The organism is Paenibacillus sp. G34 (assembly GCF_056856875.1).
In genome coordinates this window covers 1,845,486-2,076,171 of sequence record NZ_CM166469.1, presented here as the reverse complement: position 1 = coordinate 2,076,171, position 230,686 = coordinate 1,845,486, and the positions used below count along the sequence as shown (strand labels likewise).

At 45.9% G+C, this 230,686-nt stretch carries 229 protein-coding genes, 2 tRNA genes, 1 pseudogene and 1 riboswitch (2 of these 233 only partly in view); of the genes and pseudogenes, 43 read left to right on the top strand and 189 right to left on the bottom strand.

Features of this window, described 5'->3' with window-relative positions; genetic code table 11:
• From AC1VYS_RS09535 to AC1VYS_RS09505, 7 genes are all read right to left on the bottom strand, one after another.
• A protein-coding gene (locus AC1VYS_RS09535; RefSeq protein WP_482914038.1) for a manganese catalase family protein crosses the window boundary here: on the bottom strand, window positions 1-503 show its 5' portion. 67 nt of this gene lie to the left of the window's left edge; the window shows 503 of its 570 coding nt (coding positions 1-503); its start codon is at window positions 501-503; the stop codon falls past the left edge of the window.
• A gap of 22 nt (window positions 504-525) precedes the next feature.
• Window positions 526-801, bottom strand: coding sequence for a spore coat protein CotJB (locus AC1VYS_RS09530; protein WP_441925670.1), 276 nt, complete (start codon window positions 799-801; stop codon window positions 526-528).
• Complete coding sequence (locus tag AC1VYS_RS09525) at window positions 782-1,030, bottom strand: spore coat associated protein CotJA (RefSeq protein ID WP_482914037.1); 249 nt, start codon at window positions 1,028-1,030, stop codon at window positions 782-784. Before AC1VYS_RS09525 ends, AC1VYS_RS09530 begins: the two co-directional genes overlap by 20 nt.
• A 291-nt stretch (window positions 1,031-1,321) precedes the next feature.
• Complete coding sequence (locus AC1VYS_RS09520) at window positions 1,322-2,668, bottom strand: hemolysin family protein (protein WP_482914036.1); 1,347 nt, start codon at window positions 2,666-2,668, stop codon at window positions 1,322-1,324.
• A 46-nt stretch (window positions 2,669-2,714) separates the two neighbouring features.
• Window positions 2,715-3,851 carry a radical SAM/CxCxxxxC motif protein YfkAB gene (gene yfkAB / locus AC1VYS_RS09515; protein WP_482914035.1) on the bottom strand — a complete coding sequence of 379 codons (1,137 nt, stop codon included), beginning with the start codon at window positions 3,849-3,851 and terminating at the stop codon, window positions 2,715-2,717.
• Between the two features lie 220 nt (window positions 3,852-4,071).
• Window positions 4,072-5,193 carry an HD-GYP domain-containing protein gene (locus AC1VYS_RS09510; RefSeq protein WP_482914034.1) on the bottom strand — a complete coding sequence of 374 codons (1,122 nt, stop codon included), beginning with the start codon at window positions 5,191-5,193 and terminating at the stop codon, window positions 4,072-4,074.
• A 76-nt stretch (window positions 5,194-5,269) separates the two neighbouring features.
• Entirely contained in the window at window positions 5,270-6,700 is a 1,431-nt protein-coding gene (locus AC1VYS_RS09505; RefSeq protein WP_482914033.1) for a bifunctional metallophosphatase/5'-nucleotidase, read from the bottom strand.
• Between the two features lie 119 nt (window positions 6,701-6,819).
• Between AC1VYS_RS09505 and AC1VYS_RS09500 the strand changes: the two genes are divergently transcribed.
• Together AC1VYS_RS09500 and AC1VYS_RS09495 are read left to right on the top strand one after the other, a co-directional pair.
• Complete coding sequence (locus AC1VYS_RS09500) at window positions 6,820-7,560, top strand: molybdenum cofactor biosynthesis protein (protein WP_482914032.1); 741 nt, start codon at window positions 6,820-6,822, stop codon at window positions 7,558-7,560.
• 125 nt (window positions 7,561-7,685) lie between these two features.
• Window positions 7,686-8,732 carry an HD-GYP domain-containing protein gene (locus AC1VYS_RS09495; protein ID WP_482914031.1) on the top strand — a complete coding sequence of 349 codons (1,047 nt, stop codon included), beginning with the start codon at window positions 7,686-7,688 and terminating at the stop codon, window positions 8,730-8,732.
• Between the two features lie 84 nt (window positions 8,733-8,816).
• Here the strand turns inward: AC1VYS_RS09495 and AC1VYS_RS09490 are convergent, their stop codons facing one another.
• From AC1VYS_RS09490 to AC1VYS_RS09450, 9 genes are all read right to left on the bottom strand, one after another.
• Complete coding sequence (locus AC1VYS_RS09490; RefSeq protein WP_167375722.1) at window positions 8,817-8,957, bottom strand: hypothetical protein; 141 nt, start codon at window positions 8,955-8,957, stop codon at window positions 8,817-8,819.
• A gap of 137 nt (window positions 8,958-9,094) precedes the next feature.
• A complete protein-coding gene (locus AC1VYS_RS09485; protein ID WP_482914030.1) occupies window positions 9,095-9,808 on the bottom strand; it encodes a M23 family metallopeptidase in 714 nt (237 codons plus the stop codon).
• A 154-nt stretch (window positions 9,809-9,962) separates the two neighbouring features.
• Window positions 9,963-11,360, bottom strand: coding sequence for a Fe-S cluster assembly protein SufB (gene sufB, locus AC1VYS_RS09480; RefSeq protein ID WP_090920114.1), 1,398 nt, complete (start codon window positions 11,358-11,360; stop codon window positions 9,963-9,965).
• A 20-nt stretch (window positions 11,361-11,380) separates the two neighbouring features.
• Window positions 11,381-11,812: a Fe-S cluster assembly sulfur transfer protein SufU gene (gene sufU / locus AC1VYS_RS09475; RefSeq protein ID WP_090920111.1), complete on the bottom strand. Its 432-nt coding sequence runs from the start codon at window positions 11,810-11,812 to the stop codon at window positions 11,381-11,383.
• The gene (locus AC1VYS_RS09470; protein ID WP_482914029.1) at window positions 11,802-13,022 is read right to left on the bottom strand and encodes a cysteine desulfurase; all 1,221 of its coding nucleotides are present in this window, start codon (window positions 13,020-13,022) and stop codon (window positions 11,802-11,804) included. Before AC1VYS_RS09470 ends, sufU begins: the two co-directional genes overlap by 11 nt.
• The gene (sufD, locus tag AC1VYS_RS09465) at window positions 13,019-14,323 is read right to left on the bottom strand and encodes a Fe-S cluster assembly protein SufD (protein WP_482914028.1); all 1,305 of its coding nucleotides are present in this window, start codon (window positions 14,321-14,323) and stop codon (window positions 13,019-13,021) included. The genes AC1VYS_RS09470 and sufD overlap by 4 nt, the downstream gene beginning before the upstream one ends.
• Before the next feature lie 24 nt (window positions 14,324-14,347).
• On the bottom strand, window positions 14,348-15,130 hold the full coding sequence (sufC, locus tag AC1VYS_RS09460; RefSeq protein WP_482914027.1) for a Fe-S cluster assembly ATPase SufC: 783 nt from the start codon (window positions 15,128-15,130) through the stop codon (window positions 14,348-14,350).
• A gap of 437 nt (window positions 15,131-15,567) precedes the next feature.
• Complete coding sequence (locus tag AC1VYS_RS09455; protein WP_482914026.1) at window positions 15,568-16,146, bottom strand: DUF1802 family protein; 579 nt, start codon at window positions 16,144-16,146, stop codon at window positions 15,568-15,570.
• 149 nt (window positions 16,147-16,295) lie between these two features.
• Window positions 16,296-16,757: a Dps family protein gene (locus tag AC1VYS_RS09450; RefSeq protein ID WP_090920097.1), complete on the bottom strand. Its 462-nt coding sequence runs from the start codon at window positions 16,755-16,757 to the stop codon at window positions 16,296-16,298.
• 297 nt (window positions 16,758-17,054) lie between these two features.
• Between AC1VYS_RS09450 and mtnK the strand changes: the two genes are divergently transcribed.
• Together mtnK and mtnA are read left to right on the top strand one after the other, a co-directional pair.
• On the top strand, window positions 17,055-18,272 hold the full coding sequence (gene mtnK, locus AC1VYS_RS09445; protein ID WP_482914025.1) for an S-methyl-5-thioribose kinase: 1,218 nt from the start codon (window positions 17,055-17,057) through the stop codon (window positions 18,270-18,272).
• A 23-nt stretch (window positions 18,273-18,295) separates the two neighbouring features.
• On the top strand, window positions 18,296-19,360 hold the full coding sequence (gene mtnA / locus AC1VYS_RS09440; protein ID WP_482914024.1) for an S-methyl-5-thioribose-1-phosphate isomerase: 1,065 nt from the start codon (window positions 18,296-18,298) through the stop codon (window positions 19,358-19,360).
• A gap of 218 nt (window positions 19,361-19,578) precedes the next feature.
• Here mtnA and AC1VYS_RS09435 read toward each other — a convergent pair whose 3' ends face one another.
• Window positions 19,579-19,881, bottom strand: a complete 303-nt coding sequence (locus AC1VYS_RS09435; RefSeq protein WP_482914023.1) for a YunC family protein — start codon at window positions 19,879-19,881, stop codon at window positions 19,579-19,581.
• A 274-nt stretch (window positions 19,882-20,155) separates the two neighbouring features.
• Here AC1VYS_RS09435 and AC1VYS_RS09430 point away from each other — a divergent pair, with 274 nt between their 5' ends.
• A complete protein-coding gene (locus AC1VYS_RS09430; RefSeq protein WP_482914022.1) occupies window positions 20,156-20,755 on the top strand; it encodes a hypothetical protein in 600 nt (199 codons plus the stop codon).
• Between the two features lie 151 nt (window positions 20,756-20,906).
• On the opposite strand, the gene AC1VYS_RS09425 is transcribed toward AC1VYS_RS09430, so the two are convergent.
• Window positions 20,907-21,293 carry a DUF423 domain-containing protein gene (locus AC1VYS_RS09425; RefSeq protein WP_482914021.1) on the bottom strand — a complete coding sequence of 129 codons (387 nt, stop codon included), beginning with the start codon at window positions 21,291-21,293 and terminating at the stop codon, window positions 20,907-20,909.
• A 181-nt stretch (window positions 21,294-21,474) separates the two neighbouring features.
• Here AC1VYS_RS09425 and AC1VYS_RS09420 point away from each other — a divergent pair, with 181 nt between their 5' ends.
• Both AC1VYS_RS09420 and AC1VYS_RS09415 read left to right on the top strand, forming a co-directional pair.
• Complete coding sequence (locus tag AC1VYS_RS09420) at window positions 21,475-21,951, top strand: hypothetical protein (RefSeq protein WP_482914020.1); 477 nt, start codon at window positions 21,475-21,477, stop codon at window positions 21,949-21,951.
• Window positions 21,952-22,062: 111 nt separating this feature from the next.
• Window positions 22,063-22,911, top strand: a complete 849-nt coding sequence (locus tag AC1VYS_RS09415; protein WP_482914019.1) for a DegV family protein — start codon at window positions 22,063-22,065, stop codon at window positions 22,909-22,911.
• 337 nt (window positions 22,912-23,248) lie between these two features.
• Here AC1VYS_RS09415 and pdaA read toward each other — a convergent pair whose 3' ends face one another.
• Window positions 23,249-24,028, bottom strand: a complete 780-nt coding sequence (gene pdaA / locus AC1VYS_RS09410; protein ID WP_482914952.1) for a delta-lactam-biosynthetic de-N-acetylase — start codon at window positions 24,026-24,028, stop codon at window positions 23,249-23,251.
• Between the two features lie 100 nt (window positions 24,029-24,128).
• Window positions 24,129-24,536, bottom strand: a complete 408-nt coding sequence (locus AC1VYS_RS09405; RefSeq protein WP_482914018.1) for a hypothetical protein — start codon at window positions 24,534-24,536, stop codon at window positions 24,129-24,131.
• A gap of 149 nt (window positions 24,537-24,685) precedes the next feature.
• Here AC1VYS_RS09405 and cysC point away from each other — a divergent pair, with 149 nt between their 5' ends.
• A complete protein-coding gene (cysC, locus tag AC1VYS_RS09400; protein ID WP_482914017.1) occupies window positions 24,686-25,312 on the top strand; it encodes an adenylyl-sulfate kinase in 627 nt (208 codons plus the stop codon).
• Between the two features lie 99 nt (window positions 25,313-25,411).
• Here the strand turns inward: cysC and AC1VYS_RS09395 are convergent, their stop codons facing one another.
• From AC1VYS_RS09395 to AC1VYS_RS09355, 9 genes are all read right to left on the bottom strand, one after another.
• On the bottom strand, window positions 25,412-27,226 hold the full coding sequence (locus AC1VYS_RS09395) for an ABC transporter ATP-binding protein (protein WP_482914016.1): 1,815 nt from the start codon (window positions 27,224-27,226) through the stop codon (window positions 25,412-25,414).
• 20 nt (window positions 27,227-27,246) lie between these two features.
• Complete coding sequence (locus AC1VYS_RS09390; protein WP_482914015.1) at window positions 27,247-28,443, bottom strand: nucleotidyltransferase domain-containing protein; 1,197 nt, start codon at window positions 28,441-28,443, stop codon at window positions 27,247-27,249.
• Window positions 28,433-28,915, bottom strand: coding sequence for a lasso peptide biosynthesis B2 protein (locus AC1VYS_RS09385; protein ID WP_482914014.1), 483 nt, complete (start codon window positions 28,913-28,915; stop codon window positions 28,433-28,435). Before AC1VYS_RS09385 ends, AC1VYS_RS09390 begins: the two co-directional genes overlap by 11 nt.
• Window positions 28,916-28,919: 4 nt before the next feature.
• Window positions 28,920-29,219, bottom strand: coding sequence for a lasso peptide biosynthesis PqqD family chaperone (locus tag AC1VYS_RS09380; protein ID WP_482914013.1), 300 nt, complete (start codon window positions 29,217-29,219; stop codon window positions 28,920-28,922).
• The gene (locus AC1VYS_RS09375; RefSeq protein ID WP_482914012.1) at window positions 29,216-30,163 is read right to left on the bottom strand and encodes an aldolase; all 948 of its coding nucleotides are present in this window, start codon (window positions 30,161-30,163) and stop codon (window positions 29,216-29,218) included. Before AC1VYS_RS09375 ends, AC1VYS_RS09380 begins: the two co-directional genes overlap by 4 nt.
• Before the next feature lie 135 nt (window positions 30,164-30,298).
• Window positions 30,299-30,436: a paeninodin family lasso peptide gene (locus tag AC1VYS_RS09370; protein ID WP_251502676.1), complete on the bottom strand. Its 138-nt coding sequence runs from the start codon at window positions 30,434-30,436 to the stop codon at window positions 30,299-30,301.
• A 36-nt stretch (window positions 30,437-30,472) separates the two neighbouring features.
• Window positions 30,473-32,404, bottom strand: a complete 1,932-nt coding sequence (locus AC1VYS_RS09365; protein WP_482914011.1) for an asparagine synthase-related protein — start codon at window positions 32,402-32,404, stop codon at window positions 30,473-30,475.
• On the bottom strand, window positions 32,401-33,669 hold the full coding sequence (locus AC1VYS_RS09360; protein ID WP_482914010.1) for a sulfotransferase family protein: 1,269 nt from the start codon (window positions 33,667-33,669) through the stop codon (window positions 32,401-32,403). The genes AC1VYS_RS09365 and AC1VYS_RS09360 overlap by 4 nt, the downstream gene beginning before the upstream one ends.
• A gap of 357 nt (window positions 33,670-34,026) precedes the next feature.
• Window positions 34,027-35,391, bottom strand: coding sequence for an MFS transporter (locus AC1VYS_RS09355; RefSeq protein ID WP_482934507.1), 1,365 nt, complete (start codon window positions 35,389-35,391; stop codon window positions 34,027-34,029).
• Window positions 35,392-35,624: 233 nt separating this feature from the next.
• On the opposite strand from AC1VYS_RS09355, the gene yhbH reads away from it, so the two are divergent.
• Entirely contained in the window at window positions 35,625-36,791 is a 1,167-nt protein-coding gene (gene yhbH / locus AC1VYS_RS09350) for a sporulation protein YhbH (RefSeq protein WP_123065012.1), read from the top strand.
• The gene (locus tag AC1VYS_RS09345; RefSeq protein ID WP_090919979.1) at window positions 36,788-38,224 is read left to right on the top strand and encodes a SpoVR family protein; all 1,437 of its coding nucleotides are present in this window, start codon (window positions 36,788-36,790) and stop codon (window positions 38,222-38,224) included. Before yhbH ends, AC1VYS_RS09345 begins: the two co-directional genes overlap by 4 nt.
• A 107-nt stretch (window positions 38,225-38,331) precedes the next feature.
• Here AC1VYS_RS09345 and AC1VYS_RS09340 read toward each other — a convergent pair whose 3' ends face one another.
• From AC1VYS_RS09340 to AC1VYS_RS09310, 7 genes are all read right to left on the bottom strand, one after another.
• The gene (locus tag AC1VYS_RS09340; RefSeq protein WP_482914008.1) at window positions 38,332-38,610 is read right to left on the bottom strand and encodes a hypothetical protein; all 279 of its coding nucleotides are present in this window, start codon (window positions 38,608-38,610) and stop codon (window positions 38,332-38,334) included.
• Between the two features lie 3 nt (window positions 38,611-38,613).
• On the bottom strand, window positions 38,614-38,847 hold the full coding sequence (locus AC1VYS_RS09335) for a hypothetical protein (RefSeq protein WP_482914007.1): 234 nt from the start codon (window positions 38,845-38,847) through the stop codon (window positions 38,614-38,616).
• Between the two features lie 189 nt (window positions 38,848-39,036).
• A complete protein-coding gene (locus AC1VYS_RS09330; RefSeq protein ID WP_482914006.1) occupies window positions 39,037-41,520 on the bottom strand; it encodes a putative bifunctional diguanylate cyclase/phosphodiesterase in 2,484 nt (827 codons plus the stop codon).
• Window positions 41,521-41,811: 291 nt separating this feature from the next.
• Window positions 41,812-45,081 carry an endo-1,4-beta-xylanase gene (locus AC1VYS_RS09325; protein ID WP_482934506.1) on the bottom strand — a complete coding sequence of 1,090 codons (3,270 nt, stop codon included), beginning with the start codon at window positions 45,079-45,081 and terminating at the stop codon, window positions 41,812-41,814.
• 370 nt (window positions 45,082-45,451) lie between these two features.
• Window positions 45,452-46,483 carry a LacI family DNA-binding transcriptional regulator gene (locus AC1VYS_RS09320; protein WP_482914004.1) on the bottom strand — a complete coding sequence of 344 codons (1,032 nt, stop codon included), beginning with the start codon at window positions 46,481-46,483 and terminating at the stop codon, window positions 45,452-45,454.
• A gap of 139 nt (window positions 46,484-46,622) precedes the next feature.
• Window positions 46,623-47,618 carry a protoglobin domain-containing protein gene (locus AC1VYS_RS09315; protein WP_482914003.1) on the bottom strand — a complete coding sequence of 332 codons (996 nt, stop codon included), beginning with the start codon at window positions 47,616-47,618 and terminating at the stop codon, window positions 46,623-46,625.
• Window positions 47,619-47,858: 240 nt separating this feature from the next.
• Window positions 47,859-49,754 carry a PrkA family serine protein kinase gene (locus tag AC1VYS_RS09310; RefSeq protein WP_482914002.1) on the bottom strand — a complete coding sequence of 632 codons (1,896 nt, stop codon included), beginning with the start codon at window positions 49,752-49,754 and terminating at the stop codon, window positions 47,859-47,861.
• A gap of 361 nt (window positions 49,755-50,115) precedes the next feature.
• On the opposite strand from AC1VYS_RS09310, the gene AC1VYS_RS09305 reads away from it, so the two are divergent.
• Window positions 50,116-50,991: a DUF2161 domain-containing phosphodiesterase gene (locus AC1VYS_RS09305; RefSeq protein WP_482914001.1), complete on the top strand. Its 876-nt coding sequence runs from the start codon at window positions 50,116-50,118 to the stop codon at window positions 50,989-50,991.
• Window positions 50,992-51,151: 160 nt separating this feature from the next.
• Here the strand turns inward: AC1VYS_RS09305 and AC1VYS_RS09300 are convergent, their stop codons facing one another.
• The 3 genes from AC1VYS_RS09300 to AC1VYS_RS09290 form a co-directional block, all read right to left on the bottom strand.
• A complete protein-coding gene (locus AC1VYS_RS09300) occupies window positions 51,152-51,778 on the bottom strand; it encodes an FMN-dependent NADH-azoreductase (RefSeq protein WP_441925757.1) in 627 nt (208 codons plus the stop codon).
• A 188-nt stretch (window positions 51,779-51,966) separates the two neighbouring features.
• Window positions 51,967-53,190, bottom strand: a complete 1,224-nt coding sequence (locus tag AC1VYS_RS09295; protein ID WP_482914000.1) for an aminotransferase-like domain-containing protein — start codon at window positions 53,188-53,190, stop codon at window positions 51,967-51,969.
• 168 nt (window positions 53,191-53,358) lie between these two features.
• Complete coding sequence (locus AC1VYS_RS09290) at window positions 53,359-54,015, bottom strand: response regulator transcription factor (RefSeq protein ID WP_482913999.1); 657 nt, start codon at window positions 54,013-54,015, stop codon at window positions 53,359-53,361.
• 441 nt (window positions 54,016-54,456) lie between these two features.
• On the opposite strand from AC1VYS_RS09290, the gene AC1VYS_RS09285 reads away from it, so the two are divergent.
• Together AC1VYS_RS09285 and AC1VYS_RS09280 are read left to right on the top strand one after the other, a co-directional pair.
• Window positions 54,457-54,867, top strand: a complete 411-nt coding sequence (locus AC1VYS_RS09285) for a hypothetical protein (protein ID WP_482913998.1) — start codon at window positions 54,457-54,459, stop codon at window positions 54,865-54,867.
• The gene (locus AC1VYS_RS09280) at window positions 54,864-55,928 is read left to right on the top strand and encodes a phosphodiester glycosidase family protein (protein ID WP_482913997.1); all 1,065 of its coding nucleotides are present in this window, start codon (window positions 54,864-54,866) and stop codon (window positions 55,926-55,928) included. Before AC1VYS_RS09285 ends, AC1VYS_RS09280 begins: the two co-directional genes overlap by 4 nt.
• A 332-nt stretch (window positions 55,929-56,260) precedes the next feature.
• Here AC1VYS_RS09280 and AC1VYS_RS09275 read toward each other — a convergent pair whose 3' ends face one another.
• The 6 genes from AC1VYS_RS09275 to AC1VYS_RS09250 form a co-directional block, all read right to left on the bottom strand.
• Window positions 56,261-57,277: a LacI family DNA-binding transcriptional regulator gene (locus tag AC1VYS_RS09275; RefSeq protein ID WP_482913996.1), complete on the bottom strand. Its 1,017-nt coding sequence runs from the start codon at window positions 57,275-57,277 to the stop codon at window positions 56,261-56,263.
• Window positions 57,278-57,374: 97 nt separating this feature from the next.
• Complete coding sequence (gene bglX / locus AC1VYS_RS09270; RefSeq protein ID WP_482914951.1) at window positions 57,375-59,504, bottom strand: beta-glucosidase BglX; 2,130 nt, start codon at window positions 59,502-59,504, stop codon at window positions 57,375-57,377.
• 170 nt (window positions 59,505-59,674) lie between these two features.
• Window positions 59,675-61,279 (bottom strand): type 2 periplasmic-binding domain-containing protein, encoded by a 1,605-nt coding sequence (locus tag AC1VYS_RS09265; RefSeq protein ID WP_482913995.1) that lies wholly within the window; start codon window positions 61,277-61,279, stop codon window positions 59,675-59,677.
• A 57-nt stretch (window positions 61,280-61,336) separates the two neighbouring features.
• Window positions 61,337-62,236, bottom strand: a complete 900-nt coding sequence (locus tag AC1VYS_RS09260; RefSeq protein WP_441925771.1) for a carbohydrate ABC transporter permease — start codon at window positions 62,234-62,236, stop codon at window positions 61,337-61,339.
• An 18-nt stretch (window positions 62,237-62,254) separates the two neighbouring features.
• A complete protein-coding gene (locus tag AC1VYS_RS09255; protein WP_251502659.1) occupies window positions 62,255-63,214 on the bottom strand; it encodes an ABC transporter permease in 960 nt (319 codons plus the stop codon).
• Window positions 63,215-63,225: 11 nt separating this feature from the next.
• Window positions 63,226-63,990 carry an alpha/beta hydrolase gene (locus AC1VYS_RS09250; protein WP_482913994.1) on the bottom strand — a complete coding sequence of 255 codons (765 nt, stop codon included), beginning with the start codon at window positions 63,988-63,990 and terminating at the stop codon, window positions 63,226-63,228.
• Window positions 63,991-64,471: 481 nt separating this feature from the next.
• Here AC1VYS_RS09250 and AC1VYS_RS09245 point away from each other — a divergent pair, with 481 nt between their 5' ends.
• Entirely contained in the window at window positions 64,472-65,383 is a 912-nt protein-coding gene (locus tag AC1VYS_RS09245; RefSeq protein WP_482913993.1) for a serine hydrolase domain-containing protein, read from the top strand.
• A gap of 67 nt (window positions 65,384-65,450) precedes the next feature.
• Here AC1VYS_RS09245 and AC1VYS_RS09240 read toward each other — a convergent pair whose 3' ends face one another.
• The 16 genes from AC1VYS_RS09240 to AC1VYS_RS09165 form a co-directional block, all read right to left on the bottom strand.
• Window positions 65,451-65,696 carry an AbrB/MazE/SpoVT family DNA-binding domain-containing protein gene (locus AC1VYS_RS09240; RefSeq protein WP_090919903.1) on the bottom strand — a complete coding sequence of 82 codons (246 nt, stop codon included), beginning with the start codon at window positions 65,694-65,696 and terminating at the stop codon, window positions 65,451-65,453.
• A gap of 170 nt (window positions 65,697-65,866) precedes the next feature.
• Entirely contained in the window at window positions 65,867-66,331 is a 465-nt protein-coding gene (gene trmL / locus AC1VYS_RS09235) for a tRNA (uridine(34)/cytosine(34)/5-carboxymethylaminomethyluridine(34)-2'-O)-methyltransferase TrmL (protein WP_482913992.1), read from the bottom strand.
• A gap of 161 nt (window positions 66,332-66,492) precedes the next feature.
• On the bottom strand, window positions 66,493-67,581 hold the full coding sequence (gene serC / locus AC1VYS_RS09230) for a 3-phosphoserine/phosphohydroxythreonine transaminase (RefSeq protein WP_482913991.1): 1,089 nt from the start codon (window positions 67,579-67,581) through the stop codon (window positions 66,493-66,495).
• Between the two features lie 397 nt (window positions 67,582-67,978).
• A complete protein-coding gene (glnA, locus tag AC1VYS_RS09225) occupies window positions 67,979-69,403 on the bottom strand; it encodes a type I glutamate--ammonia ligase (protein WP_482913990.1) in 1,425 nt (474 codons plus the stop codon).
• Between the two features lie 413 nt (window positions 69,404-69,816).
• On the bottom strand, window positions 69,817-70,881 hold the full coding sequence (aroF, locus tag AC1VYS_RS09220) for a 3-deoxy-7-phosphoheptulonate synthase (protein WP_441925785.1): 1,065 nt from the start codon (window positions 70,879-70,881) through the stop codon (window positions 69,817-69,819).
• Between the two features lie 310 nt (window positions 70,882-71,191).
• Complete coding sequence (locus AC1VYS_RS09215; RefSeq protein WP_482913989.1) at window positions 71,192-72,145, bottom strand: 4-hydroxy-3-methylbut-2-enyl diphosphate reductase; 954 nt, start codon at window positions 72,143-72,145, stop codon at window positions 71,192-71,194.
• Between the two features lie 67 nt (window positions 72,146-72,212).
• Window positions 72,213-73,673 carry a sensor histidine kinase gene (locus AC1VYS_RS09210; RefSeq protein ID WP_482913988.1) on the bottom strand — a complete coding sequence of 487 codons (1,461 nt, stop codon included), beginning with the start codon at window positions 73,671-73,673 and terminating at the stop codon, window positions 72,213-72,215.
• Between the two features lies 1 nt (window position 73,674).
• Window positions 73,675-74,364, bottom strand: a complete 690-nt coding sequence (locus tag AC1VYS_RS09205) for a response regulator transcription factor (protein WP_090919888.1) — start codon at window positions 74,362-74,364, stop codon at window positions 73,675-73,677.
• A 223-nt stretch (window positions 74,365-74,587) separates the two neighbouring features.
• Entirely contained in the window at window positions 74,588-76,228 is a 1,641-nt protein-coding gene (locus tag AC1VYS_RS09200; RefSeq protein ID WP_482913987.1) for a S1C family serine protease, read from the bottom strand.
• Between the two features lie 149 nt (window positions 76,229-76,377).
• Window positions 76,378-77,040, bottom strand: coding sequence for a response regulator (locus AC1VYS_RS09195; RefSeq protein ID WP_482913986.1), 663 nt, complete (start codon window positions 77,038-77,040; stop codon window positions 76,378-76,380).
• A complete protein-coding gene (locus AC1VYS_RS09190) occupies window positions 77,037-78,074 on the bottom strand; it encodes a HAMP domain-containing sensor histidine kinase (protein ID WP_482913985.1) in 1,038 nt (345 codons plus the stop codon). Before AC1VYS_RS09190 ends, AC1VYS_RS09195 begins: the two co-directional genes overlap by 4 nt.
• 3 nt (window positions 78,075-78,077) lie before the next feature.
• Window positions 78,078-79,127, bottom strand: coding sequence for a cell wall-active antibiotics response protein LiaF (gene liaF / locus AC1VYS_RS09185; protein ID WP_482913984.1), 1,050 nt, complete (start codon window positions 79,125-79,127; stop codon window positions 78,078-78,080).
• Window positions 79,128-79,365: 238 nt separating this feature from the next.
• The gene (locus tag AC1VYS_RS09180) at window positions 79,366-79,575 is read right to left on the bottom strand and encodes a hypothetical protein (RefSeq protein ID WP_482913983.1); all 210 of its coding nucleotides are present in this window, start codon (window positions 79,573-79,575) and stop codon (window positions 79,366-79,368) included.
• 117 nt (window positions 79,576-79,692) lie between these two features.
• Complete coding sequence (locus AC1VYS_RS09175) at window positions 79,693-80,232, bottom strand: 3D domain-containing protein (protein WP_482914950.1); 540 nt, start codon at window positions 80,230-80,232, stop codon at window positions 79,693-79,695.
• Between the two features lie 439 nt (window positions 80,233-80,671).
• Complete coding sequence (gene thrS / locus AC1VYS_RS09170; RefSeq protein ID WP_482913982.1) at window positions 80,672-82,609, bottom strand: threonine--tRNA ligase; 1,938 nt, start codon at window positions 82,607-82,609, stop codon at window positions 80,672-80,674.
• 480 nt (window positions 82,610-83,089) lie between these two features.
• Window positions 83,090-84,034, bottom strand: coding sequence for a putative sporulation protein YtxC (locus tag AC1VYS_RS09165; RefSeq protein ID WP_482913981.1), 945 nt, complete (start codon window positions 84,032-84,034; stop codon window positions 83,090-83,092).
• A 295-nt stretch (window positions 84,035-84,329) separates the two neighbouring features.
• Between AC1VYS_RS09165 and AC1VYS_RS09160 the strand changes: the two genes are divergently transcribed.
• From AC1VYS_RS09160 to AC1VYS_RS09145, 4 genes are all read left to right on the top strand, one after another.
• Complete coding sequence (locus tag AC1VYS_RS09160; protein WP_482913980.1) at window positions 84,330-84,740, top strand: hypothetical protein; 411 nt, start codon at window positions 84,330-84,332, stop codon at window positions 84,738-84,740.
• A gap of 327 nt (window positions 84,741-85,067) precedes the next feature.
• A complete protein-coding gene (locus tag AC1VYS_RS09155) occupies window positions 85,068-85,562 on the top strand; it encodes a cation:proton antiporter regulatory subunit (protein WP_434752074.1) in 495 nt (164 codons plus the stop codon).
• A gap of 4 nt (window positions 85,563-85,566) precedes the next feature.
• Entirely contained in the window at window positions 85,567-86,805 is a 1,239-nt protein-coding gene (locus tag AC1VYS_RS09150; RefSeq protein ID WP_482913979.1) for a cation:proton antiporter, read from the top strand.
• A 120-nt stretch (window positions 86,806-86,925) separates the two neighbouring features.
• Complete coding sequence (locus AC1VYS_RS09145; RefSeq protein WP_482913978.1) at window positions 86,926-87,831, top strand: YitT family protein; 906 nt, start codon at window positions 86,926-86,928, stop codon at window positions 87,829-87,831.
• Window positions 87,832-87,948: 117 nt separating this feature from the next.
• Here AC1VYS_RS09145 and AC1VYS_RS09140 read toward each other — a convergent pair whose 3' ends face one another.
• From AC1VYS_RS09140 to AC1VYS_RS09110, 7 genes are all read right to left on the bottom strand, one after another.
• Window positions 87,949-88,962 carry a zinc-binding alcohol dehydrogenase family protein gene (locus AC1VYS_RS09140; RefSeq protein ID WP_482913977.1) on the bottom strand — a complete coding sequence of 338 codons (1,014 nt, stop codon included), beginning with the start codon at window positions 88,960-88,962 and terminating at the stop codon, window positions 87,949-87,951.
• A complete protein-coding gene (locus tag AC1VYS_RS09135; RefSeq protein WP_482913976.1) occupies window positions 88,962-89,933 on the bottom strand; it encodes an aldo/keto reductase in 972 nt (323 codons plus the stop codon). The genes AC1VYS_RS09140 and AC1VYS_RS09135 overlap by 1 nt, the downstream gene beginning before the upstream one ends.
• Window positions 89,934-90,244: 311 nt before the next feature.
• Window positions 90,245-91,381 carry a cyclic dehypoxanthinyl futalosine synthase gene (mqnC, locus tag AC1VYS_RS09130; RefSeq protein WP_441925817.1) on the bottom strand — a complete coding sequence of 379 codons (1,137 nt, stop codon included), beginning with the start codon at window positions 91,379-91,381 and terminating at the stop codon, window positions 90,245-90,247.
• 211 nt (window positions 91,382-91,592) lie between these two features.
• Window positions 91,593-92,774 (bottom strand): trans-sulfuration enzyme family protein, encoded by a 1,182-nt coding sequence (locus AC1VYS_RS09125; protein ID WP_482913975.1) that lies wholly within the window; start codon window positions 92,772-92,774, stop codon window positions 91,593-91,595.
• Complete coding sequence (locus AC1VYS_RS09120) at window positions 92,771-93,955, bottom strand: PLP-dependent transferase (RefSeq protein WP_482913974.1); 1,185 nt, start codon at window positions 93,953-93,955, stop codon at window positions 92,771-92,773. The genes AC1VYS_RS09125 and AC1VYS_RS09120 overlap by 4 nt, the downstream gene beginning before the upstream one ends.
• 24 nt (window positions 93,956-93,979) lie before the next feature.
• Window positions 93,980-94,897, bottom strand: coding sequence for a homoserine O-acetyltransferase MetA (gene metA, locus AC1VYS_RS09115; protein ID WP_441925823.1), 918 nt, complete (start codon window positions 94,895-94,897; stop codon window positions 93,980-93,982).
• Between the two features lie 126 nt (window positions 94,898-95,023).
• Window positions 95,024-95,148, bottom strand: a riboswitch (SAM riboswitch).
• 332 nt (window positions 95,149-95,480) lie between these two features.
• A complete protein-coding gene (locus AC1VYS_RS09110; protein WP_482934505.1) occupies window positions 95,481-95,609 on the bottom strand; it encodes a hypothetical protein in 129 nt (42 codons plus the stop codon).
• Between AC1VYS_RS09110 and corA the strand changes: the two genes are divergently transcribed.
• A complete protein-coding gene (gene corA, locus AC1VYS_RS09105; protein WP_482914949.1) occupies window positions 95,608-96,543 on the top strand; it encodes a magnesium/cobalt transporter CorA in 936 nt (311 codons plus the stop codon). The genes AC1VYS_RS09110 and corA overlap by 2 nt on opposite strands.
• A 112-nt stretch (window positions 96,544-96,655) precedes the next feature.
• Here corA and AC1VYS_RS09100 read toward each other — a convergent pair whose 3' ends face one another.
• From AC1VYS_RS09100 to AC1VYS_RS09030, 15 genes are all read right to left on the bottom strand, one after another.
• On the bottom strand, window positions 96,656-97,657 hold the full coding sequence (locus tag AC1VYS_RS09100) for an HRDC domain-containing protein (protein ID WP_482913973.1): 1,002 nt from the start codon (window positions 97,655-97,657) through the stop codon (window positions 96,656-96,658).
• Between the two features lie 184 nt (window positions 97,658-97,841).
• Complete coding sequence (locus AC1VYS_RS09095) at window positions 97,842-98,720, bottom strand: ROK family protein (protein WP_482913972.1); 879 nt, start codon at window positions 98,718-98,720, stop codon at window positions 97,842-97,844.
• A 79-nt stretch (window positions 98,721-98,799) separates the two neighbouring features.
• Entirely contained in the window at window positions 98,800-99,486 is a 687-nt protein-coding gene (locus tag AC1VYS_RS09090; RefSeq protein WP_482913971.1) for an MOSC domain-containing protein, read from the bottom strand.
• 29 nt (window positions 99,487-99,515) lie between these two features.
• Window positions 99,516-100,622: a phosphodiester glycosidase family protein gene (locus AC1VYS_RS09085; RefSeq protein WP_482934535.1), complete on the bottom strand. Its 1,107-nt coding sequence runs from the start codon at window positions 100,620-100,622 to the stop codon at window positions 99,516-99,518.
• A gap of 5 nt (window positions 100,623-100,627) precedes the next feature.
• On the bottom strand, window positions 100,628-101,521 hold the full coding sequence (locus AC1VYS_RS09080) for a 5'-3' exonuclease (RefSeq protein WP_441925832.1): 894 nt from the start codon (window positions 101,519-101,521) through the stop codon (window positions 100,628-100,630).
• A gap of 366 nt (window positions 101,522-101,887) precedes the next feature.
• A complete protein-coding gene (locus AC1VYS_RS09075; RefSeq protein ID WP_482913969.1) occupies window positions 101,888-102,250 on the bottom strand; it encodes an arsenate reductase family protein in 363 nt (120 codons plus the stop codon).
• 958 nt (window positions 102,251-103,208) lie between these two features.
• Window positions 103,209-104,225: an RluA family pseudouridine synthase gene (locus tag AC1VYS_RS09070; protein ID WP_482913968.1), complete on the bottom strand. Its 1,017-nt coding sequence runs from the start codon at window positions 104,223-104,225 to the stop codon at window positions 103,209-103,211.
• Window positions 104,222-104,797: a cob(I)yrinic acid a,c-diamide adenosyltransferase gene (locus AC1VYS_RS09065; RefSeq protein WP_482913967.1), complete on the bottom strand. Its 576-nt coding sequence runs from the start codon at window positions 104,795-104,797 to the stop codon at window positions 104,222-104,224. The genes AC1VYS_RS09070 and AC1VYS_RS09065 overlap by 4 nt, the downstream gene beginning before the upstream one ends.
• 79 nt (window positions 104,798-104,876) lie before the next feature.
• A complete protein-coding gene (locus AC1VYS_RS09060) occupies window positions 104,877-105,413 on the bottom strand; it encodes a bifunctional adenosylcobinamide kinase/adenosylcobinamide-phosphate guanylyltransferase (RefSeq protein ID WP_482913966.1) in 537 nt (178 codons plus the stop codon).
• Between the two features lie 39 nt (window positions 105,414-105,452).
• Window positions 105,453-106,004: a hypothetical protein gene (locus tag AC1VYS_RS09055; protein WP_482913965.1), complete on the bottom strand. Its 552-nt coding sequence runs from the start codon at window positions 106,002-106,004 to the stop codon at window positions 105,453-105,455.
• A gap of 190 nt (window positions 106,005-106,194) precedes the next feature.
• On the bottom strand, window positions 106,195-106,383 hold the full coding sequence (locus tag AC1VYS_RS09050) for an aspartyl-phosphate phosphatase Spo0E family protein (RefSeq protein WP_482914948.1): 189 nt from the start codon (window positions 106,381-106,383) through the stop codon (window positions 106,195-106,197).
• A gap of 221 nt (window positions 106,384-106,604) precedes the next feature.
• Window positions 106,605-107,813, bottom strand: a complete 1,209-nt coding sequence (locus tag AC1VYS_RS09045; protein ID WP_482913964.1) for an aminotransferase class I/II-fold pyridoxal phosphate-dependent enzyme — start codon at window positions 107,811-107,813, stop codon at window positions 106,605-106,607.
• 13 nt (window positions 107,814-107,826) lie between these two features.
• Window positions 107,827-108,327 (bottom strand): Lrp/AsnC family transcriptional regulator, encoded by a 501-nt coding sequence (locus AC1VYS_RS09040; protein ID WP_482913963.1) that lies wholly within the window; start codon window positions 108,325-108,327, stop codon window positions 107,827-107,829.
• Window positions 108,328-108,485: 158 nt separating this feature from the next.
• A complete protein-coding gene (locus tag AC1VYS_RS09035) occupies window positions 108,486-108,869 on the bottom strand; it encodes a spore coat protein (RefSeq protein ID WP_482913962.1) in 384 nt (127 codons plus the stop codon).
• A 42-nt stretch (window positions 108,870-108,911) separates the two neighbouring features.
• Entirely contained in the window at window positions 108,912-109,145 is a 234-nt protein-coding gene (locus tag AC1VYS_RS09030) for a hypothetical protein (RefSeq protein WP_482913961.1), read from the bottom strand.
• 95 nt (window positions 109,146-109,240) lie between these two features.
• Between AC1VYS_RS09030 and AC1VYS_RS09025 the strand changes: the two genes are divergently transcribed.
• Window positions 109,241-110,461, top strand: coding sequence for an NAD(P)/FAD-dependent oxidoreductase (locus AC1VYS_RS09025; RefSeq protein WP_482913960.1), 1,221 nt, complete (start codon window positions 109,241-109,243; stop codon window positions 110,459-110,461).
• A gap of 128 nt (window positions 110,462-110,589) precedes the next feature.
• On the opposite strand, the gene AC1VYS_RS09020 is transcribed toward AC1VYS_RS09025, so the two are convergent.
• The 4 genes from AC1VYS_RS09020 to AC1VYS_RS09005 form a co-directional block, all read right to left on the bottom strand.
• On the bottom strand, window positions 110,590-111,798 hold the full coding sequence (locus tag AC1VYS_RS09020) for an MFS transporter (RefSeq protein ID WP_482913959.1): 1,209 nt from the start codon (window positions 111,796-111,798) through the stop codon (window positions 110,590-110,592).
• A 132-nt stretch (window positions 111,799-111,930) separates the two neighbouring features.
• Window positions 111,931-112,497: a hypothetical protein gene (locus tag AC1VYS_RS09015; protein ID WP_482913958.1), complete on the bottom strand. Its 567-nt coding sequence runs from the start codon at window positions 112,495-112,497 to the stop codon at window positions 111,931-111,933.
• Window positions 112,498-112,614: 117 nt separating this feature from the next.
• A complete protein-coding gene (locus AC1VYS_RS09010; protein WP_482913957.1) occupies window positions 112,615-113,034 on the bottom strand; it encodes a DUF350 domain-containing protein in 420 nt (139 codons plus the stop codon).
• 72 nt (window positions 113,035-113,106) lie between these two features.
• Complete coding sequence (locus tag AC1VYS_RS09005) at window positions 113,107-115,473, bottom strand: endonuclease MutS2 (RefSeq protein WP_482913956.1); 2,367 nt, start codon at window positions 115,471-115,473, stop codon at window positions 113,107-113,109.
• Window positions 115,474-115,665: 192 nt separating this feature from the next.
• Here AC1VYS_RS09005 and AC1VYS_RS09000 point away from each other — a divergent pair, with 192 nt between their 5' ends.
• The gene (locus AC1VYS_RS09000; RefSeq protein WP_090922244.1) at window positions 115,666-116,025 is read left to right on the top strand and encodes a phage holin family protein; all 360 of its coding nucleotides are present in this window, start codon (window positions 115,666-115,668) and stop codon (window positions 116,023-116,025) included.
• A gap of 236 nt (window positions 116,026-116,261) precedes the next feature.
• Window positions 116,262-116,633 (top strand): cytochrome C oxidase subunit II, encoded by a 372-nt coding sequence (locus AC1VYS_RS08995; protein WP_482913955.1) that lies wholly within the window; start codon window positions 116,262-116,264, stop codon window positions 116,631-116,633.
• Between the two features lie 106 nt (window positions 116,634-116,739).
• Here the strand turns inward: AC1VYS_RS08995 and zapA are convergent, their stop codons facing one another.
• From zapA to leuB, 15 genes are all read right to left on the bottom strand, one after another.
• Window positions 116,740-119,565, bottom strand: coding sequence for a cell division protein ZapA (zapA, locus tag AC1VYS_RS08990; RefSeq protein ID WP_482913954.1), 2,826 nt, complete (start codon window positions 119,563-119,565; stop codon window positions 116,740-116,742).
• Window positions 119,566-119,703: 138 nt separating this feature from the next.
• A complete protein-coding gene (pheT, locus tag AC1VYS_RS08985) occupies window positions 119,704-122,157 on the bottom strand; it encodes a phenylalanine--tRNA ligase subunit beta (RefSeq protein ID WP_482913953.1) in 2,454 nt (817 codons plus the stop codon).
• A 67-nt stretch (window positions 122,158-122,224) separates the two neighbouring features.
• Window positions 122,225-123,259, bottom strand: a complete 1,035-nt coding sequence (gene pheS, locus AC1VYS_RS08980; protein WP_482913952.1) for a phenylalanine--tRNA ligase subunit alpha — start codon at window positions 123,257-123,259, stop codon at window positions 122,225-122,227.
• A 418-nt stretch (window positions 123,260-123,677) separates the two neighbouring features.
• Complete coding sequence (gene abc-f, locus AC1VYS_RS08975) at window positions 123,678-125,573, bottom strand: ribosomal protection-like ABC-F family protein (RefSeq protein WP_482913951.1); 1,896 nt, start codon at window positions 125,571-125,573, stop codon at window positions 123,678-123,680.
• Between the two features lie 451 nt (window positions 125,574-126,024).
• Window positions 126,025-126,095 (bottom strand) — tRNA-Gly (locus AC1VYS_RS08970).
• 11 nt (window positions 126,096-126,106) lie between these two features.
• A tRNA-Pro gene (locus tag AC1VYS_RS08965) sits at window positions 126,107-126,180 on the bottom strand.
• A gap of 142 nt (window positions 126,181-126,322) precedes the next feature.
• Complete coding sequence (locus AC1VYS_RS08960) at window positions 126,323-128,449, bottom strand: bifunctional diguanylate cyclase/phosphodiesterase (protein WP_482913950.1); 2,127 nt, start codon at window positions 128,447-128,449, stop codon at window positions 126,323-126,325.
• Between the two features lie 307 nt (window positions 128,450-128,756).
• Window positions 128,757-129,713, bottom strand: coding sequence for an aldolase catalytic domain-containing protein (locus tag AC1VYS_RS08955; RefSeq protein ID WP_482913949.1), 957 nt, complete (start codon window positions 129,711-129,713; stop codon window positions 128,757-128,759).
• An 83-nt stretch (window positions 129,714-129,796) separates the two neighbouring features.
• Window positions 129,797-131,116: a hypothetical protein gene (locus tag AC1VYS_RS08950; protein ID WP_482913948.1), complete on the bottom strand. Its 1,320-nt coding sequence runs from the start codon at window positions 131,114-131,116 to the stop codon at window positions 129,797-129,799.
• A complete protein-coding gene (locus tag AC1VYS_RS08945) occupies window positions 131,113-132,228 on the bottom strand; it encodes a DUF58 domain-containing protein (protein WP_482913947.1) in 1,116 nt (371 codons plus the stop codon). Before AC1VYS_RS08945 ends, AC1VYS_RS08950 begins: the two co-directional genes overlap by 4 nt.
• 4 nt (window positions 132,229-132,232) lie before the next feature.
• The gene (locus tag AC1VYS_RS08940; RefSeq protein ID WP_482913946.1) at window positions 132,233-133,198 is read right to left on the bottom strand and encodes an AAA family ATPase; all 966 of its coding nucleotides are present in this window, start codon (window positions 133,196-133,198) and stop codon (window positions 132,233-132,235) included.
• 120 nt (window positions 133,199-133,318) lie between these two features.
• Window positions 133,319-134,425: an ATP-binding protein gene (locus AC1VYS_RS08935; protein WP_482913945.1), complete on the bottom strand. Its 1,107-nt coding sequence runs from the start codon at window positions 134,423-134,425 to the stop codon at window positions 133,319-133,321.
• Window positions 134,426-134,890: 465 nt separating this feature from the next.
• Complete coding sequence (locus AC1VYS_RS08930) at window positions 134,891-135,307, bottom strand: hypothetical protein (protein ID WP_090922221.1); 417 nt, start codon at window positions 135,305-135,307, stop codon at window positions 134,891-134,893.
• A 357-nt stretch (window positions 135,308-135,664) separates the two neighbouring features.
• Window positions 135,665-136,204 carry a peroxiredoxin gene (locus tag AC1VYS_RS08925; RefSeq protein ID WP_090922219.1) on the bottom strand — a complete coding sequence of 180 codons (540 nt, stop codon included), beginning with the start codon at window positions 136,202-136,204 and terminating at the stop codon, window positions 135,665-135,667.
• Window positions 136,205-136,565: 361 nt separating this feature from the next.
• Entirely contained in the window at window positions 136,566-137,651 is a 1,086-nt protein-coding gene (gene leuB, locus AC1VYS_RS08920) for a 3-isopropylmalate dehydrogenase (protein ID WP_482913944.1), read from the bottom strand.
• A 277-nt stretch (window positions 137,652-137,928) separates the two neighbouring features.
• Between leuB and AC1VYS_RS08915 the strand changes: the two genes are divergently transcribed.
• On the top strand, window positions 137,929-138,909 hold the full coding sequence (locus AC1VYS_RS08915) for an aldo/keto reductase (protein ID WP_482913943.1): 981 nt from the start codon (window positions 137,929-137,931) through the stop codon (window positions 138,907-138,909).
• Window positions 138,910-139,117: 208 nt separating this feature from the next.
• Here AC1VYS_RS08915 and AC1VYS_RS08910 read toward each other — a convergent pair whose 3' ends face one another.
• The 4 genes from AC1VYS_RS08910 to ilvB all read right to left on the bottom strand — a co-directional run bounded on the left by AC1VYS_RS08910 (window position 139,118) and on the right by ilvB (window position 144,346).
• Complete coding sequence (locus AC1VYS_RS08910; RefSeq protein ID WP_482913942.1) at window positions 139,118-140,659, bottom strand: 2-isopropylmalate synthase; 1,542 nt, start codon at window positions 140,657-140,659, stop codon at window positions 139,118-139,120.
• Window positions 140,660-140,798: 139 nt separating this feature from the next.
• Window positions 140,799-141,791, bottom strand: coding sequence for a ketol-acid reductoisomerase (ilvC, locus tag AC1VYS_RS08905; RefSeq protein ID WP_434752135.1), 993 nt, complete (start codon window positions 141,789-141,791; stop codon window positions 140,799-140,801).
• A 324-nt stretch (window positions 141,792-142,115) separates the two neighbouring features.
• Window positions 142,116-142,598 (bottom strand): acetolactate synthase small subunit, encoded by a 483-nt coding sequence (gene ilvN / locus AC1VYS_RS08900; protein WP_482913941.1) that lies wholly within the window; start codon window positions 142,596-142,598, stop codon window positions 142,116-142,118.
• Window positions 142,595-144,346 (bottom strand): biosynthetic-type acetolactate synthase large subunit, encoded by a 1,752-nt coding sequence (gene ilvB / locus AC1VYS_RS08895; protein ID WP_482913940.1) that lies wholly within the window; start codon window positions 144,344-144,346, stop codon window positions 142,595-142,597. Before ilvB ends, ilvN begins: the two co-directional genes overlap by 4 nt.
• A gap of 600 nt (window positions 144,347-144,946) precedes the next feature.
• Here ilvB and AC1VYS_RS08890 point away from each other — a divergent pair.
• Window positions 144,947-145,390: a GNAT family N-acetyltransferase gene (locus AC1VYS_RS08890; protein ID WP_482914947.1), complete on the top strand. Its 444-nt coding sequence runs from the start codon at window positions 144,947-144,949 to the stop codon at window positions 145,388-145,390.
• 6 nt (window positions 145,391-145,396) lie between these two features.
• On the opposite strand, the gene AC1VYS_RS08885 is transcribed toward AC1VYS_RS08890, so the two are convergent.
• The 9 genes from AC1VYS_RS08885 to AC1VYS_RS08845 all read right to left on the bottom strand — a co-directional run bounded on the left by AC1VYS_RS08885 (window position 145,397) and on the right by AC1VYS_RS08845 (window position 154,090).
• Window positions 145,397-145,777 carry a hypothetical protein gene (locus AC1VYS_RS08885; RefSeq protein WP_482913939.1) on the bottom strand — a complete coding sequence of 127 codons (381 nt, stop codon included), beginning with the start codon at window positions 145,775-145,777 and terminating at the stop codon, window positions 145,397-145,399.
• 182 nt (window positions 145,778-145,959) lie between these two features.
• On the bottom strand, window positions 145,960-146,922 hold the full coding sequence (locus AC1VYS_RS08880; RefSeq protein ID WP_482913938.1) for an ABC transporter permease: 963 nt from the start codon (window positions 146,920-146,922) through the stop codon (window positions 145,960-145,962).
• Window positions 146,923-148,002, bottom strand: a complete 1,080-nt coding sequence (locus AC1VYS_RS08875) for an ABC transporter permease (protein WP_482913937.1) — start codon at window positions 148,000-148,002, stop codon at window positions 146,923-146,925.
• Window positions 147,995-149,533, bottom strand: coding sequence for an ABC transporter ATP-binding protein (locus AC1VYS_RS08870; RefSeq protein WP_482913936.1), 1,539 nt, complete (start codon window positions 149,531-149,533; stop codon window positions 147,995-147,997). Before AC1VYS_RS08870 ends, AC1VYS_RS08875 begins: the two co-directional genes overlap by 8 nt.
• Before the next feature lie 193 nt (window positions 149,534-149,726).
• Window positions 149,727-150,767 (bottom strand): BMP family lipoprotein, encoded by a 1,041-nt coding sequence (locus AC1VYS_RS08865; RefSeq protein ID WP_482913935.1) that lies wholly within the window; start codon window positions 150,765-150,767, stop codon window positions 149,727-149,729.
• Between the two features lie 573 nt (window positions 150,768-151,340).
• The gene (gene rplT / locus AC1VYS_RS08860) at window positions 151,341-151,700 is read right to left on the bottom strand and encodes a 50S ribosomal protein L20 (RefSeq protein WP_017689664.1); all 360 of its coding nucleotides are present in this window, start codon (window positions 151,698-151,700) and stop codon (window positions 151,341-151,343) included.
• Window positions 151,701-151,788: 88 nt separating this feature from the next.
• Window positions 151,789-151,992 carry a 50S ribosomal protein L35 gene (rpmI, locus tag AC1VYS_RS08855; protein WP_017689665.1) on the bottom strand — a complete coding sequence of 68 codons (204 nt, stop codon included), beginning with the start codon at window positions 151,990-151,992 and terminating at the stop codon, window positions 151,789-151,791.
• Between the two features lie 24 nt (window positions 151,993-152,016).
• Window positions 152,017-152,511 carry a translation initiation factor IF-3 gene (gene infC, locus AC1VYS_RS08850; protein ID WP_139168915.1) on the bottom strand — a complete coding sequence of 165 codons (495 nt, stop codon included), beginning with the start codon at window positions 152,509-152,511 and terminating at the stop codon, window positions 152,017-152,019.
• Window positions 152,512-152,851: 340 nt separating this feature from the next.
• The gene (locus tag AC1VYS_RS08845; protein ID WP_482913934.1) at window positions 152,852-154,090 is read right to left on the bottom strand and encodes a glycosyltransferase family 2 protein; all 1,239 of its coding nucleotides are present in this window, start codon (window positions 154,088-154,090) and stop codon (window positions 152,852-152,854) included.
• A 709-nt stretch (window positions 154,091-154,799) separates the two neighbouring features.
• On the opposite strand from AC1VYS_RS08845, the gene AC1VYS_RS08840 reads away from it, so the two are divergent.
• Window positions 154,800-155,327, top strand: coding sequence for a phosphatase PAP2 family protein (locus AC1VYS_RS08840; RefSeq protein ID WP_482913933.1), 528 nt, complete (start codon window positions 154,800-154,802; stop codon window positions 155,325-155,327).
• A 50-nt stretch (window positions 155,328-155,377) separates the two neighbouring features.
• On the top strand, window positions 155,378-156,529 hold the full coding sequence (locus AC1VYS_RS08835; protein WP_482913932.1) for an MGDG synthase family glycosyltransferase: 1,152 nt from the start codon (window positions 155,378-155,380) through the stop codon (window positions 156,527-156,529).
• Window positions 156,530-156,653: 124 nt separating this feature from the next.
• On the opposite strand, the gene AC1VYS_RS08830 is transcribed toward AC1VYS_RS08835, so the two are convergent.
• From AC1VYS_RS08830 to AC1VYS_RS08820, 3 genes are all read right to left on the bottom strand, one after another.
• Window positions 156,654-158,204 carry an ABC transporter substrate-binding protein gene (locus AC1VYS_RS08830; RefSeq protein WP_482913931.1) on the bottom strand — a complete coding sequence of 517 codons (1,551 nt, stop codon included), beginning with the start codon at window positions 158,202-158,204 and terminating at the stop codon, window positions 156,654-156,656.
• Between the two features lie 103 nt (window positions 158,205-158,307).
• Complete coding sequence (locus tag AC1VYS_RS08825) at window positions 158,308-159,243, bottom strand: carbohydrate ABC transporter permease (RefSeq protein ID WP_482913930.1); 936 nt, start codon at window positions 159,241-159,243, stop codon at window positions 158,308-158,310.
• Window positions 159,244-159,279: 36 nt separating this feature from the next.
• Window positions 159,280-160,185, bottom strand: coding sequence for an ABC transporter permease (locus AC1VYS_RS08820; protein WP_090922181.1), 906 nt, complete (start codon window positions 160,183-160,185; stop codon window positions 159,280-159,282).
• A gap of 490 nt (window positions 160,186-160,675) precedes the next feature.
• Between AC1VYS_RS08820 and AC1VYS_RS08815 the strand changes: the two genes are divergently transcribed.
• On the top strand, window positions 160,676-162,934 hold the full coding sequence (locus AC1VYS_RS08815) for an AraC family transcriptional regulator (RefSeq protein ID WP_482913929.1): 2,259 nt from the start codon (window positions 160,676-160,678) through the stop codon (window positions 162,932-162,934).
• A gap of 66 nt (window positions 162,935-163,000) precedes the next feature.
• Here the strand turns inward: AC1VYS_RS08815 and trmB are convergent, their stop codons facing one another.
• Window positions 163,001-163,762, bottom strand: coding sequence for a tRNA (guanosine(46)-N7)-methyltransferase TrmB (trmB, locus tag AC1VYS_RS08810; RefSeq protein ID WP_482913928.1), 762 nt, complete (start codon window positions 163,760-163,762; stop codon window positions 163,001-163,003).
• Window positions 163,763-163,913: 151 nt separating this feature from the next.
• Window positions 163,914-164,114: a hypothetical protein gene (locus AC1VYS_RS08805; RefSeq protein ID WP_090922175.1), complete on the bottom strand. Its 201-nt coding sequence runs from the start codon at window positions 164,112-164,114 to the stop codon at window positions 163,914-163,916.
• Between the two features lie 322 nt (window positions 164,115-164,436).
• On the opposite strand from AC1VYS_RS08805, the gene mnmL reads away from it, so the two are divergent.
• The 4 genes from mnmL (at window position 164,437) to AC1VYS_RS08785 (ending at window position 168,187) form a co-directional block, all read left to right on the top strand.
• On the top strand, window positions 164,437-165,390 hold the full coding sequence (gene mnmL / locus AC1VYS_RS08800; protein WP_482913927.1) for a tRNA modification radical SAM protein MnmL/YtqA: 954 nt from the start codon (window positions 164,437-164,439) through the stop codon (window positions 165,388-165,390).
• Entirely contained in the window at window positions 165,391-165,975 is a 585-nt protein-coding gene (mnmM, locus tag AC1VYS_RS08795; RefSeq protein WP_482913926.1) for a tRNA 5-(aminomethyl)-2-thiouridylate-methyltransferase MnmM, read from the top strand.
• Between the two features lie 206 nt (window positions 165,976-166,181).
• Window positions 166,182-167,162 carry a type I phosphomannose isomerase catalytic subunit gene (locus AC1VYS_RS08790; protein WP_482913924.1) on the top strand — a complete coding sequence of 327 codons (981 nt, stop codon included), beginning with the start codon at window positions 166,182-166,184 and terminating at the stop codon, window positions 167,160-167,162.
• A 41-nt stretch (window positions 167,163-167,203) separates the two neighbouring features.
• Window positions 167,204-168,187, top strand: a complete 984-nt coding sequence (locus AC1VYS_RS08785; protein WP_482913923.1) for an alpha/beta fold hydrolase — start codon at window positions 167,204-167,206, stop codon at window positions 168,185-168,187.
• A 170-nt stretch (window positions 168,188-168,357) separates the two neighbouring features.
• Here the strand turns inward: AC1VYS_RS08785 and odhB are convergent, their stop codons facing one another.
• The 8 genes from odhB to AC1VYS_RS08745 form a co-directional block, all read right to left on the bottom strand.
• Window positions 168,358-169,632: a 2-oxoglutarate dehydrogenase complex dihydrolipoyllysine-residue succinyltransferase gene (gene odhB, locus AC1VYS_RS08780; protein ID WP_482913922.1), complete on the bottom strand. Its 1,275-nt coding sequence runs from the start codon at window positions 169,630-169,632 to the stop codon at window positions 168,358-168,360.
• Window positions 169,633-169,637: 5 nt separating this feature from the next.
• Window positions 169,638-172,511 (bottom strand): 2-oxoglutarate dehydrogenase E1 component, encoded by a 2,874-nt coding sequence (locus AC1VYS_RS08775; RefSeq protein ID WP_482913921.1) that lies wholly within the window; start codon window positions 172,509-172,511, stop codon window positions 169,638-169,640.
• Between the two features lie 700 nt (window positions 172,512-173,211).
• On the bottom strand, window positions 173,212-173,583 hold the full coding sequence (locus tag AC1VYS_RS08770; RefSeq protein WP_482934504.1) for an NUDIX domain-containing protein: 372 nt from the start codon (window positions 173,581-173,583) through the stop codon (window positions 173,212-173,214).
• Window positions 173,584-173,590: 7 nt separating this feature from the next.
• On the bottom strand, window positions 173,591-174,076 hold the full coding sequence (locus tag AC1VYS_RS08765; RefSeq protein ID WP_482913919.1) for a GNAT family N-acetyltransferase: 486 nt from the start codon (window positions 174,074-174,076) through the stop codon (window positions 173,591-173,593).
• Window positions 174,077-174,238: 162 nt separating this feature from the next.
• Window positions 174,239-174,673, bottom strand: a complete 435-nt coding sequence (locus AC1VYS_RS08760; protein WP_482913918.1) for a GNAT family N-acetyltransferase — start codon at window positions 174,671-174,673, stop codon at window positions 174,239-174,241.
• Between the two features lie 86 nt (window positions 174,674-174,759).
• Entirely contained in the window at window positions 174,760-175,128 is a 369-nt protein-coding gene (locus AC1VYS_RS08755; protein ID WP_482913917.1) for a YybH family protein, read from the bottom strand.
• 49 nt (window positions 175,129-175,177) lie between these two features.
• Window positions 175,178-175,675 carry an NUDIX domain-containing protein gene (locus AC1VYS_RS08750; protein ID WP_482913916.1) on the bottom strand — a complete coding sequence of 166 codons (498 nt, stop codon included), beginning with the start codon at window positions 175,673-175,675 and terminating at the stop codon, window positions 175,178-175,180.
• A gap of 181 nt (window positions 175,676-175,856) precedes the next feature.
• Window positions 175,857-176,645, bottom strand: coding sequence for a DUF3891 family protein (locus AC1VYS_RS08745; RefSeq protein WP_482913915.1), 789 nt, complete (start codon window positions 176,643-176,645; stop codon window positions 175,857-175,859).
• 215 nt (window positions 176,646-176,860) lie between these two features.
• Here AC1VYS_RS08745 and coaA point away from each other — a divergent pair, with 215 nt between their 5' ends.
• Entirely contained in the window at window positions 176,861-177,790 is a 930-nt protein-coding gene (gene coaA, locus AC1VYS_RS08740) for a type I pantothenate kinase (protein WP_482913914.1), read from the top strand.
• Window positions 177,791-177,887: 97 nt separating this feature from the next.
• Window positions 177,888-178,250: a DUF423 domain-containing protein gene (locus AC1VYS_RS08735; RefSeq protein WP_482913913.1), complete on the top strand. Its 363-nt coding sequence runs from the start codon at window positions 177,888-177,890 to the stop codon at window positions 178,248-178,250.
• Between the two features lie 76 nt (window positions 178,251-178,326).
• Here the strand turns inward: AC1VYS_RS08735 and AC1VYS_RS08730 are convergent, their stop codons facing one another.
• The 16 genes from AC1VYS_RS08730 to AC1VYS_RS08655 form a co-directional block, all read right to left on the bottom strand.
• Window positions 178,327-178,905 carry a histidine phosphatase family protein gene (locus AC1VYS_RS08730; RefSeq protein ID WP_482913912.1) on the bottom strand — a complete coding sequence of 193 codons (579 nt, stop codon included), beginning with the start codon at window positions 178,903-178,905 and terminating at the stop codon, window positions 178,327-178,329.
• A gap of 24 nt (window positions 178,906-178,929) precedes the next feature.
• Window positions 178,930-179,727: a glutamate racemase gene (murI, locus tag AC1VYS_RS08725; protein ID WP_482934503.1), complete on the bottom strand. Its 798-nt coding sequence runs from the start codon at window positions 179,725-179,727 to the stop codon at window positions 178,930-178,932.
• A gap of 138 nt (window positions 179,728-179,865) precedes the next feature.
• Complete coding sequence (locus AC1VYS_RS08720) at window positions 179,866-180,252, bottom strand: hypothetical protein (RefSeq protein ID WP_482913910.1); 387 nt, start codon at window positions 180,250-180,252, stop codon at window positions 179,866-179,868.
• Between the two features lie 12 nt (window positions 180,253-180,264).
• Window positions 180,265-180,717 (bottom strand): hypothetical protein, encoded by a 453-nt coding sequence (locus tag AC1VYS_RS08715; protein ID WP_482913909.1) that lies wholly within the window; start codon window positions 180,715-180,717, stop codon window positions 180,265-180,267.
• 2 nt (window positions 180,718-180,719) lie between these two features.
• Window positions 180,720-181,226: a GNAT family N-acetyltransferase gene (locus AC1VYS_RS08710; RefSeq protein WP_482913908.1), complete on the bottom strand. Its 507-nt coding sequence runs from the start codon at window positions 181,224-181,226 to the stop codon at window positions 180,720-180,722.
• Window positions 181,227-181,239: 13 nt separating this feature from the next.
• Entirely contained in the window at window positions 181,240-181,608 is a 369-nt protein-coding gene (locus tag AC1VYS_RS08705) for a hypothetical protein (protein WP_482913907.1), read from the bottom strand.
• Window positions 181,609-181,810: 202 nt separating this feature from the next.
• Window positions 181,811-182,356 carry a GNAT family N-acetyltransferase gene (locus AC1VYS_RS08700; protein ID WP_482913906.1) on the bottom strand — a complete coding sequence of 182 codons (546 nt, stop codon included), beginning with the start codon at window positions 182,354-182,356 and terminating at the stop codon, window positions 181,811-181,813.
• A gap of 22 nt (window positions 182,357-182,378) precedes the next feature.
• Window positions 182,379-182,522, bottom strand: a complete 144-nt coding sequence (locus AC1VYS_RS08695; RefSeq protein ID WP_482913905.1) for a hypothetical protein — start codon at window positions 182,520-182,522, stop codon at window positions 182,379-182,381.
• Window positions 182,523-182,592: 70 nt separating this feature from the next.
• Window positions 182,593-183,468 (bottom strand): SDR family oxidoreductase, encoded by an 876-nt coding sequence (locus tag AC1VYS_RS08690; RefSeq protein ID WP_482914946.1) that lies wholly within the window; start codon window positions 183,466-183,468, stop codon window positions 182,593-182,595.
• 164 nt (window positions 183,469-183,632) lie between these two features.
• The gene (locus tag AC1VYS_RS08685; RefSeq protein WP_482913904.1) at window positions 183,633-184,952 is read right to left on the bottom strand and encodes a F390 synthetase-related protein; all 1,320 of its coding nucleotides are present in this window, start codon (window positions 184,950-184,952) and stop codon (window positions 183,633-183,635) included.
• Entirely contained in the window at window positions 184,949-185,833 is an 885-nt protein-coding gene (locus AC1VYS_RS08680; RefSeq protein ID WP_482913903.1) for an MBL fold metallo-hydrolase, read from the bottom strand. Before AC1VYS_RS08680 ends, AC1VYS_RS08685 begins: the two co-directional genes overlap by 4 nt.
• A complete protein-coding gene (locus tag AC1VYS_RS08675; RefSeq protein WP_482913902.1) occupies window positions 185,827-186,822 on the bottom strand; it encodes an NAD-dependent epimerase/dehydratase family protein in 996 nt (331 codons plus the stop codon). The genes AC1VYS_RS08680 and AC1VYS_RS08675 overlap by 7 nt, the downstream gene beginning before the upstream one ends.
• The gene (locus tag AC1VYS_RS08670; protein ID WP_482913901.1) at window positions 186,819-188,060 is read right to left on the bottom strand and encodes an ATP-grasp domain-containing protein; all 1,242 of its coding nucleotides are present in this window, start codon (window positions 188,058-188,060) and stop codon (window positions 186,819-186,821) included. The genes AC1VYS_RS08675 and AC1VYS_RS08670 overlap by 4 nt, the downstream gene beginning before the upstream one ends.
• Window positions 188,050-189,051 carry a beta-ketoacyl-ACP synthase III gene (locus tag AC1VYS_RS08665; protein WP_482913900.1) on the bottom strand — a complete coding sequence of 334 codons (1,002 nt, stop codon included), beginning with the start codon at window positions 189,049-189,051 and terminating at the stop codon, window positions 188,050-188,052. Before AC1VYS_RS08665 ends, AC1VYS_RS08670 begins: the two co-directional genes overlap by 11 nt.
• 208 nt (window positions 189,052-189,259) lie before the next feature.
• Window positions 189,260-190,186: a TIGR01777 family oxidoreductase gene (locus tag AC1VYS_RS08660; RefSeq protein WP_482913899.1), complete on the bottom strand. Its 927-nt coding sequence runs from the start codon at window positions 190,184-190,186 to the stop codon at window positions 189,260-189,262.
• An 89-nt stretch (window positions 190,187-190,275) separates the two neighbouring features.
• Entirely contained in the window at window positions 190,276-190,806 is a 531-nt protein-coding gene (locus AC1VYS_RS08655; RefSeq protein WP_482913898.1) for a hypothetical protein, read from the bottom strand.
• Window positions 190,807-191,023: 217 nt separating this feature from the next.
• Here AC1VYS_RS08655 and AC1VYS_RS08650 point away from each other — a divergent pair, with 217 nt between their 5' ends.
• Together AC1VYS_RS08650 and AC1VYS_RS08645 are read left to right on the top strand one after the other, a co-directional pair.
• The gene (locus AC1VYS_RS08650; RefSeq protein ID WP_441928011.1) at window positions 191,024-191,398 is read left to right on the top strand and encodes a BlaI/MecI/CopY family transcriptional regulator; all 375 of its coding nucleotides are present in this window, start codon (window positions 191,024-191,026) and stop codon (window positions 191,396-191,398) included.
• Window positions 191,399-191,407: 9 nt separating this feature from the next.
• On the top strand, window positions 191,408-192,850 hold the full coding sequence (locus AC1VYS_RS08645) for a M56 family metallopeptidase (RefSeq protein ID WP_482913897.1): 1,443 nt from the start codon (window positions 191,408-191,410) through the stop codon (window positions 192,848-192,850).
• Between the two features lie 95 nt (window positions 192,851-192,945).
• Here the strand turns inward: AC1VYS_RS08645 and AC1VYS_RS08640 are convergent, their stop codons facing one another.
• From AC1VYS_RS08640 to AC1VYS_RS08620, 5 genes are all read right to left on the bottom strand, one after another.
• Window positions 192,946-193,689 carry a YdcF family protein gene (locus AC1VYS_RS08640; protein WP_482913896.1) on the bottom strand — a complete coding sequence of 248 codons (744 nt, stop codon included), beginning with the start codon at window positions 193,687-193,689 and terminating at the stop codon, window positions 192,946-192,948.
• 36 nt (window positions 193,690-193,725) lie between these two features.
• Window positions 193,726-194,277: a nucleotidyltransferase family protein gene (locus AC1VYS_RS08635; RefSeq protein ID WP_482913895.1), complete on the bottom strand. Its 552-nt coding sequence runs from the start codon at window positions 194,275-194,277 to the stop codon at window positions 193,726-193,728.
• A gap of 299 nt (window positions 194,278-194,576) precedes the next feature.
• A complete protein-coding gene (locus AC1VYS_RS08630; protein WP_482934502.1) occupies window positions 194,577-195,431 on the bottom strand; it encodes a GyrI-like domain-containing protein in 855 nt (284 codons plus the stop codon).
• Window positions 195,432-195,575: 144 nt separating this feature from the next.
• Entirely contained in the window at window positions 195,576-196,433 is an 858-nt protein-coding gene (locus tag AC1VYS_RS08625; protein ID WP_482913893.1) for a DMT family transporter, read from the bottom strand.
• 23 nt (window positions 196,434-196,456) lie between these two features.
• Window positions 196,457-197,410: a metallophosphoesterase family protein gene (locus tag AC1VYS_RS08620; RefSeq protein ID WP_482913892.1), complete on the bottom strand. Its 954-nt coding sequence runs from the start codon at window positions 197,408-197,410 to the stop codon at window positions 196,457-196,459.
• 321 nt (window positions 197,411-197,731) lie between these two features.
• Here AC1VYS_RS08620 and AC1VYS_RS08615 point away from each other — a divergent pair, with 321 nt between their 5' ends.
• From AC1VYS_RS08615 to AC1VYS_RS08605, 3 genes are all read left to right on the top strand, one after another.
• Window positions 197,732-198,502 (top strand): DeoR/GlpR family DNA-binding transcription regulator, encoded by a 771-nt coding sequence (locus tag AC1VYS_RS08615; protein ID WP_482913891.1) that lies wholly within the window; start codon window positions 197,732-197,734, stop codon window positions 198,500-198,502.
• A gap of 84 nt (window positions 198,503-198,586) precedes the next feature.
• Window positions 198,587-199,120, top strand: coding sequence for a TetR/AcrR family transcriptional regulator (locus AC1VYS_RS08610; RefSeq protein WP_482913890.1), 534 nt, complete (start codon window positions 198,587-198,589; stop codon window positions 199,118-199,120).
• A gap of 89 nt (window positions 199,121-199,209) precedes the next feature.
• Window positions 199,210-200,322, top strand: a complete 1,113-nt coding sequence (locus AC1VYS_RS08605) for an MFS transporter (protein ID WP_482913889.1) — start codon at window positions 199,210-199,212, stop codon at window positions 200,320-200,322.
• Window positions 200,323-200,356: 34 nt separating this feature from the next.
• Here the strand turns inward: AC1VYS_RS08605 and AC1VYS_RS08600 are convergent, their stop codons facing one another.
• Window positions 200,357-200,959: a DUF1349 domain-containing protein gene (locus AC1VYS_RS08600; RefSeq protein WP_482913888.1), complete on the bottom strand. Its 603-nt coding sequence runs from the start codon at window positions 200,957-200,959 to the stop codon at window positions 200,357-200,359.
• A gap of 112 nt (window positions 200,960-201,071) precedes the next feature.
• Window positions 201,072-201,554 carry a hypothetical protein gene (locus AC1VYS_RS08595; RefSeq protein WP_482913887.1) on the bottom strand — a complete coding sequence of 161 codons (483 nt, stop codon included), beginning with the start codon at window positions 201,552-201,554 and terminating at the stop codon, window positions 201,072-201,074.
• 268 nt (window positions 201,555-201,822) lie between these two features.
• On the opposite strand from AC1VYS_RS08595, the gene AC1VYS_RS08590 reads away from it, so the two are divergent.
• The 3 genes from AC1VYS_RS08590 to AC1VYS_RS08580 all read left to right on the top strand — a co-directional run bounded on the left by AC1VYS_RS08590 (window position 201,823) and on the right by AC1VYS_RS08580 (window position 204,160).
• Window positions 201,823-202,092: a SunI/YnzG family protein gene (locus tag AC1VYS_RS08590; RefSeq protein WP_482913886.1), complete on the top strand. Its 270-nt coding sequence runs from the start codon at window positions 201,823-201,825 to the stop codon at window positions 202,090-202,092.
• Between the two features lie 297 nt (window positions 202,093-202,389).
• Window positions 202,390-202,983, top strand: coding sequence for an RNA polymerase sigma factor (locus tag AC1VYS_RS08585; RefSeq protein ID WP_482913885.1), 594 nt, complete (start codon window positions 202,390-202,392; stop codon window positions 202,981-202,983).
• Window positions 202,955-204,160 carry a DUF4179 domain-containing protein gene (locus AC1VYS_RS08580; RefSeq protein ID WP_482913884.1) on the top strand — a complete coding sequence of 402 codons (1,206 nt, stop codon included), beginning with the start codon at window positions 202,955-202,957 and terminating at the stop codon, window positions 204,158-204,160. Before AC1VYS_RS08585 ends, AC1VYS_RS08580 begins: the two co-directional genes overlap by 29 nt.
• A 158-nt stretch (window positions 204,161-204,318) precedes the next feature.
• Here AC1VYS_RS08580 and AC1VYS_RS08575 read toward each other — a convergent pair whose 3' ends face one another.
• The 15 genes and pseudogenes from AC1VYS_RS08575 to AC1VYS_RS08505 form a co-directional block, all read right to left on the bottom strand.
• Window positions 204,319-205,497 (bottom strand): DUF4272 domain-containing protein, encoded by a 1,179-nt coding sequence (locus AC1VYS_RS08575; protein WP_482913883.1) that lies wholly within the window; start codon window positions 205,495-205,497, stop codon window positions 204,319-204,321.
• 72 nt (window positions 205,498-205,569) lie between these two features.
• The gene (locus AC1VYS_RS08570; RefSeq protein WP_482913882.1) at window positions 205,570-206,790 is read right to left on the bottom strand and encodes an RtcB family protein; all 1,221 of its coding nucleotides are present in this window, start codon (window positions 206,788-206,790) and stop codon (window positions 205,570-205,572) included.
• 187 nt (window positions 206,791-206,977) lie between these two features.
• Entirely contained in the window at window positions 206,978-207,400 is a 423-nt protein-coding gene (locus AC1VYS_RS08565; RefSeq protein ID WP_482913881.1) for a hypothetical protein, read from the bottom strand.
• An 89-nt stretch (window positions 207,401-207,489) separates the two neighbouring features.
• Window positions 207,490-207,939: a GNAT family N-acetyltransferase gene (locus AC1VYS_RS08560; protein WP_482913880.1), complete on the bottom strand. Its 450-nt coding sequence runs from the start codon at window positions 207,937-207,939 to the stop codon at window positions 207,490-207,492.
• Complete coding sequence (locus AC1VYS_RS08555; RefSeq protein WP_482913879.1) at window positions 207,936-208,388, bottom strand: GNAT family N-acetyltransferase; 453 nt, start codon at window positions 208,386-208,388, stop codon at window positions 207,936-207,938. Before AC1VYS_RS08555 ends, AC1VYS_RS08560 begins: the two co-directional genes overlap by 4 nt.
• A gap of 13 nt (window positions 208,389-208,401) precedes the next feature.
• A pseudogene (gene pgsA / locus AC1VYS_RS08550) lies at window positions 208,402-208,737 on the bottom strand (CDP-diacylglycerol--glycerol-3-phosphate 3-phosphatidyltransferase); the annotation flags it as partial.
• Window positions 208,734-209,447, bottom strand: coding sequence for an SDR family NAD(P)-dependent oxidoreductase (locus tag AC1VYS_RS08545; RefSeq protein WP_482913878.1), 714 nt, complete (start codon window positions 209,445-209,447; stop codon window positions 208,734-208,736). The pseudogene pgsA and the gene AC1VYS_RS08545, both read right to left, overlap by 4 nt.
• A 75-nt stretch (window positions 209,448-209,522) precedes the next feature.
• A complete protein-coding gene (locus AC1VYS_RS08540; protein ID WP_482913877.1) occupies window positions 209,523-210,248 on the bottom strand; it encodes a class I SAM-dependent methyltransferase in 726 nt (241 codons plus the stop codon).
• A 268-nt stretch (window positions 210,249-210,516) separates the two neighbouring features.
• Window positions 210,517-210,900, bottom strand: a complete 384-nt coding sequence (locus tag AC1VYS_RS08535) for a VOC family protein (RefSeq protein ID WP_482913876.1) — start codon at window positions 210,898-210,900, stop codon at window positions 210,517-210,519.
• Window positions 210,901-211,065: 165 nt separating this feature from the next.
• Window positions 211,066-211,575 carry a GNAT family N-acetyltransferase gene (locus AC1VYS_RS08530; protein ID WP_482913875.1) on the bottom strand — a complete coding sequence of 170 codons (510 nt, stop codon included), beginning with the start codon at window positions 211,573-211,575 and terminating at the stop codon, window positions 211,066-211,068.
• 75 nt (window positions 211,576-211,650) lie between these two features.
• Window positions 211,651-212,175 (bottom strand): YfiT family bacillithiol transferase, encoded by a 525-nt coding sequence (locus AC1VYS_RS08525; RefSeq protein WP_482913874.1) that lies wholly within the window; start codon window positions 212,173-212,175, stop codon window positions 211,651-211,653.
• Between the two features lie 38 nt (window positions 212,176-212,213).
• Window positions 212,214-212,774 carry a GNAT family N-acetyltransferase gene (locus AC1VYS_RS08520; protein WP_482913873.1) on the bottom strand — a complete coding sequence of 187 codons (561 nt, stop codon included), beginning with the start codon at window positions 212,772-212,774 and terminating at the stop codon, window positions 212,214-212,216.
• Window positions 212,771-213,334 carry a hypothetical protein gene (locus AC1VYS_RS08515; RefSeq protein WP_482913872.1) on the bottom strand — a complete coding sequence of 188 codons (564 nt, stop codon included), beginning with the start codon at window positions 213,332-213,334 and terminating at the stop codon, window positions 212,771-212,773. The genes AC1VYS_RS08520 and AC1VYS_RS08515 overlap by 4 nt, the downstream gene beginning before the upstream one ends.
• A gap of 93 nt (window positions 213,335-213,427) precedes the next feature.
• Window positions 213,428-213,898 carry a hypothetical protein gene (locus tag AC1VYS_RS08510; RefSeq protein WP_482913871.1) on the bottom strand — a complete coding sequence of 157 codons (471 nt, stop codon included), beginning with the start codon at window positions 213,896-213,898 and terminating at the stop codon, window positions 213,428-213,430.
• A gap of 14 nt (window positions 213,899-213,912) precedes the next feature.
• The gene (locus tag AC1VYS_RS08505) at window positions 213,913-214,590 is read right to left on the bottom strand and encodes a class I SAM-dependent methyltransferase (protein WP_482913870.1); all 678 of its coding nucleotides are present in this window, start codon (window positions 214,588-214,590) and stop codon (window positions 213,913-213,915) included.
• Between the two features lie 164 nt (window positions 214,591-214,754).
• Here AC1VYS_RS08505 and AC1VYS_RS08500 point away from each other — a divergent pair, with 164 nt between their 5' ends.
• Window positions 214,755-215,528: a sporulation protein gene (locus AC1VYS_RS08500; protein WP_482913869.1), complete on the top strand. Its 774-nt coding sequence runs from the start codon at window positions 214,755-214,757 to the stop codon at window positions 215,526-215,528.
• A 72-nt stretch (window positions 215,529-215,600) separates the two neighbouring features.
• Here AC1VYS_RS08500 and AC1VYS_RS08495 read toward each other — a convergent pair whose 3' ends face one another.
• Both AC1VYS_RS08495 and AC1VYS_RS08490 read right to left on the bottom strand, forming a co-directional pair.
• Entirely contained in the window at window positions 215,601-215,882 is a 282-nt protein-coding gene (locus tag AC1VYS_RS08495) for a hypothetical protein (protein ID WP_482913868.1), read from the bottom strand.
• Between the two features lie 19 nt (window positions 215,883-215,901).
• The gene (locus AC1VYS_RS08490; protein WP_482913867.1) at window positions 215,902-216,471 is read right to left on the bottom strand and encodes a DMP19 family protein; all 570 of its coding nucleotides are present in this window, start codon (window positions 216,469-216,471) and stop codon (window positions 215,902-215,904) included.
• A gap of 180 nt (window positions 216,472-216,651) precedes the next feature.
• Between AC1VYS_RS08490 and AC1VYS_RS08485 the strand changes: the two genes are divergently transcribed.
• Window positions 216,652-216,981 (top strand): glycosyltransferase, encoded by a 330-nt coding sequence (locus tag AC1VYS_RS08485; protein WP_482913866.1) that lies wholly within the window; start codon window positions 216,652-216,654, stop codon window positions 216,979-216,981.
• Here AC1VYS_RS08485 and AC1VYS_RS08480 read toward each other — a convergent pair.
• The 21 genes from AC1VYS_RS08480 to AC1VYS_RS08380 all read right to left on the bottom strand — a co-directional run.
• On the bottom strand, window positions 216,963-217,133 hold the full coding sequence (locus AC1VYS_RS08480; RefSeq protein WP_482913865.1) for a YHYH domain-containing protein: 171 nt from the start codon (window positions 217,131-217,133) through the stop codon (window positions 216,963-216,965). The two genes, AC1VYS_RS08485 and AC1VYS_RS08480, sit on opposite strands and share 19 nt — an antisense overlap.
• Window positions 217,134-217,248: 115 nt before the next feature.
• The gene (locus AC1VYS_RS08475) at window positions 217,249-218,025 is read right to left on the bottom strand and encodes a Cof-type HAD-IIB family hydrolase (protein ID WP_482913864.1); all 777 of its coding nucleotides are present in this window, start codon (window positions 218,023-218,025) and stop codon (window positions 217,249-217,251) included.
• 18 nt (window positions 218,026-218,043) lie between these two features.
• Window positions 218,044-218,403: a DUF3139 domain-containing protein gene (locus AC1VYS_RS08470; protein WP_482913863.1), complete on the bottom strand. Its 360-nt coding sequence runs from the start codon at window positions 218,401-218,403 to the stop codon at window positions 218,044-218,046.
• 114 nt (window positions 218,404-218,517) lie between these two features.
• Window positions 218,518-220,071 (bottom strand): PH domain-containing protein, encoded by a 1,554-nt coding sequence (locus AC1VYS_RS08465; RefSeq protein ID WP_482913862.1) that lies wholly within the window; start codon window positions 220,069-220,071, stop codon window positions 218,518-218,520.
• Window positions 220,068-220,598: a PH domain-containing protein gene (locus AC1VYS_RS08460; RefSeq protein ID WP_482913861.1), complete on the bottom strand. Its 531-nt coding sequence runs from the start codon at window positions 220,596-220,598 to the stop codon at window positions 220,068-220,070. Before AC1VYS_RS08460 ends, AC1VYS_RS08465 begins: the two co-directional genes overlap by 4 nt.
• Before the next feature lie 137 nt (window positions 220,599-220,735).
• Complete coding sequence (locus AC1VYS_RS08455; protein WP_482913860.1) at window positions 220,736-221,296, bottom strand: GNAT family N-acetyltransferase; 561 nt, start codon at window positions 221,294-221,296, stop codon at window positions 220,736-220,738.
• Between the two features lie 65 nt (window positions 221,297-221,361).
• A complete protein-coding gene (locus tag AC1VYS_RS08450) occupies window positions 221,362-222,063 on the bottom strand; it encodes a zinc dependent phospholipase C family protein (protein WP_482913859.1) in 702 nt (233 codons plus the stop codon).
• 52 nt (window positions 222,064-222,115) lie between these two features.
• Window positions 222,116-222,904 (bottom strand): hypothetical protein, encoded by a 789-nt coding sequence (locus AC1VYS_RS08445; protein WP_482913858.1) that lies wholly within the window; start codon window positions 222,902-222,904, stop codon window positions 222,116-222,118.
• Between the two features lie 128 nt (window positions 222,905-223,032).
• Window positions 223,033-223,227 (bottom strand): hypothetical protein, encoded by a 195-nt coding sequence (locus tag AC1VYS_RS08440; RefSeq protein ID WP_482913857.1) that lies wholly within the window; start codon window positions 223,225-223,227, stop codon window positions 223,033-223,035.
• A gap of 9 nt (window positions 223,228-223,236) precedes the next feature.
• On the bottom strand, window positions 223,237-223,689 hold the full coding sequence (locus AC1VYS_RS08435) for an NUDIX hydrolase (RefSeq protein WP_482913856.1): 453 nt from the start codon (window positions 223,687-223,689) through the stop codon (window positions 223,237-223,239).
• 45 nt (window positions 223,690-223,734) lie between these two features.
• Window positions 223,735-224,331, bottom strand: coding sequence for an HD domain-containing protein (locus AC1VYS_RS08430; RefSeq protein WP_482913855.1), 597 nt, complete (start codon window positions 224,329-224,331; stop codon window positions 223,735-223,737).
• 32 nt (window positions 224,332-224,363) lie between these two features.
• Window positions 224,364-225,245, bottom strand: coding sequence for a GNAT family N-acetyltransferase (locus AC1VYS_RS08425; protein ID WP_482934501.1), 882 nt, complete (start codon window positions 225,243-225,245; stop codon window positions 224,364-224,366).
• A gap of 28 nt (window positions 225,246-225,273) precedes the next feature.
• Window positions 225,274-225,546 (bottom strand): hypothetical protein, encoded by a 273-nt coding sequence (locus AC1VYS_RS08420; protein WP_482913853.1) that lies wholly within the window; start codon window positions 225,544-225,546, stop codon window positions 225,274-225,276.
• A gap of 15 nt (window positions 225,547-225,561) precedes the next feature.
• Entirely contained in the window at window positions 225,562-226,326 is a 765-nt protein-coding gene (locus tag AC1VYS_RS08415; RefSeq protein WP_482913852.1) for an aminoglycoside adenylyltransferase domain-containing protein, read from the bottom strand.
• A 26-nt stretch (window positions 226,327-226,352) separates the two neighbouring features.
• Window positions 226,353-227,246 (bottom strand): PhzF family phenazine biosynthesis isomerase, encoded by an 894-nt coding sequence (locus AC1VYS_RS08410; RefSeq protein WP_482913851.1) that lies wholly within the window; start codon window positions 227,244-227,246, stop codon window positions 226,353-226,355.
• Window positions 227,247-227,264: 18 nt separating this feature from the next.
• Window positions 227,265-227,909 carry a Type 1 glutamine amidotransferase-like domain-containing protein gene (locus AC1VYS_RS08405; protein WP_482913850.1) on the bottom strand — a complete coding sequence of 215 codons (645 nt, stop codon included), beginning with the start codon at window positions 227,907-227,909 and terminating at the stop codon, window positions 227,265-227,267.
• Window positions 227,910-227,959: 50 nt separating this feature from the next.
• Window positions 227,960-228,511, bottom strand: a complete 552-nt coding sequence (locus AC1VYS_RS08400) for a GNAT family N-acetyltransferase (protein ID WP_482913849.1) — start codon at window positions 228,509-228,511, stop codon at window positions 227,960-227,962.
• A gap of 106 nt (window positions 228,512-228,617) precedes the next feature.
• Window positions 228,618-229,010, bottom strand: coding sequence for a hypothetical protein (locus AC1VYS_RS08395; protein ID WP_482913848.1), 393 nt, complete (start codon window positions 229,008-229,010; stop codon window positions 228,618-228,620).
• Window positions 229,011-229,240: 230 nt separating this feature from the next.
• The gene (locus AC1VYS_RS08390; protein WP_482913847.1) at window positions 229,241-229,813 is read right to left on the bottom strand and encodes a histidine phosphatase family protein; all 573 of its coding nucleotides are present in this window, start codon (window positions 229,811-229,813) and stop codon (window positions 229,241-229,243) included.
• A gap of 11 nt (window positions 229,814-229,824) precedes the next feature.
• Window positions 229,825-230,283 carry an NUDIX hydrolase gene (locus AC1VYS_RS08385; RefSeq protein WP_482913846.1) on the bottom strand — a complete coding sequence of 153 codons (459 nt, stop codon included), beginning with the start codon at window positions 230,281-230,283 and terminating at the stop codon, window positions 229,825-229,827.
• A gap of 270 nt (window positions 230,284-230,553) precedes the next feature.
• Window positions 230,554-230,686, bottom strand: partial view of a DUF7660 family protein gene (locus AC1VYS_RS08380; RefSeq protein ID WP_482913845.1) — the 3' portion only. The gene runs 119 nt beyond the window's last position; only the last 133 of its 252 coding nucleotides appear in the window; its start codon lies off the right edge, out of view — the gene reads right to left on this strand; the stop codon is at window positions 230,554-230,556.

The window sequence follows — 230,686 nt, the reverse complement described above, 5'->3', positions numbered from 1 at the left end:
TGCACAATTTCGCGTTCCCGCAAAAATTTCAGACTGTCTTGCAAGTCCACGTCATCCGTTAAATCAATTAACCATTGATATGTAGCCCTGGCTTTCTCTTCGGCTGCGATATCCTCGTACAGATCGGCGATGGGATCGCCTTTTGCCTGAATATAGGAAGCCGTGAAGGGTACACCAGCAGCGTTGTTATAAAAAAGCGCCCGATCATGTCCTGCATAATGAGCATCCAAACCAGCCTGCTCCAATTGCTCAATCGTAGCATCCTTGGTGAGCTTGTAGATCATCGTTGCAATCATCTCCAAGTGAGAAAATTCTTCTGTCGCGATGTCATTCAGCAGACCAATAATTTTGTCTGGAATGGTATAACGCTGATTCAAATATCGTAAGGCTGCCGCAAGTTCTCCATCCGCACCGCCATATTGTTCCATCAACAGCTTTGCCATATGAGGATCACATTTACTCACCCGAACCGGATATTGTAATTTCTTTTCATATACCCACATGTACAGGACGCCTCCTTTGATTTTATACTTGCCAAGGCCATGGTGTCTGGGACCACTCCCACGGATACTTGGAAAAAGAATGACCAAAATTCGTCAGTGGACCATATAACTGCTGAAACTCATGTGCAACACGCATCCGTTCCTGGCTGAATTTATTGTACTGCTCGATACTTTGAAAATCCCCCGGATGTGTATCCAAATACAGATTTAACTCGACCAGAACAAAATCTAGCGCCTGCAGTTCCTCTAACAGCTCGTAATACTTGGCGTCACAGGCCTTAGGCTGTTCCTTCTCCATCACTCTCCACCGCCCTTTCCTTTGTTTTCTTCGAAGTGTACGGACTATACAGTGCTGGCCACAACGTACCTAATCTTAAGGCTTCGGCAGGACTGTACTGTGGCCACCCCATCGGCTGAAAGGGGATAAATAATTGAGGTGGAACCAGATACGTACGAATACCTAGCGGTTTGCACGGATCAAATGGACCCACAAAAGGAACATAAGCCCGAACCTGAGGATCTTTCAATCAAAACGCCTCCTTTATCATCCGATGATATGCATTCTCTCTTTCCTTCATAACATGCATTCTCTCTTCCTTTCATAACATGCAGTATATTCCCATCATTTCCTGTCCTTATAACCATATGTCGTATTGGGCAGGATAATCCCTTTTTGCAGAAACTGTGCGAAGAATTTTGCTATTTCCTAAAAAGCTTATTCTCACGGTGCAAAAAAGACCCTCGAAAGCCGCCTGAGCGTTGCTTCCAAAGGTCTTGATTGATTACTACAATTATTATCATTTTGAATCGGCAGCAGTTCACTGCTCCTCTTCCGTGCTTGTATCTTCTGCTCTCGTCTGCTTATATACTTTCACCCGATTAATTCGTAAACGTGTGGACTCTTCGACTTCAAAAACATAGCCGTTCCGTTCACGCGTTCTCCCTTTGGCCGGACTGCCCTCCAGCTCCTTGAATAACCAGCCGCCAATGGTATCTACTTCTTCGTCCTCAATAATTGCTCCCGTCCATTCATGAACTTCTTCAATCAGCGAACGTCCGTCGATCGAAAACGCATTACCGATCCGTTCCATATGTGGACGCTCATCTTCGAACTCATCATACAGATCCCCAACGATCTCTTCCAGAATCTCTTCTGCCGTGAGCAATCCTGCAGTACCCCCATATTCATCTACAACAAGGGTCATCTGAGAATGTTTTTTCTGCATTAGACGTAACACATGACTGATCTCCATCGACTCGGGTACGTTCAGAATCGGACGCACCATTGAAGCCAAATCCTGTTGTTGCTCCGGTTCCGCCAGCAGCAGGTCCGTAATATGGATAAATCCGATAATCTCGTCTTTATCCTCCACCGCTACCGGGTATCGGGAATGTTTCGTTGCATTGATGATTTTTAGATTTTCCTCCAGCGACAGATGGGTATACAAACAGTCCATATCTGTACGAGGCAGCATGACCTCCCGCGCCAGCATGTCGGAGAAATCAAAGATATTATCCATTAGTTTGATCTCGTCCTTGTCGATGACCCCGCTTTTGGCACTCTGCTTCATCAGGATGCGGAGTTCATCTTCTGAATGGGCTTCGCTTTCACTCGCCGGTTCAATACCAGCCAGACGTAATAAAGCATTCGCTGATGCGTTAAGAACCCAGATGAACGGGAAGAAAATTTTATAAAATAACAGCAACGGTGCCGATAAAAGCAGCGCTACACCATCCGTTTTTTGAATCGCCAGCGATTTAGGAGCAAGCTCACCAAGTACGATGTGCAAAAACGTGATGATACAGAATCCGATAATCACGGATACCGTTGTAATCAGGCTTGTATCGGAAACGCCTAGCTTAAACATCAGCGGTTCTACAAGTAGTTTGGAGATTGCCGGCTCCCCTAACCAGCCCAGTCCGAGAGATGTCAGTGTAATCCCGAACTGCGTTGCCGACAGATAGGCATCCAGTTTACCGTTCACCTTCAAGGCATAACCAGCTAGGCGATTTCCTTCACTCTGCAATTGTGTCAGGCGTGTCTGTCTTACTTTGACGAGAGAGAACTCTGCTGCGACAAATACACCATTCAAAAATACGAGCAAAAAGACACAGACCAGATTAAATACCAGCTGTCCAAAGTGAAATTCGGTGTGAATGCCCAAGATGTAACTCCCCTTCTCTGTCTATTTCAGGAATGCACCTGGAATATTAACGTAAAATAGCTTTTCTCGATTTGAAGTCCACGCCTTTATAGTACATATCAGCCACAAGCAAGTTGGGTCCGCAACAGGATGCAGCATCACAGTGGCAGTTTACCGTCTGATTGAGCGGATGCTCTGCAGACCATTCGTGAAATACATCATCCAGTTTACGATCATGAATATTACCGAATGCAGGGATATCAGCAAAATCAGTCACGTATACGTTACCTGTAAACATATTGACATTCACACGGTTGCGTCCATCTGGATCATTGCGAACAGTCACATTAGGTTCACTGTACAGCCGGTTAATCAGTTCCCGATCCTGCTCGGCTGCACTGCAAGCGAAGAAAGGTAACGTTCCGAAAAGCATCCACATGTCTTTATCCCGTACATCAAGCAACCGGTGAATGGCAGATCTCATGTGATCCAGCGACAATACCGGTAGAGAGGATGCGAAGTTAGAGTTATACATCGGATGTACTTCGTGCCGTACACAGCCCATTTCCCGGATCAGTTGATGAATGCCCTCCAGCTTATCGTGCGTACGATAATTAATCATCGACTCAGCAGAGATAAACATGCCGGCCTCACTCAACTTACGCGCGTTCTCAATCATCTTTTCATACATCTTCACGGCAACTTCACGTTTCACCGCTCTACCACTGTTGGCAAACCCGACCTGATGGAAATCATCCGCGTTCAAATAGTTGAAGGAAATGTGCATCACATCGAGATATGGGAGCAACTTCTCATATCGGCTGATATCCAGCGTCAGATTGGAATTGATTTGCGAGCGAACTCCGCGGTCCTTAGCATATTTAAGCAGAGGAATGATCATCTCATCCACCGTCTTTTGGCTAAAGCTGGGTTCGCCGCCCGTCAGGCTGATCGTCTGCAGATGCTCTACCTCATCCAATCGTTTCAACATGAGTGAGAGCGGAAGTGCGGGTGCCTCTTGCATCGTAAGCATATCCCCTACGGCACAGTGCTCACAGCGCATGTTGCACAGATGTGTCACTGTCATTTCTACACTGGTCAGCACATGGCGGCCATATGTACGTAGAGAGCCAATCGGATCCCACGGATCATTCGTTGGCGATAAAGGCATCGGTTGTACCGATCCTGAGTTTAGCATGGTCATAGTTCTTCACCTTATTCCTTTTATTAACCTAAAAAGTTTTATTTACATCATATCTCAGATACTCTTTTTGGGAGTTATCTTTTATCATAGCACAATTATGAATCTTCCTGCACAGCCAAACCCTGACCATTACATGACAAAAAACGCTCATGTTTCATTCGGAAATAAGCTTCACGTTCCCGATATGACCACCTGAGCGCATACTCTAAACTTGGTTTGCTCAACTATTCAACTGTTCATGCTTCAGAAGTGCAGCAGAATTCCCCACGCCCTCCACTCCTGTAATCATAACAGAAAGTTTTGTCGCAAGGTTTATTTCGTACGGTGCGCTGAGCATCTGTCCTTCAGCATCCTTGATAACACGAATTAACGGTCGCTGCGGCACCCGAGGTTGTATCGCTGCTACGACGCCAACTTCTCCAGTACTGAGGGTTACGGAAATACCTACGGGATAAATCGCGACACAGTCTCTAAACTTTTCAAGCATCCACTGCTCATAAAGGGTTCCAGAGCCTGTGTAAAGCACTTCAACGGCTTGATGTGGCAATAAGGCTTGGCGATAGACCCGGTTGGTTGTCATCGCATCATAAGAATCGGCAAGAGCAATCCACTTCGCATATTCATGGATTTCATTGCCTTTCAACCCGAGAGGATAGCCACTCCCATCAATACGTTCATGATGCTGGAGTGCACAATGTGCTGCCAGCAGAGGAATCCCGGGTTCATCCTTAAGAATACGGTGTCCGTACGTTGTATGCTGCTGAATGATTTTGTATTCCTCATCACTAAGTCGAGAAGGTTTATGTAAAATGTCGGAGGAAATCTGTGTTTTTCCAATATCATGCAACAGAGCACCAAGACCGATCTCCATAAGCTGCTGGCGCGTATAACCCGAGGCCACCCCGAGTACAAGTGTATACACACAAACATTCAGCGAGTGATTATATAGGTCAAAATCGCTGGAGTTCATGTCCATTAACATGATCATCGCTTCTTTTTGACTGCCGATATCCTCCAGAATGCTGTTCATTACACCGCTAAGCGCTTTACCAAAGTGCGTGATCCGGTTTTTACTTTTGAGGCCAGACATATGTTGAAATTGCTGTTTGATCTCCACAAGTGCCCTTCGCTTAGTTTCTTCCTGTAACATATCGGGCACGATAATGTCTTCTGTCGCAGCATCCTGAATATAGACGTATCCAATCCCAAGATCTTTCAACCGTCCGATTAATCGGCTCGTCAGTTCTACATCTTCACTGAGTAAAACCAGACCTTCTTCACTAAAAATTCGTTTCCCCAGCTTCATGCCAGGCTGCAATAAGTTTATATGTACTAAACGCACAGCCTATCCTCTCCCGCTCCGTAGATGTAATGAACACTAGCCGCCGCATCAGCAGAAGGCAGTCTTGTTCCTGCTTTTAACTTAGTAACCAGCGTTTGCGCAGGCTATCCTCCAGCGCCCCTGGTCGTTTCAATTCCTCTTCCAACAAATCCCGTATAAATTCTGGAAGATAATATTGTATGTTGCTTCCTTGAGCCAAAGAAGGATACCCCACATTAAACGTGAACATGTCAAGCGTTCCGATGACATATTCCCGCTGATCATCCATAGCTTCACCGTTCACATAAATGGATTTGATCTTATGATAGGCTGGCGCGTCGGGATCATATTGAATTTCTAATCCGTCGACACACAACGTCCCGAGAATTCGCCCTCGAAAACCAAATCCCACTATGGGTTTAGAGATGAACTCTTCCAGCAGTGACTGCTCAAGTGCTTCACGAATCTGATAACCTTTCAAGCCTATTGTACAAGCATTTATAGGAGATGGACATAGGGAATGTAACATTCCTTTGGTAATGCTTCCTTGCGGGAGATTTCCGAGCAACTGCCCTGCATTGACCAGCGATAACTCAGCTCTGGTAAAATGCCGAACGGCTTGTGCAAGTAATGTAGCGAAAGGAGATTCCATCTCGTAAAAAACGGGCAGCATCCGATCCGTGATGACAGCTGTCTGATCCAGCACTCTTTCAGCTTCCGCACGATTCGTAGCAATAGCCAAGGACACCTTTTCCTCCAGCAGGTTGCTTTGTACGGGTACACAACCACTGCTCACCAGCAGAAGAGGTTCTGATTCTCCCGCTCTTTCAAGTACGACTTTCCCAAGCCATTGCCCAAATTTCCCTGCTGCTCCCAGCACGGTCTTATCCGTTATTAAAGGCTCTTCCAATATATGATGGGTATGCCCACCTAAAATAACATCAATGCCAGCGACCTGCTCTGCCAGTCTTTTGTCCGTTGAAAGACCTAGGTGTGACAAAATTATAATCACGTCCACTTGCTCACGCAGCGTCTTGACCTGCTCTCTTAACGTTTCTACGGGATCCGTTACTTGCCAGCCAAGCAGTTCATAGAAGGTGTTAAATGGCGCGGTTGCTCCCAGCAGACCAATCCGAAAGGGTCCCTTTTCGATAATTGTCCAAGGCTTCATCCAGGCTGGCGGACGTCCTGTATCCTGTTCTAGCACATTGCCGCATACAATCGGACAGAGTAGTCCGGTGTAAGACTGGGCGAGCTGGTCTGGTGTAAAAGTTAACCCCTCATTATTTCCAATCGTAATGGCGTCATAGCCTGTCAGATTTAGCACATCTACGTTAGCCATACCTAATGTGCCTTCCGTTTCAACTGCCATTCGATCCATATGGTCGCCAATATCAAGGACAAGCAAGTGCCCACCCCGGGCACGTTCCTCATTGATCATAGCAGCGATGGCGCTCATGGAGCCAAAATGACTGTGTATGTCATTGGTATGCAGAATCGTTAATGTTTGCTTCTCGCTGCTGCGCATTACACTGCCTCCCCTGCCGTTCATTAAACGTACATTCTTCTAATGGATAAGCATAACATTTTCTACGTCGTTATGATATATTTATAGGGTTTAGAGATCAAAAAGGAGCGATTCATTCCATGAAATTGACAATTCAACTATTTGCAGGTATTGCAGAACGTTTAAATACATCCCAGTTGGAATTTGAGTATGAAGGTGATGCACCTACGGCTTCCCAACTTAAAGAACAATTGAGTCAGGCTTATCCTGAAGCCTCATCGCAGATTCGTTCCTCATTTCTGGCAGTAAATCAGAGATATGCTCCTGCCGATACATTACTTACAGCAGATGACGAATTGGCATTGATTCCTCCTGTATCCGGAGGTGACGGTACTACGAACCCGGATGAGGACCGGCCACGTACACAAGAACATCGCACAGAAGACGGTCTGTTTCTGATTACCAATGGGCCCTTGTCTGTCGAGGACACCACTAATTTGGTCATCACGGCCAATCATGGTGCTGCCTTAACTTTTGTAGGTACGACTCGCGAAATGACCGGTGAACAGCGCACGGTACATCTGGAATATGAAGCATATGTACCTATGGCTCTGTCCCAAATGGCTGCAATTGGCACAGAAATTGCAGAACGCTGGCCAGGTGTACGCAGTGCAATCAGTCATCGAATCGGCAAAGTTGACATCGCCGAGATCAGTGTCGTTATCGCGGTATCCTCGCCTCATCGCAGCGACTGTTACGATGCGAGCCGTTATGCCATTGAAAGGTTGAAGCAAACTGTGCCAATCTGGAAAAAGGAAATTTGGGAAGACGGCTCGGAGTGGAAAGGCCATCAACTAGGCCCCTGGAACCCTTTGGACTAGAAAAAATGGGTCTATCCGCTGTTTACAAAGGTATATGAACAGTAAATAAGTCGTTGTCAACCCATTTTTTTCTTGTTATTATAATGATATGTGTCGATATTAGTCGAGGAAAAGGTGGTTTATACGTGAGAGTGCATGTTACAGATCTTAAACCCGGCGACCTGCTAAAAAATGATATCTACAACACTTCAGGTCTCCACATGCTGATGAAAGGTTCCGTTCTCAGTGAAGATGATATATCTAAACTGCTGCATCATGGAATTGATTTCGCAGATGTAGAACATACATCCAACCTTCACTCTGATGAACAAAACTTGCCTTCCGATCAGACCCGTCTGTTAACCAATCTGTTTAACGACACGATCAAAGGCACAGAATCTCTGTTCCAACAAGCCATAGAAAAAGGCTTTATTGATGAGTCACAGGTTGATGAAATTTTGGGAACCTTAACGGGACAACTCGAAAAACAAAAAGACGTTGTTTCCCTGCTGCTTATGCTGGATGGAGACAGTGACTACACTTACAATCACTCCTTGCAAGTCGGTATGCTCGCTTTTTATATTGCCGGCTGGATGGGCTATAGTCCCGACGAATGTCTTACGGTAGCCAAAGCAGGGTATCTCCATGATATTGGCAAGTCCAAAATTCCTTCTGAAATCTTACATAAACCAGGTAAACTAACGACAGAAGAATTCGCAGAAATGAAAAAACATACCTTTTACGGTTACGATATTATTAAAGCTTCCACTGAGGATGAAATCATTGCTATGGTTGCCCTTCAACATCATGAACGTGAAGATGGGAGCGGTTATCCACATGGCTTGCGAGGGGATGAAATCCATCCTTATGCTCGTATAACTGCTGTGGCTGACGTATACAGTGCGATGACAACAAATCGGGTATACCAAACCAAGCAAGAGCTGATTTCTGTTTTGTGTGAATTGTACAGTCTCAGTTTTGGTCAGTTGAATGGCGAAGCAACCCAGGAACTGATCAAACATATGCTTCCGAATTTTATAGGCAAAAAAGTACTCCTCACAACAGGACAGACTGGTGTCATCGTCATGAATAATCCAGCTGACTACTTCCGCCCACTCGTTCAGACCTCTACGGCCTTTATTGATTTAGCGAAAGAAAGAGATATTGCGATCGTTGAGATTTACGTTCAATAAGTCACTATAACAGAAAAAAATAATGAAAAGGGAAGCTCAGCCGAGCTTCCCTTGATCTGTCTTACGTATATTCAGTATATTGAGTTACACACAGAATGCTTTTGTAATGATAACCAACAAGATGAACAGTACCAAGATAGCGCCAACCGACGTACATGGATTGTATCCACCTACACCGCCTACACCACCAACGTTGCCTTTACAGCCATAACCTACTTCGCTCATGTGATTGCCTCCTCTTTATCAGGTATACCCTAACATATGACGCTTCCCCGCCGGAGGAACTGGGCGAAACGGCATTCTTCGCAATTTGGTTTATAGCCCACAGGATGTGAATTATACTGTTTAAAGTGGGATGACATTCAATCCTCTTTTTGTATCTGTACTCCTCTTTCCTTCCGATACATGATCACAAGTGTTCTCCAAAAATCATAACTTCCTGTGTCATCCTGAATAAAGGGACGATAATAAGCCAGTGCTTCCTGCGCCCAATCAGGGCAGCTCATTTTGGATAATCGTTTCTGCTCTTGGATCCACTTCCCTTGAAGCTCCAGTTGCTTCTGCATCAGCACGAACAATTGCTTTTCCTCACTTGTCATTGGCGGGCCCTCCTCTTCCTGCGAGACTGTTCCATATTCTTTTAACAAATATGCTGTTGGTTCAACAACTCCATTTTCACTTGCAGTGTATCCGTATGAAGGTGAGCTTGTTTTACGAATCTCATAATGTACATGTGGACCTGTGCTCTGCCCTGTACTTCCCTGATATCCAATAAGCTGACCTCGCTTCACCTTCTGGCCTGCACGGACAGCAATACGAGAAAGATGAGCATAACAATGCAGGTGTTCACGATGATCCTCCAACGCCACGGTGAGCCCGTAACCGCCAAAGCCGGAGCCTGTGCGTCCTTCCGCTGCAAAACGTACTGTTCCTTCAAGAAAAGCGTATACAGGGCCATTCCAAGGATCGGTGACCAGGTCAACCCCTCGATGGAACGTCTGGCCTCCATGTATAGGATGAATTCGATAACCGAATGAACTAGTAATTCGATACCCTACGAAAGGGTTTGCATTCATAGCATCACATCCTTTTCTATCATTTAATGCTTAACTCTATGAATTGGCCTGTGCTCTAAGTCTTATTTTTTACAATTTTAATCAAGGATTACTCTCTTTATGGCATAAAAAAAAGACGAACCATGACGGTTCGTCTTTTCTCAGTACATTTGTCTTAACCGATGGAGCCTTCCATCTCGAACTTGATGAGACGATTCATCTCAACGGCGTACTCCATTGGCAATTCTTTTGTGAACGGCTCAATGAAGCCCATGATGATCATCTGCGTAGCTTCCGCTTCGGTCAGACCACGGCTCATCAGGTAGAAGAGTTGATCCTCAGACACTTTGGATACCGTTGCTTCATGCTCCAGCATGATGTTATCATTCATGATTTCGTTGTAAGGAATTGTATCCGATGTGGACTCATTATCGAGAATGAGAGTATCACATTTGATGTTGGATTTCGCGCCCTCAGCTTGGCGTCCAAAGGAAGCCAGACCACGGTACGTTACTTTACCGCCGTGCTTACTGATTGACTTGGATACAATCGTAGAAGTTGTATCCGGAGCGAGGTGAATCATTTTCGCGCCTGCATCCTGGTGCTGGTTTTTACCTGCAACAGCGATCGACAGAACGGAACCTTTAGCTCCACGGCCTTTCAGTACAACTGCAGGATATTTCATCGTCAGTTTGGAACCGATGTTTCCATCGACCCATTCCATCGTTGCGTTCTCTTCAGCAACCGCACGTTTGGTAACGAGGTTGTAGATGTTTGGTGCCCAGTTTTGGATCGTTGTGTAACGAACACGTGCATTTTTCTTACAGATGATCTCAACTACCGCACTGTGCAGGGAATTTGTGCTGTAAATTGGAGCAGTACAGCCCTCTACATAGTGCACGAAGCTGTCTTCGTCTGCAATAATCAATGTACGCTCGAATTGACCCATATTTTCGGAGTTGATCCGGAAGTATGCTTGCAGAGGCACTTCACATTTTACGCCTTTTGGAACGTAGATGAAGCTTCCTCCAGACCATACCGCACTGTTCAACGCAGCAAATTTGTTATCTGCTGGCGGAATAACAGTCGCAAAATATTCACGCAGGATCTCCGGGTGCTCTCTCAGAGCCGTATCCGTATCCATGAAGATTACACCTTGGTCTTCCAGTTCTTTTTGCATGTTGTGATATACAACCTCGGACTCATATTGAGCCGATACCCCTGCCAAGAACTTTTGCTCTGCTTCTGGAATACCCAGTTTATCGAATGTTTCTTTGATCTCGGAAGGAACTTCTTCCCATGTTTTCCCTTGCTTTTCCGAAGGGCGAACATAGTATTGAATATCGTTGAAATCCAGTCCATCCAGATCGCCGCCCCATTTAGGCATTGCCATTTTCTCGAACTGTTTCAAGGATTTCAAACGGAATTCCAGCATCCACTCCGGTTCATTCTTGATTTTAGAAATTTCCGTTACAACTTCTGCCGTCAGACCTTTGCCGGTTTGAAAGATGGATTTATGCTCATCGCGAAAACCATATTTATACTCTTCCATTTCTGGTGCTTTTTTAGCCATCTTGCTCGACCTCCCTATCGTTATTGTACATTGTCCTCTTCGTCAATTCCTTTGCGTAATGCATTCCAGGCCAGAGTGGCACATTTGATGCGTGCAGGGAACTTGTTTACACCGGATAGGGCTTCGAGATCTTCATAATCGTCGAAATCGACTTCTTCCCCTTGCATCAATGAGGAAAAACGGTTAGCCAGATCGAGTGCCTGTTCGATTGTCTTGCCTTTGACAGCCTCGGTCATCATCGATGCCGAAGACATGCTGATCGAACAGCCTTCTCCCGTATACTTGGCCTCCTGGACGATTCCGTCATTCAGCATCAGCTGCAGTGAAATCCGGTCGCCGCACGTTGGATTGTTTAAATTCACCGTAACGACGTCATTGTCAAACGTTCCGCGGTTCCGCGGGTTTTTGTAATGGTCCATTATAACACGTCGGTACAGATCATCAAGTTGCATCGCCAAAATACTCCTTTGTCTGGATTAAGGCGCTGACAAGCCGATCTACATCTTGCTCGTTGTTGTATAGATAAAAGCTCGCACGAGCCGTTGAGCTTACTTCAAGCCAGCGCATCAGCGGTTGGCAGCAGTGGTGTCCCGCACGAATCGCTATACCGCTCGCATCCAGTACGGTAGCGACATCATGTGGATGTACATCTCCCAGATTAAAGGTTACTACGCCAACATGACGTTTAGCTGGTCCATAGATGCTTAGTCCATCAATCTCTGATAGGCGTTCCGTTGCGTAAGCAGCCAGTACACCTTCATGATGAGCAATTTCATCCATGCCGATCTGCTCAAGGAAATCAATGGCAGCACCCAATCCTACTGCTCCCGCAATAATCGGGGTTCCGCCTTCAAATTTCCAGGGCAATTCCTTCCAGTTGGAGTCATACAGTCCCACGTCATTAATCATTTCACCGCCGAATTCAATCGGTTCCATGGACTCCAGCAGCGCCTTTTTGCCGTAGAGAGCACCGATACCGGTCGGTCCGCACATTTTGTGACCAGACAGCGCATAGAAATCACAGTCCAGATCTTGCACATCCACCTTCATATGCGGTGTGCTTTGTGCGCCATCCACAACAATAACTGCACCGTTGCGATGGGCGATTTCAGCGATCTGTTTAACGGGATGCACGATTCCCATCACATTGGATACATAAGCAATAGCGACAATTTTAGTATTGCTGGTTATCGTTTGCTCCACATCAGACAACTCAATATGACCGTCTGGCTGAAGCGGAATGTACTTCAATGTGGCACCTGTCTCCTTGGCAACTTGCTGCCAAGGAATCAGGTTACTATGATGCTCCATCTGCGTAATGACAATTTCATCGCCTTCTTTGCAGTTGGCACGGGCATATGACGAAGCCACCAGATTCAAGGCAGTCGTTGTGCCACGTGTGAAGATGATTTCCTGCGTGCGACGAGCGTTGATAAACTTGGCAACCTTCTCACGAGCACCTTCATAAGCGTCCGTTGCCCGGCTTCCAAGTGTATGCACACCGCGATGCACGTTGGAGTTCTCATATTCATAATAATGTTTAACCGCATCAATCACAGCACGAGGCTTTTGTGAAGTTGCAGCACTGTCTAGATATACGAGCGGGTGTCCATTGATTTCCTGGTGGAGGATCGGGAACTGCTCGCGAATGGATGGGTTCATTGTCCCAGCTTCTTCTCAATCAGGGACTGCAATTGGGTACGCAGTGCTTCCAAAGGAATATCCGCCACCACCGGTGCGAGGAAGCCATAAATGATCAGGCGTTCCGCATCCGTACGGTTAATCCCGCGCGACATCAAGTAATGGATCTGCTCTGCATTCACTTGACCTACAGAAGCCGCGTGACCTGCTGTTACATCATCCTCGTCAATCAGAAGAATCGGGTTGGCATCTCCGCGTGCTTTAGGGCTCAGCATCAATACTTTCTCCGTTTGCTGTCCGTCGGCTCTTGTAGCACCTTTCTCGATCTTGGTAATGCCGTTGATGATTGCCGAAGCCTCTTCACGCATAACCGCACGTGTAATCATTTGGCTTGGCGTATTTTTACCGAAGTGACGAGCTTCGGTTGTATAGTTAATCTTCTGTGAACCGGAACCAACGGCAATCACTTTGGAGTCCGAAGTGGAACCATTGCCTTTCAAGACACTCATTGTATTGCTTGCTGTATCTCCATTGTTCATCTCACCAACGATCCATTCAATGGAGCTGTCATTTTCCAGAACAGCACGGCGGAAGGATACATCCGTTACGTTAACGTTCAGTTGGTGAACCGTTGCGAAGCGTACTTTTGCACCTGGTTTAACAAACACTTCGACAACGCCATTATGGAATACCGGTGCAGAGAGCTCACCAGACACATAGTTGTCTACGTAAGTAACCGAGCTGTTTGCTTCGGCAACAACGAGTACGTGAGGTGCAAAGGTTGCAGATGCATCATCTGTAAGCATTACTGCTTGAAGTGGAACTTCAATGTTTACATTTTTCGGTACATACAGGAACACTCCGCCATTCCACAACGCTGCATGCAATGCGGCAATGGAATGTTCATCGGCTTTCACCGCTGTGTTCAGGTAAGGCTTGACCAGGTCAGCATGCTCACGAACGGCAGTAGCCAGATCGGTGAAGATAACCCCTTGTGCTGCCAGATCAGCAGACAACTTGGAATATACTGCACCAGAGTTGCGCTGGATCACCAGACTGCCTTCTGCTTGATCTTGAACCAGATCTTTGATTGATGCAGGCACTTCTTCCAGCGAAGAAATCGCTACGCCTGCTTTATATGTGCCATACTCGCTGATACTCCAGCGTTCAATTTTTTGCTTTTCCAGTTTGGGAAGCGCCAGCTCGCCCGCAAGCTTCAAAGCTTCGAGCCGCTGCTCGGTCAACCAGCCGGGTTCATTATTGCTTTCCGACAAGGCGCGAAGCGCTTCAGATTCAACCGGAAGAATTGTTTGTGTAGTCATTTATTATCCTCCTCCGCTTTGTCTTTACGCGTCTTGACCTACAGTTTCGTCTGTAATTCCCAGTTCTGCTTTTACCCAGTCATATCCTTCAGCTTCCAGGCGTTGAGCCAGTTCAGGTCCACCAGATTTCACGATGCGGCCTTGCATCATAACGTGTACATAGTCTGGAGTGATGTAGTTAAGCAAGCGTTGATAGTGCGTGATGATCAAGAAACCGCGATCTTCGCTCTTCATTGCATTAACACCGTCTGCGACAATTTTCAGAGCATCGATGTCAAGACCTGAGTCGATCTCGTCAAGTACAACAATTTTAGGATCAAGCAACATCATTTGCAAAATTTCGTTCCGTTTTTTCTCACCACCGGAGAAACCTTCGTTCAGGTAACGATGAGCAAACTCAGGGTTCATATCAAGTTCTTTCATTTTCCCTTCCATTTGACGAATGAACTTGATCAGGGAAATCTCATTACCTTCACCGCGGCGAGCGTTGATTGCACTACGCAAGAAGTCCGAGTTGGTTACACCTGCGATTTCGCTCGGGTATTGCATAGCCAGGAACAGACCCGCACGTGCGCGCTCATCTACAGCCATATCCAGTACGTCTTCACCATCGAGAGTTACTGTGCCGTCTGTTACTTCATATTTAGGGTGTCCCATCAGAGCAGAAGCCAACGTGGATTTACCTGTTCCGTTCGGTCCCATGATTGCGTGGATTTCTCCACCTTTCATTTCCAGGTTGATGCCTTTCAGGATTTCTTTACCTTCAATGGTCGCTTTCAGACCTTCAATGACGAAATTCGTAGTCATGTGTAATGTTTCCCTCCATTGATTAAATTGATGTTTGCTGTCGAAAAGAAAAAGCGCCTATTATATCTGAACAGGGCTTCCCCTGACTTTCTCTGTTTCCTCATACATCTCTAAAGCAATTTCTCCTTGCCACTCTAACGCACATTCTTCATACGCTGTAGAGCAGCAATCACTTTAGAATAATTCTAAACTGATTCTCAATGATTATCAAGTCATTTCCTATCAATTCTTATCCTTCTCAGAAAACTTCATTCTTTATGATTCTATAATAAATGACTGTTTGAATCAAATCAGAAAACTACTTTCCATATGTAAGACAGTGATATAAATCACAAAATTCACAGTTTGTTCAGCTTCCACATGGAATGAAAAAGGACTTATCCATTTCTGGACAAGTCCTTTACAATTACTTCAAATAAGCTTTCGCAAATAAGCGATTACATTCTGAGTGTCTCGTTAATCTTCCGTACCTGATCGGCAAAATCCGCAACGTCCAGCACCGGCGTCATTTCGCGCGGCACCAAACCATTCGGAATGGAAATCCATGAACGGCAGCCGTTATACTCTGGCAAAACGGGAATCTCCATCGGTTCCTGCAGACGGTACACACGGAGAATCAACACGTGGAGCGGATCTTTCTTTTTCCACTTCAAACGGGATTCAGCAAAATCCGCTGTCCACATGTGATATTCCAGAAGTCGATCCAGCATCTCCTGATCTCGAATCTCCAAATCCTGCGTTACTTCAGCATACGCTGTAATGCGGACGGTTGAAGCTTCAGGCACCCATTCGGCCAGCGACTCTTCAACATAGGATTGATCCGAGGACTTGATCAGTTCTTTACGCTGATGCTCATAAGTCGGATACAAGTAAAATGCTGGACTTTTCAACTCAAAATGTTTCGTTTCCTCCACAATCCCGCCTTTACGCATCACCATGATCTGGCGACCGTTTTCCAGCGCTTGGATGGCAGAAGCCCATTCCTTTAAAGCCGGTACCGCGCTTGTGTCAAACATCGTGTTAGCCCTCCCCTGTCACTCTTGACAGCAGTATAGACGCTAGGCACCTATCTGACAACTTTTAGCAGACGACACCGAGACTTTACGGATGAAAACATTAACCTCGAAGTGGGTTACGAACAAATCTGAGTCCGCCCTGAAACGGTTTAACCCAGGTATGCACGAAGCATCCACATATGTTTCTCCAGATCGGCTTTGAAGCCTGTGAGCATATCTGCAGTCGGCTGATCTTCAGCCGCATCGGCCAGATCAATGCCTTCTTGATATTCATTGGAAAGAGTAGCGAAGTCTTCAATCAGGTTTTGTACCATAGCGTTTGCATCCTCTTTGCCGGAAGCTTCCTGGATCGAAGCCATTTCAAGATACTCTTTCATCGTTGCTGCCGGGCTGCCTTTCAGTGTGAGCAAACGCTCAGCGATTTCATCCATTTGTACTGTAATTTCGTTATAGAACTCTTCAAATTTCACATGGAGTGTGAAAAAGTTCGGGCCTTTTACATACCAGTGATAGTTATGGATTTTGACATACAGCACGTTCAGGTTAGCCACCTGACGATTAAGTACTTGTTCAACGGATTTCGCTTGATCTGTTTTGTTTTTTGTAGCCATATTCAATCCCATCCTTTTAATTAAAATTTTAGCTGTCCAGCATCATTTCAGGTGACCCTGCATGCAAGACAGAGAGTAAATGTTAGAACCCGCTAATTTCGCGGAAGTGTTGTGCGGCGCGGTTTTATTCAACCGTCCGGCCTATTCATTTTTACCCGTGACCCCGTTCTTCGAATCACTACAACGCAAGCTTGTCTCAAAAAAAAGTTCAAAAACCACGCTTTATCCGATATACTGTCATAAACCAAGCAAAGAAGTGGGTTTTCCTGTTTCTTCATATATATGGAGGTGGCACCTTTGACTCAATATCATCCTTTAACCCCACAAGAAGCGATCGAATTAGCCAAAACTTTACCAGGTCCATTTACGGCAGATGCGAATCTGGATTGTCGTGAGATCGGTGACGGCAATCTGAATCTCGTTTTCCATATCACGGATCAGAACTCCGATAAAAGTATCATTATCAAACAGGCGCTTCCTTATGCGAAAGTCGTTGGCGAATCCTGGCCGCTTTCCCTTGTACGCGCTCGCATTGAACGTGAAATATTACAGGAGGAATATCGTCTGTGCCCAGGAATGGTGCCCGAGGTGTATCATTATGACGATGATCTTGCATTAACGGTCATGGAGGATTTAAGTGACCACGTTATTATGCGTAAAGGTCTAATCGACGGTGCCTCCTATCCTCTTTTTGCCCAGCACATTGGAGAGTTTATGGCGAGAACCCTCTTCTTCACTTCCGACCTCGGCATGAACCAACAACAGAAGAAAGAACAGCAGGGACGATTCGTCAACCCCGACCAATGTAAAATAACAGAAGACCTCATCTTTGATGAACCGTATCGCATTGCACCCAATAACAACTATGAAGCAGCGATCGAGGATGAAGCTGAAGCGCTTCGTACGGACGAAGCACTGCATTTGGAGATTGCCCTACTCAGGGAAAAATTTCTTACCCATGGGCAAGCACTTCTTCACGGCGATTTGCATACAGGCAGCATTTTTGTAACACCTGAGTCGACCAAAGTCATTGATCCTGAGTTTGCTTTCTATGGACCGATGGGTTTTGACGTAGGCGCCGTTCTGGCGAACCTGCTTCTTCATTATGTTTCGCTGTCTGGCCGTTTTCAGGATCAGTCTGCACGGAATACACGTGAAACAGAGTTACTGGACATGGTACGTGATGTCTGGACTGAATTCGATACTCGTTTCCGTGCACTGTGGACTACCGATCTCGTTGACCCAATGGCTAAAACGCCTGGTTATCAAGACCTGTATGTACAGCAGCTATTTCGAGATACGATCGGTTTTGCCGGGGCTAAAATGGTACGTCGCATCGTAGGACTTGCCCACGTCGCTGATATCGACACCATTACGGATGCTACTGAACGTGAACATTCACAGCGCAAGGCACTGGCTGTTGGTAAAGCTTTGATTAAAAACAATCGTCACGTAAATACAATTGGTGAGATTCTAGATCTCGTATCTTCTGCCCTCGCAACGGTTAAAGTCTAACATTATTGAACGGAGGAACATCCATGACAACCCCTGAACATCAGCCTCTGTCTTCGCTAAATTGGAAAAAGGACAAGCTTGAAATGCTCGATCAGCGTCTGCTGCCCGAAACGATTCTGATGCTGAAACTGTACACTCCTGAAGAAGTATGGGAGTCCATCCATTCCATGAAAGTACGCGGCGCGCCTGCCATTGGTATCGCAGCAGCCTTCGGTGTGGTTCTCGGAGCCAAAGCTTATGATGGGATCGCCATCCAAGGCTGGCTCGATCATGTCAAATCCGTTTGCGCACACTTGGCAACATCCCGTCCAACAGCGGTTAATCTATTTTGGGCCCTAGATCGCATGATGCAAAAAGCTAACCAAGTGGTAGAAGCTGGCCTGAGCCTGGATGAAAGCACAGATGCGCTTGAAGCAGAAGCTTTGTTGATTCAAAAGGAAGACGAAGAAGTGTGTCGTATGATCGGGGAGCATGCTCTGCCTCTGTTCCAGGATGGTATGGGCGTGTTGACCCACTGTAATGCGGGTGGCCTGGCTACAGCCAAATATGGTACGGCAACTGCTCCAATGTATCTTGCTCAGGAGCGCGGCATGCACCTGAAGGTATTTGCTGACGAGACACGCCCCGTTCTGCAAGGCGCCCGGCTGACAGCATTCGAGTTGCAACAAGCGGGAATTGATGTAACGTTGCTGTGTGACAACATGGCCGGCATGGTCATGTCCAAAGGGTGGGTACAGGCTGTCATCGTTGGCACAGATCGCGTAGCAGCTAATGGTGATGTTGCCAACAAAATTGGAACGTACAGCCTCGCTGTGCTCGCCAAGGCACACAATATTCCTTTTTATGTTGCGAGTCCGTTATCAACCATTGACTTGTCCACAGCGTCCGGCAATCTGATTCCAATCGAGGAGCGTGCTGCCGAGGAAGTGACCGAAGGATTCGGCAAGCGAACTGCACCACAGGGAGTGAAGGTATTTAATCCGGCTTTTGACGTAACTCCAAACGAATACGTTACTGCCATAATCACGGAAAAAGGTATTGTTCGTGCGCCTTTCCAGGAGAACCTCGCGGCTTTATTTGCAGAATAAGACAAGAGAAGCTTGAACAACTATTGAAGATAACCTTACAAAAGAGACTACCGAGAATTATCTGAATAATTTGTAAAAAACGCAAAGCGGAGATAGTTAGCATAGACCAGCAAAGTCTAATGGATCAGTATATTCAGGGAAAAGGGACAAGAAGGATTACATCCAACTTCGTCCCTTTTTTTCTGTTTCTGTCGTGTGCGATAGCTCCGGCACTTGCTTCAGATCATTTTTAACAATGCTTCTACCCCTGTCATGCCCGCAGTAATCCCCATAGCCTCTGCCTCAGTCGTCACCGATTCCATTGGTGCATGAAGCAGTTGCTCCAATGTTCGCACACCTACGGCCCGCGCTGCCACAATCTTGCGATCGCCTAGCTTCTCATTCAAAAGCCCCACATCAAGAGCGCCGCACATGATATATCCTTTGGATGTATTAATCGTTAACAGTGTCGTTTTGGGAAGTTTCACTTCGACCCCAATAAGCACATGTTCTCCCACCATAATCGGCTCCATTGTCACCATAATCTCACGATCCACCTCCTCTTCAACAGATCACGATAAGTGTATGCCTTTTGATGAATCACCGTGTGGACACCTGCCGTGAAATAAGAAAAAGTGCTGATTATGAGTTATACAATGGATCAAGCAAACATAAGAACAGAAGAGGCAAAGGGCAAGTCTATGTTTCAAAATCAGCCGATTTCTATGCCTCTAGCACTATGATTTCCATTATATTAGTGCTATAGTATATTAGAGTACATATGTGCTTACACATTATTTAACGGGGCTGGGATGAATGAAACAAACCTTATCCAATCAAGATGACGTCGGCTATTTATTTAATGTCGATATACTAATTAAGAGCCGTTCAAATGCATTGGCACTGCAGTCCCTGATCGAGTTCATAAACAAAGAAGAACAAATTGCGGACTTTCGGATTCACTCCGGAATTGAGCTTGGTCATATCATTGAAGCCATGACTCAGGCTAAGACAAATTCTCCTGACTCTAATCAAGATTTCATGGATTCACTACAACCATCTACAGAACAGTTAACCTCCAGCAAGTCAGACCAGATCATTGGTTCGGTTTCGTCCAAAACAAAAACACAAGAATCAGTTGCTAAGGAGTCCGCTCCAAAAAATGACGAGAAAAAATTGACTGCCGATACTTCCCATGTTGCTGATTCTAATTCGTTCGATGCCTGGATTGAATCCTTAATTAAAGAAAATCGTCTCACCCGAATTGTTGTAAACAACAAACACGGCAAACATCAAAGTATTCCTTGTCGTATCCTCAATTTTGACCGTGATAACAATGTGGTCAGCATTTACCATGTGGATGAAAAGCAAGTTTACACGTTCCGAACTAACGAAATTGATGAGTTCTTACTCTAAAACAACAGATGTAAACAAATACTTAAGACGAACTTCATTCAAACTAAAATTTTCACCACAACGTTCAAAAAAAAGCAACCTGATCTGGAATGCGAGAAACATTCGGATACAGGTTGCTTTTATTATATTATTGTTTTTGTAACAGAGAACATTATAAATCCTTCTTACCTCTTTGCCAGACATCCATTGCAAACAGCAGCCAGCCAGCAATAAAAGCTACGCCGCCGATCGGTGTGATCGCTCCTAAAATTTTAATACCCGATATGCTAAGTATGTACAGGCTTCCCGAAAAAATGATGATACCTGCAAACAGCAAACGCGCGGCCCATTTCAGCTTCATTGATGCACCTAGCTGCCCAGCGGTTAATCCAACAATAAGCAAAGCCAGCGCATGAATCATGTGATACTGAACGCCTGTTTCGTAAGTAGCAATTGCACTAGCACCAATTTTGTCCTTAAGCATGTGTGCACCGAAAGCACCAATCGCCACAGACAGCATGGTTAATATGGCTCCAAGCATCATCCATCTTCGTTGCATATCCATTCTCTCCCTTGATTCGTTTCAAACTCCTTGACTCCATATATTGTAGCGAATTCAAGCTGTAAAGTAAAAGAAATGCCTTATGAATATCTGTTTCGGAATCGCTGGACACTATACAGGGTAATAAACATTTAGTATCCTAATAACTTATGATATTTTTGAAGGAGGAACAGCCCTGATGGATCATCACAATTCTCAAAACTCCAATAACCATAACACATCATCACCTTCTAACAACTCGAATCCCTATCACACGGGTGACAATGACTACACATTTCCACCAGAATCAGCCGAACCATCTACAGTACAATTGAAGCATTCGGGACCGGGTATATCCAGTTTCATTGTTGGGCTTGTCGGGCTACTGGGGCATGTCGTGACATTTGTAATGCTTTCCCTCGCACTGAACAACAGTATGGAACTTCTGGGGTCATCCATCAGCCGAGAAGAACTTGCTATCCATCCGGCAGTCGTCCTGGGTTCTTTAGCTTTTCTCGTCTGTATAATTCTTAATTTAGTCGGAGCCATTCTTGGTATCATTGGATTGGTGCTCAAAAATCGCAGAAAAGTCTTTGTCATCGTTGGTACAATTCTGAACGGGATTCTTATTTTGTTGTTCGCAGTACTTATACTTGGCGGAATATACTTGACCTAATGCTTCCCATGAGAGTCACGGTTCTTTATAATTAAACTTAGGCGGTTTTTACTTTGCCCCGTTATACTTAACATATGAATGACCAATATTTGAATTCTAAAGGAGATCGACATGCCACGAATCAAAATTTTTGCGGACAGCACCAGTGATCTGGCTCCGGAGTGGATCCAGCAGTACGAAATCGGCATCATTCCTTTGTATGTGGTGTTTGGTGAAGAATCCCTGAAGGACGGAGAAGAGATCAAACCAGAGCAATTGTATGAACGTGTAAGTCGCCATGGTTCTCTGCCCAAAACAGCAGCACCTTCACCCGCTGATTTCATAACCGCATTTCAACCTTACATAGAACAAGGCGACGATATTTTTTATATCTCCTTATCTTCTGAGCTCTCTTCCACCTATCAGAACGCTCTTCTCGCCAGTTCTGAATTCCCGGAGGGACGAATTTCCGTAGTTGATTCCAAAAATCTCACAACAGGCATTGGCTTGATGGTTATGAAAGCTGTGCATGCAGCAGAACAAGGACAGACCTTGACCCAGATTACTCAGCAGATTGAAGCTATGAAACCAACGGTGCGTACAGAGTTTGTTATTGATACACTGGAATATTTATATAAAGGCGGACGCTGCTCCGGTATGCAAAATCTGATTGGCAGCCTGCTTAAAATCCGTCCCGTCATTCGCGTAACCGATGGTAAAATGTCACCTGCATACAAAGTGCGCGGTAAACGAGAAAAGGCGTTGGAACAAATGTTGCAAAATACACTCAGCAACAAAGAACAGATCGATAAGGATTTAATGGTCGTCGTTCATACCATGGCTGAGGAAGATGCGATAAACCTGAAAAAGACGCTACAGGAGCAAACCGGAGCACGCGTAGAATTAACTACGGCGGGTTGCGTCGTTTGCAGTCACTGCGGTCCCAAAACGATCGGAATCATCTATAACACCATCCACTAGGATGAATGAAAACAGCACAAAAGGGCATGCTTAGCGAAATTGCTAGGCATGCCCTTCCCTATTGCAAACGAGAGTATACCAATTAGGGCTTGTCTTGAATCCTACTGAATTGCATCTTTTCCCGCATTTTCGCCCCCCTGCTGTGTCAATCTGCCTCAACGTGCACCGGCACGCCTGCGGAAAACAACTTCTTGGCCTGGAACGGAAATTCAGCAAACTCTGCTTTCTTCAGCGTTTACAGACACACCCTAGTTTCTTCGTTACAAATTCATGTTAGTTAAATCCAACCTATCCTAAGCCAAAACGTCTAATTCTACAGCATTTGTCTGAGCTTGAATTAATATGTTTTCGTTTTTAATTCGTCCAGACTTTTGAAAACATATCCTTGCTTTCTTGCTTCATCAATGATGCCTGCAAGTGCCTCCGTATTGTCTTTGGACACGGAATGCAATAAAATTACAGCTCCAGGATGTAGCTGTTTCTGCACCTGCTGATGAGCATATTGCGCCCCGCGTTGTACATTGGTGTCCCAATCTTTATACGCTACAGACCAAAACACATTGACATATCCCTGCGCATAACTCTCGGCAAGTGTACGATTGTTGAAAATACCGCGAGGAGGACGCAAAAAGGTAGCTTGCTGCCCTGTGAGACGTTGCACCTCGGAATTCACTTTTTCCAATTCTTCTTTAATTTGAGTGTTCGAGATTCGAGTCATGTCAGGGTGACTCCACGAATGATTTCCCACAATGTGCCCTTCGGCAGCCATACGTTTGACAAGATCGGGCTGATCTTTCAAATAATGTCCTGTAACAAAGAAAGCTGCGGGCACCTTCTTCGTGCGTAGCACGTCCAGAATTGCAGGTGTGAACCCATTCTCATAGCCATTATCAAAAGTCAGATACAGTTCTTTTTGTTTGGTATCCCCCAAAAAAATGGCATGGTTGTGCTCCAAAATAGATTTAAAACCTTCCTGATCGATGGAAGGCAGTTCGCCGTTCTGACTTTTCTTAAAGCCAAAATGATATGCTCCGTTAATGGGAGATGCTTCTGCCTGTGATGTCAGCATGCTAATTGTTAACAAGCCGAGCAGCAGATATAGCACCATTCGCTTCATGTTATCCGCTCCTGTTCCTGAATATTCGGTTTGTCTCATGGTCTACAAACACCTTTAGGTAATATTCCACAGGAGCGTCTATTTTATGTAATCATTAGCGTTATATCCGTTTATTCTCGCGTGAGGACTGCGTTGGTTGATGGAAAAGCTCAAGTAAAGTCTGAGGTTTACCGCTGGTAGCCAGCCAATCTTTTACTGTCTGGATTGCACGAGTCTGACCGTCCCCTTGATCCCGCCAAGTTAGAAGCTCTATCACTTTGATGATGAGTGCTGACATGTTATGGTTGTCCTTTTCAGAGCGCTCAGCACGTAATTTATGATATAGAGCCTCCTGTTCCCAATCCAGTAAAATTTCATCTCCGATCGTCGGTTTCATGAGTGTGTAAGCCCGATTGCAGCCTTCGCAACGAACCGTATTGACTTGCTGCTGCATAAAATAGGTTTTCACTTCCTGACCGCAATCAGGGCATTTGAACCCTACTTGAATATGTTGAATGTTGTCACTCATGATATTTGTCCTCCTGCTCTCTATGTATAACATCTATACCCGATATACATAAGGTTCACGCTGCTTTTCCAGAGAATTTTCAGAAGCTATAATCTAGCAAATATGTTAAAATATTATACATACGATTAGGTAAAAAAAGGTGGGGTAATATGTCGAAGGAAGAGCGTAATATTACATGGCAAGCATCGAGTCTAAATCGGCAGGATCGGGAAAATAACAACGGACATCGCAGTCGCACAATATGGTTTACAGGTTTATCCGGGGCGGGCAAATCCTCCATTGCCTTTGCACTAGAGAGGTATTTGCATGAACAAGGTGTTCGCTGTTATGTGCTTGACGGTGATAACGTACGGCATGGATTGAATCGAGATCTTGGTTTTACTGCAGCAGACAGACAGGAGAACTTACGACGTATCGGAGAAGTGTGCAAGTTGATGGTAGATGCGGGACTGCTTGTGCTTTCGGCATTTATTTCCCCCCATGCTGAGGACCGGGAGATGGTTCGGCAACTGTTTGATCCGGAAGACTTCGTTGAAGTCTATGTCCGTTGTTCCATTGAAGAATGTGAGCGGCGTGATCCGAAGGGACTCTACAAGAAAGCTCGCAAAGGTGAAATCCTTCATTTTACTGGCATCTCTGCCCCCTATGATATTCCAACGTCCCCGTCATTTATCATAGATACGGAACAACACAGCCTTGAGGAAGCAATTCAGGAGATTGTAGAGCATCTACAGCAGATTGGTGCTTTAGTTCTTCCTTCACACCTAACAAAATGACATATGAAAGGCGTCCCTCTGCGGCACGCCTTTTTTCAACTCTACTCCTTTTTAACAACACTTCTCTATTAGTCCCCTCTATAACGCATAACTTTCAGTTTACTGTCCGGCTGCGCCAGCTTGCATATGAAGCAGCTTGCTGAATGTGCCTGCCGAGTCCATAGATAATTGCTGATAACCACCTTCTTGGATGACACGCCCTTCTTCCAGGACGATTACACGGTCTGCCGTTCGAATGGTGGATAATCGATGTGCAATGACAATAATGGTGACATGCCCTTTCAATTGTTCGAGCGCTTCATGGATATGCTGTTCATTTTCACTGTCCAGTGCACTTGTTGCTTCATCCAGTACGAGCACAGAAGGATTGCGAAGCATGGTTCGAGCCAAAACCAGACGCTGACGTTCACCACCCGACAAGCGTATCCCACGGTCACCTATAACGGTATCCAAACCTTGAGGAAGCCTGCGAACGAATGAAGCGGAGGAGGAAAATTGAAGAGCCCGCCACATCTGCTCTTCACTAGCGTCTGGATCAACCAGACGTAAGTTTTCACGAATGCTTGTATGGAACAAAAAAGGATCTTGCGACACATAACCGATCGAACTTCGCCAGTTCAATAACTGTTCCTCGTTCAAAGGTTTTCCGTCGATCAAGATACGACCGTCCTCAGGCTTCACCAAGCCCATAATAAGATCAATAAGTGTGCTTTTCCCCGCCCCGGACTTCCCTACAATAGCAGTCATGCCTTGAGCCGGAATAGACACCTGCACGTTCTTTAATGCATATGTGTCACTTCCCTCGTAACGGTAATTCACGTTTTCACAAACGATATCGCGAACCAGATCGATGGCTACCACAGGCTGAGCAGCAGCAGATGCAGAACTATTGGACAGTTGTCCCATTGAACCCTTTTCACTTATCTCACGGCTTTTTTCCGTCTGTACCTGCAGCTCTCTCACCATCCGAAATGCAGGCAGCATCGAGCTGATATACTCCATATTGGACTGAATTGCGGTAAATCTCGGCCATAATCGTGAAAAAATTAAAATAATCAAGAGTAGGCTGGCTGGAGGCACCGACATCACTTGTAGAGAAAGATAGATAAACGCCGCGATAATCAATGCCGCAGACACCCGATGTATGAGCTGTGTACCCGTGTTCAGTTGACTGAACTGCACCACATTACGCTCGATCTGCCTGCACATGCGGTCAAACCAGCGAATATGTGAATTTTCCAGCATATTACTTTTGATGTCCTTAATCCCGTTAAAGTGCTCGGTGATCCCGTAATAGTAGCTTTGCGAGAATTCCGAAGTCTGATCCCCAATCTGTTTGGCACGTTTAACGAATTTTCTTAACAGTACGAATAATAACAAACCACTGACAAGTACAAGTGCTGTCAACTTGGCGGATAACCAGAAAGCGAGGCCGATCTGAATCCCCGTAAAAATGAGAGAAGCTGCCATTTGCAACATTAGATTTGTTCCCTGACTAACACGAGCGAGCTCTGTTGTTAATATATGGTTAAAATCGGATTTTCGTTTTTGGAGGAAAAAAGACCACTGTGCTCTAAGGATCGCACTATAGGTTTCCAAGCGCAATGTTCGTACGAATTGCTGCTGAATACGGGTACTGCGGATGGTCTGCAGACGCTGCATCCATGCCTGTCCAGAGACGATAAATACAAAAGCGGACAAAACAAGTATCAATTGACCTTTTTCCGGAAAATGACGGAGTGCCTCGGTTAACCAGGGTATATGTATGCCAGATGTCCCCATCTCAAAAACACCGATTAAACTAAGCATAGGAACGAGCATATATATGCCGATCCCTTCCATTAAACCGATACAGATCATAGCCAGCAGATTCCAATATAAAATGGGTCCGGCAACCTGATGTAGTTTTCTCATAAAATATTTTAATTCAGAAATCATACTTTTCCCCTCTCTGTCATCGAGCTTCGTTTGAAACGCCGCCAGAACCAGAGAAACGGACGTAACGGAAAGTACAGAAAAAACAAAGGACGTGGAAGCGGCAGTTGATGCACGTCCCAGGTACTTGGATATAAACGTTCAATAAAGAAAAACCATTTCTGCTTGGGGCTTCGAAGGGCAAACAAATAGGATCGATAGTTGTGCAGTTCTTCCGGACTGTTCAACATATCATTCATAAACAGCGCACCTTCTCTTGCTAATCGTTTTCCCGCGCGCTCGCGCATAGCCATGATCAATGTGTATGGCTCATTCAGCGGTGTATGCAGCAGACCCGAGGCAAGATGTAATGCCTGCGAACCAATCGATAATCGGCCCTCTGCTTTCAAACGCCGCTCTACCTTTTTCATATCCATAGGCATGGTGCGAATCATCTGATCGATGTCCAGTAGCCACCGCAGTCTGAACCAGCCATGTCTTGCACCATGTGTCACCAGATAAACCCACAAATCTTCTCTTTCCAACATACGTACAGGTGTCTGGGTATATGAGCTGAACCGGCTTCGTTTCCACAACAACTCAAAATCGGTTTCTCGGCCAGAGTCAGGATTAAGCCGCCAATGGACCTCCACTTGAGTCCGCTTTTCGGGATGAATATAACAGATGTGATGTTCCCTCCACTTCCAGCTGCGAACCGTGAGTGCCCTCTCGCCCTCCTTACGCTGATAACCGAGATCCGTGAGAATGCGTTCCGCCGTCTCGACCTCTTGAACTGGAATCAGAATATCCAGATCTTTGGACGTTCGCATGGACACATCACCATAAAGATCATGTGCCAGAGCAGGTCCTTTCAAAGTAATCGTACGAATGCCCCGCTCCCGAAATGCTCCGCACACTTGCTCCATCTCAGCCGTTAAATGCAACATACGGAAGGTATTGGTTGTATACTGCTGCTTCAAACTCATCATCACTGCCTCGGGAACAAACGGAAGGTTCATTTCTTTTAATTTCACATAAATGACGGAATACAAACGATGATGAACCACAAGCTGTACAAAAAGAGACCAATTGATATCGCGCACCTGGCCCGCAATCTCCTTGGAAGTTAGAACTGTAAGATCACCTCTAAGCATACTCAAGATCAGCTTGAGTTCCCCCGGAAACCCTTTTGAATACCATTCCGTTTCATGAGTCATAGACAATCTCTCCAGATCCCTTCTCAGGACATCGATTGCCAAACACGCCGACCACCGTATATTGGTCCATCGTATCCGCTCCTGTCACGATCAGCTTCCCGCTCCGCAGCCAGGCGTGTGCCATCAGTTGTCCTTGCTTATTCCGTGCAGTGCCCATATATAACGTACTTGCGATATTACGCCGTTCCAGCATTTTCATTGCAGCTATGGCCATGACGAGGCATTGACTTTCCCATAACGTATATTTACTAGCTATCATAACGGCTTTCGATATGTTCCTTATTTCAACCACTTGATTGCGATTCAGTCCAGTAACAGGCGTCTCAACCATGGGCGTACCCAGCCCCGGAGCAATTTTGGCAAATGGTCTTGCCTTCTGGATACGTGCCCATCCCAGCAAGATATAAGACTCCCATATCAAACGCCGCATCGTACCCGAGAGTGAGAAATACGCCTTCACTTTACTAAACATTGTCCTACACTCCGCGCGAAATGTTGATTAAACCTTCACTTGAGAGGTGTTCCAAAAAAGCCACAACCTGATCACGGCATTGTTCTGCCTGAATGTCATATTCTGTAGCAAGCGTCTCAATCAATTCATTCAGCGTTCTCTTTTCTGCAATCAGTTCCCAGATTCGTCCGCCTGTACTTCCCAGATTGTAATATTTCCCGGAACTGATGCTCATCATCACCTTTTCGCCACCCATATCACTGACCAAGTTGCCATCCTTCCGGGTTACGACGTCATTTGCATCGATAGGTGTAATTGCTGTCATATTTCTATATGCACTCCTTTGCGTATATGATTAATGATCCGATCCACCATCTCAAATGCTGTAAAATTGTGCCCCGTTCTGCTCATTCTGTTAATCTCCACACTGGCTGAAAGTCTTGATGCTGTTTCAAACAACCATTGGGCGAGTCCTTGGCGTTTCACCAGTCCACTGCGAAAGGTATGAGAGCAGAGCAAGTGCAGACGTTCGAGACCCCTTACCTCCTGCAACTGCACAGAACCAGATTCCTGATCCGGCTCAGGTACAAGTTCGTAGATTCCCCCAAGTGGAACAGCCCTCTCGTAAAAGTAGTGCTGAACCGGTATGGCATATTTCGTAATTTCAGCATGCACGGTTGCATAATCCTGCTGTTTCATACCGAAACCGTCCAGACTGGGTTGCCATAATTTCTGCTGGGGATATCCAGGGGACACGATGGCCCTCCCTCCAGCATCCCAGGTTAAGGCAACTACATCATCAGTGAGAAGAGGGTACCCGCGTGATGCCAGTGCCGCTGACAACGTGGACTTTCCTGCTCCGGAATGACCGACGAACGCGTATGCCCAGCCATCAATTACAACTGCGCTACCGTGCAATGGAAGAATGCCCCGTTGCATCATAATTACGGACATGCATGTTCCGAGGATAAACAACCGGACTTTTTTTTCATCGGCTCCAGATACTGGAGAGACAACGATCCTTTGCCCGTGCTCCATTAAAAACAGACCCGTATCTTCGATTCTGAAAAAAAGACAACCGTCACGCGCCACAAAGTTGGCGCTGCCAACATCCCATTTATCCCATAACCCTGCCAGATCAAATGACTCGATCTGTACATCAGCTATATCCTGCTGTGTTTCGGCAATCATAGCTGCACGCTGCAACTCAGGCATCGGAATCTGACTCAACCAGCGTAAACCATATGCTTCATAGTACAAAGGCAACAATAAGGGCGCCTCCTTCATTTTTAGATATGAAAAAAGCCCTGATATTCACAAGCTCAATATTAGGGCGGAGGCGAAAAAGCTGGATTGGTTGCATTTCCGCCCTTTAAGTATGAACTAGCTGGGGAAACTACAAAATTAGGACGTTGGATCGTACAAGTCGGCATCGTGAACAGTGATCCAGTCAATTTGTCTGTATCCTACCCCTGCCATCGTTTCATTCACATCCAACACTTCAAGAACGGGTGCTTGCCATTCCTTTTTTTCGTTTTGCATTGTATTCACCTCCTTTCAAGAGCTGTATGCTCTAGATCAAAACTTTTGAATAAAGCGATATACAATCAAACTGTGCATCATCAAACGCAAATCGGGATGGGATGCGAGTTCGGGCTTGGGACTTGGAAAATTAGCCAGAGCTGATTTAATCCGATCCGTGTTTAATATGCCTGCTACCTGGCTGTCAGAACACAAGGTTTGCAGTTCCGAAGTAAATGCCTGCCAGTCAGGTAAAATACGATGTAGCCAATCTGCCGGCTGTACTCCCCGCACACGCTGATTGAGTCTTACCTTATCCGGCAATTCCGGTGATGTAGCTCGGCGAATGAGCGAACGATCCGTTCCCTGTCTTACATACTGCTCAATCGGCACAGAGAGACAAAATTGGATCACTCTTGGATCACTTGTAGGATCGCGTTCCCATGCCCGGTAACGAAGGGAACATTTGGTGGCGACGGCCCCATTTTTATTCGCGATCGCCAGATTGTTGAACTTGTCGGCTCGTACCTGAAGTGCATCAGCTCGTGCACCGCCCTGTAGCACAAGGATGGATTTGAGCCGATCCAGCACGCCCGTTCTCTGAGCCAACTCCGGATGAATTAATTGAGTACCTGCAGGCTGTGCTGTCCCTTTGTTTTTACCTTTAAACCAGTCAGGAAAAGCTTTACGGCCTGTGATCCGGGCAATGCGTGAGAATGCCATGCCTGTTCGTTCGCTGTACTGTTGCATCTCACGGAACCAGCGGAAATATCGGCCACTTTTCAATAAACTGGCGTAATAGTCAAGTGCAGGGCCCCAGGAGATCGTAAAATTACCACGTGCGCCTGTTAGCAAAATACCCGCATCCTGTTCACTCGCTTTTTCATAAAATCCGCGGATCCAGAAAGAATTCTCAAAGTATTTATAAGGCATCTCCATCATGTTCAGCCATGTATCCACCTCACTGAGCGGACTGCGTCCTTCGAAATCCAGATAGTTTTCCGAGATATTGCCTACGTGATTAACGGTAGAACGAATAAATGGTCGCTCGTCTGCTAGTAACGTTTTCGACGTATAATCCGTAAAATCCGGAACAGGCACGTAGCTGTACGCATGCAGCTGTTTCCCCTGGCTTCGGAGCGTTCCAGAAGCAAAACCGGCAACAGCTCCTGAATCCAATCCGCCACTTAATGCCGCTGCCACTTGCCTGTGCGTTCGTAATCGCGAGCCTACAGCTTGGCTGAACACATCACGAAAAGCTTCCACATATTCTTCATCTGACTTGAGCTGAAGCGGTTCGACATCATCCCAACGATGATATTGTCTAAGTTCAATCTTCCCGTTTCGGAACGTCAACGTGTGTGCAGAGGGCAGTTGATTCACTCCCCGATACACCGTGGAATGAATATTTGCCGAATCATGCATTTCAGGAATGGCCAGAAATTCGGATAACCAGTTTTCGTCAAGTGCCTTCTGCACCCCTCCAAGCTCAAGCAATGGCTTCATTAATGTACAGAAAGCGAACCTTGAACCGTCATGACGGTAATAAAACGACCTCATACCTGTGATATCCCTCGCAGCAAACAACATGCGCCGGCGTTCATCCCAGATCGCAAATACAAAGTCCCCAAGTAGGTGACCGGCCACACCTTCTCCCCAGCGCTGATACGCTCTTAGAATCAATTCGCTGTCCGCCAGTCCAGCCAGCTCTGCTCGTGAAATCTGCAACTGATCCGCTAGCTGTTCCCGATTATCCAGAATGGCATCTGCGGTGATGGTCAATCGGCTATCTTCATCATAAAGAGGCAATTTCTCGTTCACAGACTCCAGCGTGATCCACTGGGCATGACAACTGAGGAATGCTTCATCTCCCTTCCATACCCCTGTGGTATCCACCGGGATATGTCCAAGACTCGCATAGAGCCGCCAGCTGTCCTCCCATAGAGCTTGCTGACCTTCTGTATGTACGATTCCAGCTATGGCACTCATGACTTTCCTCCCCGAACGATCTTGCGCTGGGATGCCCATGCGCTGATTCGATGACCAAATGGTATCCATGATTTTATACGATGTAATTTGCTGTGGGCAGCATGCAGCTGTTTCTTCAATCGTTCCCGCTCCGTATACCCACGTTCCAGCCGCTGATCCGCTGCTCGAAGAGCTGCCTGCAGCTGTCTGATCGTGGCCATAGCGGCTAGTGACGGGTCAATCTTGGCGCTTTCCTTTTCCTCACTGCCGCTGTGGATCGGAGACCGATCCTTGGCTCCATTCATCGGTGCATTCATTCGGTAATTCGGCTGCCAACGGCACTCCGTAGCCACCGCGAGCTGTTGCCCAAGCCGCTCTAGTACCTCCTGATCAGGCTCCGCCTGAAAGCGGACTCCTGTCCACTGTTCTGCCGCTTGCAACTGTTCACTGTATCCCATCCTATGAAATAGATTCGCTCCGAGCACACGGCAATACAGTTCAACTTCTTGCCGTTCGAGTATATTTTTCCAGTTGTTAACAGAATCTTGATGAGCCTCCTGATGAGATGAAAGGAACGGATCCCCCACCCCCATACTGTAGAACATGTCAGCTTTCGTACTATGAACAAACTGTCCATAACGCTCCATGCCTTGTTCATAAGAGATACCTAGAAAAGCGCATAACTTCTCAAGTTCTTCCTGTGGTCTCATGGCGAGCTGCTCATACTTCAATTCGTAGGCGCATGGATGAGCCTCGGCAAAATAATCATTTAATCGAGTTAGTCCAAGCGTCAGATCTATGGCTTTCATATTGAGTTTTGAACTATTGAGACTTTGGATCAGATCAAAACTTTCGCCGGTATGGCGATTTACTTTTTTAAAGGATGCCGCTACAGAAAGGGGATTACGCTGAAGATGAATGCGTCTGGACTGCGGAAACAACCGATCCAGCCATTCAAGCATATAATAATAACGCGGAGATTTATCAACGATGAAGTCTGCTCCGCTCCCTTCCAGGAATCCATTATAAATTTCGAGAGCAAAGCTTCTGCATGCCTTTTCGAAAACATCTTCGGACACCATCGCTTGATAAAATTGACGGATGATGGAACTGCCACCGTAAGCGCGAGAGTCAGCCTTGGACAAATCGACGAGATTCATCAGAAACCACATCTCCTGCGTGGCAAATATGCGACTATGATTTTGCAACATAACGGTGGATAACGAACTGCCACTGCGGGGAACGCATAATAAAAAGATAAGTCCGTTTCCTTGCGTATCTATCAATGGCAGCCTCTCCTCTGTAAATTTATAAGAATATGCGGTGGGATCGGATCGACCGAATGATCATTGCCTCGTTAATGACAGGAAATTTCGACACTCTAGGATACAATATGTATTTATACCTTTACTCTATGATACAAAATGTATCATGTCAATCTTTTATTTTCACCTTTTCATAATTTATTCGTTTGCCCCTGATCTAAGTACGTAACAATGCAAAAAAGCCTCCAGATCCTGTTATGAGATGAACAGAATCTGCAGACCGCGATAATCAATAACCGATACGACACAATGACCATATCAATCTTATCTAAACCAAACTGACCTAAGCTAACCGAACCAAATCTAACTAAAGTGAACTTATCCGGTAAAAGTAACTCCGTTCCCTTTTCCCCTCATACCCATGCTTTGAATACGTTCCAGTTCTTCCTGGTCGGCTGACCGGGCATCCTGCATACCTTTCTGCACCTGTACCGTCAACAATACCGCAATGCCTGCTACAAAAAAGAAGATCAGCGACAGAATCCCCCAGCGGGTAGAACCTGTAATCTGTCCCACGTAACCAAATACAAATGGGCCAAAGATCGATGCGAACTTCCCTGTAATGTTAACAAATCCAAAGTACTCCCCCGTTCGTCCAGCCGGCATCAGATTGCTAAACAGGGAACGCGCCGTCGATTGACTAATGCCCTGCACAACGCCAACCAACCCTGCGAGCACATAAAAGTGAAGAGCTTGGGTCATAAAGTAGCCAAGTATAACGATACAAATATAAACACTCAAACTTACCAATAACACCTGCTTTGCTCCCCACCGCTGCGCCCAAGCACCCAGAAGCAGTGTACAAGGAAACCCGATGAATTGCGTAATTAGCAGCGCCAACATCAAATCCGATGTGCCAATGCCAATGCTTGTCCCATAGATTGTGGCCATCAGAATAATGGTATTAATCCCGTCATTGAAAAACCAGAATGCGACCAACATCCGAAGCAACTGTGGAAAACGCCGGATCTGACCAAAGGTTTGCCGTAATCTGCGTATGCCAACCTTTGCGTAACCTGTTACGGATGCAGGCAACTCAGGCGAGGCTGGTCTTCTAGGTGCATAGCGGAAGATCGGAAGGGAGAACAGTAGCCACCACAGCGAAACTGAAATGAATGCAAGCCGCGTGCCGGCAAGTGTACTGGGCATTCCGAACCAGCCCGGCTGCTGAATCATTAACAGATTGATTGCAAGAAGGAGTCCTCCGCCAATATAACCATAGGCGTAACCTTTGGAGGACACCATATCTCTTCGTTCTGCAGGAACTAAATCCGGTAGCATCGCATCATAGAACGTATTCCCGCCCGCAAATCCAATCGTGGATAAAACCAGAAGAGCAGACGCAAGCAACCAGTCTCCTTCCCCAACTGCACTGAAGCCGAGCGTCGCCACAATTCCGGTTATCGCAAATACACGCAGGAAATCTCCTTTTCGTCCCGATAGATCAGCCAGTGTTCCCAGCAGCGGGGTTAACAGCGCCACACATAACATTCCAATCGAATGTGTATAAGCAAGGTAAGAAGCCGCAGTATCTTTGTCAAGTGTCGCCGCAGCCACAGAAGCATAGAATACAGGCAGCACCGCCGCCAGTACGGTTGTTGCATAAGCCGAATTGGCCCAGTCATACATAATCCACGCTTTTACTGCACGTTTATCCACACGTAATCCTTCCTTTACATGCATCAGGGTTCGATGCTTAGAATCAGACCTTTTTCTCTATTGTAAAGGAAAGATATCACATATGATCATGGTTTTTGTAAAATTTAAACATATACCTCGCTTCAACCTATTGTAAAACGAATTCGGCGCAATTCATTCATTTTAGTTGAGATCGCATCACATATCATCCCCGCCCGTGAATATACTTAATTACCGACAGGCCAAACTGTGCCGCGTAATCAATGGGGGGTGCCTACATGTCAAATTCACACCAGCCTTACTCTTTCGTCGTATCCCGGGAAGATTGGTCGCTTCACCGCAAAGGGTACCAAGACCAGCAGCGCCATCAGCAAAAGGTGAAAGATGTCATTAAGCAAAATCTGCCCGATCTGATTACTGAAGAAAATATCATCATGTCCGATGGACAACAAATCATCAAGGTACCCATCCGTAGTCTGGATGAGTACCGTTTTGTGTATAACTATCAGAAGCAAAAACATGTCGGCCAAGGGGACGGCGATAGCCAGGTGGGTGATGTCATCGGCCGTGATCCTGCGTCCCAGAAGCCAGGCAAAGGCGAAAAAGCTGGCGATCAACCAGGTCATGACATTGTGGAAGCCGAGGTCAGCATCGAGGAATTGGAAGATATCCTTTTTGCCGAACTGGAATTGCCGGATCTGAAACAAAAGGATAAAGATTTAATCGAGACACATACCGTGGTCTTCAACGATATTCGCAAAAAAGGCATGCAGTCCAACATTGACAAGAAACGTACGATATTGGAAAATCTGCGCCGCAATGCAACAACGGGCAATCCGGGCATTCATCACATCAGTCCGGATGATCTCCGTTACAAGACGTGGGAAGACAAAATCATTCCACAGTCCAATGCGGTCATTATCGCGATGATGGATACATCCGGGTCGATGGGATCATTTGAGAAATACTGTGCCCGTAGTTTTTTCTTCTGGATGACCCGTTTTCTTCGTCGTCAGTATGAGAAAGTCGAAATTGTGTTTCTGGCTCACCATACGGAAGCCAAAGAAGTGACGGAAGAGGAATTTTTCACTCGTGGCGAAAGCGGCGGTACGATCTGTTCATCTGTATATATGAAGGCACTAGATATCATTGATAAACGTTACCCGCCTTCGAGTTATAACATCTACCCGTTCCACTTCTCAGACGGCGATAATCTGACCTCGGATAATGAGCGGTGTGTGAAGTTGATCGGCGAATTAATGAAGCGCAGCAACATGTTTGGTTATGGTGAAGTGAATCAATACAATCGAAGCAGTACACTCATGTCTGCTTACCGCCATATTAAGATGGATCAGTTTATGTATTACGTCATCAAGGAAAAAGGCGAAGTGTACAAAGCGCTCCGCAGCTTTTTTCAAAAAAGAGAAGGAGGCAGCCTGGGATGACCGATGAAATCCGCGAACTTGAATACGCGATTGCTGAAATTATGGAGATTGCCGATGGATTCGGCCTCGACTATTACCCGATGCGCTACGAGATCTGCCCGTCGGATATCATCTACACCTTTGGTGCTTACGGCATGCCAACGAGGTTCAGCCACTGGAGCTTTGGCAAAACGTTTCACAAGATGAAAATGCAATATGATTTTGGCCTGAGCAAAATTTATGAACTCGTCATCAATTCCAACCCTTGTTACGCCTTCCTGCTGGATGGCAACTCTCTGATTCAGAACAAATTAATCGTCGCCCACGTGCTCGCACACTGCGACTTTTTCAAAAACAATGCCCGCTTCTCCAAGTCCAACCGCAACATGGTCGAGAGTATGGCAGCTACGGCAGATCGGATCAGCAATTATGAGATGGAATATGGCACAGAAGCCGTTGAATCCTTCATCGATGCAGTGATCGCTATTCAGGAGCATGTGGACCCACAGCTCATCAAGCCGAGGCACCTAGACAAACAACGTTACATGGAGATGAAAATCCGCGAACAGCGTGGTGATAAAGCCCCTAAACCGGAAGGTCAATATGACGATCTGTGGTCGCTCGACAATCTGCAAACCGAGGAAAAGTCCACGGACAGTTTGCAGGTGCACCATTTTCCACCTGAACCGGAGAAAGATATTATGTGGTTTATTCAAGAGTTCTCCGAGGTGCTCACCGATTGGCAGCGGGATATTATGAGTATGATGCGTGAGGAAATGCTCTATTTCTGGCCACAGATGGAAACGAAAATCATGAACGAAGGCTGGGCTTCGTATTGGCATCAACGTATTATACGCGAACTTGATCTGAGCAGTGAGGATACCATCGAATTTGCCAAGCTGAATTCTTCTGTTGTGCAGCCGTCCAAGCAAAGTTTGAACCCTTATTACCTGGGACTGAAGATCTTTGAGGATATCGAACGCCGCTGGGATCACCCCACGCGAGAGGAACAGGAACGATGGGGGCGCCAGCCAGGCCAAGGCCGAGCCAAAATGTTCGAGGTACGCGAGTTCGATTCAGATACTTCCTTTATCCGTAACTACATGACCAAAAAGTTAACCGAAGATCTCGACCTCTATGTGTTTGAGAAAAAAGGTCCAGACTGGAAAATCACCGACAAGTCTTGGGAAAACATCCGCGACCAGCTTGTATTTTCCCGTATTAACGGCGGCTCTCCCTATCTGGTCGTACAGGACGCAGACTATCTGCGTACCGGCGAACTCGTATTGAAACATCAGTATGAGGGGATCGAGCTGGATCTGAAATACATGGAGCGCACGCTCCCGTATCTGTACCGTCTCTGGGGACGTACGGTGCATGTGGAGACCCGTGTGGAAGATAAACCGATCTGGTTCACCTATGACGGCAAAAAGCACCATCGCAAGTTTTTATAGGCGGGAGTGACGAAGTTCGGATATATCATGAAAAACAAAAAAGAGGCAAGTTCCAGATACTACTCAGGAACTTGCCTCTTGGCCGTTTATACATGATTTTCCGAAGACTAGAATCTATATTTGCGATTCATCGCACTATGCTTAAAAGACGTAATTACATAGCTTTCCCCGCTTTCCATTACTTTGTAAGATACAACGTAACGATCCACGATACAATAATATGTATTGTGGTACTCACGGGATGGCATTAATGTACCCATGGTAACCACCTTTTGTTCCACTCTACGAATCAAATTAACCTTATACTCCATCGTTTCTTGATCTGTAAAATGTTCACTCTTGATCTGACGAAGTCGATTCATCGCCGTTGCGGTCCATTGAACCATCAATTACAGCTCACCACGCTTCACCAGTTCAATCAGGTCATCTGTTGAATACAGCTTGCCTTGCTCGATGTCTTTCTCGGATGCTTCAATCATTTGTCTTATTTCCGGATCGGAATCCAAATCATCCACCGGGTTATACACTTCATATTCCAAGCCTGCAATACGAATAAATTCCTTATGATCTTTCTCATAGGATTCAATGACGGTGCCATCAGGAGCTTTCAGACTAAAGTTCATCCCTTGCAACCTCCTTTGATGAAATCACAACATCTTCTGATGAAATGTTTAATCTGATTATAGCATATAACCAAGTAAGAACTTAGTCACCCACTGTGATATTCCTGTATTTAATCATTTCTCATTTGTATCTTAGAACAGAAAAGCGGCAAGTTCCCGATACAGATCGAGAACTTGCCGCTTGGCCTGTTATACCGAATGAAACACCGTGTTACGTTCTCCCAGCAAACGCAAGGGTACAAAGAAATTGTTTTCCACTTCATTGGCTGGTAAAGGCCTGCTGAAATAGTAACCCTGGATCTCCCGACAGTCATTTTGCATCAAAATATCGAGTTGGCCTTTGGTCTCAATCCCTTCTGCAATCACTTCCATCTTGAGATTCTGAGCCATCGAGATAATTGTGGCTACGATTGCCTGATCACTGTGGCTTTCGGTGATATCCGTGACAAACGAACGGTCGATCTTGAGTTTGTGGATCGGGAAATGCTTCAGATAACTCAGTGAGCTATATCCCGTGCCGAAGTCGTCCAGACTGATCTTCACACCTAGAGCGGAGAGCTCGTTTAGAATTGCCGTGGATACCGCTGCATCCATCATCATGCTCTCTGTGATTTCCAGTTCCAGATATTTGGCTTCCAGCCCTGTCTCAGTTAAAGCATTCTGTACCTGCTCCACCAGGTTGGACTGGTGAAATTGCTGGCTGGACAAGTTCACAGACACCGGAATAAGCGGCCCGCCACTAGCGTGCCACAGCTTCATCTGTCTACAGGCTTCACGAATCGTCCAGTTACCAATATCGTAGATCATGCCGGTCTCCTCGGCCAGCGGGATAAATACATCGGGGGCAAGCAACCCTTTAAGCGGGTGTTGCCAGCGAATCAAAGCTTCTACCCCGATCATTTGGCTGTCCAGCGTACGAATCTGCGGCTGATAGTACAGCACCATCTCATTACGCTCCAGTGCTTTCCTTAGATAACCTTCGAGCTCAATCCGTTCATAAAGTTCAGAGTCGAGCTGAGCCGTATAGAACTGGTAACCATTCTTGCCATTTTTCTTCACCTCATACATGGCGGAGTCGGCATGTTTAATCAAAGCATCCGTTCCAACCCCATGTTCAGGGTACATGGAAATACCGATACTGGCTGTAACGTAAAAATCATTTTCCTTTAAACGATAAGGTTGCTTAATCGCTTCCACAATTTTTTCTGCAAGTCGAACCACTTGTTTCTCATCCGCTTGTTCTCCTGTGACTACCATGGTAAACTCATCCCCGCCCATTCTGGCTAGCGTAACATTAGAGGTTGCCTGAGGGTGAGAAGCTTCGATTACGGTTACAATCCGGTTACTCACTTCTTTCAGAAACACATCCCCGATGGAATGTCCCAGAGAGTCATTAATCATCTTAAACCGGTCAATGTCCATGACCATGACAGCAAACTTATTCTGTTTCTGTTCACAGACATGTATCGTAGAAGCCAGCACTTCATCCAGTTTGCGTCGGTTAGGCAACCCTGTAAGTGGATCATGCAGAGCCTGATGTCGAATATTTTGCTGTGCCTGGGTCTCTTCTGTAACATCTTTAATCAAGATATGGCTCCCGACATGGGTGTCATCAATGATGACCGGAATGACCGCAATACTTAGATCAAGGAGTTCATCTTGTGTATTTCTCATTTTCGCCATGTAATGCCGCTGTTGCAATTCCTGGTTGTCCCACTTGTGAACGTTATCCTTACTAGAACACTGTACACTGATCTGCTCAATAATCTGGTTAATCGGGCGGTCAATCACCCTCTTCTCAGGATATCCAGTAATTGTAGTGACTACAGCGTTAATGCCTTTAATGATCCCTTCGCGATCTACGGAAACGATGGCATCCGAATGATTATGGTACAGGGCATGATACCACTGTTCATTTTCACGAATACGTTGATCTTTCTGAATCATCCGTTGATTGATAAAATTACCGAATAACGTGAGACCAATGGCCACAATCGTTCCCGCTGTAATAAGGTACGCAATAACCTCTGACTCCAGCTGTCTGCTGAGACTTTCAGGAATGACTTGAACTTGATGAAAATGAGCTGCTGCCATTCCGGTGTAATGCATGCCTGTAATGGCCAACCCCATAATGAGTCCACTTCCTATTTTGTAGATCCAATGATGTTTAGATTCCGGACGATTGAAAAAAAACATCAACCACAGCGCTGCATAGGAAGCAAGTGCTGCGATTAGAACGGATAACGTTACAAGGGCCGGCTCGTAGGTAATCGGAATCGACATCGCTGCCATGCCCACATAATGCATAGAGGTGATACCTGCAGTCAGCAACAATCCGGCAAAAACAAGTTTACCAATTCGGTTGGACGGGCGACCTGCAAATTCCAATGCTACCCCCGACGCGATAATAGCTAACAATACGGACAAGATCACCTTATCCATGGAATAGGAGACGTGCATAGGCAGCACAAAAGCGATCATGCCAACAAAGTGCATCGACCAGATACCCAGTCCCATAGAGATTGCCCCGCAAGCAACCCATAAGTGACGCGCCCTTCCACTCGTCAAAGATACACGGCCTGCAAGATCAAGTGCTGCATAAGAGGCTAACGACGCGATGAAATAGGATAAAATAACAAGTTGTAGATTGTACGTGCCATGTATGTGCTCCACTCACTCTGTCCTTTCAGCAGGGTAATGCTCATATGTATGTTAAATGTAAAAAAGAAGCGAGTGCGCTGCCTGGATGACAGGCACTCCCTCCTTAGCATTTGACTTTGCGACTAGCGACTTAGTCATAAACCGATTGGCACACAATGAAACCCGCTAATGATGAATGTTTATAGTCTAAACGTCCTAGCTCTGAAAATCAACACTTATTTCCAGAAGCACAGCGTATTTCACCCTAGTCACTCAATAGTTTCACTTCATTAAACATCCTGATCTAAAGCGTATTCAGTAGTTCTACTTCTTCACCAATAGCAGACTACCGAATCCAGACGTATCGCGGTACGAATTGCCTGAAGGATCGCTCCACATGAAAACACTGCTACGTTTGCCATCCCCTGCACCGTCATCATTCACCTGAAGATCGAAACCAATCCATTTGCTTTGCTTGGAGCTAACATTTTCCAGTGGAATGGCTGCCTCCACCACGTATCCATCTTTCGTCAGACGTGTACTTGATTTGAACAACTCTTTACGGGCGTTGCCTCCAAACGAAGTTTCGTTATCGAAGTTAACTCGATACTGAGCATCATCGTCCTCATAACTACTCGTTTGATTTTTATTCAGATCAATGAATAACTCAATGGAGTCCTGCTCATGTGCATTCGCGCTTTTTTTGCTGAGTAAAGGATCTTTGACATCAGCGAGCACGTAGAGATATTTTTCATCCCACAGCAATTTTGCCTTTGCCTTGGCACCGGCATTTCCGGCAACCTTAACATCCGTTGTGATGGTCACTGCTTTTTTCCATACCTTATCTTCCTTACCATCTACAATAGGAGTGCCATACGTAACTTTGACTTGTTTCAATGCCGGTCCCAGCTTAAGCTTGCCCCGACTTTCCTTTTTCTGTGGTTGCTGATTATTCGTATCGTTCCAGACAATAATGGACGTTTTACCGTCAGGCTGTTTATCCGTGATACGGAAATCCAGAGATAATAGTTTGCCTTCGGCTAGATCAGCTGCGGAGAACGGTAGTGATGCATAGACAATATATCCCGATTTATTCTCCTTCACTTCGTACAGCTTCTGATCTTTGCCTTTGCCGCCATCCCGATTGAAAATGTATTGCCCATCTTTCGGTGTCGTACTTTTCTTGCTCGTTGCCAAATCTTCCGGGCTGACAAACACTTCTACCTGGTCGCCTTTCTGACGTGTGGCGTCTTTAACTTCAATACGCAGGTTCAGTTTTTTCCCATCCCATAATGTCTTCACTTGACCTGTAGTACCTGCTGCGCCTTCGATGACATGTGAAACCGGCTTAGCCTGAACAGCTCCCCAGAGAATATCCTCCTGCCCTTTACGGTCTGGCAAGGATACTTTGGATTGTGCGGCTGTCCATTCATTTCGATATACAGGCAAGGACGCCGGATCAACTAACGCCCAGTATGCCGGTTTGGCTTTCAGTTTGCGGTCAAACAGGAGTGGTGCATCCTTTCTGCCTTTGACAGGGAAATCATCCAGCCATGTACCGTCGTCTGCAAGTCCCCATAACGTCACACTGTCCATGACACCACGATCGTCAAACTCTTTGAACAGGTCAAACAACGCGCGGTATCGATAAGCCTGCTCCAGCATCATCTCATCCGTTACAGGTTTCTCCTGCTCCGAGTTCCCTGAATAGATCGACATATCCAGCTCTGTTACTTGAATGTGAACCCCCAGAGCAACCGCCCGGTTGAATGCTTCACGAATTTGTTTTATATCCGGTCCATACATGGACACATGCATTTGAAAACCGATGGCATCAATCGGTGTACCTTTAGCCAGCAGTTTCTCTACAAGTTTGACCATATCGTTCATTTTGCTGACGCTGCCTTCAATACCGTAATCATTGATTACCAGTACCGCATCAGGATCAGCCTCCCGCGCATAACGGAAAGCCAGTTCAATGTAGTCACTGTCATCTCCGTCGCCGTCTACATCGCCAATGATATCCCGCCATTTCGAATTGCTGGCCTGATCACGCAGACCGCCGCCATCCGAGATGACTTCATTGACAACATCCCAGGTATGCACTTTGCCCTTGTAACGGCTCACAATCGTTTGAATATGTGTTTTCATACGTTTCAGAAGTTGCTCACGTGTGGCTGGCTTGGATGGATCATTTGGATCGGTAAAGAACCAATCCGGCACTTGACTGTGCCAGAGCAACGTATGACCTCTGACCTCCATATTGTTCGCTGCAGCAAAGTTAACCAGCCGGTCTGCCTCAGACCAGACAAAGTTGCCTTCTGTCGGCTGCATGGCATCCATTTTCATGAAGTTGCCTGCAGTAATACTTTTAAAATGTTTCTTAAGCAGATCCGAGTGCGGATCTTGTGGATCTAGAGCCGTTTGGTCAATCGCTGCGCCAAGAGCATAAGATGTCCCCAGCGTTTTGGCCAAATCCGGGATATCCTTCTCAATTGCGATCGCTTCCGTCGCTGTAATCTGAACATCATCAATGTAGAACGGAATCGTGTCTGTCTCTGTCACTTCAGAAGACTGCTTCCACGGTGTCTCGGCATACATCCGCAATCCGCTTACACCCGTGCTCTCTGCCGGCACGATGACATCTGCTTCGATCTTCTTCCACTCGCCTTTATTCAGCGTAGTGGAAGCAAAGGTTGCATATTCCAGCTTAGTTGCGTCACCGTTAAATTCCTTCTCCAATGAGCCATTGATCACCTGTGTTGCCGGCCCTTCATCATACATCGCCCAGAAGGAGACATGAACTGTACTTCCCTTTTGTAAGTAAGGCAGTACCTCTACCAATGGTCCATGATAAGTTTCCGTTCGGGAGGAAGTTTTCAAACTATGGTTACTATTGTGTCCGATGCCGCTGACTACCTCCAGCTTTTCAGTACCACGAGGCTTCCATTTTCCGATATTCCCATCTTCAAAATTAGCGTTAAACAAAGCTTTGCCCGGTTCTCCAGGTTCTCCCGGCTCACCCGGATTCTCTGAAGCAGGTTTAACAAGACGAATCTGGAATTCGTCTAACAAATAAGCCGCTGTTGCATCCGTGCTCTCCAGATACAGTTGCAGGCCACTGCCTTGCTCATAACTATATTGCCCTTGCAGCTTCACCCATTTCTGATCGGTTACTTGCTCGGCTGCGTTAACCTGATCGTACTGCGTATCCCCGTTGCCATCGAGGCGTTCCACGGTGAATTTCAGATTAGCCGGTGCTGAACCAGCAACCAGTTTGACATAACCAGAAATTTCAACGACAGCATTCTTGTTTACCACATCAGACAATGACAGTGAAGGCCCATTCCAGGCTTCCGTACGTCCCGTTGTTTTCAGGGAATGTGTACCTTGGTATGCCTGATCCCCAGTCACCCCAACCGTCACTCCGCCCCGGGCTGTCCAGCCTTGAGTTGTTCCATCCTCAAACGAATGAGACAACAAAATGTCACCTGCATTCGCTGCACTTGCCTTCTGTTCTCCTGCTCCGATCCCTGGCAGCAAACTAAAGATTAAAACTGCTGCCAAGCATAACCTCAACCATTTTCCCCGCACGTAAACTCCTCCTTGTGAAATTCGTCATCCATCCTGTAACGCGGTCAAACATCGGGCATTTCACAAACACACTTCTGCATGCATGGATATCCTCTGCTGGTCTGTTAACTGGCAACAATTCATGTTGCACGGATGGGATCAGGAACATTCAATGCACGGTCCTTAACCTCCTCAAGTGAGCCTGATTGCGCCCAGGGGTACCTGCTTTACTTTTAAGTAAGCGGTTACATTATCAAATTTATGTCATGATACCTTTTACTGTAAATATGGAAATTTAGTGTCCACCCCCCTCTTTTTATACTTATGAGCGCTGCTTATGCCGTTCGCTCTGCAAAAGTAACGTATTATTCGGTAACAAAAAAAGCACAGCCTATGGCTGTGCAGGTAGCTCTGGATACGTTTCATTTACTGGAGCTGTCGTCTGTCGAACAATTAAATTCGATGGCTCAGTCACGACAGGAGGTGTATAGGTTGGATTTTCAATCATCGCAATCAGATATTCAATCGCTCGAATACCTATGGTGTAGATATTCTGATTCACCGTTGTTAGTCCCGGCTTAAACACCTCAGCATAATACGTATTGTCGAATCCGACCACTGAGATATCCTCTGGCACACTGAAACCATGTTTCTCAATCTCATGGATCGCGCCAAATGCAGACATATCCGAGGCACAGATGATCCCTGTAGGTTGTTCCCTAAGAGCTAGCAAACGCCGAGCTGCCTTGGCACCGCCATCAAATGAGTAGTCACAGACTTCCAGATAGATCGTTGCATAAGGAATGCCGCATAAACGAAGCCCTTCCTTGTATCCATCTAAACGAAGGTTAGCTACAGCAGGTCCAAGTGTACCTGAAATGTAGGCAATCTTGCGATGCCCAAGCTCATGCAGATGCTTCACTGCCATAGCAACACCATTTACATTGTCTGTCGTAATGTAACCTGCACGTTTGCCAAACAGATCGGTATCAATAAACATCGTTGGAATCTCTGCTGAGACTAGTTCCTGAATGCTTTTATTTTCCCGGCCTTCCCCGAAAACGACAACGCCATCCACATTTCGGCTACGGCAGTGCTTGATGAAAGAATATGTAGGGTCATCAAATCGTGTTGATAATCGAACAAGATCATAACCGCTATTTTCCAAGGCTGTTTTGATACCTTCAAGTAACTCGGACACAAACGGGTTCGTAAACGGAACCGTAAGCAATACCCCTACTGTCCATGAACGACGTTTAACCAGTCCACGAGCAACCACATTAGGTTGATATTTTAATAGTTCGATAGCTATATTCACTTTTTTGCGTGTTTTTTCACTAACATCCGGATAGTCGTTCAATACTTTGGAAACGGTTGCAACAGATACTCCCGCTTCTTTGGCTACATCATGGATAGAAGCCATCTCATCACCTCGACCTCTTTTTAAATCGCCTGTCTCCAGCTATATTTCTATAACAACAGCAGGTTTGTCTACCCATTATAGCTTATTACAGCCGGAAACGGTACGGAAGTTCAGAGCGTACTCGAGGTTATCATGAATGCTACAGTTTCCTCAAATCCGTTGCAAGCTTCTCCATCGCTGTCGCAAAAACGGCAAGCTCCGATGAACGTGATGCCTGACTTCGTGCCCCGCTCGACGTACGGTCCGACTCCTGCTGCACTCTTTTTAGGATTTCCATGATCTGATTCAGATTGGATTGAATTTTGCTTTGCGCGTCTCTGGAGCTCGCCGCCAGCTTACGTACTTCGCTTGCAACCACTTCAAATCCACGTCCGAACTCTCCCGCATGTGCCGCTTCAATTGCAGCGTTTAAGCCAACAAGGTGACTTTGATCCGAAATTTCACGAATCAGCTCACCCATTTTTTCGATCTGCTGCATTCCTCCAGTTAACTCTTCAAGGAGTACATGCGCCTGATCCTGGGAAACCACCGTTTCCTTCGCTACAGCGGAAATGGATAGTGCATTTTCATTTAACTCCGTAATCATACCGGTAAGCTCCTGTGTAATCTGTGTGATCGCTTGTAATGTACCATCCTGATCTGCAGTGAGTTGGTGAAGCTGCTCTTTTTCTTTTTTTTCATAGGCTTCCAGAACAAGCTGAGAATCCAGATTGAACATTTTGCTTAGTGCATGTATGACGTAGTGCCACGAATCCGGGATAAGCTGCTTAAATATAGTGGTAGCGATATCCAGATATGCCATGTAAGCACCAAGATAATAGTTGGTGGTCAGTCCAATGCGCGAATGTACTAATCCAATGGTGATTCGTTGTTCAATATATGCATCATCCACGATCCCGTCTGTCATGGATAACCAATACATCCGCTGTGTTTCCTTCAAGCGTTCAATATTAGAAAACCGTGCGATTAGTTCTATTAATTCAGGATACTTCCCAACATGCTTGTAGAAGTGATCCACCACTTCTTCAACAACTTTTTCGAAGACAGGTCGATGATCAGCAAGTAGTTTTAAATCCTGTGCAGTTAACCCCACATAATCCAGTTGTTTTTGCCTTTCAGCCGAAATGCTGCTCATATCCGATCGGATCAACTCCTCAATAACTTTTTCAATCAAAATTAAAACAATTTTAATTGATTATAGACTAAACTACCTAAACACACATATACCCTAAGAACTATTTAATGTGGGATTAATTATAATTAATTGTATATATATGTACATTATTAGATTATTTTAATGTAAAAAGGCCCTGAATCTGTTGTGAAGGAGCCTCACAACAAATCTTCAGGACCTAATTCGGAATGGTGCAGCAGGTTAACGGTTAAGCAAACTTCCTACGTATCTTAACAATTCATTGGCACTTGCAGCTGTATATCCGTGTTCTTCGATAAGACGTTTAATGACTTCATTCATGCGCTTCAATTGTGTGGCATCCGGTGTTTTCGTCGAGGTTGTAATCTTGACGATATCCTTGAGATCAGCGAACAGCTTTTTCTCAATGGCTTCCCGCAGACGATCATGACTGCTGTATTCAAACTTGCGCTCTTTACGGGAGTATGCCGAGATCCGAATCAGAATCTCTTCCCTGAACGCTTTCTTCGCATTTTCGGAGATCCCAATCTGCTCCTCAATGGAACGCATGAGCCGCTCATCCGGGTCCATCTCCTCATCTGTCAGCGGATCACGTATTTTGGACCAGTTGCAGAACGCTTCAATGTTATCCAGATAATTTTCGAACAACGTTTTGGCTGACTCTTCGAACGAATAAACAAAAGCTTTCTGCACTTCTTTCTTCGCAAGTTCATCATACTCTTTACGTGCCAGAGCAATAAAATTCAAATACCGCTCGCGTTCTTCCTTTGTGATCGAGGCGTGTTGATCCAATCCATCCTTGATCGCACGCAGGATATCCAGCGCGTTAATGCACTGAAGGTTTTGCTTAATCAAAGCGCTGGATATCCGGTTAATCACGTACCGTGGATCGATACCGGACATGCCCTCGTCCAAATATTCATTTTGCATTTCTCGCAGATCGGCTTCTTTATACCCTTCAACCTCTTCGCCATCGTACATCCGCATTTTTTTCACCAGATCCATGCCTTGTTTTTTCGTTTCCTTCAATCGTGTAAGTATGGAAAAGATCGCCGCTGTGCGTAGCGCATGCGGTGCAATGTGCACATGTTTCATATCACTTTGCTGAATCAGCTTGGCGTAAATTTTCTCTTCTTCCGACACCTTCAGGTTATACGGAATCGGCATGACAATCATCCGCGACTGCAAAGCCTCGTTTTTCTTGTTTGAAATGAAAGACTTATACTCCGATTCGTTCGTATGTGCCACAATCATCTCATCTGCACTGATCAGTGCGAAGCGTCCCGCCTTAAAATTGCCTTCCTGCGTCAGGGATAACAGGTTCCACAGAAACTTCTCGTCACATTTCAGCATCTCCTGGAACTCCATCAAACCCCGGTTAGCCTTATTCAGTTCCCCGTCAAAACGATACGCCCGCGGATCAGATTCTGATCCAAATTCGGTAATCGTAGAGAAGTCAATGCTACCTGTAAGATCAGCAATATCCTGGGATTTCGGATCTGACGGACTGAATGTACCAATCCCTACCCGGTTATCTTCAGAGATGATGACCCGTTCCACCGGAACCTTGCTGATATCCCCACCAAATTCGGTGCGAAGTCTCATCTGGCAGGAAGGGCAGAGATTGCCCTCAATGCGCACTCCGATCTCTTTCTCTACGTCGGGCCGCAGCTCCAGCGGAATGAGATGTAGCGGTTCCTCATGCATCGGGCATCCCTCGATGGCGTAAACAGCCCCTTTTTCCGTACGCGAAAATTGCTCCAATCCCCTTTTTAGCAGGGTCACCAACGTGGATTTCCCCCCACTGACCGGTCCCATCAGAAGCAAAATCCGTTTACGTACATCCAGACGGCGTGCAGCCGAATGAAAATACTCCTCCACCAGTTTTTCAATGGAACGGTCCAATCCGAAAATCTCCTGCTCGAAAAATTTGTAACGCTTGTGTCCTCCGGCCTCTTCTACCCCAAACGATTCAATCATCTGATACACTCGTGCGTGAGCCGTCATTGCCGGAGTCGGGTCCTCTCTCAGCAGTGCAATATAATCTTCAAATGTTCCGTTCCAAGACAAACGGTCACTCTCTGCCCGATATTCCGCAACGCGTTCAAAAATATTCATGCTTGGTACCTCCCATGGCTCCTTTAGTGTGATTGTCAACCATTCCGAATGGTATGAAGAAATCAATAGAATTGCAGCTCCTGCTTGAATACCCTTCTGCGGTCCGGCTTAGTCCCGCTTCCTTTGTTACAATGGTCTTGTATGGATGTGAAAAGTGTATTACATACCTATGCGGCAACTTGGATAAGTTGACCTCTTTTTTTCAAACCTCGCCCCTGAATTTTACGCATGTGCTGTTCTATCAGACATCTCGTGACCTCAGAAAAAAAAGCATGAATATGCTATAATGTAGGTTCTATTGAAGGAAACTGGAACAACGTAATGCAGACGGGTAGACAACTTCAGGAGAGGAGCAGAATGTATGGCTGTGCAGTATGAAACGGAACTGTATTCCCCTGTCAAAACTTTTTTTGAACAGCGCGGCTTTGATGTCAAGGCAGAGGTGAAGCATTGTGACCTGGTCGGGGTCAGAGCGAATCAGACTGAGCCACTTATTGTAGAGATGAAAAAAACGTTTAACCTGTCTTTGCTGTTGCAAGGCATGCAGCGCCTTAAACTCAGCCCGCTCGTATATCTGGCAGTAGAGCGAAACCGGAGTAAACGCGGCGCCGTTAATCAGCGCTGGGGGGAACTGACCGCACTGTGCAGTCAGCTCGGCCTGGGGTTAATGACGGTCACCTTTTACAAAACCAAAGCACCTCTGATTGAAGTATTATGTGAACCCGCTGTGGTGTCGGGTATTGGCAGATCCATCCCGGTAGCCCGGAAGAGCGGTATACGCCGCCAGCGTCTGCTTAAGGAATTTGATGAACGAAGTGGAGACTATAACATAGGCGGAAGCAGAGGCCGACAGCTGATGACAGCCTATCGGGAAAAAGCTATGCGTGTCGCAGCTGCGCTAAGATCCAGTGGTGAATCTTCACCAGCGGCTCTTGCACGGCAAACCGGTGTAGGCTCAGCGGCAGCTATTTTACAAAAAAACTATTACAACTGGTTTGAACGTGTTTCCCGCGGAAAGTATATGCTCACCATCAAAGGTATGGAGGCATTAACCGAACATGAACTTATGATTCAGGATCAAAATCTGACGGCAGGGGAAACGGACGTATGGACTAAGCATGATCAAGAGGGCACGTTCTATGTTGGCTCAGATGAATCCTTCGATTCGACGGATGAAGAACTTGCTCGGATTGCCGAGGTCACCGAACGTTATCATCTGGGCACCATCAAGAACTGAAAGATATGATGAACGATAAAGACCCTTTTGTAGTTTGAGTTACCTGCATCCCATGTGAAAGTATAGCTAGGAAGTCCACCCTCGCCAAAAAATACACAAAAATGCCCGTTATCTCCTTCCGGAGACGACGGGCATTTTCCGTAAATCATGTTGAAATGAATTAGAAGCTTGCTGCTACTTCTTTAGCCAATTTCAAACCAGCTTCCACGATCTCTTGGGAACGATCCGGAGCTGCATTATGACCTTCTACAACAACAACCTCAGGGTTTTGAATGCCCCAGAAGCCAAGTACGTTCGTTACATAACGAACGGACATTTCAGCAGATGCCATAGGCTCTGCGGAATATACGCTACCACGTGCGTTCAGCAATGCTACTTTTTTGTCGCCTACCAGACCTACTGGACCTTCAGCTGTGTATTTAAACATTTTGCCTGCTTGGCTCAGGTAAGAGATGTAGTTAACCAGTGGTGCTGGAACAGTGAAGTTCCACAGTGGGAATGCAAATACCACTTTATCAGCAGCCAGGAATTGATCCTGCAGTTGTGCAGCCAGTGCTGCTGCTTTTTGCTCTTCCGGAGTTGCTTCGATGCCGTTAGCTGCTTTGTAACCACCTGTGATTACAGTGTTGCCGTAGTATGGAAGATCCGTATTGTAGAGGTCCAACTCAGTGATCGTATCACCTGGGTGGGACTCTTTGTATGCGCTCAGGAATGCATCGTACAATTGAACACTAACTGCTTGATCCGCAGGACGGTCATTAGCTTTAATAAAAAGAACGTTAGACATATTAAAATTTCCCCCAATGATTAAAATGTATGAGTGCGTGCCCTGAACTCGCAACCGTTGTTGCCTAGTATAAGAAGTCGATCACTCATTAATTCATATTATATATAAAAATGTTAGTGGATGCAATAACGTAATCTCTTTGGTTATAAAATAAACTTGAATTACTGTGTATCCTACCTTCTGGTTGTTTAGGTACGAGCGGTAAATTCCGAGATAGCTTCGCTAATCAGATTCATGCCAAGCAGCAGCTCATCGCGACCTGGGCGGCTGAAGTTTAACCGAATGTACTGTTGATCCAGCGTACCTGTGGAGCATAACGTTCCAGGCAAAAAGGATACACCCTTCAATAAAGCTGCCTTAAGCAATGCCTCACTGTTGAGCCCTTCCGGTAACTGCACCCATAGATACATTCCACCCTGAGGGATGTTATAGCTGCATCCTTTCCAGCCTGGTCTTTTCAATAATTCAAGCATCAATTTAAGTCTTGTTTTATATTCCCTGTTCAGCATGGATAGATGATCACTCCATCGAAAAGGAGACTGTGCAAGCAACTGGTATAACAGCCGCTGGTTCATTGGGCTGGACTGTCCGTCTGCAATTCGTTTGACGGAGGTCATCGCCTGAATCAGTGCTGGATGGCCTGCTGCCCACCCTGTGCGGAGTGCTGGAGCAACCGTTTTGCTGAAAGAGCCAATATAGAGGACATGTCCACCCTGATCTGCGTTATCCAATGCAAAGAGTGAAGGATATTTGCGATAGAAGGCGGCGGGTTCCAAGCCATCAAAGTGTAACTCGCCATAGGAATCATCCTCAACAAGCAGCACACCATACCGCGAGCACAGATCAAGCACGGCTTCTCGCCGTTCCATGCTCCACAAGATTCCCGTGGGATTAGAAAAGCTGGGTGCAGCAAAAAGCAGCTTCGGTCTCACCTGCTGCATGTGCTGTTCCAATAAATCTGGCAAAATGCCATCCTGATCTCCCAAAACGGGTACAATCGTGGCCCCCTGCATTTCCAATACTTCAAGACAACCAGGCGAAGTCGGATGTTCAACAAGTACGGAGTCTCCCGGCTCCAATAATAGACGCATCACAAGATCAATAGCTTGTTGGGTGCCTGTGGTCAGCAGAATCTGATTGGAGACCGCCCGGATCCCCTTGCGCTTATTCCAATCGTTATTCAACCATTCCCTTAATGGGGCATATCCCCCGGGCTCACCATACTGCAAAGCAGAAGGGCCTGAACTGAATACGGACAGCGCCGCTTCCTCCAATAGTTTAAAAGGAAACAGTTCCTCTGCAGGCAATTCTTCAGCGAGAGAAATGAAATACTCCTTGCCAGACATCTCACGTATATCCCTCAGAGGTGAAGACAAAAGCCTGTTGGTACGGGAAGCAAAGAAATATTTCATGGATAGATCCCCCTTCATCCCTATTCCGAAACTGTTCTCGCAGCCGCCCTACAACCTATTCGGACTGGACATCAAATATAACTGAAAGGTTACCTTTCCGAACTAATCCGATATTGACCTGCCAGGACTAATCTGAATTTGACCTGCTAGCATCAATGAAGGCAATAATCAGGAAACCGTCTTGGACTGCCTTGCATGCAAGGCATAACGTTCGATGGCCTGCGCCCGGCTACTTACTTCCAGTTTCACATAGATTTTACGCAAATAATTGTCAATCGAGCGCCTGCTCACATTGATCTCACTCGCTATTTTATCATAGGTTACCCCTTGAACAATTCTTTCCATAATAAAAGTTTCTGTTTCTGTCAGTTCAATTAAACCTTCTTCTGCCTGTGAATCGGCAGGCTGTCCCCAGTCCTCACTGTTTAACCACGACATGGGAATAGAAACGTACCCTTCTCTTAGTCCAGAGATCAGATGAATCAGTTGGCTAGGCGAGGCCTGTTTGGATAACATACCGCTTGCCCCAAGGCTCATCAAATAACGAAATAACTTTACGTTGTCTTCGTCTGTCAGAATAATAATATGCGTGTCATTCGATAGCCCTTTTATTTGGGCAATGTATTGATCCGCCTGTCCTTCTGGAAGACGATAATCCATAAGAATCAGATCAGGCTTATGCATCCTCACCAATTCAAGGCCTTCTGTTCCCGTGGAAGTCATGCCTCGTACCGTCAGATCCTGCTGCTCTTCCAAGATTAATTTTGTACCCAGCATGCTGGTGGGGTGGATATCTACGATGACCACCTGCCATACTTTTTTCATTGTGGTTCCCCCTGTTATGTATTGGACAATTGACTTCTGTTTCCATCTATATCCTTTACGCAGTTTATGCGACAGTCCGAGTATAGATGAAGCAAAGGTCGGATTATGTCGAATAAAAAGGAAATACAGGACTAAAGCTCTCAAAAGCTCTGTTTTCTGACTGTATTTCACTGCTGAGCCGGCAAGACGGATCTCTTTCCATGCCTGAAATGATCAAAACCTAGTATAAATTTCCTGCATCTCTATCTAAAAAAGTCGAAAAACTCGCCCAAAGTTCCTACTTATTGCATCTATAAGAAATTGTATCCTAGGACTTCCTTCCGATGCAATCTCTTTTTCATCTATTATTTAAAGAATTTCATTTTTGCGTAATTAATTTCAGCATGGTAGAATGAGGATTGAATTTTTCAATCTATAATATATTGAACCAGGAGTGATGATATGAAACTATCGGACCCGTCTTCTGACATCCATCACACCCGGAGCGCCAAAGGCAAGATCAGATCATCGGTTAAATGGTTTCTGGTCATGTGGATCGTTCTCATTGCACTAGGAGTCACTGGAACCTACTATTATAGTAACCACCTCCAGCAACAGATGATCAACCAGCTTCAGGTCCATACTGATCATCAGATCGAGGCATTAAAAGCCGATTACGAAAAGCAGCTAACAACAATATCATCGGAAGTTGCAGCATTGCAGGGGCAAGTTCAGTCCTTCAATGAACTGCTGAATTTCACCAAGGATAATGCAAGCAACAAAACGGACAACAGTAACAAATTGTATACGCAGCTGAGCGAAGTGAAGAAACAACTGGAAGCTCTCCAGAAAAAGATGGACTTGCTCAAATGATTACACCCACGAAACAGGTTAATCGTTTTTTTATGCTTGCACTCGCTCCCTTTATAGGATTGATCATATGTTTGCTGCTGTTTCGTCCAGAGTTAGAAGTCGGAACTGTCGTTCCGTCGAACTTACCTGAGGAACGTGTAACCTCTCAGACCCAAGCAATTAGCAAAGAGCTTACGGGAGCAAAAGAGGCTGCTGTTCAAACTTCTTCTTCTATTAAAAGAACGACCCAGCTCTACAATAAAACTACTAGCACCATGTCAACTATTGTACAAAAGGCTACCGCTCAAGCCTCTCGTCCAGAAACCATCTATAACAAGCGGATTACCTCTAAACTGGGGGTTCCTTTGGATCGTGTAGACAGTGATCGGATCACCATCGAGTTGTATCGGGTTAATCCGGGTACTTACACGGGATATGCCATGAAGATTAAGCTGAAGGATCATAGTGCGATGCAGATGGCCTTAAATAGTGAACTTGGACGTTCAGAGACGACGATGCAGGCGGTCAAACGAAGCGGAGCCATTGCCGGGATTAATGCTGGCGGATTTGCCGACAGTGGCGGCAAGCGTTATCCACTCAGCACGACCGTCATGAACGGTAAGTATATTAACGGTTTTCAAGCCAGTTTCAAAGACCTCTTCTTCGTCGGACTTAACGATGCCGGCAAGCTGGTGGGAGGAAAATTTTTTGATAAAAACTCCCTGGATCGTCTACGTCCGCAATTCGGAGCGACATTTGTACCGATTCTTATGAAAAATGGACAGAAAACGATTATTCCAGATAAATGGAAGGTATCACCGAAACGGGCTCCACGAACCGTTATTGGCAACTACAAGGATGATCAATTACTCATTATGGTTGTCGATGGTTATAACGAGAACGGAAGCTCGGGAGCTACCCTAGAAGAGATGCAAGGAAGAATGCTTAAGCTGGGCGTGATGGATGCCTATAATCTGGATGGCGGCGGTTCCTCCTCACTAATTCTGAATAACCGCGTGATCAACAAACCTTCGGATGGCAATCTCAGACCTGTGCCTACTCATTTTTTATTTTACAAATGATGGGACAGGGCATTCCTTTTCTAACTAATATGGTTATAATAGAAGTAAATGAGCTTTTGCAGGAGGTGCGAAGTGTATGTCGTTTTCTCTGACATTCTGGATTATTGCAGTTGTATTAACGCTATTTATCACAGGCATTCTCACTTCATCCTACAACCAAGACAAAACAAAAGGCCTGTAAGGCCAAGCCTCTCCAAGGGAGAGGCTTTTTTTATATTTTCACATACAGCAAAAGACAAGACCTAAAAGGACGTTTATCTCCTTCCAAAGCTTGTCTCTTGCTATAAACAATTGATTTTTGACGCCAACCAACAGATGATACCAAGCCTCGTTTAGAAACTGACTGCACGTTCGTTTGGCATGGACAGCATAACATCAGCCTGATTTGGGCCTGTCACAGACTCTCCTTCTACCAAGGTGACATATATTCGTTCGTGATCGACAGGTTCACCAGCGATAATTTTTATTAATTGTTCAGCTGCAAGTGCGCCCCACTTTCGCTTGGAATAATCGATGCTTGCCAGCTTGGGCTGAACGTAGTTGCTGAGCTCAATATGATCAAAGCCAATCACATCGATCTGTCTGCCTACCTGAAGTTCACTTTCTGCAAGACGATCACATAAACCGATAGCCATCTCATCATTGAGACAAAAGACACCCGCTGGTTCGTTATACGTCTGTATAATGTAATTCGCCGCTCGCTCCCCTCCACTTCTCTCAAAATCTCCTGCGAGTTCAATCCATTTGACATCCGTCTGACGCTCTACAACTTGTCTTACGGCTTTCAATCGCTGCACGGAATCAAAAGAACCTTCCGGACCTGTAACAACGTAGATCTTTTTGTGCCCTTGTTCAATCAAATATTCCATGGCCAGTGTGGCCCCAGCCTTGTTGTCAAGCAGGACCTGATTAATATTAGGATGTTTTAACTCACGGTCAAGCACTACAATTTTATGTCCTCGATCGGCGTACAGCATAAGTTCCTCACTTGAGAACGTATGATCGAGAATAATCGCCCCGTCAATCATTCGCTCTGGTAACATCCGATGGGACTGTTTACCGCTGCATACAATAAGATCATATCCTTGGGCATTACATATCGCTTTCATCCCCGTTAACAAGTCTCCGTATACATCTCCGCTGAAGTCAGTCAGAAACACACCCAGAATCCGCGATTCTCTCTTTTTCAGTGTTCTGGCAGCCGCATTGGGAACATAGTTCAGTTCTTTAGAGATGGCCAGAATTTTAGAACGGGTCTCATCGGTCACTTTGTTGCTTCCATTCAGCGCGTATGATACGGTCGAGATGGAAACTCCCGCCTTTTTGGCGATATCCTTGATACTGACCATATTCTTCGCTCCTCTGTTATGTTGACCAGGCCTTTCATCAAGAAAGACCTGGTATTTAAAAATAGATCAACTTACGTTCGTTACAACATGAACTGGATCAGATAAGTCTGAAGGCGTGGCTCTGTGTATCCCGGCTGTTTGGTCCAACCATCACATGAAACTCTCCACGATCACTGCGATAGCTGAGATCAGCATGGTGATAACGTAATTGCTCTTCATTTAATGTAAAAGTAGCCGTGCCCGTTTCTCCCGGTGCAAGGGACAGCTTCACATAATCTTTCAACTCACGCATAGGACGAACCACCTCGCCGCTTACATCCCGAACGTACAACTGCACAGTCTCCACACCAGCATGATCCCCTGTATTGGTTACACGTACCTGAACCGTCAGAGATTCATTGGCAGTCAGCTCTTGTCCCGACACTTCAACTTCTCCATAAGCAAATGTCGTATAGGAAAGGCCATACCCAAACGGGAACAACGGTTCATTCGGACTGTCGATATATTGGGAAACATAACGATTCTCGGTATTATCCGGGTTGATTGGACGACCTGTATTGAAATGGTTGTAATATACCGGAACTTGTCCAACCGACTGCGGAAAGGACATCGTAAGTCGAGCGGACGGATTCACTGCTCCTGTGAGAATATCCGCAATCGCTGCTCCTCCTTCACTCCCTGGGAACCAAGCTTCGAGTACAGCGTCTGATTCGCTAATAATCCCATTCAGATCAAGTGGACGTCCATTAAAAATGACACTGGCGATTGGTTTGCCTGCCCCTTTGAGCGCCTGTACCAATTGTAACTGCGCTGCTGGCAAACGAATATCTGTCCGCGATCCGCCTTCTCCACTCATCTCGGAATCTTCACCCAGTGCAAGCACGATAATATCAGACTGACTTGCTGTTTCCAGCGCTGCGGCAATCTGCTCATCCGTTATAGTATGCATACCACTGCCTTGAGCCACAAGAACCTTACCTTGTGGGAGGCGCTCCTGTAACGCTGTACCCAGCTTCACCGCATCCGCTTTGACACCTTCACAAGACCACCAGCCAAGGATGTCTTCGCTTTGAGCGAAAGGTCCAATCAATGCAACTCTCGCATCCGATTGCAACGGAAGGGCTTGTCCGTCATTTTTGAGCAGCACCGCAGACTTCGCAGCAAGTTCCCGTGATACCTCACGATGTTCCTTGGAGAACACAATCTCGCGCTCACGCTCCGGATCAGCAGCTCGGAATGGATTTTCGAACAGACCAAGCTTGTCTTTGAGCTGTAAAATGCGCAAAACCGCTTCATCAACAAGGTGTTCTTCCACTTCACCCTTTTGAACCAGTTCAGGCAAATGGTTGACGTAACATGGCGTCATCATCTCCATATCCACACCCGCACGAATCGCACGATATGCCGCCTCCCGGTCATCCTCGGCCGCACCATGGGCAATCATCTCACGAATGGAAGCCCAGTCCGAGATCAGCACGCCATCAAAGCCCCATTCTTCGCGCAAGATACCACGCATTAACTTCTCATTTCCGCTGGCTGGAATACCATCAACGGTATTGAATGAAGTCATGACCATTTCTACGCCTGCATCCAGTGCCGCCTTATATGCTGGCAGATAGTATTCACGGAGCTGACGTTCTGACATATCTACCGTATTGTAATCACGCCCACCCTCCGCAGCACCATATGCGGCGAAGTGTTTTACACAGGCTGCAAGACGATCCAGCTCATCTGTCAAGTTATCCCCTTGGTAACCACGCACAAAAGCGGCAGCAAATAAACTGTTTAAATACGGATCTTCACCTGTTGTTTCCATTACGCGACCCCAGCGTGGATCACGAACCAGATCCACCATCGGGGCAAAGGTCACATGTAATCCCGATACTGCGGATTCACGTGCCGCAATCTCGGCACTTTTCTCCGCGAGCTCCAGATCCCATGAACAGCCAATGGCTAGCGGGATCGGGAAAATCGTTTTAAAGCCATGCACCACATCTGCCATGAATAACAGCGGGATGCCAAGACGGCTTTTTTTCAAATAGGCCTCTTGTACATCCATAATCGCTTGTGCACCGGATAAACCAAGGATGGAGCCGCTCGCTCTCACGGACTGTTCTGTAATACCCATCTCTTCCATCGGACCTGTAATCTGCCCCTGCGTATCTGTTCCTTCGTAGAAATTGGCAGTCAGCTGCAAAAGCTGCGCCACTTTTTCTTCCAGCGTCATCTGATTGACCAAATCTATCAACTGCTGATTATTCACGTAACCATCCTCCACTACATTTAATTGAAAGAAAGAACCCGGCTGCGTTCGGGGAGAGACCGCGCACCGGGTTCAATCGGACGGAGAGGCAGAACGCTCCTGCCATCCCCGTGTTGTTCTTCATTTCATTACGCTTACTTGAACTTTTCGTTCAATTCATCCAGATAAGGCTGAACCAGAGACATTTTGCTGTTAACCCACTCTTTCCAGTTGGCTTCCAAGTCTCCGCCTTTAAGGATCAAGTTCGCATATTCGTTTTGATAATCAAAAGATGCCTGACTTTTCGCTTTAGAATCGTACAAGTTAACATCCCAATCGTATGGTGCTAGTGATTTACTTTCAGTACCAAGCTTTGCTTTCTCTTGGAACAATTCTACTGCTCTATCACGATAATCTTTTTTGATTGCAGGGTTTACGACACTGAAGTCATCGCCAAGAAGATAAAGTCCTTCAAAACGTGCAGGGTACTTGTCTTCGAGTACCGTTCCCTCTGGCAGCAAGTTTACCAATTCTTTGTTGTCATCGTATTTCCAGTCCTTGCCTTCGAAGCCCATGTTGATCAGCAATTGTCCTTCTTTGGTTGCAGAGTAATCGATCAAGTCCATGATGCGTTCGAATTTCTCGTCACTAATGTTCGGATTGAAAATCAGAGCAGACCAGAAGTTCGCTTGCTCCATATTGCGGTATTTACCGTCATCACCAAGAACGATTGCTGTGTGAACGAGATCGTCACTGTTAACGCCGAGGTTCTTTCTCATATCAGAATCCAGACCTTGTCTATAAGAAGCGAGTCCACCAAGACTGGTTACAGCCGCAGTACCTGTTACTTTGAAGTTGTTTTGTCCTTCATTGTTTTTCCAAGTATAGAACTCTGGGTTAAGCAGCCCATCCTTGTACGCTTTTTGCATCAATTTCAAACCTGTCAGTGTTTCTGGATCTGCAGGGCCCCAATGGAACTGACCATCTTCACCTTTGTAGAAAGGAACGTCTGTCATCGCATGAACACTGTTCGGCATGATCATGTTTGTCATTGCATCGGCAGCATTGTAAGACAATGGCACCAATTTATTACCGACCTTGCCTGGGTCTTTTTCTTTCACCAATTCAGCAAATTGATTCAATTCAGACGTTGTGTACGCATCTTTCAGTTCAAAACCAACGGCTTTTGCCCAGTCTTTACGAAGAGCGATAACACCGATTTGGTTCGTCAGTGTGTCAGCGGGTTTGTTTTCAAAATAAATTGGTCTAGGAAGCACATACGTACCGCCTGTCAGTTCTTCCAATTTGTCGCCAAGTCCTGTCAGCTTGTAAGCCGCAGCAACGTTAGGCCATCTTTCTTTCCAATCATCCGGGAACTTGTAGAACAAGCCTTGATCGATGTTGTTGATGGCATCGCCGTGTACATAATTCCATACCGCTACATCCGGTAGGTCACCAGAGTTAATCCACAGACGAAGTTTCTCACCCCATGAATCCCAGTCAATATAGTTGTAATCCCACTTGATGTTGAATTTGTCTTCCCAGAACTTATGGAACTCATTGTCCATATTTCCGGTTTTCACTTCGGTCAGATTCGCTACAGAAATGGTCAGGTTATCTTTGTAATTTCCTTCCGCATCCTTTTCGTTGCCACCATCCGAGCCTTTGCTGCTGTTGGAACAAGCCGACACTACCAACATCAAGAGACAGAGTGTGATCGCAAATAACGATTTGACTGACAACTTTTTACCCGTTTTCATGCTTTTACCCCCATGTTTTTAGTCGAATTTCTTGTGCATTGAAATCCTATGTGTATATCAGGTCTTGATAGCCCCTGTTAATACCCCTTTGGCAAAGTGCTTTTGCAGCAGTGGGAAGAAACACATAATTGGTACCATCGTCACAAATACTGCAGCCATCTTCATGCCCATGGAGAAGCTGCTCAGTTTCACTGCATCCACACTAGATGCATTGGAGGCATTCGTTGTGGCAGTTACAATAATGTTCCTTAGCACGTTTTGCAGCGGTAACTGATCTGCTTTTCGCAGGAAGATCATCGCGTCATACCAACTGTTCCAGTAGGCTACCCCGTAGAAGAGTGTAATGGTTGCCATAATCGGCGTTGCCAGCGGAAGAACGACGGAGAATAAAATCCTCCACTCTCCTGCCCCATCGAGTCGTGCAGATTCCATAAGTGATTCAGGCAATGTGTAGAAGTAGTTCATCATCAGAATCATGTTAAAGGCACTGAAGCTTCCTGCCAGAATGACAGACCATAACGTGCCTGTCAGTTGTAGTGATTTCATAATCAGATATAGAGGAACGATACCTCCGTTAAAGATCATGGTGAACAATACCAGGAAAAAGATAAACTTTTTAAATGGGAAATTGCCGCGGCTCAGTCCGTAAGCCATACTTGTTGTAAGGAACAAGCTGAGCGGCAAACCAATAACTAGCAAGATCAATGTATTTTTGTAACCCGACAGGATTCTTCCGTCAGCGAACAGCGCTTTATATGAATCAAGCGTGAACTCTTTCGGGAACATCAGGAACGGATTTTCAGCATACTCTTTTTGTGTTGCAAACGAGATCATAATAACATTCCAGAACGGAATCAGAATCATCAGCGCAAGCACCAGTAAAACGGCGAATATCATGTAATCAAGAAAGGTCATTCGTTCGGTGCCAATCTTGGGCTTTCTTCCAGCTTTGCTCATCTCACTTCTCCTCCTCTCTTATCGGAATAAACCGTCTCCACCAAGCCATTTGGCAAATCTGTCGGCCAGAAGTAGCAGCACCATATTCACCAGGGAACGGAACAAGCTGACCGCTGTCGAGAATGAAAAGTCGGTTGAAGACTGGAACGTAATCCGATAGATATACACATCGAGTACTTCAGAAACATTTTTCGTTGCCGCATTCGCCAAGTTAAAGATCTGGTCGAAACCGGAGGACATCAATCCGCCTACCGACAAAATAAACATCACCGTGATCGTTGGCATAATGTTTGGCAGCGTAATGCGGAACATCTGCTGCATCCGGGATGCACCATCGATCTGTGCAGATTCATATTGATCCTGATCGATACCGGAGATCGCTGCCAGGAAGATAATTGCGCCCCAACCGCTGGATTTCCAGATGTCAGTTAGCAGCAACATAGGAACAAAGTTGGATTCCGAACCCAAGAAATTAATCGTCGGCAAACCAAGTAATCCAAGTGCACTGTTCACTAGTCCGTCATACGCAAGCACGTTGATGACTACGCCGGATACGATGATCCAGGATAGAAAGTGCGGGAATGTCAGGACAGTCTGGAACCACTTTTTCCCTCTGCGCATACGCAGTTCATTCAGCAACAGTGCCAGAATAATCGGGAACGGGAACTGAATAATCAGTTTCAGAATGTTAATGTAAAGCGTCCGCCATACGGCATCAATAAAGGTTGGATCACGGAAAACGTATTTGAAATTTTCAAATCCGCTCCACGGACTTCCCCAGATTCCAAGGTTCGCCTTGTAATCTTTGAATGCCAGTGACAAGCCGCCCATTGGCATGTAGGCAAACAGGATCAACCAGACTAGTCCCGGAACAAGCAGGGTGTACGTCATCCGATGCTTCCAGACTTCAGTCCAGAGCGACTTGCCTCTCATGTTTGCCTTCAGCTTTTTGTTAGGTCCTTCGGCTGCAGGTTTCAATTTGCATCTCCTCACTCTACTATGGTGTTGTCGTTATAAAGAAAATCAAACATCGTTTTCAGATGTTGCTCCCAAAATCTCCATTCATGTGTGCCGGGTGTCTCGACATACCGAAAATCAAATGCAGTTCCCTGCATGTACTCGGCATACTCCCGGTTCATTTCCACGAAAGGATCATGATCTCCGCAGCAACTCAGAATCTTCGGCAAGGACTTACCCTGCTCCAGAAGTCTGGCTGACAATGCGTAAATATCCTGTTCAGCCTTAACCTGTAACTGTTCCCCAAAAACCGCTTTCATTTCCTTGATCATGCCTTCTGGCATATGAGGATCACGAAGACGTGCCTGAATATTCGTTACACCGGATAAAGACACCACTTTGCTGTACTGCTCAGGATAGGTCAGCCCACATTTCAATGCTCCGTATCCGCCCATGGACAAACCGGCAACATATGTTTTGGCTGGATCGGAATTCAGCTTCAACAACCTCTCACATATTTCGGGTAATTCCTTGGTGATGTAGTGGAAGTAATTCAGGCCGTATTCCATATCGTTGTAATAACTGCGATTAGCTTCCGGCATGATGACGGTACAGCCATGCTGGGCTGCATACATCTCAATGGTGGTCAAACGTTGCCATGTACTCGCATTGTCTCCCGCCCCGTGAAGCAGATATAGTGTACCGCCTGAAGTCTCTCCGGAGTCACTGGACACCACGTGTATGCTGGTGTTCATGCATAATGTGGGCGATCCGGTTTCGATAGTAATGTGCGCCATGATCGTAACCCCTTTCATCTTTGCTGCTGTTAACTGCGGTTTGCTTTTTCTTTCTCTGTGTGCCGTTACTTATAAGCTCAACTTGCTCCCCTGAACTACCTTTTGTTATCGAAACGATTCTCTCGAATCGTTTCAAAAACACTCAACATTGATTTACTTGAAGTTTAAATATCAATGTTTTACTTGGAAGCGATTTCTTCGAATCGTTTCGAATAAATCATAAGCCCGATGAGCAAATCCTGTCAATAACCTTTTTACATTTTTCGCGTTTTTTTATCAAAAAAGTGACCCGGTTGATTCATTTTTGATTCGAAAGACACTTTTTTTGCGAGTAAAATAAGGTTTAGCTAGTCATTATTACACCTGAATTGACAATGAACTAAGAATATACTAACATGAGTTCTAATTTTGTAATCAGATCACGGAAACGTTTCACCAAACTGAATTCATTCAGAAAAAAGCCTGAAACTGGAGGGTTATCATGTCCGAACAGCTTAAAGGATTCATAGACAAAATCACAGCAGAGAAACTTCTAGTACACTCTGTACGTGTACTACAGAACGGACAACTTCTGGATGAGTGGCATCCAGACGGTGATCGCCGGCGTGTGCAACATTCTGTAAGTAAATCCTTTACTTGCATGGCGGTAGGACTGGCCGTTCAGGAAGGAATTATTCAGTTAGATGACACATTAGGCGATTACTTCCCTTATGATCAAATACAGCTTTCTCCCACACAATTCCCTTCTCCGCGAGAGCTTACACTGCGAGATCTACTTCGCATGTCATCAGGTCACGATGCCCCGCCTCTCTGGGCTGACGAACGCGCCTCTTTAGAGGAAAAGGACTGGGTAAAACACTATATGTCTCTATCACTGGATCGAAGGCCAGGAGAGCATTTCACATACAGCAGTGGGGATACGTTTATGATCTCGGCCATGCTGCAAGAGGCTATTGGTCAGACAGTAAAAGATTACCTCATTCCACGTCTTTTTGAACCACTCGGCATGCTTGATATTGAATGGGAGACTTCTCCGCTTGGCGTTACCCTGGGATGTGCAGGTTTGTGGCTGAGTAACGAGGAATTAAGCCGATTTGGTCAGTTCTTGCTTCAAGAAGGTCGCTGGGATAACCAACAGCTGGTTCCAGCTGAGTGGATCAGAGCAGCTACTCGTAAACAGATTGAGACTACCGGAGATGGGGATTGGGGACAAGGCTATGGGTATCAGTTCTGGATGTGCTCGCATGATGCTTATCGAGCTGATGGAGCTTATGGTCAATTCTGCATTGTCCTCCCTTACAAAGAGACTGTCATCAGTATCAACAGTGAAGAAGAGAATATGCAAGGTATTCTGAACGCTGTCTGGGATGAGATCTTGCCTATACTTGCTTAACGATAAATAAAGAAGCAAAAAAAACGCCAAGGAGTTTATATACTCCATGGCGTTTTTTTGTTGCTTTTTATGAAAGCTGAGTCATTTCTTCTAAGCATTGTGCGCATATGTAACGCTCTTTAAAGTCATTGACATCTTCCATTGATCCGCAGAAAATACATTTCGGGCGATATCTTTCCAAGATAATATGATCCCCTTGAACTAAAATTTCTACAGGATCTCCCTCATTCATTTGATACCTTTTGCGCAAAGATTTAGGCAATACGATCCTACCCAATTGGTCAACTTTGCGAACTACTCCAGCTGGCTTCATAGCTACGGCACACCTCTCCTATCTCACTCTGAATTTCTAGGTACATTAGTACTATATCTATAGATTCGCCAAAATTTTGTCGAATCCTGCTGGAAATAAACATTTTTTGTCCTTTTTTTTGAAAAATGTTTTTTTAGCGAATTCTAACCGTCTTTTTAAGACGCGATTCCCTAATCCAGTCCTGGAAAATTTAGCTGACGCAGTGCTTCATATACAATAATCGCTGCTGAATTGGAAAGATTTAATGAACGAACATCTCCGCTCATCGGCATTTTCATGCTAGTTTCCGGGTTGGCAGCAATCAATTCAGGTGGAAGTCCCTTTGTCTCTTTACCAAACACGAGAAAGTCTCCATCCTGAAATTCGAAATCCGAATACCGGTTTTTAGCTTTCGTTGTTGCGTAGAAGAAACGTCCGTCCGGATATTTCTCCTGAACCTCGTCAAATGAATCATGATATTCGATATGAACCGCATGCCAGTAGTCGAGTCCAGCACGCTTCAAGGTCGCATCATCTGTCCGAAATCCCAGAGGACGCACAAGATGAAGATGAGTTCCAGTCGCCGCACAAGTCCGCGAGATGTTCCCCGTGTTAGCCGGGATCTCCGGTTCAACAAGAACGATGTGTAATGCCATATGTGTTTGATCTCCTTTTTATTTCATGTACATGTATACAACAATCCTCTAATTTTAAAGAAAAGCCCTCCACACGTCAATGTGGAAGGCTTTGCCATAGCAGAAGCACAGCTCATCCAAGCCTCGCTGCTACTATATTTGATCTTCTTTTTTTGATAGAGTTATCCGTTTGTCTGCTGGAAATGGTTCATAAAGTCGGTAAGTGCCTTCACACTCTCGTATGGAGCCGCGTTATAGATCGAAGCACGAAGTCCTCCCACACTGCGATGCCCCTTCAGACCTACAAAACCTTCTTGCTCCGAAGCTTTAATGAATTTCTTCTCCAGTTCCTCAGATGCGAGCCTGAACGTCACATTCATCAACGAGCGGTCTTCTGCTGCAACACAGCCACGATAGAAATCCCCTGAGGAATCAATTGTATTGTAGAGCAGCTCCGCTTTCTTGATATTTTTTTGTTCCACACCAGCCAGACCGCCTTGTTCCTCGATCCATTTTAACACTTCGTTCACCATATATACCGAGAAGGATGGCGGTGTATTATACAGGGAATTGTTATCTACATGCGTGCTGTAACGGAACATGGTCGGAATGGTTTTCGGAGACTCGCTCACCAACTCCTCGCGCGCAATAACAACGGTAATTCCCGAAGGGCCGAGGTTTTTCTGTGCACCTGCATAAATCATACCAAACTGATTCAGATCAAACGGTTTGCAGAAAATATCACTGGACATATCAGCAATCAGCGGTACCGATCCGGTATCAGGAAAAGCCTTGAATTGCGTACCTTCAATTGTTTCATTTGAAGTTACGTGCACATAAGCCGTACGTTCAGGCAAACTCAGATTCGAAACATCCGGTAATTTCATGAATTTATCAGATTCCGAAGAAGCGGAGATATGAGTCTCACCAATTAACTTCGCTTCAGACAGAGCCTTTTTGGCCCAGCTGCCTGTCATGATGTAACTAGCTGTCTGACCTGCCCCAAGCAGGTTCATCGGTAGCATCGCAAACTGTGTGCTTGCACCGCCTTGCAAGAAAAGAACTTTATAGCCTTTTGGATTACCTAGCAGTGACAACAAGCGCTCCTGCGCTTCATTATGTACAGACTCGTACACGGCCCCACGGTGAGACATCTCCATAATCGACATGCCTGTATTACGAAAATCTACAAATTCCGCCTGAGCACGCTCCAATACTTCTAGTGGTAACGCTGCTGGTCCGGCATTAAAGTTATACGCTCTCTTTGTCACAAAATCCCCCGCCCTTTCTATCCTTAACTAGGCCGTGTCTTAAAACTCGCTGAAGTGCATCTTTTATCGTCTTTTCGCCCCCTGCTGCGTCACTTCCCCTTGACGTGCCCCGGCACGCCTGCGGAGAACTTCCTGGCTTGGAACGAAAATCCGGCAAAATCTGCTCCCTTCGGAGTTTTCAGACACGCCCTGACATATGAAGTAAATATTATCGCTATGATATCAGTATTCCCTGACCGCTTCAAGGGGAATATGCACTGAAAACTCGTTAAAAGCCATCAAATTCCTTTATCACCCTAAAAAGTTAAAGCACTGCACTGTTTGTTTCAAGGAAAAGCCTCCGAGAAAGAATCCCGGAGGCTTTAATCTGGAACCCTTCGGTTCCGACTCCAACTGATTAGCAGTCGAAGTAGAGGCTGTACTCATGCGGATGAATGCGGATCGCAACTGCTTTAGCTTCATCGCGTTTGAGGTTGATGTAGTTATCGATGAATTCTTTGGTGAACACGTCACCTTCAGTCAAGAACTCGTTATCAGCCGCAAGTGCATCCAGTGCTTCTTCGAGGGAAGCAGGTACACTGCGGATGTTTTCTTTATCTGCATCAGAAAGGTCGTAGATGTTTTTATCGAGTGGACCATATCCGAGCTCCGTTGGGTTAATTTTGCGTTTGATTCCGTCCAGACCCGCCATCAGCATTGCAGAGAATGCCAAGTATGGGTTAGCTGTGGAGTCCGGTGTACGGAACTCGATACGACAGCCTTTAGGTGTTACCGCTGCTACCGGGATACGTACAGCTGCAGAACGGTTACCTTTGGAGTATACCAAGTTAACCGGTGCTTCGTAACCAGGCACGAGACGTTTAAACGAGTTTGTGCTTGGGTTAGTCAAAGCGATCAGTGCTGGAGCGTGGTAAAGGATACCTCCGATGTAATGGAGAGCCATTTCGCTCAGGTTAGCATAGCCACCTTTGTCATAGAACAATGGGGAATCGCCATCAAAGATCGATTGGTGAACGTGCATTCCGCTACCATTGTCACCGAACAGTGGTTTTGGCATGAATGTTGCTACTTTGCCATATTGACGCGCCGTGTTGTGCACGATGTATTTGTATACAAGCAGGTTATCTGCTGTTTTCTTCAAGGTATCAAAACGGAAGTTGATTTCAGCTTGACCCGCAGTCGCTACTTCATGGTGATGACGCTCGATGGACAAACCTGCTTCTTCCAACAAACGACACATTTCGCTACGGATATCTTGTTGAGTATCCACTGGAGCTACAGGAACATATCCACCTTTCGTGCGAACTTTGAAGCCCAGGTTGCCGCCTTCTTCTTTGCGGTTTGTGTTCCATGATGCTTCTTCGGAATCAACGAAGTAAGAAGAACTGTTCGTACCGCTCTCATATCGAACATCGTCGAAGATGAAGAATTCGGACTCTGGTGCGAAGAACGCTGCAGTACCTACGCCGCTTTCTTTCAGGAAAGCTTCTGCTTTAACTGCGATGCTGCGTGGGTCACGCTCATAACGCTCGCCATCCGGTGTGAAAATGTCACACATAACATTCAATGTAGGGTGTGCAGTGAACGGATCGACATAAGTCGCTTCAGGATCTGGCATCATAACCATATCGGACTCTTCAATACCACGGAAACCTTGGATAGAAGAACCATCAAACGCTACTCCATTTACGAACGTGTCTGCATCAACAGCCGAAGCTGGCAAAGAGATATGATGCGCACGACCAGCCAAATCTACAAAACGAAAATCTACCCACTCGATGTTGTTCTCTTGAATTGATTTCAATACGTTTTCAACCGACATGTATTCGTCCTCCCAAATATTCCGAACATTAAACAACCCCACGAAGAAAATGTCTATATATTCGAATTTTTTTCTGTCGTCATTATAAATTCTGAAACATAACATCGTCAATACTTATGTAAGGTATTTTTTGTGAGCATGTTAGGTATACTTACATTTTATAATATTCGAAAATGCATATAACAACGGTTATTATTCACATTTGACTGATTTAATGCGGTGAAGCGACCTCGAAAATAACCTAAATGATGGAAAAAACGTGACATCATAAATGTTTCTTATCACCTTTGATAATAAATATGTTCATATGTTCAAAATAGACGAAAAACCGGACATCTACCCAAATTGTTCACAAAGAACAAATTTGGAGCAGAGGTCCGGTTTTGACTTTTAAATCCCACTATCTACGTAATTTATACGCCTACTCGTGCCGGGAAAAATGCAGCAGGCTGTTTAGCCGTGTTAAATGTTTTGCCCACAATCGGAGCTAATTTCTCCAGATCTTGTAGCAGGTTAGCAAACTGGTCAGGGAACAAAGACTGCACACCGTCTCCAGTCATAGAGTTGTCGGGATCTGTATGCATCTCAATGATCAGGCCGTTAGCTCCTGCGGCTACCGAAGCTTTGGTCATCGGTTCTACCAGCTCACGGCGTCCCGTGCCATGGCTCGGATCAGAGATGACTGGTAGATGGCTCAAAGACTGCAAGACAGGGATTGCCGACAGATCCAGTGTATTACGAGTGTATTGTTCAAACGTACGGATACCGCGCTCACACAGCATCACATTCGGATTACCACCAGCAAGAATGTATTCTGCTGCATTAAGCAATTCATCATATGTCGCACTGAATCCGCGTTTAAGCAATACCGGCTTACCACACTCACCCAGCTTGCGCAGCAAATCAAAGTTCTGCATGTTCCGTGTACCCACCTGCAGAATATCCGCATACTCCGCACAGATATCTACGTATTCCGGCGTCATGACTTCTGTAATCGTGAGCAGGTCATGCTTCTGACCTGCTTCTGCCATCATGATCAAGCCTTCCACTCCCGTTCCTTGGAAGCTGTAAGGACCTGTACGTGGCTTGAAGGCACCTCCACGAAGCACTTGACCCCCAGCTGCTTTTACAAGTCCAGCAATCTCATCAATCTGTGCAGCGGATTCAACGGCACAAGGCCCGCCCATAACGACAAGCTCTTTTCCGCCAATATCTACACCTTTAATGGAAATGACCGTGTCTTCCGGATGGAAGTCACGACTTGCCAGTTTGTAAGATTTCGAGATTTTCACCACGTTCTCCACGCCCTTCATTTGGCGAAGGTGCTCTTGCATCTTAGGTTCCACTTTACCGATCAATCCAATGATCGTGCGATCCTCTCCGCGGGATACATGTGCCTGCAGCCCTTCCTTTTCAATCACACTAACGATATCCTGAATTTGGTCCTCCGAGGTAGCCTTTCCTGCAATTACGATCATAAACTTTCCCATCCTTCCTTGTATAAGAGCACTCGTTTTCTTCGTGCGTCTGATGTCTGATTTCTGATTTCTGATTTCTAAAACCCAAAAAATTCTGTCGCGCTTAAACGCTTGTTCGCTTTTAAGCTTTTAATCACTAAAGTAAATATAACACAGTTTCTTCCTATCGTCAAGAAGTGATATTTATGCCGCTCTCTCCCTTTCAGGCAAAATATAGACAAAAAAACATCCCGCTACGCCATATCCAAAAAGCGGATATGCAATACAGGATGTTTCCTATTCTTCTATTCGAACTATTTATTTTTTTGAATTATGTGGTACGTGTCTTCTCTCTGACCGGAGGCAACAATTTACTCATGTTCACGGTACGTTTGATTTCCCACGTTTCCGGCTGATCATGCTCATACTGCTCCAGATATTGAATAACTTCCTTGGTAATTGGTGTTGGTGTCGAAGCGCCAGACGTTACAGCTACTTTCTGCACACCTTTCAACCATTCCTGTTGAATCTCAGATACGTCCGATATCCGGTATGCCGTCACACCCGCAATTTCCTCCGATACTTGAGCCAGACGGTTCGAGTTGTTGCTACGAGGATCACCCACAACAATGACGAGATCAGACTGTCCCGCCTGCTCTGCCACAGCCTCTTGCCGCACCTGTGTAGCGAGACAGATCTCATTATGAATCTCGGCCCCGGGGAACTTCTCCAGCAACCGGCTCATAATATGCTTGATATCCCATTGACTCATGGTGGTCTGATTGGTAATCAAAATTTTGCCTGCAGGCACGTTCAGACCTTCAATCTCTTCTTCCTTCTCAATCAGATGAACACGGTCTGGTGCAACACCAATCGCACCCTCCGGTTCCGGGTGATTTTTCTTACCGATGTAGATAATCTCATAACCTTCAGCCGTCTTCTCCCGAATCAGATCATGAGTCTTCGTTACATCCGGACAGGTTGCATCCACGGTGGTAAGTCCCTTCTCCCGAGCCAGCTTGCGCACCTCCGGTGAGACACCGTGTGCCGTGAAAATGATCGTGCCGCTCTCCACCTGATTCAGAATCTCCATCCGATTAGGACCGTCCAGTGTAATGATACCCTCATCTTCAAAGGAATCCGTCACATGTTTGTTATGCACAATCATACCTAATATATAAATAGGCCGTGGTAGATCCAGGTTGCGTGCCGCCTGACGCGCAAGCACCATGGCGTCCACAACTCCGTAACAATATCCCCGCGGTGAAATTCGCAGTACTTCCACTTGGTTGCCACCCGCTTTCTTTTCGGCTGTATAGCCGATGTAATTGCAGTCTCTTTTTATTATACCTTTATTCGATAGGCGGGGCAAAGACTACAGGCAGCCAGATAATAAAAGTGGTTCCTTCTCCGCGTCTCGTCACGACTTCAACAGAGCCATTATGCTCCTCGATGATCCATTTGGCGATGGATAATCCAAGTCCGATGCCTGGCGTTGCTCCGCGGGATTCGTCTGCCCGGTAGAATCGGTCGAAGATAAACGGTACCTCGTCCCGTTCCATGCCAATACCGGTATCGCTGATCCGCAGTCCAACCTGCCCTTTGTATAACAGAGCATCTAGCGTAACCGTGCCTTCCGGTGTGTATTTAAAAGCATTCTCGATAAAAATAAACAAGACTTGCTGCAGATAATCTTTGCTTCCGTTTACATAAATACCGTTCAGAATCGACAGATCCCCCGGAAGCCAGTCGGCCTGACGATCCAGAAATTGGGCTCTGCGTGCCACTTCCTGCACCAGAATCTGTAACGGAATAGGATTAAGTTCGATTTTCTGACCTGTATCCGCTCTCGCAAGTGATAACATATCGCTGATCAGACGACTCATACGTTTGCCCTCATCAGCCATATCCTCAATTGCTTCCAGCGACATCTGCCTGATCGTTTCCTCATCCAGATTTGGGCGATCTCCACCCTCCTGATCCCACAGTTTTTTCAGGAAATCCACATTCCCTCGAATGGTAGTCAGCGGTGTTCGCAGCTCGTGGGAAGCATCGGATACGAATCGGCGCTGTGCCGCATTGGTCTCCTCTAGGCCGCGGAAGGACAACTCGGTACGCTCCAGCATGTTATTTACCGTTTCGATCAGACGGCCAATCTCGTCCTTCGGACCCGTGTACTGGATACGCACACTAAGATCGTCTCCAGACTGTATCTGATTAGCGGCATCAATCACATTAACCAGCGGCCGCATGGACTTGCGGGCCAGAATCAAACCCGAAGTAATGGCAAGCGCCATGGCCACAAGCCATCCAAACACCAGGATATTCCTCAGCGCCTCCAGCAAACGCTCCTGTGAACTGACATTTGCCCCTACTTGTAGTAGTCCCCTGATATCATTCGTTCCCTTAAGAGACAACGCCTGCTGGTTTACGAGAAAAGGAATACCATCCACAACCATTTTACTAATTCCTATTTCTTCACGTATATTTTGGATCTTGGCAATAGGAAATGTAATTCCAGATTTACCTAAATTGTCAGAACGCTTAAATGATCCACTCTGATAATCGACCAACTGAATATAGATTTGTGCTTCTTGAAGCTGACTCTCTGCAAAAGGTTCCAGGTCAAGCGTCTGTGATAACGGATTAACGCCTATCTGCTCCGTAATCCTCAAGCTTTTTTCCCTTAACTGCTGTTCTACTTCGTTGTACGTGTTAAAATATACAAAGGCATAAATGACCACACCCCAAAAAATCAGCACGGCTGCAAGAATCCCCGAATACCATGCGGTTAGTCTTAACCGAATGGACATGTTACGAGTCACCTCTCAAAATGTAGCCGGCTCCCCGGATCGTCTGGATGAGACGTTTGCCACCATGTTCTTCTGTTTTCTGTCTAAGCATCGCGATATAAACCTCTAGCACATTGGACTCTCCGCTATAGTCATATCCCCATATTTTATCCATAATGAGGTCTCGAGAGAGCACACGTCTCGGATTTTGCATAAATAGATTAAGCAATTCAAACTCTTTTGCTGTCAACTCAAGACGTTTGCCATCTCGGAGCACTTCGCGTGAATCGTTATCCAGAATGATATCTTCATATACCAAGCGATTGTCTACCACGTTGGAGATATCTGCTTTGCGACGTAGCAAAGCACGGACACGTGCGAGCAATTCTTCCAGTGCGAACGGCTTCACCAAATAATCGTCAGCACCGGTATCCAGTCCGGTCACTCGGCTCTGAACCTCATCCTTCGCAGTAAGCATCAGCACGGGAACTTTACTCCCTGCTTCCCTCAATCTACGGCACACCTCAAAACCATCAATCTGCGGCATCATCACATCGAGCACTACAATGTCCGGCTCCTTATCCATCAGCTTGCTAAGGCCTTCTGCTCCGTTGGAAGCTGTCTGTACCTCATATCCTTCAAATGCCAGGCCTCGGCGTAGCATAGACACAATTTTCTCATCATCATCTACAATTAAAATCGTTGAGCGCATGGTCTTTCTCCTTTACCCTATCGTTGTATCCCCATTGTAACAGGCCAAGGCCTCATTCGCACCTTCTCCATAATCCATGACAGAGAGGCTGTGCAAAAACAGAACAGAAACATCGTGCAAAAAAACGGAAGGGCCTCAAACCCTTCCGTTCTTCCGTTCTTCCATTCTTACTTTCTTACTTCCTGACTTCCTTAACTTCATCTACTTCATCTCTTGGGTGCCATTATTGCTGTTGAGTTTGCGACGTATTGAAATCATTCTTGTTGCCGATTTTAACTTTCACATCCATTTTCTTACCATCACGAACTACATTGAGTGTGATTTCACTGCCAACTTTCTGGGTCTTGATAAAGTCAATCAGTTCCTGACTAGTTGCATATGGTGTGCCGTTTACACCTGTAATGATATCATACGCTCTCAAATCAGCCAGATAAGCTGGTGATTGGTAAATCGTACTCGCTACCACCGAACCTTCTTTAATATCTGTTCCCATTTGTTTAGCCACTTCAGGAGTAAGATTCATTAGAGAAGCGCCAATAAACGGTACAGGTTCTTTCGGAACATCTTTGTTCTCTTTCAAATATTTCACCGCTTCAGAGATTACACTGGACGGGATTGCAAAACCGATACCTTGCGCATCCGCACTTACGGCAACGTTCATACCGATAACTTCTCCATTTAGATTCAGCAACGGACCACCAGAGTTACCCGGGTTAATGGAAGCATCTGTTTGCAGCAAGTGGCTGTATTCACGTGTCTTACCTGTTTCTTGATCCGGAATGCTGATCGTACGTTCTTTGGCACTAAGGACACCTGCAGTTACTGTATGTTCAAAACCTTCCGGGTTACCAATCGCTACAAGCCATTCACCGACTTGTGTGCTATTTGAGTTACCTAGCGGTGCTACAGGGAAATCTTTATCTCCGCTATTTTTCTCAATTTTCAACACGGCAAGGTCAAGATCAAAACTGCTTCCCAGTAATTTAGCTTCATATGGCTTGCTATTGTTTTCAAGTGTTACCTGAATCACGTCGGCACCTTGAACAACGTGCTGATTGGTCAGAATATAACCTTCTTTGTCAAAAATAAATCCGGAGCCAATACCCATAGGTACGAGTTGATTGCTCGCTTGAGGTTGAGGCTGTTGACCTTGTTCCTGATTTCCGTTAGGTCTACCAAGTCCACCGCCAAAGAAATACTGGTACAGCGGATCACTTGTATTCGCTCCACCCTGTCCAGAACCACGTGTAGACTGTTTAGCCAGCGTTTCAATTTTCACGACGGCCGGACTGGCTTGTTTCACCACAGACGATACATCCTCTTTACCTGTTGGCAGCAGTGATGCTGTTACGTTGTTTCCGCCACCCGTATTGCTCGGAGTTCCCTGAGCAGACTCTGTTCCGTTATTCGTCAGCGCAGCTTGGGGTGTGAACATGTTCGTTCTGTCGGCTGTGTACATCAACACGGTGATCACCAACATACCGGCGATGAAGGAGAACAAAAGTGATCTTACAGAAGACCTTGGTCTACGGCTGTTGTAATTCCAGTTGCCATTGTTATTTCCATTTCCTTGACCTCCGCCTTGGCTTGAACCGCCACCACCAGAAATTCTGCCCGCTTGCCCAGAAGCGTCTTGACTATGGTAAGAAGGTACAGGTTTTACTGGATCGGGTCTTGTAATCTCCACATTTCCTTCTTGCCTTGCCCCGTTAGTACTAACTGTATCTTCCTGATTCACGGACTGGAAAGGTCCGTAAGAGTAGTAATATGAGGAGTCATCATTTCCGGCAGGATTGCGATTCTCGTTTTGGTTGATTTCCTTTTCCTCATCTTGTCGATTTGATCTATAATTACGTTCGTCCATGCCTCTCTACCTCCCGATCTCTTATTTGCAAGAGATATTCTTTAACTGTCCTTATTTTGTACTTTGAACCTTAATCGTACCTTAAAAACAATTAAAAAGGAGATAAAAGCATGCAATAATTGCTGTTTTTTCCCGGCATAACAACATTTTCAGCCTTGCTTCTTCACCCAACCTTGCCGATGGGCATAAATCGCCAGCTGTGTCCGATCATCCATTTCACATTTCATCAGCAGATTGCTCACATGTGTCTTAACGGTTTTGATACTTATATGTAATTCTTCTCCGATATCTTTATTGGTTTTCCCTTCTGCAATGAGCAAAAGCACTTCCTTCTCCCGTTCCGTGAGCCCGGATTCACTCTCTCTTGCTGTCCGCTGACGGATTCCCCGCGTCAAAGCCTGCGAAACATCTCCCGTCATCACGGGCATACCTCTGTTGGCACCTTGTAGAGCGTAGATGAGCTCTTCGGCCGATACTGTTTTGAGTACATAACTGACCGCTCCTGCCTCAATCGCTTGAACAACGAGATCATCTTCAAGGAAGCTGGTCAGCATTACAATCTTCATTTCCGGAAATTCAGACATAATAGCTTGTGTAGCCTCGGCGCCATTCATCACAGGCATCATCAGATCCATTAGAATCAGATCCGGCATATCCGACTCTTTCATCTGACGAAGCTGATCCAGCGCAAGCTGTCCATTGCCTGCTTCTGCCATCACATGAAATGTAGGCTCCAGCATCAGATATGTCTTCAATCCCATTCGTACCATATCGTGGTCATCTACAATCATTACGTTTACTTTGCCATTCATTCCATTTCCTCCTCAGACACGTTCTGAAATTTCGGGATGAGCACCCTTACTGTTGTACCCGCTCCGGGCTTGGATATGATCTGCACTTGTCCGCCAAGCTTCTCTGCACGTTCACGCATCGTAGATAACCCGTACGACCCCGGTCTTTCCGCCTGTTGCACAAAACCTTGTCCATCATCGCTGATACTCATACTGATCTGATGCTCTGATTCACGGATGGCAAGACTAACCAGTCCGGCTTCAGCATGTTTAACAACATTCGCGACAGCCTCCTGAATAATGAGAAACAGCTGGTGCTCAATGGCATCCGACACTCCGCCATCCAGTTCCAGCTCTTTCACGCCTTTTAGACCGTTTTGCCGGCAATAATCAGGAAACCAGCTGTCCAGTGCGCCAGCCAAGTCGCGTCCTTCCAATTCTACAGGTCTGAGCTGGGCGATCAGTCCACGCATTTGGCGCTGTGCAATATGAGACATCTGAATTAACTGATCCAGCACATTCCGGCCATGCTCAGGATTCATTTCCAGCAAACGTGGCAAAGAGGAAGCAGACATATGCATTGCGAATAATTGCTGACTCACCGTATCATGCAGATCCCTTGCCATCCGTTTACGTTCCTCGATAACGGCACGCTCAGAAGCCTGTTCTTTCTCGATCACTTCCTGCTCGCCAAGCCGCTGGAGCAACCTCATCTTTTTCTCGATGGATTCCATCATCACATTGAATTCCTGGTACACTCGGCCAAAGGATGCATCATCCGCTTCCGGCATTCGAACCGACAGATTGCCTTTAGACACCTTCAGCATATTGAGATCCAAGACATCAATTTTGCGCTGAAGGCGTAATGCAGCGATATATCCCGTGACAATGGTTCCTACAATAACAACTCCAATATACGTCCAAGCCCGATTTCGATTAACCCCTGTAAGCACATCCCCGTATAACAGGTAAAATCCACCGAGTGTAATCAATCCGGTCAACACGAAATACATCATCAGTTCCCATTTGTTTGCTTTGAGAATCGTTCGAATCATGTGTTAACCCACCTTGTTCACTTTGACGTCACCAATAAACACACTGACAATAATGCGCACTTTCTTGCCTGCTTCCTGATAATGTGGAGTCTCTTCTTGTGCACTGCCCATGAAACTGCTTCGTTTGTGATCCAGTAATTTCATATCACCGATAAAGGAATTCGTCGTTAATGAAATACCGAGATCCATATCCTCAGGAATAAACAACTTAACATCGCCAATAAAATGTGAAATAACAATTTTAGTCTCACCATATGGAATTTGCGCCTTGGTCAAATCAATAACGGTATCACCAATAAATGAGGAGATGTTCATCGGTTTCAGCGTAAACACTTCTTTGCCCATATGAAAGTCACCAATGAACGTTGATTTATTAAATGTTTTTCCGTAGCCTTCTTCATACCCGTACTTATAGTTGTGAGAATTAGCGTGACCAAAGCCTCCAAATTTCTGCTCATCCGAATGTGAATTGTATTTCTTATTGGACTGTCCAAACTGTTCACTGTCTTTTTTCAGATTCGGTCCCTCTTCGGAATGAAAGGATTGATGTTTATCCGAGGGTTGCTCTTGCTTTGGTTTGCCAAATGTCTTCTCGAACTCTTCATCAAATGATGAGGGCATCTCCAAATCTTGAGGGGACAACGGCTTATATGGCTGCTCAGGCGGTGGAGGCGGTGTTTTGCTTCCATTTCCATCAGGTTTCCGATCCCGATGTCCTGATCCAATAAGCACATATAACCCTCCGCCGATCAGCAGAATAGGAACTAGATAACGGATAAACTCTCCCAGTGAGTAACCAATCACACCCAAGTTACGAGCCAGGAAAAAACCACCTATAGCAAGCACAATAACAGGTCCCATCGCAGCATATCCACCGTTGCGACGAATTTCGGTTAACCCTTTAACTCCCCACCAGATCAAAAAGACCGGCCAGTATGTTCTAAATAAGTAACCTATATCAATGTCATATCCCAATTGTCTGAACAAGATCAATGCACCGATAGCGATAAGAGGTATGCCAACCCACCAACGGTCTTGCGTAGATCGTTTCATCACACATGTCTCCTTTGTCTTTATACTATATCCAGTGTACCTCAGACATGCCAACGTTAACAGCGCCGACAGGTTGAAGTTGTCTCCGTCTTGAGACCGAGACCTGAGGATAATTTTGTAAATTTTACATTTTGTATAAAAAAATATGAAAACACCCCGGAGCAGTCGCTCCAGGGTGTGTAAATCATCATTTCTTTATATTGCATGATTTGTTTTTGTTGCTTTAATTTCACCGAAACTACTTTTGGTATTTGCCTGCACGGCTGGTTTGACCTGTGTTTTCTACACCAAACTCGGCATTATATTTTTCATCAGGTGTTTGGAAATTGTCTTGTACTTTGTTTTGAGCGGATTGCTTTACTTTAGACGCGGCGCTTCCATTCTCCTGTCCAAATTCAGCATCATACTTCTCGTTCGGCGTTTGGTAACCTTGGGATTTCTTTGCCACAACGAATCACCTCTCTCTTCATATTTACACTGCTTGCTGCAGTGCGGGGTTCGTCCCCAGTCAATATTATGTGAAGAGAGCCTTTCTGTTATTCAGGCATAACATTCCATCATTTTATTAGATGGCTTTGTCTAGCCAGGAATCCGGAACCGTTTTATAAACATCAATGGCTTTGGACAACTCCGCCAGCATCTGTTCAGTACATTTTCCAGCACCCTGCTTGATCACCTGAACCTCAACATCTTTTTTGCCCCATTCTTTATAGACCTGCTTGGTTGTCGGAAAATACAAATCGATCTTGTTACCTTTGATGGCTGAACCGGTGTCAGCAACAATACCGTAACCATAACCGGGAATATATAAAATGGAACCCATCGGAAATAACTTTGGATCAGCTGCAATGGTCGAAACTGTCTCCTTATCCCGCCGAACCTTCACCCCTGAATACGTAATGCCGTATTGTGGATGTTTTGGAGTTTTGCCTGTGGACTCAATTCCAGCGGTGTACCCCGTTGCGGTCACTTTCTGTGTCTCCAGAATTTGTTCTGAACGAGGTGCCAGCACTGGCATTGCGGGATCGACAGACTCCATTCCCCGTTTCTGCGGCATTTCAGGTTTGGGTAGGACCATCGGCTGCGGGGACCACATGAAAGCCATGTATACAAGTGTAGTCAATTGAGCCTCGTCTGTGTAGGTGAGTTCAGCTGGATTCGACCTTGCTGTCGGATGTGTTCTCCCCTTACTGGTCACATCATTTTTATCCTGGCTTTTGTATTCCTGAACGTGCAGTACAGTGCTTTCTTCCTCAAATATATAGGCCTTAGCCTCATTGTAACTCATCAAAATCCCGGCAAATACGAAACAGCACACGATGATGAACTTGTTGTTTGGATTGAATTTTAAAAGATGCTTTTTCATGGTATAACCTCCCCCTCACTTGCAAAGGGTTACCAAAAAGCATTCATTCTATACCTTGTCTATGCTATAGACTTCACATAGACAAAGAGACAAACAACAAATAAACCGTCTGAAAATCATGGGCTAGCCATGATCTCAGACGGTTTCGTTCATTTATTTTACAGAGCAAGAATCAAAATTAAACTTGTCTTGAAGCAATTTCTTCTTTCAACTGAGCAACAATCTCATCAACCGGCTTCATGCCCAGATCACCCTCTCCGCGCTTACGGACGGATACGGATGCAGCATTTTTCTCGTTCTCGCCCACAACGAACATGTAAGGCATTTTTTCCAGCTGGGCTTCACGAATCTTGTATCCCAACTTCTCGTTACGCAGATCTGCTTCTGCCGAAATGCCTGCACGTTTCAGCTTTGCTTCTACTTCACGCGCATACTCATCGTAGTTTCCGGATACCGGAATAACTTTGGCTTGAACCGGAGACAACCAGAGCGGGAATGAACCTGCAAAGTTCTCCAGCAAAAATGCAGTGAAACGCTCCATTGTACTGATTACGCCACGGTGGATAACGACCGGACGGTGCTTCTGTCCATCATCACCAACATATTCAAGCTCAAAGCGCTCAGGCAACAGGAAGTCCAGTTGTACAGTGGACAGTGTTTCTTCTTTGCCCAGTGCTGTTTTGATCTGAACGTCCAGCTTCGGACCGTAGAATGCCGCTTCGCCTTCAGCTTCATAGAACGGGAGATCAAGCTCTTCCACAACTTCACGCAGCATGCGCTGGGACATTTCCCACATCTCATCGTTCTGGAAATATTTCTCAGTGTCTTGCGGATCACGATAGGACAGACGGAAACGATATTCATGGATGCCAAAGTCTTTATAGACCGTTTGAATCAGTTCGATAACACGAGCAAATTCTTCTTTGATCTGATCCGGGCGTGCAAAAATATGAGAGTCATTCAATGTCATCGCACGTACACGGTGCAGACCTGTCAAAGCGCCAGACATTTCATAGCGATGCATCATGCCTAATTCAGCGATACGGATCGGCAGATCACGGTAGCTGTGCATATTAGATTTATATACCATCATATGGTGAGGACAGTTCATCGGACGAAGAACCAGTTCTTCGTTATCCATAATCATTTTCGGGAACATGTCTTCCTGGTAGTGCTCCCAGTGACCGGAAGTTTTGTATAGCTCTACATTCCCCAATACAGGAGTGTAAACGTGCTGGTATCCCAGGCTTTCTTCCAGATCGACGATATAACGTTCCAATGTACGACGCAATTTTGCACCGTTAGGCAACCAGATCGGCAGACCTTGACCTACAAGTTGCGAGAACGTGAACATTTCCAGTTCTTTACCCAGTTTACGGTGGTCACGCTTGCGCGCTTCCTCCAGGAAGTGCAAGTGCTCGTCCAGCTGTGCTTTTTTTACAAAAGCAGTACCGTATACACGTTGCAACATTTTGTTCTTGCTATCCCCGCGCCAGTAGGCACCCGCTACGTTCATCAGTTTGAACACTTTAATCTTGCTTGTAGATGGCACGTGTGGTCCGCGGCACAAGTCGAAAAATTCGCCTTGCTCATAGATCGTAATTACGCTATCTTCGGGTAAAGCATTGATTAATTCAAGTTTGTATGGGTCGCCGACTTCATTGAAAATGTTGATCGCTTCCGCACGGCTAACTTCTTTGCGCACGATAGGCAGATTTTCATTGACGATGCGTTCCATTTCTTTCTCAATCTTTTGTAAATCTTCCGGGTTAAGCGGATGTTCCAGATCCATGTCATAGTAGAAACCATCCTCAATGACTGGCCCTACGCCCAGATGAACTTCTTTGTTACCGTACAGACGTTTTACCGCCTGAGCCAGCAAGTGAGCTGTACTGTGGCGCATTACTTCAAGACCTTCAGGGGAATCCAGCGTTACGATCTCCACCAAAGCTCCTTCATGAATCGGAGTAGAAAGATCCACCACGATGCCATCCAGTTTACCTGCTGCGGCATTTTTGCGAAGTCCGCTACTAATCGAAGCAGCTACATCCTCAATACTGCTTCCGTCTGCGTACTCACGTACGGAACCATCCGGTAGTTTAATGTTTACTGCCATTTGTCTCATTCCTCCTGTAAATTAAACATCATCCATTTTCTTTGTCTTGCAATGGACTGATCATCTATTACGTATTCCGCTCCCTTAGAGGAATAACGGAAAAAACGCAAAAAACACCCGTCCCGGTAAAGGGACGAGTGTTATACTCGTGGTTCCACCCTAATTCAGCTGGTTGTTCCTGATAAACAGGAATACAGCCCTCATTGGCATGGCGGTAACGGGCATGACCCGGCAAATCCTTACTCACAAAACCGCCAATCATTTTTTAAAATGGTGGACAGACCGGTTTTATTTTCAAAATTGCAGCTCCAAAGGGGTAAACCATACGCGATATCCGGAGGAAATTTCAGCCCAGGTTCCTCTCTCTGCACCGATCTAACGTGTGGCTCGTGTCTTTGTCAACGCTTTTTGATTCTAAGTTGTTCCTGTTAAACATTTCCGTGAACATACCATCCATTCTCATCAGCATACAATCACGGATCAACAGTTATTATAATTGCCCAGATCGCCTGCGTCAAGACTTGCCAGCAATCCAGAACGGAGCACTTCGCATTCAGGACATTGGTGGCATATCTGCACCTTATCTTCGAAAATCTGACATATGGTCGAGATGATGGGCAACTCTGGTGTACTGGTATGAAGCATTACTTTTTCAGGTGATATTGAAATGAGCGTACTCACGATCATGTCTTCAATATCCATCTCCAGTTCAAGCCCTGGCATCTCCACGACAACTTGCTCATCCTTCTGAACCGGCAACAGATTAAGTCCTTCATCAAGCACCTGAAATTCATGTTTGCCTTTGTGAATCAGATGGATCAAGGAAACCTTCGCCTCCTGAAAAAAAACAAAGTACTTCAGTAACCCCATGAACTCTTCATACTGACGATCCATCCAGAATTCATCGAGTGCATATTCCACCAGGTCCTGTAATTCCTGTTTATAAGAACGGATACGGAAATTCATAATACCTTCGAGATGAAAAAAATGAATATCCTCCAGATCCTGCCTTAAACCTTTGGCTAATGTTGCACGGCGTCGTTCACGCAGGCCGGGTTGATCCAATTCACTATTCATCAGCAGAGGCATACAGATTCGATGAACTTTTTCGACCTCGTGCTCATCCATTACCGAACATGTTTTGGCAATAATATTTTCTACCATGTTACGTTCTTGCGTCTCCATAATGAAATCGGCTATACCCAAAGAGAGCAAATCACTGATACGCGGGAGCCATTGCTGGAATTCCTCGTGATTCTCATTGCCTCTGCACATCCAGACTGCTCTCCCATCCTGATGTTTGAAGGTAAGCCGGAAGCCTCTTTTGCTTATATGTAAACCTTTGATTTTTTCCTTGATGCATTGGTGAAAATGATCTGCTTCATCCTGCCCGGACACATCGGTCCATACTGCAAACAGTTCCATAAGAATCACTCCTTTCCTTCTCTTCAAAGTATATGGCAAGGCCCAAAGGGATATACGAAGCGGTTGATGGAAAGAGTGTCATGATTTCTCAGCACTACAGAAAAGGTTTGTAGGATACCTCAATGAAAGGTTTGTAGGATACTTCAATGAGAGGTTTGTAGGATACTTCAATTAGATTCTTTTGCCAAAATTCATAATGAAGGTTTAGTGAACTCTGAATGAATGGTTTGGAGATCAAGCAAAAATGTGTTATTATTTTTATAACAGTATCTTGACGGAAGGGGGGAAGCCAACCATGAGACAACAACCTAGACTGCTCCATCACATGATTATCATCATTTTGTGTGTCTTTCAGGCGCTGTGCTTCCCGATTCCAATGCAGACAGAGTCTGCCGTTGGCGTGTCCGTCGATGCCACTTCGAATAAAGAAGGGCTCGAAGTACTGTCTCCAATACCCGAGTCTCAGCAGAAACCTGTCATTCGCAAACATCCGCAAGTCATGTCTAAGCTTGCTGCAATGAAGCAAACCAAGCCTGTATTTCTTGTCCTCGCATTGTTAATCGTGCTGCGAATTCCTACAGCAGGTCTGTCTTTTAAGCCGTGGTATTGTCTGTTCAAGCGCAGATTGTTTCTGCTGCCTATTAAGTTTACCAGTATGTATTTATCCCTCTCTCCGATGGCACCGAAATACGCCTACGCTCGATAAGAGCCTGTTTGCCGTATTCGTCAGGCTGCCTGCGCATGGAGCCGCCTCTTCAATGAAGACGGTGTTCTCATGCATAACTTACAACCCTTTATGTAAACGTTAGTTCTGAAACTTGGTATGAACCACTTTTTATTGAAATGTTCTTTGTTGTACTTTTTTTCAAATTAATTAATTTTATTTCTCATTATATATTCGGCTGTGTCAGGAATTACTGGCTCTGTTTCCCCGCACCATTTGATGTTCCGTCCTGAGCAGCAGATGAACAGATGCGGGAAGAAAAGGCCTTCCTTCTATGGCCAGCCTCAATTACAAGGAGGCATACTATCCATGGATGTACGCGAAACAGATTTGCCGGGAATCGGCAAAAAATTTCAAATTGAAACGAGCAGCGGTGATAAAATTGTCATTATTATTCACGACGATGGACGCCGTGAAATGTATCATTTTGAATATGATGATCCAGATCAAAGCATCTCCATGATTACACTTGACGATAATGAAGCCAGACAGATCGCCGCGATCGTTGGCGGATTGACTTACAAACCGAAACAGCTTGAAAATATTGAAGTTACCTTTGACGATCTGATTATTGAATGGTACAAAATCGAAGCGTCATTCGGGTGCATTGGCAAATCCATTGGTGAATTGAATGTACGTCAAAACTCTGGCGCAACGGTTATTGCCGTTGTGGAGAAAAATCATAAAAAACACATCAGCCCAGGTCCGGAGGTTGTGATTAGCTCAGAATCTACAGTAGTTGCCGTTGGCGAACGCAACCAGCAGAAGCTTTTCAAGTCCCTCCTCCTGACAGGAAGGGGGTAACTCGATGGACCATTTGATTTTTGAAGTAGGTCTGGCACTTGTGCTCATTGCAGCAGCCGGCCTTTTATCCGCAAAACTAAGATTTTCGGTTGTTCCGTTCTATATTTTGATCGGGATGGCCGTGGGACCACATGCCATGCAAATCTGGCATCTGGATTTCCGGTTTATCGAAAGTCAGCCGTTCATCAATTTCATGGGTCGGATCGGTATTCTGTTCCTGCTCTTCTACCTGGGGCTAGAGTTCTCTGTAGGTCGTTTGGTCAAATCGGGTCGCTCTATCGTTGTCGGCGGCTCGATCTATATCGGGATTAACTTTACGTTAGGCCTTGCTTTCGGATTTGCAGCCAATTTCCCGCCAGCTGAAGCACTCATCATTGCAGGGATTACGACAATCTCTTCAAGTGCCATCGTTGCCAAGGTGCTCGTAGATCTGAAACGAACAGCCAATCCGGAAACCGAAATGATTTTGGGTATTATTATGTTCGAGGATGTATTCCTCGCCGTATATATCTCCATCCTTTCTGGACTTGTACTCAGTGATTCCTCCTCCATCGGAGGCGTGATCATGTCCGCTCTGATTGCTCTTGGCTTCATGCTTGTCGTTATCATTATCGGACGCAAAGCGACACCATTACTGAATAAACTGCTCAAGATTCGTTCCAATGAATTATTCTCACTTGTTGTTTTCGGAGCACTATTCCTTGTAGCTGGTTTCTCCGAAACAATCCACGTTGCTGAAGCCATCGGCGCTTTGCTGGTTGGTCTTGTACTGGCGGAAACGGAGCATGCTAAACGTATTGAACACCTGATTCTTCCGTTCCGTGATTTCTTTGGAGCCATCTTTTTCTTCAGCTTCGGACTTTCCATCGATCCGTTGTCCCTTGGTGGTGAAGCCATATGGCTGGCGTTGATCGCTGTCGTTATCACACTGTTTGGTAACTTCCTTGCAGGTATGCTTGCTGGACGAAGTGCAGGACTTTCACCAAAAGCATCTGCGAATATCGGGTTAACCATTGTGTCTCGGGGTGAATTCTCGATTATTATGGCTAACATGGGTAAGGCCGGTGGACTGTTACCATTACTCCAACCTTTTGCCGCACTGTATGTATTGATTTTGGCTATTCTTGGGCCATTGCTCACCAAAGAGTCCAAACACGTATTCCGTATTTTGGATAAAATATTCAAGTTCAAAGATCCTCGCAAGAAAAAAGAGGAACCTAAAGTTCTGCAGAAAGAAGGATAAGTGAGATGTCTGTGCTGAGCAGACCTATGATCGTATCAAGCGACTGAGCGGCTGCACGCCGAACTTTCTGTGAAGAACCCAGGGAGAATGGCTCGAAGCCGCACTGAAGGAGGATGACCTGTGAAAACACCTCTGATATCGGCTAATCCGGTGCCACGCGCTGCTAAGAGAAGCGTATCGCCATCCCGCTCCTGGTTGAATCTGTTTCTGGTCATCATTGGCGGAATATTGGCCTCCGTGGGACTTGAATTGTTTCTACACCCCAATAAAATTATTATTGGCGGCATAACGGGAATCTCTTCCCTTTTTGCACACTGGACTGAGCTTCGAATCGGCTTATTCTTGTTCTTATTCAATGTTCCGTTTATCTTTGTATCCTACAAGATTGTGAAGAAAAAGTTTGTACTGGTTACTGTTCTGGGTTTGGTTGTCTTTTCGATCGGTGCCATCGTGCTACATCCCATGCCGCCGCTCGTCGAGCACCCTTTGGCTGCTGCCATGTTTGGCGGGTTATGCCTGGGGCTCGGGATCGGGCTAGTTGTTCGGTATGGAGGGACACTGGATACGCTGGAAATCGGTGATCCGTCCTCCCGACCACCTGAACGTGTTTTTAGCGGGAAACGGATGCTTATCGAAAAAATAATCATGCTGCTTAACTTGATCATTCTCACAGCTGCTGGTGTTGTTTTCGGCTGGGATCAGGCCATGTATTCTGTCATCGCTTATCTGATTGCCTATGAAATGGTGTACCTTGCATTCAGGGGGTTCTCCCCCAAACGCAAAATATGCATTCTGACTACACAGAGCACTCAAGTTGAAAAAGCTGTACGCAATCGCCTGCGCAGGGAACCAGGGAGGTTCGACCCTAAAATGGAGACTTCTCCAGTTGCCGGGGCGGAAGGCTGGATCGGACAGATTCCCGGAACCCTTTATTACGAAGTTCACTTCCTGGAAATGATCTGGTTAAAGTCTATTGTTCGGCATATTGACCCTCATGCAGGTATTGTATCGAATCCAGAAAAATAAAATAACTAGCTCAACAAATACAAAACGCTCTCATCCCCGATGAGCAGATGGATTGGATTCCATCTGTCCATCGCCGCGGAAGAGAGCGTTTCTTCAATTAACCCTTACATTATGAAATTATAATTCTACGATGGCTTTAACCACTTGTGATTCTGGTAACAACCATTTGTCCATTGCATTTGGCAGTTCATCAAATGGCGCTCGATGTGTGATGTAACCGTCCATACTTAATTTTTTGTCACGCAATGTCGACAACACCTGTTCAAAATCTTCACGCGTTGCATTCCGGCTGCCCAGCATACTCATCTCACGCTTGTGAAATTCCGGATCATGGAACGTAATATCCGCCTTCACCAGCCCAACAAAAATCAGCTGTCCCCCGTGCGCCACATACGGAAGAGCCCCATTCATGGAATGCACATTACCTGTCGCATCAAATACAGCCGTAGCATAATCACCACCAGTGATATCGGATACTCGCTGCAAAGCCTGTTCGTCCGCCTGCACAGTCTCATCTACCCCAGCCCACGTTTTGCTCAATTCCAGCCTGTCCAGATTGCGATCCACCGCAATGACATATGCGCCTGCTTCTTTGGCAAAAGCCATTACCCCAAGTCCTATGGGTCCGGCTCCAATAACAACGACCCGCTCCCCTGGTTGAAGTGCAGCTCTACGCACGGCATGAGCCCCAATGCTAAGCGGCTCAACCATAGCTGTCTCGTCCAGTGATAATCCCTCTGCTTTCAGCAGATGAGAGACAGGTACGGTGATCCGTTCTCTCATACCTCCGTCCACATGTACGCCCATAACCTGCATGGATGCACAGCAGTTTGTCTTACCTGAACGACAAGCTATACAGTGCCCGCAATGCAGATAAGGAATAATGCTTACCTGATCCCCTGGCTGTAAACCAGCCTCATTTGGGCCAATCTCTTCAATGATGCCTGCAAGTTCATGACCAAGTACTCGAGGATACGTAAAAAACGGCTGATTGCCTTTGTACGCGTGCAGATCCGTACCGCAAATACCAATCCGCTGAATAGCAACCAAGGCTTCACCTTCAGCTCTTTCGGGCTGTGGGAGTTCCTTAAGCACCAGGCGATCAATTTCTTCACATACGATAGCTCTCATCATTGTTCCCCCTCAGATGCATTCTTCGTAATATTGCTCTGCATGTTATATTCCGCTAGTCCGCTTGCCCATGTTTCATTGTTTAATGGAGCCAGAATACGGAGTACCTCTTCTAGAAGCTGCTCATCTATAGGCTCTTCAACCCAGGCCGCGTTGTTGACAATGTTTTGCTGGCTCGCACTACTTACGAGAGTAGTTGGAATTTGTTCATTTGCTGTGGAAAATTGAACAGCCAGCTTCGCAATATTACTGCCTTGCTCCTCACAGAAACGAGCAGCTTTCAAGCAAAGCTCCTTCACTCGGTCACCTGCTGGATGCCAGTCCGGCGTCCCGCGTGTACTTAACAGTCCCATCGAGAGCGGGGAAGCGTTTACAAGTCCAACCCCTTTTTCCTCCAGCAATGGCAAGAGCGATACCAACGACGTATCATTTAAAGCATAATGGCAGTAGGAGATAATCGCATCCGCATCCAGCTGTGGTAGTATTTTTTCAAACAAAGGCAGCGGCAATCCACAGATTCCGGCATAACGGATCACACCCTGCTCTTTCAGTTCTAACAGCGTCGGAAAAGCTTCCTCAATGATAATTTCAGGAGCCACGAACTCAATATCATGCAAAAATAAAATATCAAGATAGTCCGTATGCAGCCTAGTCATACTCTCTTGTACACTATCCAGAATACGCTTGCGTGAAAAATCAAACTCGTTTTCCCCATAACGTCCGGCTTTGGTAGATAACGTATAAGAACTGCGCGGCAAACTTCGGATCGCTTCACCCAGTACTGTTTCCGCCTTGGTTAATCCGTAATAAGGCGAAACGTCTATATAATTCATGCCTGCATCTATGGCCGCATGAACGGTGCGAATGCCTTCGTCTCGGTCAATATCACGAAACACAGATCCCAGCGAGGATGCGCCGAAACTTAAAACAGGTACGTCTATTGCTGTCTTTCCAAGTTTTCTTGTTTTCATCGATTCGTTCCTCCCAGCAGGTTTGACTACACAAACTGTCCCTTCATTGTATCAGTTAAAAATCAATATAACATATCGTTAAATGCGTAATATATACTGTTTGATGATCTCTGTTCCTTGGTAAAACCACAACAAACTACTTACTACGGTTGACACCGTAACAAGATAACGTGTACCTGTACTGTATACGCACGACAAAAAGGGACAAAACAGGTTTGACCTGCTTTATCCCTAATGCTGCGGAACGAGTTACTATTCATTTCACGTGATGGTATTCGAATACAAACTCATAATAGCTATAAATGTAAATATTAGTTCTGCATGACGAAATCTTTAGGCACAATACCTTCCTCATCAAACATACGCAAAATATCATAACGGGTATTACGCTGTGCCGGAATGTAACCGGACTCCCGAATCAGACGAAGGATAGATTCAATATTTACTTTGTACGTTGCTCCCGCAGAGGATACAACGTTCTCTTCAATCATCGTGCTACCGAAGTCATTACAACCGAATTCGAGCGATTTCTTGCCAATTTCAGGTCCCATCGTAACCCAGGAAGATTGAATGTTCTTGATGTTATCCAGAACCAGACGACTGATCGCTACCGTTTTCAGGTATTCCTCTGGTGTTTGACGCTCCAGCTTAAGGTTTGTATTGTCCGGCTGGAATGTCCAAGGAATAAAGGCAAGGAAGCCTTCAGAATCGTACTTATTCGCAATACACTCATCCTGTGCTTCACGTACACGCATGAGATGCAGCGCACGTTCTTCCATGGATTCACCTAGACCTATAACCATCGTAGCCGTTGTATTCATACCGATCCGGTGAGCGGTCTGCATTACATCCATCCAGTCGCGCCATGAGCCTTTCAGACGGCTAATTTTGCGGCGTGTACGGTCATCAAGAATCTCTGCTCCACCACCAGGCAAGGAATCCAGTCCAGCCTCATGAATGGCACGTACTACCTCTTCTAGCGTAAGACCATCGGATACTTCAACCATTTTCATAATCTCAGCTGGCGAGAAGGAGTGCATCGTAATATTCGGGAAACGCTCCTTGATCGCTTTCAACAAGTCCGTATAATAACTGAAAGGCAGATTGGGGTTCGTTCCACCCTGCATCAGAATCTCGGTTCCGTTGACATCTTCTGTTTCCTTAATTTTCTGGAAAATCACTTCATCGGGCAGCACATAGCCCTCTTCTGACCCAGGTCTGCGGTAAAAAGCACAAAAACGGCAGTATACGTCGCACACATTCGTGTAGTTGACGTTACGCCCAATGACAAATGTTCTGTATGGTTCAGGGTGCATACGTTTCATAACCACATTGGCAGCTGCCCCGATTTTGTCCACTTCATCTGATTCAAATAACTGAATCGTGTCTTCCAAGTCTAAACGTTCGCCCCGAAGGGCTTTATCTAAGATACGGTCTACCGTACTCATCGTAAAAAAGCCTCCCTCGTAAAGAGAAAATAATACGACGATCACTCCCGGCTTGTTAAAAAAGCAAGTCCTGGCTGCAACATCGCATTTCTGTACTCCACATATCGTAACACAGGTTACATGTGAAAAAAAGCACCTTATGAAAAGGTGCTTAAAAAATGAGTTAAAATTTTGACATATAAAATCATTTATAATCCATTCAAACTTCAACTTATAAAGTGGACTGAAGTGCTTGCTCCAGGTCGGCAATCAGATCATCAATGTCTTCAAGCCCAACGGAGAAACGAAGTAGACCATCGGTAATCCCGCGCTCATATCGAACCTCAGCAGGCATAGCCGCATGAGACATCATCGTAGGGTACGAAAGAATACTTTCAACTGCTCCCAAACTTACAGCAACAATCGGCAGTTTCACCTGATTCAAAACAGCTTTTGCACGATCACCTGAACCTACGTCAAACGATACGACTGCTCCGTAGCCAGTAGACTGGCGCTCATGCGCTTCACGACCCGGATGATCCGCAAGTCCAGGGTAATACACAGCCGTTATATCCTGACGCTCGTTGAGCCAAGCAGCCAGCTTGGCTGTACTCTGTTCACTGTGAGCCATACGTGCACCAAGTGTCTTCATACCGCGCATCAGAAGCCAGGATTCCTGGGCTCCCAGAACCGTTCCAAGCCCATTTTGCAGCTGTTTCAGCTGTCTACCCAGTTCATCTGTACGCGCAACAGCAAGACCAGCCAGTACATCGCTATGACCGCCGAGAAACTTCGTAGCACTATGTACAACGATATCGACGCCAAGCTCAATCGGACGCTGATAGTACGGTGTCATAAATGTGTTATCCAAAATCGTAATCAGATCATGCTGCTTGGACCAGGACGTCACAGCGGCAATATCCGTAATCTTCAAGGTCGGGTTGGAAGGTGTCTCCATATACACAGCCTTGGTGTTAGGTTTAAGTGCTGCTTTGACTTGTTCTATGTCTGTCATGTCCACAAAAGTAGTCTCAATCTGCATCCGGCTTAGTATAGTCGTCAGCAGACGATACGTCCCCCCGTAAACATCCTCCGTTACAATCACGTGATCCCCTGCGGAGAACATCATGAACACACTGGATATTGCCGACATTCCTGACGAATACGCAAATCCGCGTACCCCGCCTTCAAGAAGCGCAATGTAATCTTCAAGTGCCTGACGGGTAGGGTTACCTGAACGGCTGTAATCATGTTGCGGTGGATTGAAGATATCAAAGTGATGGAAAGTGGACGCCTGATAAATCGGCACGCTGGAAGCACCTGTTGTTTTATCAATCTCGTCCCCAAAATGAAGCAGCTTGGTATCAAACTTCAGTTCGGGTGAATTGGGCTTATTGTTGTTGGTTTCGCTCATGAAGTTACGCCCCCTTCAACTTCCTGTTGTGCTGCCAGTAGTGCATGATTCAGATCGGCGATCAAATCTTCCGCATGTTCGATGCCTACCGAGAACCGAAGCAAACGATCGTCCACTCCAACCGCGTCACGAATCTCAAGTGGAATATCCGCGTGAGTTTGCACTGCTGGATACGTCATGAGTGATTCTACCCCTCCGAGGCTTTCAGCAAATGCAATTAACTCGATATGGCGCAGCAAGGGCTCTACATATCGTGCATCCCTCACTTTGAAAGAGAAAATGCCTGTATTCCCGGAGGATTGCTTCTGCTGGATCTCATATCCAGGATGATCGGACAACCCTGGATGAAATACTTCGGCAACCGCTGGATGTTCCAACAAGAATTTTGCAATGGTGAGTGCATTATACTCATGACGTTCCATCCGTAGAGCCAGCGTTTTCATGCCTTTCATTAATTGGTATGAATCACTCGGCGATAACACGGCTCCAATGGAGTTATGCAGGAATGCCATCTCTGCGGACAATTCTTCACCTTTGGTAATAATTAATCCAGCGAGCACATCATTATGTCCACCCAAATATTTGGTCGCACTATGAATGATGATATCGGCTCCAAGTTCAATCGGACGCTGGAAGAAAGGCGTTAGAAGCGTATTATCCACAATGGTCAACAGGTTGTGCGTTTTTGCCCAGGAAGCAACGGCGCCCACATCCGTAATCATCATGAGTGGATTCGTTGGTGTCTCGATGAATACGGCTTTTGTATTCGGCTGACGGATGTTCTCGAGTGCGGCAAGATCATTTGTATCCACATAACTTGCCGTCACACCGAACCGGGACAAAATCCGTTCTAGCAGACGATAAGTACCGCCGTACAGGTCAAGAGAAACAATCAGGTGATCCCCTTGACTGAACAAAGCAAAGATCGTTTGCAATGCCGCCATACCTGAACTACAGGCAAAACCAGCATCTCCGGACTCAAGTGCCGCTGCTGCTTCTTCAAGCACTTTGCGTGTTGGATTCGTCGTACGGATGTAATCAAACCCCGTGCTTTGTCCCAGCTTCGGGTGACGAAACGCAGTGGATTGATAGATCGGAAAGTTAACAGCACCTGTTACCGGTTCATTGATGGACCCAATTTGAGCTAGACGGCTTTCCATTTTCAACTTGTTATCTTCCATTACTGCATCCTCCTGTAATCTCGATTAGATTTGCGGGCCAATATCGTAAGGTGTTTCCTGATACACATAGTAATTGAGCCAGTTAGAGAATAATAAGTTAGCGTGTGCACGCCATGTTGCCGGTGGGATACGGGATGGATCATCTTTAGGATAGTAATACTTTGGTAGCGCGATATCCAATCCCTTGGCAACATCACGATCATATTCCCACTTTAATGAAAATGGATCATACTCGGCATGTCCTGTAGCAAAAATTTGCTTTCCATCTTTGGTTGCAACCAGGAATACGCCAGCTTCTTCCGATTCAGCCAGGATCTCCAGCTTATCGTTTTTCTCAATATCCTCCCGTCTTACCTCCGTATGACGGGAGTGTGGAACGTTGAAAACTTCATCAAATCCGCGGAGCAAAGGAACATGAGGTTTGTTGATTGTATGTGGGAATACGCCAAAACACTTTTCATCCAGTGGAACTTTGGGTACATCAAAATGGTGGTATAAACCTGCCTGTGAGGCCCAACATATATGCATTGTCGAGGTTACATTGGTTTTGGTCCATTCAAAGATTTCCTGAATCTCTTCCCAATAGTTCACATCCTCAAAATCCATTTGTTCCACCGGTGCACCCGTAATGATCATGCCGTCAAAACGGCGGTGCTGGATCTCATCAAATGTTTTGTAAAACAGGTCTAAATATTCTTGTGACGTGTTCTTGGATGTGTGAGATTTGGGATGCACCAGCACAACATCAACTTGAATGGGTGTGTTACCCACCAGACGCAGCAATTGTGTTTCGGTCGTTTCCTTCGTAGGCATCAGATTGAGTATGGCTATACGAAGCGGTCGAATATCCTGCTTGTACGCAGATGATTCGTCCATAACGAAAATATTCTCCCCTTCAAGCACTTCTTTTGCTGGCAGTGTATCCGGAATTTTAATTGGCATAGTGAATCGACTCCTCCTTTTTCATAGATCGCATTGGGTGCGAAAATCATGTTCTGAGAAGCTCTGCATATGACAAAGACCTCTCTCGGATTCCGAGAAAGGTCATATGTAAACAGATATGCGCCTCTCTCATCTCTCAGTTACAACAGCACCACAGGGGTGCTTGGTCGCTGCAAGAATTAGCACCGTGCGTTATATCGCCGGTTGCCGGGTTTCATCGGGCTGGTCCCTCCACCTACTCTTGATAAGATTTCGCTGTATTCAATTATAATTCAAATATATTAACTTTTACTTTAAAACATTACCGCCCTCACGTCAAGAACCAGTTGTTTGATTTGGGTCTACACTCGGAACCGTTCATCCTCTGTTGTCATACACTGCCTCAGAGCGCGAAATAGACACATTTTTGCGCTTGAAAGCACTCTGGACCAGCGGTATACTATACAAGTGTTTATAAACCCTTATGTGAGAGGTGACATATTAAATGGATGGCGACCCGAGGCCCAACTGGCAGTCGAATTCCGAACAACTGCATAGAGAATTGACATCAGCATGTCGGCAACGGGACGTTTCTTCCGTTTGATTATAGATTGATGAACGCAGTACAGCCCTGATTACCAGGCTCCGCTGCCGACCGGCTGATCTGTTCTTTTGCGCCCATATTAATGATGAAATCCGCCAAGACGGCGGGTGCAGAAGGAGTAGATAACATGAAAATCCGGTTGGTTAACAATGGTGTATTTATCCCGGTGGATGACATCCAGCAAGCGCTGACTCCACCAGCGGAAGGATTTTACTGGATTGATGCGGACGTGGATGATCTGGCTGTACTTCAGCCGCTCTTTTCCATGCATGATCTGGCTGTGGAGGACTGCTTGAGTGATGAGGAGCAGCGTCCGAAGATTGAAATTTATGAGAACCATTATTTTATCGTGATTAATAGCATTCGTTTTGATGATGAAGAGATTTTCCTGCGAGCAGTCAATCTCTTTCTCGGCAGACATTTTATCATCACGGTTACCAAACAAAAGATCAGCGAATTGCGTACATTGAAGCCCATCCTATGGGAACAGGAAATCAGCAGTCCTGATCGACTGCTTTATCTGCTGGTAGACTTGATCGTAGACAACTACTTTACCGTTGGAGATCGAATCGAAGCGCGAATTGAGAAGCTTGAGGAAGACATTCTGATGCATACCAAAAAGTCACATCTGAATGAAATTATTGGTCTGCGAAGCGAAATTCTGTGGCTTAAAAAGGTGCTGGGTCCTCAAAAAGAGGTCATCAACACACTCAACAAAAAAGATTTGCGTCTCATTGATGATCAGTTGCAGAAATACTTCAGTGATATCTATGAGAACGCCGTAAAAATATCGGAAACGTTTGAAACATACCGCGACCTAATGGGCAACTTGCGAGAAGCCTATCAGTCCAGTATTGCAAACCGAGCCAATGAGATCATGAGGGTGTTTACCGCTATTACTACGGTGTTCATGCCGTTGACCGTAATTACCGGAATATACGGAATGAACTTTGATAACATGCCTGAATTGCACTGGAAATATAGTTATTATGCGGTTATTGGTTTGATGGTCACACTAGGTTTAACCATGTTTTTCATTTTCCGCAAAAAAGATTGGATCTGAAACGACTATTACATGCGCAATATCATACCATTACACGAATGAATAAGACGAAGCGGTCCTTCTCGGGACGACTTCGTCTTTTTGATATCCATTGTTTTTGAACGCTTTTTAACTAACCTGCATTGCGCTCCGTTTCGGCATGCCTGCGGAAACGAATGCGAATCATACGTAACCGCTCGTACACTTGCTCCAAACTTCCTCCTTCAGGACGCTCTCCTCCATAAACTTTATGTAACACAGGCTTTAGAAACATATCTCCCAACTCTTCATAGGCGTTCCACACTGCCTCTTGTTCAGTCTCAGGCATGACGGCCAGCTCTACATCCAGCAAAGAATCCGTGTCATACCCCTCCAGATCGAGTGTTTCCAGCAGTTCGATTAATTCACGCCGGGATAATCCCGACCGAGCCACAATCGTTTCCAAGGTCTGTCCTGCCTTCATTCCTTCCAGCACATGTTTACGCGTGATGAATTTATCCAGTTCCTGCTTGTATTTCTGCTCTTTCTGCTTGTATAACCAGCTTTCGTACTCTTCTTCTTTCAACACTGTATACACCCAGTCTAACGGAAAAGATCTCAATCGTTCGACCCCACTCGTCATTTCCAGCCATTCCAGCCCATATTCCGTTGCTTTGCTCTCGCCAACACCTGGCAGTTGCATTAGTTCGTCCATCGTTTGTGGAACAAAGGCACTGATTAACCGTAGTAAACGATTCGTCGCTACAAAATATGGAGCCTTCCGGTCCGAAGCCGCTTTTTGCCTGCGCCATGTGCACAGTTCCTCATACAATTGCTCATTGCCGTACAATTCGCTAAAACAATGCAGGCGCTGTCCCGCATAACTGCGCAGCTTCAGATCCTCATTTTCGTGGTACAACCCATGCAGCAATGGACGATACCCTTCGCTCATTCGCATGGCAAGCTGGTGACGATAAATGTGCAGCAGCTCTTCCCACGACGTTCCTTCGTACCAGATCGTATCTTCCCGATCACCTGCTTCATATTGGCTCCATCCCAAATGCCAGGTATACTCCTCCTCGCCAATCCATAACTGGGCAATCTCTTCATTCTGATCAGACACTCTGGATAATTTGTTCATGAAGATAACTTCCATTGCTTATTCCCTCCTTTGGATGTTACAGCTTGTCCGATTAAGGAACGCACTCTCTGTTTCCAGACAGCACAAAAAAGCACCCCTCCTGCAAAATTACTGCAAGAGAGGTGCTTCCTCATTAACCGTACTATACTGTTGCCTATATCATAACACACTGGTAAAATTCGTCAATCCCTGGAACGGTTTATTTCGCCAATGCTAATTTCGCCAGTGCCAGTGAACCACACAAACCAGCATTATCTCCCAAACCTGGTGCAACAACATACTCATCCATTCCAGTGTGAAGTGACGGATGCTGCACATAACCTGCGAGCAGTTCCTGCAGTTTGCTGCGAACCATCGGGAACAGGTGCTCCTGCTTCATTACGCCACCGCCCATTACAATCTTCTGGGGTGAAAGAATCAACACATAATTCATCAGAGCATGTGCAAGATAATGTGCTTCGATCTCCCATGCCTTGTGGTCTGCCGGCAATTCATAAGCAGGTTGTTCCCAGCGTTTGTTAATGGCTGGCCCTGCTGCAAGACCTTCCAAGCAATCCCCATGATATGGGCAAAATCCTGCGTATCCATCTTCCGGATGTCTTCGTACGATGATATGCCCCATCTCGGGATGAGACAATCCATGCACCATTTTTCCGCCAACAACGGCCCCTGCACCAATGCCTGTACCTACCGTTATATACAAACAGCTATCCAGTCCCTGCGCAGCTCCCCAAGTAGCTTCACCCAGAGCAGCTCCATTTACATCGGTATCAAACGTCATGGGTACATCAAAGTGTTCTTTGAGTTTCCCCATCATGTTGTATTGTCCCCAATGCGGCTTCGGTGTTGTTGTGATGTAACCATAGGTTGGACTTCCTTCAATAGGATCAATCGGACCGAATGATCCTACACCCAGCGCTTCAATGCCTTTGCCTTCAAAGAAAGAGATGACGTGGGCCATCGTTTCTTCCGGTGTGGTCGTAGGGAAGCTTACTCGTTCCAATACCTCTCCATTTTCTGTCCCGATACCACATACAAATTTGGTTCCTCCTGCTTCAATCGCACCTAAAACTGTCATGTTAGTCCCTCACTCCCACGTTGGTTTAAAATAAAACTCGAATGTCCCAATGAAAATGAATCAGGCTCTGTGGTAAAGCTCAGTTATGCTCAAGCTTGTTTAGCCGCTTCTGCAAAGTCTGTCTCCAGCTATCCGAAAGCACAGGAATAGCCAAGAGAGCGCGCATGCCTTCCACATCCTGCTTCCCTTGATGCATAATCCGGTTAGCTTCAAGGATCGTCATATATGCAGCATTTGTACGAACTTTTCTGAAACTTGACGCAGGACCAACTTCCCCTTCTTTCAGCACTCGAAAATAAAAGCCGGTATGTCCACTTTCCTGAAAATACACAGGCAGCTCTTTATAATCATATCGTGCACTCAGCTTGAAGCATGGCTGTCTCGGCTGGCTGACTTGTACCTGCGCATCTCCTAATTCAAATACGTCACCAATGCGCACCTCTTCTTCCGTACAGCCTGTAACGGTCAGATTCTCTCCGAAAGCTCCCCAATTCAGCTTGCGATCCATCAACTGCTCAAGCGCCGCATAACGGCTGTAATCATATACACAAACCGCTTTATCAGGACCACCATGATGCACCAGATCCGCCTGGGCATCCCCAGTCATTCCGGTGAATGACAGGAATACCGGGGAAGAGACTGGATGTTTCACAATACCACTCAACACTTCATTCTTTTGACCAGGCAATAACTTGGGCAGGCCTACATTAATTGCGAGAACTGCCGTGCTACCATCTTCAGTTATCGGATCGCTTATCGGTGTCATGCCGCATCATACCTCCCGCAATTGTTCTTTTATCGAACAGAACCGCCAAACACGAGTGTATTACTTAACAACCTGCCTGGAGAGGTCAGCATCTTGCCACCTGCATACATGCCAGAGGATGCACCACCATCCAGGTTCATTGCCTGTTTGGCTCCCAGCTTCTGCATCACAGCTGCCCACTGTTTTATTGTAGCACCAGAAACGGTAGCAATCATAATCGAACCATCTCCCATGATTGCAATTCCGCTTCTTGCTCCGGATGCATTCAGAATCTTGGGATCTTTGAACCCTTCACCCGCCGGATTAACAGCGATCTTGCCATCTTTGACCAGTCGTGGACCAGCCCCCACAGCCGTAATAACATCCTGCCAAGGAATTTCCTGACCGGCCGCGTTAGTATACCTGTAATTCATCTCTACTGTGGAACCAACCGTGAAACGGTCTGCTGTGGACTTCTCCCGACCTGTGAAGACAAGGACAGAACCGTTTTTGGGAATCGCTACATTGGTGTTAGGTACTTTTTTTGTCACTACACCCTTTTCTATAACCACTGCTGTTCCGCCCTTAAATCCAACATTGGCTCCGCGCTCAGGAGTGTACAACATCGAGATACTTGCATCTGCAGAAGGCGTTCGGTTAATAAATGTTGCATACCAGCTGCGTGATTTTCCATTTGTATCTGTGACCGTGCCTGTTAAGCTCACTTGAAGTGAATCCATCATCGCCGAGCCATCGGCCTTAAAGCCGATCGACGTGCCATATCTTCCTATATGTATTACTTTTCCATTTGCTATTAACATACCGTAAGGGTCAGGTGCTCCGTGATACGCTTCAAAAAAAGCCCCATTTATCGCTGCTTGTGCGCCGTACGCTTTCACAATAGAAGGGAGTGTCGCAGTTTGACCAACCTGTTTCTTCGCAAGTCCTACCGTTACCGGTGTACCTTTGGGAATCGAAACAGTCTGCACGCTAAAACTACGTCCTGCTGCACTCACTTTCTGTACTTTCGTGCTAATCGCTGCTTTGGCTTCCACAGTCTGCGGTGCACTTACTGCCCCGGACAGTAAAACCGGAAATGCCAGGACGAGGGCGAGCGCCCCAGTCCACCACGTTTTACTCGTTTTTCTCATCATCATCTTGCTCACCCAATTGCCACTCCCATCCAAGAACCAAGGCTCTTCATCTCAAGTTGTTCAAACTTGTCCATCACCATATCCGGGTCTAGACGCAATTCACAGCCATCCAGCGTACACGCCACCGGAACTTCGCAGTGAATCTCTGCCAGTTTGCGAGACAGATGCAGCATATCGAGATCACTCTCAATTTTTTTGCGTACCGAAGGGGTAAGTTGATCCAAATTACTTAAGATCCCTTCAATTGATCCATACTCCTGTACAAGCTTCAAAGCCGTTTTCTCACCAATTCCACGTACTCCGGGATAATTGTCGCTGGCATCACCCATCAAACCCTTCATGTCAATGACCTGACGAGGCGTCAATTGTTTCTCAGCCATCAGCGTTTCCGGATTGTAAACCATGTAGTTGCCGTGACCTTTTTTCATAATAATGATACTTGTGCGGTCATTAATCAGCTGCAGCATATCATGGTCACCCGTCAGCACCATTACATTCATATCGGTTTCTTCGGTGTAATACTTAGCTAGTGTTCCGATACAATCATCGGCTTCAAATCCCTCAGCACCTATATTCGGAATGTTGAGACTATCCATTACTTCACGAATCAGAGAAAACTGCGGAATGAGGTCATCCGGTGCTTCGGCACGATTCCCTTTATACGCTGCGTATTCCTGACCGCGAAATGTCTTGCCTCCCATATCCCAGCAGCAGATCACATGGCTTGGTCCAAACGTCTGAACCGCATCCCAAAAATAACGGATAAAACCATAGACTGCATTGGTCGGAAGCCCTGCCTTTGTACGTCTGATATATCCGCTTGCAGATGTCGCATAAAATGCCCGGAACAACACTGCCATACCGTCCACCAGTAACAAAGTAGGTTCATTACGTTGATTCACTTGAATTTTTTCTCTCCTGTCCTGATTCCATAGAAAATTGAACTAAAGAATATTTACACTTGCCACTCCGATGACAGAACAACCTTCTGATCGCTGTTATCCCCAGATTTTTTTGAATCCCTTCTTCAAAAGGGAAAATCCGGTGATAAAGGCGAACGCTCCGCTTCCTCAGGTTATTTCTGTCCTCTCCGTTCTCGTGTAAATCTTTAGCTAAGTTTCTATAGCATATAAAATATCGAACTAATTCTATCATTATAGCATAGTTCCGCCAAGGATCGAGCAACCAAAAAAGCCCTGAATTTTGAACATTCAGAGCCTTTTTCACCTTGGTTCATTTAACAATCAATAAAATTACTCATTTATAAATTAAGCGTTGTTCCATTCCTGCTCGTACGTTTCTTCTTTGAATCCTACGGTCACTTTATGACCATCCGTAACGATTGGACGCTTAATCAGGCGACCATTGGAAGCCAACAAACGGATCTGCTCTTCTGTGGATAACCCTGGCAGCTTGTCCTTCAATTGCTGCTCCTTGTATACTTCCCCACTCGTATTGAAAAACTTTTTCACTTCAAGTCCACTCTTCTGAACCAGCTCCGTTAATTCGTCTTTCGACGGCGGTGTATCAAAAATAGGGATCAGTTCTAGCTCATGGCCTTTCGCTTCAAGCCATTTCACAGCTTTGCGACACGTACCACATTTGGCATATTGATATACTTTAAGTTTCATGGATTTTGCCTCCTCGGGGGCTCGGGTTTCGACCTCTCGCTTCCCTTGGTTTGCTCCGCAAATCCAAAAGTCGCTCCATCCCGATACCCTCGCCCTGCAGCTTTTTTTGTCGAATGCGGGCATATCGCCCCTCATTACGACGTGATTTTTCAACATTCATTCCAAAATCTCCAAAGAGAAATGTTGGGAGATTCCGTACCTTAAGACCTTAGAGAATTATGGGAATCAGGATTAGATTACCTTCAACACTGAGAATCTTAAAAACTTTAAAGTTTCTCTTTAGCCTTCGGCGTGCTGTTCAGGCGCTTTGCCCGCTCAACTCTAAGGCTCAAAACCTTAAAGCTCTAAAGTCTCTTTAGCCTTTGGCGTGCTGTTCAGGCGCTTTGCTCGCTCAACTCTAAGGCTCAAAACCTTAAAGCTCTAAAGTCTCTTTAGCCTTCGGCGTGCTGTTCAGGCGCTTTGCTCGCTCAACTCTAAGGCTCAAAACCTTAAAGCTCTAAAGTCTCTTTAGCCTTTGGCGTGCTGTTCAGGCGCTTTGCTCGCTCAACTCTAAGGCTCAAAACCTTAAAGCTCTAAAGTCTCTTTAGCCTTCGGCGTGCTGTTCAGGCGCTTTGCTCGCTCAACTCTAAGGCTCAAAACCTTAAAGCTCTAAAGTCTCTTTAGCCTTTGGCGTGCTGTTCAGGCGCTTTGCTCGCTCAACTCTAAGGCTCAAAACCTTAAAGCTCTAAAGTCTCTTTAGCCTTCGGCGTGCTGTTCAGGCGCTTTGCTCGCTCAACTCTAAGGCTCAAAACCTTAAAGCTCTAAAGTCTCTTTAGCCTTTGGCGTGCTGTTCAGGCGCTTTGCTCGCTCAACTAAAGCTCTAAAACCTCTTTAGCCTTCGGCATATTGTTCAGGTGCTTCGCTCGCTGAACTGTAGACACCTTTATTTACGAACATGCAGCTGCGTCGAAAATCATGGTTACTTTTCCGCTTGGGTATGTCCATTTGCGTCCTGCAGCACTTCTCTTGGCGCCGCCTCGGCATCTAAACGTTTCTCCAGTGCGGCCATATCTGGTGGAAATGGAGCCTGAAATGTCATACGTTCCCGGAGGATCGGATGTTCGAATATCAGTTCACACGCATGCAGCGCTTGGCGTTCAATCCACGTATCCCGTTCTTCCCTTATAGCCATTGTCTGTTCATCCACATGATGAACAGGCAACGTTTTGTACATTCGATCACCAATCAGCGGGCAACCAATGGACGTCATATGTACCCGGATCTGATGTGTTCGCCCACTTTCGAGTTTCAGGCTTATAGCACTGGCACTACCATCTGACCAACGTGAGAGCGTTGAGTAAAGCGTTCTTGCGGCATAGCCGTCTGGTGTAACAATACGGCGATGTGGTTCCTCAGGATCACGGTCAATTGGGCCGTCGACTGCTCCTTGTTCTGGAGCAGGGCTGCCATGCACCAGCGCGATATATTTTTTATCCACAGTGCCGGCGATCATCTGCTCAGATACATGCTGGTGCACATACGGGTTTTTGGCGATTGCCAGCACTCCAGATGTCTCCTGATCCAGTCGGTGAATAGGCCGGAAGCGGAATTTCTCGCCTTTTTGTTGCCAATAATGCACCACACCATTAGCCAAAGTACCGGTGTAGTGTCCATGGGTTGGATGCACGATAATTCCGGCATCTTTGTTTACGATCAGCAGATGTTCGTCTTCATACAGCACGGTAAACGGAATAGGCTCCGGCAGAATATCATCTGACTCCTCCTGTTCCATTCGAACCTCCACCAGATCACCCACACTCACCTTGACACTGATGTATACCCGTTCACCATTGAGCATAACCCCTTGCTCGGTCAGCTTGATTTTGGATAAAAGCTTGCGTGAAACCTGCAGGCGCTTCTGAAGCACGGTCTTTAGCAGCCAGCCGTCCTCCACTTCGGTAACCCTGTAGGCAATCGGCGCATAATACAGGCTCATTCTTTGCGGCGGAATACTTTTTTGCTCCGCACATATTCAATATCCGCAACTTGTTGTCTTGCATTGGCTGTCCGTGCAACAACAAAGAAATAATCCGATAGACGGTTCAAATACCGGCGCACCGACGGATTAATATCCGTATGCTGTCCCAGCGTAACGGTACGGCGCTCTGCACGGCGGCATACCGTCCGGCATACATGGAGTGCAGATGAGAGTTGACTTCCGCCAGGGATAATAAACCGTTCCACTTTAGGATTTTCGGCATCGTATTGATCGATCCACTGTTCCAACCGAGTAACCATTTCGTCCCGCACTTTGTACTTTGTCTCACTTATACGCACAAAAGCCAAATCTGATCCGCAGTCGAACAGCTCCTGCTGCACTTCTAGCAGATGTTCGCGCAAATCCTCGAACTCCCCATTGGCAGCGTCAATCAAGCTAATCGCTTGACCAACGAAGCAGTTTAATTCGTCAATCGTACCATAAGCTTCTACCCGGTCATCATCCTTGATAACCCGGCCTCCGATGACGGAAGTCTGGCCTTCATCACCAGTTCGTGTGTATATACCCATCATAATCCCTCCTATTGTGCATTTAAGCTATATAACAGATGTTGAAATATTTTACCCGATCCTCTTGCGCTTGCCTATCCTAATCTTCATAACGCAATTGTTGACCTTTCAGATCAATGGCGAGGCCGGACACCAGCATGTACATCTGCTCTGCATGTGTCTGTAGAATTCGGTTAACCGAAGCCATTCTTGCAGCAAAAATACGTTCCGCTTCCGACGGATTCAAGCTACCATGCATCTCGTTTGTAATGATAAGTATTTTCCCCTGATAGGACAGTAGTGCATCAAGCAATCGTTGTGTTTCCATCCGTTGTTGATGAAAATCTTCTGCTTCTCTGAAACTCGCCGCCATCCAGGATGTCAAACTGTCCACGATCACAATGCGCTGATCCGCCAGAAACAGATTGGATTCCCGATTAATCTGAGTCAACACTTCTGCAAGTTTCGGGCCGTTTCCCACCTGAATGGCACGATAATGAGCGGATGGTAATTCGGGTATAACGGGATCATGATCACCAGTGGATAAATATACACCTTCCCGACTCAGTTGAGCCGCATATTTCAACGCAAAACGCGTTTTTCCGCTACCTAAGCCACCTGTGACCGTAATCAGCAATCCGCTCCCTCCTTCCATACCTGATCTTTACAGTAATATTTATTCTGTCAGCGCTTTAAGTACTTTTTTTGATTCTTCTTTGTTAGCCGCTGACAATGGAATAGTGGCGAACATGTTGCTTGGGGCATAGTTTACATCCTTAAACATCTGCATATCCTCAAGCGGAATACCGTAAAGATGAGTTTCCTTTTTCATATCAGAACCATCGTCGCCCTTCCCTTTTTCGACCAATACGGATCCTTCAAATACGCCACGTTTATATTTCTTGGCATCAAAAGTATCGTCCAGCGGAACATTCGAACCGTTCTGACCATACTGTTTCATATCATTTTCCGGCAGAATGAAGATGTCGTGGCTACCAGCAGCATATTCAACCAATACTTTTTGAACATCATACATCGCACTGGTAATGATTTCGACCTTTGGCTCTTCACCAAGCTTTTTCTGCAAATTCGTTTGCAGCTGTTCCGAAATACCGGATGGATTCCCTTGATTATCAATAATAAACACCGTAAAGCCATCTTTGCCGCCACACCCAGCTAATATAAAGATTAATGAAATTATAGCAGCAAGTCCCCAAAATCTTTTCATTCCAGCTCCCCCTTATAGTCTCCTAAGTCCAATATATCACAATTGTTCCACGCAAAAAAATAACCTCTCTCCTCCAAAAGCAATTCGAGGCACACAGCAAAAAAGAGACCCTTTCGGATCTCCTTCTTCCCTATGTTATCCTATATCTTTTCAAACGTATAATCGAAGTATTTGTTCGTCAAATAAATGGTTACTTCGGTTTGACCGGATTAGCCTTCATGTATTCGTTAATTTTCAAGTCCAGCAGGCTGCTGATCTCAATCACAACATCGGATGTAAATGATTTCTCTTCCAGGAAAATCTGTTCCATCTTACTCCGAAGCATACGGATCTCATCTTCCAAGGAAATGTTATGCAAGGATGCGTGATCAGGGTTCACCGACCATCGGTCGCCATGATCGCTTTCTGCCAGAACGTGTCCACGATTCGTCGGTAAATCATATTCAACACAAAACAAAGCTAACCCCTCCTCGGAAAATAATTTTCCAAATATATGAAATCGTATTTCAAATTGAAATTATATCATAATATTTTGTAAAAGAAAGTATTTTTTTGGAAAAGTTCCAAATGCCTTATTTATATTTTGTTTCTTTCGAACTATTAACCCTCTTTTTGAACTTTGTAAACAAAATTTCCGATTCGTTCCAAAGCTTCATTCAACTGGGACACTGAGGTCGCATAAGAGCAACGTAAGAACCCCTCTCCTTGTGGGCCAAACACGTTACCTGGGACAGCAGCTACCTTGTTCTCCGTTAACAATCGTTCAGCAAACAGATCGGAACTCAGGCCTGTCTTCTGAATACTCGGAAAAGCATAAAATGCCCCTTGAGGTTCATGACATTCAAGTCCGATATCCCGGAATCCCTGTACAATCAAACGTCTGCGTTGGTTATAGGATTCGACCATTCGGTCTTTCTCGCCGAGTCCATTCGTTAACGCTTCTAGAGCTGCTACCTGCCCCATTGCTGGTGCACACATCACCGTGTACTGGTGAATTTTGAGCATGGCTGCAATAAGTTCGGGATGTCCACACATATATCCGATCCGCCAGCCCGTCATCGCAAACGCCTTGGAAAAACCGCTCACCAAAATCGTGCGATCTTTCATATCAGGAATTGAAGCGAAGCTGACATGTTTTTGATTATACGTCAATTCAGCATAAATTTCGTCAGCAATAACGATCAAATCATGTTTTTTGACGACTTCCGCAATCGGTAGCCAGTCTTCGTAAGTCATGATCGCACCTGTTGGGTTGCTTGGATAACATAATATAACGACCTTTGACTTCGGTGTAATGCTAGCTTCCAGTGCTTCAGCCGTTACCTTGAACTGATCCTTTGCATACGTCTCTACACCAACAGGGATACCTCCACCGATGGATGCAATGGGTGAATAGGCTACATAGGAAGGCTCCGGAATCAGAATTTCGTCTCCAGGTACAATCAATGCACGCAAAGCAAGGTCAATCGCTTCACTTCCACCTACGGTGACAATAATCTCATCCTTTGGATCATATTTGGTATCAAACTGCGTGTCCAGATAATTACTGATCGCTTCACGCAATTTCGGCATGCCTGCATTCGATGTGTAACTGGTCATGCCTCTTTCAAGTGAGTATACGCAAGCTTCACGCATATGCCATGGTGTTACGAAATCCGGCTCACCCACACCTAATGTAATAATATCCTTATTGTCACCCACCAGATCAAAAAACTTTCGAATGCCGGATGGGGGAATTTGCTTCACCAGCGGAGCCAAATATGAGGACATCGTTTTGTTATTACCTGTTGTCTGTTCATTCACTATCATGACACATCTTCCTTTACGGCGAGATCATGAGACGGTTGTCTTCCTGATGGTCTTCAAAAATAATCCCGTCCTGCTTATATTTTTTAAGAATAAAATTCGTCTTGGTTGACAGCACTGAATCAATCGGAGACAGTTTCTCCGATACAAAGTTTGCAACTTCACGCAGATTGCCGCCCTCTACTTCAACGAGCAAATCATATGCTCCTGACATAAGGTAAACCGACTTCACTTGCGGGTAGAGATAAATACGTTCAGCAATCCCTTCAAAACCACGGCCACGTTCAGGTGTAATCTGAACTTCAATCAGGGCTGTCACTTTCTCATCATCAATTTTGCTCCAATTCACAACCGTTGCATATTTCACGATGACGTGGTCTTGTTCAAGCTGTGCTACCGCAGCTTTGATCTTATCTTCCGACTCCCCCAGCAGCGTTGACAGCAGTGCGGGAGTCCTTCTCGCGTCTTCCTTCAACAGATCCAGAACTTTGAGTTGCAGATCGTTCAAATCTTTCATCGTTTTCCCTCCAGCGTCATCCAGGTTCCTAAAATGAATTAATACTTATATTACATGAATTTAACGTTGATGCATAGACAAAAGACCGCCTGCCCTCAATTCAGGCAAGCGGTGGTATGGTCTGGTCAGAAGTATGCTTCAAAACCCTTGACCACAGGTTACATGTAATAAGGGTTGCCGTAATTCGGCTGACGTGGAGACACGTTCGTTATCTGGCTGTAAGGATTATTTTGCGTATTTTTCTCCTGCACAAATTGTTGACATTTCTGCTGTGCCTGGTGCGCAGATTGAATCTGCTTGTCCAGATCCTGACGGGGTGCTTTGGCGGAAGCCGAATACATATTGTTCTGCTGCATCAGGTTGAACAGTTCCCCTTGCAGGCGAAGTGTATCGTTCGTCAGATCATTGAACATACTGCGAACCGTTGGACAGGAAGCTTCTGTGGTTGCTGTTGTATACTCTCGTGAAGTTCGTCTTAAATCGGCAAGGATTGTTTTTAACAAATCCTGTTCTTGCATAAAATTACCAGTTTGATTGTACATGTGTTCTCCTCCTATACGCTGATATTGCTAAGGCTGTCTGTCTTATTGAGATTGGGAAGGCGCAAGAGACTGATGCTGATGCAATGTTTGGATCAGTGTATTCAGATGCTGCTCATGGGAGCGAACATATTGATTCAATGCTTGCTGAATTACCGGTTGAGTAGAAATGGAAGCTGTAGCTGCGCATTGCTTGATCAGCATCTCCTCGTTTGAGATGGAATCTGCAATGTAGTTCAATTCCTTCGGGCTCAGTGCTTGCATCTGTGAATGTTGCATGTACGTCTTACCTCCTTGATCTAAAGTTTATGCGAGCTTATTGTTACCTCGAAATGCAAAACTATACCAATGTAATGACAAAGGAGCTGTTTGAAATGGATCTCGTCTATGGCACACCATACTGGCCTTCTACTTATAAAACGCATAATGACTATCCCTCTTTAAATAACGACATCTCGTGTGACTGCCTGATTATAGGCGGCGGTATGGGAGGAGCACTTACTTCCAGATTGCTTGCACAGCACGGCTTGGATACCGTTGTAATTGATAAGCGTAAAATCGCACATGGCAGCAGTTCTGCCAATACTGGACTGCTACAATATACCAATGACAAATCATTGACTTCGTGTATTAACACATTTGGAGAAGCGAAAGGTGTACGCTTTTATCAGCTATGCCGTGATGCGATGAAGCAGCTTACTGAAATTGCCGGGAGTCTCAAAACCGATCCCTGGTATATTCCACGAACCAGCTTCTGCTTTGCCAGCTCTGAGGAAGATGTTGCAAAGCTGGAGGAAGAGTATCAAACACTGCAAAAGTATGGATTCGATGCAGAACTATGGTATGCGGATGAGATCAAACGTCATTTTCCATTTGAAAAACCGGCGGCTTTGTACACAAAAGGAGATGCGGAAGTAAATCCCTATCGCTTTGTTCAAGGCTTGTTTGAATCAGCTACCCAATATGGAGCACGAATTTACGAGCAAACCGAAATGATTCATTGTGACTATGATGATGAAGGGGTATGGTGCTACACCTCCCATGGCAAAATTCGAGCTAAACAGGTTGTATATGCGGCTGGATATGAAACTCAGGAAATCAAAAAAGACAAGGGAGCCTATTTGAAAGCAACGTATGCAATTACCACCAAACCTCTGCCAGACCTGAGCCGTTGGCATGAGCAAGCCATGATTTGGGAGACAGCCCGCCCTTATCTTTATATGCGTACTACACCAGACAATCGAATCATTGTGGGTGGGCTTGATGAGGAAATACCTGGGCAAGATCAGCGTGAGTTACGTGCAAAGAATCAAGGCGATGCGTTACTTGAAGAAGTCCGGTCCTATTTCCCGTCGGATGCGCTTGAAGTCGATTATGCCTGGGGCGCTGTGTTTGGTAATACGCATGATGGTCTTCCGCTTATCGGTACTCATCCGGATTATCCACATTCATATTTTGTTGAAGGGTACGGGGGGAACGGAACGGTATACAGTATGATTGCGGCTTCCTTGATTGCAGATGCTATCATCGGCACTCCGAATGAAGATATAAAGTTATTTGCCCTGACAAGAACCAGCAAACCATCACCCCTGTAAAAAGCAAGAAAGAATATGGCTCCTTCAAAACTTTGTCGGATTCACTTGGATTCAAATGACAAAGGGTACGGCTAAGGGAAAATGAAACTCCCCCTATGCTGTACCCTTTTTAATATGTGTAATTATATTTACGAATCGCGACGAGCCGTCTCAACCAAAAGCCTCCGCATAAACATCCAGCCAATAAGCGGAAAAGCACCCAAGATAACAATGACCCAAACTAACATTGTAGTGGATGGCGAATTCACTACGGTGATCATAAATATGGTCAACCCAAAAAGTCGACCAGTCATTAGGCACAGCTCTCTTAATACGACAAGTTCAACCCTTTTTTCTACATTTTCGCCGCTCGTGCCCATCATGTCGAAACCTGCGGAGATCATCGGCAAAATATATAGCGGCATTGCTATTGCGCTTCCGATCCCTATAAAGAGCAGCGTCCCGTAAGTTACTTTCCAGAGCAGAGGGAATAGCACCACAAGCAACAAAATAGAACCTGTCAGCATCCCTTTGGATCGATACTGCGGTTTAAACCATTTTCCTGCAGCCCAATAACTGGCTAGAGCTACCGCTGAAGTAATGAGTGAGAACTGCCCAAGTTTATACTCCTGTGTTGTCGCCAGATATACAAGTAAAGCAATTAGAAAAGCAAATACACCTTCCCGCCCGCCCTGAGCAATTAAACCCATCGCCATTGGTCGCCATGGGCTTTTTGCTACCGATAGCTGACGGATTGGCTCTGACCAGCGGTATGTACCGCTGACTTTTCGTTTCTTTAGAAAGAAACTAAAGATCACGGCAATGATATAAATGACTAGGGATACGGTAAATATCAGCCGATAGCCAGTATTATCTACCATACGAGAAATGATCAGACCTGAAAACCATGGTCCTATAATGCCTGTCATGGAGCCCAACAATCCAACCCAGCCATTAAACAAATCTCTATTTTCCCGATCCGTAATTTCAAAGTACACCACATTAAAGGCAATCCAGAACAGCCCAAGTGCACAACCTAACAGCAACCCAAGCGGCCAGATCCAATCCACAGCGCTTGCACCCGTCCATAGAACGAGCATATAGAAAATTCCGGATAACGCGATGCCCAGTCTGAGCGCACTCATTTTGTTATGCTCTTTGACCCACTTTCCAGCTAGCCAAAACGTAATACCGATCGCGAGCTGCTGACTGACGGTAAACCAGCCGAGCATGGCGTAATCCGGGCGACTCTTCCAGAGAAACACGTTCAAAAACGTACCGGACAACGCTCCGGCTAACGCAAACAATCCATTCACGCCCAACAGCAGAATGGATTGTTTTCCCAAAGTAATCTTCATCTGCCCCTCCTTGATCACCTGAAGCAATAACATGAACAGGCTTTTCTTAGGCTTAACCTACCCCAAGCAGAAGGAAAACATGATGAAATTTTAGGTTTGTATAAAATTAGATTACAGACTTTATTTGATTAATTACTGTGCACTCAAGTTCTGAATCAACCGCAGGCGGTCATCTTCAGACAAACTGTATTGAACCTGAAAACAACCGGAGCATACATAGGTCAGCACAGTAAATGGAGGTAACAATACGGAGCCTTTGCCTGAAGCTGCATTAGCCATCGGTGTAAACGTATCTTGACTAGCTGCCTGTGTCCCAGCAAGGATCATAAATTCCCGGCAATTAGGACACTCAGGCACTTCCTCTTGCTGATCCAATTGCTTCTCCACGCCTTGTTCATACTGAATCAGATCATTACCCTCGTCTGCATATTTGTTCAATGTTCTCAGTTCCGGCAATTTCAGCTCCACTTCATCTCCCCATAATGAAGTTAAATCTGACATTTGCTCTTTATCGTTTGTAATATCCTGAACAGCAAAATCTTCTTCGCTTTCCTCAATCTCTTCGTCACCGATGTTAATGTTCAGCGTACGATACCCCTTCAATTCATTGTGACAATACGGGCACTCTTCTTCTGGCCCAAGTTCCTCATCCCACACAATCTCTGTTTGGCACCAAGGACATACTGTTGTTTCCATCATGTATCAACCTTTCTCTTTCAGATAATCACGTATTCAGCACATAGATTACACCGATGGCAAAAAATACAATCGATGCCGCAAACAAAATCCGTATCAATATTTTCATCATCGATCCCCCTAGACAATGCTTGCGCCAATAACAAAGGACAGTGAGACAGAAATGATCATCGATATCAATCCGACTGCACGGTTATCCGCTTCAATCTCCCGGTCAATTGAAAACACTGGCGTCAGGAACTCGAACAGAAAGTATGCAATCAGTAGTAAAATAAACCCGACAAAGGACCATGTCATCGCTTCATATACTGAAGATTTCGCCTGAATACAGAAACGTAGCACGTTGCAAATACCGAAGATTTTTCCCCCTGTAGCCATTGCAACAGCCACATTCCCATTTTTGATTTCCGTCCAGCATTTATATTTGGTCACCAGTTCGAAGCACGCCAGAAAAACGAGCAACTCCATGATTGCAACCGAGAAGAAACCGAGGACCATCCCCAAGGGATGAGACAGTAGTCCGTCAATCGCTTCTTTCACTCCCCATTCTCCTTCCGAATCTGCTGTCCAGTTTACCTGAACAGCAGATATTTTTCATTCATTAAATCCAGGCTATTCCAGTTCTGCGACGGTTACACCATTGCCGCCTTCTCCGTAATTGCCCAGACGATAACTTTTAATATGTTTATGCTTCCGCAAGTAATCCTGAATACCCGTACGCAAAATTCCTGTACCTTTGCCATGGATGATATACACTTGACCCAAGTTGGCAAGGAATGCTTCATCGATGAAACGGTCCGCTTCCATCAACGCTTCTTCCAAGTTAGCACCCCGCAGGTCCAGCTCGCTTTTCACATGTTCATCCCGAGTACGTTTCATGCCTGTGACCGGTTTTTGTTTTGGCTGCTTCGCTGCTGGGGCCGCCTGCTGCAATTCCAAATCATCCAGCGATACCTTCATTTTCATAATACCGAGCTGCACAACAGCATCTTTACTGCCAGCCATCTCCACAACATGCCCCTTCTGATTGAGACTGTAGACAAGAACTTCATCCCCAGGGCCGATCGCGCGGGCTTTTGGTACCGCCGTTTTTTTGACGGTTTTTCTCCGTTTCTCCGGCTCTGCTTCATCCAACTGTTTGCGAGCAGCAATTAATTTATGCTCTTTAACAGATGCGCCCTCTTCCAAAGCGAGCTGGCGAAGATCAGCAATGATTTTCTCCGCTTCCGCACGAGCCTTGTCTACGATGCTACGAGCATCATCCTCTGCTTTTTCGATCCGGCGGTCACGCTGTTGTTCCAGCTTTTCAAGTTCGGCTTGATGACGGCTGCGCAACTTCTCCATATCCTGGCGAAGAGTCTCTGCCTTCTCACGCTCTTGTTCAGCTGTTAGACGGTTCTCTTCGAGCGAAGCGATCATATGTTCAATCCGCTGATCTTCTTCCTTCACTTCACCGCGAGCGTAATCCAAAATGTAACCCGGAAGTCCTAGACGCTCTGCAATCGCAAAAGCGTTACTACGTCCTGGTACACCGACTAAGAGTCGGTATGTCGGGCTCAAAGTATTGATATCAAATTCCATGCTGGCATTAATTACGCCTTTGCGCTCATAGGCGTATGCTTTCAGCTCACTGTAGTGCGTTGTCGCCACCATCCGGCAGCCTGTCCGGTGCATATGCTCCAGCATGGAGATCGCAAGTGCTGAACCTTCCGCCGGATCTGTTCCTGCTCCAAGCTCGTCCAGCAGAACAAGACTTTTCGGCGTCATATTTTTCAAAATACGAATGATATTGGTCATATGGCTAGAGAATGTACTGAGACTCTGTTCAATACTCTGCTCGTCACCAATGTCAGCATAAATGGCATCAAATACACATAGCTGACTGCCGTCCTCTGCTGGAACAAACAGCCCCGACATGGCCATCAAACTCAATAGACCAATGGTTTTCAACGTTACCGTTTTACCGCCCGTGTTTGGTCCAGTCACGATAATAGAGGTGTAATCGTTACCAAGCTCCACATCAATCGGAACAACATGTTCAATCGGAATCAGCGGATGACGTCCTTTTTTCAGCTTGAGGAAACCCCTGTCGTTCATTCGAGGTAATGTTGCTTTCAATTCACGGGCCAAGCGTGCTTTGGCAAAAATAAAATCAAGCGATGCCAGTAAATCGACATCATATAACAACCACTCACCCTGCTCGCTGACAAGTGCCGTCAATTTTTGCAAAATAATTTCAATTTCGCGCTCTTCCCGAATCCGGGTTTCACGTAATTTATTGTTCATAGCCACAATCGATTCCGGCTCGATGAATAGAGTTGCCCCTGATCCTGACTGGTCATGGACAATGCCCCCGAAATAGGAGCGGTATTCCGCTTTGACAGGAATAACAAATCGATCTCCACGGATCGTAATAAGCTGATCTTGCAGCATTTTGGATACGGTGGACGAACGAATCATTGAATCCAGCTTTTCACGAATGCGCGCTTCTCCCCCGCGTAATTCACGGCGAATCTGTGCCAGCGTTACACTCGCACTATCAGCAACTTCCGCATTATCGTCGATACAGATACGAATCGCATCTTCAAGCTCTTTCTGCTCGGACAATTGGTCACTGATATAGAAGAGCGACTCCATTGGTTCATCCTCATGAAGTGCTGCAATTTGGCGTTTCAATCGTCTGGCCGTATGTGTTGTATTGGAGATGCCCAGCAGTTCATGCGGATTAAGTGTACCTCCAATTTCAGCCCGTTTCACGGAAGCTGTAATGTCTACAATCCCGCCAAAAGACGGGGAACCTTTCAGTCGCTCAAAGGTGAAAGCTTCATCCGTTTGTTGAAGTAAACGTTTTACTTCTTCCAGATCACTACTCGGCTCAAGTTGCTCTACTTTTTTCTTGCCTAATGACGTTTGAGCGAAGCTGATCAATGTATTTAGAATTTTGCGATATTCCAATGTGTGTAATATTTTCGTGTCCAAATGTACAACTCCTTCCAAACTATACCTGTATTATAACGAAAGAAACTTTGTTGCGCTATTTAACGAATCCTTCCACACATAACTTGAGACATGACGCCACAAACTACAGGTGTCAGGATTGTGCTATTCATTTTACTCACTTAGAGTTCCCATGTTTAGGCTCAATCCAATCTGAACAAAGGAGGTATCCCCATGAATTTTCTGGGCCATGTCGTACGATTTATTATTGCAGCTATCGTCTTAATGGTTGTAAGCTGGATCGTTCCCGGTTTCGCCGTTGGCGGTTTCTGGAGCGCTCTGATGCTTGCCTTGGTCATTGCCTTGCTGGGCTGGATCGTTGAAGGCATTTTTGGCAAAAGAGTCAATCCTTTTGGCCGAGGAATCGTCGGCTTTATCGTGAGTGCACTGGTTATTTGGCTGGGTCAATATGTGGTTGATCACGTTGAGGTCAGCCTGCTGGGTGCCATTCTCGCCGCTCTGGTCATCGGGATTATCGATCTGTTTATTCCGGTATCCACACCGTTTGATGCCGGACGCAGCTCCAAAAGCTAATCAAAGTCTACTGGAACGGATACATTCTTACAAGAAATGAAAACCTCGGATGGCCTTTTGGCCTGAAGAGGTTTTTTCATATTTTACGTTTTTACGTTGATGAGAATTCAAGCTTGATTAATTTTCATGAAAACGTCAAACCCGGCATGGTCAAGCATCGTCAGATTGAGGTATGATGACTTGAGAAATCATTCAAATTTTATCCATCTCACCTCACACGTTGAAGGAGGCACTTCATGAAGAAAGGTATCACATGGCTTGCTATCTGTATGTTCATCCTAATTCTAACTGCATGCGGAAGCGCCAAAGACTCTGAAGCATCCGAGCCAGAAATTACAGCCAATGAACAACTCGTAATCAAAGCAAGCAACTACGAATTCGAGCAACCTGAATACCGACTAAAAAAAGACGTGCCTGTTAAAATTATTTATGAAAACGTCAACGGAAATCACGGTTTGCTTGTACCTGAGTTCAAACTTCGGTTGGACACCCAAAAAAATTCCAAAGTCATTATCCCGGACAAAGTCGGAGAGTTCGAAATGTCATGTGCCATCGTTTGCGGCCCCGGCCACAGCAGTATGATCTCCAAAATTATTGTGGAAGAATAATTTTTCAATACAAGAGCCCCCGCAGCGACGGGAGCTCTTTTTGTATTATAACAAATTATGCAAGAGTTCGCTTGTCAGCACATCCACGGATGAAAGAGTCTATTCACTACGTCTGATCCTGCTCAATCAATTCAATCCATTCGTTATATTCCGTCTGTAATTTCGTATATTCATCGTGCAGCTGACGATATTCCGTATTGAGCTGCTCTGCTTTTTCTTGTTCCATTTCCCGCTCAACCTGCAGTAACCGAAGCTGGTTGGCTGCCAGTTCATAACGTTCGCCTATTTCACGGAGTTCATTCTCCAAAATTTGTTTCTCTTCATCGGCATCGGCTTGCTGTTGCTCCCGCTGCGACTGTTCCTTCAACAACTGATCTCGCTCCTGTGTCAATTCCTCCAGCTTCTCGGAACTTGCTGCACTCTCTCGCTGCCACGCGGTCACTTCATCCTCCAGAGCTGTCCAGCGCTCCTGCCACGCTTGTTCTTGTGCCGCCCATTCATCCGCACGAATCTGCCAAACCTGTTCGTTTTGCTCAATCGCCCGCGTTGCCTCTTCTAATTGTGAGTGAAGTTCTTCTTCTCGTGTAGTCAATTGCTGGATGCGAGAAGACAACTCCGTGTGATTGGCCGACAGATCTTCATGTTTAATTTGCCATTCGAGCGCTTCCTCTTCGGTCTGCGCAAGCTGATTCGCCTGCTCCGTATAACGCTTGGCAAGCTGCTCAGCGGACTGTCTTGCTTCGTTTAGCGCAACCTCTAACTCTTGTTTCTCCGCTTCAAGTCCACTTATCCGGGAGCCCACATTCTCTTCCCGTTGAAGAGCATCACTATAATCGTTACGGATCTGCTTATACTGCTCTTGCAGACGAATTAATTCTTCTTGGGCACTATGCAATTCATCGCGAGTATTATTTAAGTTCTGATGATGATCCTCTAACTTCTTAAGATTATCGTTTAACTCATTACGAGTGCCATGTAATTCTTCGTTTAATGATTTGAGCTCCGCTTGCAGAGTCTCGTTTTCTTTCTCATATCGAACAGCTTCTTCATTATAGAGCTTCGCCTCTTCCTTCACGACCGTAAGTTCATCATGCAAGGACTGGACACTAGACTCCAACGATTCGTTCTGCTCCGTTGCTTCTAAAATCTGATTCTCCAGATCGCCAATATCAGCCAATCTCTGTTCGGCGAGATCTTTCCATGACTGTTCACTCTCCGTAAGTGCAGTGATTTCATTTTGCAATGTACGCACAGCTGCATGTGCCTGCTCAAGCACCTTATGCAGTCTGCGTTGTTCCTCTTCAGACTTCGCTTCTGCTTCAAGCAGATGCTGCGCATCCTGTTCAAGCTGGGCATGCTGCTCCTGAAGCTTACGCAACTGAGCTGTAAGCGCCGATTCACGATCTACCGCTTCATTATACTGCTCTTGCCATTGTTGCTGAGACTCCTGTGTCTGTTTCAACGACTGCTCCGTCTCACGAAGTTTGTTTTGGAGATCCGTGCTATGACCTTTCAGCTGCTGCAATTGCTGCTGAAGCTCTGTAATTCGACGTGTCTGAATCTCCTGCTCCTGCATGTAGATCTCATGTTCCTGACGCAGTGACTCCGTTTGCGTACGCTCAGCCTGAAGTAGTTGTTCCTGCTCGGAAACCACTTCCTGTGCATGTTGAAGCTGACTCTGCACCTCTGCCAGCTGTTCCGTTATCTCAGTTATGCGAGCCTTGGCCTGCGTACGTTCTTCCTCAAGCTGACGTCTAAGCTTCTCCTGCTCTTGTTGAAGCAGTTCCTTAGATGCAGACTCTGCTTCCGCAGCACGGGTAGCCGCCGCTTCTTGCTCTTCTTTCAATTGCTCTTCATATACTGCCTCTTTCTCCATCCATTCCAGTTCGGACTGCTCGGAAAGAGCATTGAATTCAGCCTGCAATTGCTCAATGGCAACCTGACGCTTCTGCTCGGCTTCAGCAAGCAACGCTTCACGCTCCTGTTTTGCCTGCACTTCGAACGCATCTGCCTGCTTACGTGCATTCAGCTCAGCTTGCTCCAGACGCTGCTTCATTTGATTTTCAAGCTCGCCATATTGAAGAACCGCCTCTTCCTGAACCTGCTTCAATTTCGCCTCGGCCTGCTCCAACTCGGACAAAATAGCTGACTCCGCTTCTTCCTTGGCTGCTTGCACCTGCTGCGCCGCTTGAGCCTGCACTTTCTGACGCTCTGCTAACGCACGGCTCTCCGCTTCCTTCAATTGTGCTGCAGTCCTGTCCTGCAACTCTTTGTACTGAGTTGCCGCTTTGGCCTGCACCTGCTGCAGTTCGGCTGCCGCACGGTTCTGTGCTTCTTTAAGCTGTGAAGCAGATTGTGCCTGCACTTGTTTGAGCTGATTAGCCGCTTTTTCCTCTGCTTCCTTCACACGCGAATTAGCTCTCGCCTCCGCCTCTTTGAGTTGTGCAGCGGCTTGTGCTTGTAACTTCTGAATCTGATCTTTTGTCTGACTCCGCTCTTGTTCCAGCAAAGCATTCAGCTTGGATACCTCAGCCTGCTTGTCCGCTGTCAACTTTTGCAAAGCTTGTTCAGCTTCTATCTTCTGTTGCTTCATTTCAGCAAGAGAATCGTCTCTTAGCTGCAGTTCTTTTTGATGCTCACTCTGTATGGCGTTCAACCGATTCAATTCATTTCGAAGTTCTGTTCGTTCCCCTGTGAGCATTTTGAGCTCGTTTCGGATTTCCTGCGTCTGAAGAGACTGCTCAGCCATATGTACGGCCGCAAGTACAGCAATACGCGGCGTATCCAAACGGGAATGACTTTTGGAGATAGCGCTCATACGCTCATCTACCAGATTAGCTACTTGTTTCATATAGTCGGCACTGCTGCCAACCAGTTTATAGGAAGTCCCGTAGATCTCTACGGTGACGCGTGTACGATCAGGTGTTGTCACAGTTGTGCCCTCCTTCAAGTCTGTATGTTGATTCTAAGCTGTAATGACAAAAAAGTCACATCGATCCTCTAATGCTAAGGATTCGATGTGACTTCAAGCAATTCCTGCTAATCTTTGTTCAAAAAATTGACTTCTGTCCTATTTGCGCAGTTCTGCGTTAAATTGCTCTTCCAGACGCGTTACGACACGAGCATGAACTTCGGTAACTTCTTCGTCTGTCAACGTGCGTTCATGATTTCTGTAGACCAGAGCCATGGCCACACTTTTCTTGTCTTCGCCAAGCTTGCTGCCTGTGAATACATCGAATACCTGTACCGTCTGTAACAATTCACCTGCTGATTCACGAATGGCACGCAGCATATCGCCAGCTTCAATATCCTTGCTTACGACCACCGCAATATCACGCTCTACTGCCGGGAAGCGCGGAAGCTCGCGATAACGGATATCCGCATCTGCTTCCTTATAAATTGCTTCAAGGGCGATTTCAGCAACATAAACATCATTCAGATCATATTGCTGCTGCAGCTCTGGATGCAATTGACCGAGTGTTCCGATTAATGTGCCTTCACTGCCATCTTTACCATCCAGATATACGGAAGCCGAACGTCCTGGGTGGAATCCTTCCGGACTGTTTGCCACGAGACGAATACGTTGCTCCAGTCCCATGTAAGCAAACAGGTTCTCAAGTGCACCTTTCAGGTCAAAGAAGTCCACCTTCTCCGCTCCAACATTCCATTGCTGAGCTGAACGGTTACCCGTAAGCAACATAGCCAAAACTGGAATTTCATGCGGTTGCTTAGTCAGCTTCTCTTCCTCCGTGAAGAAAACACTGCCTACTTCAAACACAGCGAGCGAATCCTGCTTCCGGTTCATGTTGTATACAGCAGCATCCAGCATCTGTGGCAAAATGCTCGTACGTAGCACACTGCGATCCTCACTCATCGGCATAGCCAGCTTAACCGCTTTGCTTCCTTGAGTCAGCGCAGGGAACAGCACTGCTTTGTCCGGATGAACAAAGGAATAACTGATCATTTCCTGCCAGCCCGTTCCAGACATTACACCACGAATCGTACGACGAATGGCTTGTGGACGAGTATATGCCCCCGGTGTGGTTGGACCTTCGATCCATGTTGTTGGAATGTTGTCATATCCGTACAGGCGGGCAACCTCTTCAAACAGATCGACATCAAGCGTGATATCTCCTCTGCGAGTAGGCACTTCCACATCGAGAACACCCTGCTCCGCATCTCCGCATGCAAAATGCAAACGGGCAAAGATTGTTTTCACCTCAAGCAGAGAAAGATCCGTTCCCAGATAACGGTTAAGTCTGTCTAGTGACATTTGAATGACCCGCTTCTCGGAAGTTTCCACTCCAGCTTGAACAATCCCCTGATGCACCACGCCTGATGCATAACGCTGAATGAGTTCAGCCGCACGATCCAGAGCTGTAATAACCGCACCCGGGTCTACTTCTTTTTCAAAACGCAAGCTTGCTTCGGAACGCAGCCCCAGTTGGCGCGACGTCTTCCGAACCGTTCCGCCGTCAAACTTGGCGGACTCCAAGAGCAGATTCACGGTGCCCTCCGATACCTCGGAGTTTTCACCGCCCATTACCCCAGCGATAGCGACAGGTTTTACGCCATCGGTAATGAGCAACATGTGCGGCTCCAGTTTGCGCTCCTGACCATCCAATGTCACAATCGTTTCGCCTTCATGTGCCATGCGAACTTCAATGCGACCGTTATCCAGCTTATCCGCATCAAACGCGTGCAGCGGCTGACCGTATTCCAGCATGACATAATTCGTAATATCTACGATATTGTTGATCGGACGAACGCCAGCCGCCATGAGACGGTTTTGCATCCAGAGCGGGGAAGCTCCCAGCTTAATGCCAGTCACATAACGAGCTGCATAGTGACTGCATTGCTCCTGTGCTTTGATCTCTACAGAAATGTGATTAGCCGCTTCATCGCCAGCTTCGACCAGCTGGTCTTTTGGATTCGGCAGTGTCACTTCACGTCCCAGAATGGCACCTACTTCATACGCTGCACCGCGCATGCTCAAAGCGTCGGAACGGTTTGGTGTCAGATCCAGCTCCAGCACATGATCGTCCAGACCGAGCACTTGGCTGATTGGCGTGCCAATCTCCGTGTTTTCCGGCAGAACCAGGATGCCTTCCTGTTGATCCTTCGGCAGCAATTTGTCGTTCATGCCAAGCTCTTTGGCAGAACAGATCATACCGAGCGATACTACGCCGCGCAGCTTCGCCTTTTTGATATCCAGCCCGCCTGGAAGCTTCGCACCCACAAGGGCTACCGCTACCTTTTGACCCGCATCCACATTTTTCGCGCCACATACGATCTGTAGCTCTTCCTCTTGGCCTGCGTCGATCACACAGACGTTCAGTTTATCCGCATCCGGGTGTTTCTCTTTGCTCTTCACGTAACCGACAACAACCTTGTTTACGCCCTGGTTACGGTTTTCCACAACATCAATCTCGATCCCTGCACGGGTGATTTTTTCTGCGAGCTCCTGTGGCGTTACACCTTCAAGGGCAATATAATCAGACAGCCAATCTGTCGATACTCTCATGCACGTTCACTTCCTTAATCTATATATTAGTTTGACGCTCATTGACGTTCTTTAACGTTCAATACCCTTACAGCCGTCCAAATTGTTTCAGGAAAGTCTGATCACTGTTATAGAAATGACGGATATCATCAATGCCGTACTTCAGCATCGCAATCCGTTCTACACCCATACCAAAGGCGAAACCACTGTATTTCTCCGGGTCATATCCGCCCATTTCAAGCACTTTCGGGTGAACCATACCGCCGCCTAGAATCTCAAGCCAGCCTGTTTGTTTGCAGACCCGACAGCCGTTACCGGCACATTGCACACAAGTTACATCCACTTCCGCACTAGGCTCGGTGAACGGGAAGAAGCTTGGACGCAGACGAATTTCCGTGTGAGCCCCGAACATTTCGCGCACAAATTGCAGCAACGTTCCTTTCAGATCACTCATACGAATGTTTTCACTGATCACAAGGCCTTCGACCTGATGGAACTGGAAGGAGTGTGTCGCATCGTCGTCATCACGGCGATATACTTTACCTGGGCAGATGACCTTCACAGGTACTTCACCTTTCATGCTTTGCATCGTACGAACCTGTACCGGAGAAGTATGCGTACGCATCAGCAGATCCTCAGTAACATAAAAGGAATCCTGCATATCACGCGCCGGGTGATTCTTAGGCAGGTTCAATGCTTCAAAGTTATAATAGTCCATCTCAACTTCAGGACCTTCAGCTACACGATATCCCATACCGATGAAAATATCTTCGATCTCCTGCACCACTTTCGTCAGTGGATGCAGTCCGCCTTGACGCCCGCGGCGTCCTGGCAAGGTCACGTCAATTTTCTCGGATTGAAGACGCTTTGCAGTTTCTTCCTTCTGGAATTGCTCCTGTTTGCTGTTGATAACCTCTTCAATCGCTCCCCGAACCTCGTTACCTACTTGCCCAATGACTGGACGCTCTTCCGCACTAAGTGAACCCATGCCGCGCAGAATCTCAGTCAGTGCCCCTTTTTTGCCCAAATACTTTACACGCAGATCAGCCAGCGTCTGCGGATCGTTTACGCCAGACAACTGCTCCAGCGCTTCGATCTTTAATGCTTCTAAACGTTCTTTCATGTGTAATTGCCTCCTTTATATGCTGTAATTGCAACAAAAAAAGGCCTTTTCTCCCCAAAAGGGACGAAAAGACCGTGGTACCACCCTTGTTAGACTCACGTTGTCACATCATATCGAGCTCTGCAACACGTTCTGCCTCACTTTGTACGGAATAACGACCGTTAACCGTTTACCCCTACTGCCGTCTCTGTGTCTGCACACATCATCAGGTTCAGGGAACCGCTCCGGAGTGAATTTCGGCAGCCTGGTTCTACAGAAACGCTCTCAATCTACGGCGCTTCCTCCCTGTCCAGAGGTACTGCTTACTTGTCTCCATCAATACGTTTGCTCAATTAAACTAACCTTTATCGATACCAATGATCGATGATCGTTCATTATTATATGCAAAATACGGTGAAATAGCAAGCTTGCCCAGTTGCTAATTTGCAGAAACACCTCGATCTCTCAGCTCTTTCAATCGCTGCTGAATGGCACGAATCTCAGCAGCCTCCGCCTCCCTCTCAGTCTCATTCTCGGTTGCCGTCAATCGCTCTGCTCCAGCAGCGCTTACCGGAGAAAGTAATTCAGACAGCCGCATCTCCAGCCGCAGACGTTCGTCGTCTGAATCACGTGTATCTAGTGCTGACTCACGTAATTGCACCGTTTGCTCCCAATCGGCCACACCGCCTTTGAAGAGCGATGCAGTTCCATCCGGCTTTAAGTCGCACAGACGGTTCGCCAAAGATCGGGTCAACATCCGGTCGTGAGATACGATAACCAGGGCGCCGGAAGCTTCTTTTAACACATTCTCCATCACTTCCTGGGTGTCGATGTCGAGATAATTCGTTGGCTCATCCAGTACAAGCAGATTGGCACCACCGAAATACAATCGCAGAAATGCGACACGGCATTTCTCTCCCATGCTTAAGTCCCCAATGCGTTTGAACACATCTTCTCGTGAAAATAAAAAACATCCCAAGATGGTTCGCGCGGCACTTTGCGTCATGGAAGGAAGAACGAGTAAGCTGTCCAGCAGTGTTGCATCCTCAGGTAATCCCTCCAGTTCTTGCGAGAAATAACCGATGCTAAGCTGAGGATGACGGCTGATCTTTCCCTGCGAAGGCTGAAGCTCTCCAATCATTAATTTCAGCAACGTGCTCTTGCCCGTTCCGTTTGCCCCACGCACGGCAAGACGATCCCCACGCTCGACCGCAATCCGCAAATCATGAAGAATTGACTGCTTTGGATCGTATGAAAAACTCACCTCTTCAAGCGCAAGAAGTTGACGTGCACCGAGTGAAGTCATCTGTAGCTCCATATTCAGTTTCGTCGCTTCCCGCGGTTTATCCACCCGCTCATTTTCGAGCCGTTCCAGCTGCTTCTGCTTGGCATGATAACGCGAGATATTTTTGTTGGCTCTGGCCTTGTAGAAGCTTTGGGTAATCTTCACTTCTTGGCCTCCTGCCGAGTTATGAGCTTTATGGAACCACTGCTGATAATTACGAATGGTCTCTTCCAGTGCTTTACGTTCCAACTGTTGCTTGCGATATATCGTCTCCTGTTCCTTCAGCTCTCGCTCTTTATGGCCTTTGTAATCGGTGTAACCGCCTTTATATTTCGTCAGTTTTTCTGTACTAAATTCAATCACACTGGTCGCTACCCGGTCAATAAATGTCCGGTCATGGGATACAAACAATACCGTTCCCTCGTAAGCGGATAGCCAGGTCTCCAGCCAGCGCATACTCTCTTCATCTAGATGGTTGGTTGGTTCATCCAGAATCAAAAAGTTGGGCTTGCTAACCAACAGTCCAGCGAGGCGTGCTTTTGTTTTCTGGCCACCGCTGAGTGAGTGATAAGGCCTGCTCCAGTGTTCTGTAGTCAAACCGAGGCGGGTCAACACCTTCTCCACCTCTGTTTCCCACATGTACCCGTTCAATTGCTCGTACTCCTCCATAGAACGGGCATATTCGTCAAGCAGGGAGGGATCTTCTGCAGCATCGGCATCACCTAATCGACGCTCCAGCTCTTCCAGCTTCCGTTTAATCTCATCGATTCGTCCACTCTCCCGCCTTACTGCATCCAATACATTTATTCCACTCGGCACCTCTGAACGCTGGCGCATGAACCCCCACTCTGACAAGGGAAGTTGACGATCAATCCGTCCACCCCCATCCTCTTCTCCGAGTATGATCCTCAAAAGTGTGGTTTTGCCGCATCCATTACGGCCCAGTATGGCAAGCCGTTCGCCTTCGTTGATTTCAAGATTTAATCCGGCAAACAATTCGTTTCCGTTCCATTCTTTTGATACTTCATGTAAGCGCACCAATGTCGTCATGAGTCCTCATCCTTCCTGAACTAAAAAATCAAAAAAACCGCTGGCATCAGCCGGCGGTTTAGCAATTTTTAATGGATTAACGCGTTTAAATACAGATATGAGGACGACCATAGCATGAACAAAGAAACCCTAATGAGGGTATACGTAAGCAGAAAAAAGCTGCTTCTTCCATACTATTTCCCTATAACTGAATCTGGACACACGAATCCCGTCATTGCTCAGCCGCTCGGCTGACTGCGTCATAAATCAATCTGCAGTTAACTGGGGTTCATTTCATGTGTCTTACTTCATGGGACGTATGGTTACCTCTCATTCATGTGTAGTATCAATACTCCGTTATTGTACCAGACCGTTGAAAAAAAGAAAAGGTCTGGATGTGGTAGGCATACTCAGAATGTAAAGCAAAAAGAAAAACCCTTGATCATCAAGGGTTTCTCGGTACTACCTGTTAAGCGGGTGATGGGAATCGAACCCACGCTATTAGCTTGGAAGGCTAAAGTTCTACCATTGAACTACACCCGCATAATAAACAATCGGGACGACACGATTTGAACATGCGACCCCCTGGTCCCAAACCAGGTGCTCTACCAAGCTGAGCTACGTCCCGTTAAATTCCGAAAGGAAGTTAACAGTAATTTTACAAAATTTAATATACCACGATCCTCACTAACGCGCAAGGTATATTCGTGTTTTTTTCCATAAATCTGGATACCAGAAACGCAGGAACGCTCTCGCGGCCCTGCTGCTCCTTACCCCGCAGGTTTGTCTACATCTCTCAGAAACCTATTCTCAAAGTCTGCCGCTTCGATCGGTTTACCGAAAAAGTAGCCTTGTGCCTCATGACAATGCTGATTACGCAGAAACAACATCTGTTCCTCGTTCTCTACCCCTTCAGCCGTAACTTTTAATTGCAAATGGTGTGCCATTGAAGTAATGGTTGATACAATAGCAGCGTTATTGCTGTCTTCCATGATCTCATTGACAAATGAGCGGTCAATTTTGAGCCGGTCAATCGGCAAATCTTTGAGATAATGTAGCGAACTATACCCCGTGCCAAAGTCATCAATACTGATATGTACACCAATCTCCTTGATTTTATGAAGCTGTTCAAAGGCCCGATCCTTGTCAAAGGTCATACTCTCCGTAATCTCCAGTTCGAGCCATGCCGGCTCAAGTCCTGTTTCTCTGAGAATACTGTTGATGCTATCGAGCAGGTGGGAATGTCTGAACTGTCTCATCGAAAGGTTAACGGACACACATAACTTGCGATAGCCTGCTTCCTGCCACAACTTATTCTGTGCACATGCCTCTCGCAGAACCCATTCTCCAAGCGGTACAATCAGTCCACTCTCCTCAGCCAGCGGAATAAACTCCGCTGGAGATACCGAACCCCGCTGCGGATGCTGCCAGCGCACAAGGGCTTCCATACCTACGATTAGTCCGCTTTGCAGGTTCACCTGAGGTTGATATACCAGATAAAACTGACCCCGAGCCAGTGCTTTGCGCAGATCATTTTCAAGCTGCAAACGTTCCTGTGCTTTCATCTGCATGGCATGTGCATAACGATTGAGTTCAATTCCCTGCTCCTTCGCACTATGTAGAGCCGTATCAGCATTTTGAATAATCTCTTGTGGAGACTCTCCATCATAAGGATAAATCGCCATACCAATGCCTAGCGTAAGGTGATACTCGCTCCCATCGACCGTGACAGGTTTCTCAAAGAGTTGCAAAATGGATCGTGTTCGGCGTAGAGCTGTATCTGTACTGTAAAAATCCGTCATCGTCAGCACAAATTCATCTCTACCCAGCCCAAACACCTCTTCTCCTGGGAGAGATGAGTGATTCAGACGCTGTCCAACCTGTCGTAGAACGCGGTTGGCTGCTTGTTGTCCAAGGGAATCATTGATGGTTTTGAACCGATTAATATTGAGTACCAACACACCGACGAGCTTTTCCTCCACAACTGCGTCATCCAGCATGAGTTGAAGCCGCTGGCTTAAGCGACGGCGATTCGGAAGACCTGTAACGTCATCATGGTGCGCAATGTAGTTCATTTTGGCCTCGGCGGCCTGTTGTTGCAGGAATGGGGTGTCAACTACAGATGCATAGAGTCCTTTCTGAATGAAAAAGTACCCTAAACAATTGCTGAGCATACCAAAAAGTAGATTAAGATCGTCCACTACACTGGCGGTGACATAATAACCCTGACCTAGCAAAAAACAGAGTATGCCACATAGGATAGGAGGCAAATCGGCATTTTTTGTCTTTTTCCACTGCATATACAGAACGATAGCCCCAGTAAAATAGAGTAGTCCTGCAACCCAATGCATACGAGTGAATACTTTGCCCAGCATAAGACCATCAAGCATCTCAGGCAGTAAACTCCACGGTTGAATAGAACATATGTACAAAATCAGAAAGGCACCTAAGGTAGCGCCGAACAGAAGAAATTTGCGCGGTAATGCAACATGCTTCTCATGTATGGTGTATATAAAAAGCAGTCCTGCAGAACAAACCAGTGAGCCCATCGTTGATATCATTAATGAGAAATCAGATTCCATCATCGCTCTACCCGGAACTTCTTCTGCAAATGAAACGATGTGCACCAGTTCAAATAGACCTATCATTAAAAAGAGTGTTGTCAGCAACACTCTGCGCAACGTCAATTTTTGGGTTTGAAATAGCCAGCTTTGATTATAAATCCCAATACAGGCGGCCGTTGCAGCGAATCCACCCAGAAGCGTTATCACCGGATAACCCGAAAAGACCAGATCAGAGCCTGAAGAAAAACGAAACCATTGACTTACGAGGAAAAACAATAAACCGCCGATGGCGACCCAACCTATTTGACTCTGACCTTGCATTTTAAACTTCATGCTATGTTCCTTCCCGGGATCACGATCCTGAAATACGTCTACAACTGAATTCTGTTTGATCTAATTCATCAAGTATATTACACATTTCGACAAAAACATATATTGACCATTGTTTAATTTATTTTTACTTATGTTCTATCTGGTACATAATAACATTTAAATCCGTATTCGTGAACTAAAAATTAGTTATAAGTAGGAATATCTATTCATAAAAATGAGTAAAAACAAGGCATAAAGAACTAAAAAAACATGGTTCTCCGGTTAGAGACCATGTTTTTCAAATTTACAACCGTATTTTAGACTATTTTTATTTATCGAAGTTCACTTCAGGTGTTGTCAACTTATCGTAGAAGTCAACGACGTTGTCTTTGTTCTCCGAGGATCGCAGCGCCATTGCTGAACGTGGATGTTCATCCAGTGCGCCTGTAATCATGTAAGGCAGGATGTAACCCCACTCTTCTTTTTCTCTAAGTGGAACCATAAGCTGTTCCAATACTTCAAGTACTGGGCGCAGATTATACTTCGTTCCTTTTAAATGAGCTACCAGTAATTCTGTCGGGCAGTTTCCTGCTGCACGTCCCATGCCATACACGGAAGCATCAAGCAATTCAACACCAAGTTCAGCGGCTACGAGCGTGTTGGAGAACGCGAGTTGCATATTGTTATGTGTGTGAACGCCAAGACGTTTGTTCGGGAGATGAGTCTTGAATTTTTCTACCAAGTATTTTACGTCGTTATGATCCAAGCTACCGTAGGAATCTACGATGTAAACGACATCAACCGAGCTTTCTTTAATCAACTCAAAAGCTTCCAGCAGTTCATTCTCCATAACATTGGAAAGTGCCATAATGTTCAATGTCGTTTCGTACCCGCGATCATGGAACGTTTGCACCAGCGCAAGCGCCTTGTCCACATCTTTACTGTAGCAAGCAACACGAATCAGATCCAGCATGCTCTCGCTGCGCGGCAGAATATCGTTCTCATCCACACGTCCTACATCAACAAGTGCAGACAATTTGGTGTTACCTTTTTGCGGAATCACTTTGCGAAGAAAATCATCGTTCAGGAAGCGCCAAGGTCCGGCATCTTCGGAGCCTTTAAGCAGCTTCGGCGAGTTTTTGTAGCCAATTTCCATATAATCAACGCCAGCTTCGTTCAGTCCTGCATACAGCTTTTGAACAAAGTCTACGCTAAAATCCCAATTATTTACCAATCCACCATCACGGATGGTACAATCTACAATTTTGCAATGATTTGTCTTCATTAATGTCTGCTCCTTTTCTGACCAACTTGTGTATTCCTCTCATGATACTTGAACGTGACAAGAAAAGTAAAGGGATTCCGTGCTTATTTACTGTAAGATTTCCAGATTCGGTCCATCTCAACCATATCAGGGTTATGTTCAGCTTTCTCCCCGTAGCGCACAGCATTGTACATCCCGGGAAGCTTACGTGCCATCTCTTCCTCCGTACCCTCTTTATGCTTCAAATGACTCTTCTTAATGCTTTCTGCTGCCTCAAGCGGCGTATGAGACTTTTCCACTTGGGCTCCACGCTCCATTGCATTGCCCACCCAAGTTCGATAGTAATATCGGATACGGTCTACAGCGTGAACTGGAACAGGTTCCTTTTTACGGAACCATCGCTTACGGACTTTAGTGGGAACTTCCAGCGTCTCACTTATATCGACATACTCTGTTTTCGGTTCTTGCCTTTTCTGCACAGGTTGTAACATTCCATTGAAACGCTCCGCCAGTTTATCCATAAGCTTTCTGCCCAGCTTGACTAGGAGCCAAAGGATTACAGCCGCTGCTATTCCAAAAACAATCCAGCCAAGTATTTCCCAGATTACAGAAGGTTCCGAAGGCGGGTCTCTCAATTCATCCGGCAGACTCATCGGCTCATTCGGCATCTCAGGTGTGAGCGGCGGTTCCTGTGAAGGAGAAGATCCCAATAAACCTCTGATCCATGCAAGCAAGCGATCCTTTAACGGTCCAAGCCATGCAGCAAGACTGGGAAAAGCACCGATACCAGCGATCACGATCAACATCCATGTAATCCGCAGATGGTTTGCCCGTGTGAATTCTCGCAGTACTATTCTGCGCCTGCCATCGTTAAGTATCGCGCGATCCAGTTGGGCCCTGTATTGCCCCACAATCCAACATCCAAAGCTGATGACTCCAGCAGCATACATATGGAGCGTATACATCTGCATCGGCAACATGAATTCGATCTGAGTTGCTGCGATTGTAAGCACAACGGCACTGATTGTACCCATGACCTGCAGACGCCACAGACGGATGGAATGATAACCAGAATCGAAATCCAAGCTCGTGTAAGCCGCAATAATTAACCCTGCTCCAAGCGTAATGACCTCCGGCAATGAAAGTGACACAGCCATGCTCGTGACCATGGTGAACAACATGCCTGCTACAATGGCTGTTAGACCTCTAACAAGTGTGCTTTTCTCCACAAATGTTGTAAATCGATACCGAATCCATTGACCAAACCAACCTGTCAAGACAAACAAACCGAATAACAGATATGGGAAATAGGCGGGGGTATAAAGCGATGTAATGGTCAAGATTGGAAACAGGTAAATCCCTATTGAAAGAACTGCCAAAATGGATATGATGTGTGTTCGTTTCATTCCATCTTTTTCACTCATGCGCTCACCGCCCCTGCATCCCGCTTCAACTGCTCTACAGGCAGGATCGTTACCCGATGTCCCTGTTCATGCAAACGTTCAATCTCATGTTGCATAGCTGCCGAGACATATGACGTAATCAACAAATAACTTCGGATTTGCTGCTCTTCTTCATTTAATCTTACCTCATCTTGCAAAAACTGCTCCATCGGCACCAAACACTTCAACTCTGTTTCAGCCATAGCTTCTAACAACAGTTCCAGATGAGGCGTACCGTAATCGGGTTCAATCCGAAGTACATCACGGCCTGCGCCTGCACGATAGCCATTATGAGCAAATCCAGCTGGCAAGCCTCTGCCAATCGCATCTACAGCTGCTGTGGCTGCGTAGCAAAGTGCTTTCTCAATCAATTCGGGCCGGGTCACGACACTCCACATCTCTGCTGAATCCTGAACATTCACGACGATCCATGACTGGGGATCTGCCGTCCAGCCTTGTTTGTACACCTGCAGTTCTCCTGTTCGTGCACTCGCTTTCCAATGAATACGATTCATCGGGTCACCAGCACCATAAGGTCGCACTCCCAAGATTAGAAACGGGTCTTCCACAATCCATCTGGCAACCTCCACCTCTCCTTGCCATACCTGATAGATGGCCGGCATATCATCGATGTTTACAAGTGAAGGATACACAATCATTGACATCTGTACAGGAATGGGCTTCGTAGAGCGCCATACACCAAACAGGTCTCCACCCGTCATCGTGGCTGTATCCATCGTATACACTCCACGCTTGGAGCAGACAAACGGATGTGTGCGAGTTATCCGATTATAAGGTTTTAATGTAAACACACTTTTATGGTTCTGATAAATATTGCCTTGACTGATATCCATGCCCGAACCTGAGCGAAAAATAAATGAAGCCGGCATCATTGCCTCAAGCCTAAGCCAAGGAACCGATATTCGTTTTTCATTGGATATTGTCTCAATCATCTCCAGTTCATCACCAGCATAACAGCGTGTTCTACTGAACTGTCTGCTGTACCTGAGATTTCTTAACACCGGACGCCCAAACCATATGCCATGCAGCACTATGACCAAACTTCCAACGACAACGATCCATAGAAGTTCCATAAACTTAACGACTTCCTGTAGTAAACGTCTCTGTTGGCACCTCGGTTTGGCTCAGAATCTGTTGAATGATTTGTTCCGCGAGTCCTTCCTGTTGTCTGATCCGATTGCGAAACACTAAACGATGAGCCAGCACGGGCTCTGCCAGCATTTTAACGTCATCCGGTACGACATAGTCTCTGCCGTGCAGTGCGGCCCAAGCCTGGCTGGCTTTTAGAAGCGCCTGTGCCCCCCTTGGACTGACACCAAGTGACAATTCCGGATGTTGCCTGGTCGCTTCAGTAAGCTGCACAATATAACGCATGAGATCCTCGTTTACGATAACCGTTTTATACGATTCCTGTGCTCTCAAGAGCTGCTCGCGAGAAATAATAGAAGACAAGTCATCCACCGAGCGACTGGCTACGGTTCTTCTAAGGATCTCTACACTCTCTTCCCCGGTTGGATAACCCATACGAATCTTCATCATAAATCGATCCATCTGTGCTTCAGGTAACGGAAATGTCCCTTGATTATCAATCGGGTTCTGAGTAGCGATGACGATAAACGGACGTTCGAGCTGTCTCGTTGATCCATCGATACTGATCTGACGTTCTTCCATACATTCCAGCAAGCTGGACTGTGTACGCGGTGTTGCCCGATTAATCTCGTCTGCCAGCACAAGGTTTGCAAACAACGGGCCGGGCCTGAATTCAAAATCTCCAGACTTTTGATTATAGAAATGAATACCTGTCAAATCGGACGGTAGCAAGTCAGGCGTAAACTGTATCCGTTGAAACGTGCAGTCAAGTGAAGACGCTATCGATTTGGCAAGCATCGTTTTGCCCGTGCCTGGAACATCCTCCAGAAGCACATGACCTGACGCAATGATCGCTGTCAGAATCAGTTCCATCGTGTGCTCTTTACCTACGATTACTTTGCCAACGTGTTCGATTAATTGAGCATTCATGTGATCCATATCCTGAATATTCATAGCAATCCCTTCCTTCCGCGATGCTTATGTATTCGCATTCATTTCTAACTATAACCCTAATTGCATAAACAAAAAACAAAGGAATCGGTGAGATACCGATCCCTTCTGATATCGCTCGTGTCAATACACCAATGGAAGTTTGATCATAAAGCTGGTGCCTTCACCTTTTTGACTATCTACAGAGATGGTGCCTCCATGATTTTTAATGATACGGTAGCTCACGGAAAGTCCCAGACCGGTTCCACTCTCTTTCGTTGTGAAGAACGGGTCAAACAGACGTACCAGCGTATTGTGATCCATGCCCTGTCCATTATCAGCTATCGTGATTTGCACAAAGTTATTTTCCGTAGCTGTCGTGATCCGAATCATGCCCGTATACTCTTCCCCAACTTCTTCAATCGCGTCCATTGCATTTTTGACCATATTCAGAATAACCTGTTTGATCTGCTTCACATCGATGGATACATTAAGCGGGGTGTCTTCTACCTCCAGCAAAATCTCGCAGCCTTTCATCAGCCCTTCACTCTCGGTCAGCAGAACAACTTCTTTCAGCAATGATTCTACGGTCATGACCGTCTTCTGCGGAGCCGAAGGTTTGGAGGAATTCAGAAATTCATAAATGATATCGTTTGCTCTGTCGATCTCCGTTAATATAATTCGTGCATACTCGTCTTTACCTAACTGCAGCAGATGGGGCCGAAGAAGTTGGATAAATCCGCGAATGGCTGTTAACGGATTACGGATCTCATGAGCAATCGATGCAGAAATGCGCCCAAGCATCGCCAGTTTATCGTTTTGATATGCGGTCTGTTCAATCTGTTTGTAGTCCGATACATCCTTGACACTAAACAGAAAATCGCCATCCATCTGATCACCGTAAGTAACGGTAACCAGCCAGTGCCTCCCGTACTCATCCGTCAATTCATGATAGCGCTTACGATGAAAGATTGTTTCCCGATAAATCCGTAAAATCTTCTTTTTCTTGAAGCGACTCATCTGTGGCAGACGCAGCATCTGCATCAATGTACAACCATTTAACAGGTCTCTGGGCAGTTCCAGCAGTTTGGCCATCTGAACGTTAATAAACGTCAAGATTCCTTGGTTGTCAAACAGCATGATGCCGCTATCCATATGTTCCAGCACGTTTTCATACTTATTGTAATCCAGATGCACTTGAGGAAGCACATCCGTTGGTTGAGGCACTGTATCCTGAAATTCACTGATCACTTCAGGTTCCTCCTTTTCACGTAAATGATAAACTTTGCCGTTCGGACATCATATCATCACAGAAACAGGAAGGGCCGATTTTGTTGTTGATTACCGGGTCCCTTTCATTAGGGGGCTGAGCCGAAAATATGGATGGCATGTCCGGACGCAAGCTGGTCTAATCCGGTTAATAACAGTAGTTCCGGAGAAATCATGTACGTTTTGCTCCTTTCCAGCCTTCTCCAATTCCCAAACGAAAACCTTTTATAACACTCCGCCTCTTTTGCAAGTCTGCTTTTATCATAGACAAGTTTAGGGAATAGAGTCAATCGGAGAAAGTGTCGAATGGGAATTTTTTTGCAAAAATAACAAAGGTTTATCTAAATAATACAAAAAACGAGGCTGCATCGCCCTTACGGGAAATCAGCCTCGTTTACTATCGCCTTTTAGAACTATTCGTCCATCCATATAACATCTTACTGCAATCTATAGCCCAGTCTTGTTATGCTGAATTTTAAGCTTCCGTTGACTCATGACGGCGAGGCGACGTTTCAATTCGCTCTCCCATTTCTCATCTTTCATTTCCTTGGCGAGCCGCAGCAGATCCAGTGACATATCAATCTGACGCTGAACGATTACCATCGCATCTTCACTTTCACGGTTTACGCAGTTTTCGAAGATGGCATCCTCGTCTTCAGTCACGTAGTCTTGAAAATCAATTTCAGAAGCTCCATCGCCATGCGCATACTCAGCAAGAATCTCGTATTCGTTCTCGACTTTGTAATGAACCTCAACCCGGTGACACACCGGACAAAACAGCAGGGGAACATTATGAACCTGGGTGCGGTAATGCTTCAGCGTGCCCTTTGTTCCCACCATACTTGCCCCACAACAGTAACTCATTTTTGTTCACCCTCCTTATTAGGTGCCGGGATTTTGGTTTTAGTAAAAATGCTCCCGTACACTTCAAAAACTTCCGAAAGGGAATCATTCAAACAGTGTATCACATTCATATACAAATTATAAATGCGGATTACCGGAATATTTACCGGGTTTCCATACCCTATTCGCCTTACAAGCCCTCAATTCCTCTTTCATATTAAAAAAAGAAGATATTCTTCTATTACATTATTAACACGCCTGACAGCTTGTTCAAACACCTTAATTTAGTTAACGTTGTCCTGTGGAAAAAGGTTGCAAAAAGCCCTCAATCCCGAAAGGGATGAGGGCTTGAACATTAACTGCTCAAGTGTACCTGGCTTACAGGTTGCTGTCGCCTGGTTTCCAGTTCATTGCACACAATCCACCGGATTGAAGTGCTTGCAGTACGCGAAGTGTTTCTTCAACACTACGGCCTACATCGTTGTGGTTAACGACTTGATATTTCAGTTCGCCTTCTGGATCGATGATGAACAGACCGCGCAATGCTACGCCTTCTTCTTCGATCAGAACGCCGTAATCTTTAGCCACTTGCTTCGTGATGTCGGAAGCGAGCGGGAAGCTCAATTGACCAAGACCATTGCTGTCTTTAGGTGTGTTGATCCATGCTTTGTGGCTGTGTACGGAGTCTACGCTCACGCCAAGAATTTCTGTATCCAAAGCTTTGAATTGCTCGGAAGCATCACTCAAAGCTGTAATTTCAGTTGGGCACACAAATGTGAAGTCCAAAGGATAAAAGAAGAATACGAGCCATTTGCCACGGTAATCGGACAGTTTAACGGAACCAAAATCTTGTCCGTCTCCTGATACTGTTTCCATTGCGAAATCTGGTGCTGGTCTACCTACCAAACGTTCTGCCATAACTAAAAATTCCTCCTTTGGGATTATGTAAGCATCCATATGGATTGCTCATCATCAGGATGCACGCAGGGCGCTTGTCCTGTCATTAATCGATTTGATACTTGTTCTCAAGTACAAATAAAATGTTATCATCCGCACTTCTCAAAGTCAAGATTATAAACGTTATTTTTTTATAATAATTATAAATAAGAAATTTCCGTGCCGAATTTGCATCGAAAATGATAAAGAACAGCCCTCTGTATTTTCCATTATAGAAACCAATAGACGGGTCTACTCTGGGCATCAAAGGGCTGTTTCTTATACGAATCACGGGATTGATCCTGTGATATGTTCATGTGTGAACAGGCAAACCGGTTAAAACTTAAGCTTTTTTCTGAATAGCTGCAACAATCAGGTCGCCCATTTCGGTTGTGCTGATCGCTTTGCTCTTATCAACAGCAATGTCACTTGTGCGATGGCCTGCATTCAGCACGTTTGCTACCGCCTCTTCAATCGCATCCGCACCTTCTGCATAGCCAAACGTTGTACGGAACATCAACGCGAGCGACAGGATGGTTGCAATCGGGTTAGCCAAGCCTTGACCGGCAATGTCCGGTGCAGAACCGTGTACTGGTTCGTACAAGCCGAAGCTTCCTTCACCCAACGATGCCGAAGCGAGCATACCGATGGAACCTGTCAGCATTGCTGCTTCATCACTCAGAATGTCACCAAACATGTTCTCTGTTACAATGACATCAAAGCTTGCTGGACGACGCAGCAACTGCATCGCGCAATTGTCTACAAGCACGTGCTCCAACTCAACATCCGGATAATCAGGAGCTACCCGGTTAACCACTTCACGCCACAGACGGGAAGTTTCGAGCACGTTAGCTTTATCAACGGAAGCCAGTTTTTTACGGCGTCCCTGAGCAATCTCAAACGCTTGACGCACAATACGCTCTACTTCCGAGACATTGTAAGCACAAGTATCCACTGCCTCTTCGCCATGTGCACTCTCACGTCTGAATTTTTCTCCGAAATAAATTCCGCCCGTCAGTTCACGAACAACCATCAGGTCTGTACCTTCCAGTACTTCCGGTTTCAGCGTGGATGCGTCTTTCAAACAGTCAAACACTACGGCCGGACGCAGGTTGGAGAACAATCCAAGTGCTTTACGAATACCCAGCAGTCCTGTTTCAGGACGCAACTCTTTACTGTTATTATCCCATTTCGGTCCACCTACTGCTCCAAGCAACACTGCATCTGCATTTTTACATACAGTCAATGTTTCTTCCGGAAGCGGTGTGCCCTTCTCGTCAATGGCAATACCACCAAACAGTGCGTGCTCGGTTTCAAAACGATAACCGAATACTTCCTCCGTACGTTTCAGAACTTTTTCCGCCTCGGCCACAACTTCAGGACCAATTCCGTCACCTGCGATTACTGCAATTTTTTTCACGTCTGCCATAGGTTGTCCACTCCCTCATCTTCATTCATCACTGATCCGCTCATGTTGGCGTTTCTGTGTAAACATCGTCTCATAAATAACTCTCTTCTTTGTATCATATTCTACGGTCATTTGACCAAGATATACAATCTATGACTTTAATAGTTTTTACCTATAAGAAGAAAAGTCATAGTATTCAAGCAGGGAGAACGATCGCAGGTACCCAAGTTGTTCGGTAGATCAGGGTAAGGTAAAATATAACTGAAATCAAATTAGTTATGCTGGAGGGATGTTCACCATGCAATATTCGTATTTGGGTAAATCAGGCCTTAAAGTCAGCCGAATCTGTCTCGGTACAATGAACTTTGGACCGGCCACTGACGAAAAAGAAGCTTTCCGTATTATGGACGCAGCACTGGATGCCGGCGTGAACTTTTTTGATACCGCTAACATTTATGGCTGGGGTGAAAATTCCGGTCTGACCGAAGAAATTATTGGACGCTGGTTCAAGCAAGGCGGCGGCCGACGTGAAAAGGTTGTACTTGCCACGAAAGTCTACGGTTCGATGCATGATGAAACAGACGGTCCTAACAACGATGCCGGTCTCTCCGCATATAAAATCAGACGTCACCTTGAAGGTTCTCTTCAGCGTCTGCAAACCGATCATATTGAATTATACCAGATGCACCATGTTGACCCTGTTATCACGTGGGACGAGTTGTGGGGTGCATTTGAACATGCAGTATACCAAGGCAAAATCGGATATGTCGGTTCAAGTAATTTTGCCGCCTGGCAAATTGCCCTTGCTCAGAGCGAAGCGAAAAACCGCCACTTCCTCGGCCTTGTATCCGAGCAACATAAATACAGCCTGAATTGCCGTCTGCCTGAACTGGAGGTATTACCGGCCGCTCAAGCGCTCGGGCTTGGCGTTATTCCATGGAGCCCGCTGGATGGCGGTTTGCTCGGACGTAATGCCTTACAGAAACTTGAAGGGACTCGCAGTGGAGGTATCTCAGAACGAATTGAGAAACATCAGACGCAGCTTGAAGATTTCGCCGCACTTTGCCGTGATCTCGGTGAGCCGCAGGATACGGTTGCACTTGCCTGGGTAGCCGCCAATCCAGCTGTAACTGCACCAATCATTGGTCCGCGCACACTGGAGCAATTCGAAACTGCATTGAAATGTCTCGATCTGACACTCGACGAATCCACGCTCAAGCGTCTGGATGAAATCTTCCCTGGTCCTGGTGGACACGCCCCTAACGCATACGCTTGGTAAATTTACAATAAAAAAAGTCTGACCCTTGTTGGACTGTACTCATAGATAGACTTCATCACGTCTACACTAAAGGTACAGTTGACTCCAGAAGGGTCAGACTTTTTCACGTGTTCGGCTTTAGCTTTACTATACCGACTATGGCTTTACTATTCCGACCTAGTTAGCAGGTTTGTAAATTTGTACTTCAAGCACACCGTGCAGTACTTCTCTACAAATTGACGTTCACACGGTTGGTGTACGTTTTACGTTTCTCAATGAGTTGGTTCAAGCCGTCAACATACGCACGAGCGCTAGCACCGAGAATATCTGTGCTCACACCGCGCCCTTGAACCGAAACTTGATTCTGAGTAAGGACAACATGTACCTCACCTAGTGCGTCTTTACCGTGTGTTACGGATTTGATGGAATAGTCCGATAGCGTTACTTCTTCTCCGCTCACCTGATCAATAGCGTTATAGATCGCATCCACCGAACCATTACCTTCAGCCTGTTTCTCCACTGTTTCACCATTCAACGTGGCAATACGAACCTTCGCCGTAGGCACGGATTCATCACCGTACGTAACAAAGATGGATTCCAGTTTGTACACCTCAGGTGCATCCTGTAATTTTTCTTCAATCACGGCAAGCAGGTCTTCATCCGTAACTTCTTTTTTCTTGTCTGCCAGGTCTTTGAATTGTGCAAAAGCACGGTTCAGCGCTTCATCGTCCAGCTCATACCCAAGGTCAATCAAGCGTTCACGGAACGCGTGACGACCAGAGTGCTTGCCAAGAACCAGCTTGCTCTCTTTGAGGCCGATCGTCTCTGGTGTCATGATCTCGTAGGTTGTTTTTTCCTTCAACATGCCATCCTGGTGAATACCGGACTCATGAGCAAAAGCATTTGCACCAACGATTGCCTTGTTTCCAGGAACAACCATACCGGTCAAACGACTAACCAAACGGCTGGTACGTGCAATTTCGGACAATTGGAGCGTAGTTTTCGCCTGGAAAAACTCCTGACGTGTTTCCAGCGCCATTGCGATTTCTTCAATCGCCGTGTTGCCTGCACGTTCTCCGATTCCGTTAATCGTACCTTCAATCTGATCGGCGCCGTTCAAAATGGCGGCAAGTGTATTGGCAGTTGCCATACCCAGATCGTTGTGACAGTGTGCACTCAGCTGAACTTTATCGATATTATGAACATTTTCTTTCAGATGTTTGAAAATATTACCGTATTCGTAAGGACTCAGGTAACCGACGGTATCTGGAATATTTACGACAGAAGCGCCTTCTTCCACTGCCATATTCACCATTTCCACGAGGAAATCATACTCGGTACGCCCAGCGTCCTCCAGGGAAAATTCAATTTTCGAAAATGTCTTTTTCGCATAACGGATCGCAGAACGCGCTGTGTCAAGCACCTGCCCTTTGTCCATGCGCAGTTTGTGCTGGCGGTGGATCGGTGAGGTAGCAAGAAACACGTGAATGCACGGATCTTCTGCACCTTTAAGCGCTTCCTTGACCGCATCGATATCCTGCTCTCTGGAGCGGGACAAACCGATCACTGTAATATTTTTAACCGCTTTCGCTACGGCGTTGACTGCGGCCAAGTCACCCGGAGATGCTGCTGGGAAACCTGCTTCCATCCGGTCAATGCCAAGACGCTCCAGTTGATGGGCAATCTCCACCTTTTCGCGAGTGTTCAGATTGACTCCTGGAGATTGTTCTCCATCCCGCAGCGTTGTGTCAAATACATAGATTTTACGCACCTTCGCACCCCCTGCTTATTATTCATTTCTGTAAACCAGAATAGCGGCTCACGCATAAGCACGGCCGCTATTTCCAGTTCACGCTGTAAGTTGCTTGAGTCCCTTAAGATGCTTGTTCAAAGAGTGAACGAATTGTTGCTTACTTTTTGATCCAGTGCATCATTTCACGCAATTGTCCGCCAACCACTTCGATTGGATGTTCAGCTTCGTTACGACGTGTTGCTGTCAAGAATGCACGACCGGATTGGTTTTCCAGGATAAAGTCACGTGCGAATTTACCTTGTTGGATATCTGTCAGTACTTCTTTCATTGCTTTCTTCGTATCTTCAGTTACCACGCGAGGTCCAGTTACATAGTCACCGTACTCAGCTGTGTTACTGATGGAATCACGCATGCTTGCAAGTCCACCTTCGTACATCATGTCAACGATCAGTTTCAATTCGTGCAGACACTCGAAGTATGCCATTTCTGGAGCATATCCAGCTTCTGTCAGCGTTTCGAATCCAGCTTTAACGAGGGCACTTACACCGCCACACAGAACCGCTTGCTCACCGAACAAGTCTGTTTCTGTTTCTTCACGGAAGGATGTTTCGATAACACCTGCACGAGTACAACCGATACCTTTAGCGTAAGCCAAACCGATTTCTTTTGCTTTACCTGTTGCATCCTGCTCGATTGCGATCAGACCAGGAACACCGAATCCTTCCACGTAGGTACGACGTACCATGTGACCAGGGGACTTAGGAGCTACCAGCAATACATCGCTGTTTTTTGGAGCAACGATTTGGCCGAAATGAACGTTGAAACCGTGAGAGAAGAGCAATGCCGCGCCTTGTTTCAGGTTTGGTTCGATTTCGTTTTTGTATACAGAAGCTTGTGTTTCATCCGGAAGCAAGATTTGAACCACATCTGCACGGCTAGTTGCTTCAGCCGGAGACAACACTTCAAATCCATCATTTTTAGCAGCGTCAAAAGATTTACCTTCACGAAGTCCGATGACTACGTTCAATCCGCTGTCACGCAGGTTTTGTGCCTGAGCATGACCTTGGCTACCATATCCGATCACCGCGATCGTTTTTCCTTTCAATACGCTAAGCTCTGCATCCTGTTCATAATAAGTAGTTACTGGCATGTTATAAGTCCTCCTTTGTATTGTAAAGAACCCTTCATTAATGAGCGGGTGTCTCAATGGACCGGTAATTTCCATCTTGGTAGAAAACTGCCTGATCAATGATGATCCGGTTGCTGCATATCAACCAATCCGTTCAGACACCCGCTCGTTAATGCGGGGGTGTGGCTCTCTTTTCAAGCGTTACATCACTAAAATGTTACTTTACAGCAGTTACTGGACTGACACAATTGGAACAGATAGCATTTATTTTACGCTAACTGTGCATTTTCACAAGTAAATCATTGTGTTCATGTATGGATCAGTCCATCTTGTTTCATTATACCTCTAGACGTTGCCTCGTACCAATGCTGTTACGCCTGTACGGGACAATTCACGAATGCCATATGGCTTGAGCAATTCGATCATCGCATCAATTTTATCCGTATCACCAACGGCCTGTACCATCAGACTTGCCGGGCCTACATCAACAACCGATGCGCGGAATGTTTCAACCACTCCCAAAATTTCGGGCCGTTCGGAAGGATCTGCCTTCACCTTGATCAGCGCGAGTTCACGAGCAACCATCGGTTTCAAGCTAAAGTCAACGACTTTGATGACGTCAATAATTTTATACAGCTGTTTCTCAATCTGTTCAAGTGTTTTGTCGTCACCAATCGTAACAATGACCATCCGGGAAAGTCCAGGCTCTTCGGATTGACCCACTGTGATACTTTCGATGTTATACCCGCGTCGACCAAACAATCCGGATACACGCTGAAGGACGCCTGGCTGGTCATTAACCAATATCGAAATCGTATGTCTTATCATTCTTCAGCATCTCCCATCAGCATTTGATCGATTGTTGCTCCTTGCGGAACCATTGGATATACATTTTCATCCTTGCGTACAACAAATTCTACAACGACTGGCCCCGGTGTATCCAATGCTTCCTGCCATGCACGCTCGGCTTCTTCCTTGTTCGTTGCCCGCAGTCCCTTCACTCCGTAAGCTTCAGCCAATTTCACAAAATCAGGGCTTCCTGCCAAATCGATGTGACTGTAGCGATTTTCATAAATCAGTTCCTGCCACTGACGAACCATACCCAGTACTTCATTGTTAATAATTACAATTTTAACTGGAATGTTATTGATCGCACAGATTGCCAGTTCCTGAGAACACATTTGCATCCCGCCATCTCCGTTAATGGAGATAACCAGACGATCCGGATTAGCCATTTGTGCACCAATCGCAGATGGGAATCCAAAGCCCATTGTTCCAAGTCCGCCTGATGTGACCCAGGAGCGCGGTTGATTAAATTTGTAGTATTGAGCTGCCCACATCTGATGTTGTCCAACGTCCGTTGTAACGATTGCTTCACCCTTTGTGGTATCATTCAACAATTCAACAACCCATTGTGGTTTTAACACTTCATCCGAATCCGTGTAGGTATACGGCTTTTCCTGTTTCCACTGTTTGACCTGATCTCTCCAGGCATCTGCACGTTCAGCACGTCCAACTTCCTTGTTTGCAATCTCCAGCACTGTTTTCACATCGCCTACAATCGGAATATCCGTCGCAATGTTTTTGCCGATCTCTGCAGGATCAATGTCGATATGGACAATTTTCGCGTGTGGTGCGAATCCGTCCAGCTTACCCGTTACCCGGTCATCAAATCGTGCACCGATGTTGATGAGCAAGTCCGATTGCTGAATGGCCATGTTCGATGTGTAGGTTCCGTGCATTCCTGGCATTCCAGTCCAAAGCTCATGTCCGCTTGGGAAAGCGCCTAGTCCCAGAAGTGTTGTTGTGATCGGAATACCCGTCTTCTCTACAAACTCGAAAAGCGCTTCGTGTCCGCCAGAGTAAACTACACCGCCACCTGCAATAATCATTGGTCGCTCTGCTTCCTGAATGGCCTGTGCCAAGCGATCCACCTGCAGTTTATTCGGTACCGTGCGTGGATTGTACCCTCTCAATATAACAGGTTCAGTGCTCGGTTCAAACAACGTTTTGTTTGCCGATACATCTTTTGGAATATCGATCAGTACAGGTCCTTTGCGTCCGGTATTCGCGATATGGAATGCCTCATGAATGATGCCCGCCAGGTCTTTTACATCTTTCACCAGATAACTGTGTTTGGTGATTGGCATTGTAATCCCAGTGATATCCGCTTCCTGGAAAGCATCCGAGCCGATTAAGCTGGAATTGACATTACCCGTAATGACAACCAATGGTACGGAATCCATATAGGCGGTTGCAATTCCTGTAACGAGGTTCGTTGCACCTGGACCCGAGGTCGCAATACATACGCCTACTTTGCCACTAGCTCGTGCATAACCGTCAGCTGCGTGAATGGCACCTTGCTCGTGACGAGTCAGAACGTGTTTGAAATCTTTAAAGCCATACATCGCATCGTAAATGTACAATACCGCACCGCCCGGATAACCGAAAACACAATCCACACCTTCAAGCAGCAAACTTCTTAGCAAAATCTCGGAACCGCTAATGACCTCCGGCTTCATCCATCTTTCACGTAATTCATCTGTTGATCGTACTTCTGGAATTTGAGCTCCCATCAGTCATCCTCCTCTCGAAATTTACACCATTCTGACATTAAAAGTGACAAAAAAAACCTTCCATCCCTGCAAACAAGTTCATGCTTGCGAGGGACGAAAGGTTATCGCTTCCGTGGTACCACCCAACTTTGTCCGAAATTTCGCAATAACGGACCTTACCAGGTATAACAAAACGATGTTCAAACGAACATAGTCGTTTCCCATACCTGTTGTCTGTAACGCAGACTTACGATTCTCCCTAATACGCATAGATTTGACGATCCAGTGCTTTTCAGGAAAACAGCTCCGAGGTGAGCTCGTATATAAGGGGTAATGGTGGTGGTTTCAGCAAATCCAGCCACTCTCTGAGCAAAAGAGCCCTTAAAACTTCGTCCTCTTCATAGCCGATGAAATATTCTCGTTAAATGTTAGGAACATTATATGATTCCTCCAACCGATAAGTCAATACCTGTTTTTGATAAAAATGTGTTGACCAGATCGACATACGCTCTCCACTCTATGTTTGCCCCAATGTCTGACCTTCATGCAGTCACCTTTTATCTCGCTCCAGGCATAAGATATACAGGCCGCACGACTAGCCTTGAAAGGAGGCTCCGCATGATCATTCGTCAGCGTTCATCCAAACTGGATGACGGCGCAATTCTAAGGCTAATCGACACACAGCTTGTTCCGTTATCACATATGAGCGAGAAGGAAATCCATAAAATCCGCAAAGAAATACCCCTGCGAATGAACAGGGGCATGACCTTTGTAATCTCACCGGAGCCGAATAAACCTGCTGTTGCATTCATTCATTTTCTCATGCATGGCGAACTGTTATACGTAGATATGATGGCCGTAAGTCCGAAAGAACAGCGTAAACGTTACGGACAGACGTTACTGCACAAAGCAGAGAGCTTTGCAGTATCACGCGGCTGCAGAAAATCCAAAGTCATGGTAGATGAAGGCAATACAAATGGAACTCACTTTTATCAAAAAAATGGATATCAGATGCTGAGATATATCATGATAAGCCGCTGTTACGAAATGGAAAAAAGGCTCTAGTTTTTACTAGAAAAATCCTGGTGGTCTCGGTCCAGGACCGTAAGGGCCATATCCTGGACCAGGGCCATACCCCGAACCTGGGCCATAACCGGATCCATATCCCGGGCAACAATCAGGTTTCGGACCTGGGCCTGGGCCATACCCGGGACCAAATCCAGGACCTTGGCCATAAGCGTAAGGTAACGTCGCAATGGCGAGTAGATCAAATAATACCAAAGGCAAAATAGCTTTGGTACGTACTTTTTTTCCACCTGAACGCCTGAGCACAAGTTTGTTCCCTGATACTTTTAACAGTTTCCCCGTAACCCGAGTACCGTCTTTTTTGACCGCAACAATGTTTTTGCCTATAAGTTTCATCGCTTCAGTACGCGTAACATGTTTTCTCATACTATCCCTCCTCCTCGGATCATTCAAAACAGTGTATTCGTCCAAGACTGGATTCGCCTGTTTCTTTGTCCCTACCGAGAAAGTTGGGTATTACAAATGGAGCAAACAAACAAAAGACCCGCTTAATAGCGGATCTTTTGTTAAATAACGTTTGGATACCAAATGTTATCTCGTTTATGTTATTACCTTTTACCTGGATCATACGGTTCTCCAAGTGCAGATGGCGCCGAAGAACGTCCTACAGCTGCTACAAGCACAATAAGCGTCAGCAAGTAAGGCAACATGTAGATAATTTCCTGGGGAATACTTTGTGTCCATTCAAACATCTGTACATAGTTACGAATCGCTTGAGAGAATCCGAAAAATGCTGCTGCTCCAAAGGCTCCAATCGGATTCCACTTGCCAAAGATCATTGCTGCTATTGCAATATAACCTTGTCCCGAAACTGTATTGTGCGAAAAAGTTCCAGTCGTAGTTAAAGTGATCGCTGCTCCACCAATAGCTGCAAGCGCTCCACTAATCATAACACCTATATAACGATAACGACGAACTTTCACGCCAACAGTATCGGCTGCACTTGGATGCTCACCTACTGAACGCAGACGAAGACCAAATGGTGTTTTGAACATAATGTAATACGTCAGGAATACAAACAAAATCGCCAGATACGTTGTTGGATAGACATTTTTGAAAAAGGCTTCGCCAAGCAACGGAATGTTCTCAAGGAACGGCACATTAAATTTGCTGAAGCCTTGTACCAAAGGCGAGTCACCTGAACCTTCGAACAGCAATTTCACCAAGTACAGTGTACTACCTGCCGCCAAAAAGTTAATGACGATACCACTGATAACCTGATCCGCTTTGAACGTAATTGATGCTACCGCATGAATAAGTGAGACAAGCACACCAAGCACGATGGCAAGAAGCACTCCCATCCAAGCCGATGTCGTTCCGTCCATACCCGCTTCTTGAGCATAGTGAGCACCAATACCGGCTGCAAAGGCACCAAACACCATAAAACCTTCAAGACCAAGGTTTGTTACTCCGGATTTCTCCGAGAAAATCCCGCCGAGGGAAGCAAAAATCAATGCCGTAGCAAAGACAAGCGTCGTATTGATAATTTGCCCGATTGTCAACAAGTCCATCTACAACACCTTCTCTTTCTTGCGCTTGGAATAGAACGGTTTAAGTACCCAGCGCACGATGCCTTGTGCGGCAATAAAGAAGATAATCGAACCGATGACAATTCGAATAATCTCAGGTGGTACATCCGCAGCAAAGCTCATACCTGCAGAACCATAAGTGAGTGTACCGAAAAGCAACGCACCAAGCAGCACTCCAAATGGATGGTTGAGCCCGATCAAGGCAACCGCAATCCCGTCAAAACCAGTACCAGGTGAGCCGGTCATCAACGTTTGATAATGGAACACACCCAAGACTTGGAAGGCTCCACCCAGACCCGCAAGCATACCACTGATAAACATGGCTTTTACAATGTTTCGATTAACACTCATTCCTGCATATTCTGCAGCATTGGGGTTGTAACCCACCGCACGGATTTCGAAACCTTGTTTGGTTTTCCACATGTAAATATAAAAGAGTGCAGCCATAACAAGAGCAATCAACGTTCCCATGTGAACTCGAGAGTCACCCATTAATTCAGAAAGCCATTGCAGACTTATTGAAGCAGAATCACTGATATCTGCCGAGCGGTTCTCACCTGAGAGCAATAGAAATTGCCGAACAATCAGGTTTGCCAGATACAAACCGATCCAGTTCAACATAATACTGCTGATTACCTCGTTAACCCCACGTGCAGCTTTTAGATAACCTGCAATCGCTGCCCAAAGCCCGCCAAACACCGCGCCCGCAATCAAAGCAAGTGGCGCGTGAATGTAAATCGGAAGACCTGTGAACTTGACACCAACGAATGTAGCTGCTGTCATACCTACAAGAAATTGTCCTTCGCCACCGATATTAAACAATCCGGCACGAGCCGCAAAGGCAAATGCAAGCCCCGTCATGATAAGCGGAGTCATTTCCCTTACAGCTTCACCAAAGTTGTACATGTCGCCAAACACTTTCTTGAACAAAGCACCGTAAGCTTCAAACGGGTTATATCCACCAATCATCATTACAATCCCGCCAAGAATAAGTCCCATAAGAATCGCCACAACAGGCAGAATAAATGAATCTCGGGTAAACCATTTTAATACTTTATTCATGCGCAGTACCTCTCTTTTGGGTGCTGCCCGCCATCATCAAGCCGAGCTCCCTGTCATTGGTTTCTTCCGGCAGCACCTCGCCAACGATCTGTCCTTCATAGATAACCGCTATGCGATCGGAAACGTTCATAATCTCATCGAGTTCAAATGAAATGAGCAGAACGGCCTTGCCTTGGTCACGCTGAGCGATCAACTGTTTCTGCACAAACTCGATTGCACCTACGTCCAAACCACGAGTTGGCTGAGCAGCAATCAGCACTTCAGGGTTTTTATCCACCTCACGGGCGATAATTGCCTTCTGCTGATTTCCTCCGGACAACGAACGTGCTTTTGTCTCAATGCTCGGTGTGCGCACGTCAAATGCTTCAACAAGCCGCTTGGCCTGCTTTTTAATCGCATCAAAGTTCAAGAAACCTCTGCGTGTATAGGGTTCCTTATAATACGACTCCAAAACGATATTTTCGCTCACAGAGAAATCAAGGACAAGCCCGTGCTTATGTCGATCCTCCGGAATGTGAGCAACACCTGATTCAGAGATATGACGTGGGGAGCGGTTGGAAAGCTCCTTACCTTCCAAACGGATGGATCCGCTATCCACTTTACGCAAACCCGTAAGAGCTTCGATCAATTCACTTTGACCGTTTCCATCAACCCCTGCAATACCAACAATTTCACCAGCACGAACATTCAGGTTCAGATTGTTGAGAACCGCGATGCCTTCTTTGTTTTTGGACATCAGCTTGCTAACCTCAAGTACGTTGGCTCCAGGTGTAGCTGGCTTCTTGTCCACTTTAAACGTAACGTTGCGGCCAACCATCTTCTCCGCCAGTTCATTCGGGTTTGTTTCCGAAGTTTTGACCGAATCAATAACTTTACCACGACGAATAATGGTTACCGTATCCGAAATTTCCATGATTTCTTTCAACTTATGTGTAATCAGGATGATTGACTTGCCTTCAGCGACAAGCTTTTTCATGATAACCATCAATTCTTTGATCTCTTGAGGTGTCAGCACCGCTGTAGGCTCATCAAAGATCAAAATGTCTGCACCGCGATATAATGTTTTCACAATCTCAACACGCTGCTGCATACCGACAGAAATATCATGAATTTTGGCGTGAGGATTCACCTTCAGTCCATATTGTTCGGACAAGCGCTGTACTTCTGCAGCGGCCTTTTTATAGTTAATATTGAGACCCTTCGTAGGCTCGGATCCCAAAATAATGTTCTCTGTTACCGTGAACGGCTGCACAAGCTTAAAATGCTGATGCACCATACCGATGCCAAGATCGATTGCCCGATTGGGACTATCGATGATGACAGGTTTGCCATTCACTTCAATGGAACCTTCATCCGGCTGATAGAGACCAAAAACAATGTTCATCAATGTTGACTTACCAGCGCCGTTTTCGCCCAGTAGAGCATGAATCTCGCCTTTCTGAAGCTGAAGGCTGATGGCGTCGTTGGCAACAATGCCTGGGAAACGCTTCGTTATTTGTTTTAACTCAACGACGGGGGTTGCTGCACCCATGTAATCACCCTTATAACTGATATAGTGTGGTTCCGCAAACGTAAGAAAAGCTCCTATCCGGAGCGCTGATACCTATGTTACTTTGTACAAATGTTATGACGACTTGATCAAATGTTCCCGCTTTTACAATCACAAGGCCGGTCAAGACCGGCCTCGATAATTATATTACAGCAGATGTCTATCAGTTACCTTATTACTCTTTAGGTACAGTGATTTCGCCGCTGATAATTTTTTCTTTGTATTCGTCAACTTTAGCCAAAACGTCAGGTTTCACATTTTTGCTGGAAGTATCTGCAATGCCTACACCATTATCTTTCAAGGTCAATGTTTCTGCTCCACCTTTGAAAGTTCCATCGATGACTTCTTTATTTACGCGTTTAACTGCTTCATCGACTTTTTTGATCATCGAAGTCAGTGTTACTTCATCACCAAATTCAAGAGATTGGTCTTTGTCCACACCGATTACCCATACATCTTGACCTTGCTTCTTGCGAGCAATTGCTTCATTGAACACACCGTTACCTGTTGCACCAGAAGCGTGGAAGATGATGTCTACGCCTTCGTTGTACAGTGTAGCTGCAGCCGCTTTACCCAAGTCTGGTTTGTCAAAAGCACCTGTGTAGTTTGGAATAAATTGAGCGTCAGGGTTAACTGCTTTAACCCCTTCTCTGAAACCTACTTCAAACTTTTTAATCAACGTACTTTCAGCGCCACCTACAAAACCAACTTTGTTCGTTTTTGTTGTCAATCCAGCAACAACGCCTACGAGGAAAGAGCCTTCTTCTTCAGCAAATGTTACGGATTTAACGTTCGCTGCGTCAACTACGCTATCAATAATCGCAAGTTTGGAATCCGGATTTTGGTCAGCGACTGTTTTGATCGCTTTTTCCAATTGATAACCGATACCCCAAGTCAGATCATATCCGTTCTTAACAAATTCATTCAAGTTAGGGATATATTCTTCATCGGATTTACTTTGCAGGTATTTTACTTTTGCACCTGTTTCAGTTTCGGTTGCTTGCAGTGCTTCCCAAGCGGATTGGTTAAAAGATTTGTCATTAACGCCGCCTACGTCAGTAACCATACCGATTTGAACATCGGACTTAGCTTCAGTCGCAGCACCACCGTTGTTTCCTCCGGCATTTGACTCTTCTTTCGGTTTGCTTCCGCATCCTGCGAGCATAACCGATACTGCCAGCAACATCACCAGAGACAAGCTGAGCATTTTTTTCATTTCTCTTTTTCCCCCTTAATAATATGTCCCTTTCAAATCTTGTCTGCAATTGCACGGATCAACAGCTATGAAGAGCAGGTTAGAAGCGGAATGTTTCGTTAATGGCTCTTTAAAAGCGCATTCTTCTGCATGCAACATCTGCTCATCTGTCGAAAAACCGAACATTATGACCCGAAAAGAAAAATTTAGGACTGGCCTACTAGAGGTGATTATACAATCAACCAGTGTTAAAATCCAGATGTATAATCACCAAAGTTCACTTATTTTTGTACTTTTTTTACTGAAAGCGCTTAATAATTTAACGTTTTAACACACTAACGTTATAGCGATGTGATGTTACATAACAAAAATATCACATCATATTCCAATTCAGAGCAAAGAATGTCTAATTCGTTTGCATTTTTACACCGTTCGTATTTTATGTAATGTCATGTTGCTTTATCCACCAACGGCGCTCGCGATCTGGATTTGCTTCCATTTCTACGATAAGTTTAGGTTGTTCTTCCTAGGCCGTTTTTATTCTGTAGTCCGTAAAAAAAGCCGCCATACTACGGCGGCTTACTTCATACAAATTTAAGCGTTGATTTTACCTTTAGCTACAGTAGCCAAAGAGTTGAACGCATTGATGTCATTAACGGCCAGATCAGCCAACATTTTGCGGTTCATATCTACTCCAGCAAGTTTCAATCCGTGGATCAGTTTGTTGTAAGACAAACCATTCATACGTGCTGCAGCATTGATACGAACGATCCACAGTCTGCGGAAGTTACGTTTCGTGTTGCGACGGTCACGGTATGCGTATACCAGGGATTTCATTACTTGCTCATTAGCTGTTTTAAAGATACGGTGTTTGGAACCGAAATAACCTCTTGCCAGTTTCAAAACCTTTTTATGACGACGACGTACTACAAAACCGCCTTTTACTCTTGCCATATTAAAGAACCTCCCAAATAAATATAAATGTATCCGTGGTATGTGTATGGCCGAAGCCAATCCCCCGTACGGAATCTACTATTTTGAATTAACCTTTCAGGTTAGCCAAACCTTGTTTCAAACGTCTCACGTCACCAGCAGCCATTACAGGGTTGCCGTTCAGTACGCGCTTCGCACGTTTGGATTTGTGAGAAAGCAAGTGGTTTTTGTGAGCTTTGTAACGAAGGACTTTACCGGAACCGGTAATTTTGAAGCGTCCTTTCAAACTGCTGTGTGTTTTCATTTTAGGCATGTTGTGTTTCCTCCTCCAATGTTATCAGGCTTTAGGAGCCAAGATCATAATCATACTGCGGCCTTCCAGTTTCGGTTGACGTTCAACGGTACAAAGTTCTGCAACTTCCACCTTAACGCGCTCCAAAATCCGTTGACCAATAGACGCGTGTGCAATCTCACGTCCGCGATAACGAACGGAGCATTTCACTTTGTCGCCTTCTTTCAAAAACTTAACTACATTACGAAGCTTCGTTTGATAATCGTGCTCCTCAATATTGGAACGGAACCATACTTCTTTAATATCAACAATTTTCTGGTTCTTACGGGCTTCTTTTTCTTTCTTTTGTTGCTCATAGCGGAATTTGCCATAGTCCATGATGCGGCACACCGGCGGTTTAGCCTGTGGGGCCACATTAACCAGGTCCAAGTTCAGGTCAATTGCCATTTGAAGTGCTTCACGAATGGGAGTGATCCCGATTTGTTCTCCTTCAGCTCCGACAAGGCGTACTTCCTTCGCCCGAATCTCGTCATTAATCATGTGATCTTTACTAATAACCGTCCACCTCCAGGTCATTTTGAATATCCTGTTACACAAAAATAAAAGGGATGCCGGTCAAGCTACCGACATCCCTGTAATCAACACAATTCTTCATGAGTATACACTTCATAAATTATTGGGATCGTTGACCAGCCAACGCATGTTGGTCAGGTGAGAAGTCGGACTTCTGCTTGTGATTCCATTTTGCTATTTGTTTAACGCACTTGAATACTATACCATCTGACATACATCATTGTCAACACATGCAGTGCATTTTTTTCTGAACAGTGTGACAGCGCGCATAGCAATGTATCATTTCTCGGATTAATCTATTCAAAAATTAGCCTTGTTTGCTCTGTACTTCATCCAGACGCACAACCCGAGTATGCTGCGTATGGCTCCACTGTTTGTTGTTCTGTGTGAAGAACGCATAAAACGTAATTGGGTACCAAGACAACAGATAGATCGGGAACAGAATCAGATACAGATACACTTTAGCAAACTTAACCTTTTCCAGTGCCATAGACAACAGGAACGTTAACACGTTCATACCGATGGCCACGAAACCAACCCACAATGGGAAGTACCCATAGATGTTAGCGATGTGTGGACCGTCCAATACGTAAATATCAATTGACATTATAGCCGTCAACAAGAATGTTAATAGCACCACATAGACGTTGGCACCGTACACAGCCAGATCAAACTTGACCAGACTTCTTTCCTTGATTGACTGCCATAGCAAAGGGAAGAAATATCTTCTTGCTACCGTAAAGTGACCCTGCATCCAGCGCAGACGCTGTCTAGCAGAAGCTTTGAATGTTAATGGTTTCTCATCAAATACTTTGGCATCATAGTTAAACACAGGATACACATTGCGCTGTACACTACGCATTGTAAACTCCAAGTCTTCTACCAGACTGGTAGCTCCCCAGCCAATTTCTTTCAGCAAGTTGGTCTCGAAGCACATCCCCGTACCCCCGAGGAAATTAGCCATATTCAGGTTGTGACGGGACAGTTGCCACAGACGGTTGATGTACCAGTATGATACACCATAAGCTGCAGTAATCCATGAATCCTCAGGATTCTTCGTATCAATGTATCCCTGAATAACACGTGCTCCATTGCACAGGTCATTATTCATTTCAAGCAAGAAGTTTTTTTCCACCAGATTATCAGCATCAAGCATAACTACCGCATCATACTGACGTGGCAAATCCCACAGGTACTTAAGCATCCACTCGATGGCATGCCCTTTACCTCTCAAATCTGGATTCGTACGCACACATGCATTCCAGCCATGCTGACGAACGATTTCTGCCGTGCTATCTGAACAGTTGTCACATATGACAAATACGTCGTACAGATCTCTCGGGTAATCCAGTTCCTTCAGGTTTTCCATCAATGCCCCGATAACTTGTTCCTCATTGTGGGCCGCAACAAGCACGGCAAATGATTTTGTTGCAGGATAATTCTTCTTTTTCTTTTTCTTATACAGACCGAACAGCGAAAACGTGAATTGGTACACGGCAAGCAGTGCCAAAATGACCTGCAGCGTGACAAATATAGCGTCCAACATCGTTCTCTGTTACCCCCTTTTATTAAAACCAAATTACTTAAGCATTTTCTCTTCCTGATTCTGCATTATATTTTTTTTGTAATTGCAGAATATGACCCTGTGCTTTTGTGTACTACGTTAATCATTCAGGCAATGTTTCAAAGCAATGGCTGCGGCCAGATGGCTGCTTTATCGATTCTGTATTCTTTTCAGCAATTTGTCAAAACCCCAATTCTACTTTTTGAAGCAGAAATGTGAACTTTAAACGCTGAATAGCCACTCCGTGATGCCACAACCTCGCATTCATGCCTGTTATATCTTATTTTCAGCCGTTTTCTCGTTTTTTATTTCTAAAGTCCCTTCTTTTTTCTGTGGCCTACTGCAACTCAACCGCTCCTCTACAACAAATAACGTAAATGGTCACCAAAAAGTTCAATCTAAAACTCACATTTTTTTACCTCATTTCAGCCATGTTGAATCATTGTATCTTTTTTGATGGAATGAAGTCAAAAAAATCCACTGGTTTTTCATCCACTCTTTTACATGAATTTTACGTTCTTTACATGTGTTCTTCTTGAAAAGGACAACATTTAAAAATATGATAAACATATGCCTGAAATAACCTCAAGGACTTCAAAAACGGTTATATACTAAACAGGTGCATACCGACACGGGTAACATCCCGGAAATACTGCCGCCCTCGGGGCGGCCTGACTGGCAGGAGGCCAATATGAGCCGTTTTTTCTTAAAGTTTCAAAAGATTGACCGTAATGTGTTTATGTGGATCAACGGCCGGCTTCATAATCGATTTATGAATTTCTGGCTGTACTATTTCACCCATCTTGGTGGAGCAACTTCTTCCATTGCAGTATCTTTGTTAATCTGGCTACTTGCCCCGGCTCCATGGAGTACAACTGGACTTCAAGCGTGCATCGCTTTAGCGGTCAGCCACATCCCTGTAGCGATAGCCAAAAAATTGTATCCTCGCATACGGCCCTACCTGGCCTTGCCTGATACAATAACGTTCCGCAACCCTTTGACGGACCATTCGTTCCCGTCAGGGCACACAACCGCTATTTTTTCGGTCACGGTACCCTTTATGGCCGCTGAGCCGTTTCTATTGCTAAGCTTGCTGCCTGTCGCTCTTATTGTCGGATTCTCTCGAATCTATCTGGGGCTTCATTATCCGTCCGATGTTTTGGCAGGAGCCACAATCGGTACTTTGGTCGCACTTGCTACAGTTGCATTCTGGCCTTAAAGCCGATATGTTAGACTCAGGAAAACCTAGCAGGAACAGGTGAGGCAAGCGTGGAGAAAAAAAGAATTTTACTATTATCTGAAGGATTCGGTGCAGGGCATACTCAGGCTGCTTATGCGTTATCCAGCCACCTACGAAAGCTATCGCCAAATATTCAGACCAAAGTGCTGGAACTCGGGAGCTTTCTTAACCCTAAAGTAGCACCACTTATTATTAATGCGTATAAAAGAACGGTGACCACTCAACCTAAACTCGTTGGATACGTATACAAGCAGCAATATAAGAAACCATTAAATCGACTGACTACCCTTGCGTTGCACAAATTGTTCTACACCCATACCCGCAGTGTGGTTCGTCAGTTGCATCCGGATGCCATAGTCTGCACACACCCGATTCCAAGTGCCGTTATATCCAGGTTAAAGCGGTTAGGCACAAAGGTCCCCTTATGTAACGTTTTAACAGATTATGACGCACATGGTACGTGGGTTAGCCCTGAGGTAGATCTATATCTCGTCTCCTCAGACGAAGTTAAGTCCAAATTGATGCGTCGTGGCGTATCCGTAGACAAAATCAAAGTAACCGGTATCCCGGTTCACCCTAACTTTTGGGAGCATCCTGGACATGACGAGATACGTGCCAGATTCAATCTGAAGCATATGCCAACCGTGCTTGTGATGGGTGGCGGATGGGGTATGCTAAGTGATAAGGTTGTTCATCAGCTGTTGGCTCGCTGGCATGAGGATATCCAGATTATTTTCTGTCTTGGACGTAATGACAAAATACGCGTCAGCATGGAACAGGACCCTCTGTTCCAGCAAGAAAATATCCATATCATTGGTTATACAACGGAGATTGATAAATTAATGGAAGTCTCCGATCTCCTGATTACCAAGCCAGGCGGAATGACATGCAGTGAAGGTTTGGCCAAAGGCATTCCGATGTTGTTTCATAATCCGATCCCGGGTCAGGAAGAAGAGAATGTACATTATTTCACCAGCAAAGGACTGGGTGAACGAATTACATCGCTTGATGTGGTGGTAAAATGGATGAACAAACTGCTTAAGTATTATCCGGACGTAGTGCAGAAACGAAAACGGCATTTAGCTGAAATCGCCAAGGTTCATCCTATGGAAAGCGCTCAGTGTATCATGAATCTTTTGCAGGATATGCAGCCCTTATCTTCAGAGGAAACACATGCCTAACTTGAATATTTTAACCCGAGCAAATATCGTCTTCATAACCTCTTTTCACGAATGAAAAGGTGCCTTCGAAACCGAAGGCACCTTTTTTATTTCTTGCATCTGCATTTCAATCAATTTTATACACTTATTGTATACCCGCAGATTTCAGATACTCCTGCCATTGCTTGGTATACTCAGACTGAATTTTTTCCAGACCTGCTTGTTTTGCCTTTTCCATAAAGGTGTTCAGCCCGCCTTCCACATCGGCAACAAGGCCTACGTTAAGCGGATACAAGTATTGTTTTTCAACTTGCTCCAACGCTGCTTTCTCTGCTTGATAAGGAGTCCAATCTTCGGCAAAACCGGTGAAAATATCTGGTTTCTTAATTTTATCGAGGTCTTTAAACATTGCTAGAACATCATCAAAGCTCTTGTCATACAACATAAACTCCGGATTACGCCATGCCCAGCCATTCATACCTTCACGCGGGAAGCCGTTGCTTTGTGCATCCCCGATCATGTGATAATATCCGTCTTTTACTTCAAAGTTTTTGCCTTCCACACCGTACTCGGTCAGCCAGTTATAACGTTTGTCGGTCACGAGTTTTTCATAGAAAGCCAATGCTCTTTCTGGATTTTTGCTGCTACGCGGAATGGCAAAACCGTTGTGAATCGGATGAACCGGCTGTGCAAACCCTTTCGCATTCGGATACGGGAAATATCCGAGCTTCCAGTCCGGGTGAGTGGACTGCACTTTGATAACATCGGAATTAAATTTGTTCGGATTCTCCCCGGCAAGAACGACAGCTGCTTTACCATTTTGCAGTAGGGAATTGGAAGTATCCTTCACGTTTAGTACGTTTTTCGGGAAAAATCCTTTATCCATCCAGCGTTTGTATGTTTTCAGATCCTCCAGATGCTGTGGTGAACCCCAGTAAGACGTCACTGTGGATGGTGTGTCATACATAATATCCAGCCCATACGGAAGCTGGCCTGCTGTATTCACCAGCTTGGAAGTCAACTGACGAACTCCATGTGTGTGGTTTGCATTGCTGTCTGCAATCGGAATCATGTTGGGCTCATTTGCCTTGATTCCTTCCAGGTAGGCTTCCAGCGTTTCCATTGATTCCGGCTTCGGCAGATTATACTTCTCGCGCAAGTCTTCGCGGTACGCAATACCTTCCGTTACATATTCGATCCACGTGGATGGAACCGTGTAGATTTTGTCATTGATTTTAACTGCATTCCACATATCATCCGGCACATGAGATTTAAGCTTTGGTGTCTTCGCCAAAAGTTCATCCAGTGGCAGGAAAGCACCTTTCTTCGCATAGGACTGGTAATTCGTCCAGTCAGCAGTAAAGATCAGGTCGATCGGCTGTCCAGAAGACAGCAGCAGTTTATATTTTTGATCCCAGTCCGTCCAGGAAGTGAAGTTGAATTTTACATTAGCGTTCAAATCCGCCTCGGCCAGCTTGTTAATTTCTGCTTCGATGACAGGCAGGTCTTTGGGAGCATCTCCGAGCATGTAAAATTGCAAAGTGACTTTCTCGCCTTTATTATCGGATGAGCCTCCCTGACTACTACCTTGCGCATTTCCTCCTGAACCGCCATTACAGGCAGCAAGCACTCCAGCAAACAACATCAGGGCCAGTACCATAGACAGATGACGAATCCTTTTATTACGCATATGCATCCTCCCTTTTTGTGTTAAACCTTATATATGTTAGCGCAGCCCCGCTATGCATCAGACCCTCGGGTAATTCATGACAGCCTGACGTCCCCAGCGTGTATACGTTCTAACCTTTCACCGCACCAATCGTGAGTCCTTTAACAAAATAACGCTGTACAAACGGATATAGGAACAAGATCGGGCCAGTAACGATAATGGCCATTGCCATCTTGGTCGACTCTGTTGGAACATCCTGGCTGAGCGTAACGCCCGTACCAATCGCCATCTGGTCAATGAAGGTAATCGTATTCATCGTGTTGTACAGATAAAACTGCAGCTGATACATATCCGGATTGTTGATAAACAAAGAGGATGTAAACCAGTCATTCCAGTACCCGAGGGCAAGAAACAGTCCAACGGTTGCAATGCCTGGCATCGCCAGTTTTAACACGATGCTGAAATAGATCCGGAAATCGTTGGCGCCATCAATCTTCGCCGATTCAATCAGTTCATCCGGCACAGCCGAGCGAATAAAGTTTTTCATCAGAATGATCAGAAAGGGTGTCATCAGCCCCGGAAAGATCAGTACGGTGTACGTGTCCGTCAGGTTGAAGTAGTTTGCGAGCATAATGTACCAAGGCACAAGCCCCCCGCCAAACAGCGTTGTGAAGTAGATGAAAAAGGAGAACGTATTCCGGTATTTAAAATCTTTGCGCTGCAGAACAAATCCAGCCATCGTGATAAAAAACAAGCCCAGTGTCGTGCCAACTACAGTTGTAAACACGGTTACCCCGTATGCTTTAAGTACCTGGGTCGGGAATTTGAAAACCATTTTGTAGCCTTCCAGAGAGAAATGCGTTGGAAAGAGATGATAACCGTCCCGAACGATCGATTCGTTACTGCTGAATGACCCAGACAGTATGAGCAGGAAAGGCAACAGGCACATTAATGACAAAATAATGATGACACCATAGGCGATTAGCTGAAACGCGAGATTAAATTCCGAATCTTTGGCACGAGTCTGGGTTCGAATCCTTCTTTGGGTATGCGTTTGTGTGCTCATGGTTATTCTCCCTTCTGCCCTATGGGCGTGCATATTCTAGAACAAGGCGTAATCCTCGTTAATTTTGCGGATGATATAGTTAACCGTCATGATGAGAATGAACCCGAATAACGATTGGTACAAGCCAGCTGCTGTGGCCATGCCGATATCGAAGGTCACCTTCAAGGAGCGGTACACATACGTATCAATGATATCCGTAGCATTATAAAGAACACCGTTATTCCCGATTAATTGATAGAACAAATCGAATTGCCCTTTCATAATGCTGCCAAGTGAAAATAACAGGAGAATCACAAATGTCGGTTTCAGCATCGGCACTGTAATGTACCAGATTCGCTGGAAGATATTCGCCCCGTCAATGCGGGCTGCTTCATAATACTCGTCACTTATTCCCGTTATAGCGGCCAGATAGATGACCATGCTGTACCCGAGATTTTTCCACAGATAAAAAATAATAATCAGAAACACCCAGATCCATGGTGTGTTGTAAATATCGACCGGCCCTGCCTCAAAACGTTTGAGTACGGTATTCACAAATCCGGATTCATAGTTGAACATGTTGTAAGCGATTACACTTAATAGTACAAATGAGATAAAATACGGCAAAAACATAACGGATTGCGTAATTTTTTTAAACAGCTTGCCCCTGATTTCACTGAGCATGATTGCACAGAAGATCGCAAGACCGTTCCCCAGTATAATGAAAGCCAGGTTGTACCCTACGGTATTCGTTGTAAGTTTCAGCAGCATTCCCGATTGCCAAAGGAACTTGAAGTTATCCAGCCCGACAAACGGACTTCCGAATAACCCTCCTGCAAAATCGTAACTGGTAAATGCGTAATAAATACCGACCATCGGAAAATACGAATTAATGAGAAAAAAGATCAGCGTGGGCAGCAGCATCAGAAACATGATTTTGTTTTTGTTCAATTCTTTGAGCATGGCTCGATCCCTCCCGAATTGTCGCGGCGATACATAATAGAATGTTGCTGGTGAATGTTGATCATAGAGGCTCTTGGTGTTGCTGAAGTTTGGTGATTCATATTGAGGCTCATGGTGATAATGCACCGGTGTAGCTCTGAATTTATTGTAGACTGTCCTCTTTGTTTCTGGATACTGAAGCTTCCTGCCGATTCATGAACGATGCTGCGAAATGCGATGTGAACAAACTGTACCAATCATGAAATGATCGCATGTACGGTCACAAAAGTAGATATCGTGCACAGCTTCAGTCAGGTGAACAATACCGCGAAAGTTGAACTTTATCTAGGGAAAACGAACCAAACTGGCTGTGTAGCATTGATGTAAACGCATACATATTATATAATTCAAGTTACCTTGCTCTTCTTGTTCTGCTTCATATGAAGTCCGGTTATGTCTTATGAAAAATACATAAGTTCACTCATATCAGGAAGTTCGAGGGGGAAAATGAATGCGCAAACGTTCAGAAGACAGTCCAAAAGTATTCGCGCGAATTCTAATGGGCATTATTATTAGCACAGCAGCCACGCTGCTCGTAGCATCGGCCATATTATACGTTAACTATAACCGGATTGCGCTGCGCCAAGTTTATCGTACAGATATGAACAGCCTCACCCAGACCAGCCGTGAAGTGGCCAAGATGACCGAAAGCGCCAAGTCACTCTCCTATCAGATTTATCAGGACTACACCATTTCTTCGCTGATGCTTTATTCTAAACCCAGTATCTATCAGATCACCTCCGCCATGGAGCAACTCGACAATTACCGCATGTCCCTTCCTTTCATTGAATCCATCTATGTATATAACTCCAAAAGCAATGAATTTTTCATCAGCTCCGACGGGGTCCGCAATGGACAACAGTCTGTCTCTGAGATTGATGACCAAGGGATCAAGCATATTCTCGATCGTTTCCATGACTATAAACCTTTTGTCCCTATCCCACGTACGTATAAGGTTGGATCGACCGAGGCTAGCGAAGTGAACAGTTACACGTACCTGTGCTATGACACCATTAATGACAACGCCAAATTAAACTATGCGGTTATCGTGAACATTAAAGATGACTGGCTTAGTCCCAACATAAACGCGGCGGATCAGCCAGGCAAAACGTTTATTGTGAATGAAGAAGGAGATTTGTTATCCGACCTAGGGGATCGACCGCTGCTTAACAATCTCGCAAACGAAACATTCATGCGTCCAATTATGCAAGATACAGAGCATTCTGCTTATTTTACAGAGGAAGTGGACGGGGAGAACTCACTGATCACCTACACCGCTCCAGACAGCCTGGGATGGCGTTACGTGCGAATTACGCCCTATGACGTGATTACAGCCGACATTCGCGCCATGCGCACGCATACCCTTCTGTTCTGCCTCGGGCTGCTGGCTGCGGGTTTGATTCTCTCTTACCTTGTATCGCGCAAGCTGTATCATCCGATTAATAACGTGCTTGTCCGTATGCGTGTAATGGAAGCTGAGCGCCGGGGTAGTCTGCACCTGCTCAGACAAGACTTTTTACGCGGTGCTTTGCAAGGACGGGAAAGCGTAACCTGCAACATGCTAGAAGAACGGATGAGGTTCTACGGTTCACTCATTGATGTACATCAGCCGTCAAGACTGGTGCTTTTGCGCATCGATCATTATACAGAATTTTGCGAGACTTATCGGGATGATACCAAGCTTGTCAAATATGCGATGATGAACATTTGTACCGAAACAGCAGACCTTCATTATAATGCGGAAGCAGTAGACATGGGTGGTGACCTGATTACGCTCTTGTTTAATGAAAAATCGGAGAATGACTCGCTCTCGGAGGGCGGAGATTCGCATCAGATTGAAGAATTGCTGCGCATGATGCAGGCCGCAGTCATGACACATTTGAAATGCTCTATCTCCTGTACACTAGGTCCAGAGGAAAACTCGCTGGAGGAATGCATTGAAGGTTACGCACGCTCTGCCGAAGCTTCGCTTCACCGCCTGTTCATGGGGCCGGGTTGCCTGATTCATACCTCGGATATCATGGCTTATCAGAGTAAGGAGTATACTTTCCCTGCAGGCAAAGAAAGGCAGCTTGTGGATTGCTTGATGACAGGCAAGACCGAGGATGCCAAGATGTTCTACGCAGATATCGTCAGTGAAACGGCAGCCTATCCGTTCAACGTCTTTCAGCTCGCTCTGTCCCATCTGACGATGACCCTTAATCATGTTCGCAATACCCTCAAGAAAAACAATCAGCTTACACTGGATTCCGTCTCGGGCAGTTTGATGCTTCCGGTGAAGAATGCTGAGGATCTCAGCGAGGTGCATGAACATTTTTATCGCATGTTTGATGAGCTCGGCTCCAAGGTCGAGGAAAAACGCACGCTCAAACACGAGGAACTCATTCGAAGAATCAACGATATTGTGGAGCGGGACTATGCTGATCCGAATCTGTGCCTTACCTCAATTGCAGAGGAACTGGGCATGTCGCCCATTTACGTCAGCAGACTTTATAAACAGCTTACGTTAAAAGGACTTACAGACGTGATCAATGAGACACGCATTGCCAAAGCGCAGTATATGCTTATAGAAACGGATAATTCCGTTTCGGATATTGCCGAGAGAACCGGCTTTACCAACAGCTCTTATTTTTATCGTATGTTTAAAAAATTCAACGGGGTGACTCCGAACGATTATCGCCGCAGAGAGCTTCATTCCGACCATCTCTAACTGATCTTGAAAAAAAGAGCGGTATCCGAGAGCAAAATTTTGCCCTCAGATGCCGCTCCTTCTTAATTAAGCTTCGTCTTGATCCTGGTCGTCACCAGATCCGTCCGTCGCTTCACGCACTTTATACTTGTCCAGACGCATTTCATTATAATCTCGCAGCGCCTCTTCCCCGACAATAACTTCGACTCGATGAATGTTCATGCCTTTGCCCATAAATTTCTGTTCGTACTCAGTCATGACATGCTCTTCATTCAAGCCGTCACGGTGAAGGTTCAGAGACAGATTGGTCATCTGCAAGCCGAAGTCAGCGATAGCGTTCAGGGAGAACTCAAACAACGTCTCTGAATCCGTTTTAAAATGAATCTGTCCTTTCGGGTTCAGCAATCCGATATATTTTTTCAAGAAACGTGGATGTGTCAACCGGCGGCGTGCATGTTTCGCTTTTGGCCAGGGATCACTGAAATTCAAATAAATACGCTCCAGTTCCTGCGGTTCGAATACTTCTTCAATCTGTTCAATGTTGGCCAGCGCCAGCTTCAGATTCGGAGGTGTCTCCACTTCAGCCTGACTCCACGCATTACGCGCTTTCTCACTGGCACGACGGACGAGCTCATCATACATGTCAAATCCGATGAAATTGTACTCTGGATATTTATAACTCATCTGACTGATGAATTGTCCTTTGCCCATGCCAAATTCAACAAAGATCGGATGATCGTTGCCAAACAGCTCGGCCCATTTGCCTTTGTATTGTTTCGGCTCCAGTACAACAAGATCCTCTTGCTGCTCCAGATTTTCTCTAATCCCTTTTCTACCACGTAAACGCATTTTATTCCTCCGTTTGTCTATACTTGTCTTAGACTTATTTTGCCGAAGAACGGACAAATTGTAAAGAGCAATGAAAAAGGAATCTCCGGACCTGCCACGTTGGGCAAATCTCAAAGATTCCCTTTTCGATTTATTTGGAATTGGGGTCCAACTACTTTAGTAGTTCATAGTCTACCTTATCTTGGTGTGAAAAATCAAATGTCTTTTCGAAAGCATCACGGACTTTTTGTCTTGCAGCCGCTTTCACTTTCGGATTTCCATTAAAACGAACGCCTGTCAGAGCCAGCGCCTCTTCTGCAGTCAGTTCAACAGATACATGCTGGAATTCATTATTTTTAACTTGGGAATTCATTGTATCACCTCACGGTATAGTATGATCCATGACGTCAACATTCATTCAAATGCCACGATGAAAACTACTCACTGGATGGTGTCTGACGCTGGTTTAAATATAACATAAGGTGTAAACTATATCAAGTAAAAAACGTTGATTTGACGGCCTTTTTTTTCGTTTACATTCCCCTTTTTTTCGGATTTTTGATACAATAAGTGACGAAAACCGCACAGCGTATGTATCCCCTGTTCCGATATGATATTACTTAACTCGAATTGAACCAAAAATGAATCCAAAGACAACATTTAAAGGCATTAGACCTTAAAGGAGTACCTTGAACATGAATGCACCCGCTTTACAACCTCCCTTGATGTGGGGGGATAAACGATTCCACACCTGGAATTACGAAATGCGTGATCAATTCAACAACAAAGTGTTTAAAGTAATGCTCGATGCAGGCTTCACCTGTCCGAATCGCGATGGTTCCATCGCCAAAGGGGGTTGCACCTTCTGTAGTGCAAGGGGTTCAGGTGATTTTGCAGGAAGCAGACGTGAAGACCTCGTGAGCCAATTCAATACCATTAGAGACAGGCAACATCTGAAGTGGCCTTCGGCTCATTATATCGGTTATTTTCAGGCGTATACCAATACCTATGCACCCGTGGAAGAACTGCGCGAATATTTTGAAGAAATTTTACAACAGCCGGGCGTTGTCGGTTTATCTATTGCCACTCGTCCGGACTGTTTACCGGATGATGTTGTAGAGTATTTGGCCGAGCTCAATCAGCGCACCTATTTATGGGTAGAGATGGGACTACAGACGATCCACGATTCCACTTCGATTTTGATCAACCGTGCACATGATACGGCGTGTTATGAAGAAGCAGTAGAAAAGCTGCGCAAACACAGCATTCGGGTCTGCACACACATCATCTATGGCTTGCCTCAAGAAACACATGAAATGATGCTGGATACCGGTCGTGCGGTAGCTAATATGGATGTACAGGGTATCAAGATTCATCTGCTTCATCTCATGCGCAAAACGCCCATGGTCAAACAATATGAGGCTGGTCTGCTTCGGTTTCTTGAGCAGGATGAGTACATCAAACTGATCGTGGATACTCTCGAGATGCTTCCGCCGGAAATGATTGTACATCGTCTTACTGGAGATGCCCCGCGCAACCTGCTTATTGGTCCCATGTGGTCTTTGAACAAGTGGGAAGTTCTGAATTCCATTGACCGGGAGCTGCGTGAAAGGGATACCTGGCAGGGTAAGTATTGGAGGGAAGCATAAATGGGCTTTTTGTCGGTTCTAAGTTGTGCGCATCAATGGATTGGTTCCCGGCTCCAGCCAGGAGATTACGCAATTGATGCTACCGTGGGTACAGGTGCTGATACACTGTTTCTCGCAAAGCAGGTGGGCCACCGTGGTCAGGTAATCGGGTTTGATATCCAAAGCGAAGCCCTGACACTGGCTCAGGCCCGGATACGGAATCATTCCGATAGTAGCAAGCTCGGATCTATTTCCATGCTGGAATTAAGTCATGCACGAATGGCAGAAGTTATACCGAACGGGTGGATTGGCAAGGTGGGAGCTATAATGTTTAATCTGGGATACCTACCAACGGAAGGTGCGAATACTTCGATTATTACCGAGACGACGAGTACCATCGCAGCACTCGAATCTGCTACGACGTTATTACGTCCACGCGGCATTATTACTGTCGTTCTTTATCCCGGTCATGACGGAGGCGCTCAGGAAGCTGAAGCTGTGTCAACATGGGCTTCTGCTCTGCCTGTCGAACAAGCGCAAGTTGTGATGTACCGTCAGATGCAACGAGAAACTTCACCTTATTTGATCGGTATTGAGAAAAAATAACAAAACAATTCCCTTTGTTGACCAAATGAAATACACTGGACACATTGACTGGACAAGCCATTTGACTTCATCCATGTCACCGTGTTTCCTCATACATGAATGCAACCGCATTCAATTGTTCGTCTTCATCTGAATGTGCCAGTCGTTTGACGGCCCGGAACTGGTTAAAGCGATTCACCATTTCATATACTAGAGGAGAGATATCCATGTCTACGCCATACCCATTACAATTCCAACCTGAATTCAAAGAACGTGTATGGGGAGGTCGCGCGCTGGAGCAATTCGGCCTTACGCCCCCTGAAGGACATATCGGTGAAGGCTGGATGATCGCAGATCATGCTAATGGTACGACCAAGGTTCTGAATGGCCCGCTTGCTGGCAAAGGACTTGACGAGGTACGTGAACAGCTCGGGACAGCCTGGCTTGGGTCCAAAGGTGTCTCGGAAAGGGGCGGACGTTTCCCTCTGCTGATTAAACTACTGGACTGTAATGATGACCTGTCCGTTCAGGTGCATCCTACAGATGATTACGAGGCTCTCCCTCCAGGAGAACTGGGTAAAACGGAAATGTGGTACGTTCTCGATGCCAAGCCAGAAGCTCATATCATCTATGGTCTGAACGAAGGTGTAGATCGTGAAGCGTTGAAACAGGCGCTGGAGAATGGCACCGTGATGGATACCCTGCGACAAGTACCTGTTGAAGCCGGAGATACATTCTTTATTCCTGCCGGAACAGTGCATGCTCTCTGCGCAGGTGTTGTCGTGGCCGAGATACAGCAAAATTCGGATACAACGTATCGGATCTATGATTATAACCGTCCTGGCCTGGATGGCAAGCCTCGTGAATTGCATGTGGAAGATTCCTTGAATGTCACTGCATATGAAGGCGCTGGGGCCACTACGATGAAAACCAACGATGCCGTAGCGGGTAAATGGCTGCAACTGGCATCCTGCCCCTACTTTGTTGTAGAAAAAGGCATCGTAGCTGGTCGTTGGGAACTCTCGACTACGGCAGACACCTTTACCATTCTTGTCGTATGTGAAGGTGAAGGCAGGCTTGAATGGACTGGCGCTGAAGCAGGCGAGCATCTGACATTGAAAGCAGGTCAATGTTATCTCCTGCCTGCGAATCTGGGTTCCTATACCCTGAGCGGAAATACAACCGTACTTCGCTCTTATCTTCCTTAAGCTTTAGTGACAGATGACCTGTGAAGGAGGAATTACACAAGATGCAGGAATCTACCTTTACATTGATGGGCAACGAAGGTACCCGTGTTCATGTGTACCGCTGGCTCCCCGACTCAGATGAACATGTTCAAGGCGTAGTGCAGATTGCGCATGGGATGGGCGAAACCGCAGCGCGTTATGCCGAATTTGCGAGTTATCTTACGAAACACGGATTTGCTGTGTATGCCAATGATCATCGGGGTCATGGAAAAACCGTAGAGAACACTGAATTGCTAGGCGATGCAGGTGTAGACGCATTCCGCTGGATGGCCAGCGATATCGTTAACTTGGGCGAGGTCGTATCTGAGGAACATCCTGAAGTCCCGCTCTTTCTCATGGGACATAGCATGGGTTCCTTTTTGGTGCAATACCTCATGTATGCCGATCATGAAAGGTACCATGCTTTTGTATTGTCCGGGACCAATGGCAAACGAGGACTGCTTCGGTTTGGAGAAAAGCTGGCACTGTTACAATGCGGTATTCAAGGTGACAATCATCGGAGCCTGTTGCTGAACGCCATCGTATTTGGCGGGTTTAACCGTGCTTTCCGACCAGCCACAACACCCTTTGACTGGTTGTCCCGTGACCACCAGGAAGTGCAGCGATTCATTGATGACCCAATGTGCGGGGCAATATGTACAGCTGGTTTTTTTCGAGATTTTTTTAAGCTATTGCTCGAAATCCATCTTCCGCAGCATATGGAACGTATCCCCAAACACAAACCGGTTCTTCTATTCTCTGGTGAAAGGGACCCTGTGGGGCTTCGTGGCAAAGGTGTGCTTAACCTCTACTCCCAGTACCAGAAGCTGGGACTGAAAGACGTGCAGTATCATCTTTATCCTGGAGGACGCCATGAGATGTTACACGAGACGAATCGTGCTGAGGTGGCACAAGACGTCTTGAACTGGTTGAAGCGCCATATGCCAAATGCAGAACGACAGGCAGAGCAAGTCCATGATCGAATAGATACAGCACAGTCCAGCTAGGGTGTGTCTGAAAAAGGGATCTTTTTGAAAGACTATTTCTGATCCAAAAACAAAGAAAATAACCCCCTGGTGGGACACAGTACAACTGTGCCCTACCAGGGGGTTTGCTCTATTGCGGAATCTTAAATCTCATAGGATGAAATAAAGTCCGTTGCAGACAGTAAAGCTCATTAACCTTCAATCAGCAAGGATTCCGGGTCTTCAAGCAATTCTTTTACAGTCACCAGGAATCGTACAGCTTCGCTTCCATCGATGATCCGGTGATCGTAGGACAAGGCAATATACATCATTGGACGGTTTTCCATCCGTTCAGCATCAATCGCCACTGGGCGAAGCTGAATTTTGTGCATCCCGAGAATACCTACTTGCGGAGTATTCAGGATTGGCGTAGACAACAGGGAACCAAACGTTCCACCATTGGTGATGGTAAATGTACCACCTTGCAGATCAGACAATGCGAGCGTATTGGAACGCGCTTTGGACGCCAGGTCTGCAATGCTTTTTTCGATTTCAGCAAAGCCCAGACGGTCAGCATCCCGCACAACCGGAACAACCAAACCTTCTTTAGCGGATACCGCAATACCGATATCGTAGAATTTCTTCAATACAACGTCTTCGCCATCAATCTCTGCGTTAATCGTTGGGAATTTTTTAAGTGCACCGACAACCGCCTTAGTGAAGAAAGACATGAAGCCCAAATTGATATCATGTTTCTCTTTGAACTTGTCCTTGCGACGTTTACGAACGTCCATGATCGCTGTCATGTCAACCTCATTGAAAGTGGTCAACATCGCTGCAGTCTGCTGCGCTTCAACCAAACGCTTCGCAATGGTTGCCCGGCGACGGGACATGCGCTGACGCTCTACCGGCTTGGCAAAAGTCGCACCTCCGGCTGCTGGAGCACTAGGCGTAGAAGCAGGAGCTTTAGCAGCTGGTGGCGCTGCTGGAGTAGGCGGCTGATTGCTATGGCTTTTCACATCATCCTGATATACTCTGCCAATCGGATCTTTGCTCTGAACTTGATCCAGTTCAATCCCGCGTTCACGTGCAAGCTTGCGTGCAGAAGGAGAAGCTGTCTTGCTGCTATCGGATGACTCAGGTGGAGCTGCAACAGCCGCTGGTGCCACTGGAGCTTCCGGCGCAGGTGCAGAAGCCGGCTTCGATTCAGCCACTGCCGGTTCGGAAGCAGCCGGAGCGTTTCCGCCCCCTGCTCCAGCTGACAGCGTACCAATCGTTTCACCAATGACTACCGTCTCGCCTTCCTGACGAATAATTTTATCGAGTACACCGCTCTCCTCAGCACTGATCTCGATGTTGACTTTATCTGTCTCCAGTTCAAGCAAAACATCACCTTGGTTAACCGTGTCTCCCTCTTTAACCATCCATCTGGACACCGTTCCCTCAGTTATTGACTCACCCATTGCAGGTACTTTAATTTCACTCACAGCTGTTACCTCCCCAGTGGAATATTATTCTTCGCCGTTTGTTTCAATGCTGCTGTAACAATCAATTGCTGCTCCATGCTATGCACAAGCTGATAACCGCTGGAAGGACTTGCATGTTCCGGACGGCCTTCATATCTCACGGCAGTGCCCTCAGGCGCGATCTCGCGAAGACGAGGCTCCATATACGTCCAAGCACCCATGTTTTTATTCTCTTCCTGCACCCATACCAGCTCTTTTAATTGGCTGAAACGTGCGAGTACACGTTTGATCTCTTCCGCTGGGAACGGATAGAGTTGCTCGACACGAATGATATGAAGCCAGGACAAATCGCCTTTATGCTTATCAATCGCATCTTCCAAATCAATGGCCACTTTACCACTGCACAAAATAATACGTTCTACGCGATCCGGTTTGGTACCAAGACCTGGTTGCTCCAGCACAAGTTCAAACTTGCCTTCGCTGAATTCGGCGGCTGGTGATGCAACACGCGGATTCCGGATCAAACTCTTAGGAGACATCATCACAAGTGGTCGTGCATCCTCAGTCTCTGTTAAGGAAGCTTGACGACGCAGCAAGTGGAAGTACTGTGACGCACTTGACAGATTAACTACCGTCATATTGTCTTCTGCACACAGTTGCAGGAAACGTTCCAAGCGTGCGCTTGTATGTTCCGGCCCTTGACCTTCGTTCGCGTGTGGAAGCAACATAACCAGACTCGATTTTTGTGACCATTTTGCACGTCCCGCAGACACGAACTGGTCAAAGATAACCTGTGCACAGTTGGCGAAATCACCAAATTGCGCTTCCCAGATCACAAGTGTGTCTGGTGAGTACACGTTGTATCCATATTCAAATCCAACGACAGATTCTTCCGACAGCGGGCTGTTATAGATGGCAAACGATGCTTTTGCCTGTGGCAAATGATGCAACGGACAGAATTTATCACCGTTCGTAGCATCATGCAACACCAGGTTACGGTGAGCGAAGGTTGCGCGCTCCGCATCTTGACCACTGATACGGATCGGTTTACCATCTGCCAAAATCGTTGCAAATGCCAGTGTTTCTGCAAGACTCCAGTCTACTTTTTCCCCTTCATTCAGAGCTGTACTCCGGCGTTGCAAAATGCGTTGCAATTTTGGATATACATTGAAGGTCTCCGGCCATTTCAGAAGATCCGCATTAATGCTCCGCAGTTTCTCCAGAGGCACTGCTGTTGGCGTGATTGTAACCGCCTCGGACTCACTGATGTTGCGCTGGTAGTATTCATGCACTTCATTTTTCTTCATCTGATCATAAGCTTCTTTTAAGCGCTCTGCTACACTATCACGAACACTCGCAATAAAAGCATCATCGATGACAGATTCGTTCTTAAGCATATCCTGATACAGATGGCTAACTGTCGGGTGATTCTTCACCTTGTCATACACGAGCGGTTGCGTTGTCTCCGGATCATCTGTCTCGTTATGACCATAACGACGGTACCCGATCAGATCAATCAGGAAGTCCTTTTTGAATCGGTTCCGGTACTCTGCAGCCATACGAATCGCGGCAATACACGCCTCAGGGTTGTCTGCGTTAACATGCACGATCGGTATTTCATAACCTTTAGCAAGGTCACTTGCATAATAAGTTGAACGTGAGTCGCTGCTGTCCGTAGTAAAACCAAGACGGTTGTTCACAATGATATGAATTGTTCCGCCATTTTGGTAACCCGGCAATGCTTTGAAGTTCAGCGTTTCAGCCACAATGCCTTCACCTGGGAAAGCCGCATCCCCGTGCATCAGAATTGTCGCTGCCTTCGTTACATCCTGCTTCGGATAACCTGGTTCACGGCGGTCATCCTGAGCTGCGCGTGCGAAACCTTGCACAACCGGATTGACATATTCCAGATGGCTCGGGTTGTTCGCAAGTGTCAGGCGAGCCTGCACAGTTTCCCCGTCTTTGACAAAACGGTTCGCGCCCATATGATATTTGACATCCCCCGTCCATCCATAGTTGATTCCTGTTGAACCTTCCGAAGGAACCAAGTCTTTGTTCGGGGCATGATGGAATTCAGAGAAAATTTTGCTGTACGGTTTGCCCAGTACGTGAGCAAGAACGTTCAAACGTCCACGGTGAGCCATACCCATCAGAATGTGACTCGAGCCTGCTTCTGTCATAAGACGGACTGCTTCATCCAGCATGGGTACAAGCACATCATTACCCTCGATGGAGAAACGCTTTTGTCCAACAAACGTTTTGTGCAGGAAATCTTCAAATTGTTCAGCTTCTACCAAACGTTCCAGCAAAGCTGTACGTTCACTCTGCGTAAGCGGAGCTGGAGATGTGCGGGATTCTGCACGACGATTCAACCATTCGCGCTCCTGCACTTCATGGACGTGACTAAATTCGTACGCAATTGGTCCAGTATAGATTTGACGAAGACGTTGGATAGCATCCCAGCCAGTCGTTGTCTGGCCGTCTGCACCTTCCCAGATCAGGGAAGCAGGCAGTGCTTTCAAATCTTCTTCATTTAATTGAAAGTGTTTGGGTTCCAGCAATGATGTATCTGTTGCTTCACTGATTCCAAGTGGATCAATATCCGCAGCCAAATGGCCGTACGTACGAATGTTCCATACGAGTTTGCCAGCTGTAACCGCTTTCTGTAATAGTTGAATATCTACACTTCCGGAAGCAGATTGGCCATTCCCGGAATTCGAAAGAGTCTCTGCACCCTTGCCAGACATCGGCGGGGCACCCCATTGCTCAAACAATTCACGATAAGCCGGTGTCACTGCACCCGGATCTTGGGTGAATAATTCATATTGTTCTTGCACGTATCCCATATTGGGACCATAGTAACTCTCCCAGGGTTTCATGTTGCCTTTCTCGATCGTCATCGACGTTCCCTCCGTCTTGATTTTGTCATAGGGTTTGACGGAAATCATTGAATAAGCCGTAATTCGCGTTCGTTCAACATTTTAAGCGAAATTTTTCATGAAGTCCAATCATCATGCTGTTCGTGGTAATAACGTTGTTCCGACGCTCCCGTCAAAGGTTTGTCTGCGTTTTCAAAATCAAAGTAATACAATGATTAGTTCTACCATCGCACAGATGTCGAATAATGTCCTGATCCGTTCGAAGGTTATACGTCCTTCCCCGTTTTTAGAGAAGTTCGTGTTCTAACTTCTATTCTATAAACTTTTACGCTCAGGAGCATTTCCTATTTTTAGCTCGATTGATGCATAAATTAGATGAATCGAATAATCGGTGCAATTCTGGGCAAGCCACAAACACCGGATTCCGTCAAATCCAGATCTGATTTCCGTATAAACCTCCTTAATAAGAATTGTGGTCCATTCTGTCCAAAAACAAACCGTCCATTTAAACATTAACCAATTCCCATGTCATTCAACAAGAAATTGGTTTTTCCGAAGTGAATCTGACCATCTACATATACAATGAAGCCGTATACAAATAGAATAAAGCCGCTCGAACGGAACTCCTCGCGGCCTTTTGACTGTCTGTCCTATCTTTATACCTGCGAAAGATTCATCATATATTTTGCAAAAGGAGTCAATTGCAGATCTTTCACTTGCTCTAACGTAAACCACGCTGCTCCCAGCGGGTTGCTCTGCCCGATAACAACATCGTATAGAATACCGATATGATGTACTTCCTCGGGTTCACCCTGATACTCCCACTCCACAACACGGATTGTGAAGAGCGAATGGAGAATTGCTGAGGAATGATCCCTGTTTCCTCTTCGAATTCTCGTATCAGTGCATTTTCCGGCGTTTCCCCGAATTCCATTCTTCCACCGGGCAGATCCCATTTTCCGTAATATGGGCCACGAGCCTTCTGGATCAATAGATAGGATTGTTCCCATACAGCTAGCCCATATACACCCACATGCGTATGCGTGTTCACTTGGGTACCCTTCCCTTCCTTCGATACGTTCAGCTTATTCACTTCTGCTCTACTTCTGCTCGTCATCTGCTAAGGCATTCAGGTCAATGGCCAGACGAATCATATCCACGCAATGGATGCCGTTTTCGATGATCTCTTCCTTATAGTGTCTTACAAAGTAATCCCGTTCCACGCCCGTAATTCGAAACCCGCAACGCTGGTACAATTTCAACTGATGAAAACTGGAATTGCCCGTTCCAATCTCCAATATACGACAACCAAGCCTTTTCGCCGCTTCCATCGCTTCCTTAATCATGTGTTTGCCAACACCTTGTCCCTGTAATTCCTCCTGCACAGCAATGTTCACAATCTCCGCTGTCTCCGGACGAGTTTTGAGCAAAACAAACTCTCCTACCATCTCTCCCTCATACTCGGCGATAAAACAAACTCCTCTGCTGAGGTATTCGTCCACAATCGTTTTAGAAGGATCTGCCATCAGCAAAAGTTCATACGGTTTTTCTTCATCCCAGTCCAATATTCGGAACGACAAGTTCATGCCAATCCCCACCTTTTCACATGCAAATTATTCTTTCCGTCCTTTTTGCAGAAGCCCTATGTATGGCAAATCTACAAATTACTTAGTTTTACTCATTCTGAAAGTGCCCAGTTCTCTGCTGTGCCTGTTATTCTTGATGTTTCTGCTGTTCTGCAATCTATGTTAGTCGTTCTGTTTGTTGCCTGTGTGTCCTGATTGATTGGAATAATGGCGAATAGCCATGCCTGTCGACCTCTGCATTCCTTGTTTTTCATAGTATGTTTGGATTTCTGGATCACACAATAGATCAATCATGTATAATCCCTCCAGACGCTGAAACATGCGCTTGACAAGTGTAGTGCCAATTCCTTGCCCCTTATACTTCGGCAACACTTCCAGCAAAGGAATGTATGCACTAAGTACGCCATCCGAGATGGCTTGGATGAAACCTACCACATTGCCTGTCTGCTCATCGACAGCCAGTTCAATCGCATACGACTGCTCTAACAATCTGAGAAACGTTGAAGTTGATGGCGGGTTCGGCCAACCGTCAAAGAACCCTCCACTTAATTGGTCACAGTTAATACCCGCCAGCGTATCCCGAAATACAATTCCCATCACCTGCACCTCCAAAACAAAGTAAACTTCATTATATCATAATATCTGGAACTAAATATATAGATATGGATACGATGTGATTGTTCCTATTCACTCAGGCTCAAATGCTCATGAATCAATTTCCATGCTCCCTCATTATCTTTTACAAATACGTTTGTAGCTCTCCCTTGTCCTGAAACATGATTCCCACGAACGTATCCTTCCCAGTGATAAGAATAAGTGCATACCGCCTGGCGCTCCTCTACTGCTATCCAATGCACATCCTCTGCACGATACACTTCTTCTTCCACCGTATTCCAGGCATTTTGGAAGTAGGCCTGAATTTCATCCAAAGATGTACAAGAACTATCTGTAAACCAATAGAGTGCATTTGGCGCTAACAGCTTGCTTACTTCGTCAAACCGATGTGTATTCGTGGCGTCAATATACGCATTCAATGCCTGCTCATATCCCATAATGCTTATGCACACTCCTTCTACCATCTGGTTTCAAAACTGGCGGGCCTCATATGATCACAGGTTGATCCGTGTATGTTTTGAAGGTCTCTTGCAAGGTTTGTCCGCTCGACTTCTCCCAAACGACGCTTCGTTCAAACGTACCTGAGTTAAAAAAACGCGGGAACCGCTCTGCAAACCAGTCCTGCATTGGCAAATCCAGTGCTTGCTTCACGGGCACCCATATTAACTCACCCTCTGGCGGATCGGTAAGAAGCTCTCCTTCATATGAAGTGACCAAGTAGTTAAATACCATGTATCTTAACCCCTGCTTTCGATCACAGAACTCATCCAGTCCTTTGTAGGTAATCTCCTTCGCAACAAGTCCTGTCTCTTCAAATACTTCACGTATAGCTCCATCCACAATACTTTCAGGAAACTCTACTTTCCCTCCAGGTGCAATGTATCCGGGGAATCCTTTATGATTCGGTCGATTCATTAATAAGACCTGATCGCTAACCGGATTCCACACCATACTCATCGTATAAATCTCAACCTTATAATTCATGTTCAGCCTCCCAAGATGCACTGTTCTCTCGTTTCACTAAGATTTCTGGAGATCATCCGTTTATTCCTGCTAGATTTTTTTTCACATCAAAAACGGACGCCTGCAACACCAGATGCCCGTTTGAATGATTATGTTATATGTCATTTTTACCTGAATAATCTTGGGTGCGCTTAACTATAACTCAGGATAACCCTGTTATCCATATACTGCGTTCCTTCCAATTAGCTCGGCGATATGCCTGTAACATGCCAAACTTGCGGATGCTGGCCTTGGGCACTACTTTATAAGACATCGTGACTTCGAATTCCTCATCAAATGGAAAAAAGGATAAAGCTACCTTCTCGCTTGTTGCCCACTCCACTTGAATTTTTGCACTTGGACAGGTGTCAAAGCCACAGCCGAGCCCTTCTGCAAAAAAATCATAACGCGCCGTAGGTGTACCTGGCTCCTCCATGCATAGAAAGAGACTGAGTTGATCACAGAACAGCATGATCTCTACATCGTTCTTCAGCCGCTGTTCCAGCCCTGCAGCATCGCCGCCCAGTTCTTGCTTCCAGTGCTCCTGCTGTTTCTGCTCTTCAAGCAGATATTGCCGGATGTCATCATCATCCTCCGGACTTGCTCCAAGCGTTTTCTGAAACAGTTCTGTATACATCAGACTGCACAACAAACCTGCATATGGATTCAGTTGTCTAACTTCTTCAATCCCCTTGCGGTAGAACACAAAACGCGGACGCAACGGGAAATCACGAAAAGAATACGGAATCTGACTATAATCGTTCCATAACGGTGCCGCATCCAGTTCAATCCATCCCCGGTCATGCTCCTTTGCCGCAAGGACCAACTCCTCTCGATGTGTTCCTTGGGGGAGCCACTCCGCCCTCCAATGCGCAGCCATGTCTCCAGCGACTATTCCATGCTCATGTTGTGCGGTCAAAACAAAATCATGCTCTCTCTCATATACGATCATTTGCTGTCACCCTTCCGCATGGTATACGTTGACTTTAACATAAATTGGGTTACACTTTCTTATAAGCCATTCTTCGTACCACGTTTAGCTGCTTTACACCTGTATACATAACGCTCTCTCTGAAACAAAGCATGTAAAGGTGTTGTCAGTTCGCTGAAATTTGGTACACTATTGATTGTGTCTTCGATTACATTACATACAGAAAGCGGGATCTCATGAATTTATACTCACCTTACATCGAGTTTAACCGCAAAGAATGGGCTGGACTCAAAGAACATCAGATCACTCTTCCGCTGACGGAAGCTGAACTGGAACAGCTAAAGGGCTTGAACGAAGAAGTATCCATTCAGGAAGTTGAGGATGTTTATCTGCCCCTTACCCACTTCATTGACTTATATGCCAGAGCTTCACGGGAGCTTGACCAACTAACGGCCTCTTTTATGAAAAAGCAAGCACTTCACACCCCCTATATTATCGGGATCGGGGGCAGTGTTGCCGTGGGAAAAAGTACAGCAGCCCGTCTTCTTCAGGCTTTACTCGCCCGTGGCAAGAACAAACCCAAGGTCGATCTGGTCACCACGGATGGCTTTTTATATCCAAATGCGGTGCTACAAGAGAAAGGCATCATGAACCGCAAAGGTTTTCCCGAAAGCTATGATATCAAATCACTCATTAAATTCATGGGCGATGTGAAATCAGGCAAGCCTGAAGTTAAAGCACCTGTTTATTCACATTTGGCTTACGATGTAATTAAAGGTGAAGAGAAAATGATCTGCCAGCCGGACATCCTGATTATTGAAGGCATCAACGTGTTGCAAGTAAAACGGGAGACCCCTTTACTGGTTAGTGATTTCTTTGATTTTTCCATCTACATTGATGCAGAGGAACAGCACATCCGGCACTGGTACATCGAACGTTTCAAGTTGCTTCGTCAGACTGCTTTTCAGAACAAGGATTCCTTCTTTCATCAGCGATTCGCCAATATTAACGAAGAAGAAACCATTGAAACGGCCAACCAGATCTGGCAAGACATTAACGCGAAAAATCTGCATGAAAACATTTTGCCAACCAAAGGACGTGCCCGCTTGATTTTGAAAAAAGAAGCCGATCACTCCATTCAGCAGATTCAATTACGCAAGTTATAAATGAAATACCCTAGCAGCCTCGATCGCCAAGCGAAGGACATACTGCTTATTACCCGTTAAATAAACGGTTACTACCCTATAAAGGAGAGAAAACGACATGCAAACGCTGGTGGTTCTCGGCAGTATTATGATGTTTCTGGCCGTTGCGCTGGGTGCCTTCGGGGCTCATGCGCTCAAACGCAAGTTATCCGCTGACATGATCAAAATTTATGAAACAGGTGTTCAGTATCATATCGCTCACGGACTCGGCATCATCCTGCTTGGATTGTTCGCAGATCGGCTGACTTCCTCATCCCTTGTCATGACCGCAGGCTGGCTCTTGTTTGCCGGAATTATTCTGTTCTCCGGAAGCCTCTATACACTGAGTGTTACAGGTGTCCGCAAGTGGGGAGCCGTGACACCCATAGGTGGTGTAGCCTTCCTCGCCGGCTGGGTTACCCTGTTATTCGCAGCATTGTAAGAAGACATTCATGTTCATCGACCCTACAGAGCGTTCCAGCTGAACGATTGTGATGCTGGAGCGCTCTTTTTTTCATTCATTCCAGCCAAAGTCTGGATATAGCGACCCTATGTCCATCCTCTCGGCAACTTCCCTCTTCTGACGAGTCTTGTGCCTGTCTCAAAATATATACATCCGGATTGGAAAGCTTGGCCCACTCGGAATAACCAAAAGAAGAATCGTAATGACGAATGATTAACGATAACAAATTGCCGTGTGTGACTATCGCTCCATGGCGTTCTGGTCTGCTCCAGCATTCCTCCAGCAATGCCAAACCTCTGGCAGCCGCGGTTCGAGACGATTCTCCGCCCTCTGCGGCCCAATCTTCATCCTCATATGTACGTTTCAGCACATCCATCCAGTTCGGCAGATTCTGTGTACTTAGCACTCTTTCCTGCAAGCGCTCATCCGTGTGAATGTGCTGCTGTATTGCCGCGCCTAAAGGTACGGCCGTTTGCACTGCCCTTTTCCATGGACTGGATACGATATAGGAAATCCCGTGACCGGACAGCATATCCGCCAATTCTCCAGCCTGTTTGTATCCCTCATCCGTCAGACTTGCGTATGGCTCCTGTCCTTCGGCTTTTGCGTGACGAATCAGAATAATGGACTCCATTGCCTACACCTCCGGTGGTCTAGTCTACAGTTTGTTCTCATTAAGATACTGAAGTGCAATACGCATTTTGTCCTGATCTTCCATTCGGCCTGCTGAACTGAAAAAAGATACATTTCTTGCCCGCTCCAGCCCAGCGCTTTCAACTTGCTCCTGTACATCAAGTCCAAGTCGCTGTTTCAAATGATTAATCGTACCCATGCTACCGTCAACAATCTGTATATGATCTGGCATTACTTGGCGCAGGATGGATGTGTAGAACGGGTAATGCGTGCAGCCCATGACCACTGTCCCATATTGTTCCAGATCCAGGTCGGCGAGCTTCGAGCGGAAGTATGCTTTTATTTTGACCGGATCAAACTCCAGTTGCTCACACCATTCCACCAGTTCAGGGAGCGCGAAGGAATCAACCCGGTGCTCATCATCCACGCGTGATACCAATTCGTTATACTTCGTTTGGCTCAAAGTCAAAGCCGTAGCAAACACCAGCACCCGCTTGCCGTTGTCCCGATTCATCTCGACGGCTGGTTTCACGGCCGGTTCCATACCGATGATCGGAATGTTATACATGGAACGCAGATCATTAACAGCCAAACTGGTTGCGGTATTACAGGCGATTACAATCGCGTCTGCTCCTTCTCGAACAATAGCATCCACGCAGGCAAAAATATAACGACGAACTTCATCTGCAGACTTCGTTCCATAAGGAACGTGTAATGTATCTGCGTAATACATATAGGATTCTTCCGGAAACTGCTGCAAAGCGGTATGCAGTACCGTTAATCCACCGATGCCTGAATCAAAAAAAGCAATTTTTTTGGTCAAAGATGTCACCTCTATAACGTATTCTTTCGGTTCCGTGAACCGCTCATTACTACTCATGATGACTGGAGGTGAAGCTTACAATCACAATAGGGCTATAAGAATAGTCCAGCGAATAATCTATTCTGTGCTCCGGATAACCTAATCTGTATTCGTCTTGTATTGTCTCAACCAATCTTTACCACTGTTCCAGTTATGCACCGGATTGTTATGGCCCATCATATCAGCACTGGCCTGAGCCATAATCCACTCCTTCAGACCATTGTCCGGGCTGGATTCAAGCTGATCCAGCAAAAGATTCAGGCCCTCTGAGCCCGTTTGAAGGATAGCTTCATATACGGCCTGATTGCCTGCAATATAATCATTCGGATTGCTGCTGGCAGCCAGAACCGGTTCTCTCACTAATGTATCCAAGCTTTGTTCGATGGTTTTCGCTACGGATTGATCATCTGTTGTAACAGCACAAGCTGATAAGGCTAACACAGTGCATATGGACAGCAAGCTCGTCATGATCCATTTACGTTTCATCGCAGCACCTCATTAAGAAAGTTTATCTTCGAATAAAAACTCGCCTGCTATCGTCCAGTATCGTTCATTTTCAGGAACCTGCTCTAAAAAATCCATATAACTTCCTGTCCAGCCATCCGGCATGTAATGCTCGAAGGAAGCAGGCTCCGGAAACATGGAGAAGAATAGCCGCCTGTCAAAATCCACAAGAAAGGACGGCACATACTTAAGCCATTCATCGCCCTCGTGATGGATCTCCCGAAATTGCTGAAGCGCACTCCTCAGTTCAGGTACGCTTACCTGTTCTTCCTGAATCGACTGTAGGAAAAAAGCCGCGGTCTCCTCATTCAACACATGGATACCAAACCGTTCTTCCATTTCTACGTTTAAAAACCAATATTCCCGTTCGGTGACATACCAGCGCCACACGCCCTGAAACCACACGCCAACAACTGTATTTTCAGCATAAACAGGCTCTGTTTTCATCCTTACATCTCCTGGCGCAGTTTTTGCTCCTTTACCGGACCTAGAGCAAGCTCCCATCGTTCTTCCGTAAGTTCCTGACCAGACAAAATCTGCTTTCGGATTTCTTTCACTTGAAAACCATATGCTTCATATAACCTGCGAGCACCAAATAAAGACTGATTAGTCCATAATGAAATGGAACGATATCCTTGTTGCTCTGCATACGGAATAACGTGCTCAATGAGCTTCCTTCCCCACCCTGCACCCCTAGCCTCAGGTTCAAGTAGAAACCATCGTAGCTGAGCCACCTTATCATTCACACGTGTCAGCCCAATCGAGCCATGAGGCCTCTGATTCAGCTCCACAATCCACATCATTTCTCTTGTGAAATCTCCCGTATAAGCGAAAGTTTGCAACGCATCGATAATAAATGCCGCAAAGCTGTCATCATAATTATACTCTTCCCGATAAATACGGATATGCGCTTCTATGACATATGGCAAGTCTTTTTGTATGAATGTACGAATCATATTGCTTATTCTCCTATTCCATCCAGCGATGAAGCAGTTTCTCCCCTTCACTTCTTCGTCCAGCAGCTTGTTGCTCTAGAAATTCGGGGACTTCACGCAGTTCGGCCGGACGATATCCTGCCCCACATCCACAGTTATGATAAGTTACACCATGACGATAGAGCATCATCACTTTGATCCACTGTTTGATGTCCTTTTGCTTAGGAGCTTGAAAATCATGCCCCATGCTTACCATTACCTCTGCACATTGCGGGCACTTATGTTCAAGAGTTGCCGCGGTCTCCGGGCTCAAATCATAAGGTGATACTTGTTTAAACGACTTGCGACAGTGAAAACAAGCATAGATCTCTTTATAAGGTCCAGACATTGCATATCGGCACATCGTCATCACCTCCTCATTATTTTCCATTATACGGGATTTTGTGCACGGTTACGAATATTCTATTGCATCATTACGCATTCGCTTCTCACCAGGCTGAACCAAACTCAGCGACAGATGTGCACCTCCGGGAACGATCCAATCCTCCGCCAAACAGTGCAAAAGCCATAGCCATTGGACACTCCTCTTGCCTTTTAAGTAGGATTCAATCTGGTTTCCCGTTATAAAAATACGTCATATGCGCCTCATCATACCCTTGTCCGCCCACTTCCAGGGCATTGCGTTCGATCCCGTAGGCTTCAAACCCATGTCCTTCATATAGCCGTCTCGCAGAAGCATTGGTAGTCACTACACTTAGGTTAATCTGCTTGAGATTCTCCAGATGTTTGCCCCGTTCCAGAATTTCGGATAACAATCGGGATGCCAGCCCGTTCCCTCGATGAGCAGGTGAGACATAGACACCCCAGATGAATCCCTTATGCCTGAGCTTCAGACCAAATTCCCTTTTAAACCCCATCATACCCGCAAGTTTGCCGTCAAAGGTGTACGCACCCAAAATGTAATCATCGGGCTCGTTATGTATGCGATCTTGCACTTCACTCATGGATAACTGACTGGACAACTCGTATGAAGCCCCGAAAGCTTCGGGGTGTGTCTGTAGCGCTTCAAGCCGCAAAGGCCAATACAGGTCAGATTCGTCCCGCTCGATATTACGAAGAATATACGAGTCTCTTACAGCATCTGTTCTCATCCTTCATCTCCTCCCAGTATTTTCAGTTCTGATTTTCGTTACCACGCCCATGACGATCCCTTTCCATCGCTTCCTGTACCCGGTCACGCACCGGAAGTTTGCTGTTGATATGTAGCAGCAAACCTACAATGATAATCAGCAGTGCAATAACAATGACTTCAAACATGAAACAGCCCTCCCTATAAAAAGGTTATGACTTCGCCTCGCGTATAAACACACCATTACGCACTCTTAACCTATTGAAGCCCACGGGCAATTAGCCACTCCAGCCATTTCCATGGCAGCAGTGCCTTTCCGATGATGAGTAACCGTGAGCCTTTGCCTAGTGCATATCGTAGCCGCGGTGCACGCATTCGTGCAATCCGTCCGATCAGATCAGCGACCTCTTGCGGATCAGGTGCAGTCTCGCTGGCCTGTTTGGAATACCGCAGAACTGCATCCAACTTATGTTTATAAGGGGAATTCTCCTTCTGGTGGATCTCTCCCAACCCTTTGTTCCAGATGGGTGTACGATATGCCCCGGGTTCAACCAGCACTACGCGGATACCGAATGAGGACATTTCATGGCGCAGACTTTCGCTGAAGCCTTCCACGGCAAACTTGGAAGCGGCGTATGGCGCATATCCCGGAAAACCGGATAAACCACTCACGCTCGAAAGATTAACAATCAGCCCGCGCTTCTGTTCACGCATGACAGGCAGAACGGCGCGTGTAACTGCAATAAGTCCAAACAGATTCGTTTCTATCTGCCGCCGCCAATCCTCCATCGACACCTCCTCAATAAATCCGCCTACAGCAAAACCCGCATTATTCACCAGCATGTCAATGCGCCCATACTGCTGAAGCACCGTATCCACAGCGGTCTGCACTGATTCCGAATCTGTTACATCAAGCTGTGCATAGTAGAGTCGATCAGTCACTCCTGCCTCCTCGGCACGGTTCGAAAGTTCTCCCTTACGGCTCAGATCACGCATCGTGGCAATAACACGATAACCTTGCTTGGCAAGTGTGATGGCAGTCAGCATACCGAAGCCACTGGATGTTCCTGTGATTAATGCTACAGGATGTTTAGCCCCGAGACTGCCTAATCTTGATTCTTTGGTATCTGATATTTGTGATAATTCGGTTTGGTTGCTCCTCCCTGTCGTACTTCTGCCATCCGCAGGGTTTGGCGAATCCTCTCCTATTTTGTACGCCCACACAGTCACTTCATCACCTCCGTTAAAGTGTCAAAGAATAGTTCCATCTATATTGCTCATTGGTCAAGCAAGCTTCATTAATCCATACGTCTCTCCACCCGCCGCAGCTTCGTTATCCCCGGTTCAAACGTATACGGCACAAAATGCACCTCTGGAAGCACACATTGCAGCCGCTCTGCTAATTTCCCCAGTTCATGCAACACAGCTGCCTGTACCTGCTCCTGACCCGCTTCTTCGCTGATCCGCATGGATACGTCCAATACTCCACTGGCACTTTGCACCACGCGATAATGCTCAATGGCTGGCGAGGCCGCAATGACCGCACGACTGATGAAATCCGGAAAAACAGAAACAGCCTTACCCACATGTTGATGTAAAAAATAAAGCGTATCATCACAGCGGCCCTCAATCCGCTCAATGGCAGTAAACAATGAACCACAGGCGCACGGCTCTGCCGCCTCGGTTAAGATATCGTTCAGCCGATACCGGATAATCGGCTGTGACGTTCTCGAAAAATCCGTGATCACAGGCACGAACCGCCGGGTGGCCGGATCAAGGTATTCTTTTTCAATATACACAATATCTTCATTCAGATGTATCGTTCCATGCTTGCAGGTCGCCCCCAAGAAACCTTCTGTACACTGGTACACCTGATGAACGTTCTGCCCGAAAACACGCTCCAGCACCTTACGATCCAGCGGATCAAGCACCTCGGCTACAGAAATAATTTTGTCGGGCACATGGGTTAAACGTCCCTGCAGATAAGCATCAGCCAGCATACGAAGCATGGATGGCGGAGCTACCCATACCGTGGGTTGGTATTCTTCCATGCGCTCAACGAGCACATCCACACGCTCCAGCAGGTCAAAATACTGAAATTGCAGTTTGCCACGCTTCACCGATTCATACAAATTGCTGTTCGCGCGCAAGAAAAAAGCGATCTTTGCAGGTGTCCATAGCCCGCCTGGTAACAACTTGGCAAGTACCGTTCCCGTCCATGCGTCCTGCTCTTGATCACTGACTAGAAATATGCCCCGGTTACCGGATGTGCCAGAAGAGAGTCCCACCGTTACCCCCTTGATGGAAGAATGCTTGAAGTCACGAGTATCTTCACTCTCACCCGCCAGGATCAACGCCTCTTTCTTCGAAATCCCAACGATGTTCAGGGTATCAAAATGCTGCATCATTATGGATTTGTCAATCTGCGGAAACTGTCTCCACTCGGATGCGTCCAGACCCTCCCACCACTGTTGATAAAATGGAGACTGCGCGCGAATCCGCTCGACATGCCGCTTGATTCGGCGTTCCTGCCAGCGTTCAAGCTGTGCCCGTGTACGCCATCTGCGCAGACCACGCGCCAGTGCATAATGAGTTACAATTCGAATGGGATTACTCATCGCCCCGTTCCTCCTGTGCCCCATTCGCTCAGCACCTCTTGGCAGTGGCTGGGCACAATGCGAATCGCAGGAAACTGCTGATGCAGCTGTATCAACTTGTCAAAGTTCTGTCTGTACTGCTGCCGATCTGACATAATGATGCCCGCAAGTGCATGAGGTCTGCGTTTTTCACGAAAAGCCCGACTCGACCATACCGCATCCGCACATAAAAAATATTCATGCTGTTCTGTCCGCAGCAACAATCCCATCATGCCTTCCGCATGACCCGAGACATCTACACCGAGCAGGTTGCCATCTCCAAAAATATCGTACACCTCGTCCCACGGGAAACGATCCGGAGCTGCTATACCCCTACGATCCGTCATTTCCGCCCATCGCTTGGGATGATCGTGCACGGGCATTGATCGCTGGATAAAATCATCCGGGAGCAGTCCAGCCAGAAATCCAGCCTTCACCGCCGCAATCGAGCCAAGAGAGCGAACTGCATCATATGCTCTTGGCAAATAAATGAACCGGGCCTCCGGGAAGTCCCTCACACCTGCGATATGATCCCCGTGAAAATGCGAAAGAATGACATAACGGATATCTGTTGCCTTAAGCCCGATCCGCTCCAGAAAATGAACAGCACTGTCTTCTTCCCGATATACTACGGGGGTGATATGACGATACAAGGCATTGGGCAGGCGAGCAGTCTCTTCAAAAAAACGAGCACTATATCCCGTGTCCAGCAAAATCGGGCCATGTTCCGGATGAAGGATACAGGCAAAACCTGCCGGAAAAGGAACCGCTCGCAAACTCCCTCCTCGCAGTGTTAGAAACTCAGGATGGGTACAATAACCCGCTGCGCCCAAATACAGTTTAACCGGCTTCGTTGTTAACATGATTCCGTCCTCCACCAATCTGCAAATTGCTGCAAACCCTCTTCAATAGACACTCGCGGCGTATATCCCAACTGCGCTTCTGCATCCACTATGCTTAATGTCTGCGGCACACCCAACGACCCGACCGTGTATCTGGTGAGAGCTGGCTCACCCAGAACAGGAATGAATCGATGAACACTTTCCAGCACACTGGCCACTCCATAAGCCATCGTATAAGGAATATTACGACGCTGCAGCGGCATGTCTAACATGTCAAAAAGAGTCTCGACCAGTTCTGCAAACGCCCTTGGATCTGCATTCGAAATATTATAGGCTCTCCCAAGCGAATCAGCAGAAGCTTCACTGCAAAGCATCAGGGCATCCACCACATTATCCACGCACGTCAGGTCAATCAACGCCTGTCCGCCATCGATCATCGGTACACCCTGTCTGGCATTCGCTGCAACGATACGCGGGAAAAGCGTCTGGTCATATGGGCCAAAAATAGCACGCGGACGAATCATGATGGACGGTAGTCCGTTACGATGTGCCTCCATCACGATATCTTCAGCGAGACGTTTGGTAGCCGCATAATGATTGGCAGGTTTGGCTGGTATCGGGTCATGTTCACGAACCTCATAACGGGGAATGTAATTAAAATATATACTTGGCGTGGAGACATGGACAAACCGCTGTACCTGACTGCGCACAGAGCTTTCAACCAGATTCTGAGTTCCCTGCACATTACTACTGTAAAAATCCCGATATTTCCCCCATGGTGACGATAATGCCGCACAGTGGAACACCACATCCTGACTCGCACATGCTGCATTCACAGCTTGTTGATCCCGGATATCTCCTTTCAAGAATCGAACTCCAGCCGTTTCCAAGGTGACGCCGATCTCTTGTTGTCGCCCCATACCGGTAACATCCCATCCTTCGGATGCAAGCCTTATCGCCAGATGTCTACCCAAACACCCCGTAGCCCCGGTCACTAATGCTCTCCTCATCGTTGTTCACCATTCCATTCTATGTCGTGAGTCAATGCTTCCGTCAGCGAAATCTGCTGTGAACGTGCAAGACGCCAAGCAGCCAGTACTACCGCAAATTGTTCGAAGAACGGCCGCCAATCCTGCCGTATATACACGACATCCCTCGCATCGCGCCAAGCCGCCCTCCATGCTCCCAAGCTACCTTTACGACGCCGGATCTGCCTGAGGCCGCTACCCAGCATTGGAAGGGCAAGCATGGCTTTATCACTACCTGACTGCGGGGTAACTTCTGTTCTCTGGTTTAATACCACCTCAGGTTCAAGCAATGCACGCACCAAGCCATCACCAGGATGAAACAGATGAATGCCACTGGTTGCCCTTGGGTTACATTCAATGGCGAACACCTGACCAGACACGTCTTCGATAAAATCAAAACCAATCTGCCCGCTAAAACCTACCGCCTGTACAAATTGCTGTACCCACGCTCGCACACCCTCATGCTGAACCTGTTCGAAAAAAACACTCGCGCCTATATTGCCCGTGCGATATCGGCTGTCGTAGGTGGCATGGGCAATCAACTGGCCTTCATGCACTACACTGTAGGTGCAAAGCCCTCGTCCTTGGATGTAGCGCTGTGCCACCCAAGGGAAGACAGGGGATAACATCTCTTCCCCCGGCGGATCGTGACGCACTCCAGCTATCGGCATACGCACTTTGGCAGCAAAACGAGAATAGACCGGCTTCCAGACCCATTCCCCTGACTCGTTCAGGACATGCTGAGTTTGCAGCCACTCCTGAGGACTTTGAATGAGATGTGTGTCGGGAACCGGCAGTCCCATAGAATTGGCAAGCTGAATAAAATCGTATTTATGATGAAGGGCATGTAACTGCTGCAAAGGAGAGGTGAGAACACGACAATGTTGCCGTAAGCGATCCATTCCTTGAGCTACATAAAATACTTCCTCACACATCGGAATCAACAGATCAATCTGCCATGTTCTGATCCATTGTTCCAATGCTGACAGGTAATCCTCCGTATGATGATGCGGCGGTGGAACAAGCGCACACTGCTCCACCGCGCAGGACGTTCTGCACAGATGTCGCTCCGCACTCTCTGCAATATATACAAGATGGCCTGACCGGTGCAGCATGCGGGCCAAGTCCAGCGTCACCGGAGCCCGGCCTCCGGTAAGGAGGACCTTGTATGAACGACCAGCTTGTGCTTGAAGCCCGCGTTGTCCGAATCTAGTAATCAAGGATGAGTCCTCCCAAGGATAAACCCGCCGCCGTTCCAATCATCAATACACGGTCACCACGCTGTATTCGTTGCTGACGAATAGCTTCATGCAGTCCCATTGGAATGGAAGCCGCAATGGTATTGCCATGACCTCGTGTAATATCCATGAAGCGTTCTTCCGGAATACCCAGCTTCTTGCGAATCAAACGCATAGCCATTGCACTTCCCTGATGAGGAATGACAAGCCCGAAATCCTGCATCTCGTTCCCGGAAGCTTGCAGCATCTCATTCATAAAACCAGGTAGCAGCTTGGACGCCATACGGAAAATGGCTTGTCCATCCATATGAAAGAGAAATGGATCTGGCTGAGCCACATTATATTGGGCTGCATGCTGCCTTGTGCCTCCGCCTGCAATCTCTGAAAACCGTGCTCCGCGGCTATAAGTACGCAGAGATGCGTGTACGATCTGTGAGCCTGACTCTTCAGATGTACGCTCAATGATGACTGCCGCCGCTCCGTCCCCAAACAAGGCTGCACTTTCAGGGTCTTTCCAGTTCAATCCGGCTGAGGCAATCTCGGTGGCTACAAGTAATACACGCTGGTAACGTCCAGCATCCACCATATAAGAAATGACATCAAGACCGTTCAGAAAACTCAGACAGGTCGCATCCATATCAAAAGCAGGCACACCCGAATCTTCCTCTCCCATAGCCTGTTGAATAAAGACAGCTGTACTTGGCAGCGGCTGTTCTTTCGTACCGCTTGTGCACACCAGACAATCGATCTCTCCAAAGGAAAGACCTGCATCAACTAGTGCCGCTTCAGCAGCCCTTGCCCCCATGTAGGAAGAAGTCTCCTCGTCCGAGGCGTAATAACGAAAACCTACCCCTGTGGCTTTGCTGACCCAGCCTTCCGGAACATTTAAACGCTCATCCAATTCCTCATCCGTCACCTTGATCTGGGGCAGATATTTCCCTGTACCTGCGATTCTTACTCTTCTAAGTTGCATATGCCCAACCTCTTCTCTTTCGTAGGTCTTATGTAAATTTTGTGCTAGTAATCATTAAACGCATATGCCTCCAACTGAATAATGGGCAATGGACAGAAGGGCAGATTGCTCTGCCCTCCCCATCACGATATGAATGATCTTCTGCACAGTGTATACACGATGTAAGAATACGTGTCTATCGGGCTTCTGCTTTTCTACTGCGCGCGAGTTACTTTGTTCGCTTGAGGAGATCCGTGAGCGCCGCATCCAGCGAAGCATACGTAAACGTGAAGCCTGCCTTTTCCATACGATCGGGAATTACCCAGCGGCTCTTAAGTACCAGTTCCGTTTCCGTACGGATGAATATGGCTCCAAGCTCAAGCATCCAGCGTGGAGACGGAAGTCCAATACTTGCCCCCATCTGTTTCCGCAGACTCGCCATCAGTTCCCGATTGGTCACCGGATGCGGAGACGAAGCATTAAAGACACCTTCCAGCTCTGGATGCTCTTGTGCAAACCTCACCATGCGGAACAGATCCTCAATATGAATCCAGCTAAACTGCTGGGTTCCTGCTCCCTGCGCTCCTCCCAGGCCAAATCGGACCAGATTCGTCAACGGTTCCATCACCCCGCCTTCACCAAGTACAATCGCAATGCGCAGCGCAATCTGTCGCGTAGAGGGCAGCTTGAAATCGAAAAATGCCTGCTCCCATGCTTTGGCTACCTCCACGGAAAAACCTGAACCGATCTCGCCGTCTTTTTCCGTCATAGGGCGATCTTCCGCATGTCTGTAAATGGTTGCTGTACTGGAGTTAATCCACAATTCAGGAGGCTGTGTACATGCCAGTATCGCTTCTCCAAGAATACGTGTGGTTTCTGTTCTGGAGTCGAAAATGATTCTGCGATTTTCTTCCGTGTAGCGACAATTCACAGATTTGCCAGCCAAGTTGATCAACATCTCTGCGCCTTCAAGCGCTTCAATGATGGCTGCTCGATCTTCCCAGGCGATGTGCCCGGATTGACGTGAGATCACGAGCACATCGTATCCCAGCTTTTTAAATCGGGGTGCAAAATCCCGGCCAACAAATCCCGTTCCACCAGCAAGTACAACCTTTTTCACGGTATCCCCTCGTTTCCCCAGATGGTCAAATGACATATATGCAGTTCATCCATATCAGATTAAACAGCACCAGAGGCCTTTTCGTTTGATATAACTCGCATTTTGTGTGGAGCGGAAAGCTACATTTAGACTCTTCCCTGCACACCAATCGCTGTATATAATCGATTTCTTTCTTCGTTTGCCCAGACATTCGTAGCATCCTGTTCAAGTCGATATTGTAGTTCATCATGAAAATCATGAATCATATAGCCTTCAGGTAAGTCACCCAATATAGTCGCAAAATCATACACAGGTAGAGCTCGCCGCCCTTCGCCAATCTGCTTAAGCCATTTCATCCAATCACGCAGTGTTAGCACACCATCCTGCCACAACTCGGCCTGTAGTCCAAGCACATCTTGCAATTGCTCATAATCCAGTACATCCGTGAAACGGCGACAAGCCTTGACACCCAGTTCGTACAATTCAATCGCCGCACGACGAATATCATCTGTTAGCTCCACTTCAAGTCCCTCAAAATAATCCTGAACCTGAATCTGCTGACCATCATCATATAGTAAGGGCGCATGGGCAAGCATTCGTATAATATCTTGCAGTTCGATCGTTGAAATGTTCTTTTGCTCCTCCAGAGCAGCTAATTGAAATGCTGTAATGATCATTCACTCCTGACTCGTTTCGTTCATCTCATTCATCTTTTGTTGACCTATAGTATAACACGCTTTTCTCCAATACTATCTGCGATGCACAAGAAGAATCAAGAGGTTTTCATACACATGCTTGACTATTACTACACGTTGTAGTAATTTAAATGTACTACGTAGTGTAGTAATTCATTTTCGTTATGGACGCATAACGTTGTAAAGGAGTGCTTTTGTGGTGCACCAAATTCAAAAATGGTCCGAAACCGAGCTGGAACTGATGGAGGTGATCTGGTCTTGTACTCCTCCGGTCACTTCTTCCGAACTGTTAGACATGTTTAAGTTAAAGGGAAAAGAATGGAAGGCACAGACTATCTCAACTTTTCTATCCAGACTTGTTGATAAAGGAGCGCTCACCGTAACCAGACAGGGTCGAACAAACTATTACGAACCTCTTCTGCTTCCCGAAGACTACAAACTCCAGAAAACAAAAACCGTACTCGATGGACTCTACCAAGGCTCTGTTAAAAATCTGGTTTCAGCCATGTACGACGGGGATAAACTTTCAGAGGATGACATTGCAGAATTAAAAAAATGGCTGTCGGAAAAGTAGGTGCCGATCATGAATATCTTTCTGGAACTGCTCGTAGCCTTGTCCATGGGCGGAAGCATGGCTACAGCCTGCATCCTTGCACTGCGCCTTCTGAATGTTAACCTTTTCCCGGCTCACTGGCGTTACGGTTTGAGTAAAATGGCTGTCGTTTTTTATGTGATTCCCCTGTCGTTCGGGATTTCCTGGTTTGCAAGCTTATTTCTACACACATCGAACACAACCGTTAAACCTTCCGACAGCGTGCGAAACATATTTGGGGGAATTCCTGCACCAGAAGAGTGGACTATATCTTCTACTGTGGCTTATGTTCTGCTCGGTGTTTGGGGAGTGGGCGTTCTCGTTTATTCAACGTGGCAGATCTACTGTTATCGCAAATTCACCAATGAATTAAAACGTACCCGAACGGATGTGCAGGAGAACAGCGAGGTAGCCCTTTTGCTGCCTGTTATCAAGAAAAAGCTTGGTATTCGGCGGCATGTTCGACTGGCCTATAGTCCGATTCTCCGTAGTCCTGTACTGGTCGGTTTGACTAAACCCACGATTTATTTACCTCTATCCGGTACAATCCACCTGGATATGAGACTGGTTTATCACCATGAATTAACTCATCTTAAACATAAGGATCTATGGGTCAAGGCCATCACTTTATTCGTCAGTGCCCTGCACTGGTTCAATCCACTCGTTCACCTTCTTCGGCAGGAGATTCATACGTGGAGTGAGTTTTCTTGTGATGAAAAGGTCGTGCAGAAGATGTCCCTTGAAGATCGCAAACGCTATGGAGAAAATATTTTAAGCGTGATGGCGGGCGCAAGAAACGTACCTGTACAATTTTGCTCCTCCCTTTCCGGGGAAGGAAAACAACTCAAAAGGAGATTAACAATGATGTTTGATGTAAAAAAAATGAATAAAAAGCATCGGATGATCACGATCGGAGCTTTATGTCTGATTGCCGTAGCTAGTACGTCCACAGCCGTATGGGCATCCAACCACACACCCAAAGTAGAATCAAAAGCAACTGAAGCTGTGCCTGCACCTGATACTTCCAGAAAAACTTCATCCCAAGCTGCTGAGGTGAGTGTTACTGTGCCTAAGGATGAGATCGCTGAAGCTTCTCCTTCAGCCAGCTCTTCCAGAGATACTTCCGTACGCCCTTCTGAGATCAGGGCTACTACCCCTAGGAATGAGATCGCTGAAGCTTCTCCTTCAGCCAGCTCTTCCAGAGATACTTCCGTACGTCCTTCTGAGATCAGGGCTACTACCTCTAGGGATGAGATCGCTGAAGTTGCCCCTTCCGTCAGATCTTCCAGAGATACTTCGGTACGCCCTTCTGAGATCAGAGCTACTACCCCTAGGGATGAGGTCACTGAAGTTGCCCCTTCCGTCAGATCTTCCAGATCTGATACAACCCCAGTTACTGAAATTAGAGCAGCTAGTGATCCTGCTGAAAAATAGGATGTGACGCGAACATCCTGTAAGCATACGTTACCCATTAAAACGAGAAACAGGACGAAGCATCTTCATTCCGCTTCGCCCTGTTTCTCGTTTTATTATAGAAATGCCTTGACTGCGCCAAAGTATTCACGAATCATATTGATCGGTTTCAAATACCCGGGTGAAGGAGCGGAAATACCATATTCTGCGGCATAGCCGTTTTTGGCTGCGATATATTTTGATCTGAACATATGGTAGTCGCTCGTGACAATCATAATTTTGGGATGATCCAGCCCGGAGGCAAGGATGATATTTTTAGAAAAAGCTAGATTCTCCTGCGTGCTTGTCGAGCGATCCTCCATAATAATTTGATCGGGCGCAATGCCCTGATCGACCAGGTAATTTTTCATCGCAAGCGCTTCGGGAATGGATTCACCTGGCCCCTGCCCCCCGGAAACGATGACTGGTGTCTCTGGGTAACTACGAATGTATTCCAGACTGGCATCCAGCCTTTGTTTCAAGGTCAGTGACAATTCAGTTCCCTTGATACCCGACCCGAGAATGATGACATAATCCGCTCGCTCTGTATCCTTTGAACCAAGCTGGGTAAAAACAAGGGCTTCAATAATAACAAAAGAAACCGCACCAATCCCGAAAATAACCAACAGTACATGTTTAAACCAGATGTGTTTCTCATAATCAATTCGTCTTAATATGATAAAGGTCGCCGTGAGGAGAGCAAAAAATTTCACCGCAAAGTTCCAGCCCCAGAAGATCAAAAAGAACACCAGACAACCGAGAAGAATTAAATCAAGAATATATCCTTTCTCCCGCAAAAATTTCTGTATCAGTACAGCCACACTCCTTTCGGTAATTAAGACCTCATATTTTTTATCTCAAGCTCTTATAATCGTTAGCTTCGGCCAGTGCTCTTGCCAATTCTTTTTGCACACACGTTCGTTGTAGTAGGCCGTATCCTTAAAGGCCGGGCTTTTGCGTACAACTAACGAATACAGATCCTCCAGCCCATAAGGGGCACATATCCTCATTTGATTGCCCTCATGTACTTGTACACCTATGGCTGTTACTTGCTCAGGCCAAAAGCGCAGTGCATCTTCAGTAGAGTGATACGGCATGTCTCCGTTGCGCAGGTGCATCCTGGCCTGATTTTTAACCGACCACTTCGTGTTACTTGTTGCAGTACGTAGCTCCTGCTCAAGTTCGTAATCCCGTTCCTCTCGGAGATCGGCAGAATCGAAATAGACAACATCAATGTCGCTATGTAATTCACGTCTGGCAAATCCATGAAGATCATCCCATATGTAATTACGAATATAACCCGCACCTATATAACAATCGGGTAGCTCTAGCGAACGCACAAGCCGCAAATCCTGCATGATCTGCTTATGTTGTCGCAACGTTCGGACAAACCGTTCTTCGTATTGCACAACAACCCCTCCTTAAAATAGACGGCAACGGATATCTTCAATCCTGTTCATTAGTCAGTTCATATGGTTTGTGACAACTATCTTTCAATATAACATGTTTTTAACCCTGGAATAAAATAAACAACTCCCCTCAAGCTGTCATTTTCAGCACATCCGAAACGAATGCACGCCTGAAAATCACGGTTCCTGAGCGGAGTTGTGATGTCATATTGATCGATGATCATTGGTGAAGATAACTAAAGCTTACGATCCAGATATTCAATACTTACTATCGAGGCTATTTAATACTTTCTATCAAGCTATTTAATCGGTATCCAGATTTGAGGCGCATGTTTCATGCCGCGGTAGACTTCCAGTTCAGGCAGCCAGGCATGTTCGTATGCATTTGAAGGGAACCATTCACCTACAATACGTTTCCACAGGTTTTGCATTCCCTGAGGCATCGGTTCCTCCACCTCGAAAACCACCCATTTGCTCGCGGGGAACGATAACGTAGATAATCCTTCCGGTTGCTCCCCTTCATACGTTGTTGCAATCCAGTACTCCATCTGTTTGTCCTTCATCTCGGCTTGATCCACACACACACCTAACAAACCTGGGATTACCCCATCATTTAACGCCAATATCCGATCCTCTGCACCACTGCTGTATGCTTCCTCCCACATATTACCGATTCCCTGTAAATGCTGCCCATCCACATACGAAAACCGTTGTCTAATGCCTGCAATGGAAAATGCCTCTTGTTCAACAATATGATGCTTCATTGGCTCTGCTCCTTGTAAACGGATTTGAATAACGAGTCGATTATATGACTGGACTGAAGCACCAGACTTGCGAGTCTCCCTTGGCGTTATACCATGTTGTCTGCGAAAAGCTTTGGTGAACGATTCAGGCGTATCATAGCCATACTTGAAGGCCAAATCCATAATTTTATGGTCGGATTGCAGCAGTTCATGCGCAGCCAATGTTAATCTTCTGCGTCTGATGTACTCTGCCACGGTAACATCGGTCATTAAATGAAAGATACGTTGAAAATGAAACGCAGACATGTGCGCTTGTGCTGCAATCTGTTCCACCGTCATAGGCTCCAGTAAATGCTCTTCCATGTATTGAATAGACTTTTGTATGGCTTCCACCCATTTCATGTGGTTCATCACTCCTTGCTCCTATAATACAAGAAGATGCACACGGAGGCCTGTCATTTTGTGCTTTTCTCTGTCCGGTACGCAGCATAAGCATGAGGTATACGATGTTCATTTCACGTCCCTACAGGACTAAACATCGCTCTGTCTCTTATATCATCCCCACATGCCAATCAGCAGGATGCCACCAAAAATAACAATGGAACAAAGGATGCGTTTCATGCCCTGCTGTTCTTTTAACAACCAAACCCCCAGAAAAGCCGCAAATACCGTACCCACTTCCCGAAGCGGACCCAACCTGGCCATTGGTGCCTGTTCCAATGCAAACAGAAAGAGCAAATACGACCCCGGATTCAGCAACGCTCCAAGCAGAATGGTCGAACGATTCACCTTCCACTCCTGACGTAAACCACCTGAGGCGAGCAGCGCTGGCGTTAATCCAGCCACAAAACCAATATTCGTGACCTCAAGCAACGCTAGGGGAGAAATATGCTGCAGATTTAATTTGTCCACAAATACATAACTCGTCGTACATAATCCAACGCACAAGGCCATAAGTATCGGCTTCGCCCCTTGCATTCCTGATCCTGCTCTTCCCTTCCTGCTCCCCACACCGCTCAGAACCGTGAAACCAACAATCATGCAGGCAATGCCTAACCATCCGAATCCTGACAACCTTTCTCCCAGAAAAGCAACCCCGATCAACGGCACCAGCAACGTACTCGTGCCCCGCATAATCGGATAGATCTGAGACAAATCGCCAAGCTCATACGTCTGAGACAACAGCCAGGAATATAGCGCCTGTAGCCCCATCGATACGATCAGTAGAACATAGGACGATATCGGTAACGATTCACGAGACAATTCCATCACCAGCACAGGCAGCAGTAATACGGTCGGAATCATCATAATCGACCATAGAAAAACACTTTTGTTCAAACTTCGCTTCGTAAACATACTCCAGACGGCATGTGCCATTCCTGAAGCAAGCACCAGAATTAACGGTAAAATCATGCTGTAAACGTTCCTCTCTGTTTCTATTGCTCAGGTTGATGCTCCGGCTGTTCCCTCATTACGGATCCATCCTCCAGTCGAAGCCAGGTATCAAACGCCCGCTCACCTTCACGCATCTGAATGACACGTCCTCCGCGTAGCATACCTTCCCTTCCGTAGGTACTGTGGCCACTCGAACGCCCGTAACAAAGACGTATCCCTTGATACTGGCCGTGAAAATCATTCACATGATCGTGTCCGCAGAACGTACCCATTACATCCCCCATCTCCAGCAGTGCAGCAAACAACCCCGAATTGACTTGCGCACAGCAGACAGGTTCATATTTGTTGCCATAGCAAACCTGACTGTCCCACATCAGTTGATATTCCGGAATCGGGATATGGAAAAACGCCAAGGCTGGCAGCTTATCCCCCGGGCTGCGGCCGGGATTGACGCGTGTGGATTCATCCATCAGCCATCGGAGCTGACTCTGCTGAATCCAACCATAACCGGGGATCGATTCCACGGTCGAATAACTCCCGGAATCGAGCAGATACAACACGGCTGCCGGAAGTCCATTCGCCCCGGCAATTTCCAGCGTGTAATTGCCCAACCCTGCAATATCACGCGAGCCCGCTTCCGTCACACTATGCGCATGCTCCTGAACAACAAGCATTAGCTCCGCCGGAGTAATGCGCTGCTCGGCATCATGATTGCCAAATACAAAAGCCCACGGAATTCCACAAGTCTCCACAACCGAGATTGCATCACGAAAAGCCTGCGCTGGATGCTCACATGCTTGATTCCCCGGTTCCACAGGCCCGGTGTAGATGACATCGCCTGTAAACACAACAAGATCAGGCTGCTCTAGCTTGATGATGGTTTGCATCATCCGCTGGGTTCGGAGATCTTCAGGCCGCCCGTCTTTCCAATGTAAATCGGTAAACTGTACGATGGTAAAGGTCCCATTTTCACGAAAAGCCAGCTGTTGTTTCAATCCTTTGTCCTCCCGAATACCACATGAATACGCATTGAAAGCAAGCAAGAACTTTCACTTCTGTCATGCGGTTTGATAGATTAGTTATATGTATTGCTGATTATGGCATTAATAGACTTATTTCCACTCTGTATTATTATGTGGTTTCTTGTTGTTTTTGTTGATTTATATGATATTATCCTCACATCAATGGTCTGTCAATACGTCTACTCACAACTGCCAAATGAAATTGACAAGTGATTTTCACAAACTTACACTATTAAAAACAACAATAATCCACACAAAAACCAATCGTCCAGAATGTAAGGAGGCACGATTTTAATGTCATTAACATACGAGGAACGAAAACAGACCATCCTTACCCAGCTTGCCACCCAAGGCAAAGTTCAAGTACAAATGCTAGCTCAGCACTTTCAGGTATCTACGGAAACCATACGGCGGGATTTAGATCGTCTGGAGAAAGAAGGCGAGTTGCGTAAAGTGTATGGAGGTGCTGTACGTGTGCGCTCCGGCATGATCGAAGCTCCCTTCCAGAAGCGCTCTCAGTTGCAAGTTCAAGAAAAGAAGGCTATTGCTGTGGCAGCAGCTTCCTTGATTGAGGACGGCGAGACCATCATGCTGGACAATGGCACAACCACACTCGAAATCATGCGTCAATTGCAGCACCGCTCGCATGTCACAGTCATCACGAATTCCGTACCCATTCTGGCTGTTGCTCTGGAATCTTTTGCTGGCAAAATTATTTTCGCCGGAGGTGAGATCCACACAGCGGTTCAAGCCTCCACCGGACCTGCCGCACACGAAATGCTGAGTCAGTTCAAAGTCAACAAAGCATTTATATCGGCAGGCGGTGTTTCCTTCACGGATGGTATAACAGACTATATCCTTGAAGAAGCTTTAATCTCGCGTAAAATGATGGAACGTGCGGAGGAAGCGATCCTCGTGGCGGATCACACCAAGTTTGGACGCTCTACGTTTGCCAAGATTGCACCTGTTGAGCATATATCTATGGTCATTACCGGCTCAGCTTGCCCGGTCGAATGGATCGAAAACTTTGGGCGGCTGGAGATCGAAACCCTAATCCTCGATTGACAATGGAATCTGTTTTCTATATTTTGGATATAATGATCATTCTATTTTTTAGTAAAAATTGGGTGAAGGAGTGTGTTAGCAATCATGAGCAGCAAAAAAGAAATGCTCCTGAACGTGTCCGAGGATTTGTTCTATCTGCATGGCTTTCATGCCATTGGATTAAAACGCATTATTACCGATGCTGATGTTGCTATCATGACGTTATACAACCACTTTGCATCCAAAGATGACCTGATTGTCGAGGTGCTCCTGCGCCGCGAGCAGCGTTATCTGGAGCAACTACGATTGTATGCAGATAACATGGCCCAGTCCGTTTTTCTCAATCTGGCTGAAGGTCATGCCAAGTGGTTGATGGAGCATGAAGCCAGAGGATGCCTTTTTTTACGAGCGAAGGAAGAGTTCGGGGCTGATCCAAATCATGTTATCGTGCAAACAGTGAACGGGCACAAAAAACATGTCATGACCCTGATAAAAAAATGTGATCCCAAAGCAAATGATCGGAACATCATGCAGTTTATGCTGTTGTTAGAGGGTTCGACGGCGCTGGCCGAAACGGAAAATGTAACAGATGTCTGCCGGGAACTGATTCACATGACGCAAAATAGTTTCAATTCATAACACAAAGGGTGAGTTCATATTTCAACTCACTTTTTTATTTCATAAGAAATATAATGATCGTTCTATCTAAAAAAGGCGGTGGAATCATAATGAAAAAGATAGTCCTGCCTGGCGTTGCCCTTATTGCTGTGTGTTATGCTTTTGGGCGTTTCAGTTACGGACTGTTTATGCCAGAAATCTCCGAGGCATTACAATTATCCGAATCGGCATCCGGGGCCATCAACTCGGCAACCTATATTGCTTATTGTCTTGCACTTCTGTCTGCACCACTCATTATCAATCGTAAGGGGCACCATTACGTCATACAGCTTGCAGGAATCAGTGCTGTTCTTGGCTTAATTGGTATTGGCTTGTCCCATGATGCCTGGCTGCTTGCCGTCAGCGTTTTTCTTGCCGGACTCAGCACAGGCTGGGCATCCCCAGCTCTCGGAAATGCTGTCGGTGCCGAACTTGCACCAGACCTCCACGCCAGAGGCAACAGCTGGATTAATACAGGAACCAGCTTTGGCATCACCGTCTCCGGCCCGCTGTATTTACTGTTCACCGACTACTGGCGTATAAGTTATATTCTATTCGCCATGATCGGAATAACTGTGTTGTTATGGAACAGACATGCAATTCCTGCAACCAAAACGCTTCCTTGCACCAAGTCCATCTGGTCTTGCATGAGACCGACCAGACCAGGTTCGGCCTTACTCATGGCTTGTTTGTTAACCGGTGCAAGCTCAGCAATCTATTGGACTTTTGCCCGGAACTTTCTTACGGATGAAAAAGGGGCCTCCGATTCGGAAGCCGTCCTTTTCTGGATTGTCATGGGCGTGACAGGTATACTTGGCGGATGTGCAGGCCGGATTATAGAACGAATTGAGTTAAGCTGGTCGTATCGAATAGGCATTCTGTTGTTATCCATCTCGCTCGGTGTTATTCTTCTGCCTTCGATGACGGCAAGTCTGATTTCCGCCACCCTGTTCGGTAGCACATATATTTTTCTCACAAGCATATTTATCGTATGGGCAACGAGACTGTTCCAACCGAATGTCTCCATCGGTATTAGTCTCGCTTTTCTTGCATTAGGCGTGGGACAATTTCTAGGATCATTTATGGCGGGATACACCATTGAGGTGTTTTCCAGCACAGCAGCTTTTACGACTTTTGCTATGCTTGGTTTATTGGGGTTGTTCCTTCGTGTAAAACCAACCTGAGCCGGCTACGATGCCGGCAGAAGACGGAAGGGAATTATACTTGTAGAATACTTCCGTTCAAGCCCGACTGTAATTGGACAGAGCTAAAGTTCACTTTGGTTCCTTGTCCGATCGGAGACTGAGCCACAATGCCAACCTGTATCTCTTCGGGACAATCCATACCAAAATAACGAACCAGCTTCCACTTCTCTCCGTTCTCGGAATAATGGAAGGCAAAACTTCGACCAGCCCTGGCCAAACGCAGATACGGCTTGGTTACATGTACTGGAGAGGACACACAGTCATCCGAGTCACCGCGAGTAACAACGCTCAGAATGGATGGCTGTTCTTCAAAATATTCAAAGCATACTTTCGCCCAAGTTGTATCATTCGCTCTGACCATCAAACATCCCGAATCATATTGTTCCTTCATTTCAACGTCTACCTGAGCAACGATACTGAAATCACCTGTAATCTTTGTATGTAAAAATGGTGCAGATTCCTTCACCGCCGCGCCCGCCGGATCAATGAAAAAGTCGCTGGCCGGCGGCACGGTAATTCTCACTTCTCCATTGTCGATGCACCATTCCTCAGGCTCATTCAACCACTCCAGATTGGCAGATAATCTCTTACCTGCACTCTGTTCAAACAGATTCATCATGCAACACTCCCTGGACTGTAAAATTATTTTGGAAAGATTATCTATGCAACTATTCGGTGCATCAAGCAGCAAATCCTGTTCAGGTATCGACCGCTCCCCACCCTTCACTTCATATATTGGACTTGCGGAACGGCTTAACAACACGTTCATCCCAGACCTGCACCTCAATGTATCGTTCAGGCCCCTGTTGTCCGGTCGGATTCCATTCCTGTGGCAAGCCATAGATTTGAATCAGTTCAACGATTTCGGCTTTGGTATACACCTGCTTGCGATATGCTTTACCGTCTTCATAACGCATCGTTGGAAAGAGATCGCCGTATGTGAAGCTCACAACTTCGGCTGGAAGCTCCCCCCATGGAATAATGACATGGTCCGGCTCCCCATACCAGGATTCTAACCATGGGCAGACACCGAGCGTTAGATAATGGGGGTAGTCTAGCGCCGGCTTCCCTCCCTTAGCTGTGAATTTCTTATATGCCAGCTGCTCTAGCCCTCGTCTTATTGTTATGTAGTCGGATGACCGCTGACTTGCAAAAACTCGGCCTCCCTTTCGAATCTGTTGTGAAACTGCTTCGGCTTCACTTTGAGACAAACTCGAGAGATTATGGAAGGGGCCTATACTTTTCTCAAAATAATGGTATCCATTAAGATGCTTCATGCAGATCATCTCTTTTCAGACATTGGATTGGTTCTACTTCCCCGATTAGATCCCGGCTTATCTCTCAATAGTTGACTATATCTTATGTTGTAATCTCAATTTAGTCTCATCTTTATTAATTAGGAATTTTTAACCAAAAGTGATAAACTAGAATTATGATTTACGTACACCTATTTCAGATTCTAGAAATGGAGGTCATCCTATGTTTGCTGTAAGCGCAAAACAAGTAGAGGATCATCTAATCATTCGCTGGCAGTTATCCAAATATGAAATCCCCCTCGCTCAGATCACATCTGTCACGCTGGATGATACATATGGAGGCAGTGAACCCTCAGCGATTCGAATTGGTCCTGTCGGTGGTACAACCGAACGAATTCTAATTCGCACCACAAATCAATCATACATTTTATTTACAAATAGTGTGAATCTATTTCCTGCGATTACAACCATGTTGACTCATTCAACAAGTTAACGATCTGTTTGAGTTCTTTTCATATTCCATAATCTTTAAAACTAGTGATCCTCATTTTATATTGCAAAAACGTCGGAGAATGCTCTCCGACGTTTTCTATTTGCCCCGTAACACTTTCTAATACCTGACTAGAACGAACTCCCATAGGAAAAACAAGTCGCACTCCTCTTAAGCAGGTTTCTTTATTTTGCGTCACTGGAAGAACCGAGAGATTCTGGAATTTTCAAAATAAAATTAATCATGTCACATTTGGACTTTTTGAGTTGTTATATGAGTATCAAGACAAGGAGGTGACCCATGCAGGCCGCCATCCCCGGGGATATGCAGATCAAGAAAGATAAGAATGAACGAATAGAACAGGTTGTACAGCGTGTGATCAACGGTGAACAAGCTGCCTATGAGATGATCATTCTTGAATTCGAACGTCAGATGTACACGTACTGTTATTACATTCTTCGTAATCATCAAGAGACAGAAGATGCTGTTCAAGAAATTTTCATTCGAGCCTACCAGAATTTGAGGAGTTATAAACGAAAAGTCAGTTTCTCCTCCTGGCTATATAAAATAGCCTACAATCATCTGATGAATGTGAAGAAAAAGCAGAGCCGCTGGCTGAAGCTCATAGACGAGTACAAACGCCAGAAACCTGTCATACAGAAATCTTGTGATACAACGCTCATTCAGGATCTTATGGAATATTTAACACCCGAAGAACGCCATATCCTGTTGTTAAAAGCCGTCGAACAATACACCTTTGAAGAGATTTCCATCATTATGAATGTCAGGTCTTCTTCCTTACGCAAGAAGTACGAACGTCTAAGACGCAAACTGATCGAACAGACAAACAAAGGAGGACTAATACATGGACAAAAGGCCCACCCGTATTCCTGACGAACAGGTTGAAGAATTGGAGCAATGGATTCGGAACACATCTATTCCACGGAGTAGTATGAGCAAGAAGATAATGCATCGAATCGAAAGAGATGACATGACGAGACCACGGACCGGATTGACAATGACAAAACGGACTATGGCCGCAGCTTCCATCGCTTTCCTATTGGGGGCAGGTGCTGTAGGAGCCGGATTTGTTAACCCAACGATGGCCAGTGCCTTGAAACAAATCCCGGTAATTGGATCTATATTTTTCAGTCTTAATTCCGATGAGATTCAACGTGCTTCGGATCAAGGTATCCTAATGCAACCTCAGGAGTCACTCACAATAGACGGCGTAACCTTGACACTTACAAACGTACTCTATGACGGAACACGGCTGAGCTATACGATTCAACGAGATGGAGAGCAGCTTCCTCAAGAGGTAGTAAGCCCTTATATTCCTATGGATAGCAAAATTATTTCGGGGAATTCAGAGTGGAAGAACGGGCGTCAGGTACCGGATCAACAACAGAAAAAGGGCTATATCAAATCACCTATAACCTTAATCAATGATACAGAATTGAAAGCTTCTAACGGCTTCACTTTTGGAGATGATATAGGCAATCCAAAAGCTGTATTCGCACAATACACCAATCTAGATCCGCTCCCCAACGAATTTGAGCTTACTGTTCGTGCAGCAGTAACTCGGGTTGACAAACCTTTTGAATTCAAAGTGCCCGTGAAAATTAGCAACAGTAGGCTTGTTTTACAGCCGAATGAGACCAAGAGTTACGAAAGTTTCACTTACACCTTGCAAAACATAGAAGCTAGTGCCACAAGTACCCGCCTTGTGCTCGAAAGTACCGGAAAAGTGCCAGCCTCCTCTGAGCAAATGGGGGGATACGCTCCAACCATGATGTACTACGATATCATAGACGATCAGGGCAAAGTATTGAAGCAGCACAGGCTAAGCTTCTATCACAAAACTCCCGATCTGGAGTACCGAGTCGATGAGTTGTATGATGCCCTTAGTCCGGATGCAAAATCAGTGATTATCAAACCTTATACATTCACGGTGAATACAAGTGATTTGAGCATCGTGGGTGAGGAATTGAACAATAAGGGTAATATTATAAAACATGGAGAGAAGACCTATATTAAAGAACTCGAAATGAACATTTCTCTTAAGCCTTAACTCTCAATTGATCTGCATCGTATTTCTTAATTCAACACGAAAATAGAAATAACAGGAGCCACGTGACAACAGATCCAAAACATCTATTGTCCGTGGCTGCTTGTTATTGATAACTTATACTTCATCATTTCAAGTCCAAGCAGATTCAGTAATCCATGCTACGTATCTGTACGTACCTCATCCCACGCCTGATCGAGATAACAGATGAGCCAGTTAAGTGCACGATGCCGTTCATAAGCTACGCCGGGATTCAAACCCTCAGGTGGCGTTTCCCCCTTCACCCGACTGTTCACACACACCCAGTTGTACCGATAGATTAAATCAGCCTCGTCCAAAATTTCACCTTTGGTGCGGAGAGTAGCATCTGCCAAAAATTCCTCGAAGCTGTCCTTTTGCTGTAAATAACCAACATCTTTACTTACGTTACACAGCTCTGTAGGTGAGCCCAATTCCTCCACGTACCCGAGTGCCCACAACATCACATGGTACGCCTCATATCCCCAAGAGAAACGAATGACCTCTTGCTGCTCTGCTCCATGCTGATCCAGAAACGACTTTTCATCGGGAGAAAAGAAGGCGGATGCATCATATTTATCAATCACTTCCTGCACAAGCGCAGCAGTGTCATCGTCACTTTCACCTGCTCCCAGACACTCGCCTTTGAGAGCGGCCAAGCAGAGAGCCACCGCACGCCTCGCGACCTCTTCCTTCGTTCGAATCTTCGTATCTTGCTCTCCCGCTCTTACCGGCAGATTAACATTATACGGAATTCCAAGTGCCGCCAGTTGCTGCTCTGAACGTGCCTTGCGCTCTACAGCATCCGCTGAAGGAGGGCGTGTGTCATCCAGATAACTGGTGTGCGCAGTTACTGTGTAATCTTCCACCTCGGATTCTCCGTTCACATCCAGAAGCAACTGACCCTGAGCATTCAGCAGGGAGCCTCCTCCCCAGAAAATAACGGCATCCAGTGCTTCAGCCAATTGTAATAACTCGTTAAAGAACTCTTCCGAAATATCTTCCTCGGTCTCAATGCCAACCACCATGTTTAAGGTGGAGCACTTAATCAATACCTTTTCCTGAAGCGCAGTATTACGTCCCTCAATCTGACTTAGAAACCCAAGCATGCCTTGAATCATTGTGGTGAACTCTTCTGGATGTGTCTGGCTCGTCATGATGTTGAATCCTTTTGTTTTTTTACTGAACCATTTCTTCTGGGTCACCTGAATGTGCGTCTGGTCTTCTTTCCGCTGGATAGCGGCCCCGGGATAGATGGATTGAATGATTTCATACAACTGGTCCAGGTCAAACTGGGAACTGTATATCGCACAATTTCTCATATTAATGTTCGCTCTCCTTCTGTGTCTGAATTCTAGTTAAAAAAATAATGCGTGCCCCAGATTGATCTTTGATTAATCCTTGTAGGGGTCAAACTCATTGCCACCAGCCATCGCCACACCTACCGGACGCAGGACATGATTGATTTTCAGCGTATTCGCGTGCGCATTCAGCACGTCTTGCAATTTTTTGTAGACAAACGGGCTTTCATCTGTACCTGCTCCGCGGAGCTCCACACCATAATCACGAATCGCTGCTTGCATCTGCTCTTCACTGATTTCGCCGCCCATACGCGTGCGAAGTTTGTAGTTCATTTTACCCGCCGCCTGCGTACGGCTCATGATCCGCCCTGCCCCGTGAACCGTGCTGCGGAAGGACTCGGTATTCTCCTGACTGTCGATCCCCTCTACAATCACCGAAATATCACCCATACTCCCGCCAACAAAACCAAGCTGGCTTGGCGCAAGCGGTGTCGCTCCTTTACGAACTACGACGACTTCTTCGCCCATATGCTGCTCTTTCCAAGCAAAGTTATGATGATTATGTACGGCATATTCAGCGCTCGCTCCAAGAATACCCAGCACCTGCTCGATCACGTAATCCCGTCCGGCGTAGGCATAACGACCCGCCAGTGTCATACCTGCCCAATACATATCCCCCATTTCACTGTTCAGGTCAAACAGGGTCGGCGGCTGATCCATCGATTCCCCCGGTGCTTTCCCGCTGAACTCCCGTCCTGCCGCCAGATTAAGAAATCCGCTCGCTACCTTATGTCCGAAACCACGGCTGCCAAAATGATTCGCAATCCATACCTTGCCTGTCTTCTCTTCCACAAAAACATCGACAAAATGATTGCCGCTGCCCACGGTTCCGAGCTGATTACGTGCCAGTGTCTTCAGCTTCTGTTGTAATCCGCTTTCGATGGTATCAAATAGCTTCCAGTTCGGATCGTCGAACAGCTCATGCTCCACCGGGGTTGGATTGTTCCGGCCTACGCCGAATGAGATGGTTGTATTAATATCATCCATAATGACCGCAATCCGGTCACGAATATCGTCCCACATCAGGTTCGTGCGTACTGCTTTGTTACCGCAGGCAATATCGTATCCAACTCCTGACGGACTGATCATGTTGCGGTAAGCAACCACGCCGCCAATCGGCTGCGAATATCCCTTGTGATGATCGGCCATTAAGGCGACGCCTAGCACATCTCCATATTTCGAACAAGTTACCGCCTGACTGACGGCATTTTCTAGCGGATCTCCCCAAACTTTAATGTTATCCACAATACGCATGTTTTGTTAACCTCCTATGTATTCTTTTTTCTAAGTTTAACAAAGATCCACCCTGCTCGAAACGCTACAATTCTATAGGTGTCAGGATATACCAAATGGTTGTAAAGTGCTTTCACTCTTATGTTCGCTCACAAAGAAAAAGAGAGCGTCCGCTAAGGTCCACTCTCTTTTTGTCGTATCCTAAGAACTATTTCTTTGTAATCTTGAATTTAAATTCCCACGTCGCCGTGTTACCAGAATATCGACCTCTGTTCTCTGTCACTACAACAGTCAGCGTCTTATTGGTCGATTTCGTGAATGAAGATAGTTTTACATTGGTGCTTTTACTTCCGTAATCCGGAATTTTGTCCTGCTCTTCTGCAAGAGCCTCTAGCTTCAACGTACCACTCGGTTTCATGTTCAGCGTCAAAGATGAACCTTCCTCCAGCTCTTTCCCATTCACACTTGCGCCGATTGCCCACTCATTACCGACCGAGTTATTCTCGACCAGTTCCGCACTGACCAGAGTAACCGTGACTTTAACTGATTTGGCTGCAGCGTAGGATGTTGGAGAACACACAGCAAAGACAAGTGCCAGAATCATAAAGACATTAGCCCATTTTTTGAACACAAGAGTACCTCCCTCTTCGTCTGTTCATTCAGTAAGACTATGCCTTATTCGCCATGCTTCTTAAGTAATCCTTCCGCCCTAACTGCAACTTATAAATGTTTTCGGTATCCTTGAACCAACTCGTCCCGAAAGCCCAGTTTCTCATAAAATTGATGGGCTTCCTTACGTTGATCTCCAGACACCAGAATAATGTAAGCACACCCCAGATCTTTGGCGATATGCTCGATCTTAAGCATCAGTTTCTGTCCAACCCCCTGCCTGCGTACCCGTTCAGAGACAATGACATTCTCCACGACCATAAATGGCTCGCAAGAACCGAGCAGATCCATGCACTCAATCCCCATAACTGATCCCACAAGTTTATCCTGATCATAGGCTCCCAGCACATAATAGTGACCCTGTTTCTTCATTTGTTGTAACGTCTTTTGCATTTGCTGTGCATTCATCTGCTGTGCATCGGGATGTGTACCCATTAATTCATGATACAGTTGGTTTAACTCGGGCAAATCCTGTGGTTCAATCTGCTTAATTGTAATCATCGCGTTGCTTCTGCTCCTTCTGATGTAATGAGATCTTTCTTGAAATAGTAATGTTGATGTCCTGTAGGTGCATTCTCGATCATCGTCATCAGCTCATACCCGTGTTTTTGGTAAAATTCAGGAGCCTGATACGAGAAGGTGTTCAGCATAATGAAATCACACCCCTTCTCTCGGGCCAAACGCTCTACCTCCTGTAGCAGTTTCGTTCCATACCCTTTGTGTCTCTCTTTGGCATCAACCCACAAAATATCTAGCTCGACCCAGTTCCAGCATAAGGTGCTCAGTACCCCTGCCACAATCTGCCCTTCCTCGTTTCGAATATGGAAATGAAGCTCCTCGTATCTGTTCTTTAAGGCCTCGCTCACATGTGCCGCATTGTAGGCGACCAATTGCTGGCGGACATAGGCTGAATCTGCTTCGGTACTTGGTGTAATGTTCGTATGTGACATGTTGTGTTCTCCTTCCCTGTTCTGCTGCTACCATACGCAAGGCTGTGATGACAATCTCACGTGCAATAATAATAACTGCAACCCACGAGCTAATCATATTCACCTGAACCATCATAATAAGTGCCACTGAGATGAGAAGCTTGTCTGCAAGTGGATCGAGTAATTTACCCAACCTGGTTATCTGATTATACTTTCTGGCAACATACCCATCCAGCTTATCTGTACAAGCGGCTAGTGCAAAAATAATTACCGCAACCATTAAACCCGGCTCCTGCTGATCAAGAAAGCACAGCATAAACAGCGGGATTAATGCGATTCTTGCCAGAGTGATCCGGTTCGCCAGATTCACTGCTCCTTCGCCTCCTCCAGTAACTTCAGGATTTCCAATGCCACATCACGTGGAGATTTCAGTTGACCTGACTCGTACGCGTCTCGAAATGCTCCGGACAGCGCAAATTCCTCTGCACTCTTTCCTCTCGCCACGGCCTGCAATTCCGTATCCACCATGCCCGGATCAAAAGCGATGATCTCTACCGGATTAGACTGTGCAGCTTGTTCTATCGCTACACATTGTGTGAACATGTTGATTCCTGCCTTTGATGTACAATAAGCAGCCATCGAAGGAGCAGGATAACTGCCCGAAGCGGAACTCACATTAATAATTTTTCGGCGTGCCGTCATATCGCTCGTGTGGTGAATAAAAGATGACGTAAGAATCATCGGCGCTGCCAGGCTAATATTCAGATGATTGCTAATCTCATCCGCAAGACACTGCTCTATGGGTTTTAACGGTTCAAGCATGGCCGCATTATTAATAAGTCCGATGCATTCCACAGAAAGAAGCGGAATCTGCTTCAATATGCGCGAGATTACATCGTCGATGTCATGAATGTCTTCAAGATCGAACTGGACATGAGTGTACCGTTCGTATGTATTACCCAAGTCTGATGCTCCGCGCGCTATGCCGTAGACAGAGTCACCTTTTTCCAAACAAAGTTCTGCAAGCTGTCTACCGATGCCTTTGGATGTTCCTGTGATAATAAATGTTCTGTTACGCATATGATTGCCACCTTTCAATTCTCATATCTGCTCTAATGCGCCGCAGGATTGATATGTATTTCATCTCTAAACGTGTCAGTCACGCTCTTCCGGTTTTCTCCACATGGTCACCCACAAAATAGGCAAACCAAAATACGGATCTTCCTGCCCCATCGACTTCATTGGGCGCAGTTCCACACACTCAAATGATTCCTCTAGTAAATACCGAAGTTTCTCCTCCGTAAAAGCAAGCCCGCCCCGCATCGTCTTCTCACGGTACACTTCCCAATCGTCCATGACATGTTCTGGTCCACCCTGGCCGCCAAATCCCGGTGCAAAACAAGTCATACCAAACAGACCTCCCGGCTTCAATGCACGATGAATCATCTCAATGTAAGGAATACGCTGATGCGGTAGCAGATGGTGCAGACAGCCCGAATCGTAGACGAAATCATATTCCTGCTCTGGCGCAAGCTCGAACACCGAACGACATTCAAAATGTACATCCAGTTGTTCTTCCGCTGCGCGCTCTTTTGCCCAGGCAATCGCAGTCTCTGACAGATCGTAGGCGTCAACCTGATAACCGTGCCCTGCCAGATACAGTGCATTCCGGCCGGGGCCACACCCCAGCTCCAGTGCTCTGCCCCCTCTTAACCGTCCAGCTTCTACATCAGCAACCAGATTCTCGTCTGGTTTGTTTGGAAAAAACGGAATGGGTCTGTCCCGATTCTGATAGAATGGTTCCCAAAATTGCTTGGCCGATCTGAAATCCGCATCCAGCATATCATAGAGATCCTGCACGCTTTTTATCGTTTTCTCCATAGCCCAAATCCCTCCTGTTTTATCGCTTAGAATGGGCACTTCTCCACTATTGTTACCCTGCTGTTACACTAGCATTTTTGCATGAGTTCCTACTCCATTCACTACACTTCATTATAACATTTTTAACCATTCATTCTCTATTTTTCATGTAAAAATTCAGTAGAATATGTATTATTGTTTCCATACAAAAAGCGAACAACATTACATGTCGTCCGCTTGAAATTCCAGCTATAAGATTACCACTGTGCAGCTATAAATACGTTTCGTTTTAGACCTTGCGCTCCATCACGGCGAAGTAATTTTTCTCATTATCTGCAAAATTAAAGACACGGCCTGTTGGCATCTCTACAACTTCTCCAACCGTTACATGTTTAGCCGACAAATCGGCATATAACCGATCAAGGTCATCAGTGAAAAACATCAATGAGGGTGTCCCCAAATTAAGCTCGGCCGACATACGTGCCACGACCTCTTTATCATGCAAAATGATGCTTGTCTGTGAGTCTTTCGCAGGCGCGACTTCAATCCATCGCATGCCTTCATCAAGGATGACCTCATCCACGATGTGGAATCCGGCTACCTCCGTCCAGAAAGCCAGTGATTCATCCTGGTTATTGACGTACAACATAACTTGGCCTACTCTGCTAAACATGCATTCATCACTCCTCTAATCAAGTCATCTCCGGTTACATCTATTCTAGATTGCCTCAGATTCCAGTTGAGTATAACACGCATGTCCTGTTTTAAGATAAACCATTTAGAGAAGCTAAACGTTTCATCACCCACATCTCGTTCTTAGGTTTAACTGGCTCTAGAATCACAGCAGTTTTTTGGTCAAATACAGCACCACATCATCGTCAATTATCGTCTCTTCCCCTGGCTGAAGGTAATGATCATCTCGGTGAAGCCCCCGCCCGTCTGGAATATATCCACGATGTGCGTATAACACCTGGGCTTTTCCATAATCCGCATATACACCTACACCAATGCCTGCCACGGCAGAGCGTTCCCTTACCACGTTCTCGGCGTGATCCATCAGCTTCGAACCGATCCCTTGCCGTTGGAACTTCATCAGCACATTAAAATCATTGATCTCCGGAATACCTTGTTCCTGAAATGAAGGATAACCCGAAGTCCAGATCACATTGACATAACCGGCAAATTCGCCATTCAATTCGGCGACCAGAGTCACGCGTTTCCCGTTCTGTTGCTCTTCCCAATACCGTTCATATAATTCTAGCGGTTTGTGCCACCCCTGTTCCTGAAATGCTTCCGAGATGACTTGCGCGTCCTGCTTGGCCAAAAAGCGAATATGTATATTACTCATGATGTTCTCCCTTCTGATACAGCCTTTTTTATAAGTAACACCCGTACGGCGAGGAGAGTTTGCTATACTTTCTTTCTATATTCCCAATCGATCTCGAAGCGAAGTGATCTGGGCAACATGATGTTTGCCATGCCATGCATACAGTCCCAGACAATAATCCAGTCTCATCGTATTTTTCGATGAAGGACTGTAGAACTGTTTCGCATAGTCTTCTTCCGAGAATGAGCTTAACAGTGCCGCCCAGCGGCGATGCAGTGCATCTAAAAGCTGCAGTGAAAACTCGATGTTCAGATCTCTCGAATCACTCAGTTCTGCCCAGCGCTCTTCATAATAAGGGCGTATCGTGGGCATATCCTCTGTCAAAGCGAGCTTGAAGCGAATCACACTGTTCATATGACTATCTGCCATGTGGTGAATGACTTGTCTCAGCATCCAGCCGCCCTCACGATATGGCAGGCTTAGCTGTTCTTCATTCAGTCCTTGTACCGCTTCTCTCGCACGTTCTGGCAAGTCCGCAATATCTTGAATCCATTGCTGTCTCTGAGCCGGCGTTATCTCACCTGCATGTGTAAACTGTCCAATCGGATACCTCAAGTCCATCTCAATCCCCCATATCATTTGTTTGTCACACATTAATATTACTCGTTCGATTCTATTTCCGGAGTATACTCCATTAGCCAACAGTCTCGCATCTGTCCTTCATGAAATTCATGTTGTGGCAACATTTTGACCCGTCTGAATCCACACTTCTCGTAACAAGATAATGCACGTTCGTTCCAGGCTTGTGGGTCCATAACAATTTTCCCGGCATGTTTCTCTCCAGTCAAATACGCTGTCATGGACTTCACCAGTCGTGTGCCAATGCCTATGTTCCAGCAATCCGTTTCCCCGATGAATTGATCGGTCCCATAGATGATTTCACCATTGTCAGCATAACCATATTCCGCACGTTCCTCTGGCTCAAGTTCATAGAACTGAATGTATCCAATTGGTCGACCGTCATATTCCACAATACAACGAGCAGCCTCATTATCCTGATTGTAAAAATGTGTTCTCACAAGCTCCAGATCATGCGGCTGATCACGACCTTCGTAATACTGCAGAACCTCCGGGTCAGACAACCATTTTACAAGAATAGGCTCATCCTTTATCTCTAGCAAACGAACGGTGATATCCTCCGTTTGATATAATTTGTTCACTTTGGCCCCTCCTTTACAATATCCAGCTTGTAACCCGTGGCCCAACTTAAATTTTTGCCTAACAATCGTTCATGATGAACATAATACACCTTCGGATCTTGAAGAGGCAGAGGTGATTCATCCAGTGCTTTCAACGTAAACCTCATGTTATACGTTCCAATATCCTCGGGTAAAGAAAAACCCACCAGGTCTTGTGAGAATGCCTGCATCAAGTGGTCTGCATTATGCCCCTCCTGCTGCACAGCCTGTTCCAGAATAACTTGACTATCATATGAAGTCCCCACAGATGAAGGCCTGAACCAGCCATTCGCCTGATCTCCAGTGAACGAAATTCCTCCCCAACCCGGAATGACAGGGAACATCATATGCTGCTTATCTTCTTCTTCGGTCCGAATAACATGCAGTACAACTTCAACGGTTTTCGAATCCAATGAACGTATGGTACCTGATACCGTTACATCCTGAGCAGTGATACTTGGTGCCAGCTGACGGTATATCAATATGCCCGCAATGAGTATCACCAAAATTCCAAGCATACCAAACACCATCGTTTTGCGCATTCCGATCCTCCGATCTCCTCACGCTTTTACAGCTTTCCAGATATATTTATGTTCTCGCACTGTTATTTTCCCACTTGATATACGATATGCATTTCAGCCCTCACCACGAACCTCAGATCTGTTATCAACATTTCTACGGAGTATATCATCTTTAGTTAGAGATTGAGTTAACCCATCTAAATGAGGAGAGGCCACCCAATCACTATAGGTTTCAGATCCATGCTTGATTGTATGAATTACACTATTGGCTGACATATATATATTATGGTGAGTGCCTGGCTCAACAATGATGAGTTCCCCTTGCTTAAGGATTTTAATTATTAATAATTGTTGTTCTCCTAAACTGGCATACGCTATCCATCCACTCTGAACCACGTAGAATTCTTTTACGTACACGTGCACATGACTATTTTGCCAGCCCCCATGAGGTGATGATGCTGTTCTGCAATAATAACTACCATCAGTTCCTATCAATTTTACTTTTGTATCACCATTTTCCATTTGTTCAATACATGTTGTTATATCCCCCGCTGAATGGCTAATGAGATCATTTTTTCGCGTCATATCCTCCGATCTCCTCACGCTTTTACAGCTTTCCAGATATATTTATGTTCTCGCACTGCTATTTTCCCACCCATCGTATGCTCCTTCAGCTTCACTTGCAATTGTTCACCGTACTCAGGCAGTGTGTAATCCGGGTTGCCTGGAACGTCCGCAAGGAAGAGAGCAAACTCATTTTCGTCAGGAAAAACCATAAGTGCCTCATGATATTCTTCGATCTCAATCTGCTCATACCGGTTGCGCTCCAATCGTTCACGCACCTTGGTTACATCTGTATGTATTCCAAACAACAGACCTCCCTGAGAGAGAATTCTTCCGTATTCGATAATGGATGTGGGTCCTCTACGATTATAGATCAAACCGAATTGTTCATCTTGGAAGGGTAACTCTTCTTTTGTTGTAGCACAGATAAAATCCACATTCTGAATTGTACTGGATTCCAGCCCCTCTTGGGCGATTTTAATCATTTCTTCCGAGTTATCGAACCCTGTAATATGAGCAGTGTGTGCCGCCATTTCAAGTGTAAAATCACCATGTCCACAGCCTGCATCAAGCACCGATGTATACGCAGGCAGCAACGTGATCAACCGTTCTTCAAAAATTTGTTCTGCGGACTTCCCCTCCCATAAGTACTGAGCTCGTCCTCTGTATCCTCCATTACGCCGTGCAATCATATCGTACCATTCCATGCTCATCGTCATCCTCCTCATCTGAGTTCAGTTATCTCATCCAATATTCGACAAAACCACGCTGATTCCCCTTCTTCTCTAAAAATTGAAACTCCTCTATTGCAAACGTCGTATTATGCTCGAAGTCATCTTTTACCCATCATAATCCATTGAGTCTGGAGGCTACTTGCATGTCATTTTTCAAGAAGATGTTGGCCAGTGTTGGTGTAGGCGCAGCGAAAGTGAATACGGAATTACATACGACAGAAGTCACGCCCGGTGGAACTCTTGCAGGAAAGGTGTACATTGAAGGCGGAGATGTAGAGCAGCAGGTCGATCAGATCTATCTATTGATCAAAACCCACTACATTCGGGAAAGCAACGATCGTAAAGTGAAGGAGACGGCTGTTGTTGCCAAATATCTGCTGACGGATGGATTCACCTTGCATCCGGGTGCAACACTCGAGAAGCATTTTCAATTCGATTTACCGCAAAATCTCCCGATTACCCTGCATCGTGCAGAAGTATGGGTGGAAACGGGGCTGGACATCTCTAGCGCAGTAGACCCCTCTGATCGGGATCTTTTACATGTCGTGCCTTCCAGAGAGATGGGAATCGTACTGGATGCCATTGATGTGCTGGGGTTCAAGCTTCGTGAAGTAACCAATGACTATGCACCAAGGCTGGGTGGCAACCTGCCGTTTGTACAGGAATTTGAGTTTGTGCCAACCACCAAGTTCCGCGGATATTTGGATGAACTTGAGGTTCTTTTTTATCCAATGGGGGATTCACTGGAGCTGTTGTTGCAGATCGACCGCCGTGCACGTGGACTTAGCGGGATGTTCTCCGAAGCGATGGGTACAGATGAAACTTATGTACGCTTGCAGCTGCATGAGAGACATTTGGAGCGTGGTGCACGTTCTGTCGCACAAGGCTTGGAAGAGGTTATTTCAGAGCATCTCTAAACTGCGGACACTAAACAATATAAAGAGAACAGCCCTTGGTTATCATCCATCTGATACCAAAGGCTGCTCTCTTTATCTCTTGCTTTTTCCCACAACATAAGAGCGAACGACGTAATACACCGTAGCAATAAGGAATGTACCACCAACACTTAGAGCTATCATCCAACCGCTTCCACTTGGCACATGTCCAAAATCAACTTGCGATGTCAAACCAGACGTTTGCCATTGTGTCGTCTGCGGAACGTGCTCCAATGTTAGAATCATGCCTTGAACTACGTTCCAACCAGCCAACAAAAGGATGAAAACAAAGCTAACGATAATGGTTTCAATTCCCACACGTTTGTTCAAACGCATTCATCTCTCCCCCTTATTCTTATCGAACGAGAAACTGCTCCAGTTGCTGCTTTAATTCCTCTTTATGCTTGTCTACATACTGGTACAGCAAGTCGAAACTTTCTTCATTATCCGCTTGAAAGCTTAATTGTTGACCTTCCTGCTCTACCTGCTGTAATAACTCATGGATCTGTGGACCATGTGTCTGTAGGCTTGTTGTGATGTCGTGTTCAGACAGACGTTCCACATTCTCACGTAGCTGCCCTGCTGTAATGCTTTGTTCCGCAAGGAGCTGTTCCACCTTTTGCAATATCATCGCATCTGTTTCATTGCCATATCGCATCAGAGCTTCGATGGTTTCTCTCAAATGCTGGCCGCTTGCATTCTCCAGATAACCAGTCAATCCGTTCATGGAAAGTTCCGTGTCGAGATCAACAATCAGCATAATGTCTCTGAGCACGATCGGCAGTTCCGCAACACACTCCCGAATCGTAGCAAATTCAGCCCTGTACATATCCATCGCAATGCTGCCCACGATTTCTTCACCTGACATTCCTTCCATGTGTTCAAGCGGCAGCAACTCCACCAGTTCCTCTTGTAACTTGTTCATCTCACTATATCCTCCTGCATCTCTCTGTATCCCGCTGTATCATTCTGTGTTGATACGTTCTTCCATCATACCAGAATATACTTTATAAAAAGAAATCGCTCCAAGTTGACATACATTTGACTCATGGAAAATAATTCGCTGTTATGATCTTGGCATCACAAGTTTTGGGGAGGGGGAATGATGCGTCTGGCCTTGTGGACTCGCGGTATTGACTGCAACCTCTATACTCCGTGCAAACGAGACTCAAGTATCCGCGAACGTTACCAGATCACTGCACCTCTCATCCTGCTCTACGTTGGACGCATTTCCCCGGAAAAAGATATAGCCACCCTGACAGCGACGATGCAGCAATTGCCAGAAGAAATACAAACCCACGTACACTGGATTATCGTTGGTGACGGGCCTGCCCTTCCCAAGCTCCGGCAAATGTTACGTTCACTGGATATCTGCATGGTAATGAACTTGCGTCGATGTATGCTTCTGCGGATCTACTACTTTTTCTTTTTATGATAGTGATAGCCTGTGCACAGGCCCTTTTTAATGGATTTGGCAGAGCAGTTATGTCCACCCTTTTTATCCAATCGACCCGGATGTGCGTACGCTGAGGAGGATACACCGACAAGCATAACCAGCGATAAAATGATAATAAAATCTTTTTTCATCTTGAAATTCACCTTTCTTTTCACGCCCTATGCTTTAGTTTTTTTTCACTTCACATCATTTCATTTTACATAAAAATCCACAAAATGGATATCCCTTATGCCAACTAAAGTCCCTTTATATAAGCTTAAAGTGTCTCAACGCATGAGTTATTCCATCCTCACTCGCTTTCAGCGTGACATAGTCCGCACTTTGCTTAACACGCTCTCCGCCATTTCCCATAGCGATACCTATTCCTGCGTACTGTAACAGATCGATATCGTTCTCTCCGTCCCCAAAAGCCATGGTTTCCTCTCTGCGTACATTAAGATAAGTAAGAATATTCTGGGCTGCTGCAGATTTACTGACTTCTCCCGCTTCAAGTACATTGCAAACGTATGGGTGGAATCGTACAAATCGCAGTGAAGGAAACTTCTCTCTATACTCTTTCGTTTCTGCCTCATTGGCATATAAGCACATACAGTATGTATCCTCATCCAGCGTCATCATTTGTTGCGGATATTCCATTATCCCAAGTGTCTCCCGAAGGGCTTGTGTCACACGGCTATCTGTCCGGCAGGCTCCATTCATGCTGAATAACTCGGTAAAATAGGAAACTGCATGTCCTTGAGAAGCAGCGTAATGACTAAATTCTCTAACCATTGATGAAGAAAGAATGGATTTATGTATCCTTTCACCACGGCAAGTAATCAAAGCACCGTTCGCTGAAATAATCGTTTCGATGCCTAGATGCTTGAACTCTTCGCATAGATGATGAGGCCTGCCCGTGACAAGAATGATATGAATGCCTTTTCGGATTAACGCACGGATTGACTCTTCGGTATGCTGGGATAGACTGCGATTCTGCTCACTGAGTAACGTACCGTCCACATCAAAAAATATAGCTTTAATCACGAGTCTTCATCCTCTCTACTACTGATCATCTATTGGCGTGAAATGCTTCAGGTCTGATTTTGTCTTGCCCCTCTTCTGAGCTTCTTCCGAAATACGGTGGTTAAACTGAATCACATCATTATGCGCAAAATAAATATATTCTACATCTGGCTCATCCTTAAACTTCACTAAGACAAGGAAGGGTGGCAGTTTTACGCTCCAGACGCCTTCTACGGATTCAATCTCATCAGGAGAATAATGTTTCTGCTCTGTTAAATAAGTTGTGACACGATGTGCATAGATCATTTTGTTGACTTTTACATATATAAACGGCGTAAGAATCAATAAAATAAGCGTTACGCCAATTGTCCAGGATACAATCTTCTTCGTTTTACTCACCTTATCGCCCCTTACTCGAATGGAAAAATCAGAACAAAAGCGAGCGAAAATAAACCTCATTCTATGCACGGTCCATCTCCACTCGCTCTCATTTTTCATCTTTCTTAGCTTGAGCTACCGGGTCAGCACCTCTTTGGAACGTGCCATGTACCACATCTGGAATGTGCCAGCCACGTCACTCGGTATATCGTTAACCTCATGATGCATAACAGGTTTGGCACGATTCACGGTATGGATAGAAGCCAGCCCGAGCTTACGTTGCAAGGGATGACGTGTAATCTTGATTTCAATGACCTTCTCCCGCTTGGAAAGAAACAGAGTTGACGTCAGCGCACCTGAGCGGAATTGAATGAACTGATCGTTCAGCGCATAGCGCGTATGATAAAAATTAACCACCCTGCTCGTAACAATCCACACAAGCAGTAGCAATGAAATCATCCACCATGCCTGTCCCATCCCGAACATAACCGGTTTGAAGTATGCCAACATACTCGTGACAATGATCCACAACCAGTTTGGTTTAAGTAAACGCAACCACAACGCTTTCCGAGGCAACTTCTGCATCTCCTGCGTCACATGGTAGGAAGGCAGAAGTTCTTCAATGATGCGATAGGCCTCTCTCACAGGCAAAAAAGGATATAACGAATTCATTTCCTGTCCAGTTTCACCCAAACTACCTGCGGTTGTAAGTTCTACTTCAGCAAGGCGCAGTATTCTTTTCATCGGTGACTGTGTGATCTTGACAGCCTGCACACGATCTTTCTGAATCGAGAACGACATCTTTTCCAGCATGCCCTTCGTAATATAAATCCGCTTGTCATCGGACGTAATCTGAAAATCTCCATATTTCACAAAGGTACGAACAATTCCAAGTCCAATAGACACGATGATCAGCAGCAGGATGATTAGACTCATCACCCACCATGATTCAAGCCAGGATAATACGAGACTTTCGGTTAAGGTTTCCTTCGGGAAGAAATCCTTCACCGTTGAATACAAGGAGAATAAGATCGGGATCAGCACCAGAAAGCTGAACGAGGTAAATGAAGCTTTGAGCACATCTTTGCGCGTTGAGCGATAGTGAACGACGCGGTCGAGTGTGGATTTTTCAACAGATGTAGAGATGCTGTTTGCTTGTTCTTGATCACCTGTATGGCTCACTTCGTTTGAAGATATACTTTCAGCTTCACTGGTGTCTTGCCCAACCTGCATTTGAATCTCAGATAAATGTTGAGCTACCTTCTTTTCTAACTGTTCTGCTTCAGAAACCGAAACGACCTTCAACTGAAATGTCGCATCATCACCCTTAATCCCCGTTTCGAAGCGTAAAGAGGTCACACCAAACAAGCGATGAAAAAAGCTCGTATGCCGACTCACATTTTGCACTTTCGTATACGGGATGGTTCGGCGGGTCCGACTGAATGCCCCCGTGTAGATATGGAAGGCCTTCTCATCTGCGGAATAACGGGTTGTAAACCATTTCCAAATAATAGACACCAGCGCGATGGAAACACCAACATAAAAAATGACCCTTGCGTAGAAAACCCATGCCCGATCTGATCCTGTACGGAATACGAATAAAAACAGAATAAAGGCAAATGTGCTTTTGATCAGACTACCCAGACTCCACAACAAGCTCAGTACATGATGCCGTTTGATCTCGGTCATTCATCCACCTCATTGATCTGGGCGTAATCCGCGATTTGGTTTCGCAGCGCAAAAGCCACTTCTTCCGGCAAAGCCGGTATGTGATGAGAAGAACCCATCGTTCCGATGGTTACCGAATACAGACCGTATTTCCGCATCAAGGGCCCTTGGTTCGTAGAAACGGATTGTACCTTGGCCATCGGAATCACCTGATGTACCTTATTCAATGCACCATGCTTGAGCTGTAAAAACTCGGCGTTAACACCATAGAACCAATAGCGATACATCCAAACCGGCTGCAAAAATATATCCCACACGGCATAACAAACCGATAAAACTGTGACTCCCCATAAAATCCAGCCGATCCACGGTCTCCAATCATAGACCGAATCCAGGATTAGTAATGCGGCCAATACAACGAAACCAATCACATTATAGATGATGGCGCTGACTCTCCACAGACTTACGGCATGTGGGGAAAGTTTCTGTTGCGGTGTACTCCATACTTCTGTTTCTGATTTCCCTGTTGTTTCTATGGTTTCTGTCATCCCAAACGGTCTCTCCTTCCTTTTCTTCTCTTTTTGTCTGTATACTTTACGAATAAAGGTGTGTATCGATGCAACAAGATGTAATAATAAAAAAGATGACTCCTGTTCACGTGCAGGGGGTCATCTTTTGTTTTCGTTTATTTTCCAGTAAAATCCTGTACTTCACACAACCATACCATATTCTCGCTACCTTCGCCCCAGTAGTCCTTCGTCACAACATAGGGCTCTCCAAACTTCCGCCGCCATTTCTGCTGTGCAATCCGATAACCACTGTCCAGACAAAATTGGGTAATTCCTCTTAACTCCAATTCGGTGACAAGTGCTGTTATAAGTGCAGAAGCAATCCCATTACCCTGCATTTCAGGCAAAACATACAGGGACCCAAGCGTTCCAACGTGATCCAGACGATGGTTGGTGCATTCCTGAACGACTTTTCCGCAAGGTCCATATGAGATCGTACCTACAACCTTATCTTCTTTTCGGGCAACAAGGAAAAAGGGGCTCGTCGTCGTTGGTTCAAGATCAGATTTATGCTTTAAAACAGCTTGTACTACAGCCTTTTTCTGTTCGATCTCTTCCTGAATTTCATCCAGAAGGGATCCGATTCCTTCCTGACGGTATGCTTCTGGAATCGTTGTCTCAAAAATATGATATGCTCCATCCACATCTGCTGCCGTCAGTGTTCCGATTGTTATCAACTTACCTGCATCTCCATTCATCTATAAGCCTGTATTCATGTTGTTTATTTGTCCGTTCGATCAATCTAGTCTGAACGCCGCTGAATGATTTGTCTGAGTCGATTCGCAGCCTCCCATTCAGCTAATAAGTCGATTAAACGTGGGACTGTTTTTTGAACAAAAGCGTGTACAACCTCTTCGGTAATGTAACACGGAATAATGCCCGGCGCTTCCCCATGCAAAAAAGAAAACGTACGCTCCCGCCAGCGTAGAATTTCATCCGCCGTTAAACGATTTGTCATTTCATACCCTGACGAGTTATTTAATGCTGACCAAACTTCTTCGCTCCAATTCATGGTGCGATACAGATTAAAATCAATCTGATCCGTCTCCCGATAATATAAACGGGAAAGTTCTTCCTTGGTTCGTTCGATCCCCTCACGCCGGTCAAGCTCTCGAACTCGTCCTTCGAATTCGGGATATACACTTCGAAACCAGTAATAATCCGTCATCACATGCATGAAATAACCGAGAACAAAGGAAGTCCAGCCTTCACTCGTGCGCTCGCTGATGTAATCACCATATAACTTTTGGAGACGTCCGGTATAATTGTCTTCTTTTTCAGGATAAAAATGAGTGTGCTGCTTGTCGTCCCGAGTCGCTCCCTCACGCATATGAATGGAATCCGGCGCGATATTTCCGAGATAAAATGCTCTCAGGTCCAGCGGTTTAGGCAACTTATCAGCCAATCGATAGGCTATGCTTAGATGTACCATAGGCAGAGGCATCGTCAGGTCTCCTTTTTCCATTCAAGGAATGCTTACATACTACAATCTCTCGTTAGCTCACCAAGCCTGCCACTCTCTCCGCCTGCATCCGGTCAAACAACTGTTCAAGATCCGCATGATACGCAGGTTGCTCCCTCACCAGCAAACGGATATATTCCGATCCACACTCGTAAAAAACAAGCCGGTTAAATGGTGCTGTATCGCCATAATGATTAGGCTGCAATTCATACTTGGCTCGAATCAAATTCTCGATATACCTTGCTATTCCTTCATTCCATTCCAGCCAGCTCCAGTATTCCGCTTGCTCTTCTGTAAGGGATTCAAACAATGCGATACGTGCCGCCTGAATTTCCTGAAAATCCTCATTCTTTAAAGCAGATAGAAGAGATTCAATTCGTTCAGCAACAATCTCATCTTCGTACGGGAATTCGTAATCGATCTCCCAGGTTACACGCTTCAACTGGGTCATTTTATGTTTAATCTGCAGACGGTCAACGATTCGCTCCTCGTATTTTCCATAGACAGAACAATGCACGTATTCATGGAACAGAAAAACCTTCTGCTCTAAATCTTTGAAAACAGAAGCTGTCACAATCGCGCACATGCGATTGTCCATATGATGTACAGGCACCGCGGCGAGACATTCATCGGGAAAATACAGGTCGTCCGGTACAGTCTTGACCCATTCGTATTGCCCGGATTCAGATGAATAATCATAGATATATAACAATGACTCATGCACTACAACAACCGGATGATGTTCTGCAAAAAAAGGATGCAGGCTGACCAGCTCGATCTGAAGCTCATTTAACTCGTTAATTTGCTGCAAAAATGTATCCATGTCTAACCCTCTCTCTTTGCAAAATAATACCTTCATCATACTAAATCGGCATTCGTAAATCACTGAGAGAAAAATGATAATATTGTGCGAGTCTTTCCGATCTGAAAAAGAAAAAACATAATACGAGATTAATAGCGCCCTCCGCGTTTCTCATATAAATAAATGTCCAGGGCGTGAATCCCTCGCTTGGCAAGTTTGATAAATAAAATTAATGCATAGGCACCTAAGCCATATAACGCTAGATTAAATAAAACCACTGCGATAGAGATTAACGGACCAATACCAAACCCAAAACCAATACCGGAATCAAACATCATATCCATTATTTCCTCCTAGTTTTTGATATAACCCGCCTTCGACAGCACATATTTGGTGAAGGGATTGATATCCGGAATCGGCTGAGTCAAGTCGAAGTACCTGAGCTCTAACCCTTCATCATCCATCACCATGGGACTACCCGTTATGCCACCTGCTTCATAGATTGCCATCACATTATAGATTTCATCTCCGTGCGGATAACGGTAATACATGTCCTGACCTGAAAATACGGTGATCAGCTTGTACGACTCTGCCCGCAGCCCAGCTTCTTCATATAGTTCACGCGCAGCAGCCTCTTCCAATGATTCACCCGGTTCAAGCGAACCGCCAATGGTGCCCCAATCCAGGCTATCTGTTCGTTTCTGGAGCAGCAGGTGATCTTGCTCGTTAAACACCAGTACGCACGAACCTACCATAATTAAGGGACGTGTACCCACCTGTTTCCGTAAATCCGTGATGTACCCCATGTTATCCTCCTAAGTCCATATGTAGTCAAAACATCGACAACTTCATTAGGTTCTGGATGGCTTCAATATCCCCTGATCTACCGAATGTTGTACGAGTTGTTGTGCATACTTCCACAGCGTTTCGGACCCATTTGCAATTTCAGCATTACGATTTAATACCTGATCACTCGTAATGTTATATTTTTGCCAAGTATCACCTTCATTCTGATGATTATGAATGATCGGCTGCAACCGATCCATGGATGAAGCAAACCTAGCTTCCGGTGTCTCCTTGGTCTCAAACTCCATCCACAGACTTAACAGCTCCTCAGCTTGGTCTTCGGGCAACATACCAAATAATCGATGAGCAGCCTTAAGCTCACGCTCATGTTTATCTGTATTTCCTTGGGTATCATATGCAAAAGTATCACCGGCATCAATTTCGACAAGGTCATGCACAAGTACCATCTTGATCACTTTAAGAATATCGATCTCCTTGTTAGAATGACCCTGCAATATTAAAGCCATCATCGCTAGATGCCAAGAATGTTCTGCATCATTTTCGAGCCGCTCGCCATGGATAATCCTTGTTCTTCGTTCAATCGTTTTCAGCTTGTCAATTTCAATTAAAAATTGGATCTGTGACTCTAATGTCTCATCCACGCTCTTACCCCCTTTAATTACTGACGCATGTACTATGAAACGCTGTACCAATACACCTGATAGTTAAAATCCAGAGATAAACCTGCATTTTGAGCTAAACGGATCGATCCTGTGTTATCAGGAGTGCAATCCCAATAAGGACAGAGGCCTGCTTCGTTACATTCGTTCATATAAGCTTGAGCCGCCAAGGCAGCATAATTTCGTTTACGATGACCTTCCAGTGTTTCAATATCAATGGCGTGTGTGTTTCCCTCGACAAAAGCAGAAAAACATATGCTCACAATTTCCTCCTCGTGAGTAACAACATAGCCAGCACCATGCTTCAGAAAAGCATCTACGTTTGTCCAGAATTGTTTTATTTTATCTGTAACAAATGAAAGATTATGCAGCTTACGGTCATTCACAAGAGCTATGTCTATCTTAAGTACCTCTGTTCCCTCGGCTGGTTGTGAAAAAACTCCTGAAGAAGAGGAGAGCTTGGCATTCTCTTTTTTCTCTATTCTTTCATCCGGTGACTTCAGCATGAATACATGTTGTGTATCATGGTTGAGTTCACTTGAGCCAGCCATATGCTCAAGCACCGCTTCCCAAGTATGATCAGTAACCCCAATCTCTACGTCAGAAATTTGTAATGTTGCCAATTCAGGATAGATATGATTCTCTATATACATTCGCAGTTCGCTTCGGAAAACTTCACTCTGTGCATTACCAATAAGCTGATAACCGGATTGCCCCTGAACCCATATGAGTGCTGCCTCAGGGTTAGCGGCATCGTCGACATAGACCCGTCCGGGATTTATGCCGGATGCTACCGCTTTGACCTCAATATTCCGGTAGGCATCAGTTAAATGTTTTATTTTATGAAATTCAGATACATTTAGTTCAGTAATCATATAATCAGTCCTATTTTGCAAGATATCAATCTAATCTACCTTCAATCTTCTACCTTCTGCTTTGCTCTAATTTCATTTTCAAAATTTTCCACGTCCAGGCACCATACCAGATGCCGGCAGCTGGAAACAAAACGAGTGCGGTCAGCAGGTTTACATAAAACTCACCATCTAGGGTTAAATTTTGTCCGCTCCATGACGTCATCACCAAGGTATACAGGAAAGCGAGTGGCAGACCCCAGCCCAAAACGCCGCGCACCAGAATATGATGCCTTTTTCCTTGCTGTAATTCTTTCTCCCATTTGATTCGTTGTGATTCTTTCATATGTCATGTTCTCCTTTAAGCTTGCATGGCTTCATGAATTTGTCTGAGCATATATTCGGCATAATCTCTTAGGCGTGCATGATCCACATTCACCGATTCACGTTCCCCGTTGTACTTAGCCAAACATTGCGAGATAAGTTCCTGATGTTCAGGCAATGCTTCTGCCACCGCACGTTCTCCAGCCTCTCGCTTGGAGTAAATCACTGATTCCTGAATATACAACAGCACGCGCGACAAACTTAATACGTAATAGACCGGATTATCCATGATTTCCTCCAACGCTGAATTTGCATCGGAGGCGATAGAATGGATGACATGCTCGCGGTTCGCCGTTCGAAACAATTCCTTGATCGGCTTGCCATACAGCACAATACCTCGATCATAGATCACCGCCATATGTGCAACAACATCCGGGTCTTCATGACCACCGCAGAGATAATCAGGATCATTTCTGTACTTCTCCCCGTGATATGCAGAATAATGAAACTCAAATGGCGTAGGGTATTGACCACGTGTTACAGCTGACTCTAGTACAATACTAATCTCAAACCCTTTCGGAATATTCATCTCATCTTCTATTCGTATCAGTTGGTCGGCAATTCTGCGATAAGTCTCAGAAGAGCGTTTCTCTCCGCATACAACTAAAATGTCAATATCACTCTGCTGCGGATGGAAACATCCCATCGCCATGGAGCCATGTAAATACACGCCTGTTAACGAATCGGTTAACTCTTCTTTTAATACATCGATCAGCCTGCCCAATATGGCCTTTTCGTCCACCTTGACTCTCTCCTTCTGTCATCACGTCAACTGTCTATCTCCACATTCATCTCCCGAACGTAAACAGCCGTGCCTCTGATTCGGACATCCATTCCGTCTTGCTCCCGACGTACGCTCACCTGAACCTTTCCATCTCTTCCAATCTCATGCCCTTGCTCTACTGTAAAATCAACCTCGTGAATCTCCTGATTCACATACGTCAAAACATAGGCGCCCATCACCCCTGATGCGGTGCCTGTGACAGGGTCTTCCGTGGTGCCTGAGTATGGCGAAGAGAAATGCCTTGCATGCATCTGAGCTTCTGCATCGCGGGTTGCGAAGCAGAAGGGATGTAAGGATGACTTGGGATTTTCAGATAAAATGTCCGGGAACTGAGAAGAATCCGGTTTCATTTTAACAAATGCATCTAAACGACGAATCGGAATTAATAACGTCCACGTACCCGTACTTCCGTATACGATAGGCATGGTCATGTCCAAATCATCCGTTGTCAGATGAATGGCCTTAGCCAGTTTCTCAATATTCCCTTGAAAGGGAACAAACCGTGGCTGATCCTGCTTCATCTCCATCAACCAACTGTCACCTTGTTGCTCAAACTGAATTGGCAGTATGCCTACGTTCGTTTCAATCATGATAGAGTCTTTTCCTTGTAGTAAATCACGTGTCTTAAGCCCATACATCGCCGCCATCGTCGCATGACCACACAGATTAATCTCGTGACCCGGAGTGAAATAACGCAACCGGACATCGGCCGTTTCAGACTTCAATACAAATACTGTCTCGTTAAAACCAACAGCATGAGCAATCTGCTGCATTGCAATTTCACTCAGCTGATCTGCTTCAAACACAACGCCCGCCGGGTTGCCCTTGCCTGGAATGCTTGAAAAAGCTTCATAGTGGTACACTTGGATAGCACGCATCTACTCTTCATCCTCTCTTTACAAAGCAGGAACTGCCCCGCCGTATAATTCAAGTGATTCATTTACAACAACAACAGCCCCACCATCCGGGCACGCATATACTCTGGTTTGATAATTTTGAGCGTATTCTCTGAATGATTGCATCATTTCTTCCGAACGATCCCAATGGGGTGCAAACTCGAAATCTACAAGAGCAAGAGCTTGAAGATCAGTCAAACCGATATGATTCTCGTCTGCATCCTCACCGTATCCAGCGATTTGAATCGTAGGTGTCATCAGGATACTGCCCGCGCTAACCCCAATCAAAATACCACCGTCACTGACATAGGAACGTAGCTGTTCAAACATATTTCGTTGCTGTAGCAAACTTAGAAAATAAAACGTATTTCCGCCAGATAAATGAATCGCGTCACATTGGAAAAGAGAGTCCAGCATGCTTTCCTCATACTCGGTATCCAGATCATAATACTGCACATCTTCCATCCCAAACTGGCGATAAAAACGCCGAGTGTGCTCGACATAAATGCGCTTTGGGTCGGAACAGGAAGGGATGTAACCGATTGAAGGCTTTTTGTGCTGAAACAAACTTCGAATTCTCTCATTCAGTTCATCATTGGGCTCAAAATACAGATCGCTAAGCAAAACCAGTTTACGCTGTGCCATTAGAGTAACCCCTCATCTTGTATTAGGATGTGTCTTAGATCGCTGCTGTCTTAGTCCATTCCATGCTTCTTAAAATCTCTGTCCAAAATGGAGAAAAAACACTGGTCCGTCCACGTATTCCGCCACCATAACTCTTCCTTGAAAATAGCTTCTCTTGTCATGCCTACATGTTGCATTAAAGCCGCTGACCTTACATTTTCGGCATTACACATGCCCACGACCTTATGTGCCTTTAATTCGTCAAAAGCGAATTGCAGCAATAACCGGGTCGCCTCGCTTCCGTACCCTTTTCCTGAGTATTCAGGCAGCACTGCGAAACCAATCTCCCAGCTTTTGCGAAAATCAACGTAACTCCACATTTGAACGATACCCACTGGTGTATCACTGACATCATTCAAGCGACGGATAACAAAATCATACGCATACGGTGTCTCGCCCTCAACAGGGAAGTGACTCCGGTACTTCTCCTTCACATCCTCTTCATTCGTTTCCACACTTTCCTCATAAGTCCACAAGCTTGCATCACATTCCAGTTTGCATATAAAATCCATATCCTGCTCGGTTGTGGTCGTAATTTTAATCTCTTGTCCGATGAATTCCATAATCGTTTATAAAAGTTAAACTAAACTAGTCTCCTTTTATATCTCCTCTCTAAAAATAATGATATACAAGTATGATCAAAAGGATTAATAGCGTTACATATTGGAGCTATTGCAATTGCCCATTAATATATCTACGATGGTTGCTTGAAGCATCTTGTATCCACAAATCCAGTTCAACCCTGCTTACATAAAACTGATCTTGAATTTTGATAAAGGGAAACATTTTCCCCTCAAAGTGGTGAAAAGCACTCAAACTGCTCTGCTCGGTCTTAATAATGCTCATGACCTGATCTTCATTCATGCCCAGATATGCAGCCGTCTCTTTCAAGGTCAACAAAACCTTGTCAGACAAGAGCGCCTGCTGTTCCACCGTCTGATTCAGAGTTCCATTACTTGGATCTTTGTCCTGATTCATGAGCAGTACAGAGCCAATAATAAATGAGACCCCCAAAATAAAACTGGCTAATAGTATCGAAAATGAAAGGGAAATGGACTTCATGTGAACCCCCTATTGATTCAGAATGTACCATTCTATTTCGAAAGATCAGTCACTAACGATAAACTGCCTATTTCCTATGTAAAAGGCTCAATATCCATAAATCGCGTGACATTTGCATTAGCAACATGTTCAAAAACACTTTCTCGGTCTGCCAAAGTTAATTCTCTCATATACAGTCTTTGTGTCTCCTTCGGCTGAAACAGCGTCACCATACATTTCTCCTTCTCGAGCTAAATATTGCGGACTGTGTAGTAACCTGCTTCTCCCAGAAAATCATCTCTGGTTAAATCATGCTCACCTAACAGCACTCTGTAATTCGTAATCGTACCATCATGGGACACGATGAACGTATGACCCATCTGTTTTCTACACCACTCGAGAAATTGCTCTGCTAATCGCGTGAACTGTTGTGCATTCATTTGATTTATGCTTTCTTCCCAAGCTTCTACTCCAACATCTATGCATTGCTTATCTGGATATAATACGCTGAGTTCTGCCCTAGAATAGATCTGATCGCAGCCTAAAGGAGTAAACTTTGGATCTTGAGGAAACATTCTTGGGCCAACCACGGGGCTGATTACCACACTAACACGCTTTCTCGGCGTTAATAATGCTGCCGTTTCAAGGGTGCGTTTCGTTGGACTTACCACGAGGGTATCGCTAGATTCCATCGTGATGTTTTTACGTAAGGTTACGATCTGAGCTTTCCCCTGTTCAGTCAACCCCGGGTGTAATCGGTTAAGTTCGTTCGGATAATTCAACAAATGCTCTGCGTGACCATGACGAATAAATGTAATATCCACTCGCTACCCCTCTATTTCTGAATGAAGTGCTTGGTGCCGCTGGCATCACGAAGATTAATGAGTTCTTTTCGCAAAAAAACAGGATATATCTCCATATGATCAAGCTCCTGAATTGGAAACCAGCGAAACGTTAATTCACCATTGCGTTCCAAACCATTAAACTGTGGTTCATTATAAAAGGAATGCCCTTCGGGCAAAGAGATCACATAGTAGAATCCCAATTCATGCATCTGCTTGCCGTCGTACTCATAAAAGTCTTCGCAAACAAATGCCAGCCTCTCTACCTGAATAGAAACGCCAAGCTCCTCCATCATCTCGCGTCGAATTGCATTCTCTGTTGATTCATTCATCTCCACCCGCCCACCAGGCAAGTTCCAGAAATCGTCCTGCTTCGCCTGATGTAAAAGAACTCTGTCCGCATCCATTACGATACCGGCAACACGAAAGTTAAATCGGCTGTTTTCTTGCATATACGATATGTTTCTGTTCAACGCATCCGTCATCGAGCCGCCCAACCCTCAACAAACCCATTCTGAAATCCGTTTACAAACGATGGAATAAACAACACGACTAGTAGAAGGAGGCTTGCGAACCCCCACCTGATGAATGATTTACGTTTACTAATCGCACCCAAGACGAATAACATTACCATTACAACAATCAAACCTATCTCTACAAATTCCATCATCTTATATAACCTCCGTTATGTATCATTCTTAGTTGCCCTATAGTTCTACCAATTACTCATAAATTTTGCCCATATACATCATCTGAGCACATCGCTTCCAAGGGTTATCAGGCTTCTCATAATGCGTTAATCCGTTCACGGATTCCTGCCCCCAATCTGCCGCAGCTTCCAAAAATGATTTGATC

Bases quoted from the DNA above. Each gene is read 5' to 3' on its own strand.
- AC1VYS_RS09165 (WP_482913981.1), bottom strand. From the start codon at position 84,034: ATGGAACTGTTTGCAGTATGGACCGATGTGTCCGGGCAGGATGAAGCA.
- yhbH (WP_123065012.1), top strand. From the start codon at position 35,625: ATGTCAAATTCACACCAGCCTTACTCTTTCGTCGTATCCCGGGAAGAT.
- ilvB (WP_482913940.1), bottom strand. From the start codon at position 144,346: ATGGGAGCTCAAATTCCAGAAGTACGATCAACAGATGAATTACGTGAA.
- mnmL (WP_482913927.1), top strand. From the start codon at position 164,437: ATGAATGCACCCGCTTTACAACCTCCCTTGATGTGGGGGGATAAACGA.
- thrS (WP_482913982.1), bottom strand. From the start codon at position 82,609: ATGGCAGTAAACATTAAACTACCGGATGGTTCCGTACGTGAGTACGCA.
- mtnA (WP_482914024.1), top strand. From the start codon at position 18,296: ATGACAACCCCTGAACATCAGCCTCTGTCTTCGCTAAATTGGAAAAAG.
- AC1VYS_RS09530 (WP_441925670.1), bottom strand. From the start codon at position 801: ATGGAGAAGGAACAGCCTAAGGCCTGTGACGCCAAGTATTACGAGCTG.
- AC1VYS_RS09210 (WP_482913988.1), bottom strand. From the start codon at position 73,673: ATGTCCATTCGGTTAAGACTAACCGCATGGTATTCGGGGATTCTTGCA.
- AC1VYS_RS08585 (WP_482913885.1), top strand. From the start codon at position 202,390: ATGCAGGCCGCCATCCCCGGGGATATGCAGATCAAGAAAGATAAGAAT.
- mnmM (WP_482913926.1), top strand. From the start codon at position 165,391: ATGGGCTTTTTGTCGGTTCTAAGTTGTGCGCATCAATGGATTGGTTCC.
- ilvC (WP_434752135.1), bottom strand. From the start codon at position 141,791: ATGCCAGTAACTACTTATTATGAACAGGATGCAGAGCTTAGCGTATTG.
- AC1VYS_RS08530 (WP_482913875.1), bottom strand. From the start codon at position 211,575: ATGAGTAATATACATATTCGCTTTTTGGCCAAGCAGGACGCGCAAGTC.
- AC1VYS_RS09425 (WP_482914021.1), bottom strand. From the start codon at position 21,293: ATGCAACGAAGATGGATGATGCTTGGAGCCATATTAACCATGCTGTCT.
- AC1VYS_RS08480 (WP_482913865.1), bottom strand. From the start codon at position 217,133: ATGAAAAAAGATTTTATTATCATTTTATCGCTGGTTATGCTTGTCGGT.
- AC1VYS_RS09500 (WP_482914032.1), top strand. From the start codon at position 6,820: ATGAAATTGACAATTCAACTATTTGCAGGTATTGCAGAACGTTTAAAT.
- pheT (WP_482913953.1), bottom strand. From the start codon at position 122,157: ATGAGAGTATCGACAGATTGGCTGTCTGATTATATTGCCCTTGAAGGT.
- AC1VYS_RS09240 (WP_090919903.1), bottom strand. From the start codon at position 65,696: ATGAAGCCAGCTGGAGTAGTTCGCAAAGTTGACCAATTGGGTAGGATC.
- AC1VYS_RS09265 (WP_482913995.1), bottom strand. From the start codon at position 61,279: ATGAAAACGGGTAAAAAGTTGTCAGTCAAATCGTTATTTGCGATCACA.
- AC1VYS_RS08880 (WP_482913938.1), bottom strand. From the start codon at position 146,922: ATGGACTTGTTGACAATCGGGCAAATTATCAATACGACGCTTGTCTTT.
- AC1VYS_RS09015 (WP_482913958.1), bottom strand. From the start codon at position 112,497: ATGATGGAAACAACAGTATGTCCTTGGTGCCAAACAGAGATTGTGTGG.
- AC1VYS_RS08885 (WP_482913939.1), bottom strand. From the start codon at position 145,777: ATGAGAAAACATGTTACGCGTACTGAAGCGATGAAACTTATAGGCAAA.
- AC1VYS_RS09385 (WP_482914014.1), bottom strand. From the start codon at position 28,915: ATGTTTAGTAAAGTGAAGGCGTATTTCTCACTCTCGGGTACGATGCGG.
- AC1VYS_RS08675 (WP_482913902.1), bottom strand. From the start codon at position 186,822: ATGAGGAGAGCATTAGTGACCGGGGCTACGGGGTGTTTGGGTAGACAT.
- pdaA (WP_482914952.1), bottom strand. From the start codon at position 24,028: ATGAAGCGAATGGTGCTATATCTGCTGCTCGGCTTGTTAACAATTAGC.
- AC1VYS_RS09345 (WP_090919979.1), top strand. From the start codon at position 36,788: ATGACCGATGAAATCCGCGAACTTGAATACGCGATTGCTGAAATTATG.
- AC1VYS_RS08570 (WP_482913882.1), bottom strand. From the start codon at position 206,790: ATGCGTATTGTGGATAACATTAAAGTTTGGGGAGATCCGCTAGAAAAT.
- AC1VYS_RS09155 (WP_434752074.1), top strand. From the start codon at position 85,068: ATGGATGTACGCGAAACAGATTTGCCGGGAATCGGCAAAAAATTTCAA.
- AC1VYS_RS08925 (WP_090922219.1), bottom strand. From the start codon at position 136,204: ATGGCAGAACGTTTGGTAGGTAGACCAGCACCAGATTTCGCAATGGAA.
- AC1VYS_RS08755 (WP_482913917.1), bottom strand. From the start codon at position 175,128: ATGGGATATGAGCAGGCATTGAATGCGTATATTGACGCCACGAATACA.
- AC1VYS_RS09470 (WP_482914029.1), bottom strand. From the start codon at position 13,022: ATGAACCCATCCATTCGCGAGCAGTTCCCGATCCTCCACCAGGAAATC.
- AC1VYS_RS08505 (WP_482913870.1), bottom strand. From the start codon at position 214,590: ATGAGCATGGAATGGTACGATATGATTGCACGGCGTAATGGAGGATAC.
- AC1VYS_RS09285 (WP_482913998.1), top strand. From the start codon at position 54,457: ATGAAACTATCGGACCCGTCTTCTGACATCCATCACACCCGGAGCGCC.
- AC1VYS_RS08830 (WP_482913931.1), bottom strand. From the start codon at position 158,204: ATGCATATGCGTAATAAAAGGATTCGTCATCTGTCTATGGTACTGGCC.
- AC1VYS_RS08385 (WP_482913846.1), bottom strand. From the start codon at position 230,283: ATGCAAGAAAACAGCCGATTTAACTTTCGTGTTGCCGGTATCGTAATG.
- AC1VYS_RS09200 (WP_482913987.1), bottom strand. From the start codon at position 76,228: ATGGACGAACGTAATTATAGATCAAATCGACAAGATGAGGAAAAGGAA.
- AC1VYS_RS09395 (WP_482914016.1), bottom strand. From the start codon at position 27,226: ATGAGAAAACTACATCAGGTTGCCGGACCCATTTTATATTGGAATCTG.
- AC1VYS_RS08995 (WP_482913955.1), top strand. From the start codon at position 116,262: ATGAAGAAAGGTATCACATGGCTTGCTATCTGTATGTTCATCCTAATT.
- AC1VYS_RS09195 (WP_482913986.1), bottom strand. From the start codon at position 77,040: ATGAATGGCAAAGTAAACGTAATGATTGTAGATGACCACGATATGGTA.
- AC1VYS_RS09260 (WP_441925771.1), bottom strand. From the start codon at position 62,236: ATGAGCAAAGCTGGAAGAAAGCCCAAGATTGGCACCGAACGAATGACC.
- AC1VYS_RS08915 (WP_482913943.1), top strand. From the start codon at position 137,929: ATGCAATATTCGTATTTGGGTAAATCAGGCCTTAAAGTCAGCCGAATC.
- AC1VYS_RS08555 (WP_482913879.1), bottom strand. From the start codon at position 208,388: ATGTCACATACGAACATTACACCAAGTACCGAAGCAGATTCAGCCTAT.
- AC1VYS_RS08615 (WP_482913891.1), top strand. From the start codon at position 197,732: ATGTCATTAACATACGAGGAACGAAAACAGACCATCCTTACCCAGCTT.
- AC1VYS_RS08870 (WP_482913936.1), bottom strand. From the start codon at position 149,533: ATGGGTGCAGCAACCCCCGTCGTTGAGTTAAAACAAATAACGAAGCGT.
- AC1VYS_RS09340 (WP_482914008.1), bottom strand. From the start codon at position 38,610: ATGGTTCAATGGACCGCAACGGCGATGAATCGACTTCGTCAGATCAAG.
- AC1VYS_RS08775 (WP_482913921.1), bottom strand. From the start codon at position 172,511: ATGACGATCGAGAAAGGCAACATGAAACCCTGGGAGAGTTACTATGGT.
- abc-f (WP_482913951.1), bottom strand. From the start codon at position 125,573: ATGACGACATTGGTGCGCTTACATGAAGTATCAAAAGAATGGAACGGA.
- trmB (WP_482913928.1), bottom strand. From the start codon at position 163,762: ATGCGTTTACGTGGTAGAAAAGGGATTAGAGAAAATCTGGAGCAGCAA.
- AC1VYS_RS08395 (WP_482913848.1), bottom strand. From the start codon at position 229,010: ATGAAGTCCATTTCCCTTTCATTTTCGATACTATTAGCCAGTTTTATT.
- AC1VYS_RS08945 (WP_482913947.1), bottom strand. From the start codon at position 132,228: ATGGAACTTCTATGGATCGTTGTCGTTGGAAGTTTGGTCATAGTGCTG.
- AC1VYS_RS09435 (WP_482914023.1), bottom strand. From the start codon at position 19,881: ATGGTGACAATGGAGCCGATTATGGTGGGAGAACATGTGCTTATTGGG.
- AC1VYS_RS08600 (WP_482913888.1), bottom strand. From the start codon at position 200,959: ATGAATCTGTTTGAACAGAGTGCAGGTAAGAGATTATCTGCCAATCTG.
- AC1VYS_RS09450 (WP_090920097.1), bottom strand. From the start codon at position 16,757: ATGGCTACAAAAAACAAAACAGATCAAGCGAAATCCGTTGAACAAGTA.
- AC1VYS_RS09095 (WP_482913972.1), bottom strand. From the start codon at position 98,720: ATGACAGTTTTAGGTGCGATTGAAGCAGGAGGAACCAAATTTGTATGT.
- AC1VYS_RS09485 (WP_482914030.1), bottom strand. From the start codon at position 9,808: ATGAATGCAAACCCTTTCGTAGGGTATCGAATTACTAGTTCATTCGGT.
- AC1VYS_RS08680 (WP_482913903.1), bottom strand. From the start codon at position 185,833: ATGTTAACAACGAAGCCGGTTAAACTGTATTTGGGCGCAGCGGGTTAT.
- pheS (WP_482913952.1), bottom strand. From the start codon at position 123,259: ATGAAAGAACGTTTAGAAGCATTAAAGATCGAAGCGCTGGAGCAGTTG.
- AC1VYS_RS08575 (WP_482913883.1), bottom strand. From the start codon at position 205,497: ATGAGAAATTGTGCGATATACAGTTCCCAGTTTGACCTGGACCAGTTG.
- AC1VYS_RS09390 (WP_482914015.1), bottom strand. From the start codon at position 28,443: ATGACTCATGAAACGGAATGGTATTCAAAAGGGTTTCCGGGGGAACTC.
- AC1VYS_RS08930 (WP_090922221.1), bottom strand. From the start codon at position 135,307: ATGAGTTACTGTTGTGGGGCAAGTATGGTGGGAACAAAGGGCACGCTG.
- AC1VYS_RS09070 (WP_482913968.1), bottom strand. From the start codon at position 104,225: ATGAGCCTGTATTATGCGCCGATTGCCTACAGGGTTACCGAAGTGGAG.
- AC1VYS_RS08760 (WP_482913918.1), bottom strand. From the start codon at position 174,673: ATGGGAATTGTATTTCGGGATACGCTGGCGGGTATTAACTGTGACCAA.
- AC1VYS_RS09190 (WP_482913985.1), bottom strand. From the start codon at position 78,074: ATGATTCGAACGATTCTCAAAGCAAACAAATGGGAACTGATGATGTAT.
- AC1VYS_RS08435 (WP_482913856.1), bottom strand. From the start codon at position 223,689: ATGGGGTACATCACGGATTTACGGAAACAGGTGGGTACACGTCCCTTA.
- AC1VYS_RS08660 (WP_482913899.1), bottom strand. From the start codon at position 190,186: ATGTCATTTGACCATCTGGGGAAACGAGGGGATACCGTGAAAAAGGTT.
- AC1VYS_RS08815 (WP_482913929.1), top strand. From the start codon at position 160,676: ATGCGCAAACGTTCAGAAGACAGTCCAAAAGTATTCGCGCGAATTCTA.
- AC1VYS_RS08525 (WP_482913874.1), bottom strand. From the start codon at position 212,175: ATGGACTTGAGGTATCCGATTGGACAGTTTACACATGCAGGTGAGATA.
- yfkAB (WP_482914035.1), bottom strand. From the start codon at position 3,851: ATGACCATGCTAAACTCAGGATCGGTACAACCGATGCCTTTATCGCCA.
- AC1VYS_RS09025 (WP_482913960.1), top strand. From the start codon at position 109,241: ATGGATCTCGTCTATGGCACACCATACTGGCCTTCTACTTATAAAACG.
- AC1VYS_RS09065 (WP_482913967.1), bottom strand. From the start codon at position 104,797: ATGGGTATATACACACGAACTGGTGATGAAGGCCAGACTTCCGTCATC.
- AC1VYS_RS08405 (WP_482913850.1), bottom strand. From the start codon at position 227,909: ATGGCACAGCGTAAACTGGTTTTGCTTAGCGATCTGTATTTTGAGCCC.
- AC1VYS_RS08400 (WP_482913849.1), bottom strand. From the start codon at position 228,511: ATGGAATTCATCGGACAAGAGATTAAAATTACGACCACAACCGAGCAG.
- AC1VYS_RS09295 (WP_482914000.1), bottom strand. From the start codon at position 53,190: ATGAAATATTTCTTTGCTTCCCGTACCAACAGGCTTTTGTCTTCACCT.
- AC1VYS_RS09505 (WP_482914033.1), bottom strand. From the start codon at position 6,700: ATGCGCAGCAGCGAGAAGCAAACATTAACGATTCTGCATACCAATGAC.
- AC1VYS_RS09020 (WP_482913959.1), bottom strand. From the start codon at position 111,798: ATGAAGATTACTTTGGGAAAACAATCCATTCTGCTGTTGGGCGTGAAT.
- AC1VYS_RS08605 (WP_482913889.1), top strand. From the start codon at position 199,210: ATGAAAAAGATAGTCCTGCCTGGCGTTGCCCTTATTGCTGTGTGTTAT.
- AC1VYS_RS08695 (WP_482913905.1), bottom strand. From the start codon at position 182,522: ATGTTTGAAGTCATTGTTATTGCACTGCTGATTATCATTGTAGGTTTG.
- AC1VYS_RS09175 (WP_482914950.1), bottom strand. From the start codon at position 80,232: ATGGCTTTCATGTGGTCCCCGCAGCCGATGGTCCTACCCAAACCTGAA.
- AC1VYS_RS08655 (WP_482913898.1), bottom strand. From the start codon at position 190,806: ATGATCATTACAGCATTTCAATTAGCTGCTCTGGAGGAGCAAAAGAAC.
- AC1VYS_RS09275 (WP_482913996.1), bottom strand. From the start codon at position 57,277: ATGGTCAGTATCAAGGATATCGCCAAAAAGGCGGGAGTTTCCATCTCG.
- AC1VYS_RS08500 (WP_482913869.1), top strand. From the start codon at position 214,755: ATGTCATTTTTCAAGAAGATGTTGGCCAGTGTTGGTGTAGGCGCAGCG.
- sufU (WP_090920111.1), bottom strand. From the start codon at position 11,812: ATGCAACTTGATGATCTGTACCGACGTGTTATAATGGACCATTACAAA.
- AC1VYS_RS09040 (WP_482913963.1), bottom strand. From the start codon at position 108,327: ATGAAAGATTTGAACGATCTGCAACTCAAAGTTCTGGATCTGTTGAAG.
- AC1VYS_RS08730 (WP_482913912.1), bottom strand. From the start codon at position 178,905: ATGGAGTCCATTATTCTGATTCGTCACGCAAAAGCCGAAGGACAGGAG.
- corA (WP_482914949.1), top strand. From the start codon at position 95,608: ATGAAAATCCGGTTGGTTAACAATGGTGTATTTATCCCGGTGGATGAC.
- AC1VYS_RS08790 (WP_482913924.1), top strand. From the start codon at position 166,182: ATGTCTACGCCATACCCATTACAATTCCAACCTGAATTCAAAGAACGT.
- AC1VYS_RS08960 (WP_482913950.1), bottom strand. From the start codon at position 128,449: ATGAAGTTTAAAATGCAAGGTCAGAGTCAAATAGGTTGGGTCGCCATC.
- AC1VYS_RS08540 (WP_482913877.1), bottom strand. From the start codon at position 210,248: ATGGAGAAAACGATAAAAAGCGTGCAGGATCTCTATGATATGCTGGAT.
- metA (WP_441925823.1), bottom strand. From the start codon at position 94,897: ATGCCAATTAAAATTCCGGATACACTGCCAGCAAAAGAAGTGCTTGAA.
- AC1VYS_RS09310 (WP_482914002.1), bottom strand. From the start codon at position 49,754: ATGAATATTTTTGAACGCGTTGCGGAATATCGGGCAGAGAGTGACCGT.
- liaF (WP_482913984.1), bottom strand. From the start codon at position 79,127: ATGAAACGATCTACGCAAGACCGTTGGTGGGTTGGCATACCTCTTATC.
- AC1VYS_RS09090 (WP_482913971.1), bottom strand. From the start codon at position 99,486: ATGACACCGATAAGCGATCCGATAACTGAAGATGGTAGCACGGCAGTT.
- AC1VYS_RS08510 (WP_482913871.1), bottom strand. From the start codon at position 213,898: ATGACGCGAAAAAATGATCTCATTAGCCATTCAGCGGGGGATATAACA.
- AC1VYS_RS09205 (WP_090919888.1), bottom strand. From the start codon at position 74,364: ATGCGCTCAACGATTTTAATTGTAGATGATGATGAGAAAATTGTGTCT.
- AC1VYS_RS08545 (WP_482913878.1), bottom strand. From the start codon at position 209,447: ATGCGTAACAGAACATTTATTATCACAGGAACATCCAAAGGCATCGGT.
- AC1VYS_RS08610 (WP_482913890.1), top strand. From the start codon at position 198,587: ATGAGCAGCAAAAAAGAAATGCTCCTGAACGTGTCCGAGGATTTGTTC.
- ilvN (WP_482913941.1), bottom strand. From the start codon at position 142,598: ATGATAAGACATACGATTTCGATATTGGTTAATGACCAGCCAGGCGTC.
- AC1VYS_RS09245 (WP_482913993.1), top strand. From the start codon at position 64,472: ATGTCCGAACAGCTTAAAGGATTCATAGACAAAATCACAGCAGAGAAA.
- AC1VYS_RS08785 (WP_482913923.1), top strand. From the start codon at position 167,204: ATGCAGGAATCTACCTTTACATTGATGGGCAACGAAGGTACCCGTGTT.
- AC1VYS_RS08825 (WP_482913930.1), bottom strand. From the start codon at position 159,243: ATGAGCACACAAACGCATACCCAAAGAAGGATTCGAACCCAGACTCGT.
- AC1VYS_RS09280 (WP_482913997.1), top strand. From the start codon at position 54,864: ATGATTACACCCACGAAACAGGTTAATCGTTTTTTTATGCTTGCACTC.
- AC1VYS_RS09160 (WP_482913980.1), top strand. From the start codon at position 84,330: ATGAGACAACAACCTAGACTGCTCCATCACATGATTATCATCATTTTG.
- AC1VYS_RS09030 (WP_482913961.1), bottom strand. From the start codon at position 109,145: ATGCAACATTCACAGATGCAAGCACTGAGCCCGAAGGAATTGAACTAC.
- AC1VYS_RS09140 (WP_482913977.1), bottom strand. From the start codon at position 88,962: ATGAGAGCTATCGTATGTGAAGAAATTGATCGCCTGGTGCTTAAGGAA.
- AC1VYS_RS09110 (WP_482934505.1), bottom strand. From the start codon at position 95,609: ATGTTATCTACTCCTTCTGCACCCGCCGTCTTGGCGGATTTCATCATT.
- AC1VYS_RS09055 (WP_482913965.1), bottom strand. From the start codon at position 106,004: ATGAAAAGATTTTGGGGACTTGCTGCTATAATTTCATTAATCTTTATA.
- AC1VYS_RS08580 (WP_482913884.1), top strand. From the start codon at position 202,955: ATGGACAAAAGGCCCACCCGTATTCCTGACGAACAGGTTGAAGAATTG.
- AC1VYS_RS09305 (WP_482914001.1), top strand. From the start codon at position 50,116: ATGGCTGTGCAGTATGAAACGGAACTGTATTCCCCTGTCAAAACTTTT.
- AC1VYS_RS08685 (WP_482913904.1), bottom strand. From the start codon at position 184,952: ATGAGTAATCCCATTCGAATTGTAACTCATTATGCACTGGCGCGTGGT.
- AC1VYS_RS08805 (WP_090922175.1), bottom strand. From the start codon at position 164,114: ATGAATTCCCAAGTTAAAAATAATGAATTCCAGCATGTATCTGTTGAA.
- AC1VYS_RS09075 (WP_482913969.1), bottom strand. From the start codon at position 102,250: ATGAAACTTAAAGTATATCAATATGCCAAATGTGGTACGTGTCGCAAA.
- aroF (WP_441925785.1), bottom strand. From the start codon at position 70,881: ATGATCGTAATTGCAGGAAAGGCTACCTCGGAGGACCAAATTCAGGAT.
- AC1VYS_RS09420 (WP_482914020.1), top strand. From the start codon at position 21,475: ATGGATCATCACAATTCTCAAAACTCCAATAACCATAACACATCATCA.
- AC1VYS_RS08515 (WP_482913872.1), bottom strand. From the start codon at position 213,334: ATGCGCAAAACGATGGTGTTTGGTATGCTTGGAATTTTGGTGATACTC.
- glnA (WP_482913990.1), bottom strand. From the start codon at position 69,403: ATGTCGGTTGAAAACGTATTGAAATCAATTCAAGAGAACAACATCGAG.
- AC1VYS_RS08710 (WP_482913908.1), bottom strand. From the start codon at position 181,226: ATGATTCGTACATTCATACAAAAAGACTTGCCATATGTCATAGAAGCG.
- AC1VYS_RS08700 (WP_482913906.1), bottom strand. From the start codon at position 182,356: ATGAGAACAGATGCTGTAAGAGACTCGTATATTCTTCGTAATATCGAG.
- coaA (WP_482913914.1), top strand. From the start codon at position 176,861: ATGAATTTATACTCACCTTACATCGAGTTTAACCGCAAAGAATGGGCT.
- AC1VYS_RS08735 (WP_482913913.1), top strand. From the start codon at position 177,888: ATGCAAACGCTGGTGGTTCTCGGCAGTATTATGATGTTTCTGGCCGTT.
- AC1VYS_RS09150 (WP_482913979.1), top strand. From the start codon at position 85,567: ATGGACCATTTGATTTTTGAAGTAGGTCTGGCACTTGTGCTCATTGCA.
- AC1VYS_RS09300 (WP_441925757.1), bottom strand. From the start codon at position 51,778: ATGTCTAACGTTCTTTTTATTAAAGCTAATGACCGTCCTGCGGATCAA.
- AC1VYS_RS08665 (WP_482913900.1), bottom strand. From the start codon at position 189,051: ATGCAACTTAGAAGAGTAAGAATCGCAGGTACAGGGAAATATCTGCCC.
- AC1VYS_RS08940 (WP_482913946.1), bottom strand. From the start codon at position 133,198: ATGAATATTCAGGATATGGATCACATGAATGCTCAATTAATCGAACAC.
- AC1VYS_RS08440 (WP_482913857.1), bottom strand. From the start codon at position 223,227: ATGGATATGATGTTTGATTCCGGTATTGGTTTTGGGTTTGGTATTGGT.
- AC1VYS_RS09290 (WP_482913999.1), bottom strand. From the start codon at position 54,015: ATGAAAAAAGTATGGCAGGTGGTCATCGTAGATATCCACCCCACCAGC.
- AC1VYS_RS08720 (WP_482913910.1), bottom strand. From the start codon at position 180,252: ATGAAACGTAAATGGATCATGACGAGCTTGCTGTCCATATGCACTGTG.
- AC1VYS_RS09355 (WP_482934507.1), bottom strand. From the start codon at position 35,391: ATGCATGTAAAGGAAGGATTACGTGTGGATAAACGTGCAGTAAAAGCG.
- bglX (WP_482914951.1), bottom strand. From the start codon at position 59,504: ATGACGCTGGAAGAAAAAGTGGCGCAGCTTTTGCAGCTGACTGCCAAT.
- AC1VYS_RS08645 (WP_482913897.1), top strand. From the start codon at position 191,408: ATGAATATCTTTCTGGAACTGCTCGTAGCCTTGTCCATGGGCGGAAGC.
- AC1VYS_RS09085 (WP_482934535.1), bottom strand. From the start codon at position 100,622: ATGATGATGAGAAAAACGAGTAAAACGTGGTGGACTGGGGCGCTCGCC.
- AC1VYS_RS08495 (WP_482913868.1), bottom strand. From the start codon at position 215,882: ATGCGTTTGAACAAACGTGTGGGAATTGAAACCATTATCGTTAGCTTT.
- sufB (WP_090920114.1), bottom strand. From the start codon at position 11,360: ATGGCTAAAAAAGCACCAGAAATGGAAGAGTATAAATATGGTTTTCGC.
- AC1VYS_RS09405 (WP_482914018.1), bottom strand. From the start codon at position 24,536: ATGAGTGACAACATTCAACATATTCAAGTAGGGTTCAAATGCCCTGAT.
- AC1VYS_RS09035 (WP_482913962.1), bottom strand. From the start codon at position 108,869: ATGTACAATCAAACTGGTAATTTTATGCAAGAACAGGATTTGTTAAAA.
- AC1VYS_RS09100 (WP_482913973.1), bottom strand. From the start codon at position 97,657: ATGGAAGTTATCTTCATGAACAAATTATCCAGAGTGTCTGATCAGAAT.
- AC1VYS_RS09250 (WP_482913994.1), bottom strand. From the start codon at position 63,990: ATGGCGCACATTACTATCGAAACCGGATCGCCCACATTATGCATGAAC.
- AC1VYS_RS08485 (WP_482913866.1), top strand. From the start codon at position 216,652: ATGCGTCTGGCCTTGTGGACTCGCGGTATTGACTGCAACCTCTATACT.
- AC1VYS_RS08955 (WP_482913949.1), bottom strand. From the start codon at position 129,713: ATGAAGACAAATCATTGCAAAATTGTAGATTGTACCATCCGTGATGGT.
- AC1VYS_RS08630 (WP_482934502.1), bottom strand. From the start codon at position 195,431: ATGAACCACATGAAATGGGTGGAAGCCATACAAAAGTCTATTCAATAC.
- AC1VYS_RS08410 (WP_482913851.1), bottom strand. From the start codon at position 227,246: ATGCGTGCTATCCAAGTGTACCACTATGAAGCTTTTTCAAGCATTCCA.
- AC1VYS_RS08765 (WP_482913919.1), bottom strand. From the start codon at position 174,076: ATGAACTTGTCGTTCCGAATATTGGACTGGGATGAAGAAAAACCGTAT.
- AC1VYS_RS09415 (WP_482914019.1), top strand. From the start codon at position 22,063: ATGCCACGAATCAAAATTTTTGCGGACAGCACCAGTGATCTGGCTCCG.
- rplT (WP_017689664.1), bottom strand. From the start codon at position 151,700: ATGGCAAGAGTAAAAGGCGGTTTTGTAGTACGTCGTCGTCATAAAAAG.
- AC1VYS_RS09430 (WP_482914022.1), top strand. From the start codon at position 20,156: ATGAAACAAACCTTATCCAATCAAGATGACGTCGGCTATTTATTTAAT.
- AC1VYS_RS08560 (WP_482913880.1), bottom strand. From the start codon at position 207,939: ATGATTACAATTAAGCAGATTGAACCACAGGATTTGCCCGAGTTAAAC.
- AC1VYS_RS08845 (WP_482913934.1), bottom strand. From the start codon at position 154,090: ATGTTGGACGCTATATTTGTCACGCTGCAGGTCATTTTGGCACTGCTT.
- AC1VYS_RS09000 (WP_090922244.1), top strand. From the start codon at position 115,666: ATGAATTTTCTGGGCCATGTCGTACGATTTATTATTGCAGCTATCGTC.
- AC1VYS_RS09045 (WP_482913964.1), bottom strand. From the start codon at position 107,813: ATGATAGTGAATGAACAGACAACAGGTAATAACAAAACGATGTCCTCA.
- AC1VYS_RS09125 (WP_482913975.1), bottom strand. From the start codon at position 92,774: ATGAGCGAAACCAACAACAATAAGCCCAATTCACCCGAACTGAAGTTT.
- infC (WP_139168915.1), bottom strand. From the start codon at position 152,511: ATGATTAATGACGAGATTCGGGCGAAGGAAGTACGCCTTGTCGGAGCT.
- AC1VYS_RS08460 (WP_482913861.1), bottom strand. From the start codon at position 220,598: ATGACAGAAACCATAGAAACAACAGGGAAATCAGAAACAGAAGTATGG.
- AC1VYS_RS08840 (WP_482913933.1), top strand. From the start codon at position 154,800: ATGAGCCGTTTTTTCTTAAAGTTTCAAAAGATTGACCGTAATGTGTTT.
- AC1VYS_RS09120 (WP_482913974.1), bottom strand. From the start codon at position 93,955: ATGGAAGATAACAAGTTGAAAATGGAAAGCCGTCTAGCTCAAATTGGG.
- AC1VYS_RS09380 (WP_482914013.1), bottom strand. From the start codon at position 29,219: ATGACAGCAATTACACCTATCGATGCAAATGACGTCGTAACCCGGAAG.
- AC1VYS_RS08745 (WP_482913915.1), bottom strand. From the start codon at position 176,645: ATGATCGTATATGAGAGAGAGCATGATTTTGTTTTGACCGCACAACAT.
- AC1VYS_RS08715 (WP_482913909.1), bottom strand. From the start codon at position 180,717: ATGAAAACAGAGCCTGTTTATGCTGAAAATACAGTTGTTGGCGTGTGG.
- leuB (WP_482913944.1), bottom strand. From the start codon at position 137,651: ATGGCAGACGTGAAAAAAATTGCAGTAATCGCAGGTGACGGAATTGGT.
- AC1VYS_RS09315 (WP_482914003.1), bottom strand. From the start codon at position 47,618: ATGAGCAGCATTTCGGCTGAAAGGCAAAAACAACTGGATTATGTGGGG.
- AC1VYS_RS08450 (WP_482913859.1), bottom strand. From the start codon at position 222,063: ATGCCTCTGCCTATGGTACATCTAAGCATAGCCTATCGATTGGCTGAT.
- AC1VYS_RS09335 (WP_482914007.1), bottom strand. From the start codon at position 38,847: ATGAACTTTAGTCTGAAAGCTCCTGATGGCACCGTCATTGAATCCTAT.
- AC1VYS_RS08590 (WP_482913886.1), top strand. From the start codon at position 201,823: ATGTTTGCTGTAAGCGCAAAACAAGTAGAGGATCATCTAATCATTCGC.
- AC1VYS_RS08865 (WP_482913935.1), bottom strand. From the start codon at position 150,767: ATGAAAAAAATGCTCAGCTTGTCTCTGGTGATGTTGCTGGCAGTATCG.
- AC1VYS_RS08820 (WP_090922181.1), bottom strand. From the start codon at position 160,185: ATGCTCAAAGAATTGAACAAAAACAAAATCATGTTTCTGATGCTGCTG.
- cysC (WP_482914017.1), top strand. From the start codon at position 24,686: ATGTCGAAGGAAGAGCGTAATATTACATGGCAAGCATCGAGTCTAAAT.
- AC1VYS_RS08950 (WP_482913948.1), bottom strand. From the start codon at position 131,116: ATGAGTGAAAAAGATGGAATGAAACGAACACACATCATATCCATTTTG.
- AC1VYS_RS08705 (WP_482913907.1), bottom strand. From the start codon at position 181,608: ATGTGCCGATATGCAATGTCTGGACCTTATAAAGAGATCTATGCTTGT.
- AC1VYS_RS08625 (WP_482913893.1), bottom strand. From the start codon at position 196,433: ATGATTTTACCGTTAATTCTGGTGCTTGCTTCAGGAATGGCACATGCC.
- AC1VYS_RS08420 (WP_482913853.1), bottom strand. From the start codon at position 225,546: ATGAAAGAATCACAACGAATCAAATGGGAGAAAGAATTACAGCAAGGA.
- AC1VYS_RS08490 (WP_482913867.1), bottom strand. From the start codon at position 216,471: ATGAACAAGTTACAAGAGGAACTGGTGGAGTTGCTGCCGCTTGAACAC.
- sufC (WP_482914027.1), bottom strand. From the start codon at position 15,130: ATGACTACGAATTTCGTCATTGAAGGTCTGAAAGCGACCATTGAAGGT.
- sufD (WP_482914028.1), bottom strand. From the start codon at position 14,323: ATGACTACACAAACAATTCTTCCGGTTGAATCTGAAGCGCTTCGCGCC.
- AC1VYS_RS08750 (WP_482913916.1), bottom strand. From the start codon at position 175,675: ATGAATTATAAGGTTGAGATTTATACGATGAGTATGGTGTGGAATCCG.
- AC1VYS_RS09370 (WP_251502676.1), bottom strand. From the start codon at position 30,436: ATGCAAAACGAAAAAAAGGAATGGCAAGCACCCGTTCTTGAAGTGTTG.
- AC1VYS_RS08535 (WP_482913876.1), bottom strand. From the start codon at position 210,900: ATGTTTAGCAGAGTAGGCCAAGTTATGTTGTACGTCAATAACCAGGAT.
- mqnC (WP_441925817.1), bottom strand. From the start codon at position 91,381: ATGAGTACGGTAGACCGTATCTTAGATAAAGCCCTTCGGGGCGAACGT.
- rpmI (WP_017689665.1), bottom strand. From the start codon at position 151,992: ATGCCTAAAATGAAAACACACAGCAGTTTGAAAGGACGCTTCAAAATT.
- AC1VYS_RS09455 (WP_482914026.1), bottom strand. From the start codon at position 16,146: ATGTTTGACACAAGCGCGGTACCGGCTTTAAAGGAATGGGCTTCTGCC.
- AC1VYS_RS09365 (WP_482914011.1), bottom strand. From the start codon at position 32,404: ATGAGTGCCATAGCTGGAATCGTACATACAGAAGGTCAGCAAGCTCTA.
- AC1VYS_RS09490 (WP_167375722.1), bottom strand. From the start codon at position 8,957: ATGAGCGAAGTAGGTTATGGCTGTAAAGGCAACGTTGGTGGTGTAGGC.
- AC1VYS_RS08445 (WP_482913858.1), bottom strand. From the start codon at position 222,904: ATGGATACATTTTTGCAGCAAATTAACGAGTTAAATGAGCTTCAGATC.
- AC1VYS_RS08465 (WP_482913862.1), bottom strand. From the start codon at position 220,071: ATGACCGAGATCAAACGGCATCATGTACTGAGCTTGTTGTGGAGTCTG.
- AC1VYS_RS09135 (WP_482913976.1), bottom strand. From the start codon at position 89,933: ATGAAAACAAGAAAACTTGGAAAGACAGCAATAGACGTACCTGTTTTA.
- AC1VYS_RS09320 (WP_482914004.1), bottom strand. From the start codon at position 46,483: ATGGCTTCTATCCATGATGTAGCCAAAGAAGCGGGAGTATCTGTTGCA.
- AC1VYS_RS08875 (WP_482913937.1), bottom strand. From the start codon at position 148,002: ATGAATAAAGTATTAAAATGGTTTACCCGAGATTCATTTATTCTGCCT.
- trmL (WP_482913992.1), bottom strand. From the start codon at position 66,331: ATGGCATTACACATCGTTCTTGTTGAACCGGAGATCCCGGCTAACACG.